This window comes from Pedobacter duraquae (assembly GCF_004362245.1).
In the GTDB taxonomy this organism is placed as follows: Bacteria; Bacteroidota; Bacteroidia; order Sphingobacteriales; family Sphingobacteriaceae; genus Pedobacter; species Pedobacter duraquae.
In genome coordinates this window covers 576,108-806,793 of the sequence record NZ_SNWM01000003.1, presented here as the reverse complement: position 1 = coordinate 806,793, position 230,686 = coordinate 576,108, and the positions used below count along the sequence as shown (strand labels likewise).

Sequence of the window (230,686 nt, the reverse complement as noted above, 5' to 3'; positions counted from 1 at the left end):
AAATGGACGACTTTGCCAATGACTTTCCTGACCGTTTTGTTCAGATCGGTATTGCTGAAGCAAATATGATCGGCATTGCAGCAGGTCTTACTATCGGCGGTAAAATTCCATTTACCGGAACTTTTGCTAACTTCTCTACCGGCCGTGTTTATGATCAGATCAGACAGTCTGTAGCTTATTCAAACAAAAATGTGAAGATTTGTGCTTCGCATGCTGGTTTGACTTTAGGTGAAGATGGCGCAACACACCAGATCTTAGAAGATATAGGCTTGATGAAAATGCTTCCTGGTATGGTTGTTATTAACCCATGCGACTATAATCAAACTAAAGCTGCAACATTAGCTATTCTTGACTACGTTGGCCCGGTATATTTACGTTTCGGTCGCCCAAGTGTTCCAATCTTTACTGCTGAGGATCAAAAATTTGAAATCGGTAAGGCCTGGATGGTGAATGAAGGTACAGATGTAACTATCGTAGCTACAGGTCACATGGTATGGAAAGCTATTGAAGCTGGTGAGAAACTTGCTGAATTAGGCATTGATGCTGAAATCATCAACATTCATACGATTAAGCCCTTGGATGATGAGGCAATTTTGAAGTCCGTTCAAAAAACTGGCTGCTTAGTTTCCTGCGAAGAGCACAATAAGTTTGGTGGACTTGGTGAGAGTATCGCACGTTTGTTAGCTACTGAATTCCCTGCACCACAGGAGTTTGTTGCTGTAAACGACAGCTTTGGCGAGAGCGGTACGCCAGATCAGCTGATGACAAAATATGGTTTAGATGCCATCAATATTGTTGAAGCGGCACAAAAAGTGCTTAAGAGAAAGAAATAATTTATGAAGCAGGTTGAAGACGCAGAGATAATAGCAAAATTTTCAGAAGAGAAAACTCGGCATGAAGCCTTTAACCTGCTTTTAAGTAAATACCAGCAAAAAATTTACTGGCATATACGAAGGCTCGTTATCGATCACGACGATACAGATGATCTCGTACAGGATGTATTTGTTAAGGTTTGGAAAAACCTGGGCACTTTCAGGAACGACTCACAGTTGTACACCTGGATATACAGGATAGCCACCAATGAGTCGATCACTTTCCTGAACAAGAAAAAACAAAAAAACAATACTCCGCTTGATGAAGTTTCTGGTGAGCTGGCGGAAAGCATGGTTGAGCCTTCCTATTTTAATGGAGATCAGATACAGCTAAAATTGCAGCAGGCGATTCTCACCCTTCCAGAAAAGCAAAGGTTGATTTTTAATATGAAATATTTTGATGATATGAAATATGAAGAAATCTCGCAGGTTTTAGGAACTACCGTAGGGGCGCTTAAAGCGTCTTTTCACATCGCCGTTAAAAAAATTGAACATTTTATGCTAAATGATAACATTACCTTTTAAACCTTTTGGCATTTAAAGCATCAATATAACTGTCATGGATAACACATTAGAAAATAAAGACTGGATGGCTGAAGCGCCGCATGTTGCCGCGCTGTCGAGAAGCAATCCCTTTACTGTTCCAGATCAATACTTTGAGGGTTTAAATACACAGATTTTGAATGCTGTGTATATGGACAAACTCAAGGAAAAGGCGGGCACTTTTAATGCGGAGGTACCTGCAGGTTATTTTGAAAACCTTTCGGCAGATATTTTCAGCCGTATCTTTATTGATACTATCCAGTCTAAAGCTACTGAAACTGGTTTTGATGTACCAAGAGGATATTTTGAGCAATTGGAATCAAAAATTACTCAACGCATTTCCTTAGAAGAACAGCCTGAAAAAGTTACCCCAATATTTAAACTGTGGCACTCTAGTATGCTTAAGTATGCTACAGCAGCATGTATTGTTTTAATATCTGCTTTTGGTATTTATGTTAATCAGGACGATGCTATTCCAGCAGCTCCTGTTGTTACCTCGAAGGCAGCCTTGCAGGCGGAACAAATTCTTTTTGATATTGATGAAGAAGTGATCATTGACCACATTCAATCCAGCAATACCACCCAGGCGGCTAACACATCAGCATCAAAAGCTGAGTTAGAAGAATATATTATCAATAATTACTCACAGACAGATATTGCATCGAGTTTATAATTAGTTAATCGTTATCATGAATTTAATACATTTTTCTTTTTTATGCTACCCAGCCGCCATAATATTAAAAACTAAGCTCATGAAACCTATACTGGTTGCTTCTTTGTTATTTTTTATCCCAATGTTCATACAAGCGCAAGACCGTGGTCAGAACCAGGAAATAGAAGCATATAAGGTAGCCTGGTTAACGCAAAAACTAGACCTCTCTCCAGAGGAAGCCAAGATTTTCTGGCCTATCTATAATGACTGGCAAAGGGAGCAAATGGCCTTAAGAAAAGAAAGATTTCAAAATCTAATCAGTTTTAGGAAGACCACCGAGATAGACGATTTATCTGATAGTCAGGTTCAGGCATTAATCACTAATGAATTCAACTTCAAACAACGTGATCTTAATATTGAAAAGAAATATTATAATCTATTAAAATCAAGTTTACCAATTAAAGTTGTTGGTAAATACTACCGTGCTCAGGAGACTTTTAAAAAAGAACTATTGAGCAGATATGGTGGCGGACCGGGTCATAAAAATTAAAGCATTTTCTGTCGTTTGATCAGGTATGCCTGGAGAACGGTGTCATAACCTTTTGCAATATCAGCATCAACAAGATCAATATGGTATTGTGCACATTTAAGTTGTAACTTCTCGCGGTAACTTGCCATACTATTCAGGTAATTTTCTTTAACCTGATTTACTTGTACTTTCAGTACTTTCCCGCTTTCCATGTCAACGAACTGGTAAGGTCTATTTTCAAATTCAAAATTAACCTCATGGGCGTGGTCAGTAATATTGAAAATCACTACTTCATGTTTATTGAACTTAAGATGCTGGATAGCGGCAAATATAGCAGCGGTTTTCTCCTCATCCTGTTCTGCATTCAACATATCGCTAAAAAGGATCACCAGTGAGCGTTTAGGGATGGCTTCAGCGATTTGATGCAATGCTGTTTCAATGTTTGTCTTTACGTTTAACTCATTTGCTTTTAAAGCGGCTTCAAGATACCCATACAGAAATTTGGTATGTGCAGTAGTAGATGCTGCTTTAGTATGTGTATGTAATCCATCATTGAACATACTCAAGCCGAAGGCATCGCGCTGACGTTTGAGTAAGTACATCAGCGCCGCTGCTGATCGAACAGCGAATTGAAGTTTGTTAATGGATGTATCCCGAGGGAAATACATCGATGAAGAAGTATCGATTACAAGCTGGCACCTCAAATTTGTTTCTTCTTCAAAACGTTTAACGTAAAGTTTATCCGTTTTAGCATAAAGCTTCCAGTCAACATTCTTAATGTTATCTCCAGGATTGTATGCCCTGTGTTCTGCAAATTCAACAGAAAATCCATGGAAGGGGCTTTTATGCAGTCCCGTAATAAAACCTTCTACTACCTGCCTGGCAAGTAACTCAAGGTTAACCAGAGCGTCTGCATATGAAATATCCGATAGCAATGACATCTTGTAAACATACAAAAATTGCGTATAAAAAACATCGGACCAACCAACCGTTGATTTTTTGTATTAAAGCTGTGGGCAGATTCATTCAGGATTGTTTTGAACAAAAAAAAGCGGATACCTGACAGGCATCCGCTTTCAATATATTCAAATTGTGATTACAATTGTTTATCCAATTTACCTGCTAATACCGATTTCGGTACTGCACCAACTTGTTTATCCACAACCTCACCGTTTTTAAAGAACAAAAGAGCAGGAATATTACGGATACCGAACTGAGTAGAGATCTGAGGATTGTTATCCACGTTCACTTTTCCGATGATCGCTTTTCCTTCATATTCTTTGGAGATTTCATCTACTACAGGTCCAACCATACGACATGGTCCACACCATTCTGCCCAAAAATCTACCAATACTGGTTTATCTGCTTTTAATACAACTTCCTCGAAGTTTGCATCTGTTATTTCTAAAGCCATAATCTTATTTTTCTTTAATTAGTTTTCTTGTTAATCTTCAAAGGATTAGAACACGTTTGGGTCCAAATGGTTTGAATACCTGTATGTTTTACGGGATACAAAGATATAATCAATACTAATGCCATCAAGATCTTCGTGTCAAAATGACATTAGTTCAACTTGTAGTTTACAATGTCTAAAGTGGTTAGCTGCTCTAAAAAGTGATTATTAGGGTTAATTTTGAGTGATTTGGAAGGTAAGTCTAACAACACCCCCTGCTCACGATCGAAAACAGCGAAGTTGAGCTGGCAATTTTGCTGCTCAGTAGTGGACTTATTGTCTTCTATTAAGCTGTTTATACCGGAAATAAAGTCATCATCTATACCCTCAATCGGGATTTGTATCGTAATGCATTTAGCCAATTTATCTCGGAGCTCTGAAAGCAACGCAATAGAAGTAATTTTAAACTCCCAATCTCCTTCCTTTCTAAATCTCTCACCTACGCGCCCTCTGATCTGCAGGAAATAACCATCAGTAAGGAACTGTTTAAACTTGATGAAATCATCGCCAAACAAGGCAAGTTCACAACTTTCATCATAGTCTTCGAACATGATCGTTCCGAAAGGCTTGCCTGTTTTAGTCATGCGTTGTGCCGCAGCAACAACGAGGCCCCCTACTACAAGCTCACGGTTTTTGAGCGACTCAAAATCCATCAGCACATCTTCATTCATATCCCCGCTTCTGATTTTATTAACGATGCTGAGGTGTTTAACACTGTGTTGGCAGAAATTAGTGAGTTCAAAACGATAGTTATCAAGTGGGTGTCCACTGAGGAAGATACCTATGGCATCTTTCTCGTATTTTAAGCGATCTATCAGGCTCCATTCAGGCGATACGGGTAAGCTAGGCTCAGTGATCAGATCGGCTACAGTACCTCCAAACAAAGAAGATTGCGACGAAGATTCATTGTTCTGAAAATCATTTGCATACTTGATCAGTTTCTCAATGCCATTCATCTTATCGGTCATGCCTAAAAAGAAATACTGGGCTCTATGGAAGCCAAAGCCATCAAAGGCACCGCTATATACAAAACTCTCGTAGGCCTTTTTATTTACAGTCCTGGTATTTGCACGTTTGGAAAAATCATGTACACTAACGAAGGGACCGTTAGTTCTACGTTCTTCAATGATACTTTCTACCGCTTTCTCACCTACCCCCTTTACGCCTGATAAACCAAACCGTACTTCTCCTTTTTCATTTACAGAAAATTTAATATCCGATTCATTAACGTCGGGTCCAAGTACCTGAACGCCCATTTGCCTGCATTCCTCCATAAAGAAAGCTACTTGCTTAATGTCGCTCATGTTATTGGATAGTACAGCAGCCATATATTCAGCAGGATAATGTGCTTTCAGGTAAGCTGTTTGATAGGCAATCCATGCATAGCATGTAGAGTGTGATTTATTAAAAGCGTACGAAGCGAACGCCTCCCAGTCTTTCCAGATCTTTTCCAAAGTTGCCGGATCATGTCCCTTTTTTGCTGCCTGATTAACGAAGCGTGGCTTCATCTTATCCAATACATCCTTTTGTTTCTTACCCATGGCCTTACGCAGAACGTCGGCCTCACCCTTGGTAAAATCTGCAAGCTTTTGCGATAAAAGCATCACCTGCTCCTGATATACTGTAATACCATAGGTTTCTTTCAGGTATTCTTCGCAAGCGTCCAAATCATATTTAATCTCTTCCTCACCGTTTTTACGCTTAACGAAACTTGGAATATACTCGAGTGGTCCCGGACGGTACAATGCGTTCATGGCAATCAAATCTCCGAAAACGGTAGGCTTGAGCTCTTTCATGTACTTCTGCATACCATTGGATTCGTATTGAAAAATCCCGATGGTTTCTCCACGCTGGAAGAGCTCGTAGGTTTTAACGTCATCGATAGGGAACTCATCGGGATCGAGCTGTATACCTGTACGGAGTTTGACCAGCTTAACTGTATCCTTAATTAAGGTTAGCGTTTTCAGACCCAAAAAGTCCATCTTCAGCAAACCAGCACTTTCAACAACAGAGTTATCGAACTGAGTAACGTATAGGTTAGAGTCCTTTGCCAACGCAACAGGGACGAATTTGGTAATATCATCTGGTGTAATGATCACACCGCAGGCATGAATACCTGTATTTCTTAACGATCCCTCCAGAATTTTAGCTTGCATGATGGTCTCAGCACTTAAATTCTTAGCGCCGGCCATTGCCTTTAGCTCCAGTACTTTTTCGTACTCATCGGCACGCAAGCCACCTTTTAACGCTTTTTCGTCAAGTGTGAAGATCTTGGCCAGCTTCATATTTGGGATAAGCTTAGCAATCTTATCGGCTTCGAAAAGCGGGAGATCAAGTACACGGGCAGTATCTCTGATGGATGATTTTGCCGCCATGGTACCGTAGGTAATAATCTGGGCTACCTGGCTTTCTCCGTATTTAGTGATTACATAGTCCATTACCCTACCCCTGCCTTCATCGTCAAAGTCAATATCTATATCGGGCATTGATACACGATCCGGATTAAGGAAACGCTCAAAAAGCAAGTCATATTTTATTGGGTCGATGTTGGTAATCCAAAGGCAATAGGCAACTACAGAACCCGCTGCCGAACCCCTTCCAGGCCCCACAGATACATCTAGTTTCCGGGCCATTGCAATAAAATCCTGTACGATAAGGAAATATCCCGGGTACCCGGTTTTCTCGATAACCTTGAGTTCAAAGTCGAGCCTCTCGTCAATCTCCGGAGTGATTACTCCATATCTTCTTTTAGCACCTTCATAGCTCAGGTGTCTGAGGTATAAATTCTCTCCGCGTTTGCCGCCATCAGACTCATCTTCAGCAACAAGAAACTCTTCAGGAATACCAAATTTTGGTAACAGGACTTCCCGTGCCAGTTTATAGATTTCGATTTTATCTACAATCTCCTGTGTGTTGATAATTGTTTCCGGTAGGTCCTTGAATAAGGATTTCATCTCATCGGGAGACTTAAAATAATATTCCTGATTTGGAAGTCCATAGCGATATCCACGTCCGCGACCTATCGGCGTTGCCTGCTTTTCGCCATCTTTTACACAGAGTAAAATATCATGTGCATTGGCGTCCTTTTTATCAATGTAATAGGTATTATTTGTAGCTATAAGCTTAACATCATGCTTGCGCGCCAGCTGAATCAATGATTTATTGACAATATCTTCGTCCTCCTGTTGGTGACGCATCAACTCAATATAGAAATCGTCGCCAAACTGCTCTTTCCACCATAGCAGGGCTGCTTCGGCCTGTTTCTCTCCAAGGTTTAGTAATTTACTGGGCACCTCGCCATACAGGTTTCCAGAAAGCACGATGATATCTTGCTTATATTCCTCGATAACTGCCCTGTCGATTCTAGGCACATAATAAAATCCTTTGGTATAGGCTATGGACGACATCTTTGCGAGGTTGTGATAACCTTGCTTATTTTTTGCCAGTAATACTACCTGATAACCATTGTCTTTTTTACTTTTATCGAGGTGATTTTCGCAAACAAAAAATTCACACCCCACGATGGGTTTAAGAATAGTTTCCGTTGGTTCTGCTCCACTTTCTACTGCTGCCTGATTTTTTGCGTCCGCAGCTTTATTGTGGTTGAGCACCTGATTTACAAAATGGAACGCTCCCATCATATTGGCATGATCGGTCATAGCCACGGCAGGCATTTTGAATGCTGCAGCTGTTTTTACCAGGTCGCCCAGGTTTATGGTTGACTGCAAGACGGAAAATTGCGTATGGTTATGCAGATGGGCAAAATTGGCACCACTAAGTTCCGCAAGATTATCTTGAAGTACCTTTTTAGAAATGTCACCACCTTCTGCCGCCTGATTACGTTTCCTGATTTGATCAGAAGCTGCTTTTAAGTTTATATGCGTTATACCAGCACCCTGGATAACGCCGGGATTATGTTCTTTAAATGATTGGAAGTAGGAAGGATCTAATCCTAACTCCTGAGGTTTAAAAACATCGATCTTTAAGAGTTGGAAAAAGCATCGCGTTGTTGCTTCCACATCGGCGGTCGCATTATGGGCTTCAGAAAACGGAATGCCAAAAAGGTACCCATGTAATTCAGTAAGCGTAGGTAATTTAAATCTACCTCCCCTACCTCCAGGTAATTTTAAGAGATCGGCAGTGGTTTCGGTACAGGTATCCAATACTTTCATCTCTGCAAGCGGACTTTCTACACCAAAGCGGTATAGCTCGGATCCCATGATGTTGATGTCGAATCCAATATTTTGGCCTACTACATAACTAGCCTTTGCCAAAACGGCATTAAACTCTTCAAGAACAAAAGATAAGTCAACCCCTTGCTCCATGGCAAGATCTGTGGAGATACCGTGTATTTTTTCTGCGTCATAAGGAATATTAAATCCTTCTGGTTTAACAAGATAATCCTGATGTTCAATTAAAACACCATATTGATCATGTAGCTGCCACGCAATCTGAATACAACGCGGCCAGTTATCCGTATCAGAAACAGGTGCATTATAGTTACGCGGTAAACCCGTGGTTTCGGTATCAAAAATTAAATACATAGAAGGATGCTAAATCAATTGAATCAAAAAGATCTTAAAGAGCGCCACATAGCGTGCTCAAAAATGGTGATTCAAATTTACTGATTTTAGCCTCAGGATTTAGCAAAAAACAGAAGAGTTTTTACTTTCAGACCAGCGATGTCTCGCGGGCTGATTTGACATGATGTTGAGAAACCAACCGCGACGTATCATAACCTTTTGAATGACAGCGATCAATTATTTCATCTAATAGCTCCTTATCCAGAAATGGTTTCCTGGACATAATAAATAAGTATTTATTTTCCGGATGACCAACTACAACATAGGAATAATCCTCTGCCAGTTCAATTACCCAATAGTCAGTTTTAAAGGGCCACAAGAATTGTGCTTTGTATTCTGCATTGTTAGTTCCTTTGACAACAAATAGTTTAGATCTGATGTATTTTTGTTTATCATCTCCATCAACTTTATAGGTTGTAAATACTGCATAATAACCATCTGGATGAATTACGTATGTTTCTGTAGTTTGCCGCCAATGTTTATCCAGGAAAGTTGGTATAGAATATAATGAGTACCATTTCCCTGCATAAGACATTATATCAACTTTTTCTACAGGTGAATTTTCCATGACCATTTTCCTTATTATGCTATTATTAAGCAAATGTAAATTCTTTATCATAAAACCCCGGAGCAGAAATAAAGTTTTAAAAACGATTTTTTTAACCTAACCGAAATCGATACCTTCGGATGGATGTAAATGAGATTTTTATAAATTCCAAGTACGAATTAAACCAGCAAATTAAACATAAAATCATGAAGATAACGGTAGTAGGTGCAGGAGCAGTGGGCGCAACATGCGCAGATAATATTGCTAGAAGAGAACTGGCAGAAGAACTCGTTTTACTTGATATCAAAGAGGGCTTTGCTGAAGGCAAGGCTATCGATATGATGCAGACTGCCGCACTCTTAGGCTTTGATACTAAGGTTACCGGCGTGACTAATGACTACAGCAAAACAGCAGGTTCGACGGTTGCAGTAATTACCTCAGGATTACCTCGCAAACCGGGAATGACCAGAGAAGAACTAATCGGCATCAACGCGGGGATTGTTAAGGGCGTAGCTGAAAATATACTTAAATTTTCTCCTGAAGCGATTATTATTGTGATCAGCAATCCGATGGATACTATGACCTATCTTGCGCTTAAATCGTTAGGCATACCTAAGCATAGAATCATTGGGATGGGCGGAACCCTCGACAGTGCACGCTTTAAATACTACCTCAGTGTTGCGCTGCAGTGCAATCCAAACGACCTCCAAGGGTTCGTTATCGGTGGACATGGTGATACCACAATGATTCCTTTAACAAGATATGCCACGTACCAGAGCTTACCTGTTTCAGAATTGCTAGATCAGGCTACCCTGGATAAAGTTGCTGCCGATACAATGGTTGGCGGTGCAACGCTTACAGGCTTATTGGGAACTTCAGCATGGTACGCTCCCGGAGCAGCTGGTGCTGCACTTGTTGAAAGTATTGTAAGAAATGAAAAGAAATTATTTACGTGCTGTGTAGCCCTCGATGGCGAATATGGACAAACAGACATCTGTTTGGGCGTACCGGTAATCATCGGAAGTGATGGGTGGGAATCTATTATAGACTATAAGCTTAACGAACAGGAACAAGCAGCTTTCAATAAGAGTGCAGATGCTGTGCGAAACATGAATAGTGTATTAACTGAAATGAAACTGATTTAATGGGATGCCGAACACTATAATTCCCCTTACGCTTATTAATCTTAATGACGACGGTTTCCACCTATTGGTGGAAATTGTTGTTTATAGAGAAAAACACTTAGTTGTGTTAGATACAGGCGCATCCCGTTCGGTATTTGATATTACTTTTACAGATCAGTTTGCAATAAAACCATTGACTGATGACGATTTAGTTGCTGATGAAAATTTTGCTACCACACTGTTCAGTACCTCAAACACAGTAGTTGCTACCTTTCCGCAATTAAAGATTGGCAGGATGGTTCTTTCTGAATATGCCGCGGTGGCATTGGACCTCAGTAGCGTAAACGAAGCTTATGAACAACTGGGGCACCCAAAAGTAGCAGGGATCCTGGGTGGCGACATTCTCTTTAAGCATGCGGCAAAAATTGATTATAAGCGGTTAAAACTTATATTGAGTTACTAGTATAGATATAAACGAAAGCGGCCTGTAAATTAATTACAGGCCGCTTTCTTATAATGAGATACTTTGGTTAAGCATCAATCTTCGCGTATTTCGCGTTTCTTTCAATGAAATCTCTACGTGGAGCAACCTCATCACCCATTAACATAGAGAAGGTATGATCGCAATCAGCAGCATTCTCAATAGTAGCCTGCATCAGCGTCCGGTTCGCCGGATTTAATGTGGTATCCCATAACTGCTCAGCATTCATCTCACCCAAACCTTTGTAACGTTGGATGTGCACGCTTTCTTCTTTACCAGCTCCTTTTAAGCGCTGAACAGCAGCATCACGTTGCTGATCATTCCAGCAATATTCTTGCTCTTTTCCTTTTTTAACAAGGTAAAGTGGCGGCGCAGCTATATAAACGTAACCAGCTTCGATCAATGCTTTCATGTAACGGAAGAAGAAAGTCAGAATCAATGTAGTAATGTGTGATCCATCAATATCCGCATCCGTCATGATTACGATCTTGTGATATCTTAATTTAGTAATATTTAAAGCTTTGTCATCTTCAGGAGTTCCAATACTCACGCCTAAAGCGGTAAACATATTTTTGATCTCATCATTCTCATAGATCTTATGCTCCATAGCCTTTTCAACGTTCAGAATCTTACCCTTTAATGGTAGAATAGCCTGAAAGTTACGGTCGCGGCCCTGCTTAGCAGTACCACCCGCGGAGTCTCCCTCTACCAGGTAAAGTTCACATTTCTCAGGATCACTATCAGAGCAATCGGCAAGTTTACCGGGTAAGCCAGAACCACCCATTACAGATTTACGCTGTACCATCTCACGGGCCTTACGTGCAGCGGCACGGGCTGTAGCAGCAAGAATTACCTTACCAATGATCAGCTTAGCCTCTCTTGGATTCTCTTCAAGGTAGTTGTTCAATGCTTCGCCAACGGCAACATCTACAGCACCCATTACTTCCGAGTTACCCAACTTGGTTTTAGTCTGTCCTTCAAACTGAGGCTCCTGTACTTTTACAGAAACTACAGCCGTAAGTCCTTCCCTGAAGTCATCACCGGTAATTTCGAATTTCACATTTTTCAATAATCCGGATTTGTCAGCATACGCTTTTAACGTACGGGTAAGTCCTCTTCTGAAACCTGCAATATGCGTTCCACCCTCGTGGGTATTAATATTATTTACATACGAGTGCACATTTTCAGCATAGCTGTCATTGTACTGCAATGCAAGTTCTACAGGAATCCCATTTTTTAAACCCTCCACGTAGATCGGTTCTGCGATCAATGAAGGACGGTTGCCATCCAGAAACTGTACAAACTCTTTTAAACCACCTTCAGAAAGGAAGACCTCAGAAAGAAAATTTCCTTCTTCATCTGTTTCACGTTCGTCAGTGAGCGTCAGACTGATTCCTTTATTCAAGAAAGAAAGCTCTCTTAAACGGGAAGCTAAAGTATCATAACGGTATTCTGTAGTCTGTGTGAAGATCTCAGGATCAGGAGTAAAAGTGATTATTGTACCTCTTTTATCTGTATCTCCAACAACCTTTACATCGTACTGTGGTTTCCCTTTTTCGTATTCCTGTACCCATAGTTTTCCTTCACGGTTAACTTCCGCTTTCAAATGTGTAGATAGTGCATTCACACAACTTACACCTACACCATGCAAACCTCCAGAAACCTTATAGGTGTCCTTATCAAACTTACCACCGGCATGTAGCACGGTCATAACGATCTCTAAAGCTGATTTCTTTTCTTTTTGCATCATGCCGGTCGGGATTCCCCTACCGTTATCTTCAACTCTGATGGAATTATCCTTCAGGATATTTACTGTAATTGTATCCGCATGTCCGGCAAGTGCCTCATCGATTGAGTTATCTACAACCTCATAAACAAGGTGGTGTAAACCTTTAACTCCGGTATCTCCTATATACATCGAAGGGCGCTTACGCACCGCTTCCAAACCTTCTAATACCTGTATATTATCTGCCGAATAATTTGACTTTGGATCTTTTTCTTCGCTCATAAATTTTAATAAAACAATTAGATTCAAAAATAACCATTTTAGCCCAATTACCGGCAAATGTGGATAACTATTTGCCTTAAAACAACCAAAATATGACCTAAAAAATGGAGTTATTTAGGATACTAAATTTGAAATTTTATATTTGCTAAAAATTATCATTTACAGGCTCGTGCAGAGACATAATAAAGCGCCGATGAATTAGCACGAACGATTTGTGATGAGCAGATAAAAAGTAAAAAAACAACAAACATATACATGAGATTAAACACTTTACAACTAAGCAAAATCGCTACAGCGGTTGCATTAGTTTCAGTAATGGCAGCTTGCCAGAACAAAGACAACGGAGCAGCTCCGGCATCTAAAAAAACAGAATCATCTTCGGTAGATAATAAAGATCAAATCGTTTACGTAAACTCTGATTCATTATTAACTAAATATCAATATTTCAAAGACCTGAAAGATAAACTTGATACGAAATCTAAAGCTGCGCAAGCGGATATGGGTGCAAAAACTCAGGCGTTCCAAAGGGAAGTTGCACAATATCAACAACAACAAAATACTTTACCTGCTGATCAGAGAGCTGCCACAGAGCAAAGATTGCAACGTAAACAACAAGAACTTCAGGCTTATCAGCAAAATGCTGGTTCTGCATTGCAAAATGAGCAGGCAACAGAGCAGGAAAAGTTATACGACAAAGTTGCAGATTACCTGAAAACTTATGCTAAGACTAAAGGTTATAAAATGGTGCTTACCTACTCTAAAGGTAACAGCGCTATTTTATTTGCTGATGAAACTTTAGATATCACAAGCGAAGTTATCGTGGGTTTGAACGAAGCTTACAAAGCCGATAAAAAATAATTCTCTAATTTCATAGACTAAATGCCCTAAATTTTTAGGGCATTTTTTTTGCTCTAATTTTAACTATGGATATAAATAACCAGATCGATCACGAGAAATTCATGCGTATTGCAATTGAGTTTTCAGAGAAGAACGTAACAGAAAGTATTGGCGGACCATTTGGTGCTGCAGTAGTTAAGAACGGGGAATTGATCGCCGCCAGTGGCAACAGGGTAACGTCTACCAACGACCCAACCGCTCACGCTGAGGTGTCGGCAATTCGCCTGGCTTGCGATAAACTGCAAACGTTTGACTTGAGTGGCTGCGTAATCTATACCAGTTGTGAGCCTTGCCCTATGTGTCTGAGTGCTATTTACTGGGCCAGGATCACACACATCTACTATGCAAATACCAAGATAGATGCTGATAAGATTGGATTTAGTGATAAATTCATTTATGAAGAAATCGAAAAACCCATGCATGAACGTGCTATCCCAATCGTACAGATGCTACGTGATGAAGCACAACAAGCTTTCAAGCTATGGGACCAATCAGCAATGAAAATCGATTATTAAAGATCTTTTTTAACTCCGTCATCGTCAAACATTGTATCGTTGAGATCGTCGATCTCACGCCTGTCACGTTTAGTTGGCCGCCCCGCCCCTCTGTCTCTTTGCAGAGTGGGCGCATGGAACATAGATTTATAAGCAACAGTTTCCTCCAGTGGAGTGATATCTTTATATTTAGTGACAGCTATTTTTGCTTCCACGCGAGTGTGTAGCAGCTCAACAACTTCAATCACTTTTTTCTCTATCCCTTTCGACACCTGATAAATTTCTCCAACCTTCACAATGGCCGAAGCTTTAAGATTTTGGCCGTTGAGCTTTACTCTACCCGCCTTACAAGCTTCGGTAGCCAGACTTCTAGTCTTGAAAAGACGGATAGCCCAGAGGTATTTATCGATACGTAACTTTTCCTGTTCAGTCATAAAAAATCAAAAATACATAAGAAAACATCGCTCAATACATAAAATTGATTTATTTTGTCGAAAATTAAAATTAATCATGATAGCAGAATTAAAAAAGTTGGTAGAAGCCGCGTGGGAGGATAGAACTTTATTAGAATACAATCAGTATGCAGAAGCAATTGAGACTACAATTATGCAACTGGATAAGGGAGAGCTTCGTGTAGCTGAACCGGTATTGAATTCCTGGGGAATAAATGAATGGGTAAAAAAAGCTGTGATTTTATATTTCCCGATCAGACAAATGCAGGAAATTGAAGTTGGCCCTTTTGTTTTTCATGATAAAATGAAACTTAAAACCAATTACAAGGAACTTGGCGTACGCGTAGTTCCTCATGGTATTGCAAGATATGGTGCTTACCTTGCCAAAGGGGTAATACTTATGCCTTCTTATGTAAATATCGGCGCTTATGTTGATGAGGGCACTATGGTAGATACCTGGGCTACTGTGGGATCCTGTGCACAAATTGGTAAACATGTACACTTAAGTGGTGGTGTTGGTATCGGAGGTGTTCTGGAGCCTATTCAGGCTGCTCCGGTAATTATTGAAGATAACTGCTTCCTGGGTTCAAGAGCAATCGTAGTAGAAGGTGTACGCGTAGAAAAGGAAGCTGTGTTAGGTGCTAACGTAGTATTAACTGCTTCTACAAAAATCATCGATGTAACTGGTGATACACCAATTGAATATAAAGGTATTGTACCAGCTCGTTCTGTGGTAATTCCTGGTACTTACGCGAAGAAGTTCCCTGCGGGAGAATATCAAGTTCCTTGTGCCTTAATTATTGGAAAACGCAAAGAGTCTACAGACCTGAAAACATCTCTTAATAATGCATTAAGGGAACATAATGTAGCCGTTTAATGAAAGTTGGTTTTGATGGAAAAAGGGCTGCGAACAATCTGACGGGACTGGGTAATTACAGTCGCTCATTGATTGAACAACTCGTTTCTTTTTTCCCTCAAAACCGATATTTTATTTATACACCTAAAATTAAAAGCAATCCTCAGATTGCTTCTTTTTTTTCCCAAGAACAGGTCGAGTTAAAGCTACCGGTTAAAAAAAGCTTTTTATGGCGCATGTTTGGGATTAAATCACAGCTAAAAGATGACGATATAGATATTTTTCATGGCCTGAGTCATGAACTGCCTTATGGGATCAGAACAACCGGCATACCGTCGATCGTTACTATTCATGATCTCATATTTTTAAAATTTCCAGCGTACTACAAATACCCTGACCGTATCATTTATACTTTTAAAAGTAGGTATGCCTGCAAAGTATCCGATGGCATTATAGCGATCAGCGAAACCACCAAACAGGATATTATTGAGCATTATCACATTCCCGCTGAAAAGATACAGGTTATCTACCAGTCCTGCGATGATGCTTTCAAGCAAAAATTCGCAGAAAGCAGACTTCAGGACATCAAGATAAAATACAAACTTCCAGAAAAATATATCCTGAACGTTGGCACAATTGAAGATCGTAAGAATCTGCGTGTACTGATCCGCGCGTTAAGAAATGTGCCGGATTCTCATATACTTTTGGTTATTGGTAAAGAAAAACCCTATGCAGAACTCGTGAAAAGGGAAATCAAATTGCTCGGGTTAGAAAACCGCGTGAAGTTTTTAAAAAACATACCCTTTGCAGATCTGCCGGGCATTTATCAGTTGGCTGATGTATTTGTCTATCCATCTTTTTATGAGGGATTTGGAATCCCTATTATCGAAGCACTGTATTCTGGTGTACCGGTTATTGCCGCTTCAGGCTCTTGTTTGGAGGAGGCTGGAGGCCCATCAAGCTTATATTTTCATCCATCAGATGATATTAGGCTATCAGAATTAATTAACCAGGTGATCAACGATCCAAAGAAACGCGAAATGATGGTTGCTGATGGAATGACATTTGTAGAAAAATTCGATGCTTTGACTGTTTCGACGCAGTTGATGGACTATTATAACCAAATCTCCAGATCCGGCCTGCTGACCTCAAAATTTTAGCTTAAATTTACAACATGTTTAAAAAAGATCTAGAGTCTGCATTATCCGTATTAAAAAACGGGGGCGTGATCCTCTATCCTACTGATACTGTATGGGGGTTGGGCTGTGACCCTGCTAATCCTGAAGCTGTGGAACGCATAAATACGATCAAACAGCGCACTGCTGATAAAAGCTTTATCATTTTACTAGACACTGATTCCAAGATACAGAGCTATGTTAATGATGTACCTGAAGTAGCATATGATCTTATTGAGTTTGCTGAGCATCCCCTGACAGTTGTCTTTTCTAATGCCAAAAATCTAGCACCTAACGTGATTAATCCCGATGGAAGTGTTGGCATTAGAGTGGTTAGACACGAGTTTTGCAAACAGCTCATACAGCGCTTTCGTAAACCACTCGTATCAACGTCCGCAAATATTTCAGGTCGCCCGACACCCGAATCTTTCGCAGATATTGATCAAGAGATAATCGACCTCGCGGATTACGTGGTGGAAGCTGAACAGTTTGAGGTGACGAAAAACAAACCTTCTACAATCATAAAAATTGGCCCTGGAGGCGAGTTTTCCTTTATAAGAAAGTAAGTTTTATTACTTTTGCAAAAACTGCTCGGTCTCCAGCTGAATGATCATCCATAGAACTGTGTAATAACGCAGACAAACGACCAAGGGATTTATAGCCGGGTAAATAACAGACACCAATGAAAGAATATATACAGCATCCTGTTTTCACTGTTTTAGCTGATATAGCGCAAAGCAATCAAATTGAAGCATACGTGATCGGAGGTTTTGTTCGTGATTTGTTGTTAAAACGGCCGTCTAAAGATATTGACATCGTTATCCTGGGCAACGGAATAGACTATGCTGAGTTGGTTGCTAAAAAACTGAACACTAAACTTAGCGTATTTAAAAATTTCGGCACCGCTATGCTAAGATATCAGGATTTGGAAATTGAATTTGTTGGAGCAAGAAAGGAGTCGTACCGTGCTGATTCCAGAAAACCTATTGTGGAAAATGGAACTATCGCAGACGATCAACTGAGGCGCGATTTCACAATTAATGCGTTGGCCATTTCCTTGAATAAAGAAAATTTGGGCGATCTGGTCGATCCTTTTGACGGAGTAGCTGATTTACAACATCAATTGATTCGGACACCACTTGAGCCTGAAGCCACATTTTCTGATGATCCATTAAGAATGATGCGTGCGATACGGTTTGCATCGCAGTTAAATTTCACAATCGACGCTAAAGCACTCGAAGCGATCAGTCAGCAAAAAGAGCGCATCAGCATTGTGTCTAAGGAACGGATCACAGATGAATTAAATAAGATCATTTTGTCTAAAGTTCCCTCGGTTGGATTTAAGTATTTATTTGATACTGGACTATTGCATATTATTTTCCCACAGATGGCTAATTTATATGGAGTAGACATTATAAATGGTAAAGGACACAAAGACAATTTTTACCATACCTTGCAAGTTCTGGATAACATTTGCGGAGCAACAGAGGATCTGTGGTTAAGATGGGCCGCAATCTTACACGACATCGCTAAACCTGCTACTAAGCGATTTGAAGAAGGGCATGGCTGGACATTCCACGGTCATGAGGATAAAGGTGCCAGAATGGTTCCTCATATTTTCGGACAGCTGAAACTGCCGCTCAATGAGAAAATGAAATACGTTCAGAAGTTAGTACAGTTACATTTACGCCCGATTGTGCTTGCCCAAGAGGTAGTGACAGATTCTGCTGTACGCCGTTTACTTTTTGATGCCGGGGAAGATATTGAAAGTCTGATGATACTCTGCAATGCTGATGTCACAACGAAGAACGACTATAAGATTAAGAAATATAGAAACAACTTTGAGCTGGTCAAACAAAAACTCAAGGATGTGGAAGAACGTGACAAAGTCCGTAATTGGCAACCGCCTATTTCCGGAACAGACATCATGGAAGTCTTTGGATTAAAAGCTGGCAAGGAAGTTGGGCTCCTTAAAAATGCAATACGTGAGGCTATCCTGGAAGGCGAGATTACAAACAGCTACGATACCGCTTTGCAGTTTATGCTGAATAAAGCCAAGGAATTTGGATTAAAACCGGTATCACATCAATAGGATACTGAAGAATATATTTTATTTTTTAATTTTATAAAACAGTAAAGAAGTTCTAATGGCAATTTATAGATTTAGAGTAAGTTTTGAAGATTTTGATGAGGTAATAAGAGAGATTGATATCAAATCTACTCAGACATTTGAAGACTTGCACAAAGCAATTCACCGCTCCACCGGCTACAGTTTTGAGAAATCTTCCTCATTCTATGTTAGTACTGATCATTGGATTAAAGGCGATGAAATTGCTTTTCAGCCAAATCAGCGTAAACAGGATAGAGGTGTTGCCCTTATGGAAAACTCTAAATTGAGTAGTTTTATTGAAGATCCCCACCAAAAATTTTACTATATCTACAACTTCGATCGCCCGTTTGATTTTCATGTTGAATTGATCAAAATCATCCTTGAAGATGATCCAAAGATTAATTATCCATTTTTATTTAAAAGCACTGGTGAGGCTCCTAAAATAATTGACAAAAATAGTTTTGGTGCCGTTGCCGTATCAAGCAATCCGGTGTCTACTGATTTTGATTTTCTGAACGAAATGGATTTTGTTCCTGAAGATACCGAGGAACTTGAGGCAATGGGTGGAAGAGGAATCAATACGGAAGATAAATCTGATGACAGCGACGAAGAGGAAAGTGATGACAGTGATGAATTTTCAGATTCCGACAGCTTTGACGATGAGGATTTTGAAGGTAAAGAGGACTACTAATGCCTGATTTGGCTACCCCTAAAACTCTGATTGTTATTGCCGGCCCTACGGCCGTTGGCAAGACAGCACTGGGCATTGAGGTAGCCAAACACTATCGTACCGAAATTATTTCGGCAGATTCCAGACAGTTTTTTATCGAGACAGAAATCGGCACGGCAAAGCCGTCTGCTGATGAACTGACCGCTGTAAAGCACCACTTCATCAATTCACACCACATCCATGATTTTTTCAGCACTGGAGATTTCGAACAGGCTGCTATAAAACTTCTTGAAGAACTTTTTACCAAATACGACGTGCTCGTTTTAGTCGGTGGGTCCGGATTATATATTAATGCACTTTTAAACGGTTTAGATGATCTTCCAGCAACAGATCTAAATATTAGAGCGCAGTTAAATGCTACTTTCCTTGAGCGCGGATTAGAGCCGATAAAAGAACAACTCAGCGTGGTTGATCCTGAATATTTTGCATCGGTTGACCAGCAAAATCCTCAGCGATTGGTCCGGGGTTTGGAGTTTTACTTATCCACCGGACAGAAATTATCGGCATACCTTCATAACACTAAAAAAAAGCGACCTTTTAATATCATAAGAATTGGCTTGAATAAAGACAGGCAGGAATTATATGATCAAATTAATTATAGAGTCGATCTTATGATGGATAACGGCCTTCTTGATGAAGTGCGCTCATTACTTCCATACCGTAGTTTAAACGCGTTAAAAACCGTCGGATATTCTGAATTGTTTGACTATTTGGATGGTCTTATTTCCTTAGAGGACGCCATTAACAGTATCAAGCAAAACACCCGCAGATTTGCCAAGCGTCAACTCACTTGGTTCAGAAAAGATAGCGAAATGATGTGGTATCACCCTAGTCAGATATCAACGCTTATTGCTGACTTGGATGTGATGCTAGTGCGTCCTAAGCCTGAGCTGTAGGCCCACCAAAAGTCATAGGAAACCCTGCGTTCTCTTCTTGTGTTTTAATTCTTCCATTGATAGCCTCGAATTTCTCAATATTATCCTGCATCGCATTAATCAGGCGCTTTGCATGTTCCGGTGTTAATATAATTCTAGACTTAACCTTAGCTTTTGGAATTCCTGGCATCACACGAATAAAGTCGAGTACAAATTCGGTATTAGAATGCGTGATAATGGCCAGATTAGAAAATATACCCTCTGCAATTTCTTCAGACAGTTCAATATTAAGTTGGTTTTCTTGTGCTTGTTCTTCCATTGTACAAAATTACTTTTTTAATCCAACTTAATCTGCATTGGATTTATATTTCAAATATTTCAAAAAAAATCCCCCTGTCTTTCAACAGGGGGATTTCCATTAGTTATAATTATTAAGCTTCTACTTCTTCTTGTTTTGAAGCTAATAGTTTGTCGTACTCTTCTTGAGAACCAACGATGATTCTCTCGTAACCACGTACACCCGTTCCAGAAGGAATTAAGTGACCTACGATTACGTTTTCTTTCAGACCTAACATATTATCACGTTTACCAGCGATAGCTGCCTCATTCAATACTTTTGTAGTTTCCTGGAAGGAAGCTGCAGAGATGAAAGATTTAGTACCTAATGATGCACGAGTAATACCCTGTAGAATTGAACTCGCAGTTGCAGGTCTTGCATCACGCACCTCAATTTGTTTTAAATCTTTACGTTTCAGTTGAGAATTTTCGTCTCTCAATTTACGTAATGAAATAATCTGACCAGGTTTAACGGTATTTGAATCACCAGCTTCTACAACAACTTTTTTGTCATAGATCTCATCATTTTCTACCATGAAATCCCAACGGTCTACAGAATTGTTCTCTAAGAAACTAGTGTCTCCCGGATCTTCAATATGTACTTTTTGCATCATCTGGTGAACAATAACCTCAAAGTGCTTGTCGTTGATTTTCACACCTTGTAAACGATAAACCTCTTGGATACCATTTACTAAGTATTCCTGAACAGCAGCAGGTCCTTTGATCGCTAAAATATCAGCAGGTGATATTGAACCATCAGATAATGGCATACCAGCTTTTACAAAGTCATTATCCTGTACCAGAATGTGCTTAGACAATGGAACCAGATACTTTTTAACTTCTCCGTCTTTCGACTCGATAGTCATCTCTCTGTTACCACGTTTAACGCCACCTAAAGTTACCACACCATCAATCTCAGTTACAACAGCTGGATTAGAAGGATTACGTGCTTCAAACAATTCAGTTACACGTGGTAAACCACCCGTAATATCTCTTGTTTTTCCTGTTGCACGAGGAATTTTAACTAAAATCTGACCCGTTTTAACTGCTTCACCTTCGTCGATAGCAATGTGGGCACCAACAGGAATGTTATATCCTCTGATTAACTCACCTTTTTTATCTACTACTCTTACAGAAGGGTTCTTAGTTTTATCACGTGTATCGATAATTACTTTCTCACGGTGACCAGTTTGTTCATCTGATTCTTCGCGGAAGGTAACACCTTCAACAATCGCATCAAACTCAATCTTACCGGCAAACTCTGAGATAATAACCGCGTTGTATGGATCCCATGAACAAATCCTGTCTCCTTTAGTAATTTTCGCTCCATCTTCAACATATAAGAATGAACCATAAGGAATATTATTCGTCATGATAATCTTATTTGTTCCCGCTTCAACGATTTTAAATTCTCCTGAACGACCTAAAACAATTTGTTTAACGCCTTCTTCAGTGTCATTCTCTACCGTACGAACATTTTCGAATTCGATGATACCATCAAATTTAGCAATGATCTGTGACTCAGCAGCAATGTTGGAAGCGGTACCACCCACGTGGAAAGTACGTAGTGTTAACTGTGTACCCGGCTCACCGATTGACTGTGCAGCAATTACACCTACAGCCTCACCTTTTTGAACACGTTTACCAGTTGCAAGGTTACGTCCATAGCACAGGGCACAAACACCTCTTTTGTTCTCGCAAGTTAATACAGAACGAATCTCTATACCTTCCAGTGGAGAATCATCAATTGCTCTCGCAATTTCTTCATCAATATCCTGACCAGCAGACACAAGCAATGTACTATCTAACGGATTGAAGACATCGTGCAGGGAAATACGTCCCAGAATTCTGTCATACAATGGCTCAACAATATCCTCGTTATCTTTCAGAGCAGTAGTGTACATACCTCTTAAAGTACCGCAATCTTCAGCGTTTACAATCATGTCTTGTGCAACATCATGCAAACGACGTGTTAGGTAACCAGCATCGGCCGTTTTCAAGGCTGTATCTGCCAAACCTTTACGTGCACCGTGGGTTGAGATAAAGTACTCTAATACCGACAGTCCTTCTTTAAAGTTCGATAAAATTGGATTTTCAATAATTTCACCACCTGAACCCGATTTCTGAGGCTTAGCCATCAGACCACGCATTCCGCAAAGCTGACGAATCTGCTCTTTAGAACCACGGGCCCCGGAATCAAGCATCATATATACAGAGTTGAAACCTTGGTTATCGCTCGATAACTGTGTCATCACGAATGATGTCAGTCTGTTATTGATACGAGTCCAGATATCGATAATCTGATTATAACGCTCGTTGTTAGTAATGAATCCCATGTTATAGTTATTCCTCACTTCATCTACTTCAGCAGATGCTTGTTCCAATAAAGCATGCTTCTCAACAGGAATGTTTACATCTTGTAAATTAAATGATAAACCTCCTCTGAAAGCCATTTGGAAACCAAGTTCTTTGATATCATCAAGGAACCTCGCAGAGCGCGCCATACCTGTGATTTTAACAACCTCGCCGATAATATCTCTCAACGATTTTTTGGTCAATAACTCATTGATATAACCAACTTCCTCAGGAACCATTTGGTTAAAGAGTACACGTCCAACAGTAGTATCAATTAATTTATTAACAATAACGCCATTTTCCTTGATGTTAGCTTTTACTTTAATAAAAGCATGAAGGTCAATACGTTTCTCGTTATATGCGATGATTACTTCTTCCGCAGAATAGAAAATAGAATCCTGGCCTTTAACTACGCGTCCCTCATCAGTCCTACGACCTTTGGTGATGTAATATAGACCAAGAACCATATCCTGTGAAGGTACAGTAATCGGAGTACCATTTGCAGGGTTTAAAATGTTGTGTGCAGCAAGCATCAGAACTTGGGCTTCCAAAATAGCAGCATGACCTAAAGGTAAATGCACAGCCATCTGGTCACCGTCAAAATCCGCGTTGAATGCAGTACAAACAAGTGGGTGTAATTGAATGGCTTTACCTTCTACCAACTTAGGTTGGAAAGATTGAATACCCAATCTGTGCAAGGTAGGTGCACGATTCAGTAATACAGGGTGACCTTTCAATACATTTTCAAGAATATCCCAAACTAATGGATCTTTTCTATCAACAATTTTCTTCGCTGACTTAACTGTTTTTACGATCCCACGTTCGATCATCTTACGAATGATAAACGGTTTAAATAGCTCAGCAGCCATATCCTTAGGTAAACCGCATTCATGCAATTTAAGGTTAGGCCCAACAACAATTACAGAACGTGCTGAATAATCCACACGTTTACCCAATAGATTTTGACGGAAACGTCCTTGTTTACCTTTCAGAATATCTGAAAGAGATTTCAAGGCGCGGTTACCCTCAGTTTTAACAGCATTCACTTTACGTGAATTGTCAAATAATGAGTCAACTGCTTCCTGCAACATACGTTTTTCATTACGCAGAATTACTTCCGGCGCTTTGATTTCAATCAAACGTTTTAGACGATTGTTACGGATGATTACACGACGATATAAATCGTTTAAGTCAGACGTAGCAAAACGTCCACCTTCAAGAGGTACTAACGGACGTAACTCTGGTGGAATAACAGGAACAATTTTGATAATCATCCATTCTGGATTATTCTCAATTCTGGTTTTAGCACCACGGAAAGCTTCAACAACCTGAAGACGTTTTAGCGCCTCATTTTTACGTTGCTGAGAAGTCTCGTTAGCAGCCTGGTGACGCAGGTTATATGATAACGTATCTAAATCAATGCGTTTCAATAAATCTTCTAAGGCTTCAGCACCCATTTTGGCGATGAATTTGTTAGGATCCTTATCATCCAGATATTGATTTTCTTTAGGTAACTTATCAAGAATATCTAAATATTCTTCTTCAGTTAAGAAATCCATATACTGAATACCCTGATCTCCCATTAAACCAGCCTGGATTACCACATAACGCTCGTAATAAATGATCAGGTCGAGTCTTTTTGTTGGCAAACCTAAAAGATATCCGATTTTATTCGGCAGGGAACGGAAATACCAGATATGCGCAACAGGAACCACCAAGTTGATGTGCCCCATACGCTCTCTACGTACTTTCTTTTCAGTTACTTCAACACCACAACGGTCACAAACAATACCCTTATAACGAATACGTTTATATTTACCGCAATGACATTCGTAATCTTTTACCGGACCAAAAATACGCTCGCAAAACAAACCATCACGCTCAGGTTTGTAAGTACGGTAATTTATGGTCTCAGGTTTTAACACCTCTCCACTCGAACGCTCTAAAATAGCTTCCGGCGACGCCAAACTAATGGTGATCGAGGTGAAATTGCTTTTTAATTTATTATCCTTTTTGTAAGACATATCTTTTTTGAGTTTTAAGTGATAAGTATAGGATGGTATGCCTTTGAAAACATACCATCCGACTTAAAACTTTTAGTCTAACGTAATATCTAAACCTAATCCACGTAACTCATGTACCAATACATTGAATGATTCTGGTACACCTGGTGTAGGAAGGTTCTCTCCTTTTACGATTGCTTCGTAAGTTTTGGCCCTACCGATCACATCATCCGATTTAACGGTTAAGATCTCTTGCAGGATATTGGCCGCACCAAATGCTTCGAGTGCCCAAACCTCCATCTCGCCAAAACGCTGTCCACCAAACTGAGCTTTACCACCCAATGGTTGTTGCGTAATCAACGAATATGGTCCGATTGAACGTGCATGCATTTTGTCATCAACCATGTGACCTAACTTAAGCATGTAGATGATACCTACAGTGGTAGGCTGATCGAAACGCTCACCAGTTAACCCGTTATGCAAATAGGTTCTACCAGATGCAGGTAGTCCTGCTTTAGCAATCCAGTCTTCTACTTCATAATGTTTTGCACCATCAAAGATCGGAGTTGCAAATTTCACACCCAATTCTTTACCAGCCCAAGCTAGTACAGTTTCGTAGATCTGCCCTAAGTTCATACGCGAAGGTACACCCAGCGGGTTCAATACGATATCCACTGGAGTTCCATCTTCAAGGAATGGCATATCCTCATCACGAACGATACGGGCTACAATACCCTTGTTACCGTGACGACCTGCCATCTTATCTCCAACTTTAAGTTTACGTTTCTTAGCAACATAAACTTTAGCCATCTGAACGATTCCTGAAGGAAGCTCATCACCTACACTAATTGCGAATTTGTCACGTTTGTAAGCTCCAAGCTCTTCATTCACGCGGATACCATAGTTATGAATCAACAATTTAATCTGATCATTTTTGTCGTCATCAGTTGTCCATTTGTATGGGTTGATGTGTGCAAATTCTAAATCAGCTAAACTTTTCTGAGTAAACTTGGCACCCTTAGGAAACAATTGTTCCTTGTAAACGTTGAATACACCCTGAGATGTTTTACCATTCACAATCTGGAATAATTTGTCTACCAACTCAGCCTTCAGATTTTCAGTAGCTAAATTGTATCTCTTATCTAATTTCTCTATTGCAGATTTTTCCTCTGCTTTAGTAGTTTTCTTAGCTCTAGAGAACAATTTGGTATCGATTACAACACCTTTGATCGAAGGAGGAGTTTTTAAAGACGCGTCTTTAACGTCCCCTGCTTTATCACCAAAGATTGCACGAAGTAATTTTTCTTCTGGTGAAGGATCCGACTCACCTTTTGGTGTAATTTTACCAATAAGGATATCGCCTTCTTTAACCTCAGCACCAATACGGATAATACCGTTTTCGTCAAGATCTTTTGTTGCTTCTTCCGAAACGTTAGGGATATCTGGTGTTAACTCTTCTTCCCCACGTTTAGTATCACGCACTTCCAGTTCGAACTCTTCGATGTGTAAAGAAGTGAAGATATCTTCTCTGACAATACGTTCGTTAATTACAATCGCATCCTCAAAGTTGTATCCTTGCCAAGGCATGAAAGCTACTTTTAAGTTTCTTCCTAGAGCCAATTCACCATTTTCAGTTGCATAACCTTCACACAATACCTGACCTTTAACAACTTTCTGCCCTTTTTTAACAATTGGTTTTAAGTTGATACAAGTATTCTGGTTGGTTTTCTTGAACTTAATTAATTTATAAGTTTTGCTATCTCCTTCAAATGATACTAAACGATCTCCATCGTTTCTTACATATTTAATCGTGATTTCGTTAGCATCAACATATTCAACAGTACCATCGCCTTCTGCATTGATCAATGTTCTTGAATCTCGTGCCACACGGCCTTCCAATCCAGTACCAACAATAGGTGCTTCAGGACGCAACAAAGGAACTGCCTGGCGTTGCATGTTGGATCCCATCAAAGCCCTGTTTGCATCATCATGTTCCAGGAAAGGAATCAATGATGCAGCGATTGAGGTAATCTGATTTGGCGCAACATCCATCAAGTCTAATTTCTCAGGCTCGATAATTGGAAAGTCACCCTCATAACGAGCTTTAACACGAGCAGTAGTGAAATTACCTTTTTCATCATATTCAGCATTAGCTTGAGCAATGGTTTTACCATCCTCATCTTCTGCCGAAAGATAAATTACAGGCTCATCTACTACAACAAGTCCATCCTGAACTTTTTTGTAAGGTGTTTCAATAAACCCAAGGTTATTGATTTTCGCATGAACACAAAGTGATGAAATCAAACCAATGTTTGGTCCCTCAGGTGTTTCAATTGTACACAAACGACCATAATGCGTATAGTGAACGTCACGTACCTCGAAGCCAGCACGCTCACGGGATAAACCACCTGGGCCTAATGCTGACAAACGACGCTTGTGCGTAATCTCCGCCAAGGGATTCGTCTGATCCATAAATTGCGACAATTGGTTTGTTCCAAAGAACGAATTAATTACCGAAGATAAAGTACGGGCATTAATAAGATCTGTTGGTGTAAACACCTCATTATCGCGGATATTCATACGCTCACGAATAGTACGAGCCATACGAGCTAAACCAACGCCGAACTGAGCATATAATTGCTCACCTACAGTACGTACACGACGGTTAGACAAGTGATCGATATCATCCACCTCTTCTTTAGAGTTGATCAATTTGATCAGATACTTAACAATCGCAATAATGTCTGCTTTGGTTAACACCTTAACATGATCAGGCGTATCCATTTTCAACTTACGGTTGATGCGGTAACGACCAACATCTCCTAAGTCGTAACGTTTATCCGAAAAGAACAAACGTTCAATGATGCCTCTTGCTGTTTCCTCATCAGGTGGTTCTGCGTTACGCAAAGCACGGTAGATGTTTTCCACAGCCTCTTTTTCAGAGTTGGAAGTATCTTTTTGTAATGTATTATATATAATGGTATAATCAGCCTGACTTGCACCATCATCTTTAGACAAGATGATCGTTTTAACGCCAGCATCAATGATCATATCAATGTGGTCATCTTCTAAAACAGTATCCCTATCTAAGATTACTTCGTTACGATCTATTGAAACTACCTCACCGGTATCTTCATCAACGAAATCTTCAACCCATTTTCTTAGTACCCTTGCAGCAAGTTTACGACCGATAAATTTCTTCAATCCAGATTTGCTAACTTTTACTTCGTCAGCTAAATCAAAAAGTTCAAGAATATCTTTATCAGAGTCATAACCGATGGCTCTTAACAAAGTGGTAACCGGGAATTTTTTCTTACGATCAATGTAAGCATACATCACGTTGTTAACGTCTGTAGCAAACTCAATCCAGGATCCTTTGAAAGGAATTACACGGGCAGAATATAACTTGGTTCCGTTAGTGTGACGGCTTTGGCCAAAGAACACACCTGGAGACCTGTGTAATTGAGATACAATAACACGTTCTGCACCGTTAATAACAAATGTACCCTTAGGAGTCATATAAGGTATGGTTCCTAAATATACATCTTGAATAATGGTTTCAAAATCTTCATGTTCTGCATCGTTACAAGAAAGCTTTAATTTAGCCTTCAGCGGAACACTATAAGTCAATCCCCTGTCAATACACTCAGGTATATCATAACGTGGGGGATCAATAAAATAATCAAGGAATTCTAAAACGAATATATTCCTTGAATCTGTGATTGGAAAATTTTCAGCAAACACCTTAAACAATCCCTCTGTGTGACGGTTGTCTGATGTAGTTTCGATCTGAAAAAATTCTCTGAATGATTGCAACTGCACATCTAGAAAATCAGGATAATCTATAATGTGCTTACTACGTGCAAAATTTACTCTTTGGTCGACTTTATTTGCCAATGGACTAAAGTTAATTTACTTTAAGAATAAACTATTTGTTTGGTTTGCCGTTATACCACTTCATCAACCAAGCAAAATGAAATGTTTATAAACAGGTATAGACTCCGACTATACAGTCGGAGTCTAATGTTAAAGTTGTATTTAAATTAAGTGATTACTTAATTTCAACTACAGCTCCAGCTTCTTCTAATTGTTTTTTCAAAGCTTCAGCTTCGTCTTTAGCAACACCAGCTTTTAATTCTTTTGGTGCACCATCAACTAAATCTTTTGCTTCTTTCAAACCTAAACCAGTCAGGTCTTTTACCAATTTAACTACTGCTAATTTAGAACCACCAGCTTCTTTCAATATTACATCAAAAGTAGTTTTTTCTTCAGCTGCAGGAGCAGCATCAGCAGCAGGACCTGCAACAGCAACTGCAGCTGCAGCTGGTTCGATACCATACTCGTCTTTTAAGATTTGAGCTAATTCGTTAACTTCTTTAACTGTTAAGTTTACCAATTGCTCAGCAAACGCTTTTAAATCTGCCATTTTTATAGATTTTTAAAAATTTACGTAAAATAATTTATTTAATATGAACTTATAAGGTGTTCCTTAACCTTCTCTTTCTTGAAGAGTTTTAACAATTCCTGCAATTTTGCCACCGCTCGATTTTAAAGCCGAGATCACGTTCTTAGCTGGCGACTGTAATAGACCAACGATATCTCCAATAAGCTCTTCTCTCGATTTCAAGCTTACTAATGAATCTAAATGGTTATCACCAACATATACTGATGAATCGATATAAGCTGCTTTAAGTACCGGCTTATCAGATCCTTTTCTCAACGCTTTAATCAGTTTTGCCGGAGCATTACCTGTTGTTGAGAATAATAATGCTGATTGTCCTTTTAGGGCTGCAAAGATCTCTGATGCATCACCTTCCAATCCTTCGATCGCTTTTCTGATCAAAGTATTTTTGGCAACCTGCATTTCGATACCGCTTTCAAAACATTTGCGACGGATATTATTTACTTTCTCAACAGATAAGCTAGATGTATCAGCAATGTAAAAATTGCCAAACTCCTGCATTTTCTCTTGAAGAGCTGAAACTAGTTCGTGTTTTTCTTCTCTGTTCATAATTAGATCCCCGCTACTGATTTAGTTTCGATTGCAATTCCAGGACTCATTGTTGAAGAAACATGAATGCTCTTAAAATAAGTTCCTTTTGCAGCAGATGGTTTCAATTTAGAAATTACTTGTAGAACTTCTAAAGCGTTTTCATATATTTTCTCTGCTGGGAATGATACTTTTCCTACTGAAGCATGTATGATACCAGTTTTATCAACTTTAAAATCAATCTTTCCGCCTTTTACGTCAGTAACTGCTTTACCAACTTCGTTGGTTACAGTTCCTGATTTAGGGTTTGGCATAAGGTTACGTGGACCTAAAACGCGGCCCAGTTTACCTACTTTTGCCATACAAGCAGGAGTAGTGATAATAATGTCAACATCTGTCCATCCACCTTCAATCTTGGTCACATATTCGTCTAAACCTACAAAATCTGCACCTGCTGCTTTAGCTTCTTCTTCCTTATCAGGATTACAAAGAACTAATACGCGTACAGTTTTACCTGTACCGTGTGGTAATGTAGCAATCCCACGTACCATTTGATTGGCTTTACGTGGATCTACACCTAAAGCGATATCGATATCTACCGAAGCATCAAATTTAGTTGTAGTGATTTCTTTTACCAAAGCAGCCGCATCCTGTAAAGAATACGTTTTACCAGATTCTAGTTTAGCATGTGCCTTTTTTTGATTTTTTGTTAATTTAGCCACTGTTGTAAACTGTTTTTTGTTAATTAATTTGTCCAGGGTGCATCACCGCTAACGGTAATTCCCATACTGCGTGCTGTACCGGCAACCATACTCATTGCCGACTCGATAGTGAATGCATTTAAATCAGTCATCTTATCTTCAGCAATTGACTTAACCTGATCCCAAGTCACCGAACCAACTTTCTTACGGTTGGGCTCAGCAGAACCACTCGCTAATTTAGTAGCATCTTTTAACTGGATAGCTACCGGAGGAGTTTTGATGATAAATTCGAAAGACTTGTCAGCATAAACAGTAATTACAACTGGTAATACTTTACCGGGCTTATCTTGGGTACGAGCGTTAAATTGCTTGCAAAATTCCATAATGTTCACCCCTTTAGCACCCAAAGCAGGTCCTACTGGTGGTGATGGATTTGCGGCTCCACCTTTGATTTGTAATTTAACAAGCGCACTGACTTCTTTTGCCATTTTCTGTTTTGTTAATTTGTAATACTCAATGTTATTATGTTGGAAGCATGTAACAATTAAGATTTTTATTTAGTAGATCTAAGATTACTCTTTCTCTACCTGCATATAATTAAGCTCTAGAGGTGTCTTACGACCAAAGATCTTAACCATAACTTTTAACTTTTTCTTTTCTTCGTTAACCTCTTCGATCACCCCTGTAAATCCGTTGAACGGACCATCCATAACTTTAATGTTTTCACCAACATAGAAAGCGACATTCATCATCTCACTCTGCTGACTCATCTCATCAACTTTACCCAGGATCCGGTTAACTTCTGCTTGGCGCATCGGAACCGGATTTCCACCCTTATCTCCTAAAAAGCCAATCACACTATTAACGTTCTTAATAATGTGCTCTAATTCTCCGTCTAATGTAGCTTCAATCAAAACATAACCAGGATAAAAATTGCGCTCTTTTGCAATCTTTTTTCCTTCTTTCATTTGGTAATATTTCTCCATTGGGATCAACACTTGAGGAACCAAATGAGAAAAACCTAAACGGCTGATTTCAGAATCAATATACTGTTTTACCTTTTTCTCTTTACCACTAACAGCCCTAACTACATACCATTTTAACTGATCGTCCATTTAGCTATTTTAATTTGAAAGTGATTTATAGAAAGTATCAAGAGCGAATGTAGAACCCTTATCCATCGCAAAAATAACTACTGCAATGATTAATGAAGCTACCAGAACCAGAACTGAAGAATTTTGCAATTCTCCCCATGTTGGCCAGGTAACCTTCTGAGTCATCTCCTCATACGATTCTTTAATAAATTGAACTACTTTAGCCATAATTATCTTTTTGCACGGGAACAAGGATTCGAACCCTGATCAAAGGTTTTGGAGACCTCTATTCTACCGTTGAACTATTCCCGTATTAGAACAAAGTACTCAGGCATTAACGCCTAAGTACTTTTGTTTATTATTTAATTAACTCCCAATGGGTTTAATTATTTTACAATTTCAGTTACCTGACCAGCTCCTACAGTTCTACCACCTTCACGGATAGCAAAACGAAGACCTTTTTCCATTGCGATTGCATTGATCAATTTTACATTGATTGTAACGTTATCACCTGGCATAACCATTTCAGTTCCTTCAGCAAGGGTGATTTCACCTGTTACGTCTGTGGTACGGAAATAGAATTGTGGACGGTATTTGTTAAAGAATGGAGTGTGACGTCCACCTTCTGCTTTTGATAATACATAGATCTCAGCTTTGAAATCAGTGTGAGGAGTTACAGATCCTGGTTTGCAAATAACCATACCACGACGGATATCAGTTTTCTCAATACCACGTAACAACAAACCTACGTTATCACCTGCTTCACCATAATCAAGGATCTTACGGAACATCTCAACACCTGTTACAGTAGATTTAAGATTTTCAGCACCCATACCCAAGATCTCAACTGGATCACCAGAGTTGATTACACCACGCTCAATACGACCAGTTGCAACAGTACCACGACCAGTGATCGAGAATACATCTTCAACAGGCATCAAGAATGGAAGCTCAGTCAAACGTGGAGGGATTGGAATATAGCTATCAACAGCATCCATCAATTCCATGATTTTACCAACCCATTTAGCATCACCATTCAAACCACCCAAAGCAGAACCTTGAATAACAGGAATGTCATCACCGGGGAAGTCATAGAATGACAATAATTCACGTACTTCCATCTCTACTAATTCTAGTAATTCAGGATCGTCAACCATATCCACTTTGTTCATGAATACTACCAATGAAGGTACACCTACCTGACGAGCCAATAGAATGTGCTCACGAGTTTGTGGCATTGGACCATCTGTAGCCGCTACAACGATGATAGCTCCATCCATTTGCGCAGCACCTGTAACCATGTTTTTCACGTAATCCGCGTGACCTGGACAGTCAACGTGAGCATAGTGACGGTTAGCAGTTGAATACTCAACGTGTGCTGTGTTAATAGTGATACCTCTTTCTTTTTCCTCAGGAGCTGAGTCAATAGAATCAAATGAACGCGCCTCAGATAAACCAGCATCAGATAACACTTTAGTGATAGCTGCTGTTAAGGTTGTTTTACCGTGGTCAACGTGACCGATAGTGCCGATGTTTAAGTGCGGCTTGCTGCGGTCAAACTTTTCTTTTGCCATGTTTTTATACTTATTAGTAGGTTAACTTTTTATTTATTTATTGTTTTGATACAATCTCAATACAGAAAACCTTGTCCATTCTGTCTCAATTAACAGATTTAACAAAGTCTCTTTTTTTATTTTTCTGAGCCAAAGATGGGACTTGAACCCACGACCTCTTCCTTACCAAGGAAGTGCTCTACCGCTGAGCTACTTCGGCTTTTAATCTCCCACCCTTCTGCTTTCCGTGCCGAAGCCCAATCTTTATTGTTATAGAGCGGAAGACGAGGTTCGAACTCGCGACCTATAGCTTGGAAGGCTATCGCTCTACCAACTGAGCTACTTCCGCTTTTATAATGGTGGGGGGAGAAGGATTCGAACCTTCGAAGTCTTGCGACAACAGAGTTACAGTCTGTCCCATTTGGCCACTCTGGTATCCCCCCATCTTTCAATCATAGCATTTGCACGCTCAATTAAAAGAGCCTCCTATCGGGATCGAACCAATGACCTACTGATTACAAGTCAGTTGCTCTACCAGCTGAGCTAAGGAGGCTATTATCATACTTTCACAGAACACCCCATTTCTTTTAAGGTAACGCCCTCTCCGAAATGGAATGCAAATCTACAAGAATTTAGGATGTATGCAAAACTTTTTTCAAAAAAAAATTGGCGGAATCTACTCCGCCAATCCTTTCTGAAAAAATATCGAAAATAGATGCCTAATAATCAGTGACTTCATCTGCATCTAAAATTGTCTTTTGCTCAATAATTTTTGCGCGATTTTTTTCTTTATGTTTTGTAATCTGCTTTTTTAACGACTCTATCGATAAATCTGTAGCCTCTTCGAAAGATTTACATTGTTCCTTTGCAAATAAAATTCCGCCGGGAACCATCAATTTGATCTCACTGATCTTGTTAGCTTCATCCTCTACATTTTCCAGTTTTAAATAAACTTCACCACTAATGATCTGGTCATGGAACTGATCTAACTTATCTACTTTCTTCTGTATAAAATCCAATAATTTCTGGTCTGCAGTGAAATGGATCGATTGAACTGTAATTTTCATTTTTCCTCCTTTTTTACGCCTTTGGATGGGCCTGTTTATAAATTGTTTTTAGTCTTTCAATAGAATTGTGCGTATAAACCTGCGTAGCAGCTAAACTAGCATGTCCTAGTAACTCTTTTATCGCATTGAGGTCTGCACCTCGATTTAACAAGCTAGTAGCGTAAGAGTGCCGTAAAACGTGCGGACTCTTTTTTTCCTGAGTAGTTACAAATCCCAGGTATTTCCGTACCATATCGTATATGAACTTTCGGTGAACCGCTATACCTTTATCAGTAACGAATAAGAACTCGCTTTTGTTATTAAAATTCTGCACTGATTTCAGCGCCAAGTAGCTTTTTAGTTGATCCACAAGCTGTTTGGTCATTGGAATGACTCTTTCTTTATTCCCCTTTCCAAGCACACGAACAGAGTCATCGTAAAAATTCAGATCGCTATCTCGCAAACTGATCAACTCCGCAAGTCTTATGCCTGTTCCAAAAAAGGTTTCCAATATAAGCTTATCTCGCACCGAAGGAAAACTACCATTAAAAATTTCAGTAGAATCTAAAAGATTATCCATTTGTTTTTCCTCAACAAAAATCGGAAGTTTTTTTGTTGACTTGGGCGCCTTTACCTGACTCATCGGATTACCGATTATGATTTTTTGCTTTACCAGATATTTGTAAAAACTTTTAAGCGTCGATATTTTGCGACCAATAGAATTTGCGCCGACATTATTTTCAACTAGTCTTACCATGTAATTCCTGACATGGATATATTTCACTTCAAGTAGTCCAAGCTCAAATTCGAGTACGATAAAATCCTGAAACTGGAGGAGATCGGAGCGGTATGCCGACAACGTGTTCGGCGAGTACCTTTTCTCATGTTCAATATATGTTAAAAACGGCTCTATGGACATACGTATTACTGATCATGATTCTTAAAATTCAATATACAAAATGATCTGAGATTCCGCTAAAAATGTGCAAAAAAAAAGCGCCAGTGAAATTCACTGGCGCTTTCTATAGTATCAATTTCTAGAACTAGATAGTTCCTTCTAATTGCATATTTTGTTTGTAAATCGCGTGTTTAACTTGTGTACGACGAGCTACAGATTTTTTCTCGTATGCTTGACGGCTACGTAGTTCTCTCAAAACTCCAGTTTTTTCAAACTTCTTTTTGAAACGTTTCAGCGCCTTATCTAATGATTCGCCGTCTTTAATATTAATAATGATCATAACGTTAAAATACCTCCTCTCGTTGTTTTTAGGACTGCAAAGGTAACAAAAAAAATCGCTCTGCAACAATTAGAAAATAAAAAATCAGTATTAACTATTGAGCTTGAAATATTTAAGCATAAAAAATCCGGAGAACAGAGCTCGCCGGACGTTATTATATTTGGTTAGAATATGCTATAGAATAATTAATTTAAGTTATGCATTTAATATTTCTCTTGCAATAACTATTTTCTGAATCTCCGAGGTTCCCTCTCCTATCGTACACAGTTTGCTGTCTCTGTAGAATTTCTCCACCGGAAAATCCTTAGTATAACCGTAGCCACCAAATATTTGAACAGCCTCAGTAGCACAACGTACGGCAACTTCGGAGGCAAAGTATTTGGCCATTGCAGATTCTTTAGTCATTTTCTGACCTTTGTTTTTCATATCTGCGGCCTGTCGGATCAATAACTCTGCAGCTTCGATTTCAGTGGCCATATCAGCCAGTTTAAAGCTAATACCTTGAAAATTGGCAATTGGCTGTCCGAATTGATGACGCTCTTTAGCATATGCCACAGCAGCTTCGTACGCCCCTTGGGCAATACCCAGAGACAGCGCGGCAATAGATATCCTTCCTCCATCCAATACTTTCATAGCCTGCTTAAAACCATCACCAACGTTACCCAACAAATTAGTTGCAGGCACACGACAATTATCAAAAATCATTTCAGTTGTTTCAGAAGCCCTCATGCCAAGTTTATTCTCCTTTTTACCGGCGGTAAAACCTGGCGTACCTCGCTCCACAACAATAGCTGAAATACCCTTCGAATCGCCCTGCTCACCTGTACGAACCATCACTACAGCAATATCCCCAGATTTTCCGTGAGTGATCCAGTTTTTGGCACCGTTGATCACATATTCATCACCGTCAAGGGTAGCCGTCGTTAACATACGTAATGCGTCTGACCCGGTATTCGCTTCAGTCAACCCCCAGGCGCCGATCCATTCCGCTGTTGCCAGTTTTGGAAGCCATTTTAACTTTTGCTCTTCACTACCAAAAGCCAGAATATGCCCGGTGCATAGAGAGTTATGTGCCGCCACAGACAATCCGATGGAACCGCACACTTTAGCTACACCAACAATAACGTCAACGTATTCCTGGTAACCCAAACCAGCACCCCCATAAATCTCAGGAACTAATACTCCCATTAATCCGAGTTCGCCAAGCTTTTTAAATACTTCTACAGGAAAAATCTGCGCCTCATCCCATTCCATCACATGTCTTCGGATATTTTTTTCTGCAAAATCCCTGACCATGTCCCTGATCATCTCCTGATTTTCAGAAACTGAAAAATTATAACCTACAGTGTTTTCTATCGTGTCAACCATGTTTTCGTGTTTGAATGCGACAATAGTAAACAATAAATTCTATAGGAACTGCAAGCAAAAGTTTGTCTGAAAACAGAATGAAATGGTATTTAGTTCATTAACACGATTGGCTTCTTGTTCATTGGGAAAATTGTGTGAATACAGTTCAATAAAAAAAATATAATTTTTTACCGAATAATAACGGTTAGTAAGATGCTAGCGTAAAAATAGGTGCGTTACCTTCAGCAAGGCGTTCCTTACCTTTTAAAAAATCTAGTCCGATGATAAATGAAAATCCAGCCACCTCAGCTCCTAACATCTTAACGAGTTTAGCGGCAGCAACAACAGTACCGCCAGTAGCTAGCAAATCATCATGAATTAATACCTTTTGCCCAGGTAACAGTGCATCTTCATGCACTTCAAGTACCGCGCTGCCATATTCCAGATTACATGGTTGTTTAATAGTTTTGAAAGGGAGCTTGCCTGCTTTTCGAATCGGCACAAAGGGTACCTGCAATGTTTGCGCCAACAACATTCCAAATAGAAATCCTCTACTTTCTATACCAACAACCACATCAACTTTCACATCCAGTAATTGCGCAGCCAGTGCCTCAGTAATTTCTCGACACAAAACTCCGTCTTTTAATATCGGTGTGATATCTTTGAATACTATACCTGGCTTAGGGAAATCGGCAATATCACGTACCGTCTGTTTTATTTTTGATTCTATCATAGCTCAAACGAAAGGTAAGGTGCTATTTTATCTATTGTTTCCGTCGATAAAATGGCCACTTTATTTAAGTCAGCAATATTACTATAATTTCCGTGTTGTTTTCTATACTGGATGATTGCATTAGCTTGTTTGTACTTTAAGTAGGGATGGTTTTTTAATAATTCAAGTGAAATCGTATTGATCATAATTTTCCTGAGATAGGCAGGATCAACTTTAACCTGTTCACTGATCTCCTGATATTTCAGCGAGTCCAGTCCGAAGACTTCTTTCAATTGTTGCTTTGTGTAAAAACCACCCAACTGCTCTCTGTATTTAAAAATTCGCTTTGCAAAAGTCGATCCTACACCATTAATCTCTACTAATTCCGTAGTATCTGCACTATTTAATTCGATAACTCTTAGAATTTCAACATGGTGCTTTCTATAAGATTTTGAAATCCCGGGTTCTATTGTCTCAATTTGAATATAAGGCGAAATGCGTGCATATAGAGATGGTTTAATGGTATACATTTTTTTCACATCTTCAGCGACCCGAAACTTACCTCCTTTAGCGCGGTAATTTAAAATCGCCGCAGCTTGCTTTGGAGAAAGCCCTAACCGTTCCCAGCCAGCAGCATTTAGCGTATTGGGATCAAATTTAAACAGTTCTCCATCATCTTTCATCCGACTGATAGTATTTTTATGTTTCCACATCATCGTTCGTTTTAATAAGATATCAGAATCTGCAACGATATTTTCTGTTTTATAGTTGTCTTTTTTCTCTGGCAGCAACCAGGAAAGCACAGCGGGCAATAGCGTAACGATCACGATCAACACCCATAAGATAGTCAGCCCGTTAAATTCTGTCCGACTCACTACAAAGTATTTATTTAGCCATTTTCTCATAACCTGCTAATGTAAACCGGATATTTAAAAATATAAATCTTATTTTTGAGATTGCTTTAAATCCAAATTGATATTCATGAAGATCATAACCACCAAAGAGTTCGCAAAAGCTACGAAAATCGATAAATTAGGCGTACCAGGGTTGGCTGCCCTGCTAATGGAGGTAATGAAACTAAACGACATTAACAAGGTATTCTCCCAAAATGAGCACTTCAACGGTCTTGAGTTTGTAGATAAAATTTTGGAGACTATCGGTGTAAGCATAGATTTTGATGAAGATGATTTGAAGAGCATTCCAAAAACTGGGGGATTTATTGCGATAGCAAATCATCCTTATGGAGGCGTGGAAGGATTAGCACTGGTTAAGTTACTTTGCATGGTTCGACCTGAAGCTAAAGTCATGGTTAACTTCATTCTCAAAAAAATCCCTAATCTAAGTGAATTCTTTGTAGCTGTTAACCCTTTCGAAAATGTTCAGCACTCTTCCAGTATAAGTGGTTTAAAAGCGACATTTGATCTTTTACAAAGCGGCACACCGATTGGAATTTTTCCGGCAGGCGAAGTCTCGACTTTTAGTCTAGATAAACAGGAGATCACCGACCGCCTTTGGCACCCTGTTGTTGGCAAGTTAATCGCGCGCGCAAAACTACCGGTGGTTCCTATATATTTTCATGGCAATAACGGTGTATTATTTAACATCCTCAGTTTTATACACCCAACTTTAAGGACAGCCAAGCTTCCCTCAGAATTTTTAAACAAACAAGGTTTAAAAATAAAAGTTAGAATTGGCAGACCTATTGATATACAAGATATATCCTATCGAAACAATACCAATAAGCTACTTGATTTCCTGCGTGCGCGTACTTACGCCCTAGGAACTGGTTTAGATCAGGAACGAAAATTATTCAATCCGATCAATCTGTTCAAAATCAAAAAAAAACCTGAAGAAATTATCGAAGAAACTTCGAGATTGGAAATCGTCGCTGAAATAGATCAATTGGAAAGTTTCCGGGTTTGGGCAGAAAAAAACTACGAAGTCTATATTACCCCTACAGCCAACATACCAAATGTACTTCGCGAAATAGGGCGCTTAAGAGAAATTACTTTTAGAGAAGTAGGCGAAGGAACGAATAAAAAAATTGACCTTGATAATTATGATATATATTATCACCACCTATTTATATGGGACAAAGAACTTCAAAATATTGTAGGAGCATATCGGATAGGTAAAGGTGACGAAATCTTAAACACAATGGGGCGCAGAGGCTTTTATCTGTCGGAACTATTTAAAATTAAGGAGCCTTTCTATCCCGTTTTAAGAAAAGGCATAGAGTTAGGCAGATCCTGGATTAGAAAAGAATATCAACAAAAACCATTGCCCTTATTCTTATTATGGAAGGGAATTCTAAAATACCTCTTGGATAATCCGCAGTATCGATACATGTTTGGGCCAGTTAGTATTAGCAACAACTTTTCCAAGTTTTCTAAATCACTTATAGTGGACTACATTACAAAAAATCATTTTGATTACGAACTTGCAGCGTATGTAAAACCAAAAAACAAGTTCAAAGCTGATTTGAGTCCTATAGATACCGACCTGCTTATTGAAAGTAGCGAGTCATTAAAAGATCTTGATAGCCTTATATCTGACATCGAAAATTCACACATAAAAATACCAGTATTGTTAAGGCAATATATGAATCTGAATGCAAAGATCATTTGCTTCAATATTGACCCCAAATTTTCAGATTGCCTTGACGGATTTTTAGTCGTAGATATGAGAAATATTCCAGCTGAAATGCTGGAAAAGATCGGCAAAAACTTTTAAGCTATATAATTAAAATAAAAAGGTCCGTATTATCATATGATACGGACCTTTTTATTAGTTCTTGAAATAGATTTTCTTGATCAGGTAGGGAAAGAAACCTAAAACAACTGTTACATTCTGAGTAAAGTTTTTCATATGTATTATTTAGAGAGTTTAATTAGCCAAATATGAGACTAATGAAGTAGCCTCAAATAGCAGGCCAAAGAGACAATAGAACATCTCAAATCCAAAAAGATACATGTACCGTGCTGTTTTACAATATAATACCCTAAAATAAAAAGCTCTTAAGGTGAAAATGTATAATATATTTCGAAAATACTGTAAAAATACAGCGTCCTGCTACATTAACTTTGTACTGTGAAACAGACAGAAAAAACAACTGTACCAATATTGGGAATGAGCTGCGCCGCTTGCGCTGCCAGTATCGAGTCAATCGCCAGAGCTCAAAACGGTGTGTTATCGGCAGATGTAAACTACGCTACCCAATCACTTAAATTAGAATATAAATCTGACATTGTTAAACTCGAACAAATACAAAATGCCGTTAAATCTTTTGGATACGATTTATTGGTAAACAAATTAAATGCGAAGGACCAACAGGAACAATCACAGCTAAAGAATTATCAAAAACTGAAAAGAAACTTGTTATGCTCAATATTACTCACAGTACCGATAGTATTAATAGGTATGTTTTTCTCCGATATGCTATATGCTAACTATACCATGTTAATATTAACTGCACCGATACTACTGATTTTTGGAAATAAGTTTTTTGTTAACGCCTACAAACAGGCAAAACATCACCAGGCAAACATGGACACGCTTGTCGCTTTAAGTACAGGGGTCGCATTTTGTTATAGCTTTTTCTACACAACATACCCTCAATTTTGGTACAACAAAGGCTTACATCCGCACGTTTATTTCGAGTCATCAGCAGTCATTATTGTATTCGTGATGTCTGGCAAACTGCTGGAAAAAAAAGCTAAATCAAACACATCCTCCGCAGTTAAAAACCTAATCGGTTTACAACCGAAAAATGTGAATAGAATTACATCAAATAACATTGAGGAAGTCCCATTGGAAGTTATCCAAATTAATGATCTTATTTTAGTGCGGCCAGGAGAAAAAATACCTGTAGATGGCGTACTTTATGAAGGCGAATCCTTTGTAGACGAAAGCATGCTTTCAGGTGAGCCAATTCCCATCTTAAAGGAGGCGGCAGATGAAGTATTTACCGGTACAATCAACCAAAAAGGGAGTTTTAAAATGATCGCGCATGAAGTGGGCGAAACAACACTCCTATCAGGTATCATTAGGATGGTGCAGGAAGCCCAGGGAAGTAAAGCGCCAATACAAAAATTGGTTGATAAGGTTGCTGGCATTTTTGTACCAATTGTTCTGAGTATCGCGATATTAACGATTGCCTCCTGGTATGTTTTCGACCGGCCGCATGCTTTTTCTGAAGGTCTTATGGCTACAATATCCGTCCTGGTAATCGCTTGCCCTTGTGCCTTGGGACTTGCCACACCTACAGCTATAGTAGTAGGTATGGGTAAAGGCGCGGCCAATGGAATATTGATCAAAGATGCAACAGCACTAGAACTTGGTTATAAAATTAATGCGATCATCTTAGATAAAACAGGAACGCTTACCTCTGGAAAACCTATAGTGACAGATATGATATGGTCCGGGTTTTCCTCCTACAATCACAGTGAAGCTCAGTCGGTATTGTTTACCATCGAACAATCCTCAGAGCATCCCTTGGCTTCAGCAATTGTAACTCATCTTCAAAAAGATCCCGTTCAGGAATTACGCTTAACTTATTTTGAGAGCATCACCGGCAAAGGCGTTTCTGCAGAATTCAATGACCAAAAATATAGGGTAGGAAATGTGCTTTTCTTAGATGAATATAGCATAAACGTGCATTCAGATATTGCGTTACTTGCTAAAAAAATGCAAGATGATGCAAAAACCGTAGTGTATTTTTCATTAAACAATGAGGTCATTGCGCTGATTGCTATTGAAGATCAACTAAAGATCAATGCATTAGCAACAATAGCTGAGTTAAAAAAAATGTCGATCGCTATTTATATGCTCAGTGGAGACCATGAAAATACGGTGAGGTCCGTTGCAGCTAAACTCAACATAGAAAATTACCATGCTGGCCTACTCCCCCACCAAAAAGCTGATTTCATTAAAGAATTACAATTGAAAGGGCAGACTGTTGCAATGGTAGGCGATGGTATTAATGATGGTCAGGCTTTAGCACAAGCAGACCTATCAATAGCGATGGGGCAAGGATCTGCTATTGCGATCGATGTAGCTGGCATCACGCTAATATCATCTGATCTTTCACAAATTGCGAAAGCGATTCAGCTCTCAAAGAACACAGTCAGAACAATTAGACAAAATCTATTTTGGGCATTCATCTATAATGTGATCGGAATTCCTTTAGCTGCAGGTATATTGTATCCAGTAAATGGTTTTTTACTAAATCCAATGATTGCCGGAGCTGCAATGGCATTAAGTTCTGTATCTGTAGTACTAAATAGTTTACACCTAAAAGCATCAAAATTAAATTAAAACACAAAATGAAAATACTGAAATTTAAAACTAATATCATGTGCGGCAGTTGCGTAGCCAACGTGACCCCTATTCTGAATCAAATGGATGTTATTGAAAGTTGGACAGTAGACACGCTTTCACCTTCTAAAACATTAATCGTCAAAGCATATGATTCAATTTATTCTGATGATTTAATCACAGCATTAAAAAGTGTTGGTTACGCTGCCGACCCTATTGGGTAAATTAACAACCATGTATATTTAAATAATTATTTCTTTACATTTACAAAGTCCAGGCGATTAGCGTTTTAAAATATGATTCTATCCATTAAAAACATGGTGTGCGACAGATGTATTTTTGCTGTTAAACGGCACCTAGAAGATCTTGATTATACAGTCAACCAGATAAATCTTGGAAAAGTCGACATCGTTGAGGATCTAAAGGAATCAGAATTAGCAACCCTAAGCTTGTCTTTGAGCATTTTAGGCTTTGAAGTTATAAGCAATCAAAGAGAACGATTGATTGAACAAATTAAGAATGTTATCATAACTCAGATTCATCATTCAGACCTGTCAAAATTAAAAATTAATTATTCCGAATTGCTCTCAGGTCACATACAAAAGGAATATGCATATTTAAGTAGGATATTTTCTGAAACAGAGCATAATACCATTGAACAATACATTATACAACAAAAAATAGAAAAAGTTAAAGAACTTCTCGAATATGAAGAGCTTAATTTAAATGAGATTTCGTGGAAAATGGGATATAGCAGTAGTGCTCATTTGTCAGCACAATTTAAAAAGATAACTGGGTTATCACCAATTAAATTTAAAAGAAAATCACATACAGACCGGAAGTCACTAGATCGTATTTAAAACCTGTATGCAACGCCCAATTCTCCATGAAAATTAAATATATCGTTATTGGGTATGTAGTACTGATCTGGGATATAGTCCTTCATCCTCCACTGGTAATTTAATGATCTTATACCTTGCATTTTCGTATTTAACAGTAGATTTTTATATTCCCAAGTTCCAAAAACAGCAAATGCTATATCTACCCAACTTCTGCTAAAACCATTTAAACCTCTTATTGCTGAAGTGTACAATTCCAAATTGTGTTCATAGCGATCCACTGTCAGACCGATTTGTTTCAAATTACGCACCCAGGAGACTGACAATGTCTGTAGGTTGCCTCCGCTCCCTATTCCCGCGCCAAGCACCTGGCCTAAATTTGTGTAACCCTGAGTTACTGTTGCATGGTAATAAAAGCCATTAGCATCACGTATTAATCTTCCATCCAACGGTTGCGATAACTGTGTCACTTCTGCACTGATTTCCAAAAATTCACCAGAACTTGGTAGGGGTACTAATTTGCTCATCCCGAAAAGATATGCTCTAGAGTGCTGAGGCGATCCTATGAAATCTCTAAAATTAAAAGAATTATCATTTAAACCGTACTCAAAGTATACTTCAGCCTTCGCTTTAGGGAAAACCCATCTAGCATTAAAAGATGTTCTTTGATCTCGAGGGCTTAAGTCATCTCCTTGACCATCGTTAAATTTTGCTTTTTGAAAAGGGGTAAAATAGGGGAAATAATCGTTAAAAGACTTCAAATCAGGACCATAAGACATAAAATCTCTATTATATCCAAGAAAAAGCCCTGGTATCCATTTTGGCTGATAGGTTATATTCAAACCTGACAAATATCGCCAATCATGCCTCGGTATAGTCCGCACAAATTGTCCAGTAGACGTAGTCTGCCTTTCTATCGGTGCATAACCCGATTCTTCTAAACGGCCAGCTATTAGTTGGCCTTCGAATGAACCAATTGGTGTTTTGAGTGGACGAACAGAATTAAGTGTCAAATGTTTAAATCCAGGGGCATTATCAGTCATTAAAATTGAATTCTTCCTACCAGGTCCCCACCAGAGGTTTTCATTCGAAAGTCCAAGAGATAAAGGCCCTTGAGTTAATCTAATACTACTTTGACCCCATAACAATTTCTTGTATTTTGTTTCGCCGAACCTTTCAGGGGCATCGATATAATTATAGTTACCAATATAATAATTAGATAATTCATAATCGCTGCGATCTTCCCCATAACTTTCGAATTGCGAATTTGAAGCATAGACATATTCTGGTCTAACTTGTATGGTTAATGGACCGTATTTGGCAAAAAAACCAGCACCCACAACAGTTTGATAACCTTTCGACGGTATAAAGGCTCCGTCATTCCATCCATAAGGATGGTGTGAATTAAATTGTTGCTGCCACTCCAATGGTAGCAACATGAATAGGCCTTTTCCTTTTGAAAAACGGAAGGATTCAGATGGTTTAAATTCTTCGCTATTGACCGGAAAAAAAATATTACTCACTCCCAGTGCTTCTCCAAATAATGGTTGCACACCAAATGAAATAGAAGAATCCTGACTTCCCAGAAGCTGACTCCTTCTATAATAATCTTTTAAGACTCGCTCAGTTGTAGGAAGCGTCTGCGCTTTAGCATTATAACAGGTAAATAAGAAAATTACTCCAGTAAATACTATTTTAACACGTTCAAATACATTTGAACACAGAAATCTCATCATAAATAACCACTAAATTTTATTTCTTAATAATCTCTCTTTTTCTAAAGTTATTCGAAAACACAAAAAGATAAATAAACTGACTATAGTCAAACTAAACCCACTTAAATTTGAATTTTGAACGTACAATAAGACAACAACATTGATCGCCAACTGCGAAAAAACATAAATTAGAGATACAACAACATGCGGAATACCCTTCTCATTTGCTAAGAACTGATAGAAGTGTGATCGATGTGCCTCCATTATATTCTCACCCCTGAGCAATCTGAACAGGATAGTAGTCAATGAGTCTAATCCGTATATCAATAAAAATAAAATATAATTGATATTTCCTGTCTTCAAAATCAAACTCCCAATACAGAATACAGCAATTAATGCAAACGATATACTTCCAACATCACCAGCAAAACATCTTGCAAACTTACGAACGTTAAAAATATTAAAAACAACTAAAGATAGGAATACAATAACCAATAATTGTTGTGAGATAAAATGCACTATGTTTTCATTTATATAATATAACGTGCATATCAATAAAGAACTATATAATCCTGTTAAGCCATTAATACCATCCATAAAATTATACGCATTAACAACTCCAACAATTATAATCAATATAGCCAAATACCATATTGCTTCAAATGGCTGTGGACCCCATTGAAAAAGGAGTAATAATATTGCCAAAAACTGAAAAAATAATCGAATCCTGCTACCTAAATTAAACACGTCATCCATGAAACTAATTAGTCCGATCATGAGAAGCCCGGCAACAAAGTATGGATAAACCAACTTAGAGAAAATTGCAAATAAAATTACCGCAAATACAAAAACTATTCCTCCACCACGAATAGTAGCTATCTGATGAGAACTCCGATTGTTAGGCGTATCAGAAATTTTAAATTGTAATGCAACTTTAAAATAAGTAAGTTCGCCTATTAAAAGGATACAAAATATCAGAAAATAAATCATTATCGCAAAGATGTAAGTTATTTCCCTTATTGCACGAAAATCGTAAAGAATTTCTTCAATCTTTTTATTAGCCCATCAGAAATACGCTAATAAAAATTCGATTTCTAATTCTAGGAACGTATTATTAAATAACCTTGCTATATTCGTCCGTTAATTTAATGTTGATGCGAGATACCAAATTGAAGTGGGCAGATAATTTGCGGGTAGTGGCAACTATGTCAGTGATCGTATTACACGTCTCTGCACCGTTGATGCCAATATCAGGATTTACAAGCAGTTGGTGGATTGCCAATTTCTCAAACAGCTCAGTCCGGTTTTGTGTACCAGTTTTCGTAATGTTAACAGGAACATTGCTGTTACCGAAAGAGTCGTTGTTAAAGGATTTTTTAAGTAAACGATTTTACAGGATTGTATTGCCCTTTTTATTTTGGAGCATTGCATATGTTAGTTTTGATTTTGTACTTAAAATAAAGCACGGGGAACATTTAACAATAGGTAGCACCATAAAATTCATTTTCAACCAGTATAGAATGGGAACATACTATCATCTTTGGTTCGTATACATGCTTATTGGGTTATATCTCTTTATTCCCATCTTAGGAAAATGGGTTAGAAAAAGTACAAAAATGGAGCTTGTATATTTTTTGATAATTTGGATTTATACCTTAATTTTCACCTATCCGTTTCTCTCCTGGCTTAAAATTAATATTGAGACAGGATATTTCGGAGGTTTTATTGGCTATATGGTATTAGGTTATTATTTATCAATAATTTCTTTTAAAAACAAAGCCCAAAAAGACATAATTGCTATTTTACTCTTCATTATCGGCTGGGTGGTTTCATTCCTCGGAACATATGAACTTTTCCGATTAAAGGGTAGTTTGGATGAACTGTTTTGTAATTATCTTACTATAAATGTTATGCTTAGTTCAATAGGTGCATTTCTATTCTTTAAAGATAAAGATATAAGCAATGCAAAACTTATCAAAGTTCGTGACTTTATAAATCAACATAGTTATGGAATTTATCTGGTACATGTATTGGTGCTTATAATGTTATTCAAAATAGGTATTACATGCCAATTTATTACCCCGATAATTGGTATACCTTTAACAACAATATTGTGCTTATCAATTTCTGGAGGTATCATTTTTTTAGTGCGCAAGATACCATTTGGAAAATATATAGCAGGTTAGTCTCAACCGGCCTTATCGTCAGCAAAGGAGGCCGCGCTTTTCAACAAACCATCGTACGAGCTAATAGGCAAGTTTAATTCTATAGCATTTTTTATCTTACTGTTATCTACTAAATAATTTTCTGTAAGTTTTTTTAATTTTTCCGAATTTATAGATAAATTAAAAAAATCTCCCAACTTAGCTACAAGATCAATTAGATATACGGGAACGTGCAAAAATTTAGGTTCAATACTCATCGATTTCCCTAAAATAGATACTATTTCATTAGTCGATAATGGACGATCATCCGCAATGTTGTAGATGCCTGATGCTACGTTGTTTTTCATTATAAGGTGCAAAACAATAAAACACAAATTTTCAACAGTTACGTAGGAACGTAGATTTTTGAATTTTGCTAGTGGATACGGGACTTTTCTCCCTACAAATTTATACAATAAATTCAGATTACCTTTATTGCCCGGTCCATGAATCATACAAGGTCTCAAAATATAATAATGTTTGCCTTCCGGAAGCTTTTGTTTTTCAATATACCGTTCTGCCATTAACTTTGACTTTCCGTAATCTGTTGACGGAATGGGAATTGCATCTTCAGTTAAAATATCAGTAACTGTATCTGCTACCGCTTTAACAGAACTCATAAATATGAATACTGTAGCTTTGGACATTAAAAAAGAATCATATAGACGTTTAGTCAATTCGTAATTGACTGTATAGTACTCTGTCGGATCCGGACTTTTACTTAAATCATGAGCCTTTCCAGCTAAATGTATTATGATATCAAGATGTCGCAAATCAATCTTTGGACTTCCTAACGCTTCCCTATTTAGCCTCGATATATCAAAGTCAAATTTCCTTAGGTAAGATTCGATATTTAACCCGACAAAACCAGACGAACCAGTGATTCCTACTTTCATTTTATTTTATTTATAAATCCGAACCACTTGATTAGGTACTTTGAATATACAAATGCGATATTTGATCTAACTCCATTTTCTTTAAGTGATCTAAGTATTTCCCCGTTCAATTTTAAGACGCTTTTTAGACCTGAAGAACTCACTCCCCCTACCCGCATTTTTACAAATACCCTATTAATATATTTTAAATTAATATTGTGTTTTAAAAAGCATCTCAAAAATAAGTCAAAGTCGCCCGATATTTTTAATTTAGTATTGTAAACACCAACTTTATCAAAAACTTCTTTTCTGACATAAAAACTAGGATGCGCAGGCTGGAACCCAAACCTTAACATCCATGATTTAAACATTTTAGAAGAATAAAACCTCACAATTTTGCTGGAGTTATCTTTTGCAACAAATACAACATTACCATATATACCGTCGATAATCGGATTGTCATCAAACTTACTACAGACATCTCCTAAAACACTATTATCAGCAAAAAAATCGTCTGAATTTAAAATCCCAATTACATCGCCTGTTGCCATTCTAATTCCTTTATTTATAGCGTCATAAATGCCGCAATCGGGCTCGCTGATCACTGTGGTAATATGCGAATAGGATTGCACAATGTCAATGGTTCTATCTGACGATCCTCCATCTATTATTATATGCTCAACATTTTTGAAATTTTGGTCTTTGACAGAACTTATACACCCTGCTAAAAACTCCTCAGAATTATATGTTGCGGTAATTATCGATATTTTCATTATTCAAGCAAAATAGTAAAAAGTTCTTTCCAATTATTAGCCAAGGGGCCTTTTATTGGAATCGACTTATGACTTTCAAATTCGTATTTACCCTTAAGAATTTCGGACATCAAATATACCAGAGATTTAGGATTTTCTGGATCGAAAAATGCAGCGGCATGGTAGTCGCCAAGTGTTTCATGTGCATATTCTAAATCGGATAACAAAATGGGTTTATTAAATAACTTAAATTCGGTTATCGGTAATCCCCAAGTCTCCAGGGTTGAAGGAAATATTAAGTAATCTACGTCTTGATATAAATTAAAGACTTCCTCTCTGGATATTAAACCCAAGAATTTCATCTGCGCTAAATGATCGTAATTTTTAACAATTGTTGCAGCGTATTGATTTTCAGATCCGTCAACAGTAATAAGAACTGAAAAATCATTAAAACCTTCGGCGTTTAATATTTTTACTGCTTCTCCAATAACTGCAATATTTTTAAAAGGCCTAGGATAGGTCGGAAAAAAAAATGTTTTCGTAATACGGCCTACCTTATTGGCTTCAGACAATTCAATTTTTGAAATAACTTTTGGAGGAGATACGATAATCTTTTGAAGATCGAGTTTGAACATTTTTGAGAAAGCGATGCGAAGCCAGTTCTGTTGGACAATAACATAGTTATTCTTTCTTATATTTATTCGGTAAAGAAATTTATAGAATAAAGTAAAGAAAAACACCTGAGTCTGATTCCAGATATCACTTAATACAAGCTTCTTAAATGGAGTCGGATTGTGACAATAAACTGCCCGCCGCTCGGCATAAACGTTGGAAGACATGTCGTTCATTGACAGCCATAAATAAGGCTGCAATTCAGTTGAAAGCCTTTTATAATACCAGTATTCATAATACAATCTATTAAAATAACTTTTTCTTACTTCTCTGAATTCCAAAAATTTAATATTAGCGTATCCAACAAAGTCTTTGGCATTGTGGATGAGCGCGTAAACTTCATACTCATTACACAAATTTTCATTCGCATAGTGTAAACAATCTTTCAAAATTGAAAGTGTGCCGCCACCAAATAAATTTGCGCCACTGATAACTACTATTTTCTTCTTCATCAAATATCGTATGCTACTGAGTCATCACCTATTGTTCTAATGAGTTTCGCTGGAACGCCTCCAAAAATTACATTTTCAGGAACGTCTTTATTAACAAGACTGCCCGCGGCAATAATAGAACCACGGCCGATTTTGACTCCACCAAGAACTGTTACACCATATCCTATCCAAACGCCATCTCCGATAACGATATCTGTACTTAAACCTAAACCGGCCCTCCGATTAATAGAACCAATTTCGTGTGATCCTGTAATGATACTTACATTCGAAGAAATATCGCAATTTTTCCCAACTTTTATAAAAGAGACCCCCCCCATAAACAACGTCTTGTGACCGACGAAACTGTTTTCTCCAATTTCGATTTGTACCAATCCAACAACTTCCGATGAACTGTAAAATACGACGCCATTAGCTATCTTATTTCCCATTAATCTAAGTATGCTGGAATTCATTTTTGGAAATGCTTGCAAAGGAATCATTTTCATAACAATTCTGCCAACAAACATCTTAAGCCTCTTTATCATATAAAACTACGGATATATTGGTTCTTTTTTTGGTTAAAATCAATAACTTTAATTTTCTCAATGAAACTGTTGTAATTTTTCAATTCTAACATAAAATCAATTTTTGAAGTAAAATCTTTGCTATCATCCATTTCAAATACAACTCCTGTGCCTAATTGTCTTACAAAATTTTCATTTGCCCCTACCATATTGGATACAATTACTGGTAGCCCATGATACAAAGCTTCCTCTATTACAAGCCCCCATGGCTCTCGTCTAGAAGGTAAAATGAATACGTCATTCTCCGCAAAAACAGCACGCAGTTCATCCCTAGATTTGTACCCTAAATGAATTATGTTATCTGATACTAAAACTTCATTTATGTAATCATCGTTCTCGAAGTTTCCAACCAAATTCAATCGTAAATCCGGCCTTGATTTAAAAAAAGAACTAATAAAGTCAATCCCCTTATCTCGTGAAATTCTGCCTATATAAAGAAAGTTCAAAACAGTACCTGTCCCTATTTTCGATATCGAATCGTAATCAAAATCAAGTACACCAACGCCCAACGACTTTCGGATAGCGCCTCTAAATTTAAGCTCCTCAACTAATCTCACGTGAGGATCTCCGCTAACTATGCATTCGGCAATTCCTTTTAAAAAAAAACGCTTCATATAATTGAAAATACTAGAAGAACCTAACTCATAAATACTTGATTCTACAATTACCTTAAGTTTTCTTTTTGGCATAATCATCCGCATAAACCAGAAATAAGGATCATCCCACCCACCAAGAATAACAAAATCAGCTTTTCTTCCAGCCCGAAGCAAGGACAATAAGTTTTCATGAATTCTCTTGTGGGGTATTACTTTTTGGTCATCTAAACCATGTTTAAAAAAATCACTTTCGCGTTTTATTGGCGAACTGTTCGTATAAAAAATTGATATTTCCGATAGTTCAGACAATTCCTTAAACGCTAAATTCTTATAAAAACTTGGTAAACAAGTAAGAATCAACTGTTTCATAATAATATTCGTTCTAAAATTCTTTCACCAACCTGTTTATACGACCAATTAGCTTTAGCGTAAAGATATGCTGCAGTTCCAATATCATGAATTTGTTCTTTATCCAAATTTACAAGCTTTGAATATAATTCTGCAGGTGTATATTCTTTAAGTACAACACAACAATTTTCTGGAAGGCTAATGTAGTTCCCAACAGGTGTAACTATAATAGCTTTCCCTGCCGCCATGTACTCGTATCCTTTAGATGGTGTCTTTTGCAGCGAATTTCGTCCATGGGGATTTTGTAACACAAGGCAGACGTCGGATTGATTTAATATTTCATCAAATTCTTCAGTACTGGTATATCCATAGTATTGGATGTCAAGAGCAGGAAAATTTTTTATTTTTTCCACTAAATACTCACTGTTATCAGAAACTCCGCAAATTTTAAACCTAAACAGAAACGAGGTGTTCTTATTATTCTGAAAGAGGTTCAGAGTATTTAAAAATAACTCAATCCCTTGCTCTTCGGTTAGCAAACCAGCTAGTAAAACTTCAATCTTTTCATTTTTATCTCTGGTTAATTGATTTTTAACATCGATGCATCCATCTATTACCAAAAATTTATCAGTCTTCTTGAAATTGACCATAAATTTATTAGTGGGCACAATGACGACGTCCGAAATCCATATTGTAAATCGCATCAATATCATTCCTACCGATTGCTGAATGGAAAATAAAAAAGAATTTTTCCACCAATCAGTCCACTTAGGATTAACGATATCTTCCAAATCTTCTATGACCTTAATACCTCTTATCTTAGCAGCGATTCCAATGATTACTGCAGAAGGATAATAGCAATATAAAAGAATGAAAGTATGTGGTCGTAAGAATGTTAGTCTGATATATAGATATAACATTGAGAAAAGTTCATAAATTACGCTTAAATAAGGTACGCCAAGAGCAGAAGCATAAATAACCACAATGTCCTTTTTTCTGATTATTTCGACGGGATATATTAATCTAGGGTAATACCCTATTCTCGCGCTACTGGCAGGAGAAACGATATATGCACGAGAACCTTGTGATATTAAGGACTGCTGTAATCGGAAAATTCTATTTGTCGCAGCAGGATTAGGGGAGGGCAATCGTCTTTCCTTGATAATATTATCATCCAAAAAATTACCGACAAAGACTGAGTTGTTTCTAAATCGAATTTGATGTTTCATCATTTAAAGTCTGATTAAATATTTCTTCATACTGAACTGCACACACATCGATAGAAAATTTAGAAATTGAGTTGCGTGAAATCCGGATCCGATCAAAACTAGCGGTTAAGCAAAATCTTAGCCCTTCTAAAACATCATCAACATTCATAAATTCGGCCAGATAACCTGTATTATGATGGACAACTATGTCAGACGGACCGGTGTTACGAAAAGCTATTGCAGGGGTACCTGAGCATTGAGCTTCCGCAACTGTCATTCCAAACCCCTCTGCAATTGAAGTGCAGATGAAAACGTCAGACATCTTGTAAATATCAGCCATTATTTTTTTATCTGAAATGTAACCTAAATTCAAGATCCTGTGCATTTGATTTTGCAATTCGAGCTTCCCTCCGCCAAAAGTCACCACTGTCAGTGCTCCCTCTTCATAAGCATTAAGCGCTTCAATACTTAAACTCATCCCTTTTGATCTCGACTGCAAATGTTGTGCTCCCAGTAAGATTACCTTTTCATCGTTCCTAATACCAAATTCTGGCCGGGCCGATGCGCCATCTTTCCACTTAAAAATAGAGCAATCTATTCCACTGGGTATAACTTCAATATCCTTTCCAGCTAACAGACCTTTACCCGCATTATTCTTCATCCATGAACTAATTGCTATAAATTTAATATTTAAGCTTTTGTAGACAGATTTCTTACGCCTAAACATAAAGGATGATAAATCCTTGGATTGACCACTGTTTAGTACCGGACAATTCCCGCAAGAACGTTCAAAGCCATCGCAGTCAAAAAAATAATGACAACCGCCGGTAAATGGCCAACAATCATGCATTGTCCAAATTATCGGTTTGTTCAGACCTTTTAATCGTGATATATCGACAAATGCATGATTTACCCAATGTAAATGAATAATATCAGCCTGTTTTACAAGAGGATGTGATTCTATATCCACGCCAAATAAACCAGGCGAAAACAACTCATTCGTTTTATTTGGATATATAAATAATAAGCTTCGATCGGCAAAGCTTAGAAATAACCTTTTAGCCTTCCTCAGATAACTATCTGAGTAGAAATCTGACTTTTGGATATGCGCTCCATCAGCTGTAAGAAATAAAATTCTAGAATTAAGTCCTCTTTGCAACAGACTTTTGTGTAATCGAACACATGCTATTCCTGCACCTGCGGCTGAATTAGCCGCCGATATATGCAATATTTTCATTTTCACTTTTATTAATGCTTGTTAACTGACCAAGAAGTAACCAAAACATGAACCCTACTCCATCGTACACAATGTGTTGGCCCGAAAGTCCAAAAACCATGTATACGGCTACAAAACATAGGACAATTCTACAATCTAATAAATCTAATACATTTCGAAGTGACCAAGTAAGTGCTTTCACTATTAACAATCCTAAAAAAAGCATTCCAAAATAACTAATTTGACGTCCAGTCTCTAAAAAGATATTGTGTGACCCTTCCGGCCAGTCGCGCCACTGTTGGATATAGTCAAAATAGACTTCAAGAGAGCTTCCTGCCGGTGCTATAAAAAAATTTTGAGTAATGATCTGCAGATAGGATGCATCCCAAATCGGCTTCCTATCGCCGATTAGCTTAAACTTAATATAGCCAGTCACACTTTGAAAATCATAGCCTATCTTATCATTAGGAATTATTAATATTATAATAGTAAGGATGATTGGAATTACTATAAGGAAAAAGCCTACATGACTTAATGACTTCGTATTAAACATTTTCATTTGCACTAATCCGGCAAATCCGAGACTAACCAGAATTGTCCCTACAATAGTTATTGTAGTATCGACACCTATTAAAACTCTTCCCAAACAAATAATAATGAATACTTTCGCGAATAATGACTTAAATCTAAACCACATAAACGGCAAAAAGCCAAAAACGATGAAAAGCCAATGTGCATTCATAAGACCTAAAGCAAGTGTGACGAGCGACAAATACATTATCTTATCAAACTGCCGCAAAAAATCGTCTTTATGTGAAACCATTTGAGGAAGAAGAATGACGCCCATCGTCAATGCAATTCTGAATCCAACCGTCAACCCTGACTTATTTTCTATTCCGGAGGTAAAAGACATTAAAAGACCTATCAGTGACAAAAGGATCAGTAAATACCAACCAGCAAGTAAAAAGTAATTTTTGGATTTCGTGATATTAATTAACGCCCGAAAAGGGATTGCAAGTACAAAAGTGAATTTCGTTGACAATGCAAGCGGTCCCAAGATCAAAACATTTTTAAAATTATTATATATACCAACATTGATATTACTCACGTTTTCCGCATCAGAATTTTGTCCCATACATATATTGGTGAAAAGGAGAAGAAAAACAACATAAAGGTCTACTTCTCTCTTGAAAACAAAATATATGAACGCGTAAACCGAACTTACAACGATAGCCGCATTAGCTATCCCACCCCCAAACAGATGTAACATTATCAAAAAATAAAGAACACCATACTTCCTTATGTCGGTTTGTATATCTTTCACTATAATAATTTAAGTACTTGCATAATTGTTGCGCATTACCATTTTCGATTATTATACATAAAAGACCAGAACTTTATCTTTGACTCGTTTTTGATTAATTTAAATAGTAGAAGACGACTAGTTATAGTTAGATATTCTACTATCTTTAAAGTATCGCAATAAAATTCTGAATATGTTAATCGATAAAGAACTCTAAGACCTTCCAACCGTCTTATAGTTCGCTGTTCTGAAAAAGCAAAACTTTTTCCATCCAAATGGATAACCTTGGCCTCCGGAACATTCATAATTTGATATCCGCTTTTTTTAATCCGATAACACAATTCATTTTCTTCCTCATACATGAAGAACTCAGGATTAAACCCACCAACCTTATTCAGTACATTTTTGCTGATCATCATTGCTGCACCAACTACCGTCTTTACGTTTTTCGGATTTTCAGAAGTATTTATATTATCCCTATCAAAAAAAAACAATAAATGAAACAAATTACTCAGCTCATATTGAATCGAAGGATATATTCTTGAGAAACTGGGCTGAAAAGAATGGTCCTCATTGTATAGATTCGCACCGACAGCTCCCACATTAGGATTATTATCAAGATAATTAGATAATATCGTTACCGCATCATTTGTTAACAGGGTATCTGGATTGAGTAAAAAAATATTCCTGCCGATTGCAATTTCAATACCTTTATTATTAGCTCGTCCAAATCCTATATTTTCCGTCAACGCGATGTAAATGACTTCATTTGAGAATTCCTCATATAATAATCTCTCTGAAGAGTCCTCTGAATTGTTATCAACGACAATAATTTCATAAGTTACTCCTAAAGTTTTTAGTCGGACAGATTTAATTGCGTCTATAACTAAACTACACGTTTTATAATTTACTATAATAATTGAAACAGTCATTAATCTAGTTCTTTGATAATTTTTGTAGGACTCCCTGCAGCAACACAATTGCTGGGTATGGACTTAGTTACAACAGAGCCAGCCGCAATAATACTATTTTCACCAATTGTTACACCTGGAAGTATGATTACTCCCTCTCCTATCCAAACGTTATCTTCAATTATAACCGGACCTTTACTAAATAATGGTCTCTTAAGAGGAGGAATTTTAATTGATAAACTCGTCGCTTCACCATGTGAGTGGTCTGATATGAAAACTTTACTAGCAATCAACACACCATGCCCAATTTGTATCTTGTTTATAGCACCTATGTGGCAATCTTTCTGAATCATCACATGATTGCCAATAATAATCTCAGGATCATATTTAATTCCCTCATATTCATCTATTGCTTCTAACCTTAATCGCTGATCACAGTGAAAATCCTGACCTATAGTAATATATTTACCTCCGTTTAGGTAAATAGGCCTATTAATTCCACTATTAGCTCCAAAAAAACGAAACTCCCTTTTTAGCCAAATAGTGTAATAGGAATTAATCCTTGATTTTACACCGGTCACCAAAGATAAAGTAAAAATGGAGGACAGCCAAATGATACCTTTTTGTACAATAAAGCTTAAGAAATTTCTCATAATGGCGAAGAAACGCTATAAAGACAAACGAACAAATCCATTCGGTCCTATAAATTTATCTAGTTCGTGTATATAAAAACTCAAATTCGTCCATATTAACATCCCTGCCCATATTCCATAATGCAGGCTTTTTTGTAATTAAACTGAACTCATTGTCTTCAATCCCAAAATCATCGGCTTTTAGAGAATACGAAATTTGTGTATGATTAACGTGGAAGAAATGCTTCTTGCAGGCCTCCTTTAAAGTCGGAATATAAGTAGATATTGTGTCCGTAGACATTTCGGCTAAACTATATGAGTTAAAAACTAAGTCTGCAATATTTGACGCCAGTTTTGGCAATTCAAAATTCGGCATTATGATAATATCATAATTTGATGAAGATTGTTCATTGAATTCATCTTCCCCATATAATAATATCTTCTTTCCGGGAAAAGAACTTAATAAATAATAAGCGGTTAAAGCCATATTTTCGGGAAGATCAAAGTCGATGTAACATAGATCTGATTCCATCCGAGTGAGAAAGTACCCTAGTCCCCCATATCCTCCACCTAATTCTACAACAACTTTTCTTCCTTTCTCTTCTTGTATTAATTCTTGAATTCTGGAAGCGTAATAGTGCAGGTATTCCGCACCAACTCGTATAAATTCGTTATTAACGAAATAACCGTATGGATTTCCGTAGTCAGGCATTTGTAAGTCTTTTAAACTATACTTATTTTCAGTTAAATTTAACCAATGACTATAACGATAAATAGAATCATGTAAATGAATGTCGCTGTTAAGATTAGATATATTTCCACTAAAATATGCTTCTTTCATATCTATTGGCAAACCATGTAGGCCGACACTGCAATCCTCTCGCATAAAATTCTCGTATATAGTCTTCGTAGCAGCAGCGTCTGAACTTCCTAGGGCTTTAATTACATCACCCATATGACGTTCGTAAATAGGCAACCACTCATTACCTACTTGATAAGCTGAAGAAAAAGATTTTTGATTAGATTTCGCCTTATTATAAGATGCCATTACACGATCAATAATATTTGTATCAGGTGTTGCAATCCTCCTATTCTTAAAACATTCCTTTATGTTGTTCATTCTAAAATCTTTCGATTTTAGAATATCAGAACCAAGGGCATTTGTCAGACTTTTAAACTTTCTTCTCCGTAAAAAATTTCTTTTTATTTTCTTTAACTCCAAAATTAGAGACATATTTCCTATATATAATTTAATAATTTGTTTATTCAATTCGTCTGTGTGATAGGGACTCGCTAGCTCGAACTCATTCTCCACGCCAATGTGCTTCACATATGTTACCTAAGATATGGATTTCCTTTTTATTATTTTATGAATAAGATACTTACCAAAAAATAAATAGAAATACGGTTCGTACCAGTATTTAGCGAAAATTGTTTTAAAAGCCCCCTCTATGCTGAAACTAAAAGTATTAATATCTGTTATATATAACTTAATAATCCAAGGATAAACAAAATGGTAGCACAGCCTAAATTTCTCCCGTTCGTAACTGAATAACGATAGATTTTGCTTATGAATAATAAATAAATATTTCCTCACGAACACATCAAAAACATTATATCCACCTTTGTTCTCGACAGTTGTAATATCATAATATTCTCCAAAAAAAATCATAGTCGATTGTCCATTTTTAACGATACGGTAACTCCAATCAACTTGAGCTAACTGTAAATGGACATATCTGTCCTTATCAGGGATATTTCTAAATTCGCTCCTCCAACAACCAAAATTTGCGATCCAAGTCGAATAAAAACTCACTTCATTGATAAATGCTTCAGCAGAATCTACTTCTTTTACTCCCGTTTTATTGAGAAACATTTTGTCATAGAAAAAAATATTTTTCTCTTCACTACTATTTGTTTCAATACACCGGAGTATTTTTGTTAAAACACCTGCATTGAAATTCAACGTGTCATTAAATAACTTAATATATTTCCCTCTTCCAAAGCTTAACACCTTGGAAAAATTTAAATCTCTTATATTCTCAGTGTTACAATAATATCTCACAAGCGGATACTTTGATACGACTTCTCTAGTGTGATCAGTAGAGCCATTATCAGAGACAACAACTTCAACACAGTCGCTCATAAATTCTGGATTATCAAAAAGTCTCTTCAACGTGCTATCTAAGATATCAGCACGATTATACGTAGGTATACATATTGACAAAAGAATGTTATGCTCCATGCCAATCTCTTTTGCTTATTTTGAAAGTAAAATATGTCCATACAAAACTAATAACCGTAACCAAAAGGTAACCGGCGGTAATGCCTATGACTCCAAAAGCGTGTCCGAGAAAAAAGGTCGACAACGAACTTAAAATTGCGATTACGATGCTCATAATTAACATTGGTTCTTTTTTATGGCATCTGAGATAGGTCGCCCATGCAGCCAAAATATGGTTGAGTAAAATCGGAATCGCCATAAACAACATTGGCAAATAAGCTAGAAATCGATCTCCAAAATATTTTCCCCCGATTACCATATGGTAATGCCTTAAAACAAAAATCATTATAAAAAAAACAATTAAAGCAAAAACGTTAAGTCCTGTCGACTGAACTAAAGTGCTATTAAAAAGATTATCTAATTGCTTATAGTCTTTTTTAGCAATTAGCCCCGAAAATACTGGAACCTTTGTGCTCACCCAACTCAATGTAAGCATTAATATAGCATTCAATACGGTTATAGTCATACCCATTTGCCCAGCAACTATCGGCCCTTCAGTCGCGAACAGGACAGGATTGAACAATTGGAAAATAAAATAACCACTTATCCAACTAAGTGCAATTTTCCATTGAAACGGGAAAATTTCATTCCTATAATTAACTTTGTAAATATCGATTTTGTGCCAAATGGAAACGAGGATTTTCTTTACGTTTCCCGTAAAAATCCAGATTGGAATAACCATGAAACCGATACCTGTAGCAACTGGTGCAGCATATAATTTGAATCCAGAAGCAAAGAAGATCAACGTAAAAGACAGTTGAAAAATCTGCTGAACGAATCTTACTTTTGCAACCTCTTTCATCCATCCCAACCCTTCTAAAAAAGCCATCAGTGGGGCAGCCATTAGTGATATTGCTGTAACCACTGACAAAACTACCCAGGGAGCCTGCCAATTAACGAAATCATCATTTTTCCCAAATTTATTAAAAAAGCAATATCCCGTTATCAATAGTCCAATAACAAACAAACTAGCAATTACGCCAAACCATTTTAATGTGAAACGTAGCAGAGAAGAAAGACGTGAAATTGACTCTAAAGATCCAGTAAAATTTACTCCGTCCACCCACTTCAAATTTACTGCCTCATGTGCAACAAATTGAATGATGATATTACATAGGCCCAATTCAAAAAAAATCTGTATAGCAAGGATACTGCCAAATGTGTAATAATAACCTTGCTCCGACTTTGTTAAAAATTGAGCAACAAAAAAGAGAGTTGTTACTCCTCCAAACACCTGTAATATCTTCGAAAAAACAGTGTAGGCTATTGCCTGATCAATTCCTATTTTATTGGAAAACTTTCGTATGCTGGTAATCATCCTATCCATTCAGATATTCACGAATCACATTCGCGATGTAATCATAATGAGTTTCATTTAACCCTGGCCATACACCTAACCAAAAAGAATTATTCATGATAGTATCCGTATTACTTAAATCGCCAACCACACGATGCTCAATTTTAGCATAAGCCGGTTGTCTTAAAAGATTACCACCAAATAATAGCCTGGTCCCAATCTTTTTTTCCTCTAAATGCTGAACCAACATATGTCTGTCACTAGCATCCCCCTCTCTCAAAGTAAGTAAAAACCCAAACCAAGAAGGGTTTGAATTCGGTGTTGCCTCTGGAAGAATAAAAACTTCCTCAAATTCCTTCATACGCTCGTATAAAGAATTATAGTTTTCCCTTCTACGCTCTACAAACTTGTCAATTTTTGCAATCTGTGAAACCCCAAAAGCCGCCTGCATGTCGGTAACTTTCAAGTTAAATCCAATATGTGAATACGTATATTTATGATCGTACCCATATGGCAGTGACCCCAACTGCTGCCCAAACCTACAACCACAAGTATTGTCCTTACCTGGTTCACAATAGCAATCTCTTCCCCAATCTCTAAAACTTTCAGCCAATTTGGACAGTTCGGGATTATTTATTAAAACGGCTCCACCTTCACCCATAGTTATATGATGAGCTGGATAAAAAGAAAATGTAGAAATATCACCAAAAGTTCCAGTCTTTTTCCCGTTATAAGTGGCTCCTAAAGAATCACAGTCATCCTCTATGACCCAAAGATTATATTTTTTCGCAATACGCATAACTTCGTTCAAGTCGAAGGGATTGCCAAGAGAGTGAGCAATCATTATTGCTTTTGTTTTTGGACTTACCGCAGATTCTATCATATCTGCCTTGACGTTGTGAGTTGCAATATCAACATCAATAAAAACAGGAATCGCACCGAACTGTATTATTGGATTTATCGTTGTTGGAAAGCCAGCTGCCACAGTAATGACTTCGTCCCCTGGAATTATTGCTCGATCACCAAGTTTAGATGAAGTCAGCGTGTAAAATGCAACGAGATTAGCCGAAGATCCTGAATTTACAAGCAGCGCTTTACTAGCCCCGAAGTATTCAGCAAATTCGTGCTCAAATTTGTTAGCAAATCTTCCGGCTGTAAGCCAACCGTCAAGAGCAGCATCTACACCCAACAATATATCTTGTTCGTCCAAGACTTTACCGGTTACCGGGATGTAATTTTCACCCGGCACAATAACTTGTGTCGTATTCTTCCTGGCAATTGTTCTCAAACGTTCTTCCAGTGCACTATCTGTAATATTTTTTAACATGTATTGAATATAATGAGTTATAATATAAATTAGGTTCCCTCCATTTCAATCGGCTTGGCAAAGGGTTCCATTTCAGTAATTGGTCTACCGAATGCAATCTTGGGATAGGTATTTGTATGAGGATCTATCATAACCTGGAGAAGTTGTGGCTTTGTTGCGTTATCACCTTCCCATAACCATTTGACGGATTCAACAACTTCCTCCTCTACACTTATTGTTCTACTCTCAATTTCATAGGCGATGCCTACCTTTTCAAAGTTAGGTGCATCGTACCCCCAGTAAGTCGACTGATATCTTGATTCAAAGTAAGTATCTTGAAACTGCCTAATCATCCCAAGCGTTCTGTTGTTTAGGATTATTATTTTAACAGGCAACTTATTTCGTACTATAGTTTGTAATTCCTGGATATTGATTTGCATACAGCCGTCTCCAATAATCACAACAACCGGTTCTTTATCGAGAGCAAAGCAAGCTCCAATTGCGGCAGGAAGAGAAAAACCCATAGCTCCCATCCCGCCAGATGTGAGGAACTGCTGCCCATCATTAATTTCAAGTGACTGTGCAGCCCACATCTGATGGCTACCTACGTCAGCTAGATATGCCTTTGCTTTACTATTTTTGTTTGACAGCTGATGCATAAATACGTTCGGATTTATGCCTTGCGGATCGAGTTCTTTGACATCTGGCCATTTAAGCCTTAGCTTATTAATATAGGAAAGCCATATCTTTGGACTTTCAAAAAGCTCGTTCTCGATTAATGTCGAAATCTGAGCGAAAAAGTCATTGAGATCCGCATGTATCGCTACGCAATTTTTTATTCTATTATTGATTTCTGCCGCTTCACAATCTACATGATAAATTTTTCTGTTTTCAATAAATTTTGTATCCGCACCGGTTTGCCTTATATCTAATCTGCTACCCAAAACAATAACAACGTCACTCTCCCCAAAAGCTATATTTGCCCATCTATTTCCGTAACTACCGATAAATCCAACACGAAGTGGATCCTCGAAAGATATCGTATCTAGTCCAAGTAATGTGGTAATCACTGGAACCTGACATGTTTTGACAAAGGAATTAAACTTGTCCTGGCAATTACTAGCTTTTACCCCTCGGCCGGATAAAATAAGCGGTCTTTTTGCAGATTTAAGATCAACTATCATCCGCTCTAAAAGCTCCGGGTTAATACTTCTTGAATCAAAAGATACTGAATCAAAAACGTAGTTTACACATATCTGTGCGCGCTGAACGTCCATTGGTATATCGATTAAAACAGGCCCAGGCCTTCCGTCTAATGCGATATTAAATGCTTCTTCAAATATCTTCGCCAAATGATCTGCGGCATCAACTCGAAAACATGCCTTGGTTATAGGAGTTGCCATGGAAACTATGTCTGTTTCTTGAAAACCAAGCTGACGAATTGCTCGCTCACCCTTTTGTTCATGACGGTTAACCTGACCAGTTATAAAAATGGCTGGAGTAGAATCAAAAAAACAGCTCCCTATTCCAGTCAGCAGATTCGTTGCCCCCGGACCACTAGTAGCCAGAGCTATTCCTGGCAATCCTGTAACTCGCCCATAACCTTCAGCCGCAAATGCAGCTGCTTGTTCATGATGCATAGTAACAACCTTAATATCAGTATTTTGATATAAAGAATCTAGGATATGAGTAATCATTCCTCCAGAAAGTTCAAATACATTCTTAATACCTTTTTTTTGCAAGAAATCTGCTATAAAATCTGAAGCTTTCATATAAACTTTGAACCTTTTAAAGTGGCAAGCAAAGCTACGTTAAAATTTGTAAAGTTAAATTTCCCTATTTGTGATGTTAGTTTAGTCATGTCACCCTCTAAATACATAGATTGGTTTGGACGATATGCTAACGCCCCAAAATTCAACCGAAAATCTGGCTTGATAATATTCCTAATCGACTCTACCATTTCCTTCAACGATCTTGGTTCATCACCTGATACATTATATATTCCAGAAACAATCTCTTGTTTTAATATTCTACACGTAATCTCTGCAAAATCTTTTACATAAAGATAAGCATAACGTTGTTCTCCTAATGTAAGGTCAAATTCAACACCACTTTGCATCTTTGCTGCAAGGGAGGGGATTAACCAATTCGACCCCTCGTTTTCTCCAAATACAGAAAACAATCTTAACCAAATCCACTTTGTTTGATATATCTCAGAAAATGAACGGAAAAGATGAAGGCTGGCTAGTTTTACAGCACCATAAGCACCATTAGCGCCCGTGGAAGCTTCCTCTGATATTGCTCCTTCCATAAATCCATATTCTGCTTGAGAGCCCAAGCAGATTACTTTTTCAATCTTGCTTCTCTTGACTATTGTTAGAATTTCACTAAAAAATGTAATATTTTTAGTCTGTTCCACCCAATTATCTCTATCCTTTGCTTCCACTCCCATCCAGGCAGCGTGAATCAAAATATCAGCTGATTTCCTAACCAAAATATCCTCATAACCATCCTCTATGTTAACCCAATCAACACGCTCCTTAAAATGTTCACATCTCCATATGGAAGAACTTTTACGCTTTAGACCTATGACAATTATATTTTCTGCTAAAGCTCGCTCAGCAATATGTGATCCTAGAAATCCTGTAATCCCTGTTATAATAACTTTAAGCATTAAGATAAGCCATTATTTGCTTTGTCGTAAAAGAGTCTATGTCAAGTGAATTCAACGTAAACTCCTTATACCAATCAACCGTCATTCGTATAGCTTGTTTAGCATTCAAAACCGGTTTCCAATTCAATTCTTTAATCGCTTTACTGATATCCAATTTCAACAGCCCTGCTTCATGAGGTTGATTTTCCAATTGTTCAACTCTGAATTCGCCTGATCCCCAACAATTTATTGCTAGTTTCAACATATCTTCCACAGATATGGCGTCCGAAGAATATGGTCCGAAGTTAAAGACAGAACCAAATCTAATCGGATCTATTTCCATCAATTCACCAAGCCTTAAATATGCTACTATGGGTTCCAAAACATGCTGCCAAGGTCTAACAGATTGTGGATTTCTCAATACAACCTCTTTGTTTCCAATTAACGCACGTGCAATATCAGGAATTAATCTATCGTTCGACCAATCTCCACCCCCGATAACATTTCCAGCCCTTCCTACGGCAATACTTTTCCTGTGGATATCGAAATTATTACCATTAAAAAAAGAATTCTTATAGGAGTCAATGACCAATTCTGTACATGCTTTGCTGGCGCTGTAAGGATCGTAACCTCCCAATCGATCATTTTCACGATAAGGATACTCCCATTCATTGTTATGATACACCTTGTCCGTGGTAATTAACACAACCGAGCAAGGATTTTTGAGCAATCTCACGGAGTCCAACAAATTTGCAGTTCCGATTGCATTGACCTCGAACGTCTCAGATGGAACTTCATAAGACAATCTAACAAGTGGTTGGGCCGCCAAATGAAAAATGAAGTGCGGATCAAATTCTGTTACTGATTCTGTCAATTGATCTCGATTACGTATGTCTGCTATAACTGAATCGCAAAGGTTATCTCCATTTATGAGATGATATAGATCTTTGTCGGTATTCGGCGATAAAGCATACCCTCTTACCTCGGCCCCAATTAAACTAAGTATTTTTAGAAGCCATGCCCCCTTAAAACCCGTATGACCGGTCAAAAATATTCGCTTCCCTTTGTAGGTTTTTTCTAATTGTGACAACATATTACCAAATTTTCCACTTAGCAGCTCCGCTGCTCCACAGCTGCTCTAGTTCAATTCTGTCTCTCAAAGCATCCATGGGTTTCCAAAACCCGGAGTGTTTAAATGCGGCCAATTGACCATCATCGGCAATTTGCTTCAACGGTTGCTTTTCCCACTGGATATTGTCCATATCTCCTTCCAAATATTTGAAAATAGCGGGCTCAAGCACAAAAAAACCCCCGTTAATCCACATACCGTCGCCCTGCGGTTTCTCAACAAAATGCTGAACATTTCCGTATTCGTCCATTTCTATATTGCCAAATCTTCCGGGCGTTTGTATGGAGGTCAATGTCGCAAGCTTACCGTGCGATTTGTGAAATTTCACCAGGTCTGTAATGTTAATATCTGCCACGCCGTCGCCATAAGTTAACATAAAAGCTTCATTTTCCACATATTTTTTTATCTGCTTAATTCGTCCTGCAGTGTTAGTCGTCAGTCCAGTATCTACTAAAGTTACTTTAAAGGATTCAGAATTTGAAAAGTGCACATCAACTTTATTGCGTTCTAATTCTATTGTAACGTCAGAGTTATATAGATAATAATTCAAAAAATATTCTTTAATTGATTGAGCCTTATACCCTAAACACAAAACAAAATCGTTAAAGCCATATGCTTCGTAAATTTTCATAATATGCCATAATATCGGTTTACCACCGATTTCAACCATTGGTTTGGGTCTGGCTTCCGTTTCTTCCATTAGCCTGGTACCCAACCCCCCTGCAAGTATCACTACCTTCATAATCGATAACTATTATATTTCTACTTTTACATTCTTTGTCAATGGGTGAGTACAACATAGGAGATACTCGTTCAAGTCAAGATCCTTACGCTCACCGTTTCCTATCATTTTTGCTTCACCACTTATCAATTTCCCCTTACATGTACTACAGCTCCCAGTCTGACAAGAGTATGGTAATTCCATATTTGCGTCAAGGGCTGCCTCTAAAATACTTTTCCCCTTTACTACCTCGATTTCCTGACTTTGCCCTTTGAAATTTACACAAACCATTTGTGTCTCAATATTTTCGAAATCCAAAGGATTTTTAACCAGCTCAAAACTTTCACTATAAATGTTGGTCAAAGAAACTGAAAAGTTTTGCAAGACTTGTATCACTGACTGCTTTAAGCCTGTGGGGCCACAAATGTAGTGCCCCGACTTTTCAATATCTATTACGCCCTTTAGGACATTAGATGCAGTATTTATATCTATCCGACCTTGAATAATTGTTGGATTAGCACTATCGACATTATATCTGGTATAAAAATTTATCACAAAAAATCTCCCTTTATAAATCTCTAGTATAGACTTAATTAGTTCTGAAAAAATTGTTGTAGACTCCTTTTGGTTGCCGTATACCAAAGTCAATTTAATCTCAGTCTGTAATAAAATATATTTAGCAATCGAAATCAGAGGTGTAATGCCACTGCCTACTCCCCATAAGAACACATGACCATATTGTTTTTCCGGCTCAAAGATGAAACTCCCCATTGGAGAGAGAACTTCGATGCTGTCTCCAATTTTAACGTTATCATTGATGTGATTGGATACTACTCCACCTAATACACGCTTCACTGTAATTTCCAAATATTCATCAAAACCTGGACTAGACGAGAAGGAATATGGACGCATATATCTTCTGCCGTTGATTCTGAATATAACCGTTAGATATTGACCTGCTATATATCTTACTTTTCGCAGTGCTGGTTGTTTAAACCTCAATGTAACCGTATCTTCAGTTTCTACCCTGATATCGAAAATTGTCAGTGTATATGTATTCATAATAACTATGACATAACGTTTTTCAATAGTCTTCTACCAATTAATAAGGTCACTGCTAATATTCCAGCAATTATACCGCCTAGAATAATTCCTTTAGCTTTCCCAAACCTTTCTTTATCTAAAGGATAGATTGGAACGTCAATAATCTGAATCAACGGCGTTTCCCTTCGTAAACTTATCTTTGACATCTCTAAATTCTTAACAAGTTCACTTAAAATTGCTTTATTTGTTTCTGCAGTAAATTGGGATCGTTGCATAGGGAACACCCTTTGAATTTGTCGCGTAACATTCAAATTAGGCGTAGCATCAGTTATACTTGCGGCGGTATAAATAGCGCCGTTTAGCACTGATCTAACAGAATCCGTCTTCTGCTGTAATATCGCAACGTTCTCTGAAGACTTTTTTGTTTTCGTTTGAACATAGAAGTCGTTAACGTTCTTCACAATCTGATCATTAAAAGTTTTTGCAAAAAACTCGTCCGCTGAGCTAACAGTTACCTGGATAATACTTAATTTCTTATCTGGTTTTGTGACAGTTAAATAATTTCTATAAATATCCAATACAATTGTGTTAATCAGGCTATCTTGTAGTCTTGAAAAATGCTCAATCTTAGCAGTGTCCTTAGATCTTAGTTTTTCTTGATTAACATCAAATTTAATGTTTTTTAGAGCTGGAATCTGATTCCAACGATCACGTACCTTGTTGAAAGCAATGTACCGATCGATCAATAATTCCCTTTTCCCTTTAAAAACACATTCGCTTAACAATGTCTTTTGAATCATTGTACGGGATTTATAAAACTCTATAATATTATCGCCTTGAAAAAGACCACCACCCCCGCCGCCAATATCAATTCCAACAACGGAAGCCAACCCTGCATATTGTCCAAGACCACCACCGCCCTCGTTATTCTCCAATACGAAGGTAGTAGCAGCGGTATATATTGTTTTTTTTGACAAGGCAAATAACAGCCCAACTGCCCCACCAGCTAAACCAATAAAAACTATAATTAACCATTTGCTTAGGAGATATTCGAATTCGGCTTTTATTTTAGTAATAAGTTCCTTTATTGAAACTTCTTCTTCATTTTTCACAACAGTATATTTTTCTTTAGAATTATCGGTTATTATTTATAAGCTTTATCTTAGAATACTAACAATAACTGCCGCCAAAGACGCAAATGCAGTTCCTATTCCAATCCAACTGGCGGCTGTCATCCGCTCCCGTTCCGCTCGTCTAGGGACCAAAATCTCTGCACCTGGTTTTACTTTCGGATAATTGTTAAAAAATAAAAATGATTTTGAAGCTTCTACTGATCCATTAGCATATTTAATGTAAGCCCCACTACGAAGGGCATTACGGGTGAACCCCCCGGCTCCGTTTAAGTACTGCTTAAAGCCCCTGCCAGGCGCATAAACAATACTGTTGGGGTTAAGCACCTCCCCAGTTACTTTAACCGTCTGTAATTGTTTCGGAACCCTGATATTATCGCCGTCTTCTAGAATAAGATCGACTCTAGATTCAGGTTTCGATAAGATTTTTTTCAAATCAATTCCTACTAAATCAGATTGAATTAACTTTTCCTCAATTACCGCACTAGTTGTATCTTTAGCTCCGCTTTCTTGAGCTCTCTTTAAAGCCATTAACTTTTTGTCATTTTCTTCTTTATTGTCAATTGCATTTTTGTCTTTTTTAGTAGTCGATTTATCAGGTCCCGGTCGTTTCAATGAGGCCCCATCTGCGTAAGCAGTAGGCGTCAGTCCACCTGCACGTTTAATCAAATCTGATATTCGTTCGTTCTTCTGTAGGATAGTATAAATTCCTGGATATAGCACTTCTCCTTCTACCTTAACTTGCTTTTGAACGCTGTAACCTTCAGAACTACGAACGGAAACTACGTCAAAAGGTTTTAATATGAATCGATCACCCTGAAGTTTTAAATTCTTATCGACATTTACGATAAACACATCGGCGGTTTTTGCGGTAATTGAGGAAGCGTCACTGTTCATAACCCTTCTTGAAACCTCAATTCTACTCGGAGTTGCCCCTTCTCTAAATCCGCCCGCGATCTGAATGGCATCTTCCAAATTCATATTATCAGCGTAATCAAACTCTCCTGGAAATCTCACTTCTCCCTGAATATTTATTTTATATTCATCCCGTAGATCAAATAAAGAAGAAATTGTTACACGATCTTCTCTTTGCAATGGAATATCGGTCTCTCTTCCATCCATGATTTTGGCAACGTCAAAAGAAAGTAATGCCAGTGTATTGTCACTATTAAGTCTATTGATATATCCTCTATTTAAAAAAGCATCTTCTTTTAATCCATCAGCCTTGTTTATCAAAGACTTAACCGTCAACCCCTTCGAAAGTTCATACTGGCCCGGCCGAAAAACGGCACCTAGAATTTCTATTCGATTTTCGAATCGGTCAAGAATACTTTCTACAATATACTTGTCTCCATTTCTTGGGGTATAAGTTTTGAATTCAGAATTTAAAATATCAGTGATCCTTCTTTCCTTATCGGTATTTTGAAGCACTTTTACTTTTGCTGAATAAGCCTGTGTTCTAAAGCCACCCGCAAACTGCAGTACGTCCTCAAACATCTCTCCTTTAATTATTTCAAACAGCGCACTGCGTTTAACCTCACCAACAATTTCGATGCGCGTCTCATAAACCGGAACGTTAATGATATCTTGGTCTTGCAAACGTATATTACCCTTTTGGATACCATAAATTAGATAATCGTAGGTATCTATAGTACTAATCACTTTGTTATTTCTAATGACCTGAATTTTCCGGAATGACCCATTTTCGTTCGGACCTCCGCATGCATACAAGGCATTAAATACTGTCGACAATGATGATAACGTATAAGTTCCTGGCCTAGTCACCTCACCAGTTAAAACAATCTTAATACCTCGGATATTCCCAAGGTTGACTGCTATGTTAGATCTTCCTGTTCTTAGTCCTGCATAGGTCTTTGTCATCGCACTTCTTATCTTCGAAGTCGCTTGTTCAATAGACAGTCCCCCTACAGAAATAAGACCTACATATTGCAACCTTATTGTGCCATCAGGACTAACTTTCAATCGATAATTGGCTTCATTGTCTCCTGTTAGATCAATCAAAAGTTCGTCATCTGGCCCAACAATATAACTTTTTGGAGTAGCCATTCTTAAATTTGGTTCGAACGTCTGATTATCATTCTTAAATACCTCAAGCCCGAAAATTTTAGGCTTTAGTCCTCCGAGAATAGTCTCAGCCTCTTGTTTCTTCCGATCTTGTTCCGATTGGATCTGGTCTTTTTTATTGAGATTATTTTTACGAGTTGAATCTGTCTGATTACTGTAAGATCGTTCGTTTGATTGATTTCTATTCTGACTCTGTTCATTACTCGAACTATTTTGCTCACTAGACGAGACGCTCCCATCTTGTTTTCTGATTTTTTCAACGCGCAACCTGAGTTTCTGAATTTCTTCCGGTTTCATACCTTGGGCAGCAGCCAATTGCTCTAACTGAGCGTCACTGTATCCCATCGATTCTGCACGCTGAATTAACTGTCGAATTTGAACATCTGTCAAATCATCCACCTTGGTATCAGAATAATTAACTTGGGCAAATGCTGTGCGTGAGAAAATAATAATCGAGAATAAAAACAGAACAGCGAGGAACTTTTTGACATTCATATTTTGGTAGAAATATTTTTTTAATTAAGCCATCAAATATAGCTTAATTATTTGATTCCAGAGAAATATATGGCACAGCAAGCTGTATCAAATCCACAAAAAGGTTAAAGATAAAAATCAGGTTATTATACCTTTAGTTTTAATTATCCATTTCTCAATTGCAGGTCTTTTTGAGTACACAGGGGTACCAGCTACGTCTGCTTACGCTATACCGCAAAAATTATGACATTAATCATAATTAATTTATGCTCTAAATAAAAAAAGGCTGGTACTTTCGAAATACCAACCTTTTTTATAAAAGTGAAACATCTTTAATTTACAGCACCAGGAGTTGTGTAAGGAGTTACTTGAGGATCAAAGTTAGCCCATCCAGCAGTCCAGTCAGTAGTACCAAATGCACCTCTGTAAGTCACTTTCTCAAAGAAAGTATCCGTTGCAATTTTAGCATGCGTAAATGCTGCGCCACTTGCGGCAACACCTCCAGCAACTACTGTAAAGTCTGGTCTTCCCAATTGAGGGTTAGCAGCGCCACCTACTGTAGCAGCAACGATATCAGACGAGTATTTGTAAGGAGCTGTTAACAAAGCGTTAGCAAATGCTGTTTTCAGGAATGTATTATTAGACTTGATAACTGTTTCGAAGATTGCCAAGCTAGTTGCATTAGTAGCTTTAACCTCCGTACCAGTGATACCATAAATTAAATTGTTCTGAAACGCTAAAGAACCATCGGTAACATTACTTGAAGTCAGTGCGCCAGTACTATCATCGATATAAATACCGTCAGGGAAACCTGTAAAGATAGAATTGAATGTACTGATCGCAGAGTTTCTTCTGATCTGTGCAGCATGCTGGAAGAAACCATTGATTTTTGTGTTAGCAGCAGCAAGTGGACCAACTACAGTAACGTTTGAGAAAATTGCTGAAGTTTTTGGTGGAGCAGTAGTTCCTGTAGCGTTGTTGTCAGATTCAAAACCGTTAGACCCCGACTGATCTGCTACTAATGGAAAACGTTGAGCAACTGCGAACTGGATTTTACCTGAATAACCAAAATCAGTATCGAAATCATCATCCCAAGTCCCAGAAGCAATGATGTGTTTGGCATTTACCGTTCCACCAAACCACTCATAAGCATCGTCACCTGAACGGTAAACCTGTACATATTCTATAGTTGTTCCCGAACCAACACCACCAAAAGTGATACCGTTGATTTCGTTATCTACCGAGAACGGAATACCAGCATACTCAACCCTTACATATTTAAGGATACCTGAATTATCAGCCGTTTCTGTACCACCATATTGAATGTACTTTTGCTCTTGACCAGAAACTGTAGGAGTTAAACCGCCTTCGATTTTAACTTCACTTCCTTGGTTTGTTGGAGCTTTACCCAATAGGATCAATCCACCCCAGTCACCTTCACGACGGCCACCGGCAGCAACGTTGGAAGTAAATACAATAGGTTTTGCAGCTGTACCTTCTGCATTTAATTTAGAGCCTCTAGTTACAACTAAAGTTGCTTTTGTCGCTTTATCACCTTTGATAATAGTGCCTGGGGCAATGGTCAAAGTAGCACCATCAGTAATATATACGAATCCTTTTAACAAGTATATTTTGTCGGCAGACCATGTAGTGTTAACTTTAATGTCACCTGATACTTCTACTACTGAACCAGTAGATACAGGTGGTTCGATAACATCTGTGTCATCATTCTTCGAGCACGATGTAGCAAATAATGCTAGTGCCAGACCGAAAATTGCTAAGTGTTTTTTCATGTGTTTTTGGGTTGTAATAATTTTCTGTAAAGAAATTAAATTAGAATGAACTGATTATGAATTATATATTAAGTTATTGTTAGCGCTTAATCTAAAATGAGTATGAAAGAGATAACGAAATGTTGGTTCCAGTTTTGTACCTGGAAAGTATCTCGTCCGAGACTTTATTCCCGTTAACAATTACCTCTTTTTCAGGATTAAATTTATTGTCGTTAGAATAATCGAAATACAGCAACGATTGGTTATTTAGAATGTCATTTACGTTAAGTTTAACCTGAGCTTTATTTTTGTAAAAACGATAGCCTGCCTGAAAATCAATCACATTTCTTGGCGCTTCCCATACATCAGAGAAACGCTGGCCGCCAACATTCACAATCCGCTTTCCGACTCTGTTGAATAAAGCACTAAAATTCAAATTATTGCTAAGCGCATTATACTGCAATCCAGCGTTAACAGAATATGGAGACTGTCCCACCATCGGCCGTTCTGTACGCAGGTACGCCTGATCCGTTGGATTTGTAACTTTTGATTTCACCAAAGTTCCGTTTGCATAAACGGTCATATTTTTAAAAAAATCGGTTGTGTAAATAAAATCCAATGTATGTCTGAATTCTAACTCTAACCCATAATTTACCGCCTTAGGTGTGTTGAAGTAAGAGAAAGCAGGTGTTGAATTTTGGTCGTAAATGGTAGGTTCGATCGCATTATTAAAATGTTTATAAAATGCCGATACAGAAATTACTTGACCTGCCGCAGGATATATTTCATATCGCAAATCTGCATTATCAATTAGCGTTCTCTTCAAGGACTGATTCCCGGAAACATTACCCAGCAATTCGTAATCATAGTAATCGAATGGTGCTAGTTCTCTAAATTCAGGTCTTGCTAAAGTACGATAATAAGAAGCTCTAAAGTTAGACTGAGGATTTAAAGCGTAAGTTAAGTTTACCGATGGTAAGATATCTAAATAATCCTGCTTCACCTGAATTGCTTTTCCATCATTCCCCCTGGAATTCAATTCCAGATTAAATTGCTCTGCACGTACACCATAAACAGCTCTCAACTTTTCAGTAATCGGCTGGTCAAGCATCACATAACCAAAACTTGTTAAAGAATGCGCATCATATTTATCTGAGTTACCAGTGATCTCACTTAATTGATAAAGCCCCTGATTAATTAGTGCCGTAGAATATAAAGTGCTTAATGGTCTTGACTGGATATCCTGATCTGCCTGTTTCAAAGTTATCCCCATTAAACGGGCGGCAAAGTCCCGGTCTCTATATTGCGATCCTAATCCCCCTTTAAGAATAGTGCTTTTATCAAACAATTTGATATTATAAATATCGTTCACAGCACCACTATATATAGATTCTTTAAGGTCTGAAAAGAACCTGTTATTCTCCTTTGTTAGTGCTGTATTGGCGGCAAGGAATGGCTTGTCAGTTCCACGGTCAGAAATACTGCGTTGATATCCAATTTTGCGTTGATCGGGTTGGTTATTCAAAATGTTTGAATAAGATAAGGTCCATGTAATCTTATTTTTCTCAGTTACCTGATGATCCCCATCCAATGATGTTTTGAAAATTCCTTTTTGGGTCATGTCAAAAGCATAGTACCTCAAGTCAGTCGATCTGCCTTGATCTGTTCCTTCACGATATGTGAATTTATCATCAAGTATTCTGTTATATAAATTTTTGAAAGCAATTTTATTTTTTCCCTTTACATAAGAGAAATTTGCCATCGCCCCAATGTTTGAAGAAAAAGTATTCACCCGATCATCATAATCATAGGTATAATAATCACGCTCTACATCCGGCCTTGTAGTTTCAGAATTTCTGTAGGTCAAGGAAGCAATCATGCCAAACTTACCTCCATTGGCAAAATTCTTAACCTGTCCCAAACTCAATTGGTGATTCTGACTCAACGGGGCAGATTCCTGTCCAATTTTCCAAACCTTGGGCAATTGATTAATAGCGGTTATATTCTTAGCATCATCAAACCTTAAAGCTTCAGTTGCCGCAGTATTTTTTGGAAATTTCGAACTGGTAGGGATCTGACGATGACCACCGTCAAACCCAAAGTAGTTCTCAGTGTATCTTGGTCCGTAGAAAAAATCCTTGAATGTCGACTGACTGTTATACCCCGTACCTAAACTGATATCAAAGAAATTTCTATCTGGAACATCTTTAGTGATGATTTTAATCGATCCACCGGCAAAATCGGCATTAAGATCAGGTGTTGCTGTTTTGCTTACCACGATATTATCTATCAGGCCAGCAGGAACGATGTCAAAAGAAAATGCTTTACGATTAGGTTCTGTACTGGGTAAACTTGAATTATCCAGACTGGCATTGTTGTAACGGTCGGATAAACCACGTACGATCACAAATTTATTATCTTGAATCGTAGTACCACTTACACGCTTTAATACGTCCCCAGTACTTCTATCTGGACTTCTATTAATCATGTCTGCAGATATTCCGTCAGAGATCACCGCACGATTTTTTTGTTGCAGATAAAGGGTATTTACAGATTCCTTTTTATAAGAAGATGTGATAACAACTTCGCTTAGGTTGTTATCTTTCGATTCTTCCAATACTATGTTTAATGGCGTAACAGTATTGGCTTTAATCTCAACATCTGTGATCCGTTTCGTTGAATAACCAATATAAGAAACTTCGAAGGTGTATTTTCCGGGAGCAAGGCCTACTAGCGTATACCGACCGTCTACGTCAGTTGATACAGCCGTCCGTGTGCCCTGTACTTTAACCGTTCCACCAATAATAGTTTCACCGGTTTTCCTGTCTGAGACTTTACCTGAAAGTTTACCTGTTGTTTGTGCGAATAGCACCGTGCTGATCACTACACAAAAAATGGTAATGACTGCTTTTTTAAAATAATGTTCCAATTGCCCTGTAATTTGTTCAGGCAAAAGTATTACCACAATGTTAGCTACAGGTTAGCAGCATAACACCATTAGTTTACCATAAGGTTAGCTAATTGTTAATAGTGCTCTGAATCAATAACGGAGGCCAACTTTTTTGCAAATAAAATGTAAAAGCCAAATAGGCCCTATTAACAGGAACTTAACATCATCTAAAAAAGACGGTTTCTTCCCTTCTATCTTATGTCCGATGAATTGCCCAATCCAGGAAAGCACAAAAATTACCGTGCAAACTAACCACACTGCAGGACCACCGGTGTTCTGCCATTGCTCCAAACCTACAATAGCACCACTCATAATAAAAATAAAGATCAGCATTAAATAAGATAGTACAGGTGATAGCGTATAATAGTAATACACTGAAAAAGCTATCAGAAAAGACGCCCAATTTATATATGCAGCATACCTGCCTAAAAATGGCATAGAGGGAAAAGGAATAGACCAAACTAACCCTAACAAACTAAAGACAATAAGAGGAACACAAATCCAATGGATTAATTCATTGGAAGGGTTCTGGTGACTTTCCCCATATTTATCAAAAAGCTGGTCAACTTTCTTTTTAGGTTCAAGTTTTTGCTTGTTTTGCGCCTGGCCTCTCATTATATTTTGGTTTACATTGGAATAAAGTAAAAATAAAAAAAGCGGCAGAATATCCTGCCGCTTTTCCTCGATTATATTTTCAATATCAAAAGATATTTTATTTAGCAAATGCTACTGATCTTGTTTCCCTAATCACCGTAACCTTGATCTGTCCTGGATAAGTCATTTCAGTCTGAATACGGTTAGAAATATCAGCTGCCAATAACTCTGCCTGCTGATCTGTAATTCTCTCACTCTCAACAATCACGCGTAGCTCTCTTCCTGCCTGAATTGCAAATGTTTTCTCCACACCTGGATAAGACAATGCCAGTTCTTCCAGCTCTTTCAAGCGTTTGATATAGCTCTCCACTACTTCACGTCTTGCTCCAGGCCGAGCACCTGATATCGCATCACAAGCTTGGATAATTGGAGAGATCATAGAAGTCATCTCGATTTCATCATGGTGAGCGCCGATTGCATTACAAATCTCCGGATGTTCTTTGTATTTTTCAGCCAACTGCATCCCCAAAATCGCGTGAGGTAATTCTGGATTATCATCTGGCACTTTACCTATGTCATGTAATAAACCAGCGCGTTTCGCCATTTTCGCATTCAATCCTAATTCTGCCGCCATTGTTGCACAAAAATTAGCAACCTCACGTGAGTGATGCAGCAAGTTTTGACCATATGAAGATCGATAACGCATACGCCCAACCATCCTGATCAACTCGGGATGCAAGCCATGAATACCTAAATCAATAACAGTGCGTTCCCCTATTTCTACAATCTCGTCTTCTATTTGCTTCTTCGTTTTGGCAACCACTTCCTCGATACGAGCTGGGTGAATACGACCATCAGTTACCAAACGATGTAATGCCAATCGTGCTATCTCTCTTCTCACAGGGTCAAATCCTGAAAGGATAATTGCTTCAGGAGTATCATCTACAATGATCTCTATCCCTGTAGCGGCTTCCAATGCGCGAATATTCCTACCCTCGCGACCGATTACTCTACCCTTTATCTCGTCGCTCTCAATATGGAAAATCGACACTGTGTTCTCAATTGCAGCTTCTACCGCAGTTCGTTGAATGGTTTGAATTACAACCTTCTTAGCTTCCTTTGTAGCAGTCAACTTAGCTTCGTCAACGATATCTTTAACCTGAATCATTGCTTGTGCACGAGCTTCGGTCTTCATATTCTCAACAAGCTGATTTTTTGCTTCTTCAGCGCTCAGGCCAGCAATAGTTTCCAACTGTTTTACATGCTGATTTTTTAACAAATCAACTTCTTCCTGCTTCTTAACGGCAATCTCAGTCTGTTTCTCTAGGTTTTTCTTTTGATTATCAAGATCCTGCTCCTTGCGGTTCATGTTCTCCAAACGTTGATTTACCGATTGCTCTTTCTGTTTTATAGCATTCTCACGTTGATTGATCTGATTATTCTTTGCATTTACTTCCTGTTCATGATCAGTCTTCAGCTGCAGAAATTTTTCTTTAGCTTCTAATAACCTATCTTTCTTTAAGATCTCGGCATGACTCTCTGCGTCCTTTAAAATCTTTTTCACTTTAGTCTGCGCATTAGCTTCCTGCTTCTTAAGCAAGCTGCGTAGCAGGTATCTGCCTACAACAATCCCGACGGCAAGGCCGGCAAGTATGTATCCAATGATTCCTATGATTTCCATTTTTGTTTAGTCTAGTTGTTATATATGTGGTTATAAAATCTGCTTTTAGTGCAGATTTTATAACAAAAAACCGCAATTAAATCTTTAGCTCTATGTGCCAGCAAAGTACTGACGGTTTTAAACCATCAAACTGTACTGATTTGAACAATGAAACTAAAAATCTAACCACGGTTAAATTTCTTTGCTATTTGTTAACTCTCCCAAACAGGCTGTAAGCCTTATTTAGAAAAGAAGTCGTTTAATAAACTATCTAATTCCTCAACCTTCTCAGCAACCGCAGTATCTTGATCCTGCACTTTGTTTTCTACTCTTAAAACCGCCGTTGCATAATGCAACACAGCCATAGAAAGCAAATCCTGTTTATCTCTCACCGCATAATTTTCCTGATAGTCTTTTATGCGCTCATTGATAATCTTGGCTGCCCGCCTTACAATTTCTTCCTCTTCCGTATTTACCTTCAATGGATATATACGGTCGGAAATAGTTATTTTTATCGAGATTTCTCCCATTTTTTAGCTTTGTTTCACTATTCGTGTATTCCTCATTTCTTAAGCAATACTATAGATTTATCAATCTCACGCACAAAATCGTTAATTTTTTGCTTTATATCAAGAGACTTTTCACTAGTCCCCTCAATACTCTTCGCCAATTTAAGAACCCTGAGCTTCTCTTCCAAATCTGTCTGCTTTAGCTTGGAGGCTGTCAATGCCGTCTTCACAGCATGATTTTCCATCTTTAATAAATCATTTTCTTCCTGCATAGCATTACACAGCTCTATCAGGCGAGCCGTCTTGTGTAAGACTGAATTTAATTGATCCGCTACAGAGGACATGTATTTAGTTTGATGGTCTATAAAATTACTGTTTAGCTTCCCGGAATTTACATTCTGATCTCCGCTTTTGCAGTTTGCGCTAAGTTATAAATAATCTTTTGCATAACAGCATCAATTTGCTTATCAGTTAAAGTCTGCTCTTCATCCTGAAGCGTGAAATTAAGGGCGTAGGACTTCTTTCCTTCCGGCAACTTATTACCAACGTAGACATCAAATATTTGCACTTGTTTGATTAATTTCTTTTCCGTTTTAAATGCAATTGTTTTTAATTCGTCGAAGGTAACCGACTGATCAACAAGCATTGAAAGGTCACGCCTTACTGAGGGATATTTAGGAACATCTTTGTTGACGATTTTATTTTTCCTAACCAGATCCAGCAATAATGCCCAGTCAAAATCTGCGTAATAAACATCCTTATCTACATCTGCTTTTTTTCTGTCAGCAGCGGTAGCAGCACCAAAAGTCACTAAAACCTTGTCTCCACGGTAATACTTTAATCCAAATGCAAAGTTTTCATTACTCACTTCATCGGTCTGGTAGTTGGTCAGACCAAGTCTCCCAATTATCGCGTCTACTGCAGCTTTTAAATTATAAAAACTTACCGGAGTAGATTTTTGATTCCATTGTTCAGATAGATTACTTCCTGAAAGCATCAGCAATAAACGTTGGCGTTCAACATATTTTCCATCGATTAAATGATATGTTTTACCATATTCATAAAATTTCAAATCAGTGAGCTTTCTATTTTGATTATACGCTACACTTTCCAATGCCGGCATAAGCAGACTCTGACGCATTACGTTAAGATCCGAACTTAATGGATTCAATATACGCACCACTTCATCCTCATTTTTCGAGTAAACACCTTTAGTTAAAGAGTTGCACCAAATTTCCAAATACCCGTTAGCAGTAAGCATATCTGCAATAGCATGCTGTGTTTGCTCTTTATTTGGCTTTGAGCCGTAAGACAACGATGCGTTAACTTTACTTGGGATCTCAATGTTATTATAACCGTACAAACGTAAAACTTCTTCAGTAATATCACACTCTCTGGTAACATCTACCCGATAAGCCGGGACTTCCAACACTAAACTTTCTTCCGTTTCAGAAGTAATGCCAATGCCTAGAGCACTAATGATGGATCTGATTTCCAATACCGGGATCTGCACACCAATTAAGCGCTGGATATTTGCGTAATTAACTTCTACAGCAAAAGGACTGATTGGCTCTGGATAAAGATCAGATATCTGCGACGAAATTTCACCCCCGGCTAACTCCTGTATTAATAATGCTGCCCTTTTCAATGCAAATACTGTAATTTCTGGATCGGTCCCACGTTCGTATCTGAACGACGCATCTGTTTTAAGTCCAAAACGCTTAGATGTCTTACGTACAGACACAGAATTAAAATAAGCGCTTTCTAAAAACACGGTAGTCGTTCCTTCGGAAACACCAGAATCCTTACCGCCGTATACACCTGCAATTGTCATTGGTCCCTCAGCATCACAAATCATCAGATCATCTGCGGAAAGCTGACGTTCAACACCATCAAGCGTGATAAATGGCGTACCTTCAACACATTTCTTGACAAACACCTGTCTTCCTTTTATGGTATCTGCGTCAAAGGCATGTAACGGCTGTCCAAGATCATGGAGTACATAATTTGTAATGTCCACTATATTATTGATTGGACGAAGTCCAATAACTTTAAGCTTATCCTGTAGCCATTCCGGAGACGGTTTCACAGTAATACCGCTGATCGTTACACTGCTATATCTTGGGCAGGCAACTGAATCTTCGACAGTAACATGAATAGGCAGGTCTTCGTTTGTTGTATGGAATAAGGAAACATCAGGCAGGCTCACAGCGCTTTTAAAAAAAGCGGCCAGGTCTCTGGCAACACCCAAATGAGACGCAGCATCCGCCCGGTTAGGAGTCAATCCAATTTCAAAAACAAAATCGTCTTCCATTTTGAAGTAATCTCTTGCTGGAATTCCGATTACGGCATCATCGCCCAAAACAATAATTCCGGCATGAGACCCACCCAAACCTATTTCGTCCTCAGCGCACAACATCCCCTCAGAAACTTCACCCCTGATTTTTGACTTATTAATTTTAAACGGCTCCCCCTCATTTGGAAATACCGTTGCCCCAACTGGAGCAACAACAACACGTTGTCCTGCAGCCACATTCGGAGCACCACATACGATCTGCAACAGCTCAGTACCACCAGCATTTACCGTAGTCACTCGCAGCCTATCGGCATTGGGATGTTGCACACAGGTGATTACTTCTCCAATAACAAGGCCTTCAAGTCCACCCACTATCGGTTGAACCCGGTCAAGACTCTCCACCTCCAAACCAATATTGGTCAGAATAAGAGAGAGCTCCTGAGGAGTCTGTGTAATTTGCACGAACTGTTTGAGCCAATTATATGATATCTTCATGTTGTATTTACGAATAAAATGCAAAGATATAAAATTATGCCATGGAGTAAACGATATCTACTCAAATCAGGCCTGCATCGCTAAAACTATAAAAAGATTTATCGGTGATGATCAGGTGATCCAGGATTGGCAGATCCATAAGGCGGCCTACTTCAACAAGATTACTGGTCAACTGAATATCTTCAGTACTGGGATTTGCGTTTCCGGAAGGATGATTGTGAGCAAGAATAATATATGACGCTGTATTATCTATCGCCGTTTTAAAAATGACTTTAGGATCCGCTACCGTCCCCGATTGCCCCCCTTTGCTAATCATGAAATTCCCCTTCAACAGATTAGCCCTGTTTAGCAGCAACATCCTGAACTCTTCGTGCTCCAGATCAGCGAAATTAGACCACAACTGCCTGTACGCCTGGTGAGCAGTCTGCACTTTGATATCCGGGCAATCGCTATCACTTTCTCTTCGCCGCCGCCCAAGCTCCAAAGCAGCAACAATAGAAACTGCCTTAGCCTCCCCCACCCCCTTGAACTTGCACAAATCGGTAACACTGACTTTACCAAGAACATCAAGATCATTCCTGTAAAAAGAAAGAATACGGCGACTTAACTCAACAGCGCTCTCCTGCTTACTTCCCGAACCCAACAAAATTGCGATTAGCTCAGCATCCGTCAAATGCCTTCTCCCGTTGTTCAGCAGTTTTTCTCTTGGTCTATCTGCCTCGGCCCAAAATTTAATACCTGTTTTTTGTGCATAAATGTCCATAAACACAAAAACGGGATAAGCAATGCCTATCCCGTTTCCAGTATCTTCGTAAAGCTAAAACTATTTTAACCCATTAACAAATTTAGTTAATTTAGATTTGTTGTTTGCCGCTTTATTTTTGTGAATCACATTTTTCTTAGCTAAACGATCCAACATAGAAATCACTTTAGGTAATAATTCTACACCAGTTTTTTTATCTTCAGCAGCACGTAACCTTTTGATAAAGGTACGCGTAGTTTTTGCCTGATATCTGTTACGTAAACGTTTAGTTGCGTTAGCTCTGATTCTTTTTAAAGCTGATTTATGATTTGCCATTGTTCTTTAGCCTTTATTTTCTATTTTTTTCGGACTGCAAATATATGACTTATGTTTTTAAATTACAAAAGGATAACGGAAATATTTTGAATAAAGTTGAAAAACTAGAGCAAACGGGATTTCAACACAATATACCGTCTATATATATTATGCCTCTATTCACAATCACCCTATAAATAATAATATCCGGGAAACACTTTTAATAAACCACTAAAATAGTATTTTTGACAAAAAGTTCTCTGTGAAAAAACGTCTAGCCATATTCGCATCCGGTTCGGGCTCTAATGCCCAAAAGCTCATGGAGCATTTTAAAAATAGCTCCGAGGCAGAAATAGCACTCGTCCTAACCAACAACCCTGACGCCTATGTATTACAGCGCGCAGACAACTTTGAGATCCCTTCACATATATTTGATCGCCACGAATTCTACCAGACAGATGATGTAGCCGATCTGCTGAAAAATCTAGACATTGATTTCATTGTGCTTGCTGGCTTTCTATGGTTGATTCCTCAAAAACTAATTGACGAATATCCTGGCAGAATTATAAATATCCACCCAGCAATTTTACCAAAATTTGGAGGCAAAGGTATGTATGGCGATCATGTGCATCTTGCCGTGATGGCAGCTAAAGAGCCAGAAGGCGGAATAACAATTCACTATGTCGATGCCAATTACGACGAGGGAGAATTCGTCTATCAAGCAAAATACCGCATCGATCCTACGGACAATCTGGAGATGATCAAATTTAAAGGTCAGCAACTTGAACACCTGCACTATCCCCGTGTTGTAGAAAGCCTTGTAAAAAAGATCAAAAAGTAAGCGTTTTTTTGACAATCTCCCTGAATATTATTACGTAAAAAAGCTTACTTTTGCGGCTCAAAATTTTCCTTCAATGAGCCAATCGATAAAGATCAAAAACGCTTTAATCTCAGTTTATTACAAAGACGGTCTTGAACCTCTCGTTCGCTTGCTAGCAAGTCAGGGTGTTCAGTTATACTCTACAGGTGGTACTGAACAATTCATCAAAGACCTAAATTTACCAGTAACAGCAGTTGAAGATCTGACGGGATACCCTTCTATATTGGGTGGACGTGTAAAGACCCTACATCCTAAGGTTTTCGGCGGCATATTAAATCGCAGAAACCTCTCCGAAGATCAGTCACAAATCTCAACATATGAAATTCCAGAGATAGACCTGGTAATTGTAGACCTTTATCCTTTTGAGGAAACCTTGAAAGCCGGTGGTACCGAAGCTGAAATTATTGAAAAAATAGACATTGGCGGGATTTCACTGATCCGTGCAGCAGCCAAGAATTTTAATGATGTTGTGATTTTGGCATCTAAGGCTGACTACAGCACACTTCAGCAACAGTTAGAAGCACAAAATGGAGAAACCACACTGGAGCAACGTAAAGCCTACGCGAAAACAGCTTTTCACACTTCATCTGGATATGATACAGCAATCTTCAATTACTTTAATCAGGAAGAACCTTTGACTGTATTTAAAGAAAATATTTCACAAGCTCAAACGCTTCGTTATGGCGAAAATCCACATCAAAAAGCTGTGTTTTACGGTAACCTGGACGAAATGTTTACCAAATTAAACGGCAAGGAACTCTCGTATAATAACCTAGTCGACGTTGATGCAGCAGTAGCGTTAATAGACGAATTTGAAGAACCAACTTTTGCTATTCTTAAACACACCAATGCTTGTGGCGTTGCTTCAAGAAATGATATATTCCAGGCTTGGAACGATGCACTTGCCTGCGATCCGGTTTCAGCCTTTGGAGGTGTATTGATCGCCAACAGGGAAATCGACCTGGCTACAGCTACAGAAATTAACAAGCTTTTCTTCGAGGTGCTGATCGCGCCAAGCTATCAACCAGATGCCATAGAATTATTCCGTGCAAAAAAGAACAGAGTTATATTACAACGCAATGAGACTCTGCTGAGCAAAAAACAATTCAAAACGCTTCTGAATGGCGTCATAGAGCAAGATAAAGATCTCATTATTGAAGGCCCTGAACAAATGACACCAGTCACTAACATTCAGCCTACCACAGAAGAACTAGCCGACCTGTTCTTTGCAAACAAAATTGTAAAGCACACCAAATCAAACACGATAGTGTTTGTTAAAAACAACGTGCTACTAGCAAGTGGCGTTGGGCAAACTTCAAGAGTTGACGCGCTTAAACAGGCTATCGTAAAAGCCGATGCTTTCGGCTTCCCCCTACAAGGTGCCGTAATGGCCTCTGATGCCTTCTTCCCATTCCCAGATTGCGTAGAAATTGCTGCTGAAGCAGGCATAACAGCTGTTTTACAACCAGGCGGTTCTATAAAAGATGCAGACTCTATAAACATGGCAAATGAAAAAGGAATTGCTATGGTTACAACAGGAATCAGACATTTTAAACACTAATTATTTCACTGCGAATACAATAAAAAGACGTAGTTTTACATTACTATAGTACACAGAATTTTTTATTCATAAATTATCACCTATAAATGGGTTTATTTAACTGGTTTACACAAGAGGTTGCCATTGATCTGGGTACCGCGAATACCCTGATTATACACAATGATAAAGTAGTGGTTGACGAACCATCTATCGTTGCATTTGACCGACAAACAAATAAAATTATAGCCATCGGCCGCCAGGCCATGCAGATGGAGGGTAAAACCCACGATAATATTCGCACAGTACGTCCATTAAAAGATGGTGTTATTGCAGATTTTAATGCTGCTGAAGCCATGATTAAAGGAATGATCCGCATGCTTAACGGCGGGAAAGGTTGGATGTTCCCTTCCTTAAGAATGGTAATCTGTATCCCTTCAGGAATAACAGAAGTCGAAAAACGTGCCGTACGTGACTCTGCGGAAATTGCTGGTGCAAAAGAAGTATATCTTATTCATGAGCCTATGGCGGCTGCTGTTGGTATTGGAATTGATGTCGAAGAACCTATGGGCAATATGATTATTGATATTGGTGGTGGTACTACCGAAATCGCTGTTATCGCCTTATCCGGTATTGTTTGCGATCAATCTATTCGTGTAGCAGGAGATAATTTTGATTCTGATATCGTCAATTATATCCGTCGTCAACACAATATTATGATCGGTGACCGTACCGCAGAAAAGATAAAAATTGAAGTTGGTGCCGCTCTTCCTGAGCTTGCTGATCCACCAGCAGATTTTGCTGTCCAAGGAAGGGATCTTATGACAGGTGTTCCTAAGCAGATTACCGTTTCCTATACTGAAATTGCACATTGCCTGGACAAGTCAATTTCTAAAATTGAAGAGGCAATACTTAAAGCTCTGGAGATTACCCCACCAGAGCTCTCGGCTGATATTTACCAAACAGGTATTTACCTTACTGGTGGAGGAGCATTATTACGTGGCCTTGATAAACGGGTAGCAGCAAAAACAAAGTTGCCGGTTCACGTTGCCGAAGATCCACTTCGTGCGGTTGTACGGGGAACTGGTATCGCACTGAAAAATATTGGTGGTTTTAAATTCTTAATGCAGTAAAATATTTGATTCTGTAAAACAGTTTACAGAATCAAATTATAATACCACTCAGCTATGCGTAACCTTTGGATTTTTATAAACAGATACAACGCATTTTTCTTATTCATCATTTTTTTCACGGCGGGTATCGTTCTTACAGTGAAAAACAATGTATATCAGCGGAGCATCACTTTCAATTCTACTAATGAAATTGTAGGGAAAGTTTATCAAAATCTGAATGTAGCGAGAAAATATGTCAACTTAGGTCAAGTCAATGATAGCCTATCTATAGAAAATGCTAGATTGAATGCGCAGCTTTTCGCGATGACACATGTAGATAGTGCAAAGAATGCAACCGTTAAGGACACCGTAAATAAATATCAGTATACCTACCTCCCTGCCCGCATTATAAAAAACTCCATTACTTTACGCAATAACATCATTACCATCAACAAAGGGGCTGATGACGGCATTCAAAGTGGTATGGCAGTAATTTCTCCAGGAAAGGGTGTAGTTGGTTTCATCCGCGATGTATCACCTCATTTGGCAACTATTCAGTCACTTCTGCATAAAGACACACGCATTAGTGTTAACCTGAAAAAAAACAACGCATTGGGTTCACTAGTTTGGGGAGAGAAAAATTTCGACTTCAGAAAAGCTTTTGTCAAAGAAATACCAAATCAGTTTAAAGTTACTATTGGAGACACAGTAGTCACATCAGGCTATGGGGCTTTTCCTCCCGGAATACCCATCGGTAAGGTCAGTAACACGGCCATCGCTACAGGAGATAACTTTATGACGATTGAAATCGTCTTATTAAATGATTTCAGTACACTACAATATGTATATGTAATCAAAGATAAATTTGCTGAAGAAGTTAAAACCTTAGACGCTAAAATCCCAAATGAATAGTAGACTCATAATTATCAATATTATCAGATGGGTAGTCCTCATTTTGGTTCAGATTCTTTTACTAAGGAACCTGAGTTTTTATAACCTCGCGACTCCCTTCATGTATGTGCTTTTCCTACTTATTCTCCCTTTTAGCACACCGAATTTACTGCTTTATCTGATTGCCTTTATAACAGGCTTAACATTAGATACCTTTTACGACACGCTTGGTGTACATACGTCCGCATGTGTTGCGCTGGCATTTGTTAGAATATCTTTTATTGCAGTCAGCGTAAATAGGGATAACTTTGACGAAGTTGAGCCTACACTAAGCAATATGGGATTCAAATGGTTTGCTTTATATGCCATGCTTTGTATTCTTGTACATCATCTGGTGCTTTTTCTTCTTGAGGCATTCCGGTTCAGCGAACTTTCTTATACGCTGCTAAGATGTTTATTTAGTAGTATTTTCACTTTGGTTACTGTTATATTGATATCATTTATCTTCTATAATAGAAAACAACGCTAATGGAGAATCTTTTCAACAGAAAATATACCATTCAGGCGCTATTTATTATAGTAGCGCTTATTCTTTTGGGCAAGCTCTTTTATATCCAGGTCGTAAGTGATAAATATTTCCTTTCAGCAGAAAGTAATGTGTTACGCAAGATCTATACGTTCCCGGCCCGTGGAGTTATATTTGATAGAAAAGGAAAAGTACTTGTTCAAAATGAACCCGTATATGATCTGATGGTCATACCAAATCAAGTAAAATCTTTTGATACTTTAGAGCTTTGCCGCATTATAGGAATTGATATGCCGGGATTTTATAAACGGTTTCACAAGGCTACAGTACAATCCAGATACCAACCAACCGTTTTTGAAAAACAGCTGTCAGTGGAAATCTACGCATCATTACAGGAAAAGTTATCCCGTTTCCCTGGCTTTCTTGTACAGAACAGAACCGTTAGAAATTATCCGGACAGTATCGCCGGTCAGTTCTTTGGATATGTTAAAGAGGTGACGCAAAAGGACATAGACGACAACGAGGGCTATTACAGACCCGGAGATTATATTGGAAAGGCCGGAATTGAACGTCAGTATAATGACGTTCTACGCGGAGAAAGAGGAGTTACCAATATGTTGTACGATGCCAGAAACGTGCCCCAGGGCAGCTATTCAGATGGTAAACTGGACACTCTTGCCAGATCAGGAGAAAAAGTTTATTCCTCCCTTGATATTGAAGTTCAAAAACTTGGTGAACAGTTGATGAAAAACAAAGTTGGCAGTATTGTCGCCATCGAACCTTCAACAGGTGAAGTCCTTGCTTTCGTGAGTAGCCCTGGATATGATCCAAATATCATGGTTGGGAAAGGGTATAATAAGAACTACATGGGCTTATTAGCTGAACCGAACAGGCCACTTAACGTCAGGCCTATTTCCGGATATTATTCTCCAGGTTCTTCCTTTAAACCCGTTGATGCATTAATAGGATTGCAGGAAGGCGTAATTGATCCCGACATGACGTTCAATTGTCCAGGATATTACTGGGCCGGAAATCATAAAGTGAAATGTGAACACGTGGATGGAAATGTAGCCTTACGACGTGGACTAGCTCGATCCTGTAATACATATGCATGTAATGTATTTACAAAACTCATGACCCAGAAACGTTTCAAGAATCAGAAACTAGCTTATTCTGATTGGGAAGCTAAAGTACGCAAGTTCGGTTTAGGCGCGCCACTGGATATCGATATGCCTTTTGAGCGTAAAGGAACATTGTTCACTTCAAATGAATACACTAAACGTTTTGGAAAATATTGGGGATATACTACAGTAATTTCATTGGCTATCGGACAAGGGGAAATGGCAGCTACGCCTTTGCAAATGGCCAATATCATGGCTATTATCGCCAACAGAGGCTATTATGTAAAGCCGCATTTGATTAAGGCTATCGGCGACAAGAAGGTCATTAAAAAAGAATACGTTCAGAAAAATTATGTTGACATAGAGGCCAGGCACTTTGAACCCGTAATTGATGGGATGCAGGAAGCTGTAAATAGTCCATGGGGAACTGCAGTTCTATCCAGGTTGCCCAATATTATTATGTGCGGAAAAACCGGAACCGTGCAAAATCCACATGGCAAAAACCATTCTGTTTTTATCGGCTTTGCCCCAAGAGATAATCCTAAAATAGCTATCGCAGTGATTGTTGAAAATGCAGGGTTTGGTAGTACCTATGCGGCACCTATTGCCAGCTACATGGCAGAAAAATACCTGACAGACAGTATTTCCGGATACCGGAAAGCACAGGTAGAATGGATGAAAAAACAGGTAGTTTTACCAGAACAACCTAAACCGAAAATTAAACTGATGCCGAAAAATACAGACTCCGCCGGAAAGTCAAACCCTACTGCGCCTGTAGCAACAGCGAATAAAATTGCAGATAAACCCAAACCTATTGCAACACGATAATGAGAGCACAACAGGGAAACAGGTTTTTTTTTAATGTTGACTGGGTAACCATACTTATCTATGTGGCTTTGTGTGCCATCGGATTTGTTAATATTTTTGCTTCAATTTATAATCCGGAGAACTCTGCTGTGTTTAATTTTGGAAGCAGCTATGGCCGACAGCTGATTTTCATAATAACAGCACTCGTTTTAGGATTCACCATCCTGCTATTAGATGCACAGTTCTTCAGCGTCTTCTCGCCTATAATTTATGGGGGAACGATATTCCTCCTGTTTATGGTACTTGTTATTGGCAACAAAGTTGCCGGTAATCAGGCCTGGATTGCCATAGGCAGTTTTAAACTCCAACCTGCAGAATTTGCTAAATTTGGCACAGCACTGCTGCTCTCCAGGTACATCAGCAGTTTCAGTCCGAAATTCACCGAAATTAAATCCATATTCTTTGCAGCAATTATCATAGGAGTGCCTCTGTTGTTTATTATGCTTCAACCAGATACAGGTTCCGCCCTGGTTTTCCTGTCATTTATGTTTCCGCTCTATAGGGAAGGTCTGTCAGGTTATTTCCTATTGATATTTCTCGGTATGATTGTTCTGTTTGTGGCAGATTTTTTACTTCCGATCTACCTCATCATCTTAATCATCCTTGGCATAGGTGGATTTTTCATGTACCAAAACCGAAAACGACAAAAAGTATTGTTCACGGTAATCCTCGCAACAATCATAGCAATTGCCTACCTATTTACTGTAAAGTTGATTTACGAAAATGTGTTACAGCAACATCAGCGTACCCGGATTGAGATTATGCTTGGCTTGAAAACTGACCCTAAAGGTGCCGGATATAACGTAATTCAATCCAAAATTGCAATAGGCTCAGGTCAGGCTTTTGGTCGCGGATTTTTGGAAGGAACCCAAACAAAATATGGTTATGTTCCAGAGCAAAGCACTGACTTTATCTTCTCCACTATTGGCGAAGAATGGGGCTTTTTAGGATGTTTCGTTGTGATAGGCCTTTATATATTTCTGTTATTACGAGTCATAAACCTAGCAGAGCGACAACGCTCCAGTTTCTCCCGGGTTTATGGCTATTGCGTAGCCAGTATTATATTCTTCCATGTTTTCATCAATATTGGAATGACCATAGGCATCATTCCAGTAATCGGAATCCCACTCCCATTTATTAGTTATGGAGGTTCTTCACTATGGAGTTTCACAGTGCTCCTTTTTATCTTTCTTAAGCTGGACTCAAATAGAATGGGCTTTATCTAGTCGGGAAAGCGCAAATGCAACAACTCATAGAATTGCGCAACAGTACCCTCTTTAGATGCCCAGTTGTTTTTAACAGCATAATTACTTTGCAGAAATTGATCCGCAGTCTTAAAATCCGGCATCTTGTTCAAGATGTCGATAACTTCGGCATAAGCCAGGTTATAGCCGTTAAAAAGGTCTTTAATATAAAGGAGTTTTTCATTAAGGTTAATCGCCCCTTTTAAATCAGTAACTGGCAATCTCGATCGTTCAAAACCAATATTTTTAGATCCTGATGCATTTGCGGCTAACATTTCGTTCAGCGTTGGTTTGTGCGCAGGTGTATCAAAAACCGTGGGAATTTCAGCTGCGACTATTGGCGCTGATACTGGCTCCGGCACTATAGAATCAGCGATCTTCTCTTCCACAACAAGAAATGGTTCAGGCCCAATCTCGTCTTCCTCTTCTTCAGTCAGTATTTCTTCTTCTTCCAGCACCTTCTCATCGGCTTCATCTGCTTCATGATCAGCCAAAACATTTTCCTCTGACAACTCATCATCTGGATCTGATGTATCGGGAATCTCTTCAAGTTCGGGACTAACGTACCGATGGTCATTAACCTCTTGAATTTCTTCTTGTACTTGTTCAATGCTAGCCGGCGTTTCCGCTTCCATAGTATATTCAGTCAACTTCACTTCAGTAGCCGGAGCAGCGGGAACTTCGACGGTCATCTTAGGTTCCTGATCAGCCAAAAGTTGTTGTTTTCTGCTGATAATTTCCTGCTCCTCTGCACTTAAAGGACGGTCAAAAATCTCATAAACAGGTTTCTCTTCAAAATCAAATTTATCACTCAATGACTGATCGTTCAATACAAATTCAAAAGTTGGAGATTCGTTGTCCGGCTTAAACAGTTCTTCAAGAACGGGATTCGCAGGTACGATATCGGGTTCAGCGGCGGGTAATTCTTTTACCGACTTAGCGTTATTGACTTTCTTGATAATCTCTACGTGGTCGCTCAAAAAACTCGCATTCGCCTGGAAAAGTTCCAATTCCAACTCATTCAGTTGCTGCGGATTTTGTGCTAAAAAATCGTATTGATCCTGAAGTTCCTGAAGGATGGAACCTATTTTCTTAAAGAGATCCTCTTGGTTCATCATAGTCTGTTAACGAAAAAAAGTGTCTTTTATGTTGAGTAGCCTCACACCCAAATGTAACGCTTAATTTCTTAAAATACCGTTTTGTGTAATGAAATTCTAAGCATATGCGCGATTTTTTCTTACTTTTGCCAGTCAACAAACACCCATATTTTCCAGATCATACATGTTATTCAGCGAGAAAATTTATCAGCGTGGAGCCTACGGTGGCAGTATCGAAGTCGTTTCCGGCTCTATGTTTTCCGGAAAAACTGAAGAGCTGATCAGAAGGCTCAAACGTGCACAGATTGCGAAACTTCAGGTTGAAATTTTTAAACCAAAAACAGACATCAGATACGATGAAACTGCGGTAGTTTCACACGATCATAATTCCATTCAATCCACTCCTGTAGAAAATTCTTCTGCTATCCTGCTCCTTGGAGCAAATACCCAGGTTGTTGGAATCGATGAAGCTCAATTTTTTGATGACGATCTCCCTGAAGTCGTAAATAAACTAGCAAATAAAGGTATCAGGGTTATTATTGCCGGTCTGGACATGGACTTTGCTGGAAAACCATTTGGACCCATGCCGGCATTGATGGCAATCGCTGAACATGTAACAAAAGTAAATGCCGTTTGCGTACGCTGCGGTAGTCCGGCAATGTACTCGTACCGGAAAGTGGCTAATGATGCTAAAATTCTTTTGGGTGAAAAAGAAAGTTATGAACCCCGATGCCGCCCTTGTTTTCACGCAGAAGACTAAATCTTCCCTTAAAATCTGGCATTATTTTTACAGGCATATCTGAAACAGCCAGACATGCCCTCTTCTGTAATCGATCATTTTAGTTATGATGCAGAAACACTGATTTTAGAAGTTACCTTCTTATCTGGTAAGGTATACGCATATAAAGATGTACCGGAAAAGATATATCAAACCATGCGGCGTACCACATCGAAAGGCCGATATCTTAATTTTGTGATTAAGCCAAATTATGCATACGAAGAATTGAATTAACGCACCTGCAGGATATCAATCAGCTCATCGATAAATAAAGTAGCCGATTTTTTCTTATGCCCGCCCTTTTGCCATAATATAAAAGCATGTTTTGCATGTGCAATTCCTGAAATTGGCACCGCAGTAAGATTCTCCCAGGTACTGATTGCCTTTTCATTAATGATTGTAGCCCAATGCCCCTCGTTGATCATGGAGAGTAAAGAATGGACATCATTGATTTCCACTTTGATCGAAGGCACGATTTTACGCTTATTGAACAACTCATCAATAAAATCCCGCGAACTAAACCCCTTACTTGGCAAAACAAGTTCCACCTTGCCCAATTCGCTTAGTGTTATCTTTTTTAATCCTGCTAAAGGATGTTGTTTAGCAATAACCATCATAATACGTGACACAAAGAGCAGCTGCATCTCGAAGCCCTCATTGTCAGATTGGTCATGAAAAGCCAGGATTACGTCCAGCTCTGCCAGTTTCAACTTATGCTCCAGCTCATTCGCTGTGCCATACTCAAGAACAATTCTGATTCCAGGGTACTTAATCGAGAAAGGCCCCAGTGCAGGGAGTAACATTGAGCTAAATGCATAAGTCACACCAATCCGAAGTTCGCCGGTCACCAAATTATTCAATTCAAAAATAGCCTGCTTAGACTTTTTTACATCTAGTAAAATCTGCCGTGCATGAAGCAAAAACACCTGCCCAGCCTCTGTTAGCCTTACCTGTTTACCAATTCTATCAAACAACAACATGCCCAACTCATCTTCAAGCTGCTTTATTTGCTGCGACAAGGTACTCTGCGTTACAAAAGAAGCTGCCGCGGCATCTGTGAAATGTAACAGTTCCGCAGCTTTTATAAAATACCCCAGCTGCCTTAACTCCATAATTAAAATTGACCGTTATAAATCGATCGTTAAAACTAATCAATATCATTAAAACTATCAATTTTACAACTTAAATTATTATGCAGAAATTTGTACCAGTTACCAATACAACAAATGAGCATATTCAGATCTTTAAAATACCGCAACTTTAAACTTTTCTTTTACGGACAATCTATCTCCCTGATCGGCACATGGATGCAAAAAACAGCAGTAGCCTGGTTAGTATATCGCTTAACAGGATCCGCCCTTCTTCTGGGCCTCGTTGGATTTGTAAGTCTGATCCCCTCGCTCGTACTTTCACCATATGCAGGAAGTCTGATAGACAGACACAACAGATATCGTATACTTCTTGTTACCCAGATCGTGTCGATGCTCCAGGCAGGAGCCCTTGCCGCACTGATTTTCTTTCAGTACTATAATATCCCAATGATTATCTTCTTAAGTTTAATTCAGGGCATCATCAATGCTTTTGACGTAACCTGCCGCCAGTCATTGATGATTGAAATGGTGGATGACAAAGACGACCTTCCAAATGCAATTGCACTCAATTCAACTATGGCCAATCTGGCCCGAATCGTAGGCCCGGCGATAGCTGGAATTCTGCTGAGCACTTTTGGAGAAGACTTTTGTTTTGTCGGTAACTTTATCAGTTACGTTCCTGTACTAGCTTGTTTACTTTTGATGAAGCTGGATATAGTCGTAATTCAAAAACCTCAGAAAAGTATTTGGGTAGAATTGGAAGAAGGATTTAAATACGTATCTGGCGACAAGGAGCTAAGTAGTATGATCATCATGATTGGGATCAGCAGCCTTTTTGTAATACCATTTAACACGCTCATGCCAATTTTTGCTAAGGATGTATTTGCAGGTACTGCACGGACGTTTAGCTGGTTCGAGAGTGCTGCAGGTCTAGGCTCCGTTATTGGGGCGATGTACTTAGCTAATCTTAAATCAGCCAGGCCACTCATGAAGATTACCATCATTGCTAGTGCAATTTTTGGTTTAAGTTTATTATTGCTTGCTTTTGCTGACAGGCTTCCCATCGCACTCCTGTTCATGACATTTAGCGGAATCGGGATGATGGCCCAAACATCCGCCATCAACACCTATATACAGACACACTCAAGCCCCGCAATGCGTGGAAGGGCTATCAGCTATTACGTGATGGCTTACCAGGGAATGATTCCAATTGGAAGTTTACTCATCGGCTGGACGGCACAAGGCTTCGGTCCGCGCATGGCAGTCTGCATAGCGGGAGCGATTGGACTTGTGGCAACCGGACTCTTTATGCTTTATAGAAATAAGGTCAGTCATAGCAAAGGTTTTGTATTTGAATAGCACACATCACCCGGACGTCATTTATTTTATTAACCAAGACAACCGGAGCTACACTTTCAGAAAATTGCGATCTTTACCAGCTCGTATTTGATGTATGTATTTCAACTTAAAATCACTGCTCCTTCCATTTGTTCTGTTTTTTTTCTCATCCTTCAACAACATCGTTAGCGGACAAACTGACTGGAAACTCAGAACTGAAAAAGAAGGCATTAAGATTTATAGTAGCGAGGTCAGCTATTCAAAAGTCAAAGCGCTAAAAGTTGAATGCAACTTTAAAGCGACCTCAAGCCAGCTTATCGCAGTTTTGCTAGACATCAAAAACTCTCCCAAATGGGTTTACCACACGCTATCTGCCAACTTAATTAAACAAGTATCTCCCTCAGAACTTTACTATTATTCTGAAGTAAACTTACCCTGGCCAGTCGAAAACAGGGACTTCGTTGCACACCTCGTTGTTACGCAAAACAAAGACACGAAAGTCGTGACTATGGACGGTCCAGCTATCCCTGGCTATATCGCCATTAAAGAAGGCGTTGTAAGAATTGAAAAATCGCGCGGTCAGTGGGTAATAGCTCCTGTTGCTAAAAATGAGATTAAAGTCACGTATACGCTTCAGGTAGATCCGGGAGGATTATTGCCCCCATGGCTGGTTAACCTCCTGGCCACCGAAGGACCTCTCCAGACTTTCAGGAGTTTAAAAATTCAGTTAGAAAACCCTGTTTACGCAAATAAGAAGTTTGAATTTATTTCAGAGTAAGGTATTTGTCGCTTATACCCCATATTTCCGTCGCTAACACACACATGCGACGTAAAAAGATCATCTTATATTAGCTATAGTAAACACTTTAGAAAGCATGAGAACGAATAAAGCAACTGATGTTGATGACTATATTTCAACCTTCCCTGAAAATGTGCAAATACTGCTAAAACAAGTGCGGTCAACCATTCAGACAGCCGCACCTCAAGCGACAGAAGATATAAAATATGGGATGCCTGCTTATGTGTTCTATGGGAATCTCATTTATTTCGCCGGCTTTAATCATCATATTGGACTGTATGCCCTGCCTTCGGGAAATGTCGAATTTCAAAAAGAGTTAAAAGTATATAAGACAGGCAAGGGATCAATACAATTTCCATTTAACCAACCAATGCCGCTGGAGCTGATAACAAAAATTGTCAATTTCAGAATTGCAGAAAATAAAGCTAAATCAATTAAAGCCAAATGATTAACTAAAGGCCATTCTATCCTACTCAAACAGCCAAATCAGAAAATATAAATTATTTTAAAAAAATATTTGGACAATAAAAAAAAGACACTACATTTGCACTCCCCAACCGAGGGAAATGATTGAAAAAAAATGGTGCGGTAGCTCAGTCGGTAGAGCAAAGGATTGAAAATCCTTGTGTCGGCGGTTCGATCCCGTCCCGCACCACCAGCCTCCTAGACCCCTAGGGGGCTTTTTTATGCCCAAAAAGGCCGTTTTTAGGCTATTTTCGTCCAAATCAACGTTTTCCACATCCTGCCGCCTCGTTTGAAAAAACATGATATTCTGCTTATGTTTGAACAGAAAGCTTTATAAAAACTTTATAAACTTTATAAACTTTATAAAAGCTTTATAGAAACTCTACAAAAACTCTACAATGGCAAAGCTAACTCCAGTAATATTAAACGCCGCTACAAAAGAAGGTACGTGGACTGCAAAAATTAGGGTCGGACACAAAGGCGAAAGCAAATACATAGACACTAGACAAACAGTAACCACGAAAGACGTAGATAAGTCGGGCAGCCTCAAAGCTTCTTTTATAGTTAAAAATTTATCCGGGATCCTAAACAGATACGAGGAAGAGCTGAACAGAAGATCTACTGAGATTAAAAGCATGACGGCCGAAGAGGTAAAAACATTACTACTCAACATTGACACCCCGTCAGAGCAAGAGCAAGAAGACGAGCAAAACTTGTATTTCCTTGCATTTTGCAAAAACTACATTGATGAGCTTAAGGCTACCGGCCGTGCAGCAACAGCTAAAACCATGGAAACGGTTTACTTTTCACTACAAGACTATTTAAACCGTCAGGACATCCCAACTACAGCAATTACATCCAAGTTCCTTAAAGATTTTGAAAACTACCTTAGATCGCCTAGGATTGGCTTAAGAATGAATCAAAATGAAATGCGTGAAAAGAAGTTTAAGCCCTTAGAGGATCGCGGTGTCCACAACCGAATGCGTGATTTCAGAATAATGTTTAATAAAGCTAAAGAGCTTTATAACGACGAAGAGTACGGAGAGATCGCGGTGCCCAACAATCCATATAAAAAATACAAAGTTATTGCCGCTCCAGAATCAGAACAAAGGGTTTTAGAGATTTCCCAGGTAATCAAAATTAGAGATCTGGAGTTAAAGCCGGGCGGCAGAATGGAAATGGCAAGAGATTTATTTATGCTAAGCTTTTACTTGTGTGGTATGAACGCTGCGGATCTATACAGACTGGAGGGGTCTGGAGGCAAAAGAATAGAATACAATAGAAAAAAAACGGAATCCCGCCGAAGAGATAAAGCGTTTATAAGTGTATCGATAATAGAACAAGCAGCGCCACTATACGATAAATACGCCGGTGTTTTACAGAGACAATACCTAAGTCACGGGAATTTAGACAGGGCTATTAATTACGGCCTTAAAAAGATCGGATCCCTACCGGAGATTAATATACCTAAGCTAGGATTTTACTACGCTAGATATACTTTTGCTGATGCGGCGCGTAATATCTGTAAATTTCATACTGAGGATGTAGGCAGGGCGTTAAATCATAAAGACAACACTAACAAGACTACAGATATTTACATTCGTAAAGATTGGTCGATTATAGACGAAATCCAGCAAAAGGTAACAGCATTACTTTATCTTCCTGGCTAATTTTTCTAATCTAGCCTCTAGCGCCAGCACCTTAGATTTGAGGCTTCTTAAATCTTCCGGAATTTGACTTGTATTTTTATCCGGATTACCTTTTGGTGAGCCCTTGCCTAGCGCGATAAAATCAGGCATTATGCCAAATTTCTCATGCATTTTTGTTAAAAAACTTACATTCATATCCATTCTACCAAGCTCATAACTAACATAGGTGCTCTGGCTAATTCCCAACTGTTCAGCTATATCATAGCTGGATTTTATATTTAAGGTATCCTTACGAATGAGCTTAAGGCGCTCGCCTGGGGTTTTGTCGATGTCTTTCATTTTATCTCGGCGAAGAAACGTTAACAATATTAAAAATTTGCTTTACGTCTCGCAAATCTACTTTAAAGTCTGGATAGGTTATCTTATCTGGATTTAATGAATGACAGGTAATAATGCCATTTTCAACATCGTGGTCAATGATCCTTTTTATAATTATACCGTCGTCTTTCGATACGATTACATAATCCTTGTATCTGTGAGTATGGAATTTTGATTTCCAGTAATTCGTATTAATCTCCCTTCCCGTAACTATAGATCCATCTGGGATACTTTGCTTAGTTCCGTCATCCATACTATCGCCAACTCCTTCAAATCCTAGGTAATGGCCTTTGTGCCTCTTTTGTACGATGATTGAGTGCTTAGGTAGCTCTTCTATATATTCTGGATCCGCAAATCCCGCAAGATAACCCGCGTAAGCGTATTCGTTTACTAAAGGCATTAACATTAGGTAATCTCCATTACCTAAGTCAATGAACGGCGTATCGTTTGCTTCTTGCGGATAAGTCAAGCCTGGAATAGCCTTGGCGTTTACCGGAAGATTTTTAGCGCTAGATTTAGAAAAGACTTTTCTTTTAATTAGATCCTCGGCTTCCTTCACTGTATCCGGCACAGAATCACTCAAACCCTCAATAGCCCCAACATCTTTATTTGAGGCAATCTTTACCCAACTATCAAATGTTTCCTTACCGAAAAACATCTCCATTTCACTAATGCCGAAGATGTCAGAGATTTTCTGTACGGTTTCCCTTGTCATGTTTTTAGAGTTGAAGAAATCATACATTGCACTTCTAGATACATTTAGCCTCTTAGCTGCATCTACTATTGAAATCTTGTTAGCCTTTAAAAAATCTTTAAATCTTTTTCCTTGATAATCAGACATATAAAAATTAATGTATGGTAACAACTGTACACAATTTGTAAATGTAGAGTAACGTCTGTACATTTGAATTGTGAAACGGCCGTATCATGTTCAGTGTTGCGCTGCAAATATAGTAATGTTTCACATTTAAACTAAAATTTTTCAATAAATTTTTAAATGTATATCTATGGAAGCACCCCAAAGAGTAAAAAGAATCTCGGTAGTTGATAAGCTAATCAGCAGCCTAAATCCCGGTGAACGGGTAAAGTGTAAAGGATCTACGTCATACTGGAGAAATAGACAAGTAGCTTTTCACAAAGAGAATCCAGATGTACGCATCGAGGTTAAAAAAATCAATGGTATTTACTACGCAGTTAGAGAGGTGTAATTATGGATAACCAAGACTTCAAAGAACGCGAATTAAAGGTCGGACAACTGACCAACAGCGGAGACGCATTACATCTAAAATCCACATTTGACATCCTAACGGTTCGGATTTTAAGCGATCAAGATTCAGAGCCTCGGACAATACATTTAGAGGGTAACGATTTGGTTTTTCTTCGTGACTACTTAAACCAGCATTTCGAAACATGGAAAATATAACACTACCACTTTATCTACTGTCTTCTCTTTTGGCTGACGCCGGAGAGGTGGCTGTGCAAAAGTTTTGCGAATCAACCGGACAGGGCAGTGTGGGCGTTTCTAAGCAAGCAGCCTACCGAAAATATGGACGCGCTAAAATCGATCAGTGGATAGCTGACGGACAACTAAAAAAAAATGCAAATGGCAAATGGTGTATTCCATTGTCTAAACTGGCGAGTCTCCATAAGATCGAACAGAAACCAGCCTACAGGTCAATTAAGCAACATCGTTAAACCTTAAAACCATCAGTATGAGTGCAACACTTCAATATCTAAACAGCCGAATAGCCGACAAGCAAAAGGAGCACGAATTAGCGCTTAAAGACAGCAATGTTTCTAGAGCCGACATTGTAGCTGAAACCCTCTCGGAACTAAGAGACTTAAAAATAATTCTTGAAAATGAATTACACAAAAGATCCAAAAGCCATGAGGACTAAAGCACTAAAGTTCTACCAGAACAAAGTTAAATTCTCGATAGAGCTGCGGCCGATTGAGATAAAAGAAAAGCACTGGCAACCACTATTCGAAGTAATCCTGGCAGTTGGAGGACTTATGATCTTAGCACTACTTTATAAAATTTGGTTCACTTAAATAATCGATATATCAATTAAAAAACTCAAAACATGCAAGACAGAATTATTAACACCCTGGCAAAGTATCCAGAAAAAAACATCACACAAGTAGCCAGAATAATGGGACTTACTACGGATCAAGTTGCCCGAGCTCAGCACGATCATTTAAAAATAAAAATGGCAAAATTCAGGTGTAGCCCTATGTGGAACAAAAAGCAGTACAACAAGCACAAAGTTTAAATCAACATAAAAATGAGTCAAATAAGCACTAAAATCAATTTAGCCGCGCTACCCGGAGTCAGCGTAAGAAAATTTAAGTCTGCCGGATCACAGATAGCGGATACGGACTGTCTAGTTATCCCCATTGCATACAATCACCTATTCCAAGGCGAAAAGGGTGTGTACATTGATCTAACTGGATTTGTAATTAAAAATAAGACCGGCGACAGTAAGGATACGCACCTCGTTAAACAATCTTTCTCGAAAGAAATATTCGACAAGATGACCGACGAGGAAAAGAAAGCTACGCCGATACTTGGCGGTCATATTGTTTGGCCGGATCGCGTGCTGGGAGAATCAAACACTCCTCTGCCTGTCCACAACGAAGAGGACGATCTGCCGTTTTAACTAATCTGGCCGCTGAAACGATATCGAATTTAGCGGCCAAATAAATCCATTAACCCCCTTACACAAAACAACAACACATACAGCTAAAAATGGCAGAGAACAAAAACTCAATTATAGTCTATGCTGAATGGATAAAGAAGTTTGAAGAGCTAGAGGATGATGAAGCAGGCAGATTGATTAAGCATTTCTTTCGCTATGTTAACGATCAAGATCCGGTGGCACCTGACAGACTTACAAAAATAGCCTTTATTGATATTGAACAGTGCTTAAAACGTGATTTAGCGAAGTGGGACAAAACGAAAAATTCACGTGCCGATAATGGATCTCTAGGGAATTTAAAGCGCTGGCATAATGACCTGTACTTGAAGGTGCAAAATAACGAATTATCTATAGCACAAGCAATTGAGCAATCTAAGAATCGCAAACCGTCGCATGGCGATAATCAGCGAGACAAGCAATCGCAAAATGTCGCAAAGATCGCTGTTAATGCTAATGGTAATGTAAATGGAAGTAATAATACAAATAGTATAGATAGGCGAAAACTGGCGTTTTCGAAATCACTAATTCCATTTGTAGAAAAATACGGGAAAGATGTAATTCGTGACTTCTGCGACTATTGGACGGAACCAAATAAAAGCAACACTAAGTTCAGACAAGAGAATGAAACCACATGGAGCACACCTCTCCGCTTAAGTAGATGGGCTAAAAGCGACTTCAATAAGCACAAAACTCCAGCAACAAAAGGAGCTACAGACCAAAGCCAAAACGAGAACCTCTTTAAATAATGAAAAAACGCATACTAGAATACAAAGACGAGGTAATGACGCACTATGAGACTGGTATTACCAGAGGTGTAGATACAGGTTTCAAGACCCTAGACGAAATCTTAAGCTTTAAGTTGGGGTACTCAACATTTTATCTTGGATTTGCTGGAGCTGGAAAAACAGAGGTTCAAATGGAAATGCTATTTAACCAATCAGAAAAGCACAGCTGGAAACACGCCTTAATGAGCGGAGAGATAGGAAACTCTGAGGACGTAATAGCTGAACTTATTTCGAAAAGACTTCGTAAGCCCTTTTTTAAATCGAATCCTTTCGCGGCTTCCGAAGCAGAAGTGTACAAAGCTTTAGCCTGGCTAGATCATCATTTCTTCTTAATCAACGGAGACGACACAGACCACACTATTGAAAGTGTTTACGATTACTGCGAGTCCCTGGAGAAAGAGTTTAAGATGAAATTGCAATCGACGTCTATAGATCCGTTTAATGATCTGGAGGAGGACTTAATACCGTACGGCGGTAGAGAGGATAAATATCTAGCATGGGCATTGAAGCGAGTTAGGCAAAAAGCCAAAACAAACAACTGGCACAACAATATCGTAACACACGCTAAAGACCTCCCTCCTATTATCCTAAAGGACATTACCGGACAAGATGTTTATTGTACGTCAGTACCGACGCTAAATAGTTTTGCTGGCGGTGCTGTGTGGGGAAGACGAGCCTTTAATGTTGTTGGGGTCTGGAGGCCGGAACACAACAATCACAACGGAGTAGTTAGCCTAACCATGAATCCGTCCACAGGGACACCATTTGCTGAGAATGAAGCAATTCTAAAGGTGCTTAAGGTTAAACCCAAAGGAACGGCTAAAAAAGGCTCTCGTTCGCTTTTCTTTGACTGGAAGCAGAACCGATACTACGAAGAGGTAGACGGATCCAGCAAATACGCCTTTGAGCACGAATTAAATTACGACATCACAAACCCTAATGCGGGAATGACCGCTAACCTTGGATTCTAATGGCAAAGAAAATGACATCAGAGGAAAAGCACTACTGGGATTTATCAGAAGTGTACCTCGCAGAATACGAAGACCACACCGACCATTACGCCAGGGTACTACAAGCAATGGGCGTGATCGTAGAAATGGAGAGCGACTTAGCGGAGTTTCTTACCAAGGGAAAGCCAACAGAAAAAACCAACCGCCAGAGGAAACGCCTAGATATACTTTGCGCTGCGGTTAACAGCTTTACAGTAGCATCAGAACGCGGCCTCCAATTCAAAAAGGTAATGCACAAGCTCTTCGCCAGAGAACACGAACAACTGTTAAGGATTACGGAACTAGAGAAGGAAGTTATTAAACTGCAAAAAACCCTACAAGATCTATGACACAGCAAGAGAGAGCGTTTAAGGTGTTTGACGAAATGGAGCGCTGGAAAGTAATTGTAGTCAAAAAATTTGCCTTGCTGGATCCAGCGGCTTTTATTGAGTACGGAAAAGCCTACATAGAGCAAGGTGGAAATATCGAGTTCTCACAGGATTACGAACGGATCCGTAAAATAGGTTCAGTACAGGAAATACCGTTAACTCGTTTTGAGTTGGCGAGAAAATAATCATTATATCAATTATGCAAATCAATTTGAACTTAAAATATAAACCTACAGCTAAAGGGTATTTCTCTGGTGCTGCGGGCATGGAACTAGGCTTACAGGCTGCGGGAGTTACTATGATTCAATCTTTAGATCTCGATGCCAACGCCATAGAATGCCTTAAGCTAAATCCTCACTATATAGATCACAAGGTTCTACACCAAGACATTAAAGACATAACCGTTTTAAGTCAAGATCGATCCGACATATTAGTAGGCACTTATCCTTGTACAAAGTATTCAACAATCGCCAACATCAGCGGAACAAGAACCGGCGACGACTTATTCCTGCACTTTCTTAGGCATGTAGCAATAGAGCAGCCGGAAGTTTATGTGTTAGAAAACGTGCCGGGTATGAAAAAATTTCCTGTAGTTATGGAAGCAATGTCTAAACTTCCGGGATACTACGTAAACATCTTTTGTCCAGTAAACGCGTTAAACTGGCTGCCACAACGCCGGGAACGATTAATAATGATTGGAACAAGAAAGCCGTTCAGTATCTCAGCTCCAACTCAATCTAAAAACAGGATCAAAATGTCAGACATCCTGGAGAAAGATCCGGTTTACAAAATGAATCAGAGCGTTATAGACCGGATAAATGGCAAATACAGAGATCTACCGATCGTAGTAGATCCTAGTGATCCGGGAAGCTATGCTCCTACTTGTGTAGCGCATTACGCTAAAGATATGGGAACCCGGTTAGTAAAAGACAAAAACGCAGAATACGGAGTCAGACCTTTTACCGTCAGAGAATACGCAAGGCTCCAAGGATTCCCGGATGACTATATTTTCCCGGAGAAACGTAGCTCCTACCAGCTTATCGGAAATGCTGTCCCTTGCCACATGGGTGAATGGATCGGAACCGAGTTAATGCGATATTTCAATTAATCAATATATCAATTATATAACTTAAATAAATGACCAGAAACCAAATTACAACGGTAGCAGATCTTAAGGCTGGAGACCGATTTTACAAGCAATCAAGCAAAAATAAAAAGGTATTACACTTCATTGGGGGGGGTCTAAGCACGGCGTTTTTGAGGTCTGCGAGGCTCAGGCGGTAACTAAAAATGGTTATCCAAAGCCTGCCCAAATAAAGGAAATAGCCGGCAAAACAACGGTTGTCTACATGCGAAACGTAAACGATGCCCGGCCATGAAAAACAAGTTTACTAAGAAAGATCATACCCGCCGGTACTATCTCCATTCAAAAATCAAAACCAGCTATCAAGTCGACGCTCACAAACGGGAAGTGACAGTTCCGTACAGCGAGATAGACGAGGCAAGAAACAACAAAATAATTACCGAGCTGTGCAACCGGTTCGGGTACAACATTCAAACAGCTTTAATCTAAAAAAATGAACAGAATCTTTAAAAACGTCGGTACACGATCAGTCCTCTATGGAGCGCATTGCTTCTTTATTCACCCCTTCTTTGTTGCTGCGGCTTGGTGGAAGTTATACGGGTTTCCCTGGGATCCCCGGCTTTGGGTAGCATTCTTTGTACATGACCTTGGGTATATCGGAAAACCGAATATGGACGGTATTGAGGGCGAAGAGCATCCGATCTTAGGAGCCCTTATAATGGACTTTCTTTTCGGTAAGGAGTGGGGAGATTTCACGCTATTTCATAGCAGATTCTTTGCTAAGAAGCTAGGCGGCCAATATTCAAAACTTTGTGTTGCGGATAAAATGGCTTTCCAGTTAACTCCGCGCTGGCTATATCTGCCAATGGTTAATTGGACTGGAGAGATTCACGAATACATGAAGCAAGCCGATTCGGGTAAGTATTCCAGTGAAAACAGAGACACGAGCACACAAATTACTTGGCACACTGGAGTATGCAAATACATGGCAGCTTGGATAGAGCAACACAAAGAAATCAAGCCGGACACCTGGACGAAAGGAGTCATTAATGATTAAGCAATTCAATCACGAAGCAGATTATATCTGCGAAAGGTGCTTTGAGGAGTTCGACGCTAGATCATGGGTAACCTGCCCTTGCTGCGGCCTAAGACCATTTACTCAACCAATCAAAAAAGAATCATGAAAAAATTATCAATTCTCCTTATCGCTGCGGCAATGATCTGTAGCTGCAAAAAGGAATGCCTACAACCAATAAAAGTTAAAAGACCGGAGAGACCCGATTACGTGCGTCCAGAGACTGGAGTAGTATTAAACCCTTTAAGAATCAAATAGCATGAGGCCTACAGATATTCAAAAATTCACAAAGAAGTACGACCCTTCTAAATCCAAACTCCTTAAAAACGGGATTGAGATCCGGGGAGTGGTAGAAATTGAAAAAGCAATCAACAGAGCTAACGAGATAATCGACAGGCATGGATTAAATTTAATTGTCGTCAATACGGCTGAAATGGCGAGCTATGGCGCGTTTGAAGTGAGGGAGGCTGTGTAATGGAGAATACGTTAGAAAACAAAGCGAAGTTTTTTGCTCAGTATTTTGCTCAGGTTGTTTATAATAACCGAAACTACCCAGAAGAAAAAACTCAAAAATTAGATAGCACTCTGATGAGTTATACTGATAAGTATGATTTTTTAACACTCAAAACCCTTTTATCAATAGCAGATGAAGATTTAATACATGTGGCAAGGCTTGCGCACGAAAGGCCAGGTCACGACTTTAAGGTAACCAGAAATAAGGATATTTTTTATGTTCAAACTGATTATGACAGGGTTGGCATTAATTACTTTATTTCCATGATGCCCAGGTATGCGAGCGTTTGCGCAACAATGAATTTTGCAAAATACAAGGATGAGGGTTTTAAATCTTACACTATTAATATTGGTAAAGTTAATCTTTCATCAGAAAGACCTATTGCATACATCGCTATTGTTGACTACCTCCGCTCAAAAGGCTACGCTTTGCCTTGGATGGGATTGTCTGTTGAAAAGCAAATAGAGTACGGATGGATTAAACTAAAGGAGGCGTAAGTTATGAGTTACAAGACATGGGTTTTATTATCCCTCTCATTTAATGTCCTAATGATTGTAGCAGCTTTAATCGGGATAGGCATTACTATACCCAGCGCATTCGGCTGGCACTGGATATTCCTTGCGATCCATCTGTACAACCTTTATTCGTGCACAAATTTCATTCGCGAACATCACTGTAAAAACTTTTAACCATGAGCGAAAAACTGACCTGTCCATACTGCGAGAAGCTAAATGAAATACCGGACGACTGCCACACCCAGGATGAACAATACGAAACCGAGTGTTCGGATTGCGAAAAGATATTCGGCTTTACGGTTTACTACATCAAAGGCACTGACGAGTACAAATTACCATGCGCTAACGGAGGTATTCACGAATACCAGCCGATAGTCGGAGCACCAAGAGAATATTTTATTAACCGGTTTAGATGCTCCCATTGCGGAGAGGAAAAAACCATAAATCCAGAGTTATGAAAACGTTTGTAAAAACCACAACAAATAATCAATACGACTCCGTAATGCGCGTAATGAAAAACCCATTCCCTACGCCTTACGGGGAATGGACTGATAATAAAGCCATCTACATCAGTATATCGGATGCTAGAAGAGCGAGCGTAACGGATCCAACTAAATACAAAGACCCTGACGAGGAGGTAGAAGTCATCTCATTTGAAGAGTTCTCTAGAAGGGATCCAAAAGAGCAACACAGCCATCAGTACAAATGGTACATAGAAAAATACAGAAATCACCCTGAAAACATCAATCCTTAATCAAATGAGCAGAGCAATTTCAAACGTACGATCAGTAGAGCTTAAAAAAGTACAAGCCTTGTTAGGAAGAAAAGGACTATCAAGAGACGAAAGAATATCCTTTCTCTGGCACTGGGACAACCCTAAGGTAGAGTTCGTCAAGGATCCAGACGGTAACCTAAGAGCCCGTAAAATTGAACGAAAGCAATAATAAACGCCATGAGCCGATTAGCTAATTTAATCGGCTCATTTACCCTTGCTCTTGCCGACCGGGCTAAGATCGAACGCAGATAGGATCTTTTGACTAAATGCCTGGTATTTTTCATTTGCTGCTTTTAGATCTTTAGCCTGTCTTTGTAGGGCTTGTTTAGCGTTCTCCAAGGATATATTACCGTAATACTTTCTTGTATCCAGTTCTTTGACATCTACAATAATACCAGAATCTACGAACTCACGCGGGGTGTAATACTCCTGGGTATCGCTACAGAAGATTATACAAGACTTATTGAACGCCTCTGTCGCTATGGTTACTCTCAGTTGCTTATTTGCTTCGGTATCCTTGTTCATAATGTAGGTGATTATTTTAACAGCAACAATAATACTAATATTTTTAGTAATCACAAAAGTCACATTTTTGCTTTTGAATTTGGGTAAAAGAAATCAGGGGATGCGCTTTTCAGCACACCCCCTGATTAATACCTGTTATTTCACAGGGATTATATTTTATTTCACATTGATTATTGTTTTTTTTAAAATTATTTAGATCATTCAATTAATTATGCCAATTCCAGTGACGCCAGCTCACTTCCAAGTTCTCTAATTCCGCAAATGATTTTTTGTACTTGCTTTGGCCCTGCTTTTTTATGCCCGTTAACATATTGTGATAACAATGTTTTGTCCATTCCTATCCTTGCTCCCAGCGCGCTCGCATTAATTATTTTATAGTACTCAAATAACTGGGGTAGATCTAATTGAATGACGATGTCATCAATATTAGCCTCTTCTAAGCCTTTTAACTCAGCAATCGTGTTGAATGCGTCAAGTGCATTAGTTTTTAATTCCCCCAACGTGTCTGCGGTCGTAGCCGCTGGAATGTTCTCAAAGTCGTCAGCGTATGCTGAAAAACCCGTATCGGTTTTTTCGACTATAAATACGATCTTTCTCATATTTCGTTCTCCAATTTTCGATCAGTTTTTACGTGGTGCCTGATCTTTAGTAAAATTTATAAATAAACACCATTTACGAAGATGTACTCGCTACGTTTACTCCGGCATACGTAGAACCGATATTTAATTAAAGGTAGGGCTATTTAAGCCCCGCCTTTTTTAGAATTTTAGATGCTAAGCCGTTACCGACTTCTTTGCTTGGGTGATTGGCGATTACTATCTCGCTTCCCTCAACCCCTGGTAGGTGCCATATCTCATGGCTTCCTTTTCCGTTTCTCAAAAACACATAACCCTGCTTTTTGATTTTTTTAAGTAATTCACTCCATTTCATTGGCGCTCCTTTATTGGTGTATTCAAAGGTAAACAATAGTTTACTATTTAGCAAATAAAAAGTAAACTATTTTATACCTTTTTACTGTGCTTATTTTAAAAGATTTTTTGCTGCGGCTATCTCACTATGTAGTTTTGAAATGTGAGAGGAAGCGGAGAGGAAGACAAATTTCAAGAGGAGTGTGTAAAATGGCTACAGCTGCAATACAAAAAGCTATTGTATCACCACTCCCCTAACGGTGGAAAACGAGATCCAAGGGAGGCGGCAAAGTTCAAACGAATGGGAACCCGTAGCGGCTGCCCGGATTTGATGTTCTACAAAAGGTCTGGTAATTACGTAGGACTAGCTACAGAGCTTAAACGAGGCAAGAATACAGCAACAGATAACCAAGAAGATTTTATGGCTGAACTCAGGAAAGAGGGCTGGCTCTGTGTTACGATCTGGACAATGGATGTATTTATGAAGACTGTAAACGATTATATGCGTGGTGCAAATAATTGATATATCGCTTAAGAAAATTAATCTATTGTTATTCCAGACACAGACACAGAGAGCTGCTTTAATATCTCTAGCGCCTTTTCTGAATCCTTAACCGTAAAGGGACGGGTAGCTCCGTCCGACAGTTTTCTAAGTAAATAAGCCGGAGCGTCGCTGTTTGTTGGATACATCAATTTTGCTACAGCACTTAGGTTAATAAGCTTATTAGTTTTTAAAAATTCTTTGACAGTCATAAGGCAAATGTAGTTAAATATATTGTACATAAAAAAATGTACAAATAAATTTGTATTGTACATAAAAAGGTGTACATTTGGATAAGCAAAACGAAAGATATGAAAACTTCAAAAATAGAACTAACTCAAAAAGAACTTAAGGTTTTAACATGGATGGATGATGTGACCGGAATGGTAGCCAACATCGAAGGAGATGAAGTAGTAATATTTTACGAAGCAATGCCCGAATACTGGGAGACCCGAATAAGCCTTGACGAGGTAATCGCAACTATAGAGGATATGAAATCTATTCAAATAGAAAATAACTAATATGAAAATCAAAAAGAAAGACCACGACAATCTAACCCAAGCAGCCAGATATCTGGAAAGAGCGCAAATGTTGCTAGAAAGGGCTCAGTACTCCAGTCCAGTTATATCATTTGTCGGGCAGATCAAAGAAACAACAAACGATCTCGAAGCAATGAGCAAGCAGCTTAACATCGACATACAAGAGTTCACACACTAACCAACGCCCCGCCTTAACAAAGCGGGGTTTTGAGGTGCCGGATGGTCGGCAATTAAATCTTAGCGGATATGAAAAATTACATAGAAATAAAAAATCCTCATCCTGTTGATATGAGAACTTACACAGTTGAATTTTTAACAGGTAATCCTTTTAGGCATATACCAGGACAAGGCAAGCACTGGCCTAAAGTCACGCAATGCGTGATAAAGATAGATGGATTGATAGTGTCTAAATCAGAAGTATGCAAGCATTCAACAGAAATAGATAATCCTGATTTTGCCAAAAGACTAGCGTTAAAAAAAGCATTTAAAAATTACCCTTTTAGCAGAAACTTAAGAGTTAAGTTTTGGAATAGCTTAAATCTTATCTAAATAAATCATTCCCATTCCCGCTAAGTGTGGGAATCTGCCAGCGCAACACTCTTAGGGGTTTGCGCATTCGGCAGTATGAAAAAGAACCTTTATTTGGGCTTAGCCCTTGCGTTACTTGCACTAGGTGGAGCAACGCTTAACGTATCAAAATTAGAAGCTAAATCTAATTCGTCACAACCAGGCAAACCGAATCCAAGTACCATTCCGTGTAACACATGGTATTATGATAGCAATGGCGGCGCGCACAAATCGCCACCGTGTGACTAATTTATAGATCAACCATCCAAAAACCCCGCTGACTGTATTGATTTACGGAGCGGGGTTTCCGGGTGAAAACCTTACGCTATGAGAATAAATGAATTAACAGTTATGGAGCATACTATCCAGATAGGCGACACCTTCACGACCGAAGAGCCTAACGGTATCGTATTCGACAGCGATACAGTATTCGAGGTAGATGGGTTTATAGCGACCGATCAGATCGCCTACGTCCACACATCAGTAAAGCAGAAAATAAACAAGGTATGTGTTTGCTCCCTGGCATTATTCGCTATTCGCCTAGAGAGATACGGACTAACGGTAAAAACCAGTAAAGCAAAAGATCATGCCTAAAACCTGTATTAGCTGCGGCCTACCCCACTACGCAAAAGGATTCTGTAAACTTCACTACAGGATGCCTAGCCAGATCAATCCAAAACCAATAGTTAGGAAATCTCCGATTGTAAAGAAAGCTGTAGTTGTTAATGCTGCGGTATCCCCTACTAAGCGCAAAGCTATTGCTCCGGTGAGCAAAAAGAAGCTAAAGGAGCTGCAAATCTACCGTAAGAACAGAGACGAGTACTTCAAACAAAATCCAGTGTGTGAGTTTCCCGGCTGTACTTGTAGGGATATTACATTGCACCACATGAGAGGACGTATAGGCGCTTTATTAACAGACGTTATGAACTTTAAATCTTTGTGCCTGGAACATCACGAATTTGTAGAGCTGAACCCGGAAGAGGCTAAGCGTTTAGACCTATCCAGAGAAAGACTTTCAATTTAATAATCAATATATCAATTAAACTAATTATTTTTGACGCAATGAGCAAACAAGACCGCGTAGAAATCGGAGGAAATAACCGCCGACCAATGGAAAGCCAGAGAAGCATACAGAGAAAGTACGCTAAGCTAAAGTTAGAGCCAGCAGAACCCAACCAAATTAACTGTTACGCTTGCACCTCGTGTCCAGAGATCACTAAGACGATTGACATTCATAAAGGAACTTCGCCTTTTGTTACGTCTTGTTTTGTTTGCGGTGCTCCTGCCCGTAGTAGCTTCTATAACGACACTGTACCGGATCAGGCTATAGATATGGAATGGCACATGCCAACACTCAACGAAACAGTAAAGCTGCGCAAACATCCAGATATGTTGGATCATGTTTTACGTGGCGGCCTTGTTGCTCGTCTTTATTCAGGAAATAAATAATCGAAATATCACTTAAATAAATTAAAATGACTCAACGAAAACTTTTAATTGTCATCGGGCTGACTGCTTTTTTTGCGGGAGCATCAGCCTACATCTTTAACCACTTCAATCCCTGGATCGGGATTATTTTAGGAATCAGTACCGCAATTACGTCAATCACATATTTACAAAACCAATTTAAAAAAAATGAAAAGTAGAAAATTAATTATCGGCTTATTAGCTATCGCCTTAACAGTATCAATTACCTCGTGTGAGCGTGTCGCGCCTAATTACATCGGCGTTCTTATGGAAAACTACGGGAAAGCCGGTAAAGAGGACTTTAGCACTACAAAAGGCAAAGTAAACACAATGACACCCGGCACAGAACTGTTTCAGGTTCCATTATTCGAACAAAGGGCAAAGTTTGAAGCTCCCCTTTCACTTAAAGCCGCCGACAACACCGCATTCACATCAAAACCAACTTACAGCTACGCAGTCATTGAGCAACGAGCTGTTGATGTGGTATTTCAGAATAAGCAGTTAGGATCTGGAGACGAGTTTATGAAAGCCCTGGAGGATAATATCCTAGAAGCTAAAATTTATGACATCATGAAGGAGGAGAGCCGAAAGTTTATTACTGACAGTTTAATGGCTAACGGCGGATCCCTGAGATTCGAGGAGCGCGTCCAAGGATTAGTGTCTAAGGAGTTTGAAGAGCGTGGATTGAAGTTAACAACCTTTTCGAGTCAATTAGAGTTCTCGGATAAGGTTACCAAAAAGATCGACAACCGAAACGAGGTTAATACAAACGTATCCGTATTAGATCAACAGATCATTGAGCAGCGAAAGCGAAATCAGCTTGCTTTACTAAAGGCCGAAGAAAACAAAATCCTGTCCTCTGGCATTACTCCAGAATTGCTATCACAGCAAGCTATCGACAAGTGGAACGGTCAACTTCCATCAACATGGGCTGGATCTTCCCTCCCATTCGTTAAGAGTCTGAAATAAGAAACCCTACATTCTATTGTTTACGGAAAGCCTGAGCGTCAATTCGCTTAGGCTTTTTTATAATAAATTATCTTCGACATGAAATATTGAGATCTGCACGCATTAAACATCATTGGTAATTGAACGAACACCTAGGTTAAAAATTTCCTTAAAAAACCTATCTTTCGCTACTTCGTCAGCTTCAAAGTTAACTGAAACAACATCTAAACCCGTTTGAAGTGACATTATTTTGACACCTGTCTGCTTACCAATCTCCAAGACCTTACTATGCAAGCTGTCTCCATCAAAATCTACAGGAGGCTTAAAAGTTGCTGTTTTTCTTCTAACTGAACTATTTGCGTTTACTGAAGGTTTGATATCAGTATTCCTGTTGTATAAATCTAGAGACCTTTCTAGACGATCAAATCTGGTCAATAAATATTTTATAGTATCGTTCTCCTTTAGATTAGAGCTATTTATTACTGCCGCCTCTTTTATTGAGTCTATGACAGGGTTGCTGGTAACCTCTGAGGCGATAGCCTCCCTAATGTATTCTCGCAATACAGGTATTACGGTTGTTGATCCAAATAAATTGTCTTCATAAAAAATAGTCCTCTGGTCGCTGATATCAAAAGGGAGCTTCGTGTCAGTCTCAGCCATAGTTATAACTTTTTTTTTGTAAGCATGTCGGAGCGCTAATTCATACATGACATTTGGGTTTAGCCCAGTCAAATTAGCGATAACAAGTTCGTCGTTAATTACGTGCTCTATTACTTGCTTAGTAATTGATCCACCAACAGATATTAAATATGCAGGCACAGCCTTGAACCCGAACTCCCTTAATACGGGATCAATCACGCTTTTTATCAGTCCGTCCGCTTTTTTAAACGTCTCAGATCCTAAACCACCAATAGGCGTAATTATAAAACAATCCTTAAGTTCAGCCGGATTTTCTTCGGCTTCTTGTTCTTTTTGTTTGGCCATTTGAGTTCTTCGTTAATTTTAATCTGCAATATATTAAATTTTATTAAAAGCGCGCATCCATTTCTTAAGCGCAAATAATCGAAATAGCAATTATATTAATTATTTTTTCTGTTGCTGCGGTCTAACTGTACTTTTGAGTGGAAAGATAAGTGAGAGGGATAAAATGGCTACCAGCAAAGCAAAGCCCGTAAAAAAGAAAGCTGTAAAAAAACCAACAGCGGCGGCATTAAAGAAACAAAAGTACGATAGAGATTTTGAGTCAATCTGTAAAGAGATCGAAAACGGGATAGCCGTCCGTAAGGTTTGCCCCGCTTACATGAGCTTGGAAAAATTCTACCAACTTATTGCTGAATCTCCAGAGAAAACGAAACGGTACGCGTGCGCGTGCGAGGCGCGAGCCGAAACCATTTTTGAAGACATCATAGAGATAGCTGACACATCCAACGCTGACGTATTTATTATTAACGGTAAAATGGTGGTGGATGGAGAGGCTATTCAGCGGTCTAAACTAAAAATCGACGCCCGTAAATGGATGTTAGCAAGGCTTGCTCCTAAAAAATACGGGGATAAAATCGAGGTAGACGCCAATCTAACCGGACAAGTGACAAATATAATCTCCCTGGGATCAGGAATTAACCCGGATGATACTACTACTTAAACAGGAGCACGCTACCTACTACCTAAAAGACCTCATGACTGAGGAACTTTTGTATGGCGGCGCGGCTGGTGGCGGTAAAAGCGCAATCGGCTGTCTTTGGCTTATCGAAATGTGCCAGAAATATCCCGGTACACGCTGGCTAATGGGCAGATCCAAACTAAAAACACTTAAGGAGACCACTCTTAAGACGTTCTTTGAATTAGCGAGCAAGCTAGGTATTACCAATCAGTATACCTACAACGACAACAAGTCAGTTATTATCTTTAAAAATGGCTCTGAAATCATTTTAAAAGATTTGTTTCTTTATCCCAGCGATCCAAATTTCGATAGTTTAGGGTCATTAGAGATTACCGGAGCATTTATAGACGAATGCAACCAGTTAACGCTTAAAGCCTGGCAAATCGTTAAATCACGGATTAGGTTTAAACTAACTGAATACGGATTAATACCTAAGATGCTCGGAAGCTGCAACCCAGCAAAGAACTACGTTTACTCAGAGTTTTACAAACCTAACAAAGACAAGAAGCTCCCGCCTTACAGACGATTCATTCAGGCTTTACCAACTGATAACCCGCATTTGCACCCCTCCTACCTTCAATCGCTTTTACGATTGGATAAAAACAGTAAAGAGCGTTTGTATTTCGGTAACTGGGAATACGACGACGATCCAGCAGCATTGATTGAGTTTGATAAGATTGTAGAGCTATTTACCAACTCGTTCGAGTCAATCAAGAATGGCAAAAAGTACATCAGCGCGGATATAGCTAGGCTCGGAGCCGATAAGGGTGTAATCCTTGTTTGGGATGGGCTAAAGCTAATTGATTTCTTAGTGATCCCTAAATCAAAGATCACTGAAGCGGCAGCGGAAATAGAGCGGCTCCGTAAGAAACATAACGTTCCCCTGGGTAATGTTATCGCTGACGAGGACGGCGTAGGTGGTGGAGCTGTAGACATCTTAGGTTGTAAAGGATTCCTGAACGGTGGATCGCCATTATTCGGCGAGAACTTCGAAAACCTAAAAACCCAGTGCTACTACAAGCTAGCTACAATAGTAAATGAAAATCTAATGGACTTAAGCATTCTTGCGAATAACGCAGAGCTTAAAGAATACATCATTCAAGAGCTTGAACAGGTTAAACAGAAGGACATGGATAAGGACGGCAAGAAACGAATGGTTCCGAAAGAGGATGTTAAAACCTTGATCGGCCGCTCTCCAGATTATTCAGATGCGTTAATGATGCGCATGTTCTTTATGTTGGACAATTTCGAGTTAATAGTAAACTAATAAAACAGCCTTTAAAGGCATTTCAATACATGGTGTCCAGTGAGTGGAGACAAAATTTAAAAGGAGGGATAAAGTGAGATGGGAGTATTAAGTTTTTTAAAAAAGCAGCTATCCAATATGATGGAAAGCAGCGCAACAATGGGCTACATGTTGAGCAGTGCGGTGTCGTGGTTTGGCTATGATCCAGAGACGTTCTTACGCAAAGGCTACATGAACAACGTTCATGTGTTTACAGCAACACGCGTTTACCTGAACAAAGCAAAGGTAGCGCCTTACATGCTAAGCGAGGTAAAGAACAAAAAAGCCCTGGTGTTTTACGAACAATTTGTTCGGTCAAAGGACGAAGCGCACCGGATTCAGGCATTAGGATATAAAGAGCAAGCACTTGAAGAGCTGGAGAGCCATGAGCTTTTAGATCTGCTAAATAACCCAAATAGCTATCAAACCTCGTCAGAGTTTAAGGAGGCCGCATTAGGATTTTATAAAGTCCTTGGAGAGACTTTTGTTTACGGTATATCTCCAATAGCGGGACGAAACAAGGGTAAGTTTAAAAGCCTGCATGTAATACCTCCTACGATGATAGAGCCGGTATCTTCAAATAACGCTTTGGATCCAGTAGCGTATTACCGACTGAATATTGATGGTAAGTCTGTTCGAATTGAAAAGGAAAACGTATTTCACTGGAAAACATGGAATCCTTTAGATCCATTGCGCGGACTCTCCCCTCTTCATGTAGGTAACAAGACCTTAAAACGTAATGAATCAAACCATACCGCGCAAACAAAAGCGTTTCAAAACGGTGGCGTTGCTCATTTATTGAGTAGCGAGAGCGATACTAGGCCATTGACTCAGGAACAAATGGATTTAATCAATGAGCGCTTAATCCAGAAAATCAAAGGCGCAGAAAACTACCAGAACATTCAGGCTACAAACGGATCTGTTAAAGCAACCAAAATCGGAGAGTCTCCAGCGGATCTACAGCTCATTACCTCGGACGTTCACGATAGAGGGATTATAGCCTCGTTAATAGGCGTAGATCCTATTTTGGTTGGTGACAAGGTGGGTAGCAGCTTTTCAAATCAAGAACAAGCGTATAAAGCTCTGGTGACTAATTTGATTATGCCCGATCTTATCACCTTTGCGGAAAACCTGTCTAAATGGCTGCTATGGAGATACGGAGATAATCTTCACTTAACGTTCGATACAACAGTTTATTCAGAGCTTGCGCCAGACTTAACCAAGCTCGTAGCTGTTTACGGACAGCCATTATTAACTGAAAACGAGAAACGAGGTGTATTTAACTGGGACGCTAGCAAAGCCGAAGGTATGGACGACATCTATATTAAATCCGGGCTAATACCTTTAAGCCGCGTGAAAGAGATTGACTTTAATAGACAGCAAAACAATCCGGGAGATAAACCGCCAAAAGAGGACAATCCAGACGACAAATAATTAATATATCAATTTTTTAAATTATTTTTTGCAGCTATAAACCTTAGGTATACCTTAGCATAAGTTTAGTGAGAGAGATTAATTGTCAAGGGGACGGGATTAGTTGAGGTTGATGTTTAAGTGAGGATAACAGGCCGTACGTAGCAATAGAGAGAGATTAGTGAGAGAGATTTGTTTGCGTACGGCTTTATCTATTTAAACGGAGCCAGATAAGTGAGGGGGAAAAGTGGAAACGAAAAAATTAAGCACAGAGGTTAAGGATGTTGACGAAACAAAGGGGTATGTGGAAGCGTACGCTAATGCTTACAACAACGAGGATTCAGATAAAGATATCTCGCATCCTAACTCATTCATAAAAACGGTTAAGGATGATTTCCACCGCATCAGGGTTTACAAGAACCACAATCAAAACATCTTAGTCGGAGTTCCAAAACTTATAGATCCTCTGGATTCTTACGGACTTAAAACCGGCACTCAGTTTAACATGAATACCGATGACGGCAAAAACATGTTTTGGGATGTAAAGTTGATCCATGACAATGGACAAAACGCCGATTTATCAATCGGTTATCGTGTAATGAAGAGAGACACGAAAGACAGACGCATCATTATGGAATACATGCTTAAGGAATATTCTTTTCTGACAAGCTGGGGAGCTAATGACCGCGCAATCACTACCGCCGTTAAGAACGGAAAAGACAGTTCAGAAGTTATGGCATTCTTAGTAAAAGCCTACAATCTGCCTTATTCAGACAGTCGTTTGGTAAAGCTAGAGGCGCTACTAAAGTCATTAGATAATATTAACCAGGAGCAAGAGAATGCTTTGGATAATGAAGTGAAAGAGAGAAAAGGGACAGGGATTTATTTATTAAACAAAGCAAACTAAAATGAAAAACAAACAATTCAAAAAACTGATTTTAAGCCTGGTATTGATCGCATTAATGGTCGCAGACTTCGTGTATTTAAAGACTGGCGCGTCTTTAGCGTTTCCATTGATTCTGTCAACAGATGACGACGAAACTAAAGCCGCTAAGAAGCTTTTAAATGAAACCAAGGACGAGGCCGTAAAGGAAGCTCTTGAAAAGCTGGAAGCAAAACAGAAGCTTGAAAAGGAAGCGGCCGATAAAGTTATTGAGAAGCTCAAGAAAGCCAACAAGGAAACTCAGGATCATGCAGACGAGTTGGATCAGAAACTACAAGGCATTGTTTCTGGCGAAGAGGCTGGCTTTAAAACAATGGAAGAGGCTCTTGCAGACGCTTTCAAAGGTAAAAAAGAAGAAATTGACGCTATTGTAGCTGCCGACGGTAAACAAACCGCAACTCTTACCATTGAGTTCAAAGCTGCCGTAGACATGAGCGTTACCAATACAATTGGATCTGGCGCTACAGCTGTGACCATCACAGATAACACAGGCCGCGTAAGCACGATTAGAAAACGTTCAGAGCGCTATCTAGCAAAAGTAACCGTAGGCAGAACATCTGGCAACAGAGCATTATGGATTGAGGAAACAGACGAACAAGGAGATCCTTTGTTTATTGGTGAGGGAGTTGGAAAACCAGCCGCGTCAGTTCGTTATGTTGAAAAAACCGCCAACGTAAAAAAAGTAGCTGTTTATGGTAAGGTTACCACTGAGATGCTTGCAGATTTACCTCAATTAATCTCTTACATCAAAAACAACCTTGCGAAAAGACTGGAAATCAAAAAAGAGGACGGCTTGTTCGGTGGAGATAACGTTGGAGACAACTTGAACGGCGCTAAAAACACAGCTGTAGCCTTTGCTGCTGGAGCGCTTGCTGCTGGTGTAAAGCTGGCTAATGAGTTTGATGTCCTGGAAGCTATCGGAACACAGGTAGACCTAGCGTTCGGAGATCCAAACGCGGTATATGTTAACCCTACTACCATTCAAAAAATGAAGGCGATTAAGTCTACAGCTGGTCATCCACTTTGGAAAGACTATGTAGATATTAACGGCGGTAGAAATATGGTAGTTCATAATATGGAGGTTATCCCTACTACATTGGTTCCGGTGGGCGAGTTTCTTGGGGGAGACATGACTGCGGCAAACGTATTGTTCCGTGATACTATGACCGCGCAAATCGGCTTAGATGGGAACGACTTTACCAACAACAAGAAAACAATCTTGTTAGAGCAGCGCCTTGTACAGTACGTATCCGCTAACGACGTTAAATTGATCGTTAAAGGCACATTTGCTGCGGCTATTACGGCATTGCTGGCTCCGTAATCTAAAATCTAATTATAGCCCACTTCTGCAATCATAGCGGAGGTGGGTTTCTTTAAACCGGCCATTTCTGGCTATAACCCTAACACTATGAAAATTAAGATCATTGAAGCCTACGACACAGTAGAGGTAGACCAAGAATTTGACATCGAAGGAATGTATGCCAGGGATTTAATAAAAAGCGGTCATGCTGTTGCGATTGACGCAGACGGCAATGTCATTGAAACAAAGCCAGAGGACTCAGACGAGAATCCAGAAACCCCAGCAAAAGGGGGTAAACCAAACAATAAAACTAAGGGGGACAAGTAATGCCAAAAGTAAAAGTAATCATTTCAACGATCCGTTACGGATCCAACGGGTTTAAGCATTTCGGAGATGTATTTAACCTTCCTACCGCAAAAGCTAAGGAATTGGCCGATCAGGGTTTTGTTAAGATCCTTGACGAGACAGAAAACTCCGATTTAGACTTAGATCCAGACGCGCCAGCCGAAGACACGGTTAAGGAAGAAAAAACGCCTAAGAAAACCAAAGAATTAAAAGAGGAAGTTAAAACCAAGTAAGCATGTCAACAGAAACTACACCGTTTTGGGGAGACCCATTTGATTTATATTTCAGTAAAGAGGAAATACACATGCTTTTGGCGTTCAAAGCGGATGTAGAACTGTTTTACGATAAACTGCAAGCTGACGCCAGATTCCAGGCTATTGGCTGGCTACCTACGTTTGCGCAGATCCAGAATAAACCAACTACAAAGGCTGGCTATGGGATTACCGACGTAGACACATCCGCACAGGTTGATGCCAAAATCAATGCGTTAATTAATTCCGCTCCTGGTGTTCTTGATACGTTAGCGGAAATTGCTGCGGCACTGGGTAACGATCCGAATTTCGCCACTACCATAACTAACCAGCTTGCATTAAAAGCAAACGCCGCTAACGTTTTTACGAAAACCGAAGCTACAGCAACTTTTAAAGCTATTACTTGGTTTCCGACGTTTGCACAGGTATTAAATACCCCGACCACGCGCGACGGTTACGCTCTATCTGATGTTTACACCAGAACAGAAACAAACGCCGCAATACAGGCTATTATAGGCGCGGCTCCTGGAGCTTTGGATACTTTAGTTGAGCTGGCAAATGCCCTTGGAAATGATCCGAATTTCGCCGCTACCATTACCACAGCCTTAGCGGCAAAGGCGCCACAGGCTACTACTTACACTAAAACAGAGGTTGACACACTGCAAAGGATGGGTTTCGTTGATTATGTGGCAAACTTTACGCTCCAGCTTAGCGACGGTAACAAAATGCTAAGGGTTAGCCATGCTACCGGCGCTACAGCTTCAATTCCTACAAATGCAGCCCTGGCGCTTCCGATCGGTTTCGTTGTCATCATCAAACAAGCCGGCTTAGGATCCATAACCGTCGCTCCCTCTGCTGGAGTTACGCTATTGAGTCCTAATAGCTTGGTTAAAACAGCGACTAAGGACGCTCAATGCGTATTAGTTAAAGAGAGCGCGGATGTTTGGAGTTTAGAGGGTAATCTAGTTTAATTATGAGTTTTTATAAAGCACATTTAGGAGTACTTGCGGCAAGAAAACAACCGTTACAGGTATTTGAAAATTCCGTATTGACAGACGGAGGGACATATAATAAAGCGCTTTTCTTATCCGAATACGCCTCGTTGCCAGATCTAGCAAAAATTGGGAATACCGCCACTTTGGTATCTGGAGCTTATAAAACAAGCAAAATTTACGGCATTAACCCAGCAACGGGAATACCTGTTCCGTTCACGTACTCAAGACCGGGAACCGCTACGTATATCGACAAAGATGGAATCATGCAGATTGCCACAGCGAACATGCCGCGGTTAGATTATGATCCGGTAACAAAATTATTAAGAGGTTATCTTCTGGAAAAATCCACAACTAACCTAGCTCTATACTCTCATCAGTTTGATAACGGTGTTTGGCTTAAGAACGAGCAAGCTGTAGCATGGCAGTCCCCTGGATCTCCGCCGGTATTGACGTATAATTATGCTGCATCTCTGGACGGGACAATGAACGCTACAAGAATACAGCTTAACTCTGCATTAACTGGTAGGTCTGGTATTTCACAAAACATCACTATCGTTTCGGGGTTAGCCTATGTTTCGACATGCTACGTAAAGCCTCTTGATGGGACTACCATGGAAACTATAAGGGTAAGAGGCGAATTTGGCGGCATTTTAACTGGAGGAAATGTCACTAGAACCGTGACGGACGCCGGCAATGGCTGGTTTAAGGTGGTGTCTACTAGTGTAGCCTCTTCCAATTTTGGATCTTTTAGATTCCAGATGATCGGGAACGGAACGGTAGCCGCTACGATAGACTGTTTAATCTGGGGTGTTCAGGTTGAGGTAGGTAGTTACCCTACATCATACCTGCCCACTTCTGGCAGCCAAGTTTCAAGACCAATAGACTCACTATATTCCGTTAACGATCTTCTATTGTATTCAGAAGCGAGTGTATTTACAGATTTTCAGATGGTAAAATCTGACTCCCTGAATTTGGACGCATTATTTAGAGCAGGTAGTAGCGCCGGATATTTTGTTACATGGAGACAGAGCGGCGGACAAATAGCAATGACGTCAAGCGGGGCGGCCGTTACTTCATTTACTTCTTTCAATGGTTCAAGGGCTAAAACTATATCATCATTCGGATTAACGCAAATGAGATTAGCGCTTAACGGATCCGCAATAGCAAAAGTTAACTATAACGGGATTTTCGGATCGGGAGCAGGTGTTATTGGTTTTGCTTCCGGAGGAGCCCTAGTGTCCATGTCCGTTAAAGCCGTATCGATTTTGCCAAGACAATTAACAGATGTCGAACACACCACAATAACAGCATAATGAAAGATCTATACCTAAGGACAACAAACATTCAAGCTCTAAAGCTATTTCTTTGCGAAAACGGCATAGACCTGGAGTCTGAATACCTGCAGAACAATCAATTTATTTTAGAATGGATCGGCAAAGTGCCAAAAACAAAAAATCCTGAGACAGGGGAAGTATTAACCTGGTTCACTGGCCAACGTTTCAACGTTAGATTAATCGACGAGAATTGCACATTATTTGACGGATTTACTAACCTAAATCCCGAAACACCTTATAGAACCTTTTCGTAATGGCAGAGATTGTAATTTTAAGTTTACCAGTTGCAAAAGCCTGGTTAAGAATGGATCCTACTTATGATCTAGAGGACGCCTTACTAACGAGCCTTATTGATGCTGCGGTTAGGCAATGCGAGAAATACACAGGCTTAACCTTTGGCTTGAAATCCCTTAGAGCATATACGGATAAGTCAGTATATGAAATGACCGGTACGCCCGTTTTCGATATCACAAGCATTAAGGATCTATCTGGAAACAATGTAACCTATCAACGAAAAGGATTCCAACATCCTACTCTCTATTTCGGTAGTTGTGAGGATAAAGTAATAACTTATGTAGCTGGTTACGGCAACAACCTACCGGAAGATTTAAGAACAGCCGTAAAGATGACAATGGCAACAATGTACGAGAACCGGGAAAACTTTGTGATCGCTTCTCGTGGCGACTCATTAATCCAGTTGCCAACCGGGGCTACGGATCTAATGCGTCCTTATAGCAGATCTGGAGGATTATTTATATGAGGGCTGGCGGAAACACTGGACATATAGAAATCATGTACCAGACATCAATAAAAGATGCTGGAGGCGGACAGATGCCAGGCGGACAAGCTTTGTATTGGGCTACATCCGTTCGTGTATATACCATTAAAAACAAAAGGGACGCAGAAAGCTACACCACCAATCTGGAGGAGCCTAAAGAGTTTGTTATGCGATACAGGCCGGATAAGACTGTCCAAAAGAATATGATTGTTAAATATCTAAATACTGAGTACACAATCCAAAGCATAACCAATACGGATGACCGGAATCGTGAGTTAGTTTTAGTTTGCTTAACGCTGAAATGATAACCGGCCTAGACAAATGTATCTCCAGCCTGACAACTAAGTTTGTAAGGATAGAGAATGCTATCTCCTCTGAAATATTGGATACCGGCGAAGCTATAAGAAGAGACGCCGCTCGTAACGCCTCCGCTATTGGTTTCTTTGATTCCTACGGAAATTGGGTAGAGCTTAATGGAGATATTAAAGGTATGGGTATTCAAGGTGGTGACGGCTACCGTATTTGGGTAGACGCCGGTAAAATGGGCGCTTATATTGAGTTTGGCACTGGAGAGTATGCTAAAGAGACATTATCGGCCTACAATAAAGAGTGGCGGGATATGGCTTATGAGTTTTTTATCAATGGAGAGGGAAAGCTACCAGCGCGGCCGTATATGTACCCCGCCTGGGTAAAAAATACAACCGGTCTAATGGATCGGCTTAGAAAAAGAATGAGGAGACCTTACTAATGGATTTAAAAGATATTGCTTTCGCACTGAGAGCCGCCTACATGGCAAAATTAGATAACGTGCTAGTTGTTGACTCAAAACTGGTTCCAGTCTATGATACGTTTGTTCCGAATGATGCTCCGTCCTATTTTGTGGTAATTAAGGATCATAACGAAGCAGACAACAGCACAAAGCAGGGATTCAATACCGACGTGCATATCACATTCGATATTGTTTCAAGGTTTCCGCCTGGGACTGGTAGCTCTGCTCCTGTTGATAGCGTGTCTAACCAGCTAAACAGCATCATTGTTGCTGGAGATCCAGCTAATAGAATCAGCCTGCTACCAGATTTCAATATAATGAACGCAGTACGCACCCTTTCCAGGCCAATTACAGAGGAAAGCAAAGTCAAAAACATATTTAGAAAGGTCAACATCTACAAGCACGAAATACAACAGCTTACGTAAAGATTAATCAACATATCAATTATTTAAATTATTTTTTTGCCTACAAAGCAGTATATCTAATTTAGCAGTCAAGTTTAAAAGTAAAAGATAAAGGAGGAGAAGGAATTATGGCTGGAGAAGCTTTTAAAAACGGTACAGATGTTATTCTGTTCGCGAAAATCGGTACTACACCCGCCTGGGTGCCGTTAGCTTGTTTAAAAACAAACTCATGGGACGGCTCTACCGCTTCTATTGACACTACTACTAAATGTTCAGGCAAAGAGGACACATCTATGGCCGGATCAAAAAGTTCAAGTTTCAAAGGGGATGGGAATGCTATCAACGAAACCGGAACACCTACACAAGCATCATTCAAAACCCTGTCCGGGTTGTGGCAATTAGGAACAACGTTTCCTATGAAGATGGTAGGCGTAAATGATGCTACTGATATCGTTCGTGGTGACGTTTGGATCAGCGCGCTAAGTAAAGGAGCCGACCACAATACGGCGGTGACTTTTAGTGCTACATTCCAGGTAACCGGTGGTGTGTTATTCACTGTAGAAGCGTAATTGTATGAACGGTAGAATTACAATCGAATTAGGAGGGGTATTAACCCCTCTTACTTTCGGAATGCTTGCTATTGAAGAGTTTGGAAACAGGCAGGCTAACGGCGGTATTGGCTGGAGCAAGCTTATAACAGACCTTATTTATTCTGGATACTGCAATGATGAAATTGTAGAAGGATACAACCCGCGCAAATCTTACCGCGAAATAGCCGAAAGCGTAGGCGAACTAATCTCCGTGAGAAGCTCTGTTCTGGGTGACGTCTATAAATGCTTTGAAGAAAGTAAGGCGGGAGAGCAATTAGTATCCATTGTAAAAAAAAAGGTAGAGGTACAGCCAGAAAAACCAAAACAGAAAAAGAAACGAACTGGGACGACGTTAAAAGATTCGCCTTTGGAGAGCTAAACCTAAAACCAAAGGAATATTATGCCCTGACGCACAAGGAATATAACTTGATGTGTGAGGGCTTTTTTAGTAAGGATGCGCGCGAATGGAAACGCATTCGGTCATTAGGATGGGTGATCCTTTGCGGATACGCAGATCCTCAAAAAGCACCCGAAAGCATGCTTGATTGGTGGCCAATGGAGGGTGATGTTAAGCCTAAACCAGAATCAAAAAGAATTACGAAAAAGAGAGCGGCCGTACTTGCAAAAGCTATTGCCGCTGAATTAGAGAGGGGGAGATAAGTGAGTGATGCTTTATTAACGCTGGAAGTCCAGGCAAAAATGGATTCCCTTGCAGTCGGACTGAAAAAGGGAGAAAGTGATATTACCCATTTCGTAAACGCCAGTAATACCGGCCTTAAGGATCTGGAAGAAACATTTAAGCGTCTCGGAATTACAATGTCCGACACCAAGAGCACAAAAGCGCTAAGCGCCGCGTCGAAACAAATGTCCGCCGATACCAGGCAAGCGACATTAGATCTTAAAAGCCAACGTTTAGAGACCGAGCGTCAGAAAACGGAAACCGAAAAGGCTAGATCGGCTACAGAAAGACAGAGGGCTGCTTTAGCGGCTAGCAGAACCGAGCTAGCGGCGCACAGAGTTGCTACCGCTCAAAATAGAACTACCATAAAGGCTGCGTCCGACAGCTACGATGAGGCGCGGATCAGAATGGCTGCGTTAGGCAGGGAGATACGTGCGGCTGGTGGAGTAATGAATGCGACAAATCCAGCTATTGAGTCAATGATTCGGGAATACAACGAATTAAACGACAAACTCAAACAGGTTGACGCTACAATGGGCAATCACCAGCGAAACGTTGGTGATTACGCTGGCGCTTTAGGTGGGGCTGCAAGAACATTGGCGGGAATGGCTGCGGGGTATTTATCTGCTAGCGCATTACTACAAGCGGCATTTGATACGGCATTAAAAACCGACGGGATCAAAACATCCCTGGAGTTTACATTCCAGAGTGTAGATGTTGCAAAGGAGAAAATGGACGGGCTCCATAAAACAGCCAATCGCTTAGGATTGGAGTACATTGGACTTGCTGACGCTTACAGATCATTTGCGGGCGCTGCTATTGCTTCAAACTTTTCATTAAAAGAGACGGATAGAGTTTTTAATGCTGTAGCTAACGCTGGAGCAAAACTAAAGCTTTCCAATGAACAGGTTTCTGGCGCGCTGACTGCATTACAGCAAATGATTTCCAAAGGTAATGTACAAGCGGAAGAGCTGAGAGGCCAATTAGGTGAGCGTTTACCTGGTGCGTTTGCTATCGCTGCCCGTGCTATGGGTGTAACTCAACAGGAATTAGGAAAGCTCCTTCAGGACGGGAAAGTTCTTGCATCTGATTTACTGCCAAAGTTAGCGGACGAACTAGATAAGACTTTCGGAAATGATCAAAACGAGATTGTAGAGTCTTTAGGCGGATCAGTTAACCGAGTTAAAAACGCTTTTACCGAAATGGTAGAAACTAAAGGCGCTATTAGCGCTTTCTTTACCGTTGTTGTTGACGGAGCTGCTAAAGCTGTTGAATCTGTAGGGCTATTGAGTAAAGCCTTGGGAATATTCTATGAGCTGGCGACGGATCCAAAAAAGCTAATTGGAGACAGCGCCAGACAATCCAGATCTGAGGGCTACGAGAAGGTAAAAAAGAACGCCGCTCAATCTGCGGGATCAATCTTCAAAAATAACCCAGAACAAAGCGACGTAGCTAAACAGATCAATCACGAGATAGATCTAATGACCAATCTGGAAGCAAGGTACAAAGCCGCGACGGCTGCTTATGCCGAAAAGCGCGTAGGAGATCGAAGTCTGGCGGACACCCAAAAATTACAGGAGACAGAGACGATGTTACAGTTTCAAATACTCCTGGTTAAAAACTTGAAAACTCAGTATGATAAAACCTATAACGCCGCTGTAGTTCCCGCTAAAGTGCTGGACTCTATTGCTGCGATCAGAAAGGAAATCACTGAACTATCTAAACAATCTGGATCTGCGATAAAAGGTAGCGACGTCTATAATAAAATAATGGCGCTCAAAGCACAGCTAAAGGATTTACTGGGCGCGCCGAAAAAAGATAAAAGCTATGAAACGCAATTTGAATCAGTCGCCAAACAATTAACCGAGTTCCACAATAAAGCCAATATTGTAACAAAAGAGGGTTTAGCAAAAGATCTACAGGCGTGGGACGATCAGTATAATAAAATCAAGGCGGTAATTGACAAGCTGCCTGCTGGAGATAAAAAAACACAGGCTACACAAACACTTCAAACCAATTATACTGAAGGATCTACGGCTATTCTCGACGCGAATACCGCAAAGATTAAAGAAGCGATCAACAAACGTCAAACTGAAATATCTAGCCTTGAACTTGCAGGATCCGCTAAGGAAATCGCAACCATTACCGCGGGGTATGACGAACAAGTTAGGCTAGCACAGGGTAACGCTGCGGCAATCGCGCTAATTAGGCAACAACAAGGCGTAGAAGTAGCTAAAGTGACGGCAGCACAAGCCGCTAACGACGTTAATGTAATTGCTGCTCAACTTGCAGAAGTAGCCAGAGAATACCGAGAACATCAGGCGGATATTTTCATGAACACCAAAATGGGTAGTCCGCTGGCTGCGGAAATTGACGCGAACGAGATAGCGATTAAAAAGCTAAAGGAACAGTACAAAAACAAACAGGTTGACTATAAGAATTATCAAGATCAGATGGCCGGACTTGTAAAAAACGGTGATGTACTGCATGCTCTTGACAATTTCAACAAACAAGCTGTAGACCTTTTAAATCAAGGGGTCGGCGACATGATAAGCGGCACGGCGGATTTGTTGGGCGGGCTAATATCTGGCGTTTCAGGCGTCGAGGACTTCGGTTCTATGTTGCTTGGTGCTATCGGGAATATAGCGTCTCAATTAGGTAAGGCCGCTATAGGGATTGGAGTGGCTATGTTGGGAATAAAAAGCGCATTTACCAATCCATTTACCGCAATAGCTGCCGGAGCTGCGCTTCTTGCATTAGGAGGGTACATAAAAGGCACTGTATCAAAAATGACTGGCGGGGATGCTGCTGGAGTTGCAGATTCCGGCAGCAAGTTTGGGGTACCCCATTTCGCAAACGGCGGTATTGTTTCCGCTCCTACCCTGGCTATGGTTGGTGAATATTCAAACGCTAAACATGATCCGGAGGTCATAAGCCCACTTAGCAAACTAAAAAGCATGATAGGTGATAGATCTGGAGGCGACACCTATGTTGTGTCAAACAAAATTTCAATGGGAGAGCTAGTTATTGCTATCGAAAGACAAAAAAGAAACAACAATAGGACTTAGATCTCTCCGAATACTAAAGGCATGGAAAATAAAAGCGCTGCGTTTTCCATGCTTTTAAACGCTAACTTATATCCAGAAATATTTCTAAATTTTATCTGTTCGTAATTGTCTGGATCCTTTACCCCTCCGATAGAAAGTTCTATCCCGGTTTTAAATTGACCCTGTATCACGATTTGGTGATCTGTAGCCCTAATATTTAAAAAATAAAGATATGTTGATTTGTTTATTTTTCTGGGTTGCGTTTTTAGAGTCTTAAAATCTGCGTCCTTCTGCTCAATGTAAAATCCATTATCTAGTAACGTTTTCGCGGCGACCTCGTAATTCTCTGCCGCACTCTTGTCGTTTTTAATATAAATAACATTTGTTCCTTTCACTGGCTTAGCCTCTGGCTGTTGAGATTTCGAAAAAATGGGCAAAAGCGACAATAGGAGTAGCATTAAAGTTTTCATAATCAAACATACCTAATTATTTACTTATCGAAATTATTTTTTTTGCTTCGTAGGTAAGTAAATACCTTTATCACTGATAAGTGAGGGAGGAGCTAATAAGTGGGGTATAACGTTAAATACAGGTTAGATTTTTGCAATTTTTACGGGAACAAATGCCGCATTGATATCCTTAAAAAGGATTATATCGGACAGATCATTCCTTATTCAGCCGGAGCGGAGCCGCTCGAAATTACAGTAGTTAATGAGGCTGACGAAAAGTTCACTCAAATTACCGGCAGCGAGGCTAAAATATCAATCTTAACATCTGATACGTTTTCTTTACAAAGCTTTTATTCAGAAGACGAACAAGCACACCAAGTACGGTATTATACTTTAAAGTTAGATACCGATGCTTATACTGATTCGCTGCGGTGGGCTGGATACCTATTACCGGATAGCGCTAATGAACCGTTTATGGTTGCGCCGTTTGAGTCTACTTTGCAGGCCAAAGACGTTCTCGGAACTCTTAAAACTGTCCCATTTGCTGGAATCGGAGGAATATTAATCCAAAAAGTTGACAGCCTTAAAAACATCTTAGCCTTTTGCCTGGGTAAAACAGGATTGGATCTTGATTTCTGGACCGGAGTAAACACGTACGAAACCAATATGCCTAGCGGGTTAGCTGACGATCCGCTGGCGCTTACTTTCATCGACACAAATAGATATATCGACACCAACGGCAAGCCGTACAGCTGTTTTGATGTTTTACAGGATATTTGCAATAATTTCTCCGCAAACCTCAAACAGTCTAACGGAGCGTGGTGGTTCGTAGATATTACGCAGTTATCTAAAGCTAACTACAATGCACGCCGCTATAATGCTGCGGGTGAGTATGTGTCAAGAGCCACAATAGCCAATAATAAATTAGCCGGATTAGGTAAGGAGCTGGAATTAGTAGGTAGGGATCATAACACCTATAATATTTTAGCTTTAAAATCTGTAACCACCTATTACCAATACGGCTATTTAAGCAACAAACTGGCTAATGGATCCTTCGACGAAATTTGGACGGATAGCGTTCATGCAAGTCCTTTTAAGCACTGGACTGTTTCTAATGGTCTGGCGGTAGGCAGAGGTCAAAAAAGCGTTACCCTTCCAACAGGAACTATTCTGATTGACGATTACTACGCGAAAATCGCAAACAAAGATCTTTCTAAAAGATTGGTTTCAGAGCCAATATCCATTCTTAAAACAAACACCTTTGGTGTATCTATAGATTTAGTACTTGTAGGGGATCTAAATGTGCCTAAGAGCGGTCTGCCTGTTGATAACATTTTCGCCTTGGAGCTTTATGCCGACGGCAAACCTAAACACACCTGGAACGGAAGTAGCTGGACAACTGAAGATTTAACATTCTATAGTAGAAATCAATGGAGCAAAGGAACAGATGTTAATAAAACCATAAATTTCAGTGTAGCGCAAACGCCACATGATGGATCTATAGTTTTCAGTATTATTGGTGCGTACGTTGCTGAAGCTACTTTTGGGTATCCTATAATACCGATGTACTTTGATAATGTCAATATACAGGCAGACGAAAACAAATATTACAAGTCGCCAATAGGAAACGTAACGGAGCTTACCCAGTCCGGCGCATACTCCTCTATACCGGATCCAACTGTTTTGCTTTTTGGAGACGACATAAACAGAGAGCGCACCAGCTGGATGCGTTTGTCTGACGGATCCCCTACCCAGCTTTGGTATAGATTCGGTAAAACAGAAGCGTTAAAGCTTCAGTTTATTGCAGCAAAAAACAAGCTTAACCAGCATCAAAAGACCTCTATCCTATTCGAGGGTAGTATAATGGGGGTATTTAGCCCTATGGATACCATAAATATCCAAATGATAGACGCTAAGTTCTTTATGATTGGCGGAACGTTCCGGGCAAAAGCAGCAACGGCAATAGTAAAACTAGCTCAACTATTCACTACGGAATTAACGGATTCAGAAATTACCTCCAGATCTTTCGAGGATTTCGGAGACTTTAAAGATAAAGAAGGGAATGCACTAGGCTCTTCTTCTGGAATCACTGTACCACCAAGTAACGGAAACGGAACCGGCGGCGGAGCTGTAGATCCAAATAGCTTTATTAAAAATCAATCCGTAGTCCAGGAGGGAGCCCAACTAAATATTGCTACAGGACAGTTTAACGACGCCTTAACAATTCCCGGAGCGGCTAGCGTAACTCCAAGCGCCAGACAAATTTATCTGGACGGAGCGGACGGGTACGTAAAGATCTCAGGAAGCAAGCTAAAAGCTGGCAGCGCTGACGATAGTGTTAAATGGGCTAATCATTTATTTGCTGATTACATCAACCAGGCATTACGGACAACAGATGATGTAGTATTTAATTCTATCAGTAAAAACTATGTTAGTGGCTTTACCGGATCCGGTTATAAAATCAACGCTGACGGATCTGCGGAGTTTGACAGCTTGACAGTGCGAAAGGATTTAAATATAAATGTCCTCAATGTTAGAGAGATTACCGGCAACGGCGGAAGCGTCGCAATTACAAATGTTGCAAAGCTTTTCAAAGTTACCGATATGGGATCTTACTGGAAATGCGAGATCAATACGGACGATGGAACTATAGCCGTACAGCTCCGCGCTAATGATATCGTTAGGTGCCAGCGCTGGGACGGCAAAGGATTGAAATATTATACTGCTGCGGTAAGCTCAATTACCACAGGATCGTTCAATTTAACTAAGTCATCAAAAACCGGATCCGGTATCCCGTCGGCCGGTGACAGTGTGTTCCAGTTCGGCAATACTACTGATACAGCCAGACAAGGGTTAATATATTTAACAAATAGTGACGAGGGGGCGCCGTACATTGATATCCTGGATGGTGTTACCTCCGAAAGTCTAACCGGTAAAACAAAAGTTCGTCTAGGCAAACTTAGTGGAATTACTGACGCTGATTTGGGAACATTGGACGGATACGGTATTTATGCAGAACGGGCATTCATAAAAGGTAAGATAGTTGTAACCGGCGGCAACGCTGAAACGCTAGCCGGATCCCAGGCAAAAGCTAATGCAGCACAAAGCGCCGCTATCGCTACGGCATCTACCGATGCGCAGAATAAAGCGAATAACGCTCAATCGAACGCAATATCCTCCTCGAACTCATTCGCCTCTACAGCGGCTAATAACGCGCAGTCTACAGCTATTACCTCTGCCAACGCTTATGCCGCTTCTATAGCGCAGAGTAAAGCAGATGCAGCGCAGACTAATGCAGTCGCTACCGCTTCTAGTGACGCACAGGCTAAAGCAAACGCCGCCTACGGTAATGCTGTAGCCGCTTCAAACGCTTATGCCGTTACGGTAGCCAACTCCGCCTCCAGCGCTGCCCAGATTGCTGCGGCTGCGGATGCTAGCAATAAAGCGAATGCAGCGTATAGTAACGCCGTTGGTGCTGCAAATACAGCGTATAATAATCTAACATCCCAGTTAAGAGGAATGGCGTATCGTGATGTTGCTGCGGCCGGGGGAATAGTTACAATTGACAACGGGTCTGTTGTGGCGTTTACAGTAGATGTAGCATACTTAAGAGCCAATGTAATCAACGCCGGGTATATTGAATCTCAAATTGCCAATCTTGGCGGCTGGTCAATTAGCGCGGCCGGAATATCATCTAATTACTACGGAGATTTAACGCAGTTTAAGCAAATAGTACTAAACAAAGATGGAGAAATTAATATGTCTGCTTATTCGTATGGATATAAGTATGATTATAACACCGGGACTTGGGTTTCCGATCCCTTTAATGGTCAACTAATCGCGTCTGTTATCAATCCGAAAGGAATCAACGTTAAATCTGATAATTATGAAGTGGCCACCTTTAGGCAAATGAACAACGACGGTCGTATTGCTTTGCTTGCGGAAGCTCCACCCTCGTCGATTGCCGCTAGACTAATCGGTAAAACTCAAATATTCAACTTACCAAACCGGGATTACCCTAACGACGCCCGTTACTTTAGAAATGTTCAGTTAGCATGGCAGAATTACGAAGGATTAGAATATATAGTCTTCGCCGACATTACCCCATTTTATTACCCTTAATGTAAATAAACAAAGAGCATGAATCAACAAAAAATACAAATCAGTCTCCAGGAGATTGAAGTAAAAGACTTAGAAGAGGTGGTCTATCAGATAGACGATTTAAATACAAAAGTCGGAAACTGGATTTTTACCAACGCTAATACCATTGAGGTAAATGATATATCCAGAATCCTACACAAAGGCGAAGCGGCCACGGTGTCGGAACAGGAACTTTCAGAGATCGCACACATAGTGTCGCAACACATGTATTACAAGCCTTTTGCTAAAAGGCAGATAGATCAATATTTCATTGATAAATTAATCGAATTAAAAGCACTTGAAAACAGAGAAAATGAGGACAACGAACAAACAGGTAGTTAAAAACTACGACACAGACACCTTTAACGGCTGGGCACTCTCTTACGAATACGAGAGTCAAAACAATACACAACCCATCGAAATTAAAGTAGTCGCCACTAAGGGAGCTGGTAGCGTTTATGTTTCAAAGATTAGCGACAGCATGTCGATTAACTTAGGCGGGGGCGCAGATCTTGATACGGCGCTTATCGAAAATATTAAAACGGAGTTTGACGCAATAAAAGCCTCGTTTTCTGAAACAAAATAATCAATATACCGATTATAATAATTAAAATTGTCATTATGTAAGAAGGGCTTACATAATTAAGTGAGAGGGATTAGTGAGATGGAGTTTCCAGAAAAATACAAATGGATGCTTTCGGTGGGTTCGCCTAGATACCTAGTAGAAGCATTCAAATATTACGGCATGACCGAGATTGTCGGCAAAGGCAGTAATTCCACAATAATGGCAATGGCCAAATACATCGGGGTTATCGAATGGTATACCGACGACGATATTCCTTGGTGTGCAATACCCCCCGGTTTTTTCCTGAAGAAAGACGGTTATGCGGTTCCGTCACCTGGCGCAATACTGGCGGCTAAAAGCTTTTTAACATTCGGTAAGAAAATCGAAAAGGGTTTAGAGTGTTACGGCCACATCCTAATTTTTGCCAGACCAGGAGGAAATCACGTTTGCTGGTACGTAGGAGAAAACGAACATGCGTTTCTCTGCTATGGTGGTAATCAATCTAACAAAATGGGATTTGCCTGGATAGATAAAGCCAGATTGATAGGTTGTCGTGAGCCTATTTGGAAAATCGGAAAACCGGATTCCGTAAAGAAGATCTATTTAACAGAAACCGGGGAATTATCAAAAAACGAGCAATAAGCCAATGGAAGAAACAAAAGCAGGCTGGGCGGACAGATTATTCAACTGGTTCAGTAAAGACGTAAAAACAACAGGCCTGGTACTGCTGACTTTATCAACTGTATATTTTATGCGAAAGGCCGATCAAAAGGCTATAGAAAACGATGTTCTGAGAGACAGGATTATCGCTACCGTTACAAAACAGGTAGAAGCAAGAACGGCGCCCGCTATTGACGAAATCAAAAGACAGGTCGATACGATCAAGCTAACAAGTGACAGCTCCAGGGTAGATGTTAAAAACGCTACCAGCGGAGTCCAGAAAGCAACTAACATCATTATTAACCACTTCAAAACCAAGTAACATGAAAAAACTACTTTTAATCTTACCGGCTATGCTGCTGTTTAGCTCTGCTGTTCCATTTTCGATAGAACCTAAGCGGTCTATTTCAAGAGACGATTTTATTGTAAAGTCCAAAGAAGACAAGAAAGCTTATGACAGTTTAAACTTAGTCGCTACGGAACTGGCTTCTGATTCCGTCTTAGGATTATTAAATAAATCTGTCAATCCATGAGAAGGGTAATATTACTTTTTGCTGCGGTTACTATGTTCAGTAGCTGCGGCATATTTAGCAAAGTGTTTAAACACAAGACCAGCGAAAGTATTTTAGAGGAGTCGAACTATTCGGAAAAAAAAGATAGCGCCGTCTTTAATTCGGATCGTTCAAAAATTGTTATTACAGAAACCCTGGACACCACGATCACTACGCCAGAACGCAAAGGTGCGGTTAAGGCAAAGTTAGATTTAGCGGCGCTGCAATTAGGACTCCAGATTTACGATGATGAGTTTATAACGCTGAATCAAATCTACAATCCAGTCGATTCGACACTCAAAACAAGTTACACGATTAAGCCTGCTAACGTGCTAGTTCCAAAAACTAGACGAACCGAAATAGATAACGATAAAAAATCGTCCGCTAAAATAGGTTCAGAAAATAAAGGCTCCGCCAAGACAGAACAGAAAAAGGCCGATGTCATAGTAGAGAGAAAGCCCGACTACACTGTAGTTATCATTGTGGTTGTTTTGGTGCTTTTATTTGTGTTTTTGATGTTCGGCCGGAGCTGGGCAAATTTGTTGAAAAATAACTTTATTAAAAATTAGCTTTATAAAAGCTTTATAAAAACATACCAATATTTAGTTAACCTACTGATTTAATGATATATTATAAAGGATTGAAAATCCTTGTGTCGGCGGTTCGATCCCGTCCCGCACCACAGTAAAGAGGGAAGGCTTAATCAAGTTTTCCCTTTTTTATTTTTCAAACAGACTCATCTTGACCCCAAGGCAGTGGGTCGATATGAAACCCGGACTCCTTCACAAAGTGTCAAATTCCAAAACATTTTGTTCCTTCCTTTAAAAAACCTAATTTTAAGACGTCCTGTTTAGGAAAATGTTATAAATCCTTTTAATACCTAAATTAATGTTCTCAACAAAAATTACACTTGTCAAATGCATTTGCGCAGTAATCCTCATACTCAACTGCTATGCATGCCAAAAAGACAACGAAATTCCTGCGGAAGAACCGCGCTTTTTTTCCCCTTCTAATCTTAAAGCAATTGTCTTTACCGACTCAATAATTAGGGTTAGCTGGAAGGACAATAGCAATGTAGAGACGTCTTTTCAAATTCAACGTAAATTTGGTACTGAAGCATTCAAACTCATAAAAGAAACCCGCCCGAATGACACTACCTTTCTTGATTCTGCTGTCGCACCCAACATGCTTTACACCTACCGTGTGCGCGCTATCGGGAAGGTTGCAGAAACATCTTTTTCTGATGAAGTTTCAGTTAAACTTGATCTTCCTATACCAAGCCTAACCGCAACTGTTGTTGATGATACTGAGGTACGATTGACCTGGACCGACAACTCCTCACTCGAATCAGGATTCGTCTTGGAACGTAGCACTAATGGTCAGCCATTCATAACCATTGCAGAACCCAGCAAAAATATTCAGTCATATTCAGATAAAACTACTGCTATTAATACTAACTATAGCTACAGAATAAGGGCTAGAAGCAAGTCTACGATAACTGATTATTCGAACGTGGTAGCAGCAAAGATAAACTTCCAAGCACCCCTGTTAAACTTTGCATTGAATGATGGCACCACGCTCAATCTTTCGTGGGTTGATAATTCGCAATTCGAGTCAGGGTATGTAATTGAGCAGTCGGTCAACGGGGGAGAGTTTAAGGAATTGGACAGAGTCAATCCCCAAACCACTTCATACATCGTCGAAAACCTTCAAACAACAAAGAAATATGCTTTTAAAATAAAAGCATATTCTGCAAAAAATTATAGCCCTTATTCTAATACAAAGCAAACTTTTTACAATGATAAAAGATATGTGAGCAGCGAATCTTACATGGGTGAGAATGCCGCAGACGGACAAGTAGCACTGTCCCCATCCGGAAATCTTATAGCTACGACAAGCTACTTTTCAGAAAATGTTATAATAAGCAACCGGTCAAATCGCACCACTAATCGCCTCGTTACGGGGCATAAAGAAGGCGGTTACAGCGTCAAATTTTCTTCTGATAATGCTTTTTTGCTTGTCAGCGGCGCTAAAGAGGGTAACATAGAAATCTATAACACAAGCACACTTACATTAAATAAGTCCATACCGACGGGAATGTCGGCAATTTATAGCCTTAACTTCAATAAAACTGGTACCCTACTAGCAGTAGGTGGAACAGGAGGCAGCAAGATCTTAGTCTATAGCTTCCCATCAATGACGGTAAAATACACTTTGACTACCGACAATCATAATGTACGTGATCTTTTATTCTATGACAACGACTCAAAGCTCATCTCATCTGGAAATGACAATAAAATTCAAATTTGGAATCTCAATGCTTCAACAGTAGAAACCACATTGACAGGTCACAATGGTCACATCGGAAGTGTTGACCTTAACTCAAACTCATCCATATTAGTAAGCGGCAGTTACGAGAGCGAAGATAAAACAATAAGGCTTTGGAATCCAATCGGCGGTCTAATCCGAACCATCCCGAACACAGCAAGTATTACATCAGTTTTTATCGGCGCAGAAGATATAATCTATTTTACAGATGCAGACGGCTATCTCCGAATTGTAGATAAATTTGGAACTAAATTATTTGAAACAGCTGTAGGAAACATGATACATTTTGCCGATTTCGACAAAACAAATAAGATCTTGGTCACATATAGCGCAAATGGCAAAACAAATGTATTCCAGAATACGCCTATTTGGATGGAATATTAGCAAGACATCAGCATCGAATACTGTCGCCATCCCCATTACTCGAGTTGAACTTGTGTTGGATTCCATTATTTCCAATTACCTTTCTATATTATCTGGAAGCCTAGCTGAGAACTATAAATAAGATAGAATTAAACAAGCATTCTCGATTATTGGTGGCTTATCGCTTGCTCATCGATCACAACCTCGTAACATACCAGAATATTCTGGTTAGGCTGTATTTTTACAGACATTTCTATTTAAAACCCTTCTAAATTCAAAATAATATGCATGCATAACAAATTCTTTTGTAAGATTTGTTTTAACTTAGCAATACTATAAAGATAATCTAACCAATGGTATCACAAATTCTATTTATAGCCCTTACTATTGCTGCAATTGCTTTTTTTAGCCTAAACGTTAAAAAAGTAATCCGTAATATTAAAATTGGCAAACCTGCCGATCGCTTCGACCAACCACAAAAAAGGCTTCTTACCATGATTAAGGTTGCCTTGGGTCAAACCAAAATGGTAGTTAGACCTATTCCAGCATTCCTACATTTCATTGTTTACATTGGCTTTGTAATCATCAATATTGAAGTACTGGAAATCATGATCGATGGTATCTTCGGTACCCATCGCATTTTTGGTGGTCTTGGCAGCCTCTACAACTTCCTGATAGGGTCTTTCGAGATTCTTGCGTTAGGTGTATGGCTGAGTTGTGCCGTATTCTTGATTCGCAGAAATATCCTCAACCTGAAAAGATTTAAGGGCATAGAAATGACGAAATGGCCAAAATCTGACGCCAATTATATTCTGATCACCGAAATCCTGCTCATGTCTGCCTTTCTATTGATGAATGCTGCAGACGCCAAATTGCAAACCATGGGTGTGGGACACTATATTACTGCTGGAGCATTTCCTGTCAGTAATTTACTTCAAAACCTATTACCCAACTCAGAAACATCGTTAGTTGTGTTAGAAAGAGGCTGTTGGTGGTTCCATATCATCGGCATCCTGGCCTTTTTAAACTACCTGCCCTATTCTAAACATTTCCATATCCTCTTTGCTTTTCCTAACACCTATTTTTCCAATCTGGAGCCTAAAGGTGAGTTCACCAATATGAAAAGCGTAACCAACGAGGTAAAAGCAATGCTTGATCCTTCATTCACCCCGGAAGAAGCGGAAGCAGGAAGATTTGGGGCCAAAGATGTAAACGACCTCAGCTGGGTAAACCTGATGAATGCTTATACATGCACAGAATGCGGCCGCTGTACTTCCGTATGCCCGGCAAACATGACTGGCAAACTGCTTTCTCCACGTAAGATCATGATGGATACCCGCGACAGGCTTACAGAAGTTGGAAAAAACATTGACAAGTCAGGAAATGGATTCGATGATGGCAAATCCCTGATCGACACCTATATTAGTCGTGAAGAGATCTGGGCTTGCACAAGCTGCAACGCATGTACTGAAGCTTGCCCTATAAATATCGATCCACTGGCTATTATTGTGGAACTTCGCAGATTCGCTGTGATGGAAGAGTCGCAAGCGCCTGCAAGTATCAATGCCATGCTCGGAAACATCGAAAACAATGGTGCTCCTTGGAAGTATGCTCCGGCCGACAGGCTCAATTGGGCAAAAGAAAATTAATCAAAATCGCAATCCATATACACTGAAAATGAGTGAGCAATTAAATTTTGAAGTGCCAACAATGGCAGAAATGGTCGCTAGAGGAGAAGAACCTGAAATTCTGTTTTGGGTAGGCTGCGCTGGAAGTTATGACGAACGTGCACAAAAAACCACACGTGATATCTGTAAAATCCTGCACCATGTAGGCATCAAATATGCCGTGTTAGGCACTGAAGAAAGTTGTACGGGAGATCCGGCAAAACGCGCAGGAAATGAATTTCTTTTCCAGATGCAGGCTATGACAAACATTGAGGTGTTGAATGCCTACAACATCAAAAAAATCGTGACTGGATGCCCGCACTGTTTTAATACAATAAAAAATGAATACCCGGGATTGGGTGGAACCTATGATGTGATCCACCATACGCAACTAATACAGGACTTAATTACTGACGGAAAACTCAAAGCAGAAGGCGGAGAGAGCTTCAAAGGGAAAAAGATCACCTACCATGACCCGTGCTATTTAGGTCGTGGAAACGGCATCTATGAAGCGCCACGTAAAGCTTTAGAAATGCTGGACGCACAACTGGTAGAAATGAAACGCTGTAAATCTAACGGACTATGCTGTGGAGCCGGTGGAGCACAAATGTTTAAGGAACCCGAAAAAGGCAATAAAGATATCAACATGGAGCGTATTGAAGAAGCACTTGAATTGAAGCCGCAAATTGTTGCCGCATCTTGTCCCTTTTGTATGACCATGCTGCGCGACGGGGTTAAATTAAAAGACCAGGATCAAAATGTCCAGGTATTGGATATTGCTGAAATCACGGCAAGGGCAAATGGATTGTAATACACTATACATCAGCTCCCTAAATTCGGGAAGTAACGGCAACTGCTACTACGTTGGTAATAGCCAGGAAGCCGTCCTGATTGATGCTGGGATCTCCTGTAAGGAAATTGAGAAAAGAATGGCACGTCTCAACCTCCCCATGGGTAAGGTAAAAGCACTGTTCATCTCACACGAACATTCGGACCACATCAAAGGGGTATGTGTGTTGGCAAGAAAATACAAGCTGCCAGTTTATCTGAGCCCCAAAACACATGCTGGCTGCGGATTTGACCTTCATCAAGACCTGGTATTTAACTGGGATACCAATAATACCGTAGAGATCGGAAGTTTATCAGTTACTGCTTTCCGTAAGATTCATGATGCCAGAGACCCACATAGCTTTATGGTATCCTGCGGTGATACCCGTGTGGGAGTTTTCACAGACCTTGGAGCCGTTTGCACAGAACTTACCGCGCATTTCAAACAATGTCACGCTGCATTCCTGGAAGCCAACTACGACTCAGATATGCTGAATAATGGCAGGTATCCATATTTCCTGAAGAAGAGAATTAGTGGTGGATCTGGTCACTTATCCAATGCCGAAGCATTAACCCTTTTTTGCAACCATAGGAATGAAAGATTGAGCCACCTCCTTCTTTCACACCTCTCAAAAGACAATAACAGTCCGGAACTGGTAGAAAACATGTTCAATACGCATGCTGGCAATACGAAAATTATCGTCGCTTCCCGGTATCAGGAAACTGAACTCTATGTTATTTCTTCAGATCCTGATGCATCTGCTGGAATTTCTCGGCGAAATCATTCAGGTCTTCCGCTTCAACTTGCTTTAGAGGTATAGACACCGCAGCAGCCATGCTGTCAATATCTCCCTTTTTATCGTTGTAAGTCTGCACAATCACATCCTCTCCCAATGTTCTGATAATCAGACGGCCGCTTTTAACTGTACCGACGTAATCCAGATCTTTGAACTTGATCAGGTTGAAGGAAAAATACTCTACTTTCCCATTCTCAAAATGTCTTTTATATCTGCAAAATCCAGTGTTGGTAACATTGAGTTCTGTCTTTTTGATCTTGAGGATTTCCTGATCCGCATCATAATGCTCAAGCAGCTTTTTTTGGATATAAATAGATTGCTCTTCAAGTAAGCCAGCGGCAGAAAACGCAGTAAAAACGATGAATAAAGGCATTATTACACCCATTTTCAAGCTAAATGTAAACTTTCTCATCGTTCTCAGATTTTAAAACTCTAATTTAAATAAAATGTTAAATTTGTGTATGAGTTTTTCTCCACAATCTAAAATTTGGATTTACCAAAGTAACCGCGAATTTACTGCTACAGAAGTAGCTGAGATTCAGTTAAAATTGGATGCTTTCACCACGCAATGGAAAGCACATGGGCATCAACTTGCCGCTAAAGCAGAGATCATCTACAATTTCTTTATTGTGTTCACCGTTGACGAAACTTCTGCTGGGGCCACAGGCTGTTCAATTGATGCCTCTGTGCGTATCATTAAAGAGATTGAACAAACCTATCACCTGGATTTGTTCAACCGCTTCAATATGGCCTATAAACAGGATGGAAAAGTAGTTGTGCTCAACAAAGAAGACTTCGAAACGCTTATCAGCATTAAGAAGGTTACTCCTGAAACTATCGTTTTCAATAACCTGGTTCAAACTCTGGCTGATTTCCAAACCAAATGGGAAGTCCCTTTTGAAAAAAGCTGGCATAATACCATCTTCGCGCACCTGCTTGCCTAATTTATTTCAGATTAAACTGGTCTCCGGCTGTGTATAATCTAAATTGCATGCCGTCCATTTTCAATAAATGTTTTGCGGTTATTTTCAGGTTTTTAGGATCAGTGATCCTGACAACCTGACTTACGCCAGCAACAGTAACGTGTTTACCCTGGATAATTATTGCTGTTCCTTCGTCGATACCAATGCAATCAAACGACGGATGTGCCGCAAGTGCCGAAATTAACCTGTTATATCTGCTACGTTTTAGAAAATGCTGGTCTATAATCACAGAGGTAACCAATCCCATCCCGGGCTCAAATTCAATATTCCCAGCCCTTAACCGGTCAAATGTATCTTTATAGACAGTATCCTGAAGCTGTTTACCCGTAATCATAAACTTACTCATTACAGCCGCACCAGCACTCGTGCCAGCTACGGTAGCACCGTTAGTGTAGGCTGCATGGATAGCCTCATACACCGGAGTATTTCTAACGATTTTCATGAATCTGTTCTGATCGCCCCCGGTTATAAAAATCAGCCTGGCTCCCCTAAGAGAGTCAAGCCATTTTTTATCCTGAACTTTAGAGGCGTCAAAGTTTAAGTTTCCAATTTTACTTTTGGTAGCACGAGCAATTTGAACCTCAATAGCCTTAAAAGAAGCTTCAGGTTCTACGCTCGACATGGGTAATACTACAACGTAGTCCTTTGCACCAAGTTTTGCTGTCCTTACCAGCGTCTCAATCAGCTCAGGAGAGCGATCTCCTCCACCAATAATAAACAGACTTCCTTTAGGTGGGTTCGTTTGTGCAGCGCACAATGAACCATATCCTATAATTAGTAGTCCAACCAGCAGCTTTAACCTAAATGATAGCTCAGAAATTAATCTCATAACCTATTTATAGATCAAAACCTCGATTTTACCATCAGCAGTAACAGAGCCTCTGTACATACCTTCGGTGTTAAAAGGCATAGACATATTGCCCTTGCGATCTAACGCAATCAGTCCTCCATCACCACCCAGCTTCCCCATTTTATCTAACACGGCTTTAGAAGCATCAGCTACAGACATCTTCTTATATTCCATCATTGCAGAAATATCATGTGCAACTACAGTTCTGATATAAAACTCACCCCAGCCAGTACAAGAGATAGCTGCGGTTTCATTATTAGCATAAGTACCGGCTCCAATCAATGGCGCGTCACCGATACGTCCGTAACGCTTATTAGTCATACCACCTGTAGATGTCCCGGCAGCAAGATTACCACTATTGTCCAGTGCCACGGCCCCTACCGTACCAAATTTATAGTCAGGGTTGATGGTTCCCAAACGCATTGACTTTTTACTTCCGTGATCAAGAACAGCCTTTACCGAGTCTTCTTTGATTGCACTCTGCAAACCGTCCCAACGTTCCTGTGTAAAGAAATAGCTTGGATCTACGAGGGTGATACCCGCTTGTTTTGCAAATTGCTCTGCTCCGGCACCGGCCATCAGTACATGTTCAGATTTTTCCATCACTGCTCTTGCGGCGCTGATTGGGTTACGGATTACCGTTACTCCGGCAACAGCTCCTGCCATCAATGTCTTACCGTCCATAATAGCCGCGTCCATTTCGTTTTTACCGTCATGGGTAAAAACAGCACCCTTTCCAGCATTGAACAATGGCGAGTCTTCTAAAACATGGATTGTTGCCTCTACAGCATCAAGGCTGGTTTTCCCAGCTTTGATAGCATCATATCCAGTTTGCAAAGCAAGTGTTAATGCTGCACGGTAAGCAACCTCCTTTTCTGGCGACATATTTTTCTTAAGGATGGTGCCCGCGCCACCATGTATCACTAATACATATTTAGTTTTTTGTGCAAAAGCGCTCACCGAAAGCAAGCACAGGAACAGGATGATGATTTTTTTTAAATGCTTAATCATTTGTATTATTTTAAAGTCTTTGTTAATTCGTTGTTATTAGCGCTCCACCAGTACCAGGTACCTCCTGAGGCTTCCGACTGATTAAAGGTAGCTACATTAAAGTTACCATTTCCTGTGGCAGATCCCGAAATTTCATAAACCGATAATGCTTGCCCATTTCTGTTCCAGATCAGGGGTTTTCCAGCCACTACCTGTTCAGGTGTCTTTGTTCCATCAGGGATAATAAAATAGGCTTTACTGCTACCAAACACCTGGGCTTTACCGTCTTTATCAATACATACCGCAGTCTTTTCATCTGCAGCAATACCTTTTGCCAGGATGTTCCAGTCTTTATAGATTCTGCTTAAAAAAGCCACCTGCCTGCCTTCACGACCACGGGTCAGGTAATGTTGATCTGTCAGTACATTTGCAAGATAAGGTGCATGCAGAAAATCATTGTTATACAATGTAACACCAGGAATATAAGGGTTGGCGAGTGCATCCGGAGAAACCACACTACCCTGTTCGCCGCTAAAGTAAAAGCCACTCAGTATCGCACAGCCTGCGCTGGTTCCACCAAAGGGAACCTTCTTCTCCTGAAGAAGATAATTTAGTGCTTTACCTGTTTTTGTTCCCCTCCAGAGATTCATATAGTCTGACTGATCACCCCCTGCGATAAACAACATTTCCGCGTTCCGGATAATATTCGCTACCGTATCATTATCTGCAAGCTCTTTGGTGTCGATTTTTAACGTCTCCACAGAATTTACCTGTCCAATCTTATTCACAAAAGTATTATATGCGTCTGTTCCGGATACGCGGATGATGACTACGTCACCGCCCCCGCTCCTGTCTATCATCCATTTAAAAGCAGCCTCCACATCCGTACCACCGCCCATAAGCACCATCCCGCCATTAACGGGAGTGTTAACATTGGCAGAGTCACCCAACAATCCGATCGAAGCCGGGCGCCTTTTAACTACAGCACCTCCACCGGTACCGCCAGATCCTGGCGTAGCACCGTCAACAGATTTGCTGCAACCAATTACACTGATACAACCAAAAATGAAAGCTATTAATAAAGTGGGCCTTTTGTTATACATGGTAATCAGATTTAATATTTTGGATTTTGTACGGTATTCTTATTCACTGACAGTTCCAGTGCCGGCAAAGGAAACGCATATTGAGCCTGTGTTGGCAATAGTGTTACCGCACCAGAAGTATTAATGGCATCAGCTGCCAAACGTTGTACCGGTAGGTTCCTTCTTCGTAAATCAAAGAAGCGGTGGCCCTCAAACGCAAGTTCTTTAAAACGTTCTGTGTTGATGGCCTCGATAAGAGTACCTTTATCCGCAAAAGCAGCGTTAGTATACCCAGTAATCCTTGCTGCCCTTAATGTATTTAAGTCGCCCGCAGCATCACCAGTAGATTCTGCCTCAGCTTCTGCCCTGATTAGATACATCTCGCCTGTCCTGAACATTTTGATGTCAGCCTGCCCTGGAGCACTCGCAGTACCACCGATATATTTATTTACCAGGTACTGAGATTTAGTTCCTGTCCTTGTCGCATCAAATTTTATGTATGCTGCATACCGAACGTCGTTCACTTTATCAAAGGTATTGATCAATTTCGATGAAGGTGCATACAATACGATCCCACCAGTTTGACGGTAAAACAAGTCTCCGGTACGTGTATCGGTAGCAATCCTTTTAAGTTTCCAGATTACTTCATTTTCCGCAACATCTGTCCAGATACCCGGAAACTGAGCTTTTGTAGCCAGAGGTGCTGCTGCAATGACCTCTGTCGAATACGTAATCGCATCAGCCCAGTTTTTTTCATATAATGCCAGTCTTGCCTGAACCGCTGCAACCGCAAGTTTAGTGATTCTGGTTTTATCAGTAAAACTAGCAGGGATAAATGTCTTTGCAGCTTGCAAATCTGCTTTAGCATTAGCAACAACCACTTCAAATGGATCTCTCGCAGGATAACCAATTTCAGAAACTTTCATATAAGGAACACCAAGCGCACCAGCCTGATAAGCCGATCCATATGCCCTGAGCAACTCAAAGTGACAGAATGCCCTCAAAGCAAGTAATTCACCCTGATAACGGTCTCTCAGCGCCTGTTCAGAAGTAGTAAAAGTAATTCCATCAATGCCTGCCAGAACTCTGTTGATCCGGTCAATAGCACGATAATAGTCACCATACGATGTGGTCACAGATCCACTTCCTGCGGTATATAACCAACGGTGGGCATCCGTATTACTTACTGTGTTTTCTGTAGGTAGCATAACCTCATCAGAGGCGATAGCGTTCAAACCAATAAGGGTGTTGTCAAGCACTGCATAAGCGCCCAGTAACCCCAGGTTTACGTCATTTAAATTTCTATAAGCCTTGGTTGCATCGATCGTGTCCGTAGGCTTAAGATCCAGTTTGGTGCAGGAAAATGTTCCTGATAGCACAGCAAACAGTAATGTAAATTTGATATATCTTTTGATCATGTCTTTAAAATTAGAAGTTAGCACTAAGTCCGGCTGTATAAGTTCTGGCGTTAGGATACTGGAAGCGTCCGTAAACACTATTGTTCTCAGGATCCAATCCTCTCCATTTTGTCCAAGTAACCAGATTCTGTCCCTGTACAAATACTTTTACTGCTTTAAACACGTGGATTTTCTCCATCATCGCTTTAGGGAACGAATAGCTGATATTCACATTTCTAAGGCGAAGAAATGAAGCATCCTCAATATCTCTGGATGTAAAGTTCCTAGGGATATCGAAACGCTGCAAGGTTTTCACATCACCAGGCTTCATCCAGCGATCCTCAAGCATCCTTAACGATTGATTGCTGGTAGCATAACGTTGGTTTTCATTGTAGAAATCTTCATTGTTCCACCTTTTAACTCCAGATACAAAAGAGAATAAGGCAGATGCGCTCAGCCCTTTGTAACTTAATGAGGTATTAAATCCGCCAGTAAGTTTAGGGTACAAGCTTCCAGAATTAGCTACGCTTTGTGTATTTACGTTGTAAGTGGTCGTGATACTGCCATCCAGGTTGTAATATTGAGCTTCGCCGGTCTGTGGATTAACACCTGCCCATTGCGGAGCATAGTATGATCCGTATGGCAAGCCCACCTGAAGAATTCTGGTGTCCCCATCAGGGTAAGAATCTGTGATGTCTGTTACATGCAAAATAACATTTTTGTTATATCCTGCGTTTGCACCCAATGTCCATACAAAATCAGCAGTTTTAATCACATCTCCACTGATATCGAATTCTACCCCTCTGTTTCTCATTTTACCACTGCTTAAATTAGCATTGGCAAATCCTGAAGTCGCAGAAAGAGGTTGGTCAATAAACATATTACTAGTGATCTTATTATAGTAATCTGCTGATAAACGTAACCTGCGACTGCTTAATAAAGTTAGGTCGAAACCTGTATTAAACTCGTTTACATACTCCCAGTCAAAATTGGCATTACCAACTGCTGTTGGACGAATCGCCGTAGCACCACCGTATGATGTATTTGCAGAATAAGTAGCAAGGTACAAGTAATCTCCACCAAATGGACTCGCCGAAGTACCATAACTCGCGCGCAAGCTCAGGTCAGCAATCAGGCTTGAGTTCTCAAGGAAGCTTTCCTTTTTAACATTCCAGTTTGCGCCGGCAGAATAAAAGCCATGCCACTTATTCTGTGGAGCAACTTTAGTAGAACCATCATAACGGTAACTTCCTGTCAATGTATATTTATTATCGTAAGTATATCTCGCAACTCCCATAAATGAGGCCAATGCACTACTGGTTTTACCACCTGTAAATACCGGCAGGTAAGTTGCACTACCGTTAGTTATGCTTGCTGGTGTTTCAGGTAAACGACCATCTAAACCAAAACCTGTTGCGCTAAAAGAATTGTAGTTGTTATATACGTACTCGTAATAGGCTGAAGCTTCAAAATCATGTTTCTCAGCAAAGGTCTTCGCATAGGTTAAACCAGTAGTCGAGATGATGTTAAAGTTTCTTCTTGTTCCTTCATCAAATCTTCCCTTACCACCTAATGTGTTTGCCACGCTTCTTGATCCGTAATAAGAGTCTGGATTGATATAAGCCTGATCGGTAGAATTTCTGTAATCGATACCCGCACGTGTGGTAATCTTTAATTCAGGAAGGATCTGGTAAGCCAGTGAAGTTCCAATGATGCTCTTCAACTGATCTGTTTTGTTTGTTGAGTTAAACAAACGTTCTAATGCCTGACTGCCCTCGCGCTGATCCAGGATAAAGTAGTTGGCTTTATTACCCTGATGGATTAAAGTACCATCCGGCGCATATGGATTTTCATAAGGAAGTGCGTAATAAGCTGCAGACATTGCTGTTCCTGCGCCAGTACCCCCTTCACCCTCTGTGAAACTTGAGTTTGAGTATCCTAACGTTAAATTCACATTTCCCGAAAATTTATTGTCCTTAAAGTCAACATTACTTTTCAAGGAATATCTTTCCAAACCTGTACGCTTCGCAATCCCGTCCTGGTGGTAATAATTCAATGAATTATAGAAACGTAGGTTTTCATTTCCTCCACTAACACTAACCTGTTGCTCCTGGAATTTACTATTCTGATAAATCTGGTCTCTCCAGTCGATATTAATTCCCTTTAAACTGTCCAGAATACGATCTGCACGTTGTCTAAAAGCTGCCGTTCCTGAAGTATATGCAGGATTTTTTGGAGAGTAGGTCCAGCCCGGACCAATATTCCTGCCAAAATCAACTCCCACCCCCTCTTCAAACTGAAGTCTCTGCGCAGTATTCATCATCGTTGTTTTAGCCTCAGTCAGGTTAGAAAAACCATATTGCGAAGTATACTGAACTGCAATTCTGCCCGCTTTACCTTTTTTACTCGTAATGACAATCACACCATTCGATCCTCTCGAACCGTAAAGCGCTTTCGCCGAAGCATCTTTAAGTACCGTTGCAGATTCTATATCTTCTGGATTGATCGTTTGAAAATAACCTGCTTCAATCGGTGTACCGTCTAATACATATAATGGAGCTGAAGATCCATTTACACTTCCTATACCACGGATAACAACAGCAGCACTCTGACCCGGTTGGCCTGAGCTTGAGATCACGCTCATACCCGGCACCCGTCCTTGCAGGATCTGGTCAAATGTTAATCCGGCAACATCATTGATCTTATCTGCCGAAACCTGACTAGAGGCACTTGCTGACTGTACTTTCTTATAACTGGTATATCCCGTTACAACCACTTCCTGCAAATCCTGTGTGTTTGCACGAAGTGTAATGCTAATACTGGTTTTTCCGGCTAAAGCGATAACTTGTCTGTCAAATCCGATAGAAGAAAACTCCAATGTGGTAGCCTGATCGGGAACCCTGATCATATAAGCGCCACTGGCGTCAGTAGTGGTTGCTACCGAAGTGCCTGTTACACGAACCGAAACTCCTGGAACCGGAGCCCCCGATGCATCAGATACCTTTCCGGTAACTACTGCATCTTTCTTATCTTTTGTTCCTGCTGGATAAATGACCACCAGGTCACTTTCTTTTAATGCATACGTTAATCCTGTGCCCTGCAATACTGATTGCATCGCCTCGTCAAGCGTAACATCATGTAAAATCAGTGACGCCTTGTCATCGTTCTTCAGCGTGTTGTTACTATACACAAACCGGTATGCTGTTTGCTTTTCTATAGATTTAAGTAGGTTCCTGATGCTCATATCCTTAACATTCAGGCTAATCTTTTGCTGCGCAAAGCCTGATGCTGATAATTGCATGCACATGATAAGCATGAACAGGCAGGCAAGTCTCATGGTTAAATAGACTTTACCGCCCGAAGCATAACCGGCATGTTTTAAGAGTACATTTTTTTTCATATTTATTGTTTTAGGTGTTGTTTAAGGTTTATTTACTGATGATAATCTGATTATGTGTTACCTGGAAATTGAAAGGATAGGATAATTGCAACGCTTCCAATGTTTTTACAATTGTCTCGTTCTCGAAAACGCCAGAATAATGGTAGGCCTTAACTTTATCATCAGCAATAACGATGTCGATGCCGTACCAGGTCTGTAATTGTTGGGCGATGTTTTCCAGCGATTGATTTTCTATGGTCAAACGTTTCTTGACCCACCTGATCTCGGCCGGTGTTTCTTTAGTACGCTCGGTGTTCAATGCCGATACATGAAACATTTTCTTACCGCTGTCCGCAACAGGTGCATCAGCGTAATTATTGGTGATCACCTTTTCATTCGGTTTCAATACCACATAATAACCAGGAAATTTTCTGGAATCTATACGCACACTTCCATGAATCAATGCTGTCTCCATAGTCTTGTCTACAGAATAAGCCCTGACATTAAATGTTGTGCCCAGCACTTTGATATCGTTAAAAGCAGTATGTACCACAAATGGATGGGCCCGGTCGTGCTTCACATTAAAAAAAGCTTCGCCGTTAAGCCAGAGCTCCCGCTGACCCGAAACAAAATCTGGTGACATTCTTATAGTACTGTTCACAGCAAGTGTAATTATCGTGCCATCTGATAAAATAACAGTTTTGCGGGGGCTCTTTGCCGATCTGATCGTTAACGCATCCGTACTTTTGAAATTAAAACCGGGAATAGCAGCGGGTTGATAAAAGGCAAAGTATCCGGCAAAGCACAAGAATACCACTGCTGCTGCGCCGATCAACGGCCAACGATACCGGTTAGTGCGAGGGGTTAAAGTTACAACTCGCACAGCATCAATTTCCGTTTGAAATAGTTTTTGCTCCAGGGCATCGCGCTGCTGCATTCCGCTTCTAAGTGCTTTAAGCTGCTGCAAGCGGCTTCCTTGCTTTGCACTTAATATTAAAATAATTCTTTTGGCTTCTTCAACATCCTGCCGTTTATTCGGATTAGCTGCAATCCACTCCTGCCATACGAGTTGATTCTCCAGACTATTACCTAAGCAGTATTGCTGAAACGAAGTATCGCAAACAAAATCTTCAATAGAAAAGTGAGTAAAAGGTTTTTGCATAAAAGCTTTTACAACACAGACGCAAAAACAAGAAGTTTTTCCTAAGGATATTTAATATTTTTAAATAAAAATATCATTTGAGGAGTTTTCTCAGAGTTTTAATGGCATCATAAATCGTATTATAAGCCGTTTTTACAGTTTGCGAGGTTTTGTCTGCAATTTCTTCATAACTTAAACCATCAAAAAATCGAAGCTGGATTAATTCCATCTGCCTTGGCGTTAATTTTCCTATGGCTAAACGCAATTTATCCCGTAACTCATCATTGTCTTGCAGCCTAATGATGATCTCTTCATAAGAAAGCTCGCTTTGATCTTCTTCTATGCCCATTTTGCTAACAGCAACACTCATTTTATCTAAATAAGACAATTGGTCGAGCATGCAACGCTTCAATGAGGTCATTAAATATGCTTTTACATTGTCTACCGCAGCAAGCCGGGATCGCTTGTCCCACAAATTCAAAAACACTTGGTTAACGCAGTCTTTTACGAGCTCATCATCCGCATTAATTTTGAGGCCAAATCTGATCAGATGGAAATACATGGAATTATACAATTCAAAAAGGGCTTGCTTATCACCAAGCCGCATCTGTTCCCAATACGTACGATCGTCACCCTCCAATTGCATATCAGTGCTCAAGATAAGGATTAATCACGAGTGTAACTAGGAGTTTAGAAATCGAGTGGCCCCAGGCGGCGCATTACCCTTGTAATTACAAACTGTCTGTGTCTGATATAGCGCGTAGGTTTTACAGGTGTCCAGCGCAGTGGGTTAGGAAAACAGGCGGCAATCAGCGCAGCCTCAGCACGCGTTAACGAACCGCAAGACTTCCCATAATATTCCTGAGCTGCTGCTTCGGCACCATAAATGCCATCACCCATCTCAATTACATTCAGGTAAACTTCCAGAATGCGCTCTTTACTCCAGAGCAATTCGATTAACAGCGTAAAGTAAGCTTCAAAACCCTTCCTGATCCAGGAACGTCCAGGCCACAAAAACACATTCTTGGCCGTTTGTTGTGAAATGGTGCTCCCCCCTTTTACTTTCTTTCCCTTTGCATTACTTGCATAAGCCTTCTCAATGGCTTTGATATCAAAACCCATGTGCTTCAAAAACAACTGATCCTCGGCAGATACCGCTGCGCGCTTCATGTTATCAGAGATGTTTTCAAAATCAACCCATTTCTTATCTGTCTTAAAAGTTTTTCCATCGGCCTTACGCTCAATGTTCCTTTCAATCATTAACAAGGTGATCGGCGGATTGATAAACCTATAGGCCAGAACCCAAAGGACACTCACCAAAAGAAACCAAAGTAATACTTTGGATGCGATGCGCGTTATCTTTCTAACCAGAGTGGATTTGCCGGGGTTTTTACCTGCTTTTCTTTTTGCCATTGCTCAAAGGTAAATAAAAACATTATGCCGTAAAATGTTTACTTTCGTATAGCGTATTGAACATTAATCAAATCATTTAAATGAAGTTTAAAACATCAAGACTGTCGGAAGGCAATAAAGTTTTTCCGGCAGAGATCAACCTGGAGGAAAACTCAGTTGAAGTCAGAATTCCCGGCCTGTTTAGCGGCGACTCAAAATACCTGAATTATCAGGATATTACAGCTATCGAAGTAGACACCCCAATGATCGGGTTCTCTACCCTGCGCTTATTCCACAATGGAAACAAGATAGAAATTCATGGCTTTACAAAAGCCGATGTTAAGGAGATCAGAAAGCTGATCGATGAAGGCAGAAGCAGGAATAAACGCTAAGGCCAAACAGTATAAACGAAAAAAGGCGTTCCGGAATCCGGAACGCCTTTTCTATATCATTCAGTTAAACTTACTCAGCAACAACTGCGAAAGGAACCTTAACTTTCACTTCTTTGTGCAAGTTCAAGTTAGCAACATAGTCACCAACAAATTTAGGTTCAGTTTCAAAAGTGATTCTGCGACGGTCAACATCAAAACCTTGTTGTTTCAATGCATCAGCAATCATAATGGTGTTTACTGCACCAAAGATTTTTCCAGTCTCACCAGCTTTAGCGCCGATAGATAATTTAACATCAGCCAAACGCTCAGCAATGCCTTCTGCGTCTTTCTTGATTTTATCTTGTTTGAATGCTGCTTGTTTCAGGTTTTCTGCTAATACTTTTTTAGCAGATACAGTAGCCAACTGAGCAAATCCTTGTGGGATTAAGTAGTTACGACCATATCCTGGCTTTACATTCACGATATCATCTTTTTCCCCTAGGGATTTGATATCTTGTTTTAAAATAATTTCCATCTCTCAGCTTCTATTTTAATTGGTCAGCAACAAAAGGTAACAAGCCAATATGACGTGAGCGTTTTACCGCTTGTGCCACTTTACGTTGAAACTTCAATGAAGTACCGGTTAAACGGCGAGGTAAAATTTTACCCTGATCATTGATGAATTTCAATAAGAAGTTTGCGTCTTTGTAATCAATGTATTTGATACCGTTCTTTTTGAAACGGCAATATTTTTTTCTGTTATCGTCCACTTTTGGAGCGGTAACATATTGTATTTGATCCTTTGCCATTATACTGCAGCCTCCTGTTTAGGTTTTTTGTTAAAAGCTCCACTGCGTTTTTTCTCATTATATGCAACCGCATGACGGTCTAATCTAATGGTCAAGAAACGTAGCACACGCTCATCGCGTTTAAGCTCCAACTCCAACTTGTTAATTAATTCACCTGAAGATTTGTATTCTGTAAGGTGAAAATGTCCGCTTGCTTTTTTCTCAATCGGATACGCTAATTTTCTCAAACCCCAACTATCCTCTTGGATAATTTCGGCTCCGCTGTCAGCGATGATTTTGCTGAATTTAGCTATTGCTTCCTTCGCTACTTCTTCTGACAACAACGGGGTTAGAACGATAACAGTTTCGTACTGATTCATTGTTATTTAATTATTTTTATGTTTATTTCCCGCACAAAATACGGGGATGCAAATGTAGTAATAAATTTCTATTAATCAAATCAATAGTCAAACTTAATGAAAGCTTAAGCCCGTGATTCTCAGAACCTGCGGAATTATTTCCCAACAAATCGTTTGGACAGCCAAAATTTTCATAATTTCGTTGCGATGGAAAATTTCATTGTATCAGCCCGAAAATACCGCCCAGCCACGTTTGAGACCGTAGTTGGACAGGGGCATATTACAGGTACTTTAAAAAACGCCATCAAAAATAACCAACTGGCGCAGGCCTTTCTCTTTTGCGGTCCACGTGGGGTAGGTAAAACTACCTGTGCCCGGATCCTTGCAAAAACAATTAATTGCACCAACCTGACAGCAGATACTGAAGCTTGTGGCGTTTGTGAATCCTGCGTATCCTTCCAGACCGGGCATTCCTTTAACTTCCACGAACTTGATGCGGCATCCAACAACTCGGTGGATGATATCCGCAGCCTGATCGAACAGGTGCGTATCCCGCCACAGGCTGGTAAATACAAGATCTATATTATAGATGAGGTTCACATGCTCTCAGCAAATGCCTTCAACGCATTTCTGAAAACACTGGAAGAACCGCCTTCTTATGCCATATTTATTTTAGCTACTACAGAAAAGCATAAGATCCTGCCCACCATCCTATCCCGGTGTCAGATCTTTGATTTCAACAGAATTCAGGTAGACGACATCTCCAACCTATTGAATACAATCGCTTCGCGCGAGCAGATTTCAGTAGAAATGGACGGATTGCACATCATCGCCCAAAAAGCAGATGGAGGATTGCGTGATGCCCTATCCATGTTTGATCAGATTGTTAGCTACACCAATAAAAATCTGACTTATAAATCGGTAATCGACAACCTGAACATCCTGGATTATGATTACTATTTTAAACTGACCGACTCACTTACTTCAGCCAATGTAAGTGCTGCATTGCTGTTATTTGATGAGATCCTGAATAACGGATTTGATGGTAATAATTTCATCAATGGCTTATCCGGTCACCTCCGAAACCTCCTTGTAGGTAAAGATCCGCAAACGATCAAACTATTGGAAGTAAGCGAAAACATCAAGCAAAAATACCTGAGCCAAAGTCAGCAAACACCAGTATCCTTTATATTGACGGCTTTGAACCTGGCCAATCAATGTGACCTGACTTACAAAAACAGTAAAAATCAACGGTTACAGGTGGAACTGGCATTGATCAAAATGTGTCACATCAACTCGGTTCTACAACTGGCACAAATACCCGCTTCTGCAACAACACAGCTAACTGACCAGGATCAGATTAAAAAAAAAACTGATGTAAAAACTGAAGCTCCAGCAGCCGAACCTGCACAAGCAGCGCCTTCTCAACCTGCAGAACCCCTGGTGAGTTATACAAAAATACCTGAGCCGGTTGCCGAAATCAAACCTCAACCAACACCCGAAATAAAAAGCATCCCTGTAAATCCTATCGGTGCAAATGGCAAAATAGCCTTAAATCCATCAAGCAAGTTACCAAGCACGCTGATTCCTTCCTTAACTGCGCTAGACAATATCGCCGGAGCACTGGAAGAAAAAGGGCCTAAATATATTTATGGTGATGACAAGGAGCCGTTCACGATGGAACAGCTTATGGTGCTCTGGGAAAAATATACCCAGAAAGCCATGGCAGAACACAAAATCAATTTCTATACGATTCTGAACAGCAATCCGCCAATTCTGAATACACCTACAGAAATTAAGGTGCTGATAGAAAACAGTGCACAGGAAAGTATCCTTCAGGATGAGATGGTAGACTTCCTGAATTTCCTGAGGTCTCAGCTAAAAAACTTCGACCTCTCCATGGTGATGGAAAAGGCCGAAAGAAAAATTCAAAACAGGCTGTATACCAGCATAGAAAAGTACCAGTACCTGCTATCTAAAAATCCTAAATTGGAGGATATGCGTAAAAAGTTTAATCTGGATCTGAATCCTTAAACTAAGGTAGTGGCGGAGCATCATTGATGGGATAACCTTCCTCATCAAGATCAGTACGGTCATCTTCTGGTGTACGCGCCAGATATTCATCCTCAGGATCTACTTCAACAATCTCACCTTCGTCTACATGCATACCTAAATCATCAAGACCGGCTTCGATCTGATCATCTTTCTTTGCATATTCATCACCTATATATGGATTCGCTTCATCATAATCTGAATTGTCGTCGCCACCATTTGCAGCAGCGGTATCATAAGGTAGCGGATGATCGTAATCCTTATCCTCTCCCTTTACATCCAACTCATAACTACCCTTTTCTTCGTCGTAAGATAGTTCATTGAAATCTTTTGTTTCTCCGAGATCAGAATCGTGCAATTTATCGCCTGATCCTGTTGTATTGCTGATGTCTTTATTCGTACTCATAAATTCTAGTTTACAATTGAATAAACTTATCAAATCATTAATTGTTTTGATTTTATATCTTTGTTATCGATATCAATTAAAATTGAACCCATAATATGTCTGTACAAAAAATTAAAGTAACCCAACCTGTTGTAGAACTGGATGGCGACGAAATGACGCGAATCATCTGGAAATTCATTAAAGACAAGCTGATCCTTCCTTATCTGGACCTGGACATCAAATATTATGATCTTGGTATTGAGTACCGCGATCAGACAGATGATCAGGTAACTATCGATGCCGCTGAAGCCATTAAAAAATATGGTGTAGGTATCAAGTGTGCAACCATCACTCCTGATGAAGAACGTGTTAAAGAATTCAGCCTGAAACAAATGTGGAAGTCTCCCAATGGCACAATCCGTAACATTCTGGATGGTACTGTTTTCCGTGAGCCTATCGTGATGAGCAATGTACCACGTTTGGTTCCAAACTGGACTGCTCCTATCTGTATCGGCCGTCATGCTTTTGGTGATCAATACAGAGCTACTGACCTGGTGACTAAAGGAAAAGGTAAACTTACGCTTACTTTCACACCTGAAGACGGTGGAGAAGTACAGTCATTTGATGTTTATAACTTCAAAGGCGATGGTGTTGCTTTAGCAATGTACAATACTGACGAAAGTATCCGTGGCTTTGCCAATGCTTGTTTTAACCAGGCATTAAGCAAAAAATGGCCTTTATACTTGTCTACAAAAAATACAATTCTTAAAAAATATGATGGTCGTTTCAAAGATATCTTCCAGGAGATTTATGAGAACGACTTCCAGGCTAAATTTGCTGAAGCAGGAATTACTTATGAGCACCGTCTGATTGACGACATGGTTGCATCTGCTTTAAAATGGAATGGTAACTTTGTTTGGGCTTGTAAAAACTATGATGGAGACGTTCAGTCAGACACCGTAGCACAAGGTTTTGGTTCATTGGGTCTGATGACTTCCGTATTGATTACACCAGACGGAAAAACAATGGAAGCTGAAGCTGCTCATGGTACTGTGACTCGTCACTACCGTGATCACCAGGCTGGAAAACCTACGTCGACCAACCCGATCGCTTCAATCTTTGCCTGGACAAGAGGTCTTGAATTCCGTGGAGTTTTAGACAACAACCAGGAGCTGATCAATTTCTGCCACGCTTTAGAGCAAGTTTGTATCGAAACTGTTGAAAGCGGAAAAATGACTAAAGATCTTGCTGTTTGTATCCATGGAAACAAAGTGGAGCATGGTAAAGATTACTTATATACAGAAGAATTCTTAGCCGCAATTGACGAGAACTTGCAGTCAAAATTAGGATAACACTTATTTTTCTTGGTAAAGCGCCGTTTCTGAAATAGAAACGGCGCTTTTTTTTGGTATATACTCAATTTTATACGCCCAATATTTATGCTTTCATCCAGTATTCATCCAGATCCTATCCACTATCTATCCAGTAATCAACCAAAAAACACTGGATAAAACACGGATTATATTCGGATAAGGTCTGGAATGATCTATTTAAGCGATAGCTTTACAAACATCTTGTAGACGCAGTTGTTATCCAGAGATCAAAATAAAGCTTATGAAAAGATTCATTCCCATGCTGGCTATTTTACCACTTGCAATAGCCTGTAATTCGAATAACAAAACTTCAGGTGGCCCCACTGATACTGTAACCACCAAAACAGATCAGGAAGTAGCACTTCCTGCGCCTAATGAAAAGGCTGCAAAAAGCAAATTCAGTAAAGTTATTGGCTGGCCTGATGGCAAAACTCCTACTGCACCCGAAGGATTTACCGTAACAAAATTTGCCGGTAATATCAAAAGCCCTAGAAATATCTATATCGCACCTAATGGTGACATCCTGGCTGTATTGTCTAACTCTGAACGCTCAACAAAAGAGAAAGTAGTGGATGCAGTTAGTGGTAAAGCGAAATCTGAACAAGGCGGCAAAAGTGCCAATACTGTAGTCTTGTTCCGCGATACGAATAACGACGGAAAACCTGATCTACAAACACAGTTTATCTCTGGTTTAAACCAGCCTTATGGCGTTTTAATCATTGGTAATGCTTTTTATGTTGCTAATACAGATGGACTATACAAATATCCATATAAAACGGGCGACACAAAAATAACCGGAACAGGTACAAAGATCTTGGAATTACCAGCAGGCGGTTACAATAACCACTGGACAAGGAATCTGATTGCAAGTCCGGATAATAGCAAAATCTATATTACTGTTGGATCGGGAAGTAATGTTGCAGAAAATGGTATAGAAAACGAAAAACGCAGAGCCAATATCCTGCAGATCAATCCTGATGGAACAGGTGAAGTCATTTATGCAAGTGGACTGCGCAACCCTGTAGGTGTTGCCTGGGCTCCAGGCACCGGCGCGCTGTGGACCGCTGTTAATGAGCGCGACGGATTAGGCGACGACCTGGTTCCGGATTACGTAACCAGCGTTAAGCAAGGTGCCTTCTATGGTTGGCCATATTCTTATTACGGACAGCATGAAGATCCAAGACTGAAAGGGCAAAATCCTGAATTGGTTAAATCTGCCATTGTTCCTGATATTGCTGTTGGCTCACATACAGCGTCACTAGGTCTTGCTTTTTACAAGGACACTAAATTCCCTGCCAAATATCAGGGTGGGATGTTTATCGGTCAGCACGGATCATGGAACAGGTCGTCGTTATCAGGATATAAGGTAGCCTTCATCCCTTTTAAAGCCGGTGTTAAAGCTGGAGCATTGGAAGACTTCCTGACCGGCTTTATCGCAGATCAGGAAAAAGGTGAGGTATACGGTCGGCCAGTAGGCGTTGCCGTTGCTAAGGATGGCTCTTTGCTTGTTGCAGACGACGTAAGTAATACAATTTGGAGAGTTGCGGCAAAATGATCAAACAATTAAAAGTCTCGGCGCTCTGCCTATTATGTTTACATACCGCTGCATTTTCACAAATAAAAAAAGATACCACCACCCGTTTACGGGAGGTGGTTATTAAACCTTATTTCAACGTACTGCCTCAATTGAGGAGTACGGGTGCTGTTGGCGTGCTCGACCAAGATGCAATTCAACAACAAAACAGTAACTCACTGGTGCCAGCGATGAATACCATATCGGGCATCAGAATGGAGGAACGCTCTCCTGGAAGTTACAGGCTTTCGATACGCGGAAGTCTTTTGCGTTCTCCGTTTGGAATCAGGAATGTTAAGATTTATCTGGATGATTTCCCACTTACTGATGCCGGGGGAAACACTTACCTCAATGCATTAGATGTGAGCGCCATTGGGTCAATCCAGGTATTAAAAGGACCTCAAAGCAGCATTTTCGGAGCCAATTCTGGTGGCGTAGTGCTGATAAACCCGAGTACCCTAAACGCTTCCCCCGCAGCGGCATTAAAACTGGAGGCCGGTTCTTTTGGCGCGTTCCATGAAGATGTCAGCCTTGGCAACAAATGGGGTAAATATCAGGCTACATTGACGCAAAGTTACCAGCGTAGTGATGGCTATCGCGATAACAGCGCGATGAAACGTAACTTTGTACAGCTCGTGCAACAGCTTAACTACATTCCACAGGCTAGTTTGAAAGCTTTATTCTTCTACTCGGATCTGGGTTATCAGACACCAGGCGGACTCACTGCTGCACAGATGGAGTTAAATCCCCGTATGTCGAGACCCGCAGCCGGTGCCATCAGAAGCGCCATCCAGCAACAGGCCGGAATTTACAGTAAAACCTTTTACGGTGGTATCTCCAACGACTGGCAATTGGGTAAGGGATTCAGACATGTTCTGGCAGTTTTTGGATCGTATACAGACCTTAAAAATCCATTCATCACCAATTACGAACACAGGAAAGAAACCACTTTTGGCGCCCGTACGTATCTGGATTATGAAAAATCGTTTAACACACTGAGCTATAAATTTGATATCGGGCTGGAAAGTTCCGGCACGTCATCAGATGTGGATAACTATGTGAATAACTTCGGTACGGCAGCTGCGGTTATGGCAGCCGACAAATTAAAATCGTCAAGCAATTTTGCTTTCATCAACATGAATGTCGATTTGAATAAAAAATTGTTGTTAGAACTTTCCGGAAGCGCCAATCTTTATCAATACCACTATGAAAGTATAGCACCAGTAGCAATAGCAGAACGCACTAATAAGTTCGACACGCAATTTATGCCGAGGATAGCGCTATCCTATTTATTGGATCAACGTTTTGCGTTGCGTGGCTCGATCAGTAAAGGATATTCTCCACCAACACAAGCTGAAGTCCGTGCATCAGATGCGATCATCAATGTAAACTTACAACCAGAATCCGGATGGAACAGAGAGATAGGGATTAAGTTTCAGGATCTCAATAACGTAATTGCCGCAGACGTAACAGGATTCTATTACAGCCTCACTAACGCAATTGTACGCAGGGTCAATACCAATGATACGGAGTATTTTATCAATGCCGGTGGCACTAAGCAATTGGGAATAGAAACAGCCTTATCGGCGTGGCTCATCAGGCCAAAGACCAGCGGCATATTTCGTGGTCTTCAGTTGAGAAACGCCATTACCCTAAGCAACTTCAAATTTAAAAACTACCAGGCAGGAGCAGTAAATTATGACGGCAATGCCTTAACCGGTGTTCCGAAAAACACATTTGTTACCAGTGCTTCAGTCGACCTGCCCCAAGGACTGTATGGTTTTGTGCAACACAACTACACCGCTAAAATCCCATTGAATGATGGTAATACGATATACGCCAACCACTACCATCTGGTACAGGCAAGAATCGGCTGGAAAAATATCAGGATAGCAAAAACCAGATTGGAACTTTATGCTGGTGCAGACAATCTGCTAAACGAGAAATATAGTCTTGGTAACGATCTGAATGCGGCTAATAACAGATATTTTAACCCCGCAGCTAGCAGAAGTTTTTATGGAGGCCTGACCTACAGATTTACTAAAATATAGGTCAGGCAAAAAAGTTCCTGTTCCTCCAGGTTCAATTTATGCAGAATAAACATAAAATCTAGCATCTCTAACCGGTTGTCCTTTGATGGTCAACGTTTCTCCCTGATGATCGCGTGTATGCTTAATTACAAAAGGATCGTTTCCTTTTTGCAATTCTGCGAACACAAGGGCAAGCTTTTCAAATTGCGTATCTCCGGCAACTTTCCATTTTTTATCCTGATACATAAAAGAACCGAACACGATTCTTGTATTTCCCTTTAACTTTCCGTCAAGGCGAATCCATGCATGGTTCGCTTCTTTTACAGGCAGTACAGCCTGGGTATAGAATTCTTGGAAATCGTTGTAAATGGGTTTAGGGGTATTTTCAGACATGTTTCTTTTTTTTGGAAATTCAAAAGTAAACCAATTTAAATATATTTACACTATACAATGCAAAGAACCAAATATATACTGACTGTTGTTTTCGGGATCATTCTGATTGTAGCCGGACTTAACCATTTCATTAACCCTACCAGCTACTATCCATTTATTCCGGCCTTTCTGCCTGGTTCCTTAACTAACTACCTTGGCGGAGCAGCAGAACTAATTCTGGGTGTTGGCCTTTTTTTGCCCCGATTTAAATACCGCGCAGCAATCGGTGTATTCTGGCTGATGATTATCTTTCTGCCCCTGCATATTATTGACACGCTACGTACTCATCCTGCCATCGGCAGCAAAACAATAGCTTATATCCGCCTGCCGTTTCAGTTTGTACTAATTGCCTGGGCATGGTGGATCAGTAAAAAAGATAACCTAAACTCTTAATACCATGTTTATGAATAAACTTTCCTGCACAATCGTTGCGTTAGTTGTCTGTTTAACGCTTACTGCAAAGGCGACGACGCCAGTACATGCCAATTCTGACACTTATCAGAAAGCTGAAGCACTATTAAAAAATCAGATTATGGCCGAAGCAGCCTGGGCAATGCAACAAAAACCGGTAACAATTACTGCTGCAAGTTCTGCAAGAAGTGCTGGTGGGTTACATGATTTTTTCTCCGAAGCAGATTATTTCTGGCCGGATCCTAAAAATCCTGATGGACCTTATATCAACAGAGACGGGTTAACCAACCCCGATAACTTTGTAGAACATCGTAAAGCGATGATCAGGTTCAGCAAAATTATTGGCGCACTGGCTTCTGCTTATAAAATTACACACGATGACAAATATGTGAAACAAGCCGTAGTCCATCTACGTGCCTGGTTTATCAACCGCGAGACCTTAATGAACCCCAACCTGGAATATAGTCAGGCTGTTAAAGGGTTATTCACTGGCAGAAATTATGGAATCATAGATACCATTCACCTGATGGAAGTTGCGCAAGGTGTAATTGTGATGGAAAAATCAGCAGCCCTGGATCCTAAAACTACCGAAGGAATAAAGAGCTGGTTCAACGCATATACTACCTGGCTAAACACCAGTCAGAAAGGCCTGCAGGAGAAAAACGTTAAAAATAACCATACTACCTGTTGGACAATGCAGGTCGCTTCGTTCGCCAAATTATGTGGCAATAAAGCAATGCTTGACTCTTGTACAAATCGGTTTAAGCAGGTTCTGCTTCCTAACCAAATGGGGCTTGATGGAAGCTTCCCGCTAGAGCTTTCGCGGACTAAGCCCTATGGTTATTCAATCTTCAACCTCGATGCCATGGTTACCCTATGTCAGATCCTTTCTTCATCCTCACAAAACTTGTGGGCTTATGAAACTGCTGATGGAAAGTCAATTAAAAAGGGAATTGCTTATTTGTACCCATACATCGCTGACAAAAGCACCTGGCCTTTGAAAGCTGATGTGATGTATTGGGACAACTGGCCGGTTGCGCAACCGTTTTTACTTTTTGGCGCCGCAGCTTATCAAAATACAGATTGGTATGCCGCCTGGGCAAAACTTGACCACGACCCCAAGGTTGAGGAGGTAATCAGGAATCTACCGATCAGGCACCCTTTAATCTGGATGTAGCATATTGATGTCAGCTTCCTATGCTTCTATAGGGAGCTGACGCGATTTTGGCCCTGTCTGTTTTAAAGTTGTTTTTGTAAGATCGGGAATCTGCTCAGGCGATCCCGTCAGCTTCTCTGAAACTTCAAGGCTATGTGCCCGCAGATCGGGTATAGGTTTGGTTGTTGTGGCATGTTTTGATCTGGACTTCGATTTCGGAGCAAAAAGGATTCCGAAGGCGGCGCCTACAGCAATACCCACAAGCAGGGCTACGACAGGCATTTTTGGTTCTACTTTGCTAAATTTCATAAGGATAGTTTTCATTGGAACAATCCCCATTCACAAAGTGTTTTTGAAATTAAAATTTGGCTTCAGGATGTGCCTTCCCATTGTGACAGGTAATACAGTTGACTGCCAATACAGCTTTAGTACTGTAGGCACTTGCGTTATGGAAATATTTCTCATTTATTTCCATTGTCATTTTGATCATCAAATGTTGAAATGTTCTGTTACTCATGCTTTTTTAGTGCACGAGATGTTGTTGGCATTTTTCACCTTTTATTGGAACACCTAATTTCTGTGCGATAAATTGCGTAACGATATTTCCTTTTTCTCTGTTCAAAAGTAAAAATCTTAAAATTTCACCTCTTTAACAATTTCATCAAATAAAAAGAAGACTTAGACTGGCCCCTGTTTCGACATTATATACCACGCTGTCCCATCACTCTGAATCATATAAATTGTTTTATTGTCTAATAACGAATATAGATTGCCGGAATAGTCTCTTATACCGGGAGTAACTCCCCAGGCAAACGATGATGTATTTATATTATGTAGTATAATCGTTCTAAGGAGACAGCTATTAGCGCTGGGTAATGTAACAATTCTACTTGCTGCAATTGAAGAGAGCGTGATATATTTATCTACTTGAGTGACAGTAAATGAGGCATCCGGAGCTATTCTTTTAAATGGATTATTGTACTCAACTCCGTTATTGTAATTAATTCCTAATTGAAGATTAGGTACTAAAGAAGAGTTATCCGCAATATTGGCTGATCCATTAATAGTGAAATGCCTCATATTAACCAAAGGCACATCTGTTTTAAACCTATTATTAGAAACAGAAATATTTTTAGCAAAACCTGTAGAGTTAACTACCCTAATATTGAGGCCATTTAAATTTACATTTGTAGAACTGTTAGATGACAAGATAATGTACTCGTTATCATGGCAGCTTAATCTGTTGATCCCAGTTACTGCATCCACTGCTATTAGAGACGCGGTGTTATATTTAGTATTATCTAAAGATATATATATATGATTTCCAATAACTTTTAAATCGGTGATAGATGTAACACTGGCAGTGACCTTAATAAGTTGTAATGCCGTTGTGGAATTAGTACCTCGAATATCTGATATATTATTATTTTCGATTCTTAAATACCCATCTATGGAAGACAACTCAGAAGTAATAGCTTGCGAAGCATCCATATTTAATATGTTATTTCTTGTAAGCGAGATGTTTTTACCGCCTAAAACTCTCATTCCAGCATAAAGAAATCCATCAGCCGTGTTATTTGATACCTCAATATTGCTTCCGCCATATATTTGTATTCCAACGCATCCGGTATTACCAGTTTTGTTTAGCAAAACATTTCCAATAACTTGGATATTATTACACGCAGGAAGATTGGTTGGATTGTCAATCCTGACGCCTTTAATTGCAATTGAAGCAGTAGATATAGAATTTCCCATGGTTCCGTCTTCTATTGTGTTAAAGCCAACAACGCCTTCCACCATTTTTGTGTAAATTGCCTCTACATCATCGTTTCTACTTGATATAAGTGCCTTTATAGCATTGTTCGATATTATAACGTTTCTGCCGGAAGCCGCGATCGCATTAGTAGAATAATAATTGCTTGAGCCAACAGGTGATTGATTAGTCAACTTTTCGATAGTGTTATTTGAAATAATAATTTGCGTAGTTAAATTTTGACCATAATCTGGCTCTGCATTACTCAGATCGCCAATACAAATCCCCTGAACTCTATAACCATTGGAAATATCCCATAAAGTTAGGTCTCTTTGTACATTGTACATTTGATTTCCAGTAGCTATTGCACTTTTTGATATCAGTCCTTGCAAAGCAAATCCAGAGCTATTTTCTATCAAATTGTCCGACAAATTAGCAAATACTACTTCAGAATTTGCTGCCATAGTTCTTTCTTTAACATAAACGCTAAATTCTCTATTATTAAAGAACTTGCACTTTGAAATCGAAAGATGACAAACTTTATCTTCTGAAAAAATAACATTTAAAAATCCTCCGATAGCTATCTTATGGAGGATGCAAATTGAGTTATCAGTTAGTTTTATGAAATTTTGAAACACACGGCTGTCCACTTTAATTTTTGAAAAATCGTTTCCAACACCTATAACATTTACATAGTTAAGTTCAAGTGAAGACGTCCAATTGTTGTGATTTATGATATATAATCCCTCATCAAAAAAGAGAGGCACCTTATATTTGCTATGAGAAATCAAAGCATTCCTTAAGCTTTCGGTATCATCGCTTATTCCATCGCCCTTGACTCCATAATATTTAGCTTTTAAAAACCCATTTTTTAAATCCAATTTCAAGTATCTTCCCGCATTAGATCCGGTCGTTTCTTTTTTTATGTAAACTCCATCTACATCAAAATCTGTTACTCCGAAAACCGTTTTATAACTAAGGGATTCGCCTGTTGCTTCATTTATCACGTTAAAGGTTATATCGCCTACTGTATTCTGAAAATAACTAGTTGCCGAGCTAGAATCGAAACCCGGATAGCCACCATATTGGTTTTTTTCATTTATACCCTGCATTTCTTCGCCATCTAACGCAAGTCGTCCGTTTAATTTCTTTTTTAGACTAGCTGGTTCATTCGCCGAAAAGCTATCACCGATCGGAATATTTAATTCTTCTTCAATTTTTAAATATTGATAAATTACTGGGTCATTGTTACTTTCCATTGCATGTATTAAAAAATGATGACCGTAAATTAATTAGAATATCCCTAGCTTTAGCATAATTTCCAATAGATTTCTCGTCCTATTCATCTTTATTGCAGACAGAGGCGTTTTAATTCAAACGGTGAGCAGTCGAGATGAAACTAGCGTCCCATTTACTACTGTTTTTTAGCTTATCAAAATATGTAAGACATTAGAGAGCAAAGAAGATTACTATAGTAGGAATAAAATTAGCAAAAAATGAGAAAAACCTACAGCAATATCCACAAGCAGGGCTACGACAGGCATTTTTGGTTCTACTTTGCTAAATTTCATAAGGATAGTTTTCATTGGAACAATCCCCATTCACAAAGTGTTTTTGAAATTAAAATTTGGCTTCAGGATGTGCCTTCCCATTGTGACAGGTAATACAGTTGACTGCCAATACAGCTTTAGTACTGTAGGCACTTGCGTTATGGAAATATTTCTCATTTATTTCCATTGTCATTTTGATCATAGCCCTGGTGGTTTCCTTTTCTGGTTTCCCATCCAGCGCATAATCCAGTTTGTTTGGATCATCTTTTTTAGCGGAATGGCAGAAATTACATTTTACGCCTAAGGATGTATTAAAACCCTCCATCATATCATATAAATCATCCGGACTGATATCCTTAGCCAACACTTTAAGATTTGAATCCGAAGGCTGTTTTTGCTGAGGCATAAAGGCACTCATGGCAACGACAGTTAACAGCAAAACAGAAAGGATAGAAATGGTTTTAAAGCGCATCATATAAGGTTATTTATAACTAAGATAAAAAACATGCGGTTTGGTTTAATCTGCATTTTCAGGATTGGTATTTTAACGTCAGTTTGTATATTTAATCCGTGAAAAAAGCCCTAATATCAACTTTTATCTTCTGCCTGGGGTTTTTATCCCCTCAACTGGCAGCATTTGCACAGCGTTCGTATCAAACAATCCCACTTCCCCTGGAGATTGCTTCAGTAAATGAAGAATTTTCCGGACTCAGCAGCCACAAAGGGCGACTGTATTTGATTCCACAATATGGCAGTTACAAAGAAACTAAACTGGAGGGCATTTTTAATATCTATAGCATCCTGACGGATAGTATTACCCGTGTGATCGAAGGAAAGGATAAGCAACTTACCGCGTTTAAAACCATCAAGGTAAAAAATCTCGCTCTACTTCCAGATGAAATTAAATCAGGTTATGAAGGTTTCGAGGCAATTACATTTATCGGCGATGAAGTTTATCTATCGATTGAAACACACGATGACAAAGATTATTGTTACCTGATCAAAGGAATTTTAAACACCAAATTAGGCACAATTGAGATAGACGCCGTCAACTTCATGAGGTTAGCGAGATATCCTTATGTTGAAAATGCTGGCTACGAGGCGCTGACTTATCTACCAGAAAAAAAGAAGCTTTTAGCGATATATGAATACAATGCCATGCACAATGGAGGTATCGGTTATCTGATCGATCCATCGTTTAAAAAAGCACCTGAAAAAATCGACATCCCCTTTTTACCTTTCAGGATAACGGATATCCAGATTGATGCCCAAGGGACCATTTATGGTATTAATTACTTCTGGAATGGCGATTATAAGGCCTACCTCGATAACGAAATGTTCAGGAATGCTGAAAAAGAAATTAGCAAAACTATCCCGGACCTGAAAGCAGAGCTGACTCAAAACGGGGACTATCTAAAGAAAAAAACGACGAGTTATTCCCGGATTGTACGGCTTTCCGCAACTGGGAAAAAACAATGGGAAGCCGTCCGCTCCTTCCCTTCCGACAAAAATAATTGGGAAGGCATGGTGCTTTTTAGAAAAGGAGCTTTAGTAATAAGTGATGCCAACAGAAGTGACAAGCAGGTAACCACGCTTGCCTATTTTGATTTTAAATAGCATTTAAAAAAACATATCTTTATCATAACCAAATATGATTATGAAAAGAATGTCAGCACAGGTGTTCGCATGCCTGATTTTTATAACTGCATTATCCTGTTCCAAAAAGAACGCCGCAGTTACGCCCGTAGACCCTCCAGTTGTTCCACCAGTAGTACCCGTGACCAGTGAAGTTGCACTGTGGATAACAAGAGGTGATCAAAGTGTTAAGTTACAAAAGCAAAATATCGCCCTCAATTTCTCTTCCAGCATGAATACCGATCCCGTGATCGACGTAGATGAAAGTCAGGTTTTTCAGACTATCGACGGCTTTGGATATACGCTGACCGGCGGAAGTGCAACGTTGATCAACACCATGGGTGCAACAGAAAAAGATGCCCTATTAAAAGAACTTTTCTCAAACGATGATAATGCAATCGGTGTAAACTATCTGAGGATAAGTATTGGTGCTTCAGATTTAAGTGCTGATACTTTTACATATAATGACCTGAGCTCGGGAGCTACCGACGTTCCTCAAGACAAGTTCTCCATCAGTAAGGAGATGACGGATCTTGTTCCGATCCTTAAAAAGATCATCGCTATCAATCCTGCAATTAAAATTCTAGGTTCTCCATGGACTGCCCCTTTATGGATGAAGGATAAAAACTCTTTCAAAGGTGGAAGTCTTAAACCAGAATATTATCAGTCTTATGCAACATACTTTGTAAAATATATTCAGGCAATGAAAGCGCAGGGCATCACCATCGATGCCATTACCGTTCAGAACGAGCCACTAAATCCAGACAATACCCCTAGCATGTATATGGATGCTACAGCACAGACCGTATTTATTAAATCGGCATTGGGTCCTGCGTTTAAAACTGCTGGATTAACAACCAAAATTATCACCTACGATCATAATGCTGACAGACCAGAATACCCGCTTACTATTTTAGCGGATCCTGCAGCGCGCGAATTTGTAGATGGGTCAGCATTTCACTTATATGGGGGGAGTATTACAGCATTAACTCCTGTACATGATGCTTATCCAAACAAGAACATTTACTTCACTGAGCAATGGGTTGGCGGACCTGGCAACTTTGCTGAAGATTTGAAATGGCACGTTACTAACCTGATCATTGGTGCTACGCGGAATTGGAGCAGAAATGTGTTGGAGTGGAACCTGGCAGCAGATCCATCCTATGGCCCACATACAGTAGGTGGCTGTACTACCTGCCTGGGTGCTTTAACCATTAACCCTGGCGTAGTAAGAAATGTTGCTTATTATACTGTAGGCCATGCCTCCAAGTTTGTAAAGGCTGGTTCTGTACGTATTGCATCCACAGTTACCAACAACCTGAATAATGTTGCTTTTAAAACTCCCGAAGGCAAAAAGGTATTAATTGTGGTTAATAATAATACGGCAACGCAATTCTTCAATGTCCGGATTGCAGGAAAGTCTATCAATACCAACCTGGCAGCAGGCGCCGTCGGCACCTATATCTGGTAAACAAAAGACCTGGGTTAAGCCCAGGTTTTTTTATGCTTTAGAAGTTTTCGAACCTTTCCCAAAAGCCGTCAACAGGCAACTTCGCGAAAATATTTACAGGTTCTTTTTTAACGGGATGCGTAAACTGAAGTCGGCGTGCATGCAGGCAGATACTGCCCTTTCTGCTACCCCTCGGGTATCCATATTTATTATCACCCACTATTGGACAGCCCAAAGTTGAAAGCTGTACCCTGATTTGATGCGAACGCCCTGTTAAAGGATCAATTTCCATCAGGTAATAGCCACCAAGTTCGCCAATAAGCTTGTAACTTAATTCTGCACGCTGACTGCCGGGAACCTCACTGAGATGTGGTGTAACCACATTTTTCTGCGGGTTTTTCACCAACCAATGCACCAGTGTTCCGGAGGGTTTTGCAGGCCTGTTCCTCACTACTGCCCAATACGTTTTTTTAACTTCCCTATTCTTGAATGCAGCGTTCATACGTTCGAGCGCCTTGCTTGTTTTAGCAAACAGGATGACACCACTAACGGGCCTATCTAGCCGATGTACAACGCCCAGAAAAGCAGTATTTGGTTTGTTATAGGTAGCGACAAGGTAACTCTTTACCATTTCATCCAGGGGCTTGTCGCCAGTCTCATCAACCTGCACAATGTCACCCGCGCGCTTATTGATCGCTATCAGGTGGTTATCTTCATAAAGTATATCCGATGGGGTAACCGCCATTAATATTGTTCCTTTTCGTTAGGGAAGTCATTTGCTTTAACATCTTTGATGTAAGATTGCGCAGCACCCATGATTCCTTCATACAAGTTCAGATATTGTCTTAAGAAACGCGGCTTAAAGCCTTTAGTCAGGCCAATCATATCATTAACAACAAGTACCTGTCCGTCGCAATCTGGTCCGGCGCCAATACCAATAGTAGGGATATGCAGGCTTTCGCTCACCGTTTTAGCAAGCTTTGCAGGGATTTTCTCAAGCACAACGCCAAAACATCCCGCCTGCTGTAATGCCAGCGCATCAGTTTTCAGTTTTTCAGCCTCTGCTTCGTCTTTAGCTCTTACTGTATAAGTACCGAATTTATAAATAGATTGCGGAGTAAGCCCAAGGTGGCCCATTACTGGAATTCCAGCCGTAATAATACGCTCTATAGAATCAACAACTTCTGTTCCGCCTTCAAGTTTAACACCATGGGCACCGGATTCTTTCATAATACGTATTGCAGAGTTCAGGGCCTCTTTTGAGTTTCCCTGATAGCTACCGAAAGGAAGGTCGACAACCACAAATGCGCGACTCGCGCCCCTCACCACACTCTGTGCATGATAGATCATTTGATCCAGTGTAATAGGCAATGTGGTCTCATGCCCTGCCATCACATTTGAAGCAGAATCACCAACCAGTAAAACATCGAGACCGGCATCATCAAGGATAGTCGCCATAGAATAATCATAGGCGGTAAGCATGGCAATTTTCTCGCCGCTTTGTTTCATTTCCTGCAGAATATGGGTCGTGATGCGTTTTACTTCTTTATGCTGAGACATGTTTTATAGTTTTATCGAACAAAATTAGGTTTAATTCCCCATAAAACCTATCTTTGTATCCCGAAAATGAACGGGTTGGATCACAGTATTTTGGTTGATTACATAGGCGGCAATCTTGTCGCAATTCCCTCTTTTTTCTTTCCTTTTCTTACCCTAACTTCTGATTATTATCATGACTAATTACACCAAGTTACCTGCTATCTTGTTACTGGCCGACGGTACCGTATTTTACGGAAGAGCAGCCGGAAAAATTGGCACTACAACTGGAGAAATCTGTTTCAATACAGGTATGACAGGCTACCAGGAAATCTTTACGGATCCTTCCTATTTCGGGCAGATCATGGTTACCACAAATGCCCATATCGGAAACTACGGTATCCATAAAGATGAGATCGAGTCCGACAGCATTAAGATTGCCGGATTGGTTTGTAAGAATTTTAATATTGGCTACAGTCGCAAGGAAGCTTCAGAGTCTATCCAGGACTATTTCCAGAATGAAAATATCGTCGGCATCTCAGATATCGACACCCGTTTACTGGTAAGACATATCCGTGAGAAAGGTGCGATGAATGCGATCATTTCATCTGAAATTACCGACATTGAAGAACTGAAACTCAAGCTAGCCTCAGTGCCTGAAATGGATGGTTTGGAATTGTCTTCTCAGGTATCTACTAAAGAACCTTATTTCTACGGTTCTCCAGATGCGACCTATAAAGTTGCAGCCCTGGATTTCGGCATCAAAAAGAATACCCTTCGCAATTTTGACGAGAGAGACCTGTATGTACAGGTATTTCCTGCTAAAACTACATTTGAGGAAATGGAAGCCTGGGGTGCAGATGCTTATTTTATTTCTAATGGTCCTGGTGATCCATCGGCGATGCCTTATGCTATCGAGACTGTAAAGTCAATCCTGGCAACCGACAAACCATTGTTCGGTATTTGCTTAGGTCATCAGTTACTGGCACAAGCCAACGGCATCAATACTATGAAAATGTTTAACGGTCACCGCGGTTTAAATCACCCCGTAAAAAACATCATCAAAAATCACTGTGAAATTACTTCTCAGAATCACGGTTTCGGTGTTGTTCCTGACGAGGTAAGAAACTCTGATAAAGTTGAAATTACACATATCAATTTGAACGACCAGTCTATCGAAGGTATCCGTGTGAAAGGCAAGAAAGCCTTTTCTGTACAGTACCACCCGGAGTCTTCTCCAGGCCCGCATGATTCACGCTATTTGTTTGATGATTTCGTAAACCTGATCAAAGGAGAGCTGAGCTGGTAATATTTACCGGTGTAAACCATCATTTTACCGACATATTAGAAGCTTTAGAAAAATATCATTTCCTATTTTTCTAAAGCTTCTTACATTTATAACATGGATAGATCAAAAGCCATCATCAGCGTCAAAAATCTCGTAAAGACCTATGATGATTTTACCGCTGTAAAAGGCATCAGCTTTGATGTTTACGAGAATGAAATCTTTGGGTTACTTGGCCCTAATGGTGCTGGAAAAACCACTACACTTGAAATCATTGAAACCCTGCGGGCAAAGACATCGGGGGAAATTACTGTAGATGGATTTTCTGTAGATCACGACGCTGGGGCTATCAAGCAGATTATTGGTGTTCAGCTGCAGGCAGCTGGTTATTATCCAAACCTGAACCTTGTGGAACTGATGGAACTTTTTTCCGGATTATATGGGGTTGATATCAAGCCCATGGATATGCTGGAAAAAGTAAACCTGCAGGATAAAGCGAAAGCTAAATACAAAGCCCTTTCCGGAGGACAAAAACAACGCTTCTCAATTGCGACCACGTTAATCAACTCACCAAAGATTATCTTCCTGGACGAGCCTACTACAGGCCTGGATCCACAGGCAAGGCGTAACCTTTGGGATCTCATTTCCGAAATCCGCAGCAATGGCACTACCGTTGTTCTTACCACCCATTATATGGACGAGGCTGAACAACTTTGTGACCGCGTTGCTTTTGTTGAGCGCGGAGAGATCATTGCCTTAGATACCCCCGACCAGTTAATCGACAATCTGATCAACAGCGGTTTTGAGCGTAAAAAAGAAGTCAAAAAAGCAAATCTGGAGGATGTATTCATCAACCTTACTGGCCAGGAATGGCGTGAGGGATAATTTAAGCGCCATGAACAAACCTTATAATAATACCAAAGCAACCCTGGCACTGGCCAAAGCCAGCTTCAGATCCATTATGCGCAGTCCTTCTGCAGTAGTCTTTACCCTGGCCTTCCCACTCATTTTTATTCTTGTTTTCGGATTTCTTGGCGGTGGTGGTGTACGTGTAGATCTGGCTATAGCACCGGGCTCTGATGTAACAAACCCCGTAATTGGTGCGTTGGAAAAAGTGGCTGTCGTAAACCTGATCAAGGGTAAAGAACAGAAAGAGCTGCAAATCGGTTTGGAAAAGGGCAGCATTGACGCCGTAATAGATGTAAGAAAAAACCCCGCTGGAATTCCTGCTTACCGTGCAGACGTAAAGTATGCCGGTGCCTCCAGAGACAAGGCAAACATTCTAAAATCCATATTGAATAACGTTTTATACACCATCAATACCAAAGACGTTCAACCCAGTGTAGCACAACTAAATGAAAGCACCGTAACCGGCAGAGTTTACCGCACGATAGATTTTATTCTTCCCGGACAATTGGGGTTCTCATTGTTAAGCACAGGAGTATTCGGCACCGCTTTTGTATTCTTTAGCCTGCGTCAAACACTGGTTATCAAGCGGTTTTTTGCTACGCCTGTAAAACGATCCAGCATCGTTTTGGGCGAAGGAATTGCAAGGATTGGATTTGCGCTGATCGGAGCTTTATTCATTATTCTGATCGGACACTTCTTTTTTAGCTTCACGTTAATTCATGGCGCAGTTACGGTAATCAACATGTTACTTCTGGCAACTATCGGTGTCATCGTTTTTATGGGCTTTGGATTTGTGGTTTCCGGACTGGCAAAAAGCGAAAGTACTATTCCGCCAATCTCTAATATCATCACCCTTCCACAATTCCTGTTGTCAGGCACTTTTTTCTCCATTGAGGCATTCCCTAGCTGGCTGCAGCCAATCAGCAGAGCACTTCCATTAACTTACCTGAATGACGCAATGAGAAAGGTAGCATTTGAGGGTGCTGGTTTATGGGATGTTAAACAACAAATTCTGATTATGGTGATCTGGGGTTTTGGCATTTACGCAGTGGCCGTAAAAGTATTCAAATGGGAGTAATTTAGCGACTTAGCTAAAAAAAGTCATTATCAAACTTAATAGTTTAAAATTTGTTTTAACTTTGAAAATACGCTTAGTAATTGTAATCTTTACACTAAGTAACAATCAAACACAAAACAAAATAAAAATGAGTTTAATAATCGATGTTCATGCAAGGCAAATCCTGGATTCACGAGGAAATCCTACAGTTGAAGTAGAAGTAATAACAGAAAATGGTAACATGGGCCGTGCTGCCGTACCTTCAGGTGCAAGTACTGGTAAACATGAAGCTGTTGAACTCAGAGACGGAGACAAAAAAGTCTACATGGGCAAAGGTGTATTAAAAGCTGTTGAAAATGTAAACAAGAAAATTGCTAAAGAATTACAGGGTATTGATGTTTTCGAACAAAACCTGATCGATAAAGCAATGATCGATTTAGACGGTTCTGAGAATAAAGGTAATCTGGGTGCTAATGCAATCCTTGGTGTTTCACTGGCAGTGGCTAAAGCTGCAGCACAGGAAAGCAGACAACCTTTATACCGTTATATTGGTGGTGTAAATGCGAACACTTTACCTATTCCAATGATGAACATCCTGAATGGCGGTGCGCATGCTGATAACAAAATTGATTTTCAGGAATTCATGATCATGCCTTTAGGTGCTAAAAGTTTCTCTGAAGCTTTGCAAATGGGAACTGAAGTGTTCCATAACCTGAAGACTGTATTGAAGAAAAAAGGTTATTCTACTAACGTAGGTGACGAGGGTGGATTTGCTCCGAACATCGGTTCAAATGTTGAGGCTATCGAAACTGTATTGACAGCTATCGAAGCTTCAGGCTTTACTGCTGGTAAAGATATCTGGATCGCTATGGATGCTGCTGCTTCTGAAATGTACGACAGCAAAACTAAAACATATAACTTCCATAAATCATCTGGCGAGAAATTGAGCTCTGATGAAATGGTTAAATACTGGGTAGACTGGGCAAATAAATATCCTATTATCTCTATCGAAGATGGTTTAGATGAGGATGACTGGGATGCTTGGGAAGCTTTGACATTAGCTATCGGCAACAAAGTTCAGTTGGTTGGTGATGACTTGTTCGTTACTAACGTAAAACGTTTACAACAAGGTATCGATAAAAGCATCGCAAACTCTATCCTGGTTAAAGTAAACCAGATTGGATCACTTACTGAAACTATCAATGCGGTGAGCTTAGCACAAAACAGTGGCTATACTTCTGTGATGAGTCATAGAAGCGGTGAAACTGAAGACACAACGATTGCTGACCTTGCTGTAGCATTAAACTGCGGACAGATTAAAACAGGATCTGCTTCTCGTTCTGACAGGATAGCAAAATACAACCAGTTATTGCGTATCGAAGAAGAACTTGGATCTGCAGCTCGTTTTATCGGTAAAGATTTCAAATTCCTTAAAAAATAGTTCTGCTTTTTAAGCAGGAGCCCGGATCGGTAGTTTTCTTACTTAGCGTAAGCATACTATCTGATCCGGGCTTTTTTATGTTAATATGTTAACAAAGCAGATTTGTAAATCTGATAAATAAACCGAAGCTTAGTAGAAATATATATATTTGTTGCAATGAAGCGTTTATTAACACTTTTCCAGAATAAGTATTTTCTATCAGCAGTGGCATTTGTAGTTTGGATGCTGTTTTTTGATAAGAATGATATGCTTTCTCAATATGAATACCGCACTGAAGTTAATAAGTTGCAAGTGGAGAAAGACTTCTATGAAAAGGAAATTACGCATGTCAAGAAAGATTTGGACGAGTTGACAACAGATTTGAATACTGCAGAAAAATTTGCGCGTGAAAAGTATTTCATGAAAAAAGACAACGAAGATGTCTTCGTGATCGTTAAAGCTCCTGCAAAAGACTAATATCCAAATTTCGGAAGGCTTAGTTTATAGCGCACCACAATCACCCTCAAGGTAAATATAAAAGCAATTACAGCTACTTTGGCCAAATCTGATTTCATTTGGAAATGAACCAGAGAGAAATACAATATGCCTCCCATAATGCATGCCGTTGCATACACTTCTTTCCTAAAAATAAGCGGGATGGTGTTCAGCAACGTATCGCGGATAATTCCACCAAAACATCCTGTAATCGTACCCAGTGCCACGCAAATCCCTGGACTCAAACCGAAAACAATTCCTTTCTGTAACCCCAGCATAGTGAACAAACCTAGTCCGAGTGAATCAAACAGGAATAGTGTAACCTTAAACTTCTTAATATGTCTTTTAAAGAAGATAGTAGCAATAGAGGTCAGCAAGATCAGCAGGCAGTAATTAACGTCTCTCATCCAGGCTACAGGTGTATCTCCAAGCAAAAGATCCCGCACAGTTCCGCCACCGATAGACGTGACGAAGGCAATGATGAGTACTCCAAAAGGATCAAGCCTTTTTTGCATAGCTGCAAAAGACCCAGATATCGCGAATGATATTGTACCCAGGATCTCGATGGCTTCAGAGGTTCCGATTGTCATAACTTGCATTTAAAGTACCCCATTTCTCTTTCTGATAAACCATTCTACAGTCAGCAACATCAATATCAACAGAAAAATCCACTTAAAGTTAATGAGTTCTTCATATTTTCGGTCTTCTAAACTAAGCGTTTTAACCTGGTCGTTAACCTTAATCAACTGAACAATTTCCATCACCTGCGCCGGCATCACCATTTTACCATTCGTTTGCGCAGACATCGTATAGAGCAGCTGATGGTCTGCAACGGTTTGCTGGAATTCTGCCGTTAAAGGATTGACGAAAAATGCACCGTTCGCAGTAAATTTCTGTTTTCCAAGCGTTGTGGTGCCTTGATAGGTGTAACTTCCAGGAGGTAATAGCCCGGCATCGAGTTGATAAACCGAAGCCTGCCTGGCAAATACAAAGTTAAAGACTTTACCTTGCTCATCTTTAAGCTGTAAACTTACATCAGGTGTATTAATTGGTTGGTAGGCATCATTATAGAGTAGGGCATTGAGCTGAATCCGTTCGTTTTCGTCAAAATCTGTCTTATCTGTATATACCCTGAATTTCCGTTTGTCGGCTTTCGCAGATAGATACTGCATCGTTTGCGCTATAAGTTCATTAAAAGCCAGTGGCTCCTTACCTGCTTTAGTTTCTTCAAGTCTCCAGCGCCATAAGCCCTCCCCTATCAGAAAACCGGCTTTTTCAGTCCCTTGTTCAATAAAAAACAATTGTGGATCTGCTTGTCGTTCTTTTCGCTGTGTTAACAGTATTTTAGCATCCCCATTTATGGTGGTTTTTAGTCCGGGTACCAATAGCGGCTCGAAGAGACCTATCTGCTTCTGAGCGTAATCTGTCAGCTGAAACAAGCTAAAATCACCGCTCAGCTTGCTATAAGATTCTTCAAGTGCATTATTCAACAAGCTCACTCTGACCTGAGCCTGAACCCTGTTAAATTCGTTCAGATCGGTCTGCGCGCCCAGGATGTAAAATACAGAAGCTTTGACTTGTTTAAGCCTGGCATCAAATGCTGCAGTGTTTAAACTAGATGAAGGCAGCTGGTATAATATGATCAGACCATAATCGGTAAGGTTCAGCTTATTTAACTCCTCTGCCAAAGCAACTTTCACCTCCAGATGTTTATTGAGCTCTATGGCTTGTTTGAGCGCAGAGATATCCGGATGTGGTCCTGCGGCAGCTATGAGCACCTTCTGCCTGTCGTCAATCACGTCGACTAATATCTTTTGCTCATTGTTTTTAAGGGTGATTTCGTTTTTAAGCTCAGACAGCCTGATTGTATATTGCTGTAAACCTGGCTTTGCCGCATGAAGTTTGAGGGAGATCGTTTTATCAAATTCGTCCAGATTAATGTTTACTGCTTGACGCGCAACAAGGTTAGCACCTTGAAATACTGAAAGCAATGCTGTTTCTCCCTTTGCACGGTAGGCTTGTACCTCTACTTCTAGCGGAAAATCGTTGTCCAGGTATACGAGTTGGTTATAATTCAGGTTGGCGATCAGCAAATCCTTTTGAGGTATGGTATCACCCATGGCAACGGTGTACACCGGGGCACTAAGTGTATTTAACATGCTGATTGGATTTCCACCGCTATTGAACAATCCATCTGTTGCAACAATAACTGCCCCGAGGTTTCTGTTCTGAAACTCTTCATTAAGTTGGCTTACCAGTTGTGCTGCGTTTGTAAGTTTACCAAGATTTTTAAAGTCAAACCCTGGTTTGACACTGTCGCTAAAATGATAAGTTTTAACGTCATAATCTTTTTCGAGCGCCGCCTTGAGCTGTTTCATATGTTCAACATACAGATCGCGGTTGAAACCCGAAGGTTCATGATCTATGGATAAGGAATTATCCTGAGCAATGACGACAATTGGCTTTTCCAGCGTATAGGCGATATGTTGAAACAGAGGCGCAACTATTAGCCAGGCCAAGGCTGCTATAACGGTGGCACGCAACACGGCCAGGCCAACTGCCCATTTACCCTTCAATATCCCGCTATTGCGATAAAGCACCCAGGCAAATAACGCACCAAGCAACAGACAGCCCACAAGGCATAGAAAAAAATAGGCACTCAGGTTATTACTCATAGGCTTGAAGTAAAGATGCTAAAATTTTGAAAAATTGCGCGTAACTTGTTCTCACAAATTTCAGTCGGCTATCGTCACCACTCCGGTCTGAATAGGGAAATAGCTATGCATAAATTACTGGTTCTGATAACGGCATTTCTTTTTACTACTATGGCACATGCGCAAAGCAGTTTTAAAACTGATCAATTGGCATTTGAGCGCGTTAAAACGGCGTATGCAGACCAATGGGAAAATATCGACAAACAATTAATTGCGGCGGGAATGCATGCACCTTTTCAAATTTATCTGGCAGCCTTCAAGAAAGAAAAGCAACTGGAACTTTGGATAAAGGGTGCGGGAGCATTGGAGTATCGTTTATTCCGGACATATGCGTTCTGTGCCAGTTCAGGCATTTTGGGGCCGAAGTTAAAGGAAGGTGACAAGCAGACCCCCGAAGGATTCTATCACATCAATGTCTTTAATCCTGAAAGTAAGTTTTTCCTTTCACTGGGTATTAATTATCCAAACAGTGTAGACTTGTTTAGAAGTGGTAACGAAAATCCCGGGGGAGATATTTATATCCATGGAAAATGTGAAACGGTAGGCTGCATTCCACTTACCGATGAGAAGATCAAAGAAGTGTACGCACTGGCTGTGGAAGCAAAAGCAGCAGGTCAGGATGCAATACCAGTGCATATCTTCCCTTTCAGGATGTCTGACCAGAACCTGAATGCAGAAGTAAAGTTTTGCCCTGAGCAAAAACAATTCTGGCAGAACCTACAGTCCGTATATACCTGGTTCAGCAAAAAAAAGAACCTTCCAGTTATCCTGGAAGGTTCGGGAAAGTATCAAATTCAGTAATGTTATAGCATACCGCCACACACAGACAGTACTTGTCCGGTCACATACGCACTCATATCAGAAGCGAGGAACACACAAACGTTCGCAACATCCTCCGCTTCTCCTGCACGCTTAAGCGGGATATCCTGAGTCCAGCCTTCTACAACTTTAGGATCCAGTACATCCGTCATTTCCGTCCGGATAAATCCTGGAGCAACAACATTCGACCTGATGTTCCTTGATCCCAGTTCTTTAGCAACCGACTTAGAGAACCCAATAATTCCTGCTTTTGAAGCAGCATAGTTTGCCTGACCAGCATTACCTTGCACACCTACTACAGAACTCATGTTGATAAATACACCTTTACGCGCTTTCATCATGATCTTCGAAGCAGCCTTTGTAACGTTAAATACAGACTTCAGGTTGACGTTGATTACATCGTCCCAATTCTCTTCGCTCATGCGCATCAGCAATCCGTCTTTCGTAATTCCTGCATTATTGACAACAACGTCTAGCGCCCCGAAATCTGCAACAATTGAAGTAATCAGTTGTTCTGCCTCAGCAAATTTAGACGCATCAGAGCGGTAACCTTTAACTTGTGTTCCAAATGCCTGGAGCTCCTGCTCCAGTGCCTCTCCTTTTTCTACTGACGACAAATAGGTAAATGCAACATTTGCACCCTGTTTAGCAAATTCTTCCGCTATCTTGCGGCCTATTCCTTTGGAAGCACCCGTAATCAGTGCTGTTTTTCCGGCTAATAATTTCATTATATCTGGTTAAATTATTTCTATTGTATTTATTGTATAGCGGGTTCTTGCTGACTCAGGCAGTGGAAACTTCCAAGTCCCCAGATGATATCTGTTGAATCAATTCCGATAACCGCCCTGTCAGGAAATGCCTGCTGGATAATCTCTAAGGCTATGCTATCATTCACATCTCTGAATGTAGGCACTACAACCACCTTATTGGCGATATAAAAATTAGCATACGATGCCGGCAGCCTGGTATCCTCATGAATTACCGGAGAAGGCATAGGCAGTTTAATAATATTCAGTGCTTCTCCATTTGGCAAACGCATCTCCTTTAAGGCATTCAGATTTTCCTGAAGCAGGATATAGTTTTCGTCGAGCGGATTGCTCTCAACAACTGTAAGCACGGTATTTTCGTTAACAAAACGGGTAATATCATCGATATGGCCATCGGTATCGTCTCCAACAATGCCATCTCCTAACCAAAGTACCTGCTCTGCGCCATAATACTCCAGCAAGTACTGCTCAATCTCTGATTTGGAAAGATGTGGGTTTCTGTTTTCATTGAGCAAACAGGCAGTGGTCGTCAGTATTGTACCTGCACCGTTAAATTCTACCGAACCGCCTTCCATCACAATATCAGGAGTGTATAATTGCAGGTTAAAATGACTGGCTATTTTTGTTGGCACTACATCATCCAGATCAAAAGGCGGATATTTACCACCCCAGGCATTATAACCCCAATCAACAACTGCTTTATCTTTGCCATCTGCACTTAGTAAAAATGCAGGCCCATGATCCCTGCACCAGGCATCATTTGTAGCATTAAAATAAAACTCAATATTAGAGAGATCGGCACCAACCTTTTCCAATTCCGAAACGGCAAATGCACGGGTTTCCTCGTTGTTAATGTTAATCCTAACTTTCTCCCCTTCGGCTACAGCTTTAATAAACTGGCAATAGGGAGTATATATTGTTTCCAGTTTTCCCGGCCACGATGCTTCTTTGTGCGGCCAGCTCAACCATGTTGCCTCATGCTGTGCCCATTCTGGTGGAAAAGCATAGCCGGATCTTTTCGGGCTGTCGTTAAATAGATTCATCATCTATATATCTTTTAGTGATCTGAGCATAACTGTCGATACGTCTATCGCGCAGGAAAGGCCAATGCGTACGATAACTGTCAGATTTTGCCAGATCAAGTTCTACAACTTTGAGTTCCTCTTCATGATGTGACGCCTGATAAAGCAGCGATCCGAATGGATTGGACACAAAAGATCCGCCCCAGAATTCCACACCCGCCTCTTCTCCTACACGGTTAATACTCACCACTGGCACACCATTGGCAATAGCGTGCGAGCGCTGTATAGTTTGCCAGGCGTTATATTGTTCTTTATTGGTTCCTTCGTCCTGGGTGGTAGCCCAACCTATTGCTGTTGGATAAACCAGGAAATCAGCGCCCATTAACGCAGTAAGTCTTGCCGCTTCAGGATACCATTGATCCCAGCAAATCAGTACGCCAATTTTAGCATATTTTGTTTTGAACACTTTATAGCCCAAATCTCCGGGTGTAAAGTAAAATTTCTCATAAAAACCTGGATCATCAGGAATGTGCATCTTACGGTATTTACCAAGGTACGATCCGTCGGCATCCAGCACGGCAGTTGTATTGTGATACAAACCCTCGGCTCGTTTCTCAAAGAGAGAAGCGACAATAACGACATTAAGTTCTGCTGCTACTGCCGATAAAGCATCGGTTGAAGGACCGGGAATTGCTTCTGCAAGCTTAAAATTCTCGTAGTTTTCTTCATCACAAAAATAAAGAGAGGTAAACAATTCCTGAAGACACACCACTTGAGCACCCTGGGCTGCAATTTCCCGGATCTTTCCAATGGCTTTGTCCAGATTTTCCTGTTTATTGTTTGTACAGCTCATCTGTACCAATCCTACTTGTACTTTAGTCATCCAATAAAATTTTGAGTTACAAAGTTAACAGAAAAAAATATCTGTACCTGCTTTTTAGTTAAATCGATGTGCTTGCCAGCTGATCCTGGTATTCGTGCTGTAGTTCGAATAGACATTTGGCACACAAACAGCCATCGTAAAGTTCACTGATGTATTGCACTTCGTTAATACTTAGCTGCACAACACTACATTGGCACTTGGTATAGGCATTGGCCTTACATTCTATGCGTGTGTTGCAGCGCTCACAAGGTATAACTTCGTGTTTAGTCATTTCTACAAAGATACGTCATGTATAATTAACGAATAATATCGGTCAATAAATATGACAAAAGGGTACCAATAACAAAAAAGCCGTCTCATATTTGCTATGAGACGGCTGTATCTTTTAGGTGGAGCGGTTTATTAGCCAGAACAGCTAATGCAACCTTCTTCCATGCTGCATACCGGACCTTCTACAATTTCCTCTGCACTCTGCTCAATATGTGCCGGGATAACTGGCTCCATATTTTTACCTGCCTGATTCTCTACTGTAAATTTAACAGCCTGAGAAGCGGCTTGTGTACGCAGGTAATACATACCGGTTTTTAAACCTTTTTTCCATGCATAGAAATGCATTGATGTTAGTTTAGAAGTATTAGGCGCGTTGATAAACAGGTTGAGCGACTGCGATTGGCAGATATAGGCACCCCTATCCGCTGCCATATCAATGATGCTGCGCATTTTAATTTCCCACACTGTTTTGTATAATTCTTTGATGAAATCCGGGATCTCAGCAATATCCTGAACAGATCCGTTGGCCAGAATAATTCTGTCTTTCATAGCCGGAGTCCATAGACCCAAGGCAACAAGATCTTTCAACAGATGTTTGTTAACAACTACAAACTCACCACTTAATACCCTTCTTGTATAGATATTAGAAGTATATGGCTCAAAGCATTCATTATTACCAAGAATCTGCGACGTAGAAGCCGTAGGCATAGGCGCAACCAATAAAGAGTTACGTACGCCATCTTTGACTACTTTTGCACGTAAAGTTTCCCAATCCCAACGGTTGCTTGACGGTGTAACATTCCACAGGTCAAACTGGAATTTACCTTCAGAAAGTGGCGAACCTTTAAAAGTTTCGTAAGCCCCATCCTTAACTGCTAAATCGTGTGAAGCAGTCATTGCAGCAAAGTAGATCGTTTCAAAAATCTCTTTGTTCAACTCTTTTGCACCTTCACTTTCAAAAGGAAGACGCATCAGTATGAAGGCATCAGCCAACCCTTGTACACCCAATCCTACTGGTCTGTGACGCATGTTTGAATACCTTGCTTCTTCAATAGGATAATAGTTATAATCAATTACCTTATTCAGATTTAAGGTAGCCTGATACGTTACCTCATATAATTTCTGGTGATCAAATTCTCCGTTAACAACAAACCTTGGAAGAGCCAGTGAAGCTAAGTTACATACAGCCACCTCATCCTTAGATGAATACTCCATGATCTCAGTACATAGGTTAGAGCTTTTAATTGTGCCTAAGTTTTGTTGGTTTGACTTACCGTTTGCTGCATCTTTATATAACAAATAAGGCGTTCCTGTTTCGATTTGTGAATCCAGAATGGCAAACCATAACTCCTGAGCTTTGATGGTTTTACGCGCGCGGCCTTCTTTTTCGTAACGCTCATATAGGGCATTGAATTCAGGTCCCCAGCAATCAGCTAGTCCAGGTGCTTCATCAGGACTGAACAAACTCCAATCACCGTTATCTTCTACACGTTGCATAAACAGATCGCAGATCCATAAAGCATAGAACAAATCACGTGCACGCATTTCTTCCTTACCGTGATTCTTGCGCAAATCAAGGAAAGCAAATACATCAGCATGCCAAGGCTCCAGATAGATAGCAAAAGCACCTTTACGTTTACCTCCACCCTGATCGACATAACGGGCAGTATCGTTAAACACTTTTAGCATTGGCACTATCCCGTTACTGGTACCATTTGTACCACTAATATAAGCACCTGTAGCTCTTACATTGTGAATACTCAATCCGATGCCACCAGCACTTTGTGAGATTTTAGCAGTTTGCTTCAACGTATCATAAATACCTTCGATACTATCATCCTGCATAGTCAGCAGGAAGCATGACGACATTTGTGGTTTTGGGGTACCAGCGTTAAATAACGTTGGTGTACCGTGTGTAAACCAACGCTCGCTCATCAGGTTATAAGAAGCAATTACACTATCAATATCATTTTTGTGGATCCCAACGGCAACACGCATGTATAAATGCTGTGGGCGTTCTACGATCTCACCGTTTACTTTTAACAAATAAGATTTTTCCAGTGTTTTGAAACCGAAATAGTCAAATCCAAAATCTCTGTCGTAAATAATTGTACTATCTAATAAATCAGCATGCTCTTCAATAACAGCCCAAACGTCTTCAGCGATCAATGATGCAGATTTTCCTGTTTTAGGATCAACATACAGATATAACTTCTCCATTGTTTTTGAAAAAGACTTTACTGTATTTTTATGGAGGTTGGACACCGCTATTCTGGAAGCCAGAAGTGCATAATCCGGATGTTTTGTTGTTAGAGATGCTGCCGTTTCTGCTGCAAGGCTATCCAGTTCAGAGGTAGTTACACCATCATACAAACCTTCGATCACCTTTTTAGCTACATCTATGGGATCAACCAATTCGGCGTTGAAGCCATAACATAATTTTTCGATCCTGGCAGTGATCTTATCAAACCGCACTGCTTCTTTGCGGCCGTCTCTTTTTTCTACAAACATATTTTTCAGGTATTTATGGATTCGCTGGTGGTTGGGTACACGTACCAGGTATCAGACGAACCGGTTAATAATTATTTTAATTGCGCTGTTTAAAGCTGGTTTAGAAGTCATCATCTAGTGAAAAAGCTGATGCTTTGTCCTCCGCAGAGGTCAACACACCACTTTTTTGATAGTCACCAACACGTTTTTCAAAGAAGTTGGTTTTTCCCTGCAGGGAGATCATTTCCATAAAATCGAACGGATTTGTCGCGTGATAGATCTTAGAATAACCTAGTTCATCCAACCATCTATCGGCTACAAATTCGATATACTGAGACATCAGTTTTGCATTCATACCGATTAATGCCACCGGCAATGCATCTGTAACAAATTCTTTCTCAATTTCTACAGCATCTCTAATGATCCCATGTACAGCTTCTTCACTTAATCTGTTTTTCAACATTTTATACAGCAGACAGGCGAATTCGCAATGCGAGCCTTCGTCTCTAGATATCAATTCATTGCTAAAGGTTAAACCGGGCATCAATCCACGTTTCTTTAACCAGAAAATAGAACAGAAACTGCCGCTAAAGAAAATCCCTTCTACCGCAGCAAAGGCAACCAATCTTTCGGCAAAGTTACCGTTATCAATCCAACGCAAAGCCCACTCTGCTTTTCTCTTTACGCAGGGTACTGTTTCTATCGCGTGGAATAGTCTGTCTTTTTCTTCAGGATCTTTGATATACGTATCGATCAAAAGCGCATAAGTTTCAGAATGGATATTTTCCATCATGATCTGGAAACCATAAAAACACCTGGCTTCAGGAAGCTGTACCTCACTCATGAAATTAACCGCAAGATTTTCATTTACGATACCATCACTTGCCGAAAAGAAAGCCAGAATATGAGAAATAAAATGTCTTTCTCCGCTATTCAGATTGTCCCAATGCTTCTGGTCGTCCGAAAGATCGATCTCTTCAGCGGTCCAGAAACTTGCTTCGCTTTTCTTATACATATCCCAGATTTCGGGATACTTAATAGGCAATAGAACAAAGCGGTCTTTATTTTCTCTAAGTAGTACTTCTTCTTCTTCTTGCATAGGGTGATTTTTATTTAAGGGTATTTATTTAACAGGGATTTTATTTACAAACTACAGCCGCCAAAAGATCAATACTTAATCTGAAAGATTAATGAGCTCAAAAACTCATCAGCATCCTAAATAATTAAATATTAAACCTTTAACTGAAAAAATGAGTGTGGTTTATTAAAGAACTTTATGTAAACAAATATAAAGTCTAAGGCATTTATTTGTCTCTATAAGTTGTTAACAACTGTGCATTTTTACTAACAAACAATTGCTAAAGTGACACATTCATTACGCTCAATATTTGGTATTCTATTAGCCGGATGACTGAAAAAGGCATAAATATACCGGCCTACTACTTATTGAACTGTGGATAAAAGAGTTGTCAATAAAAGCAGCAGACTATTCGAGATGGTAACTGATTTCTACTTTTTCCTGTCCCATTTTCCAGAAGCCAAGCTTCTTTGCGGCCTTTTCAGACAGGTCGATAATATATCTTTTGGAGTAAGGCCCCCGGTCGTTAACTACCACATCTACAGTCTTGCCGTTTGACAGATTTTTAACGGTAACCACAGTACCAAAAGGGAGGGAAAGATGAGCAGCAGTCAGCTTATGTCCGCGATATTTTTTGCCACTGGTTGTTCTCCTGCCTTCAAACTTCTTAGCATAATAAGTGGCTAGACCAGTTTTTGTACGCATGTTTTCTGTGTTGACAGAATCCTGTTGTGCATGCAGCGCCAGAGAGAATAAGAGGCTAAGTAACAGTAAACAATATTTCATAGTTATCTTTATTACGGCCTGCAAAGATAAGAAAACTAAGCTCTTATAAAACAAAAAACCACTATTCCTGGCCTTCAGCAGCTACTTCAGGATAGGAATAATGGCCTTGAAAGGCTATAAAAGCCTTATTTTTTCTTATCGGGAACGAAGTTCATCGATATTGAATTGACACAATTCCTCGTGTTTTTTGAAGTAAATCCTTCCCCCAGAAACACGTGCCCAAGGTGAGCACCACAATTAGCACACTCGATTTCAGTACGCGAACCATCGGCATCGGGAACTCTTTTCACAGCGCCGGGAATCTCATCATCAAAACTCGGCCATCCACATTCAGATTCAAATTTAGATTCTGAGCGATACAGCGCAGCATTGCATCTTTTACAGGTATAGGTACCCTTTTCAGTATTGTTAAGGAGCTTTCCTGATCCTGGACGCTCTGTACCCTTCCTAACAATCACATCCGCCTCTTCTTGAGTAAGCGTGTTCCATTTTGGGTTTTTAGTAGTGGTTTTAGTCTGGATTTCTTTTTCCTGTTTCTGCGCACAGGCAACAAGGTTGGTGAGGCACAACAGGCCTGCCAAGACAAAAGCTTTATGGACATTTAATTTCATACATCAATATACGGATTATTGGAGATCTACGGATTAGCGCCACCGTAATAATTACGTCATGTAAATTGGACAAAAAAAAACGGGACCTGTGTAAACAGGTCCCGCTGATAGAATATAAGAAGGATATACTATTTCTTTAAAAGTTCGGCCATTGCTGCACCGATTTCTGCTGGACTTTCCACAACGCGGATACCACACTCAGCCATAATTTTCATTTTTGCCGCTGCTGTATCTTCAGCACCACCAACAATCGCACCAGCATGTCCCATTCTACGACCTGCAGGCGCAGTCTGACCTGCGATGAAACCAACAACTGGTTTAGTACCATTTTCTTTAATCCATCTTGCAGCTTCAGCTTCCATACCACCACCGATCTCACCAATCATGATGATACCTTCAGTTTCAGGATCGTTCATCAATAACTCAACAGCTTCTTTTGTTGTTGTACCAATGATCGGATCACCACCAATACCGATAGCTGTAGTGATACCCAAACCTGCTTTCACAACCTGATCAACTGCTTCGTAAGTCAGGGTACCTGATTTAGAAACAACACCAACAGTTCCTTTTTTGAAGATAAAGCCTGGCATGATACCAATTTTAGCTTCATCAGCAGTGATAATACCAGGACAGTTAGGACCGATTAAACGGCAATCTCTGTCAGCAATATATTCTTTAACCTGAATCATATCCTTTGTAGGAATACCTTCAGTAATACACACGATAACCTTAATACCTGCTTCTGCAGCTTCCATGATTGCATCAGCAGCAAAAGCTGGTGGAACAAATATGATAGATACATTAGCACCCGCCTGATCAACCGCATCTTTAACAGTATTAAAAACCGGCCTGTCTAAGTGAGTTTGTCCGCCTTTACCGGGAGTTACACCGCCAACTACGTTAGTTCCGTATTCTATCATCTGAGAAGCATGATATGTACCTTCATTTCCGGTAAAACCCTGAACTATAACTTTCGAATCCTTATTTACTAAAACACTCATGTATCTATATTTTTTTGTTGCAAATCTAAGCTAATTGGAATGCATTGTCAACTGCAATGCCCACAATAATTCTATTTATCGTAAAATAAAAAAAGCAGGAAGATTGGGTCAGGGATATCAAAAAGAAACGGGGATAAATCCGTAGACCTACCCCCGTTAAATTAACGCTCTCGAAGGCAAATGTAGGAAAAAGATTTAAGGCGCAAAATATTTTTCGCGATTTATTCGCACCTATCCGTTAAGTTACACAAAATCAATGCGTTTAATTAACACAATAAGATTTAAAAATTAGGGCTGCGCTTCTTCGGCCTGTTCGATTGCTTGAGGATTAATCGCTTGCAGGTACTTTTCCTGATCAAATTCACCTTCACTTTTTGCTATCACAATCGTTGCGATCCCATTCCCAATCATATTTGTAATCGCACGGGCTTCAGACATAAAGCGATCCACCCCAAGTAAAATGGCAATATGTTCTACGGGCATTATTTTTAAAGCCGTAAGTGTAGATGCCAGCACAATGAAACCACTGCCGGTAACGCCCGCCGCTCCTTTGGAGGTAACCATCAGGACTGCTAGGACCGACAACTGTTGGCCAATTGATAGGTTGATGCCAAAAACCTGGGTCAGGAATATTACCGCCATAGACAAGTAGATTGCTGTACCATCCAGATTAAAGGAATAACCTGTTGGAATTACCAGCCCCACCACAGACTTATCACAGCCAATGTTTTCCATTTTCTGCATCATACTTGGCAATACCGATTCAGATGAGGAAGTGCCCAACACAATAAGGATTTCCTGTCTGATAAACTTTAAGTAACTCCACAAACTAAACTTGAAATAAATACAGATCGCATTCAGAACGATAAATATAAAAAGGATACAGGTCAGATAAACTGAGCCCATCAGCTTTGCCATTGGCAGGAGCGTATGAATACCATATGTACCAACACTGAAAGCCATCCCTCCAAATGCACCCAAAGGTGCCAGTCGCATCACAGCCTTCATAATGTTAAAGAATACACTCTTAACTTTATCCATACCCCTTAACACACTGTGACCGCTATCGCCCATCTTATTAAGGCCATAGCCAAAGAGGATCGCAAAAAATAAGATCTGCAAAATATTCCCTTCCGTAAAAGATGCGAAGACGTTATGAGGAATAATATGAGTGAAAAACTCCAGCCAGTTGATCTCTTTCGCCTGGTCAGTATAGGTTTGCAGTTTAGCTACATCACCGCCGGCAGGCTTCACACCAACACCAGGCTTCAGTACATTTGCTACCACCATCCCGATTCCTATGGCCAGGGTAGTCACGATTTCAAAATACAGCAAAGCTTTGCCTCCTACGCGACCTACTTTTTTCATATCACCCATATGAGCGATTCCTAACACGATGGTCAGAAATATGATCGGAGCGATCAGCATACTGATCATATTAATAAAACTTTGGCTGATCAATTTCGCATGTGGTGCAAAGCCGGGAAAGAAGGCACCAACAACTACACCGAGTGTGATTGCCAGCAGTACCTGAACAGTGAGGTTAGAGAAAATTTTCTTCATACCCCTAATGATACAAATAATTTCGGAATGTTATCCTCGACTAAGCTACACTGCAGCTATTCCTCCGGAGTTAAACTGGAGTTCATATAGTCTTTTATAATAGCCATCCATCTTGAGCAATTCCTGATGGGTTCCTTTTTCCATGATCTCCCCCTTATCGAGTACGATGATTAAATCTGCTTTTTGGATTGTGGATAACCTGTGTGCTATAACGATGGCGGTGCGACCAGACATCAGGTTATCTATTGCTTTCTGAATTAGCAACTCCGTTTCTGTATCTACAGATGATGTTGCTTCATCAAGTACAAGAATAGCGGGATTATATACCAACGCTCTGATAAAAGAAATTAATTGTGCCTGCCCCGCCGAAAGTGTCGCCCCGCGTTCCATTACGTTATACTGGTATCCTCCCGGCAATCTTTCTATAAAATCATGGGCACCAACTTTCTTTGCCGCATCCACCACTTCTTCCATTGTAATTAATGGATTATTAAGGGTGATATTGTTAAATATAGTATCCGAGAATAAAAAAACATCCTGTAAAACTGTAGCGATATTTTTACGCAGAAAGTTCAACTCATACGCTTGTATCGGCACACCATCTACCAGAATCGTTCCTTTTTGAATTTCATAAAAGCGATTTAAGATATTGATAGTTGATGATTTTCCAGCACCCGTTGCCCCTACTAGCGCTACGGTTTGTCCGCTTTCAACTTCAAACGAAAGATCTTTTAACACATACTGTTGATCGATATAGGCAAACCACACTTTTTGAAAAGAGATTTTACCATTTAGATACTCTGGCGCCAGCACCCCTGTATTAGTCGTAGTTTCTTGTGTATCCAACACTTTGAAAACACGTTCGGCACCAACCATTCCCATTTGTAGTGTATTGAATTTATCTGCAAGCTCCCGGATCGGCCTGAAAAGCATGCTGATATATAGCAGGAACTCCGTGATTGTACCTGGCGTTACATCCAATGGCTTCGCGAGAATACTTTTTGCGCCATACCATACCAATAGGCCCATAGACATCGCCGAAATGATTTCCACTACCGGAAAAAATATCGAATAGTACCAGTTAGACCTGATATTGGCATCACGGTAGCGTGAGTTTATTTTATGAAACTTACGATATTCCTGATCTTCCCGTGCGAAGTATTGGATGATCGAGATTCCGGTGATATGTTCCTGCAGGAATGTATTTAAGTTCGATACTTCAATTCGGATTTCCTGAAAGGCAGACTTAATGGCCTTTTGAAATTTTGCTGTAGCAATCATCAGCAAAGGCAATGGCAACAGCACCATCAGCGTGAGTGCCCAATCGCGATACACCATTACACCAATGATCACAATAACCATCAATATATCTCCAATCAGCACAATCAGACCTTCCGAGAAAATGTCTGCAATAGTTTCCAAATCTGAAACCGTACGTGTGATAAGTTGCCCTATTGGGGTTTTATCAAAATATTTTAACCGCAGCGACATGATGTGGTTAAACACCGCGATGCGCAGGTCTTTAATTGCAGATTGCCCTAATGTGTTGGTTAGCAAGGTATGGCTATACTGAATCACACTCTGTACAATCAGCAAGACTATCATTAGAATAGTCATATTCAATAAACCCTGGTACTGTCCGGTAAGAATATATTGGTCTAGGGTATACTTGATTACGAATGGTCTGACGGGCGCAATCACAGCCAGTAAGATCGTTAATACAATGGCGTAAATAAAAATGGCACGATAGGGCTTTACGTATTGCAAAACTCTTTTGAGCAAATGAACATTTATGACGTCACCGGTTATTTTCGACATATTAATTTACAAAGGGGTAAGTTACTTCAACCAGGTATAATCCACAAGCCGGTACAGACTGGCCAGCGTTACTCCTATTTTTGCTTTCGATAATGGCAGGCAGTTGTGCAGGTGTTATTTCACCATTACCCACACGAATCAATGTACCCACAATAGCACGAACCATATTCCTCAGGAAACGGTCAGCCTGGATTGTAAAAATGAGACCACCATCTGTTTCCTCGAAATCAGCACGCGTAATTTTGCAGTTATTAGTGAGTGTCTGTGTATTGGATTTACTGAAACAGGAGAAATCGGTGAATGATTTGAGCATGTCTGCAGCTTCCGCCATCGCAACCACATTTAAAGGCCCCTTATACAACCAGGACCTATCCAGTTTAAAAGGATCTTTATGTTGATGCAGATAATATTTATAGGATCTGGAATCTGCATGGAAACGCGCGTGCGCATCATCAGCAACTTTAAAAATCCTGCTCACCGCAATGTCATAGGGCAAAAGGGCGTTAATTCCACCAATAGCCGCTACGGCACGATGCGTTTCTATATCTTGCAGATCAAAATGTGCAAAAAACTGCGTTGCATGTACACCGGTATCGGTACGTCCGCAGCCAAGGGTTTGCACGACTTGTCTGAAATACACAGAAAGGGCTTTGTCCAGACATTCCTGAACAGTCAGCGCATTTGGCTGGATTTGCCAGCCATGATAGGCAGTGCCGTTATAGGATAGTTCAATAAAAAAACGTTGCATACTCACAGGCTGCAAAAATACTTTTTTATCATATTAACGCCCTTGTTTTTCTGTCTTTTAATATCTTTGAAGACATTTTTACTCATAACATGATACAACGCATACAATCCATCTGGTTTTTTCTGGCAGCGATCAGTCTGTTACTTTTAATCATCATACCTCTGGTAAGCAAGGCCTACAGTACCACCCAGGTCAGTTTACTCGTTACAGGCATCTATGAGATAGCGGATGGAAAAAGTATAAAAACACAAGATTTTATGGGCTTGTTTATTGGCACAATAGCAACTGCCCTGGTTGCATTGATTAATATTTTCGCCTTCAAAAACAGAACCCTACAAAAGCGGATTGCCACTATTAACATCTTATTGATCGTTGGACTATGCTTCTGGATATTTCAAAGCGCACAACTCCTGGAAGGCGCACTTGCCGGAGCCAAAGTAGAAATAGGCGTTGCATTGCCAGTTCTGGCGATCATATTCCTGGCCTTAGGCATCCGCGGGATCAATAAAGATGAGCAACTGATCAGATCGGCCGACAGGTTGCGTTAGATTTTTCTTTAATTGTCTGATTCAGACAAGATAGTAGTTTATTTTTATTTAGTTAATTACCAAGGAAATACCAATTAATAAGCGTACCTTTGCGGCTTAATTAAAAAAGTTAAAATGAATAACCCATTTAAATTATTGGGGATAAGTGATGACGTTGTTAATGCTGTAAAGGATTTAGGTTTCGAAAATCCAACACCTATTCAGGAGCAAGCTATTCCTGTTTTGTTAGAGGGCAATAACGATTTTGTTGGTTTGGCCCAAACAGGAACAGGAAAGACAGCCGCATTTGGTTTGCCGCTGATTGAATTGATCGACTTTAAGAGCAACAAGCCTCAGGCATTGATTTTATGCCCTACGAGAGAGCTTTGTTTACAGATTGCTAGCGACATCAAGAATTACTCAAAAAACACCCCTGGTGCAAGTGTGGTAGCCGTTTACGGTGGTGCCAACATTATGCAACAGTTGCGTGAAATTAGAAACGGTGTACAAATTGTAGTGGCTACACCGGGTCGTATGTTAGACATTATTGGCCGTAAGGCAATTGATTTCACTAACGTGAAATATGTTGTGTTGGACGAAGCCGATGAAATGTTAAACATGGGCTTCCAGGAAGACATTAATGATATTTTGTCTACAACTCCTGACGACAAAAAAACATGGCTTTTCTCTGCTACTATGCCTCCTGAGGTTAGAAGAATAGCTAAAAACTACATGGACAACCCTACGGAGTTGACTATGGGAACAAAAAACACTGGTAACGTTAATATCGAGCATGAGTACTACATTGTACGTGCAAGAGATAAGTATGCTGCCCTTAAACGTATCGTAGATTTTAATCCTGAAATCTTTGCTGTAGTTTTTTGTAAAACTAAAATGGATACGCAAGACGTCGCAGAAAACCTGATCAAAGACGGCTATAACGCTGATGCTCTGCATGGTGACTTATCTCAACAACAAAGAGATAAAGTAATGCAACGTTTCCGTGACCGCAACATGCAGTTGTTAATTGCAACTGACGTAGCAGCACGTGGTATTGACGTTAATAACGTAACGCACGTAATTAACTATTCATTGCCAGACGAGATTGAAAGTTATACCCACAGAAGTGGTCGTACAGGAAGAGCCGGTAAAACTGGTATCTCTATTTGTATCATCAATTCTAAAGAGATTGGCAAGATTCGTCAGATTGAAAGAATTATTGGCAAACAGTTTACTAAAGCTGAATTGCCTACAGGATTCGATGTATGTGAGAAACAGTTATTCTCTTTGGTTCATAAAGTTCACAATGTTGAAGTTAATGAAAGCCAGATTGAACAATATATCCCACGTATTATGGATGAGTTTGCTGAATTAACAAAAGAAGATGTGATCAAAAGATTTGCTTCTTTAGAATTCAACAGATTCCTGGAATATTACAAAAACGCACCTGACCTGAATGCTTCGGCAGATGACAGAGGCGAGCGTGGTCTGCGCGGAGACCGTCCGGAAAGAGGCTCAAGAAACAGCGAAGGTTATACCCGTCTGTTCATTAACCTGGGTTCTGTAGATGATTTCACTCGTGGAGACTTACTATCTTTTGTTTGTAACAACGGTAAAATCAGCGGAAAAAGTATTGGTAAAATCGACTTGAAAGGTGTTTATTCTTTCTTCGAGGTTGAGGATGCAACTGTTGACTCGTTGTTCAATAACTTTAAAGGTATCGAATTCAACAACCGCGGCGTTAGGATTGAAAAATCTGGCGATGCTCCTGTCAGCACCAGAGGTGGTGGCGGTGGCGAACGCAGAAGTGGCGGTGGCGGATACGGCGGCGGCGAGCGTAAAAGCTACGGTGGTGGCGAACGCAAAAGCTATGGCGGCGGCGCAAGACGTGAAGGTGGAAACAGCGGCGGTGGCTTCAGGGACTTTTCTGGTAAATCCAGAGATGACCGTGGTGGCAGACGCGAAGGTGGAAGCGGAACCGGCGAACGAAGACGCAGATCGTAAACAGATTCTTATAAAAAAAGCTCCCGGAATATCCGGGAGCTTTTTTTATGCCTAATTTACTGGCCTGTCTTTAATCTGAGAAGCTTTCAGGTAAACTTTCCCACCTTTTTTATTGACATAGTATTTCCGGTTTTTACCATCAATATAAACATCTGTTCCATTGGGAGCCATCTTACCCTTGTAAGTTTTATCGGTGATTTTAGAAGCACCTTTAACAGCTACCTCCGCAGTTTTATTACCCACACTAGTAGCGGTTTTATCGATCTTTTGTCCTACTGTTTTCTTTTCCTGCGCCTGGGCAGAAAAGCTGAGCACAGCAGCAATAGCGAGGGTAAGTAACCCTCCTAAATATTTTCTTTTCATGGTAGTGATTTTTCTTAAGAACATCACCTACCAATGATTTGTTTTAGTTCAACTGCTCAGTAAGTAGCCTCATTTCTATTTGTGGCGAATGCTTTTCATATAAAATCGCGTACACCGCCCTGCTAATCGGCATTTCTACTTTATATTTCTTGTTGATAAAATGCATACAGCGTGCAGCATAATACCCTTCGGCCACCATATTCATCTCTAGCTGGGCCGACTTAACCGTGTAGCCTTTACCAATCATATTACCGAAAGTCCTGTTTCTGCTAAACTGCGAATAAGCCGTAACCAGTAAATCGCCTAGATACGCAGACTCCATAATGTCTCTTGTAATAGGATGTACAGCGTTGACAAAGCTGTTGATCTCCCTGATCGCATTCGAAATCAATACAGCCTGAAAATTGTCTCCATAACCAAGCCCGTGACAAATTCCGCTCGCAACAGCATATATATTCTTCAGTACCGCAGCATATTCAGTCCCAAATATATCGTCAGAAACATTAGTTTTAATGGAGCGTGTATTAAGCAACTTCGCAAAGTTTTGCGCAGTATCCACATTCATGGATGCAATAGTGATATAAGAAAGTTTTTCCAATGCCACTTCTTCAGCATGACACGGCCCACTGATTACCAGGATATCCTCCAGAGGAATCTGATACTTGTCGTGCATAAATTCTCCAATGATTTGATTTTCATCAGGTACAATCCCCTTAATAGCAGAAACTATCTTTTTTCCTTTGAGATCTTCCGCAGTCACTTCCGCTAGTGATTCCTTTAAAAATGCAGCAGGTACATTAAGGACCACATATTCCGCCTGACGAATAATTTCTTTGATATTATCGGAAATATGGTTTTCGGGCAACCTGATCTCTACCGAACTAAGATAGTTAGGATTATGGTGATACTTTTGTATGTGGGCAATAGCTTCGGTACTGCGCATCCACCAATAGATTTCTTTCTCCTTAATATTATCTGAAAGCATCTTAATGATAGCGGTAGCCCAACTACCCCCACCAATCATGGCAACCTTTGGTAACATAGTATGTAAATAAAAAATCCCGGCTTAATGTTTTAAACCGGGACAATTTACTTAAATATTATGATTGGCGAAGCCTACTTTTTAGCGGGCGTTGCAAACAGTTGATCTTTAGTAGTTTTTTCTACCTTCATACCGTCTTTCAAGCGATTCTGAATTGCTGAATACGGACCTGAAACTACCTCTGCACCCGCTTTGATACCAGACTTGATGATGATAAACTGATCATTCTGAATCCCTGTAGTCACTTCCACAGATTTCACTACACCGTTCGCATAGGTGTAGATGTATTGTTTAACTGTTTTATCTGTCAGCTTCGATTTCTGTTTATCTGCGCTACCATCGTTGCTTGAAGTTGCAGGGTTTTCATTTGCCTTATCTTTAGCTCCTGTAAAAACCGCCTGGATTGGTACAGATAACCCTTTTACAGACTCACTCTGAATATCTACCGTAGCAGATAATCCTGGTCTGAATGGCGATGGAAGATCTTTAGCTCCGCCTTTCACACCGGAGTAAGAATCAGCGATAATTCTGATCTTAACCAGGAAATTCGTTACCTGATCAACTGAGGTAGAAGCGGTAGTACCCACATCTTTCGATGAGCTTGCAATCTCTGTAACAATACCTCTAAACTTTTTGTCGGCAAAAGCATCAACCTCAATAACGGCACTATCTCCCACATTTACTCTGTTGATGTCGTTCTCGTTCACATCAACGTTAACTTCCATCGAAGTAAGGTTTGAAATACGCATAATCTCTGTACCTGCAAATTGCGCAGTACCCAAGATACGGTCGCCCAACTCAACAGATAATTTGGAAATGACACCATCTACAGGAGCAAAAATTGTTGCTTTAGCTAAATTCGCACTTGCTTCCTGAACATTCGCTCCAGACTGCTCCAGCCCAAATTTAGCTCCAATAACATTTTGTTTAGCACTCTCAAGATTTGTTTTTGCAGTAAGGAATGCTGCCTTCGCGGCATCAAACTCTGCAGCAGAAATCACTTTTTTATTATATAATTCTACATTCCTTTTGTAGGTGGCTTCAGCATTAACAAAGTTACCCTGCGATTGCTTTAGTTGTTGCTCAGACGAAGCAACACTAGCCTTTTGAGAGCTGTAAGATGCTTGAGCTCTGTCAAAACCAGATTTCAACACATCAGGTCTTACTTTACATAGCAGCTGACCTTTTTTTACAACATCACCTTCCTTAACCAGTAATTCTACAACTTCACCAGAAACTTCAGAACTCAATTTCACTTCTGTTTCAGGCTGTATCTTACCACTCGCCGTCACTGTTTCAATTACTGTTCTGTCTTCGGCTTTCTCAACGGTCACCTTTTCGGTCTTTTCTCCACCGATAACTCCGGCAAGCTTGAGGCCAATCAATAGGGCCACTAATATTCCGATTGCAATTAGTATGTGTTTTAGTTTCATTGTATTTTGTTTGTTTTATTGTTTAAGGATTGGGAGCGTAAAATAACGTTTATATTAGAATGCGATTTGTTTACCTAAATAATAATCTATTACTTTCGAACGGAACAGTAAGTCGTATTTTGCCTGTATAAAATCTGTTTCAGCTTTATTTCTATTGGTTCTGGCAGTATTGTAGTCTAATGAATTTACAAGACCTACATTATACCGTTGCTCGATTACGTTGAACGCATCTTTCTGTGCATTGAAAGTATTTAATGTAGAGCTATATCTCGCATCTGCTGCACGTAAATCGGCAATTGCCTGTGCTATAATTTTATTCAGCGTATTTTTTGTCAGTTGCTCCTGAATCACATATCCCTCATAACTGATTCGCGCTCTTTTTACGTTCGATCTTACATTGTAGCCGTTAAAAATTGGGATGGAAAGACTAGCTCCAATATATTGATTGAAACGCTGACTCACCTGGTCAGAAAAACTACGTTGAGGATCTGGATAATCAAAAATATAAGAATAAGAAGAACCTAAACCACCGTTTAACGACAAACGAGGATATCTCGCCCCTTTGGCAATATCGATTTGTTTTTCGGCAGCCTGACGATTTAACTGAGCCAGTTTGATGTCGGGGAAGATAGCTAATGATGAATTATAGACTTCATTAACATTGTAACTTTTCTGGGCGTAAACGATATCTTGTATTGTTGGTGCTACAACTTTGTAATTTTGAGAGTCAGCACGCATTTCCATAAGCTGCGAGAGCGTCAAGTAGGAAATTGTCAGTTGATTTTGTGCATTGGTTACATTCAACTCTGCAGTAGCAACCTGGGCTTTTGCCTGGGAGATATCTGCCAGGGTCTTATTTCCTGCATCAAGCAGGGCATTTTCACGCGTCAAGGTCTGCTTTGCAACAACCAGTTGCTCCTGAGAAGCCTTTAACAGATCTTCGTTAAAAACAACCTGAAAGTAAGAAGTGACTACCTGTAACACAAGATCATTTTTAATTTTATCAAGATTGCTAGCTCCAGCCTCCAATAAGATCTTATTTTGTCTGATCACATTTACCTTAGAAAAACCATTAAAAATATCAACACTCGTAAAAAGGCTACCATTTGTAGTAGAAAGCTTTTGGTTGATAATCTGGAATGTATTTTGATCCTGTGAGCGACCAAAACTGATATTATCTGACAGTGTACCATTTAATGTCGGAAACAATGCTGCGCGTGATTGCGATAAGTTAACATCTGCCGTTGCCACATTTAAAACACCCTGTTTGATGTTTAGATTATTCTGCAGCATCCGCTCAATAGCCTGCTGAATGGTCAACACCTCCTGAGCTTGTGCAGAATTACTGATCGTGCTACCGAGAACGCTTAGCGCAAGAATACAGGCCAGCTTTGAGAACAGTTTATTGGTAAAAATCATTTTCATAATTATAATTTCAAATAGTATAAATAAATTCCTCTTGTTTCTTTTTGAAGGCTAACCGGTACAAATCCTTACATTTGAATATGTATCTGGTTAAATCTCCCTTGCTGTTGAAATGGTATTACCCATCGCTGACCTGGCATAAATCCCGCAGAGAAAAAGCTATTTATTTAACCTTTGACGACGGACCTATACCCGATGTTACAGCGTTTGTTTTAAAAACTTTAAAATCGTTTAATGTTAAGGCGACATTCTTTTGTATTGGCGATAATATACGTAAACATCCTGAACTCTTTGAACAGGTTTTAGCTGATGGACACCGGGTTGGAAACCATACCTACAATCACCTGAAAGGTTGGAAAACCGATACTGCAGATTATCTTGACAATTTCAAAGGCTGTCAGCAATTGATGACCACATCCCTATTCAGGCCCCCTTATGGAAGGATAAAAAAGAAACAAATCGATGGGATCAGGTTGCTCTTGCCAAGCACGGAAATTATTATGTGGGATGTGCTGAGCGGCGACTTTGATCAGGGTCTCAGCCCTGATGGTTGTTATCAAAATGTAATTAAGCATACTACTAATGGGTCTATTATCGTTTTTCACGATAGTTTAAAAGCTTTTGAACGTGTGAAATACGCCCTCCCTAAAGCCATTGAGACTTTACTTGAAAAGGGATATATTTTCAAAACACTGTAACCCAAGGTTAAGCCAGTTTCAAGAACATATTTAAAAAGCTAAATATCAACAACTTAAAAGAAGTGATCATTGTGAGACCGTCCATTCCTGAACACCACTGTCCGGTAACGAACTACGTATTTGATCAAAAGCTAAAGGCTCAAATTATTTAGAACTTGTATAAATAATATAATGATCTGCAGATGATGGCCGACCCCTGTTTTTTTTCGTAAATTCGCTACAATTATTAAAATATATTACCTTTTAACCCATATTATCAATGGCTTTTGATATAGAAATGATCAAAAAGGTGTATGCAAACTTTGCTCCGCGTATAGAAGCGGCCCGCAAATTAGTAGGCAGACCTTTAACACTTTCAGAAAAAATCTTATACACCCACCTTTGGGATGCGAATACGAATACCGCTTTTGTTAGGGGTACAGACTATGTAGATTTTGCTCCTGACAGAGTAGCGATGCAGGATGCAACTGCGCAAATGGCGCTTTTACAGTTTATGCAGGCAGGCAGACCGAAAGTTGCGGTTCCTTCTACTGTGCACTGTGATCACCTGATCACTGCGAAATTTGGTGCAGAAACAGATTTACCGGCAGCAAACACAGAAAGTAAAGAAGTTTTTGATTTTCTTGCTTCGGTATCAAATAAATATGGTATCGGTTTTTGGAAACCGGGTGCTGGTATTATTCACCAGGTTGTTCTGGAGAACTATGCTTTCCCAGGCGGAATGATGATCGGAACAGATTCACATACCGTAAATGCGGGTGGATTAGGGATGGTTGCTATCGGTGTTGGTGGTGCAGATGCCTGTGATGTTATGGCTGGTTTGCCATGGGAACTTAAATTCCCTAAATTAATTGGAGTTAAGCTTACAGGAAAACTGAATGGCTGGACTTCTCCTAAAGATGTGATCTTAAAAGTAGCAGGTATCCTTACTGTAAAAGGTGGTACCGGTGCTATCGTTGAATATTTTGGTGAAGGCGCAACAAGCATGAGCTGTACCGGTAAAGGAACAATTTGTAACATGGGTGCTGAAGTTGGTGCAACCACTTCTACATTCGGTTATGATGAGAGCATGGAACGTTACCTTCGAGCAACAAGTCGCGCTGAAGTAGCCGATGCTGCAAATGCCATCAAAGAACACCTTACTGGTGACGCTGAAGTATATGCTGATCCTGAGAAATATTTTGATCAGGTAATCGAAATTGACCTTTCTGAGCTTGAACCTTATCTGAATGGCCCTTTCACACCAGATTTGGCTACGCCAATTTCAAAAATGAAAGAAGTAGCGCTCGAAAACGGATGGCCAATGAAAATTGATGTGGGTCTGATCGGTTCTTGTACAAACTCTTCTTACGAAGACATTTCAAGAGCAGTGAGTATCGCGAAACAAGTGGCCGAAAAAGGTCTGGTTTCAAAAGCTGAATACTGTATCAACCCAGGTTCTGAGCAAATCCGTTACACCATTGACCGTGATGGATTCCTGGATGTGTTCAAACAAATCGGCGCTAAAGTATTTACTAACGCCTGCGGCCCATGTATCGGGATGTGGGATCGCGTAGGTGCCGAAAAACAAGAAAAAAACACCATCGTACACTCGTTTAACAGAAACTTTGCTAAACGTGCTGATGGTAACCCCAATACTTTTGCTTTTGTAGGATCTCCAGAATTGGTTACTGCAATGGCTATTGCCGGAGACTTGAGCTTCAACCCATTAACAGATACATTAACCAATGATAAAGGCGAGCAAGTTATGCTTGACGAACCTTCTGGATACGAACTTCCTGTTAAAGGATTTGCTGTTGATGACGCAGGTTATCAGCAACCTGCTGCCGATGGAAGTGGCGTACAGGTATTAGTATCTCCAACATCACACCGTTTGCAATTACTTGATCCGTTTGCAGCCTGGGAAGGAACAGACCTTAAAGGCCTGAGACTACTCATCAAAGCAAAAGGAAAATGTACTACGGATCATATCTCTATGGCTGGTCCATGGTTGAAATTCCGTGGTCACCTGGATAATATTTCCAATAACATGCTGATTGGTGCTGTCAACTTCTATAACGACAAAACTGACGATGTTAAAAATGCACTGACTGGCGAATATGGACCTGTTCCTGCTACGCAACGTGATTACAAAGCCGCAGGCCTTGGATCAATTGTTGTTGGCGATGAGAACTACGGTGAGGGATCAAGTCGTGAGCACGCTGCAATGGAACCACGTCACCTTGGTGTAAGAGCAGTACTTGTAAAATCCTTTGCAAGGATCCACGAAACAAACCTTAAAAAACAAGGTATGCTTGGATTAACCTTCGCAAATAAAGAAGATTATGATAAGATTCTTGAAGACGATATCATTGATATCGTTGGTTTAACAACCTTCAGTCCTAATGTTCCTTTAACTGTTGTACTAAACCACGCAGATGGGTCAAAAGACGAGATTGTAGTAAATCACAGTTACAATGCACAACAGATCGAATGGTTTAAAGCAGGTGGTGCTTTAAATATCATCCGCCGTCAGGTTGTAGCAGAATAGTTAAATTGATATTTTGAACTCCCGCCAACAGCGGGAGTTTTTTTATGTCTAAGAATTTAGAAAAGTACGGAACCAGTGTCCGGAATCTTTCACCGTACGCTGTTGGGTCTTAAAATCTGTATGCACCAGGCCAAAGCGCGCATTAAACCCTTCGGCCCACTCAAAATTATCCATTAACGTCCATGCCATATAGCCTGTTATAGGCATGCCCTCTTGTTTTGCCTTGAGTACGGCAGAAAGGTATTCCTTGAAATAAGCAATTCTCTGTTCGTCAGCCACTACACCATCGTTCAGGTGATCAACATATGCCGCGCCATTTTCGGTGATCATGATGTTTTTGATGCCAGGATAAGCAGCAAACTGCTTAATAACCCTGTAGAAGCTTTCCCCATTAACCTCCCAGCCCATATAGGTATGGGGTTTCTTTCTGCTCTTTGCCTTTACCTCCCAAGCTTGTACAACGGGAACAAACGCATTATATTTAATGGTTAGTGGAAAGTAATTCTGTAAACCTATAAAATCAAACTCAAAACTCAATCGCTCTTTATGCCTCCAAGTCGAGTGTTGCACCGCAAAGCGTTCCATCACATCCCAATCCATTTCAGGAAAGCCCATGCCTAGCGTCGGCTCAACAAACAAACGGTTTACCAGGCAATCAACTCTTTCGGCCGCCAGCACATCTGAATCTCTGTCAGTGTATGGAATAATCTCTGAGCAGGAGAAAGTAGTACCAATATTCGCATTTCTGATCTCCGCCCGAAGAATTCTTCCCCCATCTGCCTGCGCAATTGCAGCATGTTGTACAGCAGAGAAAAAATTTGTTAATCCGGTTTTTCCAGGAGCATGGATACCGAGCATATACCCTAGTGAAGTAAATCCAAACGGTTCATTCAAAACAATCCAGTTCTTTACCTTGTCGCCATATTGTCTGGCACAAAACTCAACAAATTCGTTAAAGGCATTATTAATGCTAAAAGCGGTCCAGCCTCCCATCTCTTCCAGCACCTCCGGCAAATCCCAATGGTATAAAGTGATATAAGGCATAATCCCGTTAAGTAGACATTCGTCAATCAGATTATGATAAAACCTAACCCCCTCCCAGTTAACCGCCGATCGCCCCTCAGGGAAAATTCTGGACCATGCTATAGAAAAACGAAATATGGAGAACCCAAGATATTTAACCATCGCAACATCTTCCCGGTACCGGTGATAGAAATCGCAGGCATCCTGAAGCCTGTGCCCATTTTTAATTTTACCAGAGCGTTTTGTAAATGTATCCCAAATGCTAGGTCCTTTACCATACGACTCAGACGCCCCTTCAATTTGTGCTGCCGCTGTGGCAATACCCCAGCTAAAATCATTTCCAAAATCCGAAGCTTTGACCATAGTTAATCCAGTTTCTGCAAGATGGCGATATGATGTTAATTCAGCGTTAAGCCAATTTCTTTTAACAGCAGTGCCGCATTAAAAGTCCGACAAGGCCCGTCTTTTAACTTATAATCAAATTTCATTTCTCCTTCAGCAAGCTGTATATCGAAATGGTAATTACGGACAGCGACAGGGTATTGCTCCGTCATTTCTGACAGCTGTAAATCATGCGTAGCAAACAAAGCCGGCGTATGCCGATCAATAAGCCGTTCTATAAAAACCCGTGAGCCCAGGAACTTATCTTTACTGTTCGTTCCCCGCAGCATCTCATCTATAAGAACCAAGGCATCAGGATATCGATCGATGGAATCTAAGATCATTTTCAGCCTGTTCAGCTCGGCTTTAAAAGTTGAAGTCTGATCATTCAATGAATCTTTAATACGCATATAAGAAAGCAGATTAAAGATCGATGTCTGCATCTCCCTGGCGCATACAACGGATCCCGCAAATGCCAACACCATGTTAATGCCAACTGTGCGTAAAAATGTACTTTTTCCCGCCATATTAGACCCTGTGATGATATCTGCAGTGGGCTGAGCATTGAAGTCGTACGAATTAACAACCCTGCGTGCTTCAGCAATCAGCGGATGGCCCAGATCCACAACGTGTAATTTGAAAGTCGAAGAAAGTTCTGGAAAAACCCACTCAGGCTCGTTGTGACTGAGCGTCGCAAAAGAAATAAGCACCTCGAACTGACTAATCCTATATAGTCCATGCACAAGCTCAGTTGCCGAAGCAGCATACCACTGATCTAATCTGATCGCACAACGTAAATCCCATAGGAAGAATAAATTTAAAAACCCTCCCACAATCATATTTAACCGTGCATCGAATGCATTGATAATGCCTGATAGTCGTTTAATCTGCCCACTCACTACACCTTTATCGGCATCGTTACTAAAAAAATCTATTATATATTTACTCTTCCAGTCCTTACGCTCTGTCCATTTAACAGCACTAGAAAAAGCATTAAGCAATCCAGAGCTTCCACTAAACCCAAGATATACCGCATTGATCTTTTTAAGTTGCGAGAGGGTAAATATAAAATTGAACATCAGTACAACCGACAGGATATTCCAAACTTTACCTCCGTAGATAGCGGCAAGTATAAATGTTCCAATACTAAGTAATGGTACTACCGCAGTATAGAAGCGGATAAATCGATGACGAGTAAACTGCAACTGCTCGGGCAACTGATTCTGAAGTTTATGAATAATTACATCGATCTGTGTAGGCTTATGCCCTTGCAATTCTGCCCGGAAAGTAAATGTACTTTCAATTTCCTGTACCACTTCTTGTATTGCTTCCTGTCTGGCTAGTATAGTCCCCATCTCAGCGGGGCGCCCTAAATTGTCTGCAAGCAGTGCCAATCCGCTATGTGTATTACACCGATTGATCAATGCATATAAAGATCCCGATCCATAAATATCAAGGTCTGATGCATAATGGTGCGCTTCGTTATCATAGCTATCCCCATTAGCGTACCCATTTGTCTTTCCCTCAATTACATTGATTTCATTTTCAAAAACCCAGAGCAAATTTGTATGATAGCTGAGGAGGTGTTGGGTATCCATTTGCTTTTTCACCAGATACATAAAAAATATAAGCGGCAAAAATAGCAACACACCAAATAGCAGAGAAAAACCAAAATTGATGATCAACGCAATCAAAATAATCTCTATCACGAATAACCCAAGTCGGGAAAAGGAAATAGTGTTTAACTTGGATTTTAGCGATTTAAGTAGTTCCTGTTGTACCGCTTTGTGATTTTGATAACCAGTTAAGACGCTATCTTTTGTTTTTACCATATCTTTGAGTTTTACGCTGACGAAGACGTAAATATAAGGAATACGGCAGGATGACCTAGAAATAATTATAGCCTGCCAATAATCAGTACAATTATGAAGATAACCCTGTTAGTGGTTGGGAAAACAGAAGACAAGTATCTCCTGGAGGGAATGGAAAAATACCTGAACAGGTTAAAACACTATATCAGCTTTAACCTGGTAGTAATTCCTGAACTTAAAAACACAAAAAATCTGACCGAAGCCCAGCAAAAAACCAAGGAAGCTGAGAGCATCATGAAGCAGTTGAATAATGCTGATCAGGTTGTGTTATTGGATGAGAAAGGCAAAAAGTATACCTCGGTATCATTTTCTAACTATTTGAACAAGCAAATGATCGGCAGTGTGCAGCACTTGGTTTTTATCATTGGTGGCCCTTATGGTTTTCATGAATCGATCTACGCCAGAGCCAACTCCAGCCTTTCTTTATCAGACATGACATTCTCACATCAAATGGTTCGTTTATTTTTTATAGAACAATTATACAGGGCTTTTAGTATATTAAAGGGAGAACCGTATCACCACGAATAGTAATTTGTGGAATTTCGGATTTAAGAACATCATAATAAAAAAGGAGGAATTATGCAGTTGGGCGATTTCAAAAGAAAATACAATTACAAAAGTGATACGTCACAGTACAAAGGAAGTTATACTTTGGCGATAATTATATCGATCGTAGCGTTTGTGCTGATCTGGTATTTTCTATAGTAGGAGACATAAAAAAACCGGATACATGATCCGGTTTTTTTAATATTAAACGCCTTTCTTACTCGTCATGTTTGCCTTTTTCGCAGGCTGAGCAGTCTTACTTGGTGCCTTAGCATTCGAAGGTTTCGCAGCAGCCTTAGGCTTTTTGTCAGTTTTTTCTTCTGGCTTTGCAACATCTGCAGCAGTAGCTTCTGCTGGTTGCTCAGTAAATAAAGGAAGATCCTTTAATAAGTGAAACCAGGTTACAATTTTTTTCATATCCGAAGTATATACCTTCTCAGTATCATGCCCGGGAGCAACTTCTTCAAAAAATGTTTTTAACGTTGCACCGTCAGCCTTAGCATCAGGAACATTTCCTTTAGCCGCAGCAATATTGGCAAGTACGTCTACCAGTTTCAGATCTTCATCCTCACCATACACCGTAATATCTTCCAAAGAAGCTAATTTGGTGGTGGATATGTTGGCTACGATTTTTACTTTTTGCGCATCCAGACCTTCCAAAACATAACCTGCCTTGTTTTGTCCCACCAGTTTAAATAAACCCGGACGTCCTGATACTGCTACTATTCCTCTTAAATTCATATGATTCTTTTCTAAGAAGTTACAGACTAGTCTTCTGTTACCTCAATTGTCAAAATTTTATCTCCTTGTCTGATTGAATCAACAACATCGACATTTTCAATCACTTTACCAAAACACGTATGGTTTCTGTCTAAATGTGCAGTATTGTCTCTGCTATGGCAGATAAAAAATTGTGACCCGCCAGTATTTCTTCCAGCATGTGCCATCGATAATACACCGCGATCATGGTATTGATTCTCTCCTGTTAATTCACAGTCAATTTTGTATCCAGGGCCTCCAGTACCAGCCAAATGTGCTTTAGCAGGATCTTTTGAATTAGGGCAACCACCCTGTACCATAAAGTTAGGGATAACACGGTGAAAAGAAATACCGTCGTAAAAACCTTCTGTAGCCAGTTTTTTAAAGTTAGCAACTGCATTAGGTGCATCCTGATCATAGAACTGTACAGTCATGTCGCCTTTTTCTGTTTTTATTATTGCTTTGCTCATAATTGTCTTATATAAATAAAAGGCAAATTTAGTAAAATGAAATGAAACCAACATGATCTTCAGCCTCACATTCGCTGTTAATCACTATATTGTTTCTATATTCATCAGCATACCCTATTTTAGTGCGGGCAAACAAAAATTATGAACTGCAAAAAATATCTCCTGTGTATTCTTTTATCGCTTTTCTGTTCTGCGCTGAAGGCGTCTTCCATTCTTATACAGATGGACGAAGAACAGAAAAATCACCTGAAGGCATATGGCATAGCCTTTTGGAGTATCAAACAAAATGCCGATGTGAGTTGGCTTTTAAACTATCGGGGTGGTAGTTTTCTGATCAGATACAACAAGACTGTAGAAGATGAATGCAAAACGAGGGGCGTTTCTTATGAAATTTTGCCTGACGGGAAAGTTACACTCCTGCTCAATGAGATAAGTGATCCCTCCGTTAATATGGAAATGGTAAAATTGGAAAAAGCACCGAAAATTGCTGTATACTCTCCTAAGAGCAAGCTTCCATGGGACGATGCGGTAACGCTCGTGCTTACCTATGCGGAGATTCCGTATGATGTCATCTATGATGATGAAGTACTAAAGGATAAGCTTGCCGGATACGATTGGCTCCATATGCATCATGAAGATTTTACGGGTCAATATGGCCGATTTTGGAGTGCCTTTAGAAATGCATCCTGGTATAAGGATGATGTAGCCAATCAGGAAGCTACCGCAAAAAGAAATGGCTTTAAAAAGGTTTCTGAAATGAAGCTCGCTGTAGCTCAAAAGATCCAGGGCTTTTGTACTGGAGGTGGTTTTCTTTTTGCTATGTGCTCTGGTACAGACAGCTTTGATATTGCGCTTAGCGCTGCCGGCATCGATATCTGTGCGAGCATGTTTGACGGGGATGGTGTAGACCCAAATGCGCAGGCCCGGTTAAACTTTAACAACACCTTTGCATTTAAGGATTTCAGATTAGATCCCAATCCAGCAAACTATGAATTCTCCGATATTGATGTTACGCAGACCAGAAATCTGACTCAGACAAATGATTACTTTACACTATTCGATTTCTCCGCAAAATGGGATCTCGTACCAGCAATGCTTACTCAAAACCATGAAAAAGTAATCAAGGGTTTTATGGGACAAACTACTGCATTCCGTAAAAACCTGGTAAAAACCAGTGTCACCGTACTAGGCGAGAACAAAGGCGCTTCAGAGATACGATACCTGCATGGCGAGGTTGGCAAAGGACAATTTACTTTCTACGGCGGACACGATCCTGAAGATTATCAGCATGCGGTTGGTGATCCACCAACAGACCTTAACCTCCACCCCAATTCCCCCGGATACAGGTTAATATTAAATAATGTTCTTTTCCCGGCAGCGAAAAAGAAACAGCAAAAAACTTAATCGTAGAAGTTCCAGCGTACGCCAAATTTCAACATACGGTTTGGCGTAGGATACTTATCTGTAAGGTAATAGCCTTTAGATTGAAGCCCCTGATTAACGTAATCATATTTTACAAAAATATTTGCCTTCCGAAGTGATGCCCTAAGAAAAACATCTACCACAGGTTGGGTATTAAGTTTATTTCCAGCGCTCGTTAAAAAAAACTGGCCGGCCGCAGGAGAATAGCCATAAGATTCGAAAGGTGTGTTGTATTTTACATCAAATCCTATATTGGTGCGTAGCACTTTAAAAACAGTCTGGTCTACATAAAAACTGTGGAACGTATATATCTCTGGCGTCCTCAATACTGAGGGTTGGTCTGTCTTCTGATAAACGAGGTAACTCTCCAGATAGAATTTCCCAACATTGAATTTCTTACCCGCAGTAATTTTCAACATATTGATATTACCGGCCTGATCAGGGGCAATAGTGGTTGTGTTACCAACCTGTTTAAAGTACAGGTAATTATTGATGAGATAATACTGCGCGCCAACATCAAGTTTCAACTTATCGTTTAAATAGTTGAAAGACATATTCAACGTTTTAGTGCGCTCAAAATCATTCACCCAATTATAGTGATTACCAAAATAACGGTTATAGACCTCTTCAGGGGATTTATTCTGCAGATAAGCACCGAGTACGATCCTACCGATTGAATTACTCAATAACAAATTACTCTTGGCTTCATATAAAAAATCACCGATCTGGCGTCCCTGAACAATTTGCTGTACATCAACGTTCAAATCAATTCTGTTACTGAACCTGTACCCAAGATTACCAAGCAACGAAGTGTTCTGGAATGTGTTCGTATAGGCATAGTAATTTTGAAGATTCGCATACCGCGCGTATTGTGCGTAGTTGTAGAAATCATGCCTGATACCGACATCTAATTTCAACTCATTCTTTATAATAGAGCTCGATTTACCGCGAAGGAAAAAACTGTAAATAAACTCATTCTGAACATGTTTATAACGCGTAGTGTCACTCGTAAAAACAGAATCAATTAACCCTCGCGGAATTGCCAAATGGGTATCATTTTCGTCCTTGATAAAGTTATAGGCATTCTGGTCATAAGTAAGTGTATACGTAACCTTATTCGTCGGTAATATTTTGGACGTGATTTCCTGAGCCAACGTATCAATCCTACCCACAAAATAGCTTTGCTTGATCATGAAAGATTTCCTGCGTGACAGCTGCCGGGAAGCATTCAGGTTTACATTTTCCGCATCAGCAGTAATATTGCTGGGTGTTGTGAAAATCTGGGAATTGGTAATCGCACCATTTTCCTGAGCTTTAAGCGTATTGAATATTGCGTTTACCCACAAGTTATAGCGTTTGCTTGGCGACTGGTACCAGGTGAAAAACGCCCCATTAAGATCATCGCCCCGCTGTCTGGCATAGATCCCATCGGCACCGATACGATTGTAATTTAAGCCAATGTTCCAGTTTTTCTTAATATTCTGAGAATGGGTAACCTTAAGAATCTGCTCCGCCTGGCTGCCACTCAGGTAATAAAGGCTGGTAAAAGGTGTCCGTGCCTGATAATACAAAATATCATCATGGTTCATCTGATAGTAGTCAAGCGCATGGAATCCAGCATCAAAACCTATAGTCTTTGAAGGTTCAAAAAGCATTGGACGTGCAGCAAGTCCAAGATTCCCAATGTTTACAGTCGGATGCCTGGGTTGTGCAAGCACACTGAAATTCTGTATACCCCGCATACTAGTATCAAGCGGCAATGTCTGAATGCTGTCTTTAGTTAATTTCAGCGTGGTATAACGGATATATCTTGAGGTAAATACCACCGAATCAGAAGCACTATCCATCTTTTTACGCAAAGAATCCAATTCCTTATTGTCGCCAACAGTGGTTTTTAAATCCTGCGCATGCAACCGCCCGCCAATAAAAACACAAACACAGCACAGAAAGTAAGCTAACTTCTTTGACATTATAACGCTTTGATTAACTCGCTCAGGATTCGCGTCATCTTTGGTTCAGCGATACGTGCAGTCTCCAGTATTTCCTCAAGACTAACTGGTTCTAATACCTCCGGGAACCCTTCATCTGTTAGTACAGAGATCGCAAAGACTGGCAATGACATATGATTAGCAACGATCACTTCCGGTACTGTACTCATACCGACAGCGTCACCACCGATGATCCGTAAATAGCGGTACTCCGCCTTTGTTTCCAGATTCGGCCCGGTCACGGCAACATATACACCCTGGTGGCAAATAATGTCTTCGGCTTTTACAATTTCCAGTGCCTTGCTGATCAGGGCTCTGTTGTAAGGCTGACTCATATCTGGAAAACGAGGCCCCATATCAGCATCGTTTCTTCCTCTTAGTGGACTTTCAGGCTGTAGATTGATGTGGTCGTTGATGACCATCAGATCGCCTTTCCTAAAATCAGGATTTAATGAGCCGGCAGCATTTGACACAAATAGATGCCCGATACCCAATGCTTTAAGTACACGGATAGGGAAGGTGATCTGCTGCATAGAATAACCTTCATAATAGTGCAGCCTTCCTTGCATGGCAACTACCCTTTTTCCATTAAGTATACCAAAAATCAGCTTGCCCGAATGAAACTCAAGCGTGGAGATCGGAAAATTCGGTATATTGGAATACATCAGGCTAAATGATACTTCAATCTCATTTACCAATCCTCCCAAGCCTGTTCCCAGTACAATGCCTACTTCAGGTTCAAACTGGTTAGTTTTCTGTTTAATATATTGTACGGTTTCGTGTAGTGTTTGAAACATAGGTTAATATTGTTTTGTCAAATAGACCAGCATCCTCGGGACTCAGCTCCATCTGGATCGGTAAATAAAATACGGGTAAATTTACGAGTAATTCTTTGATTGCACCACCTAATAAACGCTTTGAGTCCTTTTCTGTTGTGATGATGATTTTTTCCTTTTCTGGAGCAGATCTGAATGCCTCTGTTAACTGCTTAATCTCCGCTACAGTAAAAACATGATGATCAGGAAAGCGAAACTGATCCAGAACTTCATAGCGTGATTTTATATAACTCAGCAGCGGTTCTGAATTTGCTATGCCCGTTAATAGAAACACCTTTGGTGTTACTGGTACAGGCAAGTTTATTCGGTAAACGGGCACAAGGCTACCGTATTTTATGCTCGAAAAGTAAACTGGCTTATGTTCGGTTTTATTAAATTTGTTGACTAACAGCTCACGTTCCTCAACACCAGAATCAGGACATTTGGTAACCAAAATAACATCCGCGCGCCGATATCCTTGAAAAGGCTCTCTTAAATTTCCGGCCGGCAACATCCATTGCCTCCTCCTCAACTTACTGAATTCAAAAAGCAATAAACTTAGCCCCGGCAGAACACTTCGGTGTTGAAATGCATCATCCAAAATGATTAAATCGTGCGTATCGCGGAGCAACTTAATGCCTTTTACCCGATCCTCACATACGGCAACTGTTACATTTTTAAACTTATGAAAATACTGCAGCGGCTCGTCTCCAATAGTATCTGCAGTTGCCAACTGATCGGCTAGCAGGAAACCTTTCGTTTTTCGTCCGTAGCCGCGACTTAAAATAGCAATTTTATACTGTGATAGTAAACGGACAAGGTATTCTGTCGCCGGTGTTTTGCCGGATCCTCCTACAGCAAGGTTCCCTACACTTATCACCGGAAGGTCAAATTGAAAAGAACTGAAAATACCCCAATCATACAGCTTGTTTCTGGTAACAATCACCAAAGCGTACAATAAAGAGAAAGGAAGTAGGATAAAACGTAAATAAGTCAGCATGTGCAGTTCCAAAAATAAACATTATTACGCGTTTTGCCTATACCCGAACGAACAGGATGAAATGGATCAGTCAGCTACCTACAAAATAAAAAACTATCTTTGCATAAACAATAAGAATTACCATGCTTAAAGGATTTTTTAACGTACCAGTACCGGTAAATGAGCCTATTTTAGGGTATGCTCCCGGAAGTAAAGAACGTGAACTGCTCAAGGCTGCTATAGCTGATGCGCGTTCTAAACAAATTGATATTCCAATGTATATTGGAGGAAAAGAAGTACATACAGCAGATAAAGGAAAAGTAACACCTCCACATGATCATCAGCATGTGTTAGGCCAGTATAGTAAAGGTGATAAAAGCCATGTACAGTCAGCTATTGATGCTGCATTGGCGGCGAAAGCAAATTGGGAAAACCTCGCCTGGGAACACCGTGCAGCTATATTTTTGAAAGCTGCCGACCTGATTGCAGGACCGTACAGATATAAATTGAATGCAGCAACCATGCTTGGCCAATCAAAAAACGCCTACCAGGCAGAAATTGATTCCGCTTGTGAGCTAATCGATTTCCTGCGTTTCAACGTCAGCTATATGTCTGACATCTATAAACAACAACCTCCAGTTTCTCCAAAAGGTGCCTGGAATAGAGTTGAACAACGTCCTTTAGAAGGATTCGTGTTTGCATTAACACCTTTTAACTTTACAGCTATCGCAGGTAATCTGCCTACGTCAGTAGCACTAATGGGTAACGTTGTGGTTTGGAAACCAGCAAACACACAAATATTTGCTGCCAATGTATTGATGCAGATCTTTAAGGAAGCTGGTCTGCCTGATGGTGTAATTAACCTGGTATATGTATCAGGACCTGATGCGGGTGAAGTTATTTTTAACCACCCTGACTTCGCAGGTATTCACTTTACAGGATCTACAGGCGTTTTCCAGGATATCTGGAAAACAATTGGAAATAACATCCATAAATTCAAAACTTACCCTCGTATTGTAGGTGAGACTGGTGGTAAAGATTTTATTCTTGTTCATGGATCTGCAGATCCTGAAGTATCAAGTACTGCCATCTTAAGAGGCTCATTTGAATATCAGGGCCAGAAATGCTCCGCCGCTTCACGCGTCTACATTGCCAAAAGCGTGTGGCCTGCCATTAAAGAATTTATGATCCGCGACCTGGCCACTTTCAAAATGGGTGGCACTGAAGATTTCGGCAATTTCATCAACGCTGTAATTGATGCCAACTCGTTTAACAAACTGGCTAAATATATTGATGCTGCTAAGGCTGACAGCAGTGTAGAGATTATAGCTGGTGGTAACTATGACAACAGTAAAGGATACTTTATTGAACCGACAGTTTTAGTGGTTCAGGATCCAAAATACACAACGATGTGCGAAGAGCTTTTTGGCCCGGTATTAACTATCTATGTATATAATGACGAGGCTTATGCCGAAGTATTGGAAACGATCGATGGAACTTCTATCTACGCATTAACCGGTGCCGTGATTGCTCAGGATCGTTATGCAATTGAGCAAGCTACACATGCACTACGTAATGCTGCCGGTAACTTTTATATCAATGATAAATGTACCGGTGCAGTTGTTGGTCAGCAGCCATTTGGTGGTGCCAGAGGGTCTGGTACTAATGACAAAGCTGGCTCTATGATTAACTTGCTACGCTGGGTGTCTCCACGAACAATCAAAGAAACATTTGATCCACCAAAGGATTACCGCTATCCTTTTTTGGCTGAAGATTAATAAGCATAAAAAAAGCTCCCGGAATTCCGGGAGCTTTTTTTATGCAATATCGACGAGGTATTAGTCTTTAGGAAGTGCCGTTACCTTAAACACCGTAGACAGGTGATCATTAGACTCGCAACTTACTTCAAGATCTTTAATAATTCCTGATTTAAGGCTGTAAACCCATCCATGTAGAGAAAGCTTCTTGCCGTTGCTCCAACGATTCTGCACTATAGAAGTTTTAGTCAGGTTAAATACACCTTCAACTACGTTAAGCTCTACCAGACGCTCAGCTCGTTTTTTTTGATCAGAGATCATATCGAGCTCATGGTAATGCAAGCGGTATGTATCTTTGATGTTTCTGAGCCAATTATCTATAATGCCATATTGTTTATTACCTAACGCAGCTTCTACTCCACCACAACCGTAATGACCACATACAATTACATGCTCAACCTCTAGCACGTTAACGGCATAATCAAGCACACTCAGCATATTCATATCTGTATGCACAACAACATTGGCAATATTGCGGTGAACAAAGATATCACCTGGGTTGGTATTGGTAATCTGATTGGCGGGTACGCGACTATCTGAGCAGCCTATCCATAAAATTGGTGGTTTCTGCCCCGCGGCAAGGCGATCAAAATACTGCGCATCCTCTGCAAGCGTTGCAGCTACCCAGTCTTTATTTCCCTGGAGTAATCCCTCGTATGTTATATTTTGACTTTCCGTCTGTTGTAATTTAGCGCACATAATAATTTTAGTTATTGATTTTATCTTCGATTATTTTGGTGTTCAATTTCGGTACGATGTAGCGATCTTTGATCTGCTCTAAGGTAACGATAACACCTTTTGTATAAGCATTATGCTTAAAATTAAAAATTGTTTCTAAAACGTCCGGATCAATATAACGGGCATTGGAGCCGTCTATGATCACGTTAGTCTCAGTTGGAATATTTGTTAAAACTACCTGAATAGCTGCTTTATTGAGAAAGGATACCTCTTCTGCAAGTGTAATCCTTAAATTCTTCTTATTACCCTCTTCGGTAATCCTATAGAAAAAAGGATTTCTCATATTGGTACGTAACATGTAGAAAATAGAAACAAGCATACCTACAGCAACACCCTTGAGCAAATCGGTAAACAATACCGCAACAATGGTAACTACAAAAGGAACAAACTGATCCCATCCCTTATGATACATATGTTTAAATAAAGCAATACGCGTTAGTTTATAACCAGTTACCAATAATATTGCCGCCAAGCATGCTAAGGGGATCATATTGATCAAACCAGGGATAAATAGCAGGGAAAGCAACAACCAGCAGCCGTGAAAAACAGCCGACATTTTAGTCCGCGCTCCTGCTCCGGCATTTGCAGAACTTCTGACAATTACTGATGTCATTGGCAACCCACCAAGCATTCCACTTGTGATATTACCGATACCCTGGGCTACAAGCTCCCTGTTGGTTGGAGACACTCTTTTTATAGGGTCTATCTTATCAATCGCTTCAATACTCAATAAGGTTTCCAAGCTGGCCACGATAGCGATCGTACCTGCAACTACCCAAACCTCTTTGTTTTTGATTACGGAAAAATCAGGCATATTGAAAAGACCTGTGAACTCAGCCCATCCGCTAACTATAGGAATGGTTACCATCTGTTTAGGATCCAATGCGAAGTTCGTTGATTTAAATAACCAACTCAATACTATTCCAATCACTACAACAACTAGCGGCGCAGGAACGCTGCTCAGTGCTTTTACTTTAGGCCACACGATCAATACAGCGATAGAAAGCATACTAATCACGATAGCCGCCAGGGTAAAATGGCTCAACGCACTGTTAATTGCCGAGAATGTATTTTCATGATCCTTCTGAAAAAAACTTTCATCACCCAGGAAATCTGAATCAACTCCCAACGCATGGGGTAGCTGTTTAAGAATTAAGATCAGACCGATAGCTGCCAGCATACCTTCGATTACACTGGAAGGAAAATAACTCCCTATAGTCCCTGCTTTTAACAGACCCAGGATAACCTGTATCACTCCAGCTAATACAACCGCCAGCAGAAATGCCTGATAGCTCCCGAGATGAGCTATCGCTCCAAGAACAATCACTGTCAAACCTGCTGCTGGCCCACTAACGCTGAGCTGAGACCCGCTTACTGCGGCAACAACAATACCACCGATGATACCGGAAACAAGTCCGGCAAACAATGGTGCCCCCGAGGCCAGCGCAATCCCCAGACAAAGTGGTAAGGCCACCAAAAAAACGACTATACTCGACGGAAGATCCCGTTTTAAATTCTTTTTTAAAATATATTTTTTCACATCAAGTCCCGAAAAGACTGAGTTCCCTTTTTCCATAATTTCTGATCGCTTGACGCCAAAAAACTACCGGCATCCCTGCCAGTCGCAATCAGCGCTTAAAATAAACTACACGTAATAATTGCGGCCTCAAAAAGGCCTGCTAAGAAATTTTACACCAGATTAGGAGGCGGTGTTGGAACTGAAGGATGGTATGGGTTTACATACCTCTTGTTGTGGTCTAAGAAACTACTGCTGATTCCGAAATGGTAGATCACAGGAATATAGGTGCACGAATATTGAAAATCGATGATTTTATAATCAACGTATTTCAAAATCTTACCGCTATCCCCATCAGCTCCATGTTCAAGCTCGATCTGCATGATCACAGAATTTACGACGTCTTTATCCATATGCGCCGAAAAACAAGGCGACAAGGATATGATCATCTTCGCACTAAAGATGCTCAGAAAGGATAATACGATAAGTAATCTGTACTTTCTTAAAGACATACGTTATTTATACTGATTCAAAAATAGCTCCCTGATCTGGTAATCAAGAAAAAAAAAGTAAAAATTTTCTAATAACTTTTTAAAGGAAGCCAATAACTGTATTTTAGCATGGTTAGCTATAGAGATAATGAAAACCAAAATAGAACTGCTAAAGGATAAAATCGCTCAGGCAAATGCTGCTGGCGGACCTGCCAGAGTGGAAAGTCAACATAAAAAAGGAAAACTTACTGCACGAGAACGCTTGCATTTTTTAATGGATGAAGGCACCTTTGAAGAAATAGGAATGCTGGTTACGCATAGGAGCACAGATTTCGGCATGGAAAAAGAGAAATACTATGGTGATGGCGTAGTAAGCGGCTACGGCCAGATCAATGGCCGTTTGACCTATGTTTTTTCTCAGGACTTCACCGTTTTCGGCGGATCGCTGTCTGAAACACATGCCGAGAAAATCTGTAAGATCATGGACATGGCGATGAAAAATGGCGCCCCCCTCATTGGATTGAACGATAGTGGCGGTGCCAGGATTCAGGAAGGTGTAGTTTCTTTAGGCGGCTATGCTGATATTTTCTATAAAAATGTGCAGGCATCGGGAGTGATCCCGCAACTCTCCGCAATCATGGGCCCTTGTGCCGGTGGCGCTGTATATTCTCCTGCTATCACAGATTTTATTCTTATGGTAGAAAATACGTCTTACATGTTTGTTACAGGACCCAATGTGGTCAAAACAGTGACACACGAAAATGTGACATCGGAAGAATTAGGTGGTGCATCCACGCATGCAGAAAAATCTGGTGTTACCCATTTTGCATGTGCCAATGAAATTGAAGCGATAAACCACCTCAAAAAACTGCTTAGCTATATGCCGCAGAATTGCGAAGAAATCCCATCGAATCTTCATTATACTGCCGCCGAAGAAATCCGACCTGAGCTGAATGACCTCCTGCCAGAAAATGCAAATCAGCCCTACGATGTCAGAACAATAATTGCGGCAATAACCGACGAGGCCAGCTTTCTGGAAGTTCACCAGGCTTATGCAGAGAATATCGTTGTTGGCTTCGCGCGACTTGCCGGCAGAAGTATCGGTGTGGTAGCCAATCAGCCGGCCTATCTGGCAGGTGTGCTCGACAATCATGCATCTACAAAGGCTGCCCGTTTTGTACGCTTTTGCGACTGCTTTAACATTCCGCTCCTGGTGCTTGAAGATGTTCCGGGATTTCTCCCGGGAACAGATCAGGAATGGAATGGCATTATTACTAATGGCGCCAAGCTACTATATGCCTTTAGCGAAGCTACAGTACCGCGGATCACTGTAATTACCCGGAAGGCATATGGCGGAGCATATGACGTAATGAATTCTAAACATATTGGTGCAGATATGAACTATGCCTGGCCTACAGCGGAGATTGCCGTAATGGGAGCCAAAGGTGCTGCTGAGATTATCTTTAAAAGAGAGATCAGTACAGCTGAAGATCCTGAACAAAAGTGGCTGGAAAAGGAAAAACTATATGCTGATATATTTGCTAATCCCTACCGCGCAGCGGAGCGGGGATTTGTAGACGAGGTTATAGAGCCCGCTCAAACACGAAAAAAATTAATCAAAGCTTTCCAGATGCTGGAAAATAAAGTCGTTAACACCCCCAGAAAAAAACACGGGAATATCCCGCTATAATGAAATTAAGCAAAGCAGATATTTTACTTATGGCCTTTTGTACAGGCCTTATCGTCGCGAACATTTATTACTGCCAGCCACTGGTTATTCTCATAGCAAAGGATTTTAATATTGCAGAGAGTTATGCGGGTCGAATTACCTATTTAACCCAGGGCGGCTATGCTTTAGGCCTCTTTCTTCTTGTCCCACTGGGAGATATGTTCGAGCGCAAAAAACAGATCCTCGTGATTACCGGACTGGCCATCTGCGCACTACTTATAGCTGGCTTTGCCCATTCTTTTCTTGTACTTCAGATTGCCTGTGTATTGATCGGTGCCAGTTCTATTGTGCCACAGTTGATTTTACCCCTGGCTGCAAACTTAAGCAGCGATGAAAACCGCGGGCAAACCATTGGCGTAATCATGAGTGGCCTACTGATCGGCATCCTTGCTTCCCGTGCAATAAGCGGAAGTATAGGTTATCTTTGGGGCTGGAGAGCCATGTATCAGATCGCTGCCGGCTTATGCCTGCTCCTCCTGTTACTCATGGCAAAACGCTTTCCTACCAGCAAGCCTGCTTTTGCCGGAAATTATGGTCAGCTCATGTCTTCCATGCTGGCCTACATCAAAACACAGCCAGTTTTGCGCGAGGCATCACTAATCAACTTCCTCGCATTTTCCATATTGAGTGCTTTTTGGACAACAATGGTACTTTTTCTTGCCAATCCACCCTTCAATTTACAAACGCTACAGATTGGTCTTTTTGGAATTGCAGGAGCCGCAGGAGCCCTTGCAGCACCTTTAGTTGGTCGATTAAGTGATGGTCGTAACCCACGTCAGAATTTATTGATCGGACTGATTCTTCAGCTACTGAGCATACTCACATTTTATTTTACCGGTAACCACCTCTATTTGTTTGTGGTTGGTATTATTTTAATCGACATTGGTCAGCAGGCCATCCATGTAACCAATCAAACCCGGATTTATGCACTGGTGCCAGAGGCCAGAAACAGACTCAATACCGTTTTTATGTCGGTAAGTTTTGTCGGTGCTTCCTGCGGATCTGCCATAGGCCTTTACTTATGGGATCTTGGAAAATGGCCCTTGTTTTGTCTGGGTACAGCATGCGTCATCATTTTGAATATGCTGATCTACAAATTTTACAGTAAAAAACAACCGGCCTGATAAATGTCATGCTGCGGTATATCTTATAAACCGCGGTTGTTGCTTGATCATGAGTTTATATATTTGCTACACTTAATAAAATAAAATGGCTAAAAAAGAAAATAAACAGAAACATGTTTCTGTCGTTACTAAAAAGTCTCTTCAGTTTTTTGAAGCATACATAAATAACCCATCCCCGACAGGATTTGAATATCCTGGTCAGAAAATGTGGTTGGAATACCTAAAACCATACATTGACGAAAGTTTTATTGATAATTATGGTACTGCGGTGGGCGTAATCAACCCGAAAGCAGAATTTAAAGTAGTTATTGAAGCTCATGCTGATGAGATCTCCTGGTTCGTGAATTATATCACTTCAGACGGACTTATTTATGTAATCCGCAATGGAGGCTCTGATCATCAGATTGCCCCCTCTAAACGTGTTAATATCCATACTGATAACGGCCTGGTTAAAGCAGTATTCGGCTGGCCAGCCATCCACACCAGAAGCGGAGAAAAAGAAGAAGCGCCAGCATTAAAAAACATCTTCCTGGATTGCGGATGTACCAGTAAGGACGAAGTCGAAAAACTAGGTATCCATGTTGGTTGTGTAATTACCTATGAAGATGAATTCATGGTCCTTAACAACAGATATTATGTTGGTCGCGCTTTAGATAACCGCGCAGGTGGTTTTATGATTGCCGAGGTTGCACGCTTGCTTCAGGAGAACAAAAAGAAACTCCCATTCGGTTTATATATCGTGAATTCTGTACAGGAAGAAATTGGTTTACGCGGTGCGGAGATGATTGCACACCGTATTAAACCTAACGTAGCCATTGTGACTGATGTTACGCATGATACCACCACGCCAATGATCAATAAGATTACCCAGGGAGATCTTGCCTGCGGAAAAGGACCTGTGGTTTCATACGCACCTGCAGTACAGACTAACCTAAACAGGCTCCTGGTAGAAACAGCTGAAAAGAACGACATTCCTTTCCAACGCCAGGCTTCTTCTAGATCTACAGGTACAGATACTGATGCATTTGCTTACTCCAATGGAGGTGTTCCTTCAGCATTAATTTCATTGCCGCTGCGTTACATGCATACTACAGTGGAAATGATCCATACTGAAGATGTTGATAACGTGATCAAGTTAATTTATGAAGTATTGCTGAATATTAAAAAAGATCACGACTTCACTTATAAAAAATAACAAACATTTTATAGCCCTTGATATCCCTAATATCAAGGGTTTTACTATTTTAGCACTATGAAACCAACCTTACTAATATTAGCTGCTGGAATGGCAAGTCGCTATGGCAGCATGAAACAAATTGACGGATTTGGTCCGAATGGTGAAACTATTATTGATTACTCCATCTACGATGCGATTCAAGCTGGATTTGGTAAAGTAGTTTTCATCATCAAAGAAGAATTCCTTGAAAGTTTTAAATCTATTTTCGAACCTAAACTAACTGGCAAGATTGAAATAGACTATGTCTTTCAAAATTTCGACCTTAAGCAGTTCGGTATAGACACTGAAATCGAACGCGCAAAACCATGGGGAACTGCCCATGCTGTGTTGGCAGCCAGACATATCATCAAAGAACCGTTTTGCGTAATCAATGCTGACGATTTCTACGGATTAGATGCTTACCAGAAAATGGTAAATTTCCTGACCAATGAGGTTAACGGAAGCAACTACTGTATGATTGGCTACGAGATCGGCAAAACGCTATCTGAATATGGATCTGTATCAAGAGGCGTTTGTCAGGTCGACAATACAGGTAATCTGGAAGAAATCAACGAACGCACCAAAGTGTATAAAGACGGCGATGCAATCGTGTACGAGGAAGATGAACAGAAATTTCCTTTAGCAGTTGATACCCGGGTATCAATGAACTTCTGGGGCTTCACTCCCGAAATCTTTCATACCACCCTGGAATTATTCAAAGAATTTGCGGAGAACAACAAGGAAAATCCAAAATCCGAATTTTTCATTCCATTGGTAGCAGAATATCTGGTTAAATCTGAAAAAGCAGACTTCAAAGTGGTGCCTACAAGCAGCCAGTGGTTTGGAGTAACCTATAAAGAAGATAAGCCAATTGTGCAGGCCAGTATCGATCAATTGATTAAAGATGGAACCTATCCTGAAAATCTTTGGAACTAATTAAGTTCCTTATAAAACAAAAAAGGCTCCTGGAAAATCCAGGAGCCTTTTTTATTAGAGATTGAGCAGCTTATTTGCTGTCGTCTTTTACTTCTTCAAAGTCTACATCTGTAACGTTGTCGCCACCGTTGCCAGCTTGTTCAGCTCCTGGCTGACCTGCACCACCTTCTGGTTGCGCGCCGTCCTGACCAGCTTTGTACATTTCTTCTGAAGCAGCATTCCATGCATTTTGCAATTCTTCCTGAGCAGCATCGATATCAGCAAAGTTTCTCGCAGCATGCGCATCTTTCAGTTTTTTCAAACCTTCTTCGATAGGCGCTTTTTTATCTGCAGAGATTTTCTCACCGAATTCTTTCAATTGTTTCTCAGTAGAGAAGATTAAAGCATCTGCACCATTGATTTTTTCAGCTTCTTCTTTAGCTGCTTTATCAGCGTCAGCATTTTGCTCAGCTTCTTCTTTCATCCTTTTGATTTCTTCGTCAGTCAAACCTGAAGAAGCCTCAATACGGATTTTCTGCTCTTTACCAGTTGCTTTATCTTTAGCAGATACATGCAGGATACCGTTTGCATCAATATCAAATGCTACTTCTACCTGAGGAACACCACGTGGTGCTGGTGGAATACCATCCAAAATGAAACGTCCGATTGTTCTGTTCTGAGCTGCCATTGGACGCTCACCTTGTAAGATGTGAATCTCAACAGAAGGTTGATTATCTGCAGCAGTAGAGAAAGTTTCTGCTTTTTTAGATGGAATAGTTGTGTTAGACTCAATCAATTTAGTCATTACACCACCCATAGTTTCGATACCTAAAGAAAGTGGAGTTACATCAAGTAACAATACGTCTTTCACTTCACCTGTTAATACACCACCTTGGATAGCAGCACCGATTGCTACAACCTCATCAGGGTTTACACCTTTAGAAGGTTCTTTACCGAAGAATGCTTTAACAGCTTCCTGAATCGCAGGAATACGAGTTGAACCACCTACCAAAATGATTTCATCAATATCAGTAGTTTTCAAACCAGCATTTTTCAAAGCAGATTTACAAGGATCGATCGTACGTTTGATCAGGTCGCTTGCCAATTGCTCAAATTTAGCACGACTTAATGTTCTAACAAGGTGTTTAGGTCCTGTTGCATCAGCTGTGATATATGGCAAGTTAATTTCTGTAGATGTTGTGCTTGACAATTCAATTTTAGCTTTCTCAGCAGCTTCTTTTAAACGTTGTAAAGCCATTGGATCCTGGTTAAGGTCCATACCATTCTCTGATTTAAATTCTGCAGCTAACCACTCAATAATAATGTGGTCAAAGTCATCACCACCAAGGTGTGTATCACCGTCAGTAGATTTTACTTCAAATACACCATCACCTAATTCAAGTACTGAAACATCATGTGTACCACCACCGCAGTCAAACACAACAATTTTCATGTCTTTGTGTGCTTTATCAAGGCCGTAAGCAAGGGCTGCAGCAGTAGGCTCGTTGATAATACGTTTAACAGTCAAACCAGCGATTTCACCAGCTTCTTTTGTAGCCTGACGTTGTGCATCATTGAAGTAAGCAGGAACCGTAATAACGGCTTCTGTAACCTCGTGACCCAAAAAGTCTTCAGCTGTTTTTTTCATTTTCTGCAAGATCATTGCAGAAATCTCCTGAGGAGTATATTTGCGGTCATCGATTTCAACACGTGGTGTGTTGTTATCACCTTTAACAACTTTGTAAGGTACTCTACCTGCTTCTTTACTAACTTCAGCAAAGCTGCTGCCCATAAAGCGTTTGATTGAGTAGATAGTTTTTGTAGGGTTGGTGATCGCCTGACGTTTAGCCGGCTCACCTACTTTGCGCTCTCCGTTTTCTGCAAATGCAACGATAGAAGGCGTAGTACGTTTACCCTCACTGTTGGCTATAACTACAGGTTCGTTACCTTCCATTACGGCTACGCAAGAGTTTGTAGTTCCTAAGTCTATACCAATAATTTTTCCCATTTTATTTATTTCTTTAATGTTTTACTAATTCGATATTTGCTACTAAACAAGGGTTGTGCCAATTGCAAATTGGCAGACGATTGGCATTCTATGCCAGAATTAGTCTGCTAAAATGTAAATATCCACTACTCAAACCTCTGACAGGTTGGCATATTCTATGCCTCAAGGCCCATTAGTCGCTCTAGGTGATGATAGCCGATTCCAAGGTAAGATTTAATAACTTTTAATTTTTCTTTCAAAGCCAGCTTGTCAGTCGTACCCGCCTGATTTTTAACGCCAATCAATAAAACATTCTTTGGAGTATGTTGATCTGAAATAAACTCAACTACTTTCGTTTTGTAGCCAAAATACTCCATTATCAGACTGCGTATTCCGTCTGTGGCCATTTCTGCCTGGCGCTCCAGAAAAACTCCGTACTGCAACATGAAATCAAGTTCATTATTCACCTTACTCTTCGTCATTTCCTTCCTGATCTGCTTGTGGCAGCACGGCGCAACCACAATCAATTTGGCGTCAGCATATATACCTTTAGCTATCGCATCGTCGGTAGCCGTATCACAAGCATGTAAGGCAATAAGCAGGTCAATCTCCGGAACTGAATAATCAACAATACTTCCCTCCACAAAAGAAAGCTGTCCAAAATCCGAGTCCTTTGCAATTATATTACACAAATCCACAAGATCTTTCCTGAATTCTACACCTGTAACAGCTACATCCTGGTTCAGCACATTCCGCATGTAATCATATAATGCAAACGTCAGATAACCTTTACCAGAGCCCATATCAGCAACCTGTAATTGCCTACCGGTGTTTAGTTGTTTAAGCATGGGACTTAACAGCGCTATATACTGATTGATTTGTTTAAACTTATCCTGAGCATTCGGGAACACATTCCCCGCTGAGTCAGTAACCTTGAGTGCAGTTAGATAGTGCTGCCCAACCGCCTTCAATTGTCTGTTCTTAGTATGGTCATGTGTGCTACTGGCTAAGGGCGCGAGCGTCGGCTTAGTTGTCCTAAGGCTGTAAGCTCCGGCACTGTTCGCCTGAAGTATAGTATCGCTGCCATGTGCAAAAAGCGTCGCAATAAGAAACCCTTGTCCAAATAAAGATTCTACCTGGACATATGCTTCCTCATGACTGTAGTTTTTAACAATGTCCTTTGTTTTATAGCGGTAAGTAAAGGATAACATTGGTGTCCGCTTAATCAGAACAGGGCGGATATGGATCTGTTTCAACCCGGCCTCAGTGCCTTTATAATTTCCAAGAGAGACTTTGATTAACGCACTGTTTGTTACAGCTTCTGACAGCTGATTGATAAACTGGCTAAACACAGGGATTTTTGACATGGATTAATGGATATAATTACAAAAATACAATTTTTTAAAAAGCAAAAGGCCCTGATGATTGCTCAACAGGGCCTTTTGAATAGTGTTAAAAAGCTTACGCTTCTTTTTCAGTAGTATCTTCAGCAGCAGCCTCAGGTGCTTTTTCTTCAGCAACAACTTCTTCAGTTGCAGCTTCAGGAGCTTTCTCAGCAGCAGGTGCATCAGCTTTTTTAGCTTTAGTTCTACCACGACGTGTAGTTTTCTTCTCAGCAGCCTCAGTATCTTTACCGTAAACTTCGTTGTAATCAACAAGTTCAATTAAAGCCATCTCAGCATTATCACCTAAACGACTGTTCAACTTGATGATCCTTGTATAACCACCCGGACGGTTAGCAACTTTCGCTGCAACATCACGGAACAATTCAGCAACAACTTCTTTGTCTTGCAGGTAGCTAAATACAATACGACGTGAGTGTGTAGTATCGTTTTTAGATTTAGTGATCAAAGGCTCAACATACATACGCAAAGCTTTCGCTTTTGCTAAAGTAGTAGAGATTCTTTTGTGTTTGATCAGTGATGATGCCATGTTAGCAAGCATCGCTCTGCGATGTGAATCTGTTCTTCCTAAGTGGTTTACTTTTTTACCGTGTCTCATTTTTAAATTTATTCAGTGTGTACCGTCTCGTTGAAATTAATCTGAGGGAATTACACACGATTAACAATATTTGTTATTTGTGTTGTACTATTCTTCGTCTAACTTGAATTTAGAAAGGTTCATTCCAAAAGAAAGACTTTTAGATTTAACCAGTTCCTGAATCTCAGTTAAAGATTTTTTACCAAAGTTTCTGAATTTTAACATATCAGCTACATCGTAAGATACCAGATCAGCTAAGGTACGGATATCGGCTGCTTTAAGGCAGTTTAATGCACGTACAGAAAGATCAAGGTCAACCAATTCAGTTTTAAGGATCTTACGCATATGCAGGATTTCTTCATCAACTTCTTTAGTCTCTTCTTTGGCTTGCGATTCCAATACCAGGTTCTCATCAGAGAACAACATGAAGTGTTGGATCAAAATTTTGGCAGCTTCCTTCAATGCCTCTTCAGGATGGATTGAACCATCTGTAGAGATGTCAAGGATCAACTTTTCGTAATCTGTTTTTTGCTCAACACGATAATTTTCAATCGTGTATTTTACATTCTTCATTGGAGTAAAGATCGAATCGATAGCAATTACACCAACAACAGCATCATTAACTTTATTCTCTTCTGCTGGAACATAACCGCGTCCTTTATTGATTGTTAATTCAACCTCTAAAGTCACAGATTTCTCCATATTACAGATTACGAAATCCGGATTAAGAACTTCGAAATTGTTAGAGAATTTAGTGATGTCCCCTGCAGTGAACTGATCCTGACCATTTACAATGATGAAAACTTTTTCAGAATCACCAGAGTCACCTACCTTTTTGAAACGCACTTGTTTCAGGTTCAGGATGATTTCAGTTAAGTCTTCTACAACACCTTTCATGGTAGAGAATTCGTGAGAAACTCCAGAGAAACGGATGCTTGTAATGGCAAAACCCTCTAATGAAGAAAGTAAAATTCTTCTTAGGGCATTACCAATTGTTACACCGAAACCGGGCTCTAAAGGACGAAATTCAAATATGCCATCGAAATCTGTTGATTTCTGCATGATTACCTTATCGGGTTTCTGAAATGCTAAAATTGCCATTTATAATGTTTTTAGATCGTTATTAATAATATGTAACGTAAAAAAATTAACTGCCCTAAGACAGTTAATTCAATTCATTACTTAGAGTATAACTCTACTATAAGGTTTTCTTTGATATTTTCTGGGATCTCGTCACGATTAGGATAAGTTAAGAACTTACCTGTCAATTCACCTGCATTCCAGTCTAACCAATTGAATTTATTGATTACTCTGCCTGCTACTGAATTTGTGATAGCCTCTAAAGTTTTTGATTTCTCTCTAACTGCGATCACATCACCAGCTTTTAATTGATATGAAGGAATATTTACTACTTCACCGTTCACTGTTACGTGTTTATGGCTAACTAACTGACGAGCAGCAGAACGTGTAGTTGCAATACCTAATCTATAAACTGTGTTATCTAAACGAGCTTCTAATAATTGTAATAAGTTATCACCGGTAATACCTTGACGTGATTGTGCTTTTGTGAACAGGTTACGGAACTGACGCTCTAATACACCATAAGTGTATTTCACTTTTTGTTTTTCCATTAACTGTACAGCATACTCAGATTGCTTTCCTCTTCTTTTGGAAGCACCATGCTGTCCAGGAGGATAGTTCTTTCTGTCTAATACCTTGTCAGGGCCAAAAATTGGCTCTCTGAATTTACGCGCGATTCTGGATTTTGGTCCTGTATATCTTGCCATTGTTCTTTGTTTTAAAGTATCGTGCAACCTGTAGCTGCAGACTCTTAGCTTTAAAAATTAATAAATTAAACTCTTCTTTTCTTAGGAGGACGACATCCGTTGTGCGGAAGCGGTGTAATGTCTTTGATCGAAGTCACTTCGATTCCGGCAACCTGCAATGTTCTGATTGCTGATTCACGACCTGAACCTGGACCTTTTACAAAAACTTCTACCTTACGTAATCCTAAATCAAATGCTACCTTACCGCAATCAGACGCTGCCTGACCTGCTGCATATGGAGTGTTCTTTTTAGAACCCTTGAATCCCATTTTACCTGCAGACGACCATGAAATGGTTTGCCCGTTGTTGTTTGTTAGGGTAACAATGATGTTGTTAAAAGTAGCATTGATGTGGGCCTGACCAACAGGCTCAATTACAACAATACGCTTTTTTGTTACTTTTTTAGTCTTAGCCATAATTATTGTTCGATACTAATGTTATTTAGTAGCTTTTTTCTTGTTAGCAACTGTTTTTCTCTTGCCTTTACGTGTTCTGGAGTTGTTCTTAGTACGTTGTCCACGAACCGGTAAGCCTTTTCTATGACGTAAGCCACGGTAGCAACCGATATCCATTAAACGTTTAATGTTCAACTGAACTTCTGAACGTAAAGCACCTTCTACTTTAATGCTGTCGTTGATGATGGTACGGATTGCTGATAACTCATCATCAGACCAGTCCTGTACTTTTTTGCTAAAATCGATACCTGCTTCCGTTAAAATACGTTGTGCAGTTGCTCTACCTACTCCGAAGATATAAGTTAGACCAATTTCGCCTCTTTTGTTTCTTGGTAAATCAATACCTGATATCCTTGCCATATTTGTACTAAATGTTTGATTATTTGATTAAACGACAGATTGAGCTGTACATTCAATCCAATCATAATTCAATAATTTCTTAACCTTGACGCTGTTTGTATTTTGGGTTCTTTTTGTTAATCACGTAAAGTTTACCTTTACGACGAATAATCTTGCAATCAGCGCTGCGTTTTTTAATTGACGACCTAACTTTCATTTTATTTATATCTATAAGTAATCCTGCCCTTTGATAAATCGTAAGGCGACATCTCTAATTTAACTTTGTCTCCTGGTAAAATCTTAATGTAGTGCATCCGCATTTTACCTGAAATGTGTGCAATGATCTCATGCCCGTTTTCCAGTTCAACTCTGAACATTGCATTGGATAACGCTTCTCTGATCACACCGTCTTGTTCAATTGAGGCTTGTTTAGCCATATAATATTGATTTTTACTTAATTAGCTGCGATTAAACAGGGTTGCAAAATTAAATAAAATAATTTAATTATTTACCTTTTTTTTAGTAAAACTTCTTCAATTAATGAAAAGGTTGATAAAACGTCGGCCTTACCCTTTTTAACTGCCACAGTATGCTCAAAATGAGCACTTGGCTTATTGTCTTTACTCGTTACCGTCCATCCATCAGACCAGAATTTGATACCCGCTGTACCTGCATTGATCATCGGTTCTATGGCAATCACCATTCCCTCTTCCAATTTGATACCGCGGCCCCTCTGACCGTAGTTTGGCACTTCTGGTTTCTCATGCAGCTGTACACCTACTCCGTGACCTACAAGCTCTCTAACTACTCCAAAACCATTGTCCTCAGCAATCTTTTGAATCGCATAGCCAACATCACCAATCCTGGATCCTGACACCGCTTTTTCAATGCTAGCCTGCAAACATTGCTGGGTAACCGTTACCAGCTTCTGCCTTTCAGCATCTATCTCGCCTATTGAGAACGTATAGGCAGAATCGCCGAAGAAATTGTCTTTAATCACTCCGCAGTCTACCGAAATCAGGTCGCCTTCCTGGATGACATAATCACCTGGGAAACCATGCACCACCTGATCATTCGGAGAAATACAAAGCGAATAAGGAAAGCCGTTGTAGTTAAGAAAGGCCGGAACTGCTCCGTGATCCCTAATGAACGCCTCTGCCAGATCGTTTAAAGACTTTGTTGTAATTCCCGGCCCAATTACTTTCGCAACTTCTGCCAGGGTTTTAGAAACAAGCATGGAGCTTGCTCTGATCAATTCAATTTCTTCGGCTGATTTGTAAAAAATTTTTGACATGCCTGATTTAAATCACCGCATTGCTCCCTGTAGTAGCCGCTGTAGCAGGAATTCCCGCACGACCGGTTACTCTTCCGGTTTTCATCAATCCATCATAATGACGCATCAATAAATAACTTTCAATCTGCTGA

The 230,686-nt window shown here is 40.0% G+C and carries 236 protein-coding genes and 6 tRNA genes (2 of these 242 only partly in view); 114 read left to right on the top strand and 128 right to left on the bottom strand.

Annotated elements, in window-relative coordinates; all coding sequences use genetic code 11:
* The 4 genes from CLV32_RS15210 to CLV32_RS15195 all read left to right on the top strand — a co-directional run.
* A protein-coding gene (locus CLV32_RS15210) for a transketolase family protein (protein ID WP_133556990.1) crosses the window boundary here: on the top strand, positions 1-833 show its 3' portion. 124 nt of this gene lie to the left of the window's left edge; 833 of the gene's 957 nt are visible here — the last part of the coding sequence; its start codon lies off the left edge, out of view; it ends in the stop codon at positions 831-833.
* 3 nt (positions 834-836) lie between these two features.
* A complete protein-coding gene (locus CLV32_RS15205; RefSeq protein WP_133556987.1) occupies positions 837-1,397 on the top strand; it encodes an RNA polymerase sigma factor in 561 nt (186 codons plus the stop codon).
* Positions 1,398-1,431: 34 nt separating this feature from the next.
* Positions 1,432-2,088, top strand: a complete 657-nt coding sequence (locus tag CLV32_RS15200) for a hypothetical protein (RefSeq protein ID WP_133556984.1) — start codon at positions 1,432-1,434, stop codon at positions 2,086-2,088.
* Between the two features lie 79 nt (positions 2,089-2,167).
* Positions 2,168-2,617, top strand: coding sequence for a hypothetical protein (locus CLV32_RS15195; protein ID WP_133556982.1), 450 nt, complete (start codon positions 2,168-2,170; stop codon positions 2,615-2,617).
* On the opposite strand, the gene CLV32_RS15190 is transcribed toward CLV32_RS15195, so the two are convergent.
* The 4 genes from CLV32_RS15190 to CLV32_RS15175 all read right to left on the bottom strand — a co-directional run bounded on the left by CLV32_RS15190 (position 2,614) and on the right by CLV32_RS15175 (position 9,200).
* Positions 2,614-3,537, bottom strand: coding sequence for a DUF58 domain-containing protein (locus tag CLV32_RS15190; RefSeq protein WP_133556980.1), 924 nt, complete (start codon positions 3,535-3,537; stop codon positions 2,614-2,616). The two genes, CLV32_RS15195 and CLV32_RS15190, sit on opposite strands and share 4 nt — an antisense overlap.
* Before the next feature lie 155 nt (positions 3,538-3,692).
* Positions 3,693-4,010, bottom strand: a complete 318-nt coding sequence (gene trxA, locus CLV32_RS15185; RefSeq protein WP_133556978.1) for a thioredoxin — start codon at positions 4,008-4,010, stop codon at positions 3,693-3,695.
* Positions 4,011-4,159: 149 nt separating this feature from the next.
* Entirely contained in the window at positions 4,160-8,593 is a 4,434-nt protein-coding gene (gene dnaE / locus CLV32_RS15180) for a DNA polymerase III subunit alpha (RefSeq protein WP_133556976.1), read from the bottom strand.
* A gap of 127 nt (positions 8,594-8,720) precedes the next feature.
* A complete protein-coding gene (locus tag CLV32_RS15175) occupies positions 8,721-9,200 on the bottom strand; it encodes a lipocalin family protein (RefSeq protein WP_133556974.1) in 480 nt (159 codons plus the stop codon).
* A gap of 185 nt (positions 9,201-9,385) precedes the next feature.
* On the opposite strand from CLV32_RS15175, the gene CLV32_RS15170 reads away from it, so the two are divergent.
* The gene (locus CLV32_RS15170) at positions 9,386-10,324 is read left to right on the top strand and encodes a malate dehydrogenase (RefSeq protein ID WP_133556972.1); all 939 of its coding nucleotides are present in this window, start codon (positions 9,386-9,388) and stop codon (positions 10,322-10,324) included.
* A 4-nt stretch (positions 10,325-10,328) separates the two neighbouring features.
* Positions 10,329-10,766, top strand: a complete 438-nt coding sequence (locus tag CLV32_RS15165; RefSeq protein WP_133556970.1) for a pepsin/retropepsin-like aspartic protease family protein — start codon at positions 10,329-10,331, stop codon at positions 10,764-10,766.
* 67 nt (positions 10,767-10,833) lie between these two features.
* Here the strand turns inward: CLV32_RS15165 and gyrB are convergent, their stop codons facing one another.
* On the bottom strand, positions 10,834-12,792 hold the full coding sequence (gyrB, locus tag CLV32_RS15160; RefSeq protein WP_133556968.1) for a DNA topoisomerase (ATP-hydrolyzing) subunit B: 1,959 nt from the start codon (positions 12,790-12,792) through the stop codon (positions 10,834-10,836).
* Between the two features lie 255 nt (positions 12,793-13,047).
* Here gyrB and CLV32_RS15155 point away from each other — a divergent pair, with 255 nt between their 5' ends.
* Positions 13,048-13,650 (top strand): OmpH family outer membrane protein, encoded by a 603-nt coding sequence (locus CLV32_RS15155; protein WP_133556966.1) that lies wholly within the window; start codon positions 13,048-13,050, stop codon positions 13,648-13,650.
* A 65-nt stretch (positions 13,651-13,715) separates the two neighbouring features.
* On the top strand, positions 13,716-14,204 hold the full coding sequence (locus tag CLV32_RS15150) for a nucleoside deaminase (RefSeq protein ID WP_133556965.1): 489 nt from the start codon (positions 13,716-13,718) through the stop codon (positions 14,202-14,204).
* Here the strand turns inward: CLV32_RS15150 and CLV32_RS15145 are convergent.
* Positions 14,201-14,617, bottom strand: coding sequence for an RNA-binding S4 domain-containing protein (locus tag CLV32_RS15145; protein ID WP_133556964.1), 417 nt, complete (start codon positions 14,615-14,617; stop codon positions 14,201-14,203). The genes CLV32_RS15150 and CLV32_RS15145 overlap by 4 nt on opposite strands.
* 76 nt (positions 14,618-14,693) lie before the next feature.
* Between CLV32_RS15145 and CLV32_RS15140 the strand changes: the two genes are divergently transcribed.
* The 6 genes from CLV32_RS15140 (at position 14,694) to miaA (ending at position 20,402) form a co-directional block, all read left to right on the top strand.
* Positions 14,694-15,512, top strand: a complete 819-nt coding sequence (locus CLV32_RS15140) for a 2,3,4,5-tetrahydropyridine-2,6-dicarboxylate N-succinyltransferase (protein ID WP_208111017.1) — start codon at positions 14,694-14,696, stop codon at positions 15,510-15,512.
* The gene (locus tag CLV32_RS15135; RefSeq protein ID WP_133556963.1) at positions 15,512-16,651 is read left to right on the top strand and encodes a glycosyltransferase family 4 protein; all 1,140 of its coding nucleotides are present in this window, start codon (positions 15,512-15,514) and stop codon (positions 16,649-16,651) included. Before CLV32_RS15140 ends, CLV32_RS15135 begins: the two co-directional genes overlap by 1 nt.
* Positions 16,652-16,665: 14 nt before the next feature.
* Positions 16,666-17,232 (top strand): L-threonylcarbamoyladenylate synthase, encoded by a 567-nt coding sequence (locus tag CLV32_RS15130; protein WP_208111016.1) that lies wholly within the window; start codon positions 16,666-16,668, stop codon positions 17,230-17,232.
* A gap of 116 nt (positions 17,233-17,348) precedes the next feature.
* A complete protein-coding gene (locus tag CLV32_RS15125) occupies positions 17,349-18,758 on the top strand; it encodes a CCA tRNA nucleotidyltransferase (RefSeq protein ID WP_133556961.1) in 1,410 nt (469 codons plus the stop codon).
* Between the two features lie 55 nt (positions 18,759-18,813).
* Complete coding sequence (locus CLV32_RS15120) at positions 18,814-19,467, top strand: IS1096 element passenger TnpR family protein (RefSeq protein ID WP_133556960.1); 654 nt, start codon at positions 18,814-18,816, stop codon at positions 19,465-19,467.
* The gene (gene miaA / locus CLV32_RS15115) at positions 19,467-20,402 is read left to right on the top strand and encodes a tRNA (adenosine(37)-N6)-dimethylallyltransferase MiaA (protein ID WP_133556959.1); all 936 of its coding nucleotides are present in this window, start codon (positions 19,467-19,469) and stop codon (positions 20,400-20,402) included. Before CLV32_RS15120 ends, miaA begins: the two co-directional genes overlap by 1 nt.
* Here miaA and CLV32_RS15110 read toward each other — a convergent pair.
* The 21 genes from CLV32_RS15110 to CLV32_RS15010 form a co-directional block, all read right to left on the bottom strand.
* Complete coding sequence (locus CLV32_RS15110; protein WP_133556958.1) at positions 20,386-20,700, bottom strand: DUF3467 domain-containing protein; 315 nt, start codon at positions 20,698-20,700, stop codon at positions 20,386-20,388. The two genes, miaA and CLV32_RS15110, sit on opposite strands and share 17 nt — an antisense overlap.
* A 112-nt stretch (positions 20,701-20,812) precedes the next feature.
* Positions 20,813-25,096 carry a DNA-directed RNA polymerase subunit beta' gene (rpoC, locus tag CLV32_RS15105; RefSeq protein ID WP_133556957.1) on the bottom strand — a complete coding sequence of 1,428 codons (4,284 nt, stop codon included), beginning with the start codon at positions 25,094-25,096 and terminating at the stop codon, positions 20,813-20,815.
* 72 nt (positions 25,097-25,168) lie between these two features.
* Complete coding sequence (rpoB, locus tag CLV32_RS15100; protein WP_133556955.1) at positions 25,169-28,972, bottom strand: DNA-directed RNA polymerase subunit beta; 3,804 nt, start codon at positions 28,970-28,972, stop codon at positions 25,169-25,171.
* 154 nt (positions 28,973-29,126) lie between these two features.
* Positions 29,127-29,501 carry a 50S ribosomal protein L7/L12 gene (rplL, locus tag CLV32_RS15095; protein WP_133556953.1) on the bottom strand — a complete coding sequence of 125 codons (375 nt, stop codon included), beginning with the start codon at positions 29,499-29,501 and terminating at the stop codon, positions 29,127-29,129.
* Positions 29,502-29,564: 63 nt separating this feature from the next.
* Entirely contained in the window at positions 29,565-30,086 is a 522-nt protein-coding gene (gene rplJ, locus CLV32_RS15090) for a 50S ribosomal protein L10 (RefSeq protein WP_133556951.1), read from the bottom strand.
* Positions 30,087-30,088: 2 nt separating this feature from the next.
* A complete protein-coding gene (gene rplA / locus CLV32_RS15085) occupies positions 30,089-30,787 on the bottom strand; it encodes a 50S ribosomal protein L1 (protein WP_133556949.1) in 699 nt (232 codons plus the stop codon).
* Between the two features lie 23 nt (positions 30,788-30,810).
* Entirely contained in the window at positions 30,811-31,254 is a 444-nt protein-coding gene (rplK, locus tag CLV32_RS15080; RefSeq protein ID WP_037443979.1) for a 50S ribosomal protein L11, read from the bottom strand.
* A gap of 84 nt (positions 31,255-31,338) precedes the next feature.
* Positions 31,339-31,881 (bottom strand): transcription termination/antitermination protein NusG, encoded by a 543-nt coding sequence (nusG, locus tag CLV32_RS15075; RefSeq protein ID WP_133556947.1) that lies wholly within the window; start codon positions 31,879-31,881, stop codon positions 31,339-31,341.
* A gap of 9 nt (positions 31,882-31,890) precedes the next feature.
* A complete protein-coding gene (secE, locus tag CLV32_RS15070; protein WP_133556945.1) occupies positions 31,891-32,088 on the bottom strand; it encodes a preprotein translocase subunit SecE in 198 nt (65 codons plus the stop codon).
* A gap of 13 nt (positions 32,089-32,101) precedes the next feature.
* Positions 32,102-32,172, bottom strand: a tRNA-Trp gene (locus CLV32_RS15065).
* 74 nt (positions 32,173-32,246) lie between these two features.
* Positions 32,247-33,434, bottom strand: coding sequence for an elongation factor Tu (gene tuf / locus CLV32_RS15060; RefSeq protein ID WP_133556943.1), 1,188 nt, complete (start codon positions 33,432-33,434; stop codon positions 32,247-32,249).
* A 127-nt stretch (positions 33,435-33,561) separates the two neighbouring features.
* Positions 33,562-33,633, bottom strand: a tRNA-Thr gene (locus tag CLV32_RS15055).
* A 56-nt stretch (positions 33,634-33,689) separates the two neighbouring features.
* Positions 33,690-33,762, bottom strand: a tRNA-Gly gene (locus CLV32_RS15050).
* 8 nt (positions 33,763-33,770) lie between these two features.
* Positions 33,771-33,856: transfer RNA gene (locus tag CLV32_RS15045), tRNA-Tyr, on the bottom strand.
* A gap of 37 nt (positions 33,857-33,893) precedes the next feature.
* Positions 33,894-33,966 (bottom strand) — tRNA-Thr (locus tag CLV32_RS15040).
* Positions 33,967-34,132: 166 nt separating this feature from the next.
* Positions 34,133-34,480 carry a ribosome hibernation-promoting factor, HPF/YfiA family gene (gene hpf, locus CLV32_RS15035; protein WP_133556941.1) on the bottom strand — a complete coding sequence of 116 codons (348 nt, stop codon included), beginning with the start codon at positions 34,478-34,480 and terminating at the stop codon, positions 34,133-34,135.
* Between the two features lie 13 nt (positions 34,481-34,493).
* Complete coding sequence (locus CLV32_RS15030) at positions 34,494-35,378, bottom strand: tyrosine-type recombinase/integrase (RefSeq protein ID WP_133556939.1); 885 nt, start codon at positions 35,376-35,378, stop codon at positions 34,494-34,496.
* A 124-nt stretch (positions 35,379-35,502) separates the two neighbouring features.
* Positions 35,503-35,697, bottom strand: a complete 195-nt coding sequence (gene rpsU / locus CLV32_RS15025) for a 30S ribosomal protein S21 (RefSeq protein WP_012781007.1) — start codon at positions 35,695-35,697, stop codon at positions 35,503-35,505.
* 195 nt (positions 35,698-35,892) lie between these two features.
* Positions 35,893-37,065 (bottom strand): acyl-CoA dehydrogenase family protein, encoded by a 1,173-nt coding sequence (locus tag CLV32_RS15020; protein WP_133556937.1) that lies wholly within the window; start codon positions 37,063-37,065, stop codon positions 35,893-35,895.
* A gap of 184 nt (positions 37,066-37,249) precedes the next feature.
* Complete coding sequence (locus tag CLV32_RS15015; RefSeq protein ID WP_133556935.1) at positions 37,250-37,777, bottom strand: adenine phosphoribosyltransferase; 528 nt, start codon at positions 37,775-37,777, stop codon at positions 37,250-37,252.
* Positions 37,774-38,661 (bottom strand): ComEA family DNA-binding protein, encoded by an 888-nt coding sequence (locus CLV32_RS15010; protein WP_133556934.1) that lies wholly within the window; start codon positions 38,659-38,661, stop codon positions 37,774-37,776. The genes CLV32_RS15015 and CLV32_RS15010 overlap by 4 nt, the downstream gene beginning before the upstream one ends.
* Positions 38,662-38,737: 76 nt before the next feature.
* Between CLV32_RS15010 and CLV32_RS15005 the strand changes: the two genes are divergently transcribed.
* The 4 genes from CLV32_RS15005 (at position 38,738) to CLV32_RS14990 (ending at position 43,932) form a co-directional block, all read left to right on the top strand.
* The gene (locus tag CLV32_RS15005) at positions 38,738-40,489 is read left to right on the top strand and encodes a lysophospholipid acyltransferase family protein (RefSeq protein WP_133556932.1); all 1,752 of its coding nucleotides are present in this window, start codon (positions 38,738-38,740) and stop codon (positions 40,487-40,489) included.
* Between the two features lie 357 nt (positions 40,490-40,846).
* The gene (locus tag CLV32_RS15000) at positions 40,847-43,072 is read left to right on the top strand and encodes a heavy metal translocating P-type ATPase (protein ID WP_243732326.1); all 2,226 of its coding nucleotides are present in this window, start codon (positions 40,847-40,849) and stop codon (positions 43,070-43,072) included.
* 8 nt (positions 43,073-43,080) lie between these two features.
* On the top strand, positions 43,081-43,296 hold the full coding sequence (locus CLV32_RS14995; RefSeq protein ID WP_133556930.1) for a heavy-metal-associated domain-containing protein: 216 nt from the start codon (positions 43,081-43,083) through the stop codon (positions 43,294-43,296).
* Positions 43,297-43,368: 72 nt separating this feature from the next.
* On the top strand, positions 43,369-43,932 hold the full coding sequence (locus CLV32_RS14990) for a helix-turn-helix domain-containing protein (RefSeq protein ID WP_133556928.1): 564 nt from the start codon (positions 43,369-43,371) through the stop codon (positions 43,930-43,932).
* Here the strand turns inward: CLV32_RS14990 and CLV32_RS14985 are convergent.
* Together CLV32_RS14985 and CLV32_RS14980 are read right to left on the bottom strand one after the other, a co-directional pair.
* Complete coding sequence (locus tag CLV32_RS14985) at positions 43,929-45,647, bottom strand: capsule assembly Wzi family protein (RefSeq protein ID WP_133556926.1); 1,719 nt, start codon at positions 45,645-45,647, stop codon at positions 43,929-43,931. The two genes, CLV32_RS14990 and CLV32_RS14985, sit on opposite strands and share 4 nt — an antisense overlap.
* 9 nt (positions 45,648-45,656) lie before the next feature.
* Positions 45,657-46,616, bottom strand: coding sequence for an MraY family glycosyltransferase (locus CLV32_RS14980; protein WP_243732325.1), 960 nt, complete (start codon positions 46,614-46,616; stop codon positions 45,657-45,659).
* A gap of 164 nt (positions 46,617-46,780) precedes the next feature.
* On the opposite strand from CLV32_RS14980, the gene CLV32_RS14975 reads away from it, so the two are divergent.
* Entirely contained in the window at positions 46,781-47,812 is a 1,032-nt protein-coding gene (locus CLV32_RS14975) for an acyltransferase (RefSeq protein ID WP_166641950.1), read from the top strand.
* A gap of 2 nt (positions 47,813-47,814) precedes the next feature.
* Here the strand turns inward: CLV32_RS14975 and CLV32_RS14970 are convergent, their stop codons facing one another.
* The 30 genes from CLV32_RS14970 to rpsT form a co-directional block, all read right to left on the bottom strand.
* Complete coding sequence (locus CLV32_RS14970) at positions 47,815-48,726, bottom strand: NAD-dependent epimerase/dehydratase family protein (protein ID WP_133556920.1); 912 nt, start codon at positions 48,724-48,726, stop codon at positions 47,815-47,817.
* A complete protein-coding gene (locus tag CLV32_RS14965; protein WP_133556918.1) occupies positions 48,723-49,478 on the bottom strand; it encodes a glycosyltransferase family 2 protein in 756 nt (251 codons plus the stop codon). The genes CLV32_RS14970 and CLV32_RS14965 overlap by 4 nt, the downstream gene beginning before the upstream one ends.
* Positions 49,478-50,581 carry a glycosyltransferase gene (locus CLV32_RS14960; protein WP_133556916.1) on the bottom strand — a complete coding sequence of 368 codons (1,104 nt, stop codon included), beginning with the start codon at positions 50,579-50,581 and terminating at the stop codon, positions 49,478-49,480. The genes CLV32_RS14965 and CLV32_RS14960 overlap by 1 nt, the downstream gene beginning before the upstream one ends.
* Positions 50,581-51,105, bottom strand: a complete 525-nt coding sequence (locus CLV32_RS23365) for an acyltransferase (RefSeq protein WP_133556914.1) — start codon at positions 51,103-51,105, stop codon at positions 50,581-50,583. Before CLV32_RS23365 ends, CLV32_RS14960 begins: the two co-directional genes overlap by 1 nt.
* On the bottom strand, positions 51,102-52,109 hold the full coding sequence (locus CLV32_RS14950; RefSeq protein ID WP_133556912.1) for a glycosyltransferase family 4 protein: 1,008 nt from the start codon (positions 52,107-52,109) through the stop codon (positions 51,102-51,104). Before CLV32_RS14950 ends, CLV32_RS23365 begins: the two co-directional genes overlap by 4 nt.
* Entirely contained in the window at positions 52,106-53,320 is a 1,215-nt protein-coding gene (locus CLV32_RS14945) for a glycosyltransferase (protein ID WP_133556910.1), read from the bottom strand. Before CLV32_RS14945 ends, CLV32_RS14950 begins: the two co-directional genes overlap by 4 nt.
* Positions 53,295-54,533 carry a glycosyltransferase gene (locus CLV32_RS14940; protein WP_133556908.1) on the bottom strand — a complete coding sequence of 413 codons (1,239 nt, stop codon included), beginning with the start codon at positions 54,531-54,533 and terminating at the stop codon, positions 53,295-53,297. The genes CLV32_RS14945 and CLV32_RS14940 overlap by 26 nt, the downstream gene beginning before the upstream one ends.
* The gene (locus CLV32_RS14935) at positions 54,505-55,836 is read right to left on the bottom strand and encodes a hypothetical protein (protein WP_133556906.1); all 1,332 of its coding nucleotides are present in this window, start codon (positions 55,834-55,836) and stop codon (positions 54,505-54,507) included. Before CLV32_RS14935 ends, CLV32_RS14940 begins: the two co-directional genes overlap by 29 nt.
* Positions 55,837-55,871: 35 nt before the next feature.
* Positions 55,872-56,747, bottom strand: coding sequence for a glycosyltransferase family 2 protein (locus CLV32_RS14930; protein ID WP_133556904.1), 876 nt, complete (start codon positions 56,745-56,747; stop codon positions 55,872-55,874).
* Positions 56,747-57,379 carry an acyltransferase gene (locus tag CLV32_RS23360; RefSeq protein WP_133556902.1) on the bottom strand — a complete coding sequence of 211 codons (633 nt, stop codon included), beginning with the start codon at positions 57,377-57,379 and terminating at the stop codon, positions 56,747-56,749. Before CLV32_RS23360 ends, CLV32_RS14930 begins: the two co-directional genes overlap by 1 nt.
* 55 nt (positions 57,380-57,434) lie before the next feature.
* Positions 57,435-58,592: a putative sugar O-methyltransferase gene (locus CLV32_RS14920; RefSeq protein WP_133556900.1), complete on the bottom strand. Its 1,158-nt coding sequence runs from the start codon at positions 58,590-58,592 to the stop codon at positions 57,435-57,437.
* A gap of 105 nt (positions 58,593-58,697) precedes the next feature.
* Positions 58,698-59,603, bottom strand: a complete 906-nt coding sequence (locus tag CLV32_RS14915; RefSeq protein WP_133556898.1) for a glycosyltransferase family 2 protein — start codon at positions 59,601-59,603, stop codon at positions 58,698-58,700.
* The gene (locus CLV32_RS14910; RefSeq protein WP_208111015.1) at positions 59,593-60,960 is read right to left on the bottom strand and encodes a lipopolysaccharide biosynthesis protein; all 1,368 of its coding nucleotides are present in this window, start codon (positions 60,958-60,960) and stop codon (positions 59,593-59,595) included. Before CLV32_RS14910 ends, CLV32_RS14915 begins: the two co-directional genes overlap by 11 nt.
* Position 60,961: 1 nt before the next feature.
* Positions 60,962-62,266 (bottom strand): lipopolysaccharide biosynthesis protein RfbH, encoded by a 1,305-nt coding sequence (rfbH, locus tag CLV32_RS14905; RefSeq protein ID WP_133556893.1) that lies wholly within the window; start codon positions 62,264-62,266, stop codon positions 60,962-60,964.
* 29 nt (positions 62,267-62,295) lie between these two features.
* Positions 62,296-64,017 (bottom strand): thiamine pyrophosphate-binding protein, encoded by a 1,722-nt coding sequence (locus CLV32_RS14900; RefSeq protein WP_133556891.1) that lies wholly within the window; start codon positions 64,015-64,017, stop codon positions 62,296-62,298.
* Positions 64,014-64,919: an NAD-dependent epimerase/dehydratase family protein gene (locus tag CLV32_RS14895; protein WP_133556888.1), complete on the bottom strand. Its 906-nt coding sequence runs from the start codon at positions 64,917-64,919 to the stop codon at positions 64,014-64,016. The genes CLV32_RS14900 and CLV32_RS14895 overlap by 4 nt, the downstream gene beginning before the upstream one ends.
* A complete protein-coding gene (gene rfbG, locus CLV32_RS14890; protein WP_133556885.1) occupies positions 64,912-65,991 on the bottom strand; it encodes a CDP-glucose 4,6-dehydratase in 1,080 nt (359 codons plus the stop codon). Before rfbG ends, CLV32_RS14895 begins: the two co-directional genes overlap by 8 nt.
* A 1-nt stretch (position 65,992) precedes the next feature.
* Positions 65,993-66,769 carry a glucose-1-phosphate cytidylyltransferase gene (rfbF, locus tag CLV32_RS14885; RefSeq protein ID WP_133556882.1) on the bottom strand — a complete coding sequence of 259 codons (777 nt, stop codon included), beginning with the start codon at positions 66,767-66,769 and terminating at the stop codon, positions 65,993-65,995.
* Between the two features lie 12 nt (positions 66,770-66,781).
* On the bottom strand, positions 66,782-67,810 hold the full coding sequence (locus CLV32_RS14880) for a ferredoxin--NADP reductase (RefSeq protein WP_133556880.1): 1,029 nt from the start codon (positions 67,808-67,810) through the stop codon (positions 66,782-66,784).
* Positions 67,811-67,815: 5 nt separating this feature from the next.
* The gene (locus CLV32_RS14875; protein WP_133556878.1) at positions 67,816-68,904 is read right to left on the bottom strand and encodes a GumC domain-containing protein; all 1,089 of its coding nucleotides are present in this window, start codon (positions 68,902-68,904) and stop codon (positions 67,816-67,818) included.
* 45 nt (positions 68,905-68,949) lie between these two features.
* Positions 68,950-71,502 (bottom strand): SLBB domain-containing protein, encoded by a 2,553-nt coding sequence (locus CLV32_RS14870; RefSeq protein ID WP_133556875.1) that lies wholly within the window; start codon positions 71,500-71,502, stop codon positions 68,950-68,952.
* A gap of 311 nt (positions 71,503-71,813) precedes the next feature.
* Positions 71,814-73,274: a hypothetical protein gene (locus tag CLV32_RS14865; protein ID WP_133556872.1), complete on the bottom strand. Its 1,461-nt coding sequence runs from the start codon at positions 73,272-73,274 to the stop codon at positions 71,814-71,816.
* A gap of 91 nt (positions 73,275-73,365) precedes the next feature.
* Positions 73,366-76,206, bottom strand: a complete 2,841-nt coding sequence (locus CLV32_RS14860) for a TonB-dependent receptor (protein WP_243732324.1) — start codon at positions 76,204-76,206, stop codon at positions 73,366-73,368.
* A gap of 87 nt (positions 76,207-76,293) precedes the next feature.
* Positions 76,294-76,926: an Mpo1 family 2-hydroxy fatty acid dioxygenase gene (locus tag CLV32_RS14855; protein ID WP_317130259.1), complete on the bottom strand. Its 633-nt coding sequence runs from the start codon at positions 76,924-76,926 to the stop codon at positions 76,294-76,296.
* Positions 76,916-78,478 (bottom strand): ribonuclease Y, encoded by a 1,563-nt coding sequence (gene rny, locus CLV32_RS14850; RefSeq protein WP_208111014.1) that lies wholly within the window; start codon positions 78,476-78,478, stop codon positions 76,916-76,918. Before rny ends, CLV32_RS14855 begins: the two co-directional genes overlap by 11 nt.
* Before the next feature lie 218 nt (positions 78,479-78,696).
* On the bottom strand, positions 78,697-78,987 hold the full coding sequence (locus tag CLV32_RS14845) for a cell division protein ZapA (RefSeq protein WP_068891351.1): 291 nt from the start codon (positions 78,985-78,987) through the stop codon (positions 78,697-78,699).
* 32 nt (positions 78,988-79,019) lie between these two features.
* The gene (locus tag CLV32_RS14840; protein ID WP_133556870.1) at positions 79,020-79,310 is read right to left on the bottom strand and encodes a hypothetical protein; all 291 of its coding nucleotides are present in this window, start codon (positions 79,308-79,310) and stop codon (positions 79,020-79,022) included.
* A 47-nt stretch (positions 79,311-79,357) separates the two neighbouring features.
* On the bottom strand, positions 79,358-81,757 hold the full coding sequence (gene pheT, locus CLV32_RS14835) for a phenylalanine--tRNA ligase subunit beta (protein WP_133556867.1): 2,400 nt from the start codon (positions 81,755-81,757) through the stop codon (positions 79,358-79,360).
* A 61-nt stretch (positions 81,758-81,818) separates the two neighbouring features.
* On the bottom strand, positions 81,819-82,520 hold the full coding sequence (gene radC / locus CLV32_RS14830) for a RadC family protein (protein ID WP_133556865.1): 702 nt from the start codon (positions 82,518-82,520) through the stop codon (positions 81,819-81,821).
* 60 nt (positions 82,521-82,580) lie between these two features.
* A complete protein-coding gene (gene rpsT, locus CLV32_RS14825; protein ID WP_133556863.1) occupies positions 82,581-82,835 on the bottom strand; it encodes a 30S ribosomal protein S20 in 255 nt (84 codons plus the stop codon).
* Between the two features lie 241 nt (positions 82,836-83,076).
* On the opposite strand from rpsT, the gene purN reads away from it, so the two are divergent.
* From purN to rodA, 7 genes are all read left to right on the top strand, one after another.
* The gene (purN, locus tag CLV32_RS14820; protein WP_133556861.1) at positions 83,077-83,655 is read left to right on the top strand and encodes a phosphoribosylglycinamide formyltransferase; all 579 of its coding nucleotides are present in this window, start codon (positions 83,077-83,079) and stop codon (positions 83,653-83,655) included.
* A gap of 73 nt (positions 83,656-83,728) precedes the next feature.
* On the top strand, positions 83,729-85,255 hold the full coding sequence (gene purH / locus CLV32_RS14815; RefSeq protein WP_133556859.1) for a bifunctional phosphoribosylaminoimidazolecarboxamide formyltransferase/IMP cyclohydrolase: 1,527 nt from the start codon (positions 83,729-83,731) through the stop codon (positions 85,253-85,255).
* Positions 85,256-85,341: 86 nt separating this feature from the next.
* Positions 85,342-86,364 (top strand): rod shape-determining protein, encoded by a 1,023-nt coding sequence (locus CLV32_RS14810; protein ID WP_012780976.1) that lies wholly within the window; start codon positions 85,342-85,344, stop codon positions 86,362-86,364.
* 54 nt (positions 86,365-86,418) lie between these two features.
* The gene (gene mreC / locus CLV32_RS14805) at positions 86,419-87,255 is read left to right on the top strand and encodes a rod shape-determining protein MreC (RefSeq protein WP_133556857.1); all 837 of its coding nucleotides are present in this window, start codon (positions 86,419-86,421) and stop codon (positions 87,253-87,255) included.
* Positions 87,248-87,763, top strand: a complete 516-nt coding sequence (locus CLV32_RS14800) for a rod shape-determining protein MreD (protein WP_133556855.1) — start codon at positions 87,248-87,250, stop codon at positions 87,761-87,763. Before mreC ends, CLV32_RS14800 begins: the two co-directional genes overlap by 8 nt.
* Positions 87,763-89,709, top strand: a complete 1,947-nt coding sequence (gene mrdA / locus CLV32_RS14795; protein ID WP_133556854.1) for a penicillin-binding protein 2 — start codon at positions 87,763-87,765, stop codon at positions 89,707-89,709. Before CLV32_RS14800 ends, mrdA begins: the two co-directional genes overlap by 1 nt.
* Positions 89,709-90,974, top strand: coding sequence for a rod shape-determining protein RodA (gene rodA, locus CLV32_RS14790; RefSeq protein ID WP_133556852.1), 1,266 nt, complete (start codon positions 89,709-89,711; stop codon positions 90,972-90,974). Before mrdA ends, rodA begins: the two co-directional genes overlap by 1 nt.
* Here the strand turns inward: rodA and CLV32_RS14785 are convergent.
* The gene (locus CLV32_RS14785) at positions 90,971-92,110 is read right to left on the bottom strand and encodes a hypothetical protein (protein WP_133556850.1); all 1,140 of its coding nucleotides are present in this window, start codon (positions 92,108-92,110) and stop codon (positions 90,971-90,973) included. The genes rodA and CLV32_RS14785 overlap by 4 nt on opposite strands.
* Before the next feature lie 163 nt (positions 92,111-92,273).
* Here CLV32_RS14785 and CLV32_RS14780 point away from each other — a divergent pair, with 163 nt between their 5' ends.
* Together CLV32_RS14780 and CLV32_RS14775 are read left to right on the top strand one after the other, a co-directional pair.
* Positions 92,274-92,849 (top strand): thymidine kinase, encoded by a 576-nt coding sequence (locus CLV32_RS14780; protein WP_133556848.1) that lies wholly within the window; start codon positions 92,274-92,276, stop codon positions 92,847-92,849.
* Between the two features lie 54 nt (positions 92,850-92,903).
* On the top strand, positions 92,904-93,101 hold the full coding sequence (locus CLV32_RS14775) for a KTSC domain-containing protein (protein WP_133556846.1): 198 nt from the start codon (positions 92,904-92,906) through the stop codon (positions 93,099-93,101).
* Here the strand turns inward: CLV32_RS14775 and CLV32_RS14770 are convergent.
* Positions 93,098-93,979, bottom strand: a complete 882-nt coding sequence (locus tag CLV32_RS14770) for a LysR substrate-binding domain-containing protein (protein WP_133556844.1) — start codon at positions 93,977-93,979, stop codon at positions 93,098-93,100. The genes CLV32_RS14775 and CLV32_RS14770 overlap by 4 nt on opposite strands.
* Before the next feature lie 114 nt (positions 93,980-94,093).
* Between CLV32_RS14770 and CLV32_RS14765 the strand changes: the two genes are divergently transcribed.
* The 5 genes from CLV32_RS14765 to CLV32_RS14745 all read left to right on the top strand — a co-directional run bounded on the left by CLV32_RS14765 (position 94,094) and on the right by CLV32_RS14745 (position 98,230).
* Positions 94,094-95,317 carry an MFS transporter gene (locus CLV32_RS14765; protein WP_208111013.1) on the top strand — a complete coding sequence of 408 codons (1,224 nt, stop codon included), beginning with the start codon at positions 94,094-94,096 and terminating at the stop codon, positions 95,315-95,317.
* 94 nt (positions 95,318-95,411) lie between these two features.
* Positions 95,412-96,074: an START domain-containing protein gene (locus CLV32_RS14760; RefSeq protein WP_133556842.1), complete on the top strand. Its 663-nt coding sequence runs from the start codon at positions 95,412-95,414 to the stop codon at positions 96,072-96,074.
* A 97-nt stretch (positions 96,075-96,171) separates the two neighbouring features.
* Positions 96,172-96,543, top strand: coding sequence for an iron chaperone (locus CLV32_RS14755; protein WP_133556840.1), 372 nt, complete (start codon positions 96,172-96,174; stop codon positions 96,541-96,543).
* Positions 96,544-96,677: 134 nt separating this feature from the next.
* Positions 96,678-96,753 (top strand) — tRNA-Phe (locus CLV32_RS14750).
* Between the two features lie 205 nt (positions 96,754-96,958).
* Entirely contained in the window at positions 96,959-98,230 is a 1,272-nt protein-coding gene (locus CLV32_RS14745; RefSeq protein WP_133556838.1) for a site-specific integrase, read from the top strand.
* On the opposite strand, the gene CLV32_RS14740 is transcribed toward CLV32_RS14745, so the two are convergent.
* Together CLV32_RS14740 and CLV32_RS14735 are read right to left on the bottom strand one after the other, a co-directional pair.
* Positions 98,210-98,548, bottom strand: a complete 339-nt coding sequence (locus CLV32_RS14740; RefSeq protein ID WP_133556836.1) for a helix-turn-helix domain-containing protein — start codon at positions 98,546-98,548, stop codon at positions 98,210-98,212. The two genes, CLV32_RS14745 and CLV32_RS14740, sit on opposite strands and share 21 nt — an antisense overlap.
* A gap of 1 nt (position 98,549) precedes the next feature.
* Complete coding sequence (locus CLV32_RS14735) at positions 98,550-99,428, bottom strand: LexA family transcriptional regulator (protein ID WP_133556834.1); 879 nt, start codon at positions 99,426-99,428, stop codon at positions 98,550-98,552.
* A gap of 166 nt (positions 99,429-99,594) precedes the next feature.
* Between CLV32_RS14735 and CLV32_RS14730 the strand changes: the two genes are divergently transcribed.
* From CLV32_RS14730 to CLV32_RS14660, 16 genes are all read left to right on the top strand, one after another.
* Positions 99,595-99,795: a hypothetical protein gene (locus CLV32_RS14730; protein ID WP_133556832.1), complete on the top strand. Its 201-nt coding sequence runs from the start codon at positions 99,595-99,597 to the stop codon at positions 99,793-99,795.
* 202 nt (positions 99,796-99,997) lie between these two features.
* Positions 99,998-100,282, top strand: coding sequence for a hypothetical protein (locus CLV32_RS14725; protein WP_133556830.1), 285 nt, complete (start codon positions 99,998-100,000; stop codon positions 100,280-100,282).
* Positions 100,283-100,299: 17 nt separating this feature from the next.
* Positions 100,300-100,485 (top strand): hypothetical protein, encoded by a 186-nt coding sequence (locus CLV32_RS14720; RefSeq protein WP_133556828.1) that lies wholly within the window; start codon positions 100,300-100,302, stop codon positions 100,483-100,485.
* Positions 100,448-100,639 carry a hypothetical protein gene (locus tag CLV32_RS23115; protein ID WP_166641949.1) on the top strand — a complete coding sequence of 64 codons (192 nt, stop codon included), beginning with the start codon at positions 100,448-100,450 and terminating at the stop codon, positions 100,637-100,639. Before CLV32_RS14720 ends, CLV32_RS23115 begins: the two co-directional genes overlap by 38 nt.
* A gap of 233 nt (positions 100,640-100,872) precedes the next feature.
* Positions 100,873-101,247, top strand: a complete 375-nt coding sequence (locus tag CLV32_RS14715) for a hypothetical protein (RefSeq protein WP_133556826.1) — start codon at positions 100,873-100,875, stop codon at positions 101,245-101,247.
* An 89-nt stretch (positions 101,248-101,336) separates the two neighbouring features.
* Entirely contained in the window at positions 101,337-102,032 is a 696-nt protein-coding gene (locus CLV32_RS14710; protein ID WP_133556824.1) for a DUF6291 domain-containing protein, read from the top strand.
* A complete protein-coding gene (locus tag CLV32_RS14705) occupies positions 102,032-103,042 on the top strand; it encodes a hypothetical protein (RefSeq protein ID WP_133556822.1) in 1,011 nt (336 codons plus the stop codon). Before CLV32_RS14710 ends, CLV32_RS14705 begins: the two co-directional genes overlap by 1 nt.
* Positions 103,042-103,410 carry a hypothetical protein gene (locus tag CLV32_RS14700; protein WP_133556820.1) on the top strand — a complete coding sequence of 123 codons (369 nt, stop codon included), beginning with the start codon at positions 103,042-103,044 and terminating at the stop codon, positions 103,408-103,410. Before CLV32_RS14705 ends, CLV32_RS14700 begins: the two co-directional genes overlap by 1 nt.
* The gene (locus tag CLV32_RS14695; protein ID WP_133556818.1) at positions 103,407-103,634 is read left to right on the top strand and encodes a hypothetical protein; all 228 of its coding nucleotides are present in this window, start codon (positions 103,407-103,409) and stop codon (positions 103,632-103,634) included. The genes CLV32_RS14700 and CLV32_RS14695 overlap by 4 nt, the downstream gene beginning before the upstream one ends.
* Positions 103,635-103,648: 14 nt before the next feature.
* Positions 103,649-104,557 (top strand): DNA cytosine methyltransferase, encoded by a 909-nt coding sequence (locus CLV32_RS23355; RefSeq protein ID WP_133556816.1) that lies wholly within the window; start codon positions 103,649-103,651, stop codon positions 104,555-104,557.
* 469 nt (positions 104,558-105,026) lie between these two features.
* Positions 105,027-105,590, top strand: a complete 564-nt coding sequence (locus CLV32_RS14685) for a hypothetical protein (RefSeq protein WP_133556814.1) — start codon at positions 105,027-105,029, stop codon at positions 105,588-105,590.
* A 277-nt stretch (positions 105,591-105,867) separates the two neighbouring features.
* The gene (locus CLV32_RS14680) at positions 105,868-106,083 is read left to right on the top strand and encodes a hypothetical protein (RefSeq protein ID WP_133556812.1); all 216 of its coding nucleotides are present in this window, start codon (positions 105,868-105,870) and stop codon (positions 106,081-106,083) included.
* The gene (locus tag CLV32_RS14675; protein WP_133556810.1) at positions 106,083-106,619 is read left to right on the top strand and encodes a hypothetical protein; all 537 of its coding nucleotides are present in this window, start codon (positions 106,083-106,085) and stop codon (positions 106,617-106,619) included. Before CLV32_RS14680 ends, CLV32_RS14675 begins: the two co-directional genes overlap by 1 nt.
* Before the next feature lie 194 nt (positions 106,620-106,813).
* Entirely contained in the window at positions 106,814-107,095 is a 282-nt protein-coding gene (locus CLV32_RS14670) for a hypothetical protein (protein ID WP_133556808.1), read from the top strand.
* Positions 107,092-107,391 carry a hypothetical protein gene (locus CLV32_RS14665; protein WP_133556806.1) on the top strand — a complete coding sequence of 100 codons (300 nt, stop codon included), beginning with the start codon at positions 107,092-107,094 and terminating at the stop codon, positions 107,389-107,391. Before CLV32_RS14670 ends, CLV32_RS14665 begins: the two co-directional genes overlap by 4 nt.
* 4 nt (positions 107,392-107,395) lie before the next feature.
* Entirely contained in the window at positions 107,396-107,581 is a 186-nt protein-coding gene (locus tag CLV32_RS14660) for a hypothetical protein (RefSeq protein WP_133556804.1), read from the top strand.
* 35 nt (positions 107,582-107,616) lie between these two features.
* Here the strand turns inward: CLV32_RS14660 and CLV32_RS14655 are convergent, their stop codons facing one another.
* From CLV32_RS14655 to CLV32_RS14645, 3 genes are all read right to left on the bottom strand, one after another.
* A complete protein-coding gene (locus CLV32_RS14655; protein ID WP_133556802.1) occupies positions 107,617-107,937 on the bottom strand; it encodes a hypothetical protein in 321 nt (106 codons plus the stop codon).
* Positions 107,938-108,146: 209 nt separating this feature from the next.
* A complete protein-coding gene (locus CLV32_RS14650; RefSeq protein WP_133556800.1) occupies positions 108,147-108,536 on the bottom strand; it encodes an XRE family transcriptional regulator in 390 nt (129 codons plus the stop codon).
* Positions 108,537-108,675: 139 nt separating this feature from the next.
* Entirely contained in the window at positions 108,676-108,903 is a 228-nt protein-coding gene (locus CLV32_RS14645) for a type II toxin-antitoxin system HicA family toxin (RefSeq protein WP_208111012.1), read from the bottom strand.
* A 105-nt stretch (positions 108,904-109,008) separates the two neighbouring features.
* Here CLV32_RS14645 and CLV32_RS14640 point away from each other — a divergent pair, with 105 nt between their 5' ends.
* A complete protein-coding gene (locus tag CLV32_RS14640; protein WP_133556798.1) occupies positions 109,009-109,368 on the top strand; it encodes a VRR-NUC domain-containing protein in 360 nt (119 codons plus the stop codon).
* A gap of 17 nt (positions 109,369-109,385) precedes the next feature.
* Here the strand turns inward: CLV32_RS14640 and CLV32_RS14635 are convergent, their stop codons facing one another.
* Entirely contained in the window at positions 109,386-109,598 is a 213-nt protein-coding gene (locus tag CLV32_RS14635) for a hypothetical protein (protein WP_133556796.1), read from the bottom strand.
* A 99-nt stretch (positions 109,599-109,697) separates the two neighbouring features.
* Here CLV32_RS14635 and CLV32_RS14630 point away from each other — a divergent pair, with 99 nt between their 5' ends.
* The 8 genes from CLV32_RS14630 (at position 109,698) to CLV32_RS14595 (ending at position 112,928) form a co-directional block, all read left to right on the top strand.
* Entirely contained in the window at positions 109,698-109,907 is a 210-nt protein-coding gene (locus CLV32_RS14630; RefSeq protein WP_133556794.1) for a hypothetical protein, read from the top strand.
* A gap of 1 nt (position 109,908) precedes the next feature.
* Positions 109,909-110,103 (top strand): hypothetical protein, encoded by a 195-nt coding sequence (locus tag CLV32_RS14625; RefSeq protein ID WP_133556792.1) that lies wholly within the window; start codon positions 109,909-109,911, stop codon positions 110,101-110,103.
* A 68-nt stretch (positions 110,104-110,171) separates the two neighbouring features.
* A complete protein-coding gene (locus CLV32_RS14620) occupies positions 110,172-110,474 on the top strand; it encodes a hypothetical protein (RefSeq protein WP_133556790.1) in 303 nt (100 codons plus the stop codon).
* A 75-nt stretch (positions 110,475-110,549) separates the two neighbouring features.
* Positions 110,550-110,741, top strand: coding sequence for a hypothetical protein (locus tag CLV32_RS14615; RefSeq protein WP_133556788.1), 192 nt, complete (start codon positions 110,550-110,552; stop codon positions 110,739-110,741).
* Between the two features lie 78 nt (positions 110,742-110,819).
* Entirely contained in the window at positions 110,820-111,086 is a 267-nt protein-coding gene (locus CLV32_RS14610) for a hypothetical protein (RefSeq protein WP_133556785.1), read from the top strand.
* The gene (locus CLV32_RS14605) at positions 111,079-111,516 is read left to right on the top strand and encodes a hypothetical protein (protein WP_133556783.1); all 438 of its coding nucleotides are present in this window, start codon (positions 111,079-111,081) and stop codon (positions 111,514-111,516) included. The genes CLV32_RS14610 and CLV32_RS14605 overlap by 8 nt, the downstream gene beginning before the upstream one ends.
* Positions 111,517-111,554: 38 nt before the next feature.
* Positions 111,555-111,941, top strand: coding sequence for a hypothetical protein (locus CLV32_RS14600; RefSeq protein WP_133556781.1), 387 nt, complete (start codon positions 111,555-111,557; stop codon positions 111,939-111,941).
* A 186-nt stretch (positions 111,942-112,127) separates the two neighbouring features.
* The gene (locus CLV32_RS14595; protein ID WP_133556779.1) at positions 112,128-112,928 is read left to right on the top strand and encodes a hypothetical protein; all 801 of its coding nucleotides are present in this window, start codon (positions 112,128-112,130) and stop codon (positions 112,926-112,928) included.
* A 102-nt stretch (positions 112,929-113,030) separates the two neighbouring features.
* On the opposite strand, the gene CLV32_RS14590 is transcribed toward CLV32_RS14595, so the two are convergent.
* Positions 113,031-113,891: a hypothetical protein gene (locus tag CLV32_RS14590; protein ID WP_133556777.1), complete on the bottom strand. Its 861-nt coding sequence runs from the start codon at positions 113,889-113,891 to the stop codon at positions 113,031-113,033.
* A gap of 163 nt (positions 113,892-114,054) precedes the next feature.
* Between CLV32_RS14590 and CLV32_RS14585 the strand changes: the two genes are divergently transcribed.
* The 18 genes from CLV32_RS14585 (at position 114,055) to CLV32_RS14500 (ending at position 128,721) form a co-directional block, all read left to right on the top strand.
* On the top strand, positions 114,055-114,549 hold the full coding sequence (locus CLV32_RS14585) for a terminase small subunit-like protein (RefSeq protein ID WP_133556775.1): 495 nt from the start codon (positions 114,055-114,057) through the stop codon (positions 114,547-114,549).
* Positions 114,533-115,834 carry a phage terminase large subunit gene (locus CLV32_RS14580; RefSeq protein ID WP_208111011.1) on the top strand — a complete coding sequence of 434 codons (1,302 nt, stop codon included), beginning with the start codon at positions 114,533-114,535 and terminating at the stop codon, positions 115,832-115,834. Before CLV32_RS14585 ends, CLV32_RS14580 begins: the two co-directional genes overlap by 17 nt.
* Before the next feature lie 117 nt (positions 115,835-115,951).
* Positions 115,952-117,286 carry a phage portal protein gene (locus CLV32_RS14575; RefSeq protein ID WP_166641948.1) on the top strand — a complete coding sequence of 445 codons (1,335 nt, stop codon included), beginning with the start codon at positions 115,952-115,954 and terminating at the stop codon, positions 117,284-117,286.
* 226 nt (positions 117,287-117,512) lie between these two features.
* Positions 117,513-118,172, top strand: a complete 660-nt coding sequence (locus CLV32_RS14570) for an HK97 family phage prohead protease (RefSeq protein ID WP_133556769.1) — start codon at positions 117,513-117,515, stop codon at positions 118,170-118,172.
* Position 118,173: 1 nt separating this feature from the next.
* The gene (locus tag CLV32_RS14565) at positions 118,174-119,529 is read left to right on the top strand and encodes a phage major capsid family protein (RefSeq protein WP_133556767.1); all 1,356 of its coding nucleotides are present in this window, start codon (positions 118,174-118,176) and stop codon (positions 119,527-119,529) included.
* A gap of 87 nt (positions 119,530-119,616) precedes the next feature.
* Entirely contained in the window at positions 119,617-119,835 is a 219-nt protein-coding gene (locus CLV32_RS14560; protein WP_133556764.1) for a hypothetical protein, read from the top strand.
* Positions 119,835-120,086: a hypothetical protein gene (locus tag CLV32_RS14555; protein WP_133556762.1), complete on the top strand. Its 252-nt coding sequence runs from the start codon at positions 119,835-119,837 to the stop codon at positions 120,084-120,086. Before CLV32_RS14560 ends, CLV32_RS14555 begins: the two co-directional genes overlap by 1 nt.
* 2 nt (positions 120,087-120,088) lie before the next feature.
* Entirely contained in the window at positions 120,089-121,075 is a 987-nt protein-coding gene (locus CLV32_RS14550; RefSeq protein ID WP_133556760.1) for a hypothetical protein, read from the top strand.
* Positions 121,076-121,077: 2 nt separating this feature from the next.
* On the top strand, positions 121,078-122,412 hold the full coding sequence (locus CLV32_RS14545) for a phage head spike fiber domain-containing protein (protein ID WP_133556758.1): 1,335 nt from the start codon (positions 121,078-121,080) through the stop codon (positions 122,410-122,412).
* On the top strand, positions 122,412-122,687 hold the full coding sequence (locus CLV32_RS14540; protein WP_133556756.1) for a hypothetical protein: 276 nt from the start codon (positions 122,412-122,414) through the stop codon (positions 122,685-122,687). The genes CLV32_RS14545 and CLV32_RS14540 overlap by 1 nt, the downstream gene beginning before the upstream one ends.
* Positions 122,687-123,193, top strand: coding sequence for a head-tail connector protein (locus CLV32_RS14535; RefSeq protein ID WP_133556754.1), 507 nt, complete (start codon positions 122,687-122,689; stop codon positions 123,191-123,193). The genes CLV32_RS14540 and CLV32_RS14535 overlap by 1 nt, the downstream gene beginning before the upstream one ends.
* 32 nt (positions 123,194-123,225) lie before the next feature.
* Complete coding sequence (locus CLV32_RS14530; protein WP_166641947.1) at positions 123,226-123,516, top strand: phage head completion protein; 291 nt, start codon at positions 123,226-123,228, stop codon at positions 123,514-123,516.
* Positions 123,513-123,959 carry a hypothetical protein gene (locus CLV32_RS14525; RefSeq protein WP_133556750.1) on the top strand — a complete coding sequence of 149 codons (447 nt, stop codon included), beginning with the start codon at positions 123,513-123,515 and terminating at the stop codon, positions 123,957-123,959. Before CLV32_RS14530 ends, CLV32_RS14525 begins: the two co-directional genes overlap by 4 nt.
* On the top strand, positions 123,959-124,405 hold the full coding sequence (locus CLV32_RS14520) for a hypothetical protein (protein ID WP_133556748.1): 447 nt from the start codon (positions 123,959-123,961) through the stop codon (positions 124,403-124,405). The genes CLV32_RS14525 and CLV32_RS14520 overlap by 1 nt, the downstream gene beginning before the upstream one ends.
* A 107-nt stretch (positions 124,406-124,512) precedes the next feature.
* Positions 124,513-124,953, top strand: a complete 441-nt coding sequence (locus tag CLV32_RS14515) for a phage tail tube protein (RefSeq protein ID WP_133556746.1) — start codon at positions 124,513-124,515, stop codon at positions 124,951-124,953.
* A gap of 4 nt (positions 124,954-124,957) precedes the next feature.
* Complete coding sequence (locus CLV32_RS14510) at positions 124,958-125,353, top strand: hypothetical protein (protein WP_133556744.1); 396 nt, start codon at positions 124,958-124,960, stop codon at positions 125,351-125,353.
* Between the two features lie 50 nt (positions 125,354-125,403).
* A complete protein-coding gene (locus CLV32_RS23350; protein ID WP_243732323.1) occupies positions 125,404-125,634 on the top strand; it encodes a hypothetical protein in 231 nt (76 codons plus the stop codon).
* Positions 125,635-128,721, top strand: a complete 3,087-nt coding sequence (locus CLV32_RS14500) for a tape measure protein (protein WP_133556740.1) — start codon at positions 125,635-125,637, stop codon at positions 128,719-128,721.
* Here CLV32_RS14500 and CLV32_RS14495 read toward each other — a convergent pair.
* The gene (locus CLV32_RS14495) at positions 128,718-129,170 is read right to left on the bottom strand and encodes a hypothetical protein (protein ID WP_133556737.1); all 453 of its coding nucleotides are present in this window, start codon (positions 129,168-129,170) and stop codon (positions 128,718-128,720) included. The two genes, CLV32_RS14500 and CLV32_RS14495, sit on opposite strands and share 4 nt — an antisense overlap.
* 99 nt (positions 129,171-129,269) lie before the next feature.
* On the opposite strand from CLV32_RS14495, the gene CLV32_RS14490 reads away from it, so the two are divergent.
* From CLV32_RS14490 to CLV32_RS14440, 11 genes are all read left to right on the top strand, one after another.
* On the top strand, positions 129,270-133,271 hold the full coding sequence (locus CLV32_RS14490) for a hypothetical protein (protein ID WP_133556735.1): 4,002 nt from the start codon (positions 129,270-129,272) through the stop codon (positions 133,269-133,271).
* An 18-nt stretch (positions 133,272-133,289) separates the two neighbouring features.
* A complete protein-coding gene (locus CLV32_RS14485; protein WP_133556733.1) occupies positions 133,290-133,631 on the top strand; it encodes a hypothetical protein in 342 nt (113 codons plus the stop codon).
* Positions 133,603-133,875 (top strand): hypothetical protein, encoded by a 273-nt coding sequence (locus CLV32_RS14480; protein ID WP_133556731.1) that lies wholly within the window; start codon positions 133,603-133,605, stop codon positions 133,873-133,875. The genes CLV32_RS14485 and CLV32_RS14480 overlap by 29 nt, the downstream gene beginning before the upstream one ends.
* Before the next feature lie 60 nt (positions 133,876-133,935).
* Complete coding sequence (locus CLV32_RS14475) at positions 133,936-134,496, top strand: TIGR02594 family protein (RefSeq protein ID WP_133556729.1); 561 nt, start codon at positions 133,936-133,938, stop codon at positions 134,494-134,496.
* A gap of 4 nt (positions 134,497-134,500) precedes the next feature.
* Positions 134,501-134,836, top strand: a complete 336-nt coding sequence (locus CLV32_RS14470; protein ID WP_133556727.1) for a hypothetical protein — start codon at positions 134,501-134,503, stop codon at positions 134,834-134,836.
* Position 134,837: 1 nt separating this feature from the next.
* Positions 134,838-135,047: a hypothetical protein gene (locus CLV32_RS14465; protein WP_133556725.1), complete on the top strand. Its 210-nt coding sequence runs from the start codon at positions 134,838-134,840 to the stop codon at positions 135,045-135,047.
* Positions 135,044-135,634: a hypothetical protein gene (locus CLV32_RS14460; RefSeq protein WP_133556723.1), complete on the top strand. Its 591-nt coding sequence runs from the start codon at positions 135,044-135,046 to the stop codon at positions 135,632-135,634. The genes CLV32_RS14465 and CLV32_RS14460 overlap by 4 nt, the downstream gene beginning before the upstream one ends.
* Positions 135,635-135,953: 319 nt before the next feature.
* Entirely contained in the window at positions 135,954-137,777 is a 1,824-nt protein-coding gene (locus CLV32_RS14455; protein ID WP_133556721.1) for a fibronectin type III domain-containing protein, read from the top strand.
* 332 nt (positions 137,778-138,109) lie between these two features.
* On the top strand, positions 138,110-139,405 hold the full coding sequence (locus tag CLV32_RS14450; protein ID WP_133556719.1) for a 4Fe-4S dicluster domain-containing protein: 1,296 nt from the start codon (positions 138,110-138,112) through the stop codon (positions 139,403-139,405).
* Between the two features lie 28 nt (positions 139,406-139,433).
* Complete coding sequence (locus CLV32_RS14445; RefSeq protein WP_133556717.1) at positions 139,434-140,234, top strand: (Fe-S)-binding protein; 801 nt, start codon at positions 139,434-139,436, stop codon at positions 140,232-140,234.
* Complete coding sequence (locus CLV32_RS14440; protein ID WP_133556715.1) at positions 140,224-141,072, top strand: MBL fold metallo-hydrolase; 849 nt, start codon at positions 140,224-140,226, stop codon at positions 141,070-141,072. The genes CLV32_RS14445 and CLV32_RS14440 overlap by 11 nt, the downstream gene beginning before the upstream one ends.
* Here the strand turns inward: CLV32_RS14440 and CLV32_RS14435 are convergent.
* Entirely contained in the window at positions 140,987-141,460 is a 474-nt protein-coding gene (locus CLV32_RS14435) for a hypothetical protein (RefSeq protein WP_133556713.1), read from the bottom strand. The genes CLV32_RS14440 and CLV32_RS14435 overlap by 86 nt on opposite strands.
* A gap of 49 nt (positions 141,461-141,509) precedes the next feature.
* Here CLV32_RS14435 and CLV32_RS14430 point away from each other — a divergent pair, with 49 nt between their 5' ends.
* Positions 141,510-141,992 carry an ABC transporter ATPase gene (locus CLV32_RS14430; RefSeq protein WP_133556711.1) on the top strand — a complete coding sequence of 161 codons (483 nt, stop codon included), beginning with the start codon at positions 141,510-141,512 and terminating at the stop codon, positions 141,990-141,992.
* A gap of 1 nt (position 141,993) precedes the next feature.
* On the opposite strand, the gene CLV32_RS14425 is transcribed toward CLV32_RS14430, so the two are convergent.
* From CLV32_RS14425 to mtgA, 8 genes are all read right to left on the bottom strand, one after another.
* Positions 141,994-142,860 (bottom strand): cyanophycinase, encoded by an 867-nt coding sequence (locus tag CLV32_RS14425; RefSeq protein WP_133556709.1) that lies wholly within the window; start codon positions 142,858-142,860, stop codon positions 141,994-141,996.
* A 3-nt stretch (positions 142,861-142,863) separates the two neighbouring features.
* A complete protein-coding gene (locus CLV32_RS14420; protein ID WP_133556707.1) occupies positions 142,864-143,892 on the bottom strand; it encodes an isoaspartyl peptidase/L-asparaginase family protein in 1,029 nt (342 codons plus the stop codon).
* Positions 143,893-143,897: 5 nt separating this feature from the next.
* On the bottom strand, positions 143,898-144,974 hold the full coding sequence (locus CLV32_RS14415; protein WP_133556705.1) for a cyanophycinase: 1,077 nt from the start codon (positions 144,972-144,974) through the stop codon (positions 143,898-143,900).
* A gap of 11 nt (positions 144,975-144,985) precedes the next feature.
* Complete coding sequence (locus CLV32_RS14410; RefSeq protein WP_133556703.1) at positions 144,986-146,371, bottom strand: RagB/SusD family nutrient uptake outer membrane protein; 1,386 nt, start codon at positions 146,369-146,371, stop codon at positions 144,986-144,988.
* Between the two features lie 10 nt (positions 146,372-146,381).
* Positions 146,382-149,750, bottom strand: coding sequence for a SusC/RagA family TonB-linked outer membrane protein (locus CLV32_RS14405; RefSeq protein WP_243732322.1), 3,369 nt, complete (start codon positions 149,748-149,750; stop codon positions 146,382-146,384).
* Between the two features lie 28 nt (positions 149,751-149,778).
* Positions 149,779-150,891 carry a FecR family protein gene (locus tag CLV32_RS14400; RefSeq protein WP_133556701.1) on the bottom strand — a complete coding sequence of 371 codons (1,113 nt, stop codon included), beginning with the start codon at positions 150,889-150,891 and terminating at the stop codon, positions 149,779-149,781.
* Positions 150,892-150,964: 73 nt separating this feature from the next.
* Positions 150,965-151,516, bottom strand: a complete 552-nt coding sequence (locus CLV32_RS14395) for an RNA polymerase sigma factor (RefSeq protein WP_166641945.1) — start codon at positions 151,514-151,516, stop codon at positions 150,965-150,967.
* Positions 151,517-151,560: 44 nt separating this feature from the next.
* Positions 151,561-152,283, bottom strand: a complete 723-nt coding sequence (mtgA, locus tag CLV32_RS14390; protein ID WP_133556697.1) for a monofunctional biosynthetic peptidoglycan transglycosylase — start codon at positions 152,281-152,283, stop codon at positions 151,561-151,563.
* Positions 152,284-152,363: 80 nt separating this feature from the next.
* On the opposite strand from mtgA, the gene CLV32_RS14385 reads away from it, so the two are divergent.
* On the top strand, positions 152,364-152,654 hold the full coding sequence (locus CLV32_RS14385; protein WP_133556695.1) for a hypothetical protein: 291 nt from the start codon (positions 152,364-152,366) through the stop codon (positions 152,652-152,654).
* Positions 152,655-152,724: 70 nt separating this feature from the next.
* Here CLV32_RS14385 and rplI read toward each other — a convergent pair whose 3' ends face one another.
* Genes rplI through rpsF form a run of 3 tightly spaced genes read right to left on the bottom strand, consistent with a single transcriptional unit; the run spans position 152,725 to position 153,801 of the window.
* Positions 152,725-153,168 (bottom strand): 50S ribosomal protein L9, encoded by a 444-nt coding sequence (rplI, locus tag CLV32_RS14380; protein WP_133556693.1) that lies wholly within the window; start codon positions 153,166-153,168, stop codon positions 152,725-152,727.
* 10 nt (positions 153,169-153,178) lie between these two features.
* The gene (gene rpsR, locus CLV32_RS14375; protein WP_008244392.1) at positions 153,179-153,442 is read right to left on the bottom strand and encodes a 30S ribosomal protein S18; all 264 of its coding nucleotides are present in this window, start codon (positions 153,440-153,442) and stop codon (positions 153,179-153,181) included.
* Positions 153,442-153,801 carry a 30S ribosomal protein S6 gene (rpsF, locus tag CLV32_RS14370; protein ID WP_133556691.1) on the bottom strand — a complete coding sequence of 120 codons (360 nt, stop codon included), beginning with the start codon at positions 153,799-153,801 and terminating at the stop codon, positions 153,442-153,444. The genes rpsR and rpsF overlap by 1 nt, the downstream gene beginning before the upstream one ends.
* 186 nt (positions 153,802-153,987) lie before the next feature.
* On the opposite strand from rpsF, the gene CLV32_RS14365 reads away from it, so the two are divergent.
* Positions 153,988-155,814 carry a DNA polymerase III subunit gamma/tau gene (locus tag CLV32_RS14365; RefSeq protein ID WP_133556688.1) on the top strand — a complete coding sequence of 609 codons (1,827 nt, stop codon included), beginning with the start codon at positions 153,988-153,990 and terminating at the stop codon, positions 155,812-155,814.
* Between the two features lies 1 nt (position 155,815).
* Here the strand turns inward: CLV32_RS14365 and CLV32_RS14360 are convergent, their stop codons facing one another.
* A complete protein-coding gene (locus CLV32_RS14360; RefSeq protein ID WP_133556685.1) occupies positions 155,816-156,238 on the bottom strand; it encodes a hypothetical protein in 423 nt (140 codons plus the stop codon).
* A gap of 95 nt (positions 156,239-156,333) precedes the next feature.
* Between CLV32_RS14360 and CLV32_RS14355 the strand changes: the two genes are divergently transcribed.
* From CLV32_RS14355 to CLV32_RS14345, 3 genes are all read left to right on the top strand, one after another.
* Entirely contained in the window at positions 156,334-157,569 is a 1,236-nt protein-coding gene (locus tag CLV32_RS14355; RefSeq protein ID WP_133556683.1) for an NADP-dependent isocitrate dehydrogenase, read from the top strand.
* A gap of 262 nt (positions 157,570-157,831) precedes the next feature.
* Positions 157,832-159,145 carry a PQQ-dependent sugar dehydrogenase gene (locus CLV32_RS14350; RefSeq protein ID WP_243732321.1) on the top strand — a complete coding sequence of 438 codons (1,314 nt, stop codon included), beginning with the start codon at positions 157,832-157,834 and terminating at the stop codon, positions 159,143-159,145.
* A complete protein-coding gene (locus CLV32_RS14345) occupies positions 159,142-161,214 on the top strand; it encodes a TonB-dependent receptor (RefSeq protein ID WP_133556680.1) in 2,073 nt (690 codons plus the stop codon). Before CLV32_RS14350 ends, CLV32_RS14345 begins: the two co-directional genes overlap by 4 nt.
* A 36-nt stretch (positions 161,215-161,250) precedes the next feature.
* On the opposite strand, the gene CLV32_RS14340 is transcribed toward CLV32_RS14345, so the two are convergent.
* The gene (locus tag CLV32_RS14340) at positions 161,251-161,586 is read right to left on the bottom strand and encodes a hypothetical protein (RefSeq protein WP_133556677.1); all 336 of its coding nucleotides are present in this window, start codon (positions 161,584-161,586) and stop codon (positions 161,251-161,253) included.
* A 57-nt stretch (positions 161,587-161,643) separates the two neighbouring features.
* Here CLV32_RS14340 and CLV32_RS14335 point away from each other — a divergent pair, with 57 nt between their 5' ends.
* Both CLV32_RS14335 and CLV32_RS14330 read left to right on the top strand, forming a co-directional pair.
* Positions 161,644-162,018, top strand: coding sequence for a DoxX family protein (locus tag CLV32_RS14335; protein ID WP_133556675.1), 375 nt, complete (start codon positions 161,644-161,646; stop codon positions 162,016-162,018).
* A 10-nt stretch (positions 162,019-162,028) separates the two neighbouring features.
* Positions 162,029-163,213: an alginate lyase family protein gene (locus CLV32_RS14330; protein WP_133556672.1), complete on the top strand. Its 1,185-nt coding sequence runs from the start codon at positions 162,029-162,031 to the stop codon at positions 163,211-163,213.
* 18 nt (positions 163,214-163,231) lie between these two features.
* Here CLV32_RS14330 and CLV32_RS14325 read toward each other — a convergent pair whose 3' ends face one another.
* The 4 genes from CLV32_RS14325 to CLV32_RS14315 all read right to left on the bottom strand — a co-directional run bounded on the left by CLV32_RS14325 (position 163,232) and on the right by CLV32_RS14315 (position 166,970).
* Positions 163,232-163,501 (bottom strand): YtxH domain-containing protein, encoded by a 270-nt coding sequence (locus tag CLV32_RS14325; RefSeq protein ID WP_133556669.1) that lies wholly within the window; start codon positions 163,499-163,501, stop codon positions 163,232-163,234.
* Positions 163,502-163,550: 49 nt separating this feature from the next.
* Positions 163,551-163,709, bottom strand: a complete 159-nt coding sequence (locus CLV32_RS23110; protein ID WP_166641944.1) for a hypothetical protein — start codon at positions 163,707-163,709, stop codon at positions 163,551-163,553.
* 161 nt (positions 163,710-163,870) lie between these two features.
* The gene (locus CLV32_RS14320) at positions 163,871-166,204 is read right to left on the bottom strand and encodes a hypothetical protein (RefSeq protein WP_133556667.1); all 2,334 of its coding nucleotides are present in this window, start codon (positions 166,202-166,204) and stop codon (positions 163,871-163,873) included.
* A 361-nt stretch (positions 166,205-166,565) separates the two neighbouring features.
* On the bottom strand, positions 166,566-166,970 hold the full coding sequence (locus CLV32_RS14315; protein ID WP_243732320.1) for a c-type cytochrome: 405 nt from the start codon (positions 166,968-166,970) through the stop codon (positions 166,566-166,568).
* Between the two features lie 95 nt (positions 166,971-167,065).
* Here CLV32_RS14315 and CLV32_RS14310 point away from each other — a divergent pair, with 95 nt between their 5' ends.
* Positions 167,066-168,112, top strand: coding sequence for a hypothetical protein (locus tag CLV32_RS14310; protein ID WP_133556665.1), 1,047 nt, complete (start codon positions 167,066-167,068; stop codon positions 168,110-168,112).
* Positions 168,113-168,152: 40 nt separating this feature from the next.
* Entirely contained in the window at positions 168,153-169,601 is a 1,449-nt protein-coding gene (locus CLV32_RS14305; RefSeq protein WP_133556663.1) for a glycoside hydrolase family 30 protein, read from the top strand.
* A gap of 37 nt (positions 169,602-169,638) precedes the next feature.
* Here the strand turns inward: CLV32_RS14305 and CLV32_RS14300 are convergent, their stop codons facing one another.
* Both CLV32_RS14300 and panB read right to left on the bottom strand, forming a co-directional pair.
* Positions 169,639-170,325, bottom strand: a complete 687-nt coding sequence (locus CLV32_RS14300) for an RluA family pseudouridine synthase (protein WP_133556661.1) — start codon at positions 170,323-170,325, stop codon at positions 169,639-169,641.
* Positions 170,325-171,140 (bottom strand): 3-methyl-2-oxobutanoate hydroxymethyltransferase, encoded by an 816-nt coding sequence (gene panB, locus CLV32_RS14295; protein ID WP_133556659.1) that lies wholly within the window; start codon positions 171,138-171,140, stop codon positions 170,325-170,327. Before panB ends, CLV32_RS14300 begins: the two co-directional genes overlap by 1 nt.
* A 172-nt stretch (positions 171,141-171,312) precedes the next feature.
* On the opposite strand from panB, the gene carA reads away from it, so the two are divergent.
* The 5 genes from carA to CLV32_RS14270 all read left to right on the top strand — a co-directional run bounded on the left by carA (position 171,313) and on the right by CLV32_RS14270 (position 176,264).
* Positions 171,313-172,425 (top strand): glutamine-hydrolyzing carbamoyl-phosphate synthase small subunit, encoded by a 1,113-nt coding sequence (gene carA / locus CLV32_RS14290; RefSeq protein WP_133556657.1) that lies wholly within the window; start codon positions 171,313-171,315, stop codon positions 172,423-172,425.
* A 93-nt stretch (positions 172,426-172,518) separates the two neighbouring features.
* Positions 172,519-173,286, top strand: a complete 768-nt coding sequence (locus tag CLV32_RS14285; RefSeq protein ID WP_133556655.1) for an ABC transporter ATP-binding protein — start codon at positions 172,519-172,521, stop codon at positions 173,284-173,286.
* Positions 173,243-174,388, top strand: a complete 1,146-nt coding sequence (locus CLV32_RS14280; protein ID WP_243732319.1) for an ABC transporter permease — start codon at positions 173,243-173,245, stop codon at positions 174,386-174,388. The genes CLV32_RS14285 and CLV32_RS14280 overlap by 44 nt, the downstream gene beginning before the upstream one ends.
* 127 nt (positions 174,389-174,515) lie before the next feature.
* Entirely contained in the window at positions 174,516-175,808 is a 1,293-nt protein-coding gene (gene eno, locus CLV32_RS14275; protein ID WP_133556653.1) for a phosphopyruvate hydratase, read from the top strand.
* Between the two features lie 156 nt (positions 175,809-175,964).
* Entirely contained in the window at positions 175,965-176,264 is a 300-nt protein-coding gene (locus tag CLV32_RS14270; protein ID WP_133556651.1) for an FtsB family cell division protein, read from the top strand.
* Here the strand turns inward: CLV32_RS14270 and CLV32_RS14265 are convergent.
* The gene (locus CLV32_RS14265; protein WP_133556649.1) at positions 176,261-176,872 is read right to left on the bottom strand and encodes a trimeric intracellular cation channel family protein; all 612 of its coding nucleotides are present in this window, start codon (positions 176,870-176,872) and stop codon (positions 176,261-176,263) included. The two genes, CLV32_RS14270 and CLV32_RS14265, sit on opposite strands and share 4 nt — an antisense overlap.
* Positions 176,873-176,881: 9 nt before the next feature.
* The gene (locus CLV32_RS14260; RefSeq protein ID WP_133556648.1) at positions 176,882-178,957 is read right to left on the bottom strand and encodes a hypothetical protein; all 2,076 of its coding nucleotides are present in this window, start codon (positions 178,955-178,957) and stop codon (positions 176,882-176,884) included.
* 105 nt (positions 178,958-179,062) lie between these two features.
* On the opposite strand from CLV32_RS14260, the gene CLV32_RS14255 reads away from it, so the two are divergent.
* Positions 179,063-179,797 (top strand): L,D-transpeptidase family protein, encoded by a 735-nt coding sequence (locus CLV32_RS14255; protein WP_133556646.1) that lies wholly within the window; start codon positions 179,063-179,065, stop codon positions 179,795-179,797.
* A gap of 2 nt (positions 179,798-179,799) precedes the next feature.
* On the opposite strand, the gene fabG is transcribed toward CLV32_RS14255, so the two are convergent.
* The 12 genes from fabG to truA form a co-directional block, all read right to left on the bottom strand.
* On the bottom strand, positions 179,800-180,543 hold the full coding sequence (gene fabG / locus CLV32_RS14250; RefSeq protein WP_133556644.1) for a 3-oxoacyl-[acyl-carrier-protein] reductase: 744 nt from the start codon (positions 180,541-180,543) through the stop codon (positions 179,800-179,802).
* 29 nt (positions 180,544-180,572) lie between these two features.
* Positions 180,573-181,628 (bottom strand): agmatine deiminase family protein, encoded by a 1,056-nt coding sequence (locus CLV32_RS14245; protein ID WP_133556642.1) that lies wholly within the window; start codon positions 181,626-181,628, stop codon positions 180,573-180,575.
* Entirely contained in the window at positions 181,612-182,487 is an 876-nt protein-coding gene (locus tag CLV32_RS14240; RefSeq protein ID WP_133556640.1) for a carbon-nitrogen hydrolase, read from the bottom strand. The genes CLV32_RS14245 and CLV32_RS14240 overlap by 17 nt, the downstream gene beginning before the upstream one ends.
* Positions 182,488-182,545: 58 nt before the next feature.
* Positions 182,546-182,758, bottom strand: a complete 213-nt coding sequence (locus tag CLV32_RS14235) for a cysteine-rich CWC family protein (protein WP_133556638.1) — start codon at positions 182,756-182,758, stop codon at positions 182,546-182,548.
* Positions 182,759-182,889: 131 nt separating this feature from the next.
* The gene (locus tag CLV32_RS14230) at positions 182,890-185,268 is read right to left on the bottom strand and encodes a ribonucleoside-diphosphate reductase subunit alpha (RefSeq protein ID WP_133556636.1); all 2,379 of its coding nucleotides are present in this window, start codon (positions 185,266-185,268) and stop codon (positions 182,890-182,892) included.
* A 100-nt stretch (positions 185,269-185,368) separates the two neighbouring features.
* Positions 185,369-186,346, bottom strand: a complete 978-nt coding sequence (locus tag CLV32_RS14225) for a ribonucleoside-diphosphate reductase small subunit (RefSeq protein WP_133556634.1) — start codon at positions 186,344-186,346, stop codon at positions 185,369-185,371.
* A 387-nt stretch (positions 186,347-186,733) separates the two neighbouring features.
* On the bottom strand, positions 186,734-187,111 hold the full coding sequence (locus CLV32_RS14220) for a septal ring lytic transglycosylase RlpA family protein (RefSeq protein WP_133556632.1): 378 nt from the start codon (positions 187,109-187,111) through the stop codon (positions 186,734-186,736).
* Positions 187,112-187,236: 125 nt separating this feature from the next.
* On the bottom strand, positions 187,237-187,722 hold the full coding sequence (locus CLV32_RS14215) for a methionine-R-sulfoxide reductase (protein ID WP_133556630.1): 486 nt from the start codon (positions 187,720-187,722) through the stop codon (positions 187,237-187,239).
* A 128-nt stretch (positions 187,723-187,850) separates the two neighbouring features.
* Entirely contained in the window at positions 187,851-188,723 is an 873-nt protein-coding gene (gene sucD, locus CLV32_RS14210; protein ID WP_133556628.1) for a succinate--CoA ligase subunit alpha, read from the bottom strand.
* Between the two features lie 288 nt (positions 188,724-189,011).
* Positions 189,012-190,286 (bottom strand): C4-dicarboxylate transporter DctA, encoded by a 1,275-nt coding sequence (gene dctA / locus CLV32_RS14205; protein ID WP_133556626.1) that lies wholly within the window; start codon positions 190,284-190,286, stop codon positions 189,012-189,014.
* Between the two features lie 45 nt (positions 190,287-190,331).
* Positions 190,332-192,104 carry an ABC transporter ATP-binding protein gene (locus CLV32_RS14200; protein ID WP_208111010.1) on the bottom strand — a complete coding sequence of 591 codons (1,773 nt, stop codon included), beginning with the start codon at positions 192,102-192,104 and terminating at the stop codon, positions 190,332-190,334.
* 1 nt (position 192,105) lies between these two features.
* Positions 192,106-192,852 (bottom strand): tRNA pseudouridine(38-40) synthase TruA, encoded by a 747-nt coding sequence (gene truA, locus CLV32_RS14195; RefSeq protein WP_133556621.1) that lies wholly within the window; start codon positions 192,850-192,852, stop codon positions 192,106-192,108.
* 89 nt (positions 192,853-192,941) lie between these two features.
* Here truA and CLV32_RS14190 point away from each other — a divergent pair, with 89 nt between their 5' ends.
* Together CLV32_RS14190 and CLV32_RS14185 are read left to right on the top strand one after the other, a co-directional pair.
* Entirely contained in the window at positions 192,942-193,400 is a 459-nt protein-coding gene (locus tag CLV32_RS14190) for a DUF4293 domain-containing protein (protein ID WP_133556619.1), read from the top strand.
* 114 nt (positions 193,401-193,514) lie between these two features.
* A complete protein-coding gene (locus CLV32_RS14185) occupies positions 193,515-195,383 on the top strand; it encodes a DEAD/DEAH box helicase (protein ID WP_133556617.1) in 1,869 nt (622 codons plus the stop codon).
* Between the two features lie 51 nt (positions 195,384-195,434).
* Here CLV32_RS14185 and CLV32_RS14180 read toward each other — a convergent pair whose 3' ends face one another.
* The 4 genes from CLV32_RS14180 to CLV32_RS14165 all read right to left on the bottom strand — a co-directional run bounded on the left by CLV32_RS14180 (position 195,435) and on the right by CLV32_RS14165 (position 199,646).
* A complete protein-coding gene (locus CLV32_RS14180) occupies positions 195,435-195,746 on the bottom strand; it encodes a hypothetical protein (protein WP_133556616.1) in 312 nt (103 codons plus the stop codon).
* A 43-nt stretch (positions 195,747-195,789) separates the two neighbouring features.
* A complete protein-coding gene (locus CLV32_RS14175; RefSeq protein ID WP_133556614.1) occupies positions 195,790-196,788 on the bottom strand; it encodes an NAD(P)H-dependent glycerol-3-phosphate dehydrogenase in 999 nt (332 codons plus the stop codon).
* 74 nt (positions 196,789-196,862) lie between these two features.
* Positions 196,863-198,221 carry an efflux RND transporter periplasmic adaptor subunit gene (locus CLV32_RS14170; RefSeq protein WP_133556612.1) on the bottom strand — a complete coding sequence of 453 codons (1,359 nt, stop codon included), beginning with the start codon at positions 198,219-198,221 and terminating at the stop codon, positions 196,863-196,865.
* Positions 198,222-198,275: 54 nt separating this feature from the next.
* On the bottom strand, positions 198,276-199,646 hold the full coding sequence (locus CLV32_RS14165) for a TolC family protein (protein ID WP_133556610.1): 1,371 nt from the start codon (positions 199,644-199,646) through the stop codon (positions 198,276-198,278).
* Positions 199,647-199,726: 80 nt separating this feature from the next.
* Here CLV32_RS14165 and CLV32_RS14160 point away from each other — a divergent pair, with 80 nt between their 5' ends.
* Entirely contained in the window at positions 199,727-200,344 is a 618-nt protein-coding gene (locus CLV32_RS14160) for a polysaccharide deacetylase family protein (protein ID WP_133556607.1), read from the top strand.
* Between the two features lie 259 nt (positions 200,345-200,603).
* Positions 200,604-202,874, top strand: coding sequence for an aconitate hydratase (locus CLV32_RS14155; protein ID WP_133556605.1), 2,271 nt, complete (start codon positions 200,604-200,606; stop codon positions 202,872-202,874).
* Between the two features lie 48 nt (positions 202,875-202,922).
* Here CLV32_RS14155 and CLV32_RS14150 read toward each other — a convergent pair whose 3' ends face one another.
* The gene (locus CLV32_RS14150; RefSeq protein WP_133556602.1) at positions 202,923-204,260 is read right to left on the bottom strand and encodes a GH1 family beta-glucosidase; all 1,338 of its coding nucleotides are present in this window, start codon (positions 204,258-204,260) and stop codon (positions 202,923-202,925) included.
* A 35-nt stretch (positions 204,261-204,295) separates the two neighbouring features.
* Positions 204,296-206,110: a MutS-related protein gene (locus CLV32_RS14145; RefSeq protein WP_133556600.1), complete on the bottom strand. Its 1,815-nt coding sequence runs from the start codon at positions 206,108-206,110 to the stop codon at positions 204,296-204,298.
* Between the two features lie 93 nt (positions 206,111-206,203).
* Here CLV32_RS14145 and rlmH point away from each other — a divergent pair, with 93 nt between their 5' ends.
* Positions 206,204-206,677 (top strand): 23S rRNA (pseudouridine(1915)-N(3))-methyltransferase RlmH, encoded by a 474-nt coding sequence (gene rlmH, locus CLV32_RS14140; RefSeq protein ID WP_133556598.1) that lies wholly within the window; start codon positions 206,204-206,206, stop codon positions 206,675-206,677.
* Between the two features lie 222 nt (positions 206,678-206,899).
* On the opposite strand, the gene CLV32_RS14135 is transcribed toward rlmH, so the two are convergent.
* Complete coding sequence (locus CLV32_RS14135; protein ID WP_133556595.1) at positions 206,900-207,436, bottom strand: DUF5606 family protein; 537 nt, start codon at positions 207,434-207,436, stop codon at positions 206,900-206,902.
* Positions 207,437-207,462: 26 nt separating this feature from the next.
* Positions 207,463-207,924 (bottom strand): peptidylprolyl isomerase, encoded by a 462-nt coding sequence (locus CLV32_RS14130; protein WP_133556593.1) that lies wholly within the window; start codon positions 207,922-207,924, stop codon positions 207,463-207,465.
* Between the two features lie 222 nt (positions 207,925-208,146).
* Here CLV32_RS14130 and CLV32_RS14125 point away from each other — a divergent pair, with 222 nt between their 5' ends.
* Positions 208,147-209,328: an asparagine synthetase B gene (locus CLV32_RS14125; RefSeq protein WP_133557166.1), complete on the top strand. Its 1,182-nt coding sequence runs from the start codon at positions 208,147-208,149 to the stop codon at positions 209,326-209,328.
* Here CLV32_RS14125 and CLV32_RS14120 read toward each other — a convergent pair.
* Genes CLV32_RS14120 through lpxK form a run of 3 tightly spaced genes read right to left on the bottom strand, consistent with a single transcriptional unit; the run spans position 209,325 to position 213,149 of the window.
* A complete protein-coding gene (locus tag CLV32_RS14120) occupies positions 209,325-211,316 on the bottom strand; it encodes a putative porin (protein WP_133556591.1) in 1,992 nt (663 codons plus the stop codon). The two genes, CLV32_RS14125 and CLV32_RS14120, sit on opposite strands and share 4 nt — an antisense overlap.
* Positions 211,316-212,131, bottom strand: coding sequence for a purine-nucleoside phosphorylase (locus tag CLV32_RS14115; protein ID WP_133556588.1), 816 nt, complete (start codon positions 212,129-212,131; stop codon positions 211,316-211,318). The genes CLV32_RS14120 and CLV32_RS14115 overlap by 1 nt, the downstream gene beginning before the upstream one ends.
* Entirely contained in the window at positions 212,094-213,149 is a 1,056-nt protein-coding gene (lpxK, locus tag CLV32_RS14110; protein ID WP_133556586.1) for a tetraacyldisaccharide 4'-kinase, read from the bottom strand. The genes CLV32_RS14115 and lpxK overlap by 38 nt, the downstream gene beginning before the upstream one ends.
* A gap of 122 nt (positions 213,150-213,271) precedes the next feature.
* Here lpxK and pruA point away from each other — a divergent pair, with 122 nt between their 5' ends.
* Positions 213,272-214,906 (top strand): L-glutamate gamma-semialdehyde dehydrogenase, encoded by a 1,635-nt coding sequence (gene pruA / locus CLV32_RS14105; RefSeq protein ID WP_133556583.1) that lies wholly within the window; start codon positions 213,272-213,274, stop codon positions 214,904-214,906.
* A gap of 60 nt (positions 214,907-214,966) precedes the next feature.
* On the opposite strand, the gene can is transcribed toward pruA, so the two are convergent.
* The 3 genes from can to CLV32_RS14090 all read right to left on the bottom strand — a co-directional run bounded on the left by can (position 214,967) and on the right by CLV32_RS14090 (position 217,711).
* Entirely contained in the window at positions 214,967-215,644 is a 678-nt protein-coding gene (gene can, locus CLV32_RS14100) for a carbonate dehydratase (protein ID WP_133556580.1), read from the bottom strand.
* 7 nt (positions 215,645-215,651) lie between these two features.
* Positions 215,652-217,259 carry a SulP family inorganic anion transporter gene (locus tag CLV32_RS14095; protein WP_133556578.1) on the bottom strand — a complete coding sequence of 536 codons (1,608 nt, stop codon included), beginning with the start codon at positions 217,257-217,259 and terminating at the stop codon, positions 215,652-215,654.
* A gap of 113 nt (positions 217,260-217,372) precedes the next feature.
* Complete coding sequence (locus CLV32_RS14090; protein WP_133556576.1) at positions 217,373-217,711, bottom strand: hypothetical protein; 339 nt, start codon at positions 217,709-217,711, stop codon at positions 217,373-217,375.
* A gap of 127 nt (positions 217,712-217,838) precedes the next feature.
* Between CLV32_RS14090 and CLV32_RS14085 the strand changes: the two genes are divergently transcribed.
* The 4 genes from CLV32_RS14085 (at position 217,839) to CLV32_RS14070 (ending at position 222,695) form a co-directional block, all read left to right on the top strand.
* Positions 217,839-219,380 (top strand): acyl-CoA carboxylase subunit beta, encoded by a 1,542-nt coding sequence (locus CLV32_RS14085; RefSeq protein WP_133556574.1) that lies wholly within the window; start codon positions 217,839-217,841, stop codon positions 219,378-219,380.
* On the top strand, positions 219,380-220,543 hold the full coding sequence (locus CLV32_RS14080) for an MFS transporter (protein WP_133556572.1): 1,164 nt from the start codon (positions 219,380-219,382) through the stop codon (positions 220,541-220,543). The genes CLV32_RS14085 and CLV32_RS14080 overlap by 1 nt, the downstream gene beginning before the upstream one ends.
* 85 nt (positions 220,544-220,628) lie before the next feature.
* A complete protein-coding gene (locus tag CLV32_RS14075; protein WP_133556570.1) occupies positions 220,629-221,738 on the top strand; it encodes a M42 family metallopeptidase in 1,110 nt (369 codons plus the stop codon).
* A gap of 57 nt (positions 221,739-221,795) precedes the next feature.
* Positions 221,796-222,695, top strand: a complete 900-nt coding sequence (locus CLV32_RS14070; RefSeq protein ID WP_133556568.1) for a nucleotidyltransferase family protein — start codon at positions 221,796-221,798, stop codon at positions 222,693-222,695.
* A 70-nt stretch (positions 222,696-222,765) separates the two neighbouring features.
* Here the strand turns inward: CLV32_RS14070 and dnaK are convergent, their stop codons facing one another.
* From dnaK to secY, 11 genes are all read right to left on the bottom strand, one after another.
* Positions 222,766-224,682 carry a molecular chaperone DnaK gene (gene dnaK, locus CLV32_RS14065; protein ID WP_133556566.1) on the bottom strand — a complete coding sequence of 639 codons (1,917 nt, stop codon included), beginning with the start codon at positions 224,680-224,682 and terminating at the stop codon, positions 222,766-222,768.
* A gap of 155 nt (positions 224,683-224,837) precedes the next feature.
* Complete coding sequence (locus CLV32_RS14060; protein ID WP_133556564.1) at positions 224,838-226,028, bottom strand: class I SAM-dependent methyltransferase; 1,191 nt, start codon at positions 226,026-226,028, stop codon at positions 224,838-224,840.
* A gap of 94 nt (positions 226,029-226,122) precedes the next feature.
* Entirely contained in the window at positions 226,123-226,662 is a 540-nt protein-coding gene (gene rplQ / locus CLV32_RS14055; protein ID WP_133556562.1) for a 50S ribosomal protein L17, read from the bottom strand.
* 87 nt (positions 226,663-226,749) lie between these two features.
* Entirely contained in the window at positions 226,750-227,742 is a 993-nt protein-coding gene (locus CLV32_RS14050) for a DNA-directed RNA polymerase subunit alpha (RefSeq protein WP_133556560.1), read from the bottom strand.
* A 77-nt stretch (positions 227,743-227,819) separates the two neighbouring features.
* Positions 227,820-228,428, bottom strand: a complete 609-nt coding sequence (rpsD, locus tag CLV32_RS14045) for a 30S ribosomal protein S4 (RefSeq protein WP_133556558.1) — start codon at positions 228,426-228,428, stop codon at positions 227,820-227,822.
* A gap of 65 nt (positions 228,429-228,493) precedes the next feature.
* Positions 228,494-228,883: a 30S ribosomal protein S11 gene (rpsK, locus tag CLV32_RS14040; RefSeq protein ID WP_133556556.1), complete on the bottom strand. Its 390-nt coding sequence runs from the start codon at positions 228,881-228,883 to the stop codon at positions 228,494-228,496.
* Between the two features lie 21 nt (positions 228,884-228,904).
* Positions 228,905-229,282 (bottom strand): 30S ribosomal protein S13, encoded by a 378-nt coding sequence (rpsM, locus tag CLV32_RS14035; RefSeq protein WP_133556554.1) that lies wholly within the window; start codon positions 229,280-229,282, stop codon positions 228,905-228,907.
* Positions 229,283-229,361: 79 nt separating this feature from the next.
* On the bottom strand, positions 229,362-229,478 hold the full coding sequence (rpmJ, locus tag CLV32_RS14030; RefSeq protein ID WP_010599887.1) for a 50S ribosomal protein L36: 117 nt from the start codon (positions 229,476-229,478) through the stop codon (positions 229,362-229,364).
* A 1-nt stretch (position 229,479) separates the two neighbouring features.
* Entirely contained in the window at positions 229,480-229,698 is a 219-nt protein-coding gene (gene infA / locus CLV32_RS14025; protein ID WP_008244555.1) for a translation initiation factor IF-1, read from the bottom strand.
* 71 nt (positions 229,699-229,769) lie between these two features.
* Complete coding sequence (gene map / locus CLV32_RS14020; RefSeq protein WP_133556552.1) at positions 229,770-230,555, bottom strand: type I methionyl aminopeptidase; 786 nt, start codon at positions 230,553-230,555, stop codon at positions 229,770-229,772.
* 7 nt (positions 230,556-230,562) lie between these two features.
* A protein-coding gene (gene secY, locus CLV32_RS14015) for a preprotein translocase subunit SecY (RefSeq protein ID WP_133556550.1) crosses the window boundary here: on the bottom strand, positions 230,563-230,686 show its end. Its footprint extends 1,220 nt past the window's final position; 124 of the gene's 1,344 nt are visible here — the last part of the coding sequence; its start codon lies beyond the right edge, outside the window; the stop codon is at positions 230,563-230,565.

Coding starts and splice junctions, on each gene's coding strand:
- CLV32_RS14735 (WP_133556834.1), bottom strand. CDS start 99,428: ATGTCTGATTATCAAGGAAAAAGATTTAAAGATTTTTTAAAGGCTAAC.
- CLV32_RS14715 (WP_133556826.1), top strand. CDS start 100,873: ATGAGTCAAATAAGCACTAAAATCAATTTAGCCGCGCTACCCGGAGTC.
- radC (WP_133556865.1), bottom strand. CDS start 82,520: ATGGACATTTATGCACAAAAAACAGGTATTAAATTTTGGGCCGAGGCA.
- CLV32_RS14915 (WP_133556898.1), bottom strand. CDS start 59,603: ATGGAGCATAACATTCTTTTGTCAATATGTATACCTACGTATAATCGT.
- nusG (WP_133556947.1), bottom strand. CDS start 31,881: ATGGACGATCAGTTAAAATGGTATGTAGTTAGGGCTGTTAGTGGTAAA.
- CLV32_RS15155 (WP_133556966.1), top strand. CDS start 13,048: ATGAGATTAAACACTTTACAACTAAGCAAAATCGCTACAGCGGTTGCA.
- CLV32_RS14145 (WP_133556600.1), bottom strand. CDS start 206,110: ATGGTAAAAACAAAAGATAGCGTCTTAACTGGTTATCAAAATCACAAA.
- mrdA (WP_133556854.1), top strand. CDS start 87,763: ATGGAGAATCTTTTCAACAGAAAATATACCATTCAGGCGCTATTTATT.
- CLV32_RS15020 (WP_133556937.1), bottom strand. CDS start 37,065: ATGGTTGACACGATAGAAAACACTGTAGGTTATAATTTTTCAGTTTCT.
- CLV32_RS14810 (WP_012780976.1), top strand. CDS start 85,342: ATGGGTTTATTTAACTGGTTTACACAAGAGGTTGCCATTGATCTGGGT.
- trxA (WP_133556978.1), bottom strand. CDS start 4,010: ATGGCTTTAGAAATAACAGATGCAAACTTCGAGGAAGTTGTATTAAAA.
- CLV32_RS14330 (WP_133556672.1), top strand. CDS start 162,029: ATGAATAAACTTTCCTGCACAATCGTTGCGTTAGTTGTCTGTTTAACG.
- rplL (WP_133556953.1), bottom strand. CDS start 29,501: ATGGCAGATTTAAAAGCGTTTGCTGAGCAATTGGTAAACTTAACAGTT.
- CLV32_RS15165 (WP_133556970.1), top strand. CDS start 10,329: ATGCCGAACACTATAATTCCCCTTACGCTTATTAATCTTAATGACGAC.
- CLV32_RS14230 (WP_133556636.1), bottom strand. CDS start 185,268: ATGTTTGTAGAAAAAAGAGACGGCCGCAAAGAAGCAGTGCGGTTTGAT.
- CLV32_RS14695 (WP_133556818.1), top strand. CDS start 103,407: ATGACACAGCAAGAGAGAGCGTTTAAGGTGTTTGACGAAATGGAGCGC.
- CLV32_RS14350 (WP_243732321.1), top strand. CDS start 157,832: ATGAAAAGATTCATTCCCATGCTGGCTATTTTACCACTTGCAATAGCC.
- CLV32_RS14995 (WP_133556930.1), top strand. CDS start 43,081: ATGAAAATACTGAAATTTAAAACTAATATCATGTGCGGCAGTTGCGTA.
- CLV32_RS14780 (WP_133556848.1), top strand. CDS start 92,274: ATGTTATTCAGCGAGAAAATTTATCAGCGTGGAGCCTACGGTGGCAGT.
- CLV32_RS14675 (WP_133556810.1), top strand. CDS start 106,083: ATGGAGAATACGTTAGAAAACAAAGCGAAGTTTTTTGCTCAGTATTTT.
- CLV32_RS14945 (WP_133556910.1), bottom strand. CDS start 53,320: ATGATGAAACATCAAATTCGATTTAGAAACAACTCAGTCTTTGTCGGT.
- CLV32_RS14095 (WP_133556578.1), bottom strand. CDS start 217,259: ATGGAAAAAGGGAACTCAGTCTTTTCGGGACTTGATGTGAAAAAATAT.
- CLV32_RS14305 (WP_133556663.1), top strand. CDS start 168,153: ATGAAAAGAATGTCAGCACAGGTGTTCGCATGCCTGATTTTTATAACT.
- CLV32_RS14200 (WP_208111010.1), bottom strand. CDS start 192,104: ATGTCGAAAATAACCGGTGACGTCATAAATGTTCATTTGCTCAAAAGA.
- CLV32_RS14770 (WP_133556844.1), bottom strand. CDS start 93,979: ATGGAGTTAAGGCAGCTGGGGTATTTTATAAAAGCTGCGGAACTGTTA.
- CLV32_RS14410 (WP_133556703.1), bottom strand. CDS start 146,371: ATGATCAAAAGATATATCAAATTTACATTACTGTTTGCTGTGCTATCA.
- CLV32_RS14090 (WP_133556576.1), bottom strand. CDS start 217,711: ATGTCTTTAAGAAAGTACAGATTACTTATCGTATTATCCTTTCTGAGC.
- CLV32_RS14840 (WP_133556870.1), bottom strand. CDS start 79,310: ATGTCCTCTGTAGCGGATCAATTAAATTCAGTCTTACACAAGACGGCT.
- eno (WP_133556653.1), top strand. CDS start 174,516: ATGAGTTTAATAATCGATGTTCATGCAAGGCAAATCCTGGATTCACGA.
- CLV32_RS14785 (WP_133556850.1), bottom strand. CDS start 92,110: ATGATGAACCAAGAGGATCTCTTTAAGAAAATAGGTTCCATCCTTCAG.
- CLV32_RS15110 (WP_133556958.1), bottom strand. CDS start 20,700: ATGGAAGAACAAGCACAAGAAAACCAACTTAATATTGAACTGTCTGAA.
- CLV32_RS14340 (WP_133556677.1), bottom strand. CDS start 161,586: ATGTCTGAAAATACCCCTAAACCCATTTACAACGATTTCCAAGAATTC.
- CLV32_RS14245 (WP_133556642.1), bottom strand. CDS start 181,628: ATGATGAATCTATTTAACGACAGCCCGAAAAGATCCGGCTATGCTTTT.
- gyrB (WP_133556968.1), bottom strand. CDS start 12,792: ATGAGCGAAGAAAAAGATCCAAAGTCAAATTATTCGGCAGATAATATA.
- tuf (WP_133556943.1), bottom strand. CDS start 33,434: ATGGCAAAAGAAAAGTTTGACCGCAGCAAGCCGCACTTAAACATCGGC.
- CLV32_RS15140 (WP_208111017.1), top strand. CDS start 14,694: ATGATAGCAGAATTAAAAAAGTTGGTAGAAGCCGCGTGGGAGGATAGA.
- CLV32_RS23110 (WP_166641944.1), bottom strand. CDS start 163,709: ATGAGTAACAGAACATTTCAACATTTGATGATCAAAATGACAATGGAA.
- CLV32_RS14075 (WP_133556570.1), top strand. CDS start 220,629: ATGGCTAAAAAAGAAAATAAACAGAAACATGTTTCTGTCGTTACTAAA.
- CLV32_RS14215 (WP_133556630.1), bottom strand. CDS start 187,722: ATGAAATTAAATGTCCATAAAGCTTTTGTCTTGGCAGGCCTGTTGTGC.
- rpsF (WP_133556691.1), bottom strand. CDS start 153,801: ATGAATCAGTACGAAACTGTTATCGTTCTAACCCCGTTGTTGTCAGAA.
- CLV32_RS14660 (WP_133556804.1), top strand. CDS start 107,396: ATGAGCAGAGCAATTTCAAACGTACGATCAGTAGAGCTTAAAAAAGTA.
- rplJ (WP_133556951.1), bottom strand. CDS start 30,086: ATGAACAGAGAAGAAAAACACGAACTAGTTTCAGCTCTTCAAGAGAAA.
- rlmH (WP_133556598.1), top strand. CDS start 206,204: ATGAAGATAACCCTGTTAGTGGTTGGGAAAACAGAAGACAAGTATCTC.
- CLV32_RS14685 (WP_133556814.1), top strand. CDS start 105,027: ATGAACAGAATCTTTAAAAACGTCGGTACACGATCAGTCCTCTATGGA.
- CLV32_RS14990 (WP_133556928.1), top strand. CDS start 43,369: ATGATTCTATCCATTAAAAACATGGTGTGCGACAGATGTATTTTTGCT.
- truA (WP_133556621.1), bottom strand. CDS start 192,852: ATGCAACGTTTTTTTATTGAACTATCCTATAACGGCACTGCCTATCAT.
- CLV32_RS14225 (WP_133556634.1), bottom strand. CDS start 186,346: ATGCAAGAAGAAGAAGAAGTACTACTTAGAGAAAATAAAGACCGCTTT.
- CLV32_RS14635 (WP_133556796.1), bottom strand. CDS start 109,598: ATGACTGTCAAAGAATTTTTAAAAACTAATAAGCTTATTAACCTAAGT.
- carA (WP_133556657.1), top strand. CDS start 171,313: ATGACTAATTACACCAAGTTACCTGCTATCTTGTTACTGGCCGACGGT.
- CLV32_RS14260 (WP_133556648.1), bottom strand. CDS start 178,957: ATGAGTAATAACCTGAGTGCCTATTTTTTTCTATGCCTTGTGGGCTGT.
- CLV32_RS14445 (WP_133556717.1), top strand. CDS start 139,434: ATGAGTGAGCAATTAAATTTTGAAGTGCCAACAATGGCAGAAATGGTC.
- rplQ (WP_133556562.1), bottom strand. CDS start 226,662: ATGAGACACGGTAAAAAAGTAAACCACTTAGGAAGAACAGATTCACAT.
- mreC (WP_133556857.1), top strand. CDS start 86,419: ATGCGTAACCTTTGGATTTTTATAAACAGATACAACGCATTTTTCTTA.
- CLV32_RS14680 (WP_133556812.1), top strand. CDS start 105,868: ATGAGGCCTACAGATATTCAAAAATTCACAAAGAAGTACGACCCTTCT.
- CLV32_RS14255 (WP_133556646.1), top strand. CDS start 179,063: ATGCATAAATTACTGGTTCTGATAACGGCATTTCTTTTTACTACTATG.
- rpsM (WP_133556554.1), bottom strand. CDS start 229,282: ATGGCAAGGATATCAGGTATTGATTTACCAAGAAACAAAAGAGGCGAA.
- pruA (WP_133556583.1), top strand. CDS start 213,272: ATGCTTAAAGGATTTTTTAACGTACCAGTACCGGTAAATGAGCCTATT.
- CLV32_RS14185 (WP_133556617.1), top strand. CDS start 193,515: ATGAATAACCCATTTAAATTATTGGGGATAAGTGATGACGTTGTTAAT.
- miaA (WP_133556959.1), top strand. CDS start 19,467: ATGCCTGATTTGGCTACCCCTAAAACTCTGATTGTTATTGCCGGCCCT.
- map (WP_133556552.1), bottom strand. CDS start 230,555: ATGTCAAAAATTTTTTACAAATCAGCCGAAGAAATTGAATTGATCAGA.
- CLV32_RS15190 (WP_133556980.1), bottom strand. CDS start 3,537: ATGTCATTGCTATCGGATATTTCATATGCAGACGCTCTGGTTAACCTT.
- CLV32_RS14545 (WP_133556758.1), top strand. CDS start 121,078: ATGAGTTTTTATAAAGCACATTTAGGAGTACTTGCGGCAAGAAAACAA.
- CLV32_RS14845 (WP_068891351.1), bottom strand. CDS start 78,987: ATGGGAGAAATCTCGATAAAAATAACTATTTCCGACCGTATATATCCA.
- CLV32_RS14590 (WP_133556777.1), bottom strand. CDS start 113,891: ATGGCCAAACAAAAAGAACAAGAAGCCGAAGAAAATCCGGCTGAACTT.
- CLV32_RS14120 (WP_133556591.1), bottom strand. CDS start 211,316: ATGTCAAAGAAGTTAGCTTACTTTCTGTGCTGTGTTTGTGTTTTTATT.
- CLV32_RS14130 (WP_133556593.1), bottom strand. CDS start 207,924: ATGAGCAAAGCAATAATAAAAACAGAAAAAGGCGACATGACTGTACAG.
- CLV32_RS14985 (WP_133556926.1), bottom strand. CDS start 45,647: ATGATGAGATTTCTGTGTTCAAATGTATTTGAACGTGTTAAAATAGTA.
- dnaK (WP_133556566.1), bottom strand. CDS start 224,682: ATGGGAAAAATTATTGGTATAGACTTAGGAACTACAAACTCTTGCGTA.
- CLV32_RS14150 (WP_133556602.1), bottom strand. CDS start 204,260: ATGGTCAAAGCTTCGGATTTTGGAAATGATTTTAGCTGGGGTATTGCC.
- CLV32_RS14595 (WP_133556779.1), top strand. CDS start 112,128: ATGAAAAGTAGAAAATTAATTATCGGCTTATTAGCTATCGCCTTAACA.
- CLV32_RS14495 (WP_133556737.1), bottom strand. CDS start 129,170: ATGAAAACTTTAATGCTACTCCTATTGTCGCTTTTGCCCATTTTTTCG.
- CLV32_RS14865 (WP_133556872.1), bottom strand. CDS start 73,274: ATGAAAAAACACTTAGCAATTTTCGGTCTGGCACTAGCATTATTTGCT.
- CLV32_RS14600 (WP_133556781.1), top strand. CDS start 111,555: ATGAGCAAACAAGACCGCGTAGAAATCGGAGGAAATAACCGCCGACCA.
- CLV32_RS23365 (WP_133556914.1), bottom strand. CDS start 51,105: ATGATAAAGAGGCTTAAGATGTTTGTTGGCAGAATTGTTATGAAAATG.
- CLV32_RS14465 (WP_133556725.1), top strand. CDS start 134,838: ATGAAAAAACTACTTTTAATCTTACCGGCTATGCTGCTGTTTAGCTCT.
- CLV32_RS15150 (WP_133556965.1), top strand. CDS start 13,716: ATGGATATAAATAACCAGATCGATCACGAGAAATTCATGCGTATTGCA.
- CLV32_RS14575 (WP_166641948.1), top strand. CDS start 115,952: ATGATGGAAAGCAGCGCAACAATGGGCTACATGTTGAGCAGTGCGGTG.
- CLV32_RS14280 (WP_243732319.1), top strand. CDS start 173,243: ATGTATTCATCAACCTTACTGGCCAGGAATGGCGTGAGGGATAATTTA.
- CLV32_RS15200 (WP_133556984.1), top strand. CDS start 1,432: ATGGATAACACATTAGAAAATAAAGACTGGATGGCTGAAGCGCCGCAT.
- CLV32_RS14930 (WP_133556904.1), bottom strand. CDS start 56,747: ATGACTGTTTCAATTATTATAGTAAATTATAAAACGTGTAGTTTAGTT.
- CLV32_RS14060 (WP_133556564.1), bottom strand. CDS start 226,028: ATGTCAAAAATCCCTGTGTTTAGCCAGTTTATCAATCAGCTGTCAGAA.
- CLV32_RS14740 (WP_133556836.1), bottom strand. CDS start 98,548: ATGAAAGACATCGACAAAACCCCAGGCGAGCGCCTTAAGCTCATTCGT.
- CLV32_RS14755 (WP_133556840.1), top strand. CDS start 96,172: ATGAGAACGAATAAAGCAACTGATGTTGATGACTATATTTCAACCTTC.
- CLV32_RS14270 (WP_133556651.1), top strand. CDS start 175,965: ATGAAGCGTTTATTAACACTTTTCCAGAATAAGTATTTTCTATCAGCA.
- CLV32_RS14115 (WP_133556588.1), bottom strand. CDS start 212,131: ATGTTTCAAACACTACACGAAACCGTACAATATATTAAACAGAAAACT.
- CLV32_RS14720 (WP_133556828.1), top strand. CDS start 100,300: ATGAGTGCAACACTTCAATATCTAAACAGCCGAATAGCCGACAAGCAA.
- CLV32_RS14400 (WP_133556701.1), bottom strand. CDS start 150,891: ATGCAAAAACCTTTTACTCACTTTTCTATTGAAGATTTTGTTTGCGAT.
- CLV32_RS14560 (WP_133556764.1), top strand. CDS start 119,617: ATGAAAATTAAGATCATTGAAGCCTACGACACAGTAGAGGTAGACCAA.
- CLV32_RS15030 (WP_133556939.1), bottom strand. CDS start 35,378: ATGTCCATAGAGCCGTTTTTAACATATATTGAACATGAGAAAAGGTAC.
- CLV32_RS14765 (WP_208111013.1), top strand. CDS start 94,094: ATGAGCATATTCAGATCTTTAAAATACCGCAACTTTAAACTTTTCTTT.
- CLV32_RS14630 (WP_133556794.1), top strand. CDS start 109,698: ATGAAAACTTCAAAAATAGAACTAACTCAAAAAGAACTTAAGGTTTTA.
- mtgA (WP_133556697.1), bottom strand. CDS start 152,283: ATGGCAAAAAGAAAAGCAGGTAAAAACCCCGGCAAATCCACTCTGGTT.
- CLV32_RS14900 (WP_133556891.1), bottom strand. CDS start 64,017: ATGAAAGCTTCAGATTTTATAGCAGATTTCTTGCAAAAAAAAGGTATT.
- CLV32_RS14580 (WP_208111011.1), top strand. CDS start 114,533: ATGATACTACTACTTAAACAGGAGCACGCTACCTACTACCTAAAAGAC.
- CLV32_RS14175 (WP_133556614.1), bottom strand. CDS start 196,788: ATGTTACCAAAGGTTGCCATGATTGGTGGGGGTAGTTGGGCTACCGCT.
- CLV32_RS14435 (WP_133556713.1), bottom strand. CDS start 141,460: ATGAGAAAGTTTACATTTAGCTTGAAAATGGGTGTAATAATGCCTTTA.
- CLV32_RS14515 (WP_133556746.1), top strand. CDS start 124,513: ATGGCTGGAGAAGCTTTTAAAAACGGTACAGATGTTATTCTGTTCGCG.
- CLV32_RS15205 (WP_133556987.1), top strand. CDS start 837: ATGAAGCAGGTTGAAGACGCAGAGATAATAGCAAAATTTTCAGAAGAG.
- rfbH (WP_133556893.1), bottom strand. CDS start 62,266: ATGTTAAAAAATATTACAGATAGTGCACTGGAAGAACGTTTGAGAACA.
- pheT (WP_133556867.1), bottom strand. CDS start 81,757: ATGAAGATATCATATAATTGGCTCAAACAGTTCGTGCAAATTACACAG.
- CLV32_RS14325 (WP_133556669.1), bottom strand. CDS start 163,501: ATGAAATTTAGCAAAGTAGAACCAAAAATGCCTGTCGTAGCCCTGCTT.
- CLV32_RS14975 (WP_166641950.1), top strand. CDS start 46,781: ATGCGAGATACCAAATTGAAGTGGGCAGATAATTTGCGGGTAGTGGCA.
- CLV32_RS14550 (WP_133556760.1), top strand. CDS start 120,089: ATGTCAACAGAAACTACACCGTTTTGGGGAGACCCATTTGATTTATAT.
- CLV32_RS14625 (WP_133556792.1), top strand. CDS start 109,909: ATGAAAATCAAAAAGAAAGACCACGACAATCTAACCCAAGCAGCCAGA.
- CLV32_RS14385 (WP_133556695.1), top strand. CDS start 152,364: ATGAAGTTTAAAACATCAAGACTGTCGGAAGGCAATAAAGTTTTTCCG.
- CLV32_RS15135 (WP_133556963.1), top strand. CDS start 15,512: ATGAAAGTTGGTTTTGATGGAAAAAGGGCTGCGAACAATCTGACGGGA.
- CLV32_RS14610 (WP_133556785.1), top strand. CDS start 110,820: ATGAGAATAAATGAATTAACAGTTATGGAGCATACTATCCAGATAGGC.
- CLV32_RS14170 (WP_133556612.1), bottom strand. CDS start 198,221: ATGAAACTAAAACACATACTAATTGCAATCGGAATATTAGTGGCCCTA.
- CLV32_RS14585 (WP_133556775.1), top strand. CDS start 114,055: ATGGCTACCAGCAAAGCAAAGCCCGTAAAAAAGAAAGCTGTAAAAAAA.
- CLV32_RS14420 (WP_133556707.1), bottom strand. CDS start 143,892: ATGATTAAGCATTTAAAAAAAATCATCATCCTGTTCCTGTGCTTGCTT.
- fabG (WP_133556644.1), bottom strand. CDS start 180,543: ATGAAATTATTAGCCGGAAAAACAGCACTGATTACGGGTGCTTCCAAA.
- CLV32_RS14285 (WP_133556655.1), top strand. CDS start 172,519: ATGGATAGATCAAAAGCCATCATCAGCGTCAAAAATCTCGTAAAGACC.
- CLV32_RS15125 (WP_133556961.1), top strand. CDS start 17,349: ATGAAAGAATATATACAGCATCCTGTTTTCACTGTTTTAGCTGATATA.
- rfbF (WP_133556882.1), bottom strand. CDS start 66,769: ATGAAGGTAGTGATACTTGCAGGGGGGTTGGGTACCAGGCTAATGGAA.
- CLV32_RS14320 (WP_133556667.1), bottom strand. CDS start 166,204: ATGGAAAGTAACAATGACCCAGTAATTTATCAATATTTAAAAATTGAA.
- CLV32_RS14555 (WP_133556762.1), top strand. CDS start 119,835: ATGCCAAAAGTAAAAGTAATCATTTCAACGATCCGTTACGGATCCAAC.
- CLV32_RS14615 (WP_133556788.1), top strand. CDS start 110,550: ATGAAAAAGAACCTTTATTTGGGCTTAGCCCTTGCGTTACTTGCACTA.
- CLV32_RS23115 (WP_166641949.1), top strand. CDS start 100,448: ATGAATTACACAAAAGATCCAAAAGCCATGAGGACTAAAGCACTAAAG.
- rny (WP_208111014.1), bottom strand. CDS start 78,478: ATGGAAATCATAGGAATCATTGGATACATACTTGCCGGCCTTGCCGTC.
- rplK (WP_037443979.1), bottom strand. CDS start 31,254: ATGGCAAAAGAAGTCAGTGCGCTTGTTAAATTACAAATCAAAGGTGGA.
- CLV32_RS14535 (WP_133556754.1), top strand. CDS start 122,687: ATGGCAGAGATTGTAATTTTAAGTTTACCAGTTGCAAAAGCCTGGTTA.
- CLV32_RS15195 (WP_133556982.1), top strand. CDS start 2,168: ATGAAACCTATACTGGTTGCTTCTTTGTTATTTTTTATCCCAATGTTC.
- sucD (WP_133556628.1), bottom strand. CDS start 188,723: ATGAGTGTTTTAGTAAATAAGGATTCGAAAGTTATAGTTCAGGGTTTT.
- CLV32_RS14085 (WP_133556574.1), top strand. CDS start 217,839: ATGAAAACCAAAATAGAACTGCTAAAGGATAAAATCGCTCAGGCAAAT.
- can (WP_133556580.1), bottom strand. CDS start 215,644: ATGTGCGCTAAATTACAACAGACGGAAAGTCAAAATATAACATACGAG.
- CLV32_RS14335 (WP_133556675.1), top strand. CDS start 161,644: ATGCAAAGAACCAAATATATACTGACTGTTGTTTTCGGGATCATTCTG.
- CLV32_RS14080 (WP_133556572.1), top strand. CDS start 219,380: ATGAAATTAAGCAAAGCAGATATTTTACTTATGGCCTTTTGTACAGGC.
- CLV32_RS14265 (WP_133556649.1), bottom strand. CDS start 176,872: ATGACAATCGGAACCTCTGAAGCCATCGAGATCCTGGGTACAATATCA.
- CLV32_RS14460 (WP_133556723.1), top strand. CDS start 135,044: ATGAGAAGGGTAATATTACTTTTTGCTGCGGTTACTATGTTCAGTAGC.
- CLV32_RS14705 (WP_133556822.1), top strand. CDS start 102,032: ATGAAAAAACGCATACTAGAATACAAAGACGAGGTAATGACGCACTAT.
- CLV32_RS14965 (WP_133556918.1), bottom strand. CDS start 49,478: ATGAAAATATCGATAATTACCGCAACATATAATTCTGAGGAGTTTTTA.
- CLV32_RS14940 (WP_133556908.1), bottom strand. CDS start 54,533: ATGAAAATATTGCATATATCGGCGGCTAATTCAGCCGCAGGTGCAGGA.
- CLV32_RS15145 (WP_133556964.1), bottom strand. CDS start 14,617: ATGACTGAACAGGAAAAGTTACGTATCGATAAATACCTCTGGGCTATC.
- rfbG (WP_133556885.1), bottom strand. CDS start 65,991: ATGTTGTCACAATTAGAAAAAACCTACAAAGGGAAGCGAATATTTTTG.
- CLV32_RS15170 (WP_133556972.1), top strand. CDS start 9,386: ATGAAGATAACGGTAGTAGGTGCAGGAGCAGTGGGCGCAACATGCGCA.
- CLV32_RS14540 (WP_133556756.1), top strand. CDS start 122,412: ATGAAAGATCTATACCTAAGGACAACAAACATTCAAGCTCTAAAGCTA.
- CLV32_RS14650 (WP_133556800.1), bottom strand. CDS start 108,536: ATGAGAAAGATCGTATTTATAGTCGAAAAAACCGATACGGGTTTTTCA.
- CLV32_RS14950 (WP_133556912.1), bottom strand. CDS start 52,109: ATGAAACAGTTGATTCTTACTTGTTTACCAAGTTTTTATAAGAATTTA.
- CLV32_RS14620 (WP_133556790.1), top strand. CDS start 110,172: ATGAAAAATTACATAGAAATAAAAAATCCTCATCCTGTTGATATGAGA.
- CLV32_RS14485 (WP_133556733.1), top strand. CDS start 133,290: ATGAATCAACAAAAAATACAAATCAGTCTCCAGGAGATTGAAGTAAAA.
- CLV32_RS14530 (WP_166641947.1), top strand. CDS start 123,226: ATGTACCAGACATCAATAAAAGATGCTGGAGGCGGACAGATGCCAGGC.
- CLV32_RS14745 (WP_133556838.1), top strand. CDS start 96,959: ATGGCAAAGCTAACTCCAGTAATATTAAACGCCGCTACAAAAGAAGGT.
- CLV32_RS14155 (WP_133556605.1), top strand. CDS start 200,604: ATGGCTTTTGATATAGAAATGATCAAAAAGGTGTATGCAAACTTTGCT.
- CLV32_RS15120 (WP_133556960.1), top strand. CDS start 18,814: ATGGCAATTTATAGATTTAGAGTAAGTTTTGAAGATTTTGATGAGGTA.
- rplI (WP_133556693.1), bottom strand. CDS start 153,168: ATGGAAATTATTTTAAAACAAGATATCAAATCCCTAGGGGAAAAAGAT.
- CLV32_RS14520 (WP_133556748.1), top strand. CDS start 123,959: ATGGATTTAAAAGATATTGCTTTCGCACTGAGAGCCGCCTACATGGCA.
- rpmJ (WP_010599887.1), bottom strand. CDS start 229,478: ATGAAAGTTAGGTCGTCAATTAAAAAACGCAGCGCTGATTGCAAGATT.
- CLV32_RS14510 (WP_133556744.1), top strand. CDS start 124,958: ATGAACGGTAGAATTACAATCGAATTAGGAGGGGTATTAACCCCTCTT.
- CLV32_RS14355 (WP_133556683.1), top strand. CDS start 156,334: ATGTCTGTACAAAAAATTAAAGTAACCCAACCTGTTGTAGAACTGGAT.
- CLV32_RS15130 (WP_208111016.1), top strand. CDS start 16,666: ATGTTTAAAAAAGATCTAGAGTCTGCATTATCCGTATTAAAAAACGGG.
- infA (WP_008244555.1), bottom strand. CDS start 229,698: ATGGCTAAACAAGCCTCAATTGAACAAGACGGTGTGATCAGAGAAGCG.
- CLV32_RS14360 (WP_133556685.1), bottom strand. CDS start 156,238: ATGAGTACGAATAAAGACATCAGCAATACAACAGGATCAGGCGATAAA.
- panB (WP_133556659.1), bottom strand. CDS start 171,140: ATGTCTCAGCATAAAGAAGTAAAACGCATCACGACCCATATTCTGCAG.
- CLV32_RS14800 (WP_133556855.1), top strand. CDS start 87,248: ATGAATAGTAGACTCATAATTATCAATATTATCAGATGGGTAGTCCTC.
- CLV32_RS14165 (WP_133556610.1), bottom strand. CDS start 199,646: ATGAAAATGATTTTTACCAATAAACTGTTCTCAAAGCTGGCCTGTATT.
- CLV32_RS14450 (WP_133556719.1), top strand. CDS start 138,110: ATGGTATCACAAATTCTATTTATAGCCCTTACTATTGCTGCAATTGCT.
- CLV32_RS14455 (WP_133556721.1), top strand. CDS start 135,954: ATGTTCTCAACAAAAATTACACTTGTCAAATGCATTTGCGCAGTAATC.
- dnaE (WP_133556976.1), bottom strand. CDS start 8,593: ATGTATTTAATTTTTGATACCGAAACCACGGGTTTACCGCGTAACTAT.
- CLV32_RS14300 (WP_133556661.1), bottom strand. CDS start 170,325: ATGGCGGTTACCCCATCGGATATACTTTATGAAGATAACCACCTGATA.
- CLV32_RS14970 (WP_133556920.1), bottom strand. CDS start 48,726: ATGAAAGTAGGAATCACTGGTTCGTCTGGTTTTGTCGGGTTAAATATC.
- CLV32_RS14710 (WP_133556824.1), top strand. CDS start 101,337: ATGGCAGAGAACAAAAACTCAATTATAGTCTATGCTGAATGGATAAAG.
- CLV32_RS14425 (WP_133556709.1), bottom strand. CDS start 142,860: ATGAGATTAATTTCTGAGCTATCATTTAGGTTAAAGCTGCTGGTTGGA.
- CLV32_RS14315 (WP_243732320.1), bottom strand. CDS start 166,970: ATGATGCGCTTTAAAACCATTTCTATCCTTTCTGTTTTGCTGTTAACT.
- CLV32_RS23355 (WP_133556816.1), top strand. CDS start 103,649: ATGCAAATCAATTTGAACTTAAAATATAAACCTACAGCTAAAGGGTAT.
- rpsD (WP_133556558.1), bottom strand. CDS start 228,428: ATGGCAAGATATACAGGACCAAAATCCAGAATCGCGCGTAAATTCAGA.
- CLV32_RS14220 (WP_133556632.1), bottom strand. CDS start 187,111: ATGAAATATTGTTTACTGTTACTTAGCCTCTTATTCTCTCTGGCGCTG.
- CLV32_RS14345 (WP_133556680.1), top strand. CDS start 159,142: ATGATCAAACAATTAAAAGTCTCGGCGCTCTGCCTATTATGTTTACAT.
- CLV32_RS14180 (WP_133556616.1), bottom strand. CDS start 195,746: ATGAAAAGAAAATATTTAGGAGGGTTACTTACCCTCGCTATTGCTGCT.
- CLV32_RS14980 (WP_243732325.1), bottom strand. CDS start 46,616: ATGATTTATTTTCTGATATTTTGTATCCTTTTAATAGGCGAACTTACT.
- CLV32_RS23350 (WP_243732323.1), top strand. CDS start 125,404: ATGTGTGAGGGCTTTTTTAGTAAGGATGCGCGCGAATGGAAACGCATT.
- CLV32_RS14920 (WP_133556900.1), bottom strand. CDS start 58,592: ATGTCTCTAATTTTGGAGTTAAAGAAAATAAAAAGAAATTTTTTACGG.
- CLV32_RS14670 (WP_133556808.1), top strand. CDS start 106,814: ATGAGCGAAAAACTGACCTGTCCATACTGCGAGAAGCTAAATGAAATA.
- CLV32_RS14235 (WP_133556638.1), bottom strand. CDS start 182,758: ATGACTAAACACGAAGTTATACCTTGTGAGCGCTGCAACACACGCATA.
- CLV32_RS14960 (WP_133556916.1), bottom strand. CDS start 50,581: ATGAAGAAGAAAATAGTAGTTATCAGTGGCGCAAATTTATTTGGTGGC.
- CLV32_RS14470 (WP_133556727.1), top strand. CDS start 134,501: ATGGAAGAAACAAAAGCAGGCTGGGCGGACAGATTATTCAACTGGTTC.
- CLV32_RS14395 (WP_166641945.1), bottom strand. CDS start 151,516: ATGCAATTGGAGGGTGACGATCGTACGTATTGGGAACAGATGCGGCTT.
- secE (WP_133556945.1), bottom strand. CDS start 32,088: ATGGCTAAAGTAGTTCAATTTATTAAAGAATCGTATGAGGAGATGACT.
- CLV32_RS14135 (WP_133556595.1), bottom strand. CDS start 207,436: ATGAATTTAAGAGGAATAGTAGCAGTATCAGGACGTCCGGGTTTATTT.
- CLV32_RS14365 (WP_133556688.1), top strand. CDS start 153,988: ATGGAAAATTTCATTGTATCAGCCCGAAAATACCGCCCAGCCACGTTT.
- dctA (WP_133556626.1), bottom strand. CDS start 190,286: ATGAAGAAAATTTTCTCTAACCTCACTGTTCAGGTACTGCTGGCAATC.
- hpf (WP_133556941.1), bottom strand. CDS start 34,480: ATGAAAATTACAGTTCAATCGATCCATTTCACTGCAGACCAGAAATTA.
- lpxK (WP_133556586.1), bottom strand. CDS start 213,149: ATGCTGACTTATTTACGTTTTATCCTACTTCCTTTCTCTTTATTGTAC.
- CLV32_RS14605 (WP_133556783.1), top strand. CDS start 111,079: ATGCCTAAAACCTGTATTAGCTGCGGCCTACCCCACTACGCAAAAGGA.
- CLV32_RS14910 (WP_208111015.1), bottom strand. CDS start 60,960: ATGATTACCAGCATACGAAAGTTTTCCAATAAAATAGGAATTGATCAG.
- CLV32_RS14880 (WP_133556880.1), bottom strand. CDS start 67,810: ATGAATACATATACACTGACAATTTTCGATATCAGGGTAGAAACTGAA.
- CLV32_RS14240 (WP_133556640.1), bottom strand. CDS start 182,487: ATGACTAAAGTACAAGTAGGATTGGTACAGATGAGCTGTACAAACAAT.
- CLV32_RS14525 (WP_133556750.1), top strand. CDS start 123,513: ATGATAACCGGCCTAGACAAATGTATCTCCAGCCTGACAACTAAGTTT.
- CLV32_RS15010 (WP_133556934.1), bottom strand. CDS start 38,661: ATGAGAAAATGGCTAAATAAATACTTTGTAGTGAGTCGGACAGAATTT.
- CLV32_RS14415 (WP_133556705.1), bottom strand. CDS start 144,974: ATGTATAACAAAAGGCCCACTTTATTAATAGCTTTCATTTTTGGTTGT.
- CLV32_RS14895 (WP_133556888.1), bottom strand. CDS start 64,919: ATGCTTAAAGTTATTATAACAGGGATTACAGGATTTCTAGGATCACAT.
- CLV32_RS14050 (WP_133556560.1), bottom strand. CDS start 227,742: ATGGCAATTTTAGCATTTCAGAAACCCGATAAGGTAATCATGCAGAAA.
- CLV32_RS14160 (WP_133556607.1), top strand. CDS start 199,727: ATGTATCTGGTTAAATCTCCCTTGCTGTTGAAATGGTATTACCCATCG.
- rpsU (WP_012781007.1), bottom strand. CDS start 35,697: ATGATCATTATTAATATTAAAGACGGCGAATCATTAGATAAGGCGCTG.
- CLV32_RS14565 (WP_133556767.1), top strand. CDS start 118,174: ATGAAAAACAAACAATTCAAAAAACTGATTTTAAGCCTGGTATTGATC.
- CLV32_RS15175 (WP_133556974.1), bottom strand. CDS start 9,200: ATGGAAAATTCACCTGTAGAAAAAGTTGATATAATGTCTTATGCAGGG.
- purH (WP_133556859.1), top strand. CDS start 83,729: ATGAGCCAATCGATAAAGATCAAAAACGCTTTAATCTCAGTTTATTAC.
- CLV32_RS14125 (WP_133557166.1), top strand. CDS start 208,147: ATGGACGAAGAACAGAAAAATCACCTGAAGGCATATGGCATAGCCTTT.
- CLV32_RS14730 (WP_133556832.1), top strand. CDS start 99,595: ATGGAAGCACCCCAAAGAGTAAAAAGAATCTCGGTAGTTGATAAGCTA.
- CLV32_RS15005 (WP_133556932.1), top strand. CDS start 38,738: ATGAAGATCATAACCACCAAAGAGTTCGCAAAAGCTACGAAAATCGAT.
- CLV32_RS14760 (WP_133556842.1), top strand. CDS start 95,412: ATGTATTTCAACTTAAAATCACTGCTCCTTCCATTTGTTCTGTTTTTT.
- CLV32_RS14480 (WP_133556731.1), top strand. CDS start 133,603: ATGAGGACAACGAACAAACAGGTAGTTAAAAACTACGACACAGACACC.
- rpsR (WP_008244392.1), bottom strand. CDS start 153,442: ATGGCAAAGGATCAAATACAATATGTTACCGCTCCAAAAGTGGACGAT.
- CLV32_RS14725 (WP_133556830.1), top strand. CDS start 99,998: ATGGAAAATATAACACTACCACTTTATCTACTGTCTTCTCTTTTGGCT.
- CLV32_RS14190 (WP_133556619.1), top strand. CDS start 192,942: ATGATACAACGCATACAATCCATCTGGTTTTTTCTGGCAGCGATCAGT.
- rpsT (WP_133556863.1), bottom strand. CDS start 82,835: ATGGCAAATCATAAATCAGCTTTAAAAAGAATCAGAGCTAACGCAACT.
- CLV32_RS14440 (WP_133556715.1), top strand. CDS start 140,224: ATGGATTGTAATACACTATACATCAGCTCCCTAAATTCGGGAAGTAAC.
- CLV32_RS14665 (WP_133556806.1), top strand. CDS start 107,092: ATGAAAACGTTTGTAAAAACCACAACAAATAATCAATACGACTCCGTA.
- CLV32_RS14870 (WP_133556875.1), bottom strand. CDS start 71,502: ATGAATGTCAAAAAGTTCCTCGCTGTTCTGTTTTTATTCTCGATTATT.
- rpsK (WP_133556556.1), bottom strand. CDS start 228,883: ATGGCTAAGACTAAAAAAGTAACAAAAAAGCGTATTGTTGTAATTGAG.
- CLV32_RS14700 (WP_133556820.1), top strand. CDS start 103,042: ATGGCAAAGAAAATGACATCAGAGGAAAAGCACTACTGGGATTTATCA.
- CLV32_RS14430 (WP_133556711.1), top strand. CDS start 141,510: ATGAGTTTTTCTCCACAATCTAAAATTTGGATTTACCAAAGTAACCGC.
- CLV32_RS15015 (WP_133556935.1), bottom strand. CDS start 37,777: ATGATAGAATCAAAAATAAAACAGACGGTACGTGATATTGCCGATTTC.
- CLV32_RS14775 (WP_133556846.1), top strand. CDS start 92,904: ATGCCCTCTTCTGTAATCGATCATTTTAGTTATGATGCAGAAACACTG.
- rpoC (WP_133556957.1), bottom strand. CDS start 25,096: ATGTCTTACAAAAAGGATAATAAATTAAAAAGCAATTTCACCTCGATC.
- CLV32_RS14070 (WP_133556568.1), top strand. CDS start 221,796: ATGAAACCAACCTTACTAATATTAGCTGCTGGAATGGCAAGTCGCTAT.
- CLV32_RS23360 (WP_133556902.1), bottom strand. CDS start 57,379: ATGAGAAATTTCTTAAGCTTTATTGTACAAAAAGGTATCATTTGGCTG.
- CLV32_RS14405 (WP_243732322.1), bottom strand. CDS start 149,750: ATGAAAAAAAATGTACTCTTAAAACATGCCGGTTATGCTTCGGGCGGT.
- CLV32_RS14655 (WP_133556802.1), bottom strand. CDS start 107,937: ATGAACAAGGATACCGAAGCAAATAAGCAACTGAGAGTAACCATAGCG.
- rodA (WP_133556852.1), top strand. CDS start 89,709: ATGAGAGCACAACAGGGAAACAGGTTTTTTTTTAATGTTGACTGGGTA.